This window comes from Microbacterium sp. SGAir0570, assembly GCF_005491085.2.
In the GTDB taxonomy this organism is placed as follows: domain Bacteria; phylum Actinomycetota; class Actinomycetes; order Actinomycetales; family Microbacteriaceae; genus Microbacterium; species Microbacterium arborescens.
In genome coordinates, this window is record NZ_CP027929.1 from 225,865 (window position 1) to 454,559 (window position 228,695).

The following is a 228,695-nucleotide window of genomic DNA, read 5'->3' on the forward strand; positions in this document are numbered from 1 at the left end:
GAGCGTGCGGGCGACGCGCTGGGTGACCCAGTGCACGCCGTCGAGGTTGATCGACTCGACGCGGTGCCATTCCTCGGGGGTGACCTCGAGGTAGGGGATCGGGGACGAGACCCCGGCGAAATTCACGAGGGCGACGATCTGCGGCAGCGACGCCTCGAGCGTGTCGATCGCGGCGACGGCCTGCTGGCGGTCGGCCACGTTCGCGCCGACGCCGACGGCCCGCACACCGTGAGCCTCGGCGACCTCGGCGGCGGTGCGCTCGGCGGCCGCGGCGTCGACGTCGACGATGCCGACATGCCAGCCGCGCTCTGCCAGGTGGAAGGCGGTCGTGCGGCCGATGCCCCGGGGGCTCGCGGCGCCGGTCAGGATGACGGTGCGCTCAGCGGGGAAGACGGATGCCATGGCGTGTTCTCTCAGTCCTGTGCGGGGTGGATGGGGGCGGGGCCGAGCTCGTCGATGAGCTTCTTCATCGCGACGTACGCCTTGTTGCGGTAGGCGATGAGCTCGGGCGTGCGCTCGGCGGGGACGTCGAGGAACCCGGCGCCGGACTTCGTGCCGAGCTTCCCGGCCGAGACGAGCTGGTCGAGGATGGGCGGTGTCGCGAACCGCTCGGGGAACTCCGTCTGCAGCGACGCGTAGCAGAAGGCGTAGACGTCGAGCCCGGCCATGTCGGCGATCGCGAACGGCCCGAAGAACGGCAGCCGGAAGCCGAAGGTCGTGCGCACGATGGTGTCGATGTCCTCCGGCGTGGCGACGCCCTCCTCCACCAGCTGCGTCGCCTCGTGGAAGAGCGCGTACTGCAGGCGATTGAGCACGAACCCGGTCGCATCCTTCACCCGGGCGGTCTCCTTGCCCGTCGCGGCGACGATGGCCTCGACGACGGGGAGGACCGCCTCGTCGGTGCCGGCGTGCGGGATCAGCTCGACGCCGGGGATGAAGGGAGCGGGGTTGGAGAAGTGCACGCCGAGAAACCGGCCGGGGTTCGTCACGGCTTCGGCGAGACGGCCGATGAGGATCGTCGAGGTGTTGCTGCCGATGATCGCGTCGGGCGCGGCCGCAGCCGAGATGCGGCGGAGGGTCGCGTGCTTGATCTCGATCTTCTCGGGCACCGCCTCCTCGATGAAGGAAGCGCCGGCGACGGCATCCTCGATCGTCATCGCCGTGATGCGCTCCGCGATGACGGCGCTGGCGTCGGCGGGGAACAGGCCGTCGGCGGTGAACTGCGCTGCCTCGGCGATGAGGCGGTCGCGGTTGCCGCGGGCGACTTCGATGTCGACATCGGCGATGCGCACGTCGGCGCCGGACAGGGCGAGCGACTGCGCGATGCCGCCGCCCATGTAGCCGCTGCCCACCACCGCGTACACGGGGCGTTCGTTCTCGGTCATGACGTTCTCCTCGTCGGTGTCGGTCAGGCTTCGGCGGTCGCCGGAAGCAGGGAGGTCAGGTAGTCGCGGTTGCGGGCGCAGACGCCGAGGCTGTCGCCGCCGTACTGCTCCATGAGGAACGGGCCGCGGAATCCGAGCTCGAGCGCGCGGGCGACCATCGCCCGGTAGTTGATGAGGCCGAGCTCCATGCTCGTCGGCGTCGAGGTCTGCCAGCTGCCGTCGGCCGCCTCGTCGCGCGCGTAGTTCTTCATGTGCCAGTAGTTGGCGTAGGGGAGGGTCTTCTCGTGCATCTCGCGCCAGTCCTCGATGGGGCGGTGCAGGCGCACGAGGTTGCCGATGTCGGGGTTGAGGCCGACGTTGTCGAGCCCGATCTCCTCGATGAGGCGCACCGCGCTCTCGGCGGTGCCGAGGTAGGTGTCCTCGTACATCTCGAGCGACATCGGCAGACCGACGGATGCTGCGTGCTCGCCGAGTTCGCGCAGGCGGCGGACCGCGAGCGCGCGGGTGTCGGCGTCATCGGGGTCGACCGCGCCCGGCGCGGTCCAGAACCACAGGGCCGCGCGCTGCGCCTCGCTGAAGGGCTGGTGGAGGCCGGTCGAGAAGACGCGCATGCCGAGCTCGGCCGCCGCGTCGATGGCGCGGTGCGCGTACGCGAGGTTCTCTTCGCCCTTGCCGGGCTGGATGACGCTCTGGCGCTGCACGTGCACCGAGACGAGCTCGATCCCGTGGCTCGTCGCGACGGACTTCAGCTCGGCGCGACGGGACGCGGTCAGCTCGGATGGACGGATGTGGCTGTCCGCGATCTCGATCGCGGTGAAGCCGAGCCGCTCGACCTGCGCGAACACGTCGTCCCAGGTCTCGGCGGGTGCGTCGTGCAGACGCGTTCCGTCTGCGGCGACCGGGGCGAAGCCGTGCATGCAGACCGCGATCGGGCCGGGCGTGGGGGTGGACGGGTGCGACGGTGCATTCATGGCGACTCCATTGGCGAGCGGGTCCGGCTGAGGACTCCCGTAGATCCTATAGGAAATAGAGAACGCTGCAAGAGAGAGTTCGCGGCGACGGGTTCAGGCCTGCTCGAGCCCGAGCGATCGCTGGCGCACCTGCTCGAGGTGATGGAGCATCGACCGCTCGGGAGCGTCGGGGTCGCCCGTGGCGAACGCGTCGACGAGGGCCTCGTGCTCGGCGATCGCCTCGCGCACGTCGGTCACGCCGTGCCGCACCGACTGCCGCATCCGGTGCAGCTGCGCGCCGAGGGTCTCGGACATCTCGGTGAGATACCGGTTGCCGCAGTGGTCGAACACGACGCGGTGGAACGCGGCGTCCGCGACGAAGTATGCGGCGGTCAGCTCCAGGTCGGCGGCCCCCGCGTTGAGGGCCTCGATGACGCGCTTGCCGATGCTGCGGTGCTCCTCCTCCGCCGCGCGGAGCTCGTCGATCATCTCGGGCGAGGCGGGCGTCGCGAGGCGCGTGGCATGCGTCTCGAGCATGATGCGGGCGTCGAAGAGCTCGCGCAGCTGGTCGAGACCGAGGGGTGGGGCTACCCGATAGCCGCGCAGTGCCTCGCGCGTGACGAGCCCGGTGCGTTCGAGCTGCACGAGCGCTTCGCGCACCGGGGTCTGCGATACGTCGAGCTGGCGCGCGATGGTGTCGATCGACAATCGGCGGCCGGGAACCGCCTCGCCGCTGAGAAGCAGCTGGAGGATCCGCTCGTAGACGTGATCGCGCAGGCCGCGCCGCTCGATCGTGGCATCGAGTCCCCGCAGGTTGCCGTCCCGTGATGCGGTCATCGTCCCTCTTCCGGTTCGCACGGAGCGCACCTCACCCCGAGAGGGCGTCCACCTCATCGAGGATGTCACGAACCGCGCGCGGGTCGTGCGCGAACCGGCCGAGGAACAGGCCGTCGACGGCGTCTGAGATCGTCGACAGCAGCCCCGGCCCCGCACTGCCGCCGTAGATGATCGAGATCTCGCGATCGACGGCGCCGATCCGGGATCGCAATCCCGAGCAGATCGAGCGGATGTGATCGGATGTCGCGGGTGCCGGCGCACCGATCGCCCACAGCGGTTCGTAGGCGATGACCACCGCGCCGGTCGCGGCCGCCTCGTCGGCATCGGCGAGGGCGCTGCGCACCTGCTGCGCGCAGGTCGCGATCGCGGCGTCGAGCCCCGCCTCGTCCTCCTCGCCGACGCAGATGACCGGGACGAGGCCGTTCCGCAGCGCGGCGTGGGTCTTCGCCGACACCACGCTCTCGGTCTCGCCGAACAGGCGGCGCCGCTCGGCATGGCCGACCTCGGCGTAGCGGCATCCGACCTCGGCCAGGACCGCGCCCGAGACCTCGCCGGTGTAGGCGCCGGTGTCGTGCACGGCGAGGTCCTGTGCCCCGACCGCGAGCCGCCCCGCGCGCTCGAGCGCGCCGGGGATCGAGGGGAACTGGGGCGCCACGAACGCCGTGACCCGGTCGCGTGCGGGGTGCTCGTCGAGGATCGCCGCCACCTCCGATACCCAGCTCAGCGTGCGGGCGTGCGAGAAGTAGGTCTTCAGGCTCGCGCCGATGATCATCGGGCGGACCTCACCCCTCTTCGTACGCGCAGATCTCGCGCACCTTCTCGGCCGAGGCGCTCGAGGTGTCGAAGGTGTAGGTGAGCCATTCCGCCGCGAGGCGCCGCGCCAGCTCGATCCCCACGACGCGCTGGCCCATGCAGAGCACCTGGGCGTCGTTCGACAGGATCGACCGCTCGACCGAGTACGAGTCGTGCGCCGTGACGGCGCGGATGCCGGTGACCTTGTTCGCCGCGATCGCGACGCCGAGCCCCGTGCCGCAGATGAGGATCGCGCGGTCGGCCTCGCCGTCGCGCACGCGCTCGGCAGCGGCCGTCGCGACCGCGGGGTAGTTGGTGTGGCTGTCGGCGTCGACGCCGACGTCGATGACCTCGGCGACCAGGGGGTTCGCCTCCAGGTCGGCCTTGATGCGTTCCTTGTACTCGTAGCCGGCGTCATCCGAGCCGACGATCAGTCGCAGTGCCATGTCAGGCGTCCTCCTTCAGGACATCGAGAACCGTGCGGGTCACCAGCGCGAACGAGACCGCGCCGGGGTCGGGGGTGCCGAGGCTGCGGTCGCCGTGCGTACGGGCACGACCGAGCCGGGCGGTGAGCTGGGCGGTCGCCTCGGCGGCGGCCTGTGCGGCGTCGGCGGCGGTGGCCCACGCGTCGAGCAGGTCATCTCCCTGGGCGAGTCGGTCGCGGAGCGTGTCGGCGAACGGCACGATCGCGTCGATCATCGTCTTGTCGCCGACCGTGGCCTTGCCGAACGACATCACGGCATCCTTCATGCGCCCGACGCCCGCGGACAGCAGGGCGGCGTCGACCGCATCGTCGTCGCCGAGGGCCGCACCGAGGTCGAGGAGCATCTCTCCCCAGATCGCACCCGACGTGCCCCCGCCCTTGTCGGCCCAGGCGTCGCCGGCGTGCTGCAGCGCCGTCCGTGCGCCCGCGCCGGCCGCGACGGCGCGCGAGGCGGCGGCCGCGGCCGCGCGACTGCCGCGCTGCATGCCGATGCCGTGGTCGCCGTCGCCCGCGATGCGGTCGATGCGCCCGAGCTCCTCGGCCTGCTCGTCGAGCATCGCGGCGACGGCGTCGAGGGCGCGGGCGGCGACGGCGGACGCGCGGCGCGACGCCTCGGATGCGGGCCCGATCGCCTCGGTCTCATCGTCGTCGTCATCGGCGGCAGCGGCCACCGCGACGCGGCCCTCGACCGAGCCACGACGGAACGCGGGGGTGTCGCATGAGGCATGCCACAGCCGATCGAGCTCGTCGTCGAGCCAGAGGAGGGTGAGCGAGACGCCGGCCATGTCGAAGCTCGTGCAGAACTCGCCGACCTCGGGCGAGGTGACCTCGACCCCGGCTTCGGTCAGCAGGCGGTCGACCGCCGCGTACACGACGTAGAGCTCCTCGTACTTCACCGAGCCGAGACCGTTGAGGATCGGCACGACGCGACCGGTCGGGGCGGCGCCGTCCGGTCGTTCTTCGAGCAGGCGCTCGACGAGCAGCTTCGCGAGCTCGGCGGCGGTGGGGATGTCGACCTCGTCGATGCCGGGTTCGCCGTGGATGCCGAGACCGACCGCCATGCGTCCCTCGGGCACCGTGAAGAGCGGCTCGGTCGCGCCCGGAAGGGTGCAGCCGCCGAAGGCGACCCCCAGTGAGCGGGTGCGGTCGTTGGCGTGCCGGGCGAGGCGCTCGACGTCGTCGAGATCGAGGCCCTCCTCCGCGGCCGCGCCGGCGATCTTGAAGACGACGAGATCGCCCGCGATGCCCCGGCGCTTCTCGCGCTCGTGCGCGGGTGCGCTGGAGATGTCGTCGGTGACCGTCACGGTGCGGCAGTCGACTCCCGCCTCGCGAAGGCGGTCTTGGGCCTGGGTGAAGTGCAGGACGTCGCCGGCGTAGTTGCCGTAGCTGAGCAGCACGCCGCGGCCCTCATGAGCGGCCTTCGCGACCGAACGCACCTGGTGGGCCGACGGCGACGCGAACACGTTGCCCATGACCGCGCCGTGCGCCAGACCGGGGCCGACGAGGCCCGCGAACGCGGGGTAGTGGCCGCTGCCGCCCCCCACGACGACAGCGACCGTCGGCTCCGCGCCGCGGGTCGAGCGGACGACGCCTCCCGTGACGGGGCGGACCCATCGGGCGGATGCCGCGACGAAGCCGGCGACGGAATCCTCGACGAACTCGTCGGGGTCGTTGAACAGACGCGTCATTGCGTTCTCCTCTGCGATGGGGGAGCGAACCTTTCGTCGATCCTATAGGAAATGAGTCTAGGTGTGACCCGGAGTGGCGGCATCCGTCGGTGCATGCCGGGGTCTACGGTGGCGACGTGATCGAGCGGGCGCGCATCTCGCCGCTCACGCTGGTCCTCGTCGTGATCGGCGGTGCGGCCGGAGTCGCCGTGCGCGCCGCGATCACCCTGCCGTTCACGGGATGGGCTCACCCGCTCGCGGTGCCCGCGCTCACGCTCGGCTGCAATCTGCTCGGATCGTTCCTGCTCGGCGTCGTCGTCGGGCGGTGGGCGGTGAGCCGGCCGCGGCTCCGGGCGTTCGCCGGCACCGGCGTGCTCGGCGGCTTCACGACCTACAGTGCCTTCGCCGTGCAGTCGATACAGGTCGCCACCGCCGCCCCCGTCGTCGGTCTGGCCCTCGTCGTGGTGAGCCTCGTGGGAGGACTCGTCGCCGCGGCACTCGGGCTGGCCCTCGGCACCCGTCGCGAGAGGGATGCCGCATGAACGGCGTCAGCGGCGGGATGCTCGTGGCCCTCGTCGTCGCGGGCGGTGCGGGAGCCGGCATCCGCTACGTGCTCGACGTCGTGGTCACGCGGGGGCGGCGCGACGCCTTTCCCGTCGGCATCCTGATCGTCAACGTCACCGGCTCGGGACTCCTGGGGCTGCTGACGGGACTCGGCGCGCTCGTCGCGCCCGACTGGCTGGCCGTGCTCGGGGTCGGGCTGCTCGGCGGATACACGACGTTCAGCACGGTGTCGGTCGAGACGATCCAGCTCGCGCGGCGCGGCCGGCGCGATTGGGCGATCGTGAACCTGGTCGGCACCTTCGCCGTGGCCGTCGTCGCCGCGGCGATCGGCATCGTCATCGGGGGATTGCTCCCAGGCTGAGCCCACGCTGCGTCGGCGACCGCGTGGGATACTGAAGTCGATACATCCATGTATCGACGAGCGCATCGCGCCCGCCTGCATCACACCTACAGCGCCGGTCCGGTGCGCCCGAGGAAACCTGTGTCGAAACTCGCCGTCCTGAGCCTGAAGAATCGCGCGCTCATCGCACTCATCACGATCGTCGCCGCGGTGTTCGGAGGCCTCGCGCTCACCAACCTCAAGCAGGAGCTCATCCCCTCGATCGAGCTGCCCCAGCTCTCCGTGGTCACGACCTACCCCGGCGCCTCGCCCGAAGTCGTCAACACGGATGTCTCGACCCCCATCGAGACCGCGATCCAGGGTGTTCCCGGGCTCGAATCGACGACGGCGACCAGCTCGACGAACGCCTCGATCATCCAGGCCTCGTTCACCTACGGTACCGACCTGGCGACGGCCGAGCAGAAGATCCTGCAGGCCATCAACCGGATCGACAGCCAGCTGCCCGACGGGGTCACCCCGAGCGTGCTGAGCTTCTCGCTGGATGACCTGCCCGTGATCCAGTTGGCCGTCACCGGCTACGACGACGCCGAATCGGTGCAGGCCCGGCTCGAGAGCACCGTCATCCCCGATCTCGAAGACGTCGACGGCGTCAACGCGGCCCAGGTCGTCGGCGGCCGCGTCGAGCGCATCACGATCACCCCCGACCAGGCGGCGCTCGCCGAGGCCGGCTTCACGCAGCAGGCCATCCGCGACGCCCTCGACCAGAACGGCGTGCTGTTCCCCGGCGGCGAGATCACCGAGGGCGACCAGTCGCTGACCGTGCAGACCGGCGCGAAGATCGCCTCGGTCGACGAGCTGTCGGCGCTGCCGCTCGTGCCGACGGATGCCGCGCAGCTCGCCGGCGGCACGACGACGATCGGCGATGTCGCGACCGTCGCGCAGGAGCCGTCGCCGATCACCTCGATCTCGCGCGTCGATGGCGAGCCCGCCCTCACCATCGCGGTCACGAAGCTGCCCGCCGCGAACACCGTCGACGTCTCCCGCGGCGTCCTCGACGCGCTGCCCGCGCTCGAGGACGACCTCGGCGGAGACGCGCAGTTCACCGTCGTATTCGATCAGGCGCCGTTCATCGAGCAGTCGATCGAGGCCCTCGCGCAGGAGGGCCTGCTGGGGCTCGTGTTCGCGGTGCTCGTGATCCTCGTGTTCCTGCTGTCGGTGCGCTCGACGATCGTCACCGCGATCTCGATCCCCACGAGCGTGCTCATCACCTTCGTCGGCATCCAGGCATTCGGCTACTCGCTGAACATCCTGACCCTCGGCGCCCTCACGATCGCGATCGGCCGCGTCGTCGACGACTCGATCGTCGTCATCGAGAACATCAAGCGGCACTACGTCGAGGGAGCCGACAAGCTCGCGGCCATCACCCTGGCCGTTCGCGAGGTGGCCGCCGCCATCACGGCGTCGACGATCACGACCGTCGCGGTGTTCCTGCCGATCGCCTTCGTCGGCGACCTGACCGGCGAGCTGTTCCGGCCCTTCGCGCTGACCGTCACCATCGCGATGTCGGCGTCGCTGTTCGTCTCGCTGACGATCGTGCCGGTGCTGGCGTACTGGTTCCTGCGCCCCGGCAAGCCCGTCGTCACCCCCGACGGCCGGCGCATCGACCCCGAAGACCCCGAAGCGCCGCCGTCGCGACTGCAGAAGGCGTACCTGCCGATCCTCCGCTGGACCCTGCGTCACTCGGCCGTCACCCTCGTGCTCGCGGTTCTCGTGCTTGGTGGCACGCTCGCCGCCGTGCCGCTGATGAAGACGAACTTCCTCGGCGACTCCGGTCAGAACACCTTCACGATGACGCAGACGCTCGGGCCCGCGGCATCCCTCGAAGCGGAGGATGCCGCCGCCCAGCGCGTCGAGGACGCGATCACCGGCCTCGAGGGGATCGACGCCGTGCAGGTGTCGATCGGCTCGTCCGGATCTCAGCTGCGCGACGCCTTCTCGGGTGGAGGCGGCGGAGTCACCTACTCCATCACGACCGACAGCTCGGCCGACCAGCTCGACGTCCGCGACCGCGTGCAGCGCGCCGTCGCCGACCTCGAAGGCGTCGGCGACATCCAGATCGCCGCGGGCGGCGGCGGATTCGGCTCGAGCGACATCGAGATCGACGTCACCGCGCCCGACCAGACGGCGCTGCGCGAAGCGACCGACGCGGTCGTCGCCTCGCTGCAGGATGCCGACGGCGTCAGCCAGGTCACATCGAACCTCTCGGCCTCGCTGCCGTACATCGCCGTGACCGTCGACCGCGACGCGGCGGCATCCCGTGGCCTGTCGGAGGTCGCGGTCGGCGGCATCGTCTCGGGCACGATGCAGCCGCAGTCGATCGGCACCGTCGAGATCGACGACACCTCGCTCACCGTCTACCTCGCGGCGTCGCAGGCGCCCGCGTCGATCGACGAGCTGCGTCAGCTGACGATCCCGACGGCCGGCGGTCCCATTCCGCTGCAGGACGTCGCGACCGTCGAGCAGAGCGAGGGACCGACCTCGATCACGACGCAGCGCGGTCAGCGCACCGCGACGGTCACCGTGACCCCCTCGGGCGACGATCTCAACGCGGCATCCGTCATCGTCTCGGACGCGCTCGACACCGTCGAGCTGCCGCAGGGCGCGGATGCCGAGATCGGCGGCGTGCTCACGCAGCAGCAGGACGCCTTCGGACAGCTCGGGCTCGCCGCGCTCGCCGCCATCCTCATCGTCTACATCGTGATGGTCGCGACCTTCAAGTCGCTGCGGCAGCCCCTGCTGCTCCTCATCTCGGTGCCGTTCGCGGCGACGGGGGCGATCCTGCTGCAGATCGCGACGGGCGTGCCGCTCGGCGTCGCCTCGCTCATCGGTGTGCTGATGCTCATCGGCATCGTCGTGACGAACGCGATCGTGCTGATCGACCTCGTGAACCAGTACCGCGAGAAGGGGCTGTCGGCCCACGACGCGACGATCGCGGGAGGGTCGCGGCGTCTGCGACCGATCCTCATGACCGCGCTCGCGACCATCTTCGCGCTGACGCCCATGGGCCTCGGGATCACCGGCCACGGCGGCTTCATCTCGCAGCCGCTGGCGATCGTCGTCATCGGCGGGCTCATCTCGTCGACCCTGCTGACCCTGCTCGTGCTGCCGACCCTCTACAACCTCGTCGAGGGGGCGCGCGAGCGCCGGGCGGCGCGGCGCCGGGGTGACGTCGGTGCGGGTGCTGGTTCTGTTTCGGGTGCTGGTTCGGCGGGGGACGGGGCGTCTGCGGCGCCGATGACCCGGCGCGAGCGGCGCCTCGCGGAGGCGGCGACGGCCGAGCCGACCCACCTCGTCGTTCCGGTCGACGGTTCGCCGGATGCGCCCACGCATCTCGTCATCCCCGTCGCGCCGGATGACCACGACCACGCTGGTGCCCGTGGTGCTGGTGGTGCTGGTGCTGGTGGTGCTGGACGGCCGGCGGATTCCGGCGAGCCGGGTGCTGGGTCGTCCCGTCGGCAGGCTCAGCGCATCCCCGGACCGTCTCGCGGACCCCGTCGCCGCCGCCTGGTCTGATCGCGGCACGCTCCGGGCTCGCTCCGGGCTCGCACCGGGCCGTCGGCTTGCCGGCTTGCCGCGATGCAAGAAATCGCCCGCGGCGCGCCGTGGCCGGGAGCGAGCGCCGGGGTGTTGCGCCGAAACCCTTGCATCGCAGCATCCATTGCCCCGGCCCCCGACCCCGGCCTTTGCTGCCCGCCCCGGCGCCGCGGCGGGCCGATTCTCAGGCGGATGCCGTATGGTGGGCGGGTCGGCTCTGGGCAGCGCGTGATCGCGACAGGTTTTGTGAGTCCATGGGGCCGATGGTGAGCGCCGATCGGCGCGCATGACCATCATGTGAATGGCCCCCGGCCGACGGATGTCCGGGTTTGCCCGCGTGCGCGCGGGCGCTGTTCTCGTGCAGAGAACCCAGAAGGACACACCCATGCCCAAGAACAAGAAGCCGGCCGGCGGCCGCGCGCAGAACTTCGAGCCCCGCTACGGCAAGAAGACCTCGTACCAGGACGCGAAGCGTCGCCCCGGACAGTCGTCGGCGGGAACCCCCGGTAGCAAGAGCCCGGGGCACCGCGGTTACCGCGCCGAGAGCGAAGACACCGGCCGCAAGAACCGCTGGTCTTCACAGGACCGTGCGGGTCGTGACGAAGCCCGCGGCATCCGTTCGCAGGCCCGCGACGACCGCGGCGGACGTGGCGAGCGCTCCTTCCGTGACGACCGGGGCGGTCGCGATGACCGAGCGCCTCGCGAGCAGCGCGGCTACGGAAACGACCGCCGATCGGATGCCGGTGGCCGACGCCCCTACGAAGCGCAGCCTCGCGACGACCGCCGGACCTTCGGCGACGCGCGTCCCTCGTTCCGCGACGACCGTCCGCGCCGTGACTTCGGCGACCGCCCGACGCGCTCGTTCGACGACCGTCCGCGTCGCGACTTCGGTGAGCGTCCCCGCCGCGACGACCGCCCCGCGCGTTCGTTCGATGACCGTCCGCGTCGTGACTTCGGCGACCGTCCGAACCGTGACGACCGTCCCCGTCGTGACGATCGCCCCGCGCGCTCGTTCGATGACCGTCCGCGCCGTGACTTCGGCGACCGTCCGAACCGCGATGACCGTCCGCGTCGCGACTTCTCGGACCGGCCGCGTCGCGACGACCGACCGGCGCGTTCGTTCGATGACCGTCCCCGTCGTGACTTCGGCGACCGTCCGAACCGCGATGACCGTCCCCGTCGTGACTTCGGCGACCGTCCGAACCGCGATGACCGTCCGCGCCGCGACTTCTCGGACCGGCCCCGCCGCGACGACCGCCCGGCACGTTCGTTCGATGACCGCCCGCGTCGCGACTTCGCCGACCGTCCGAACCGTGACGACCGTCCCCGCCGCGACTTCGGCGACCGCCCGAACCGTTCGGACTGGAATGCCGAGACCAAGTCGAAGGCCCACCAGGACCACGTCGACACCGTCCACGAGCGCCTGCAGGCGGAGGCCGTGGATGCGGCATCCGTCGCTCAGTCGTCGTTCGCCGACCTCGGCCTCGGCGACAACATCGTCCGTCAGCTCGAGGCTCTCGGCGCAGCATCCCCGTTCCCGATCCAGGCGGCCACCATTCCGCCGATCCTCGAGCGCAAGGATGTGCTCGCCCGCGGCCGCACCGGCTCGGGCAAGACCATCGCGTTCGGCGCTCCGCTCGTCGAGTCGATCCTGCGCAGCCAGGCCGGCAAGCGCCGCGAGTTCGGGCGTTCACCGAAGGCCCTGATCCTCGCACCGACACGCGAGCTCGCGCTGCAGATCGACCGCACCGTGCAGGCGATCGCGCGCAGCGTCGGCCTGTTCACGACGCAGATCTACGGCGGAGTGCCGCAGGCGCGTCAGGTCGGTGCGCTCAAGAAGGGCGTCGACATCATCATCGGCACCCCGGGGCGCATCGAGGACCTGCAGAACCAGGGCAAGCTCGACCTCTCCGAGGTAGCAATCGTCGTGCTCGACGAGGCTGACCACATGAGCGAGCTCGGCTTCCTCGAGCCCATGCAGCGCATCCTCCGCCTCGTGCAGGACGGCGCGCAGAAACTGCTCTTCTCCGCGACGCTCGACCGCGAGGTCGCGGCGCTGGTCGACGAGTTCCTCGTCGAGCCCGCCGTCTACGAGGTCGCGGGCGAGAGCCAGGACACCTCGACCATCGACCACCGCGTGCTCGTCCTCGACCACCGCGACAAGGCCGAGATCCTCAACTCCCTCGTCGATCGCGACGGTAAGACCCTCGTCTTCGCCCGCACCCGTGCCTACACCGAGATGCTCGCCGAGCAGTTCGAGGACGCCGGGATCGCGGCGGTCGCGCTCCACGGCGACCTCAACCAGGGCAAGCGCACGCGCAACCTGCAGCGTCTGACCGACGGCAAGGTGCGGGTGCTCGTCGCAACGGATGTCGCTGCCCGCGGCATCCACGTCGACGACATCGATCTGGTGATCCAGGCCGACGCTCCCGATGAGTACAAGACGTACCTGCACCGTGCGGGCCGTACCGGCCGTGCCGGTCGCTCGGGCGCGGTCGTCACCCTCATCACGCGTCAGCGCCGCCGCCGCATGACCGAGATGCTCGAGCGTGCCGAGATCGACGCCCCCTTCGACGATGTGCGCCCCGGCGACGACATCCTCGAGGAGGTCTCGGGCCGACAGCTCGCGAACGTCGACGCCTGACCCGACGCCCTGCCCTCGCGCGCGTGCGCGGGGGCCGGTGCGCATTAGCGACATTCTCATGAAGGCGCGACCGGGTTCCCCTGCACGGCGGATGCCGCTGAGCTGAGGAGCATGCATCGCACACGAGCACTCTCGATCGGGACCGCCTGCGCTGCCGCGGTTCTATTGCTGTCGGGATGCACAGTCCCCGGCTCGGAGGTCGCGCCCGCTGCGACCGAGCCGGGCTCGTCGGCGGCGTCTCCCCCCTCGTCGGCCGCGCACTCGTCCCCGACGCCGACCGCGACAGCTGAGCCGCAGCGGACCGGAATACCGGCGCACTTCGCCATCCCGGAGTGCGCGGCTCAGGTCGATGATGCGATCGTCCAGGCCGCCTTCGGCGCCGACGTCGTGCTGATCGCCGACACGACGGACACGTGGAAGCCGGTCGGACCCGCGGCCCAAGACGCGCTCGCCGCGTCCGATGATGCGACGGCCTGCCTGTGGGGTGTGCCCAGATCAGGACGAGCGGTGTCGATAGCGGTCGTCAGCGCTTCGGAGGCGGCTCCCCGCCTGATCGCGGCACTCCGCGACGCGTCCGACACCTTCACGGAGGAACGCTCGGGCACCGCGACCGTCTTCACCGGCGACGCCATCGAGGCGGGTGATGTGAGCACGGCCGTGACCTACGTGTTCGACGGTGCCGCATGGATCACCGTCGGCGGCGGAGAGCTCGCGACGCCCGACACGACCCGCGACGTCGCCCTTGCGGTCCACTCCGCGCTCCCGCGCTGACGGCATCGCCGCCCTCCCGGCTTCAGAAGAGGGTGGGAACGGATGCCGTTGCAGCGGCGCGGCCGCGCGAGGTCGTGACGACCGGTCCCGGCCGGAACCGTCGGGTGCTCGGCTGCGCCTCTTCCTCTTCGAGACCGCCGCGCAGTCGATGCCGCGCGAGCAGGGGTCGAACGCGCGCTGCGAGCATGCGCCGGTAGCCCTGAGGTGCCTGCACCGCGGCCCCGGGGTACAGGCCGCGGTACACCGGCAAGAGGTCGGGGCGTTCACGCGCGAGCCACTGCTGGAACCATGGTTTGACGCCCGGTCGCAGGTGCATCGCGCCGTAGACGACGCGGGCGGCGCCGGCATCTGCGATCCGGCTCAGGGCATCGTCGAGTACCTCGGTCGAATCGGTGAGGTGCGGCACGATCGGCATGAGGAACACCGTCACCCGGAACCCCGCGGCGCTGGCCGCTCGCACCGTGTCGAGGCGCGCGGCGAACGTCGGCGCGCCGGGTTCGAGCAGTTGGCGCAACGGCTCGTCGAGCACCGCGATCGACATCGCGAGATCGACCGGCACGGAACGCGCCGCCTCGGCCAACAGTGGCAGATCGCGTCGCAGCAGCGTGCCTTTCGTCAGCACCGAGAACGGCGTGCCGCTGTCGACGAGTGCCGTGATGATGCCGGGCATCAACCGGTAGCGGCCCTCGGCGCGCTGGTAGGGATCGGTGTTCGTGCCGAGGGCGACCTGCTCGCGTGCCCAGCTCGGCTTCGAAAGCTCCCGACGCAGCACGTCGGCGACGTTCAGCTTGACGACGATCTGCGAGTCGAAGTCGGCCCCCGCGTCCATGTCGAGGTACTCGTGCGTGCCACGGGCGAAGCAGTAGACGCAGGCATGCGTGCATCCCCGGTACGGATTGACCGTCCAGTCGAACGGCATCGCCGACGGGCCCGGAACCCGGTTGAGCGCCGAGCGTGACATGACCTCGTGGAAGGTCACTCCCGCGAACTCGGGCGTCGTCACCGAGCGCACGAGGCCATTGAGCGTTTCGAGGCCGGGCAGAGCAGCGGCATCCGCCACGCCCACCTGCTGCCCCTGCCATCGCATGAGAAGATTCGAACAGAAATTCGAAGCGATGTCAATCACGAAGGAGGCGTAACCGGCGGCCGGCGGGCTCGCAGGGCAGAATGGGGGTCGTGGCGCACCCGACCGAGCCGGAGACGCGTCGCTCGCGACGCGAGCGGTCGCCGGAGACGCGACCCCTTCCGACGCGCCGTGAGCTGCGCGAGCGCGCCGCCGGTTCCGGGTCTGCCGTGTCGCGTCCGCCGGAGGATGCCGCATCCGCGCCGGCGCGCGAGGGTGGTGGCTCGTCCGAGCCCGGCGTCCTGACGGCGTCCGTCCGTTTGCCGGCATCCGTCTATGTCCGCCGCCGCGCCGTCGCCGGCGCTGCGGCCCTCGCGCTCGTCGGGCTCGTCGTCGCGGGTGCCATCGGCACCACGTCGGCGCTGAGCGGATCGGATGCCGCTGCCGCCGACCCCGTCGCCGCGCTCCTCGGCGATACGGCGGGCAACGCGCCCACCGCGTCGAGCCTCCCCGCGCCCGCGCAGTCCGGTGACGCGGACTCCGCTGCGCAGCCGGTCGACGATGCCGCGACGGATGCCGCCGCCGCGGGCGACATCTGCTCAGCTCCGGGCTTCGCGGAGGCGCTCTCGTCCGGCTCGGACGCCGACGTCATCGCCGCGGCAGGGGGAGCCGAGCCCTTCCGCGCCGCGATCACCGCCGGGGCGGCCCCGTGCATCGACCTGCACGAGGCCGGGCGCACCTGGGTCGTGGTCAACAAGCTCAACGCGCTCGATCCGATCGACTACTGGCCCGAGCCGCAAGCGCGCGCCGAGGGCGTCGAGCGGACCAGCGGGGGGCACATGCGTGCGGACGTCGCAGCAGCCCTCTCGCAGCTCGCGGCAGCCGCGAGAGACGAGGGTGCGGGCACGATCGGGGTCAACAGCGGGTTCCGCTCGTACGACTTCCAGGTGTCGACGTACCGCAACTACGTCGGTCAGCTCGGACAGAGCAACGCCGACCTCACCAGCGCCCGCCCCGGCCACAGCGAGCATCAGACCGGCCTCGCCGTCGATGTCGTCGCGTGCGACGGGGGATGCGGAGCCATCGAGCAGTTCGGCGGCACGGCGCAGTCCGACTGGGTGGCCGCCAACGCGCATCGCTTCGGCTTCATCATCCGTTACCCCGACGGCCGCACTGACACGACCGGCTACGAGTACGAGCCCTGGCACCTGCGCTACATCGGTCCCGAGCTGGCGGCGCTCTACGCAGACGGCGGCTACCGCACCCTCGAAGACTTCTTCGGGATGCCCCCGGCCCCGACCTACGCCGACTGACCTGCCGCGGCGCTCGCCGGGCCGTCGACTCGCCAGGTTCTGCGGATGCTGCACCCCCCCGCATCCGCATTTTTCGGCGAGTCGACGGAGGAGGGAAGGGGAAGGGGAAGAGGGGGTCAGGCGGGGGTGCGGCGGCGGGCTAGGGTCGCGACGCCGGCGGCGCGCAGGCGGTCGCCGATCAGGATGCCGAGCCACGTGGCCACGAGGCAGCTCCCGATGCACAGGGCGATGAACCCGACGAGCACGGGCGTGGCCATGCTCCACAGGTCGAACGACTGCGCCGCGAAGACCGGGTAGGTCGCACCGATGATCGCGGCACCCGCGTAGTGCAGCCACGTGTTCCAGCGCCGGTAAAGCGTCGCGAGGAACGGCAGCTCGGGGAAGAACGACCAGTACAACATCGTCGCGACCGATCCGATAGTGAAGAACGGCGCGAGCACGAGCCCCGAGATCAGCCCCACGAGCAGCCCCGCTCCCGGTCGTTGCAGCAGCCTGAGAGCGATGACGGCGGGGAGAACCCACAGCCCGGCGATCGCCACCGTCGCGAACGGCACCGTGAGGAACAAGGTCGTCGATGCGACCCACGCAGGCGCGAGCAACGCGCTCGCCGCGACGCCGATCGCTGCGCAGGTCAGCAGGTACGCCGTCGAGACGCGTGCGGCGCGAGATCGGGCCGAGGTGCTCATGCCGTTGCCTCCGATTCCGCCGACCTCGGAGCCGCGTCGGAGGGCGCGTGCTGTTCCCTCGCCTGCGACCTCGGAGCCGGCGATCCCGCGCCCTCGCGCCAGTAGCCGACGAAACTGATCTGCTCCTTCGGGATGCCGTGGTCGGCGATGAGCATCCGTCGAGCGGTGGTCGGCAGCGACTGCTCACCGACGACGAAGGCATGGAGCGGCTGCGCAGGCACGGCGCCCGGCGCCAACGCGCTCAGCGCTGCGAGGGCGGCTGACCCCGGCTTCGCGTCGGGCGCCCGGACGAGCCACCGGACATCGAGCTCCGGAGGCGCTTCGATCTCGAGCACGTCGTCGCTCGACGGAGCCTCGATGAGCGCCATCCCGGATGCCGTTCCCGGCAACGATGCGCAGATGGAGGCCACGGCCGGTGCACCCGTCTCGTCTGCGACGAGCAGCACCCGGTCGACACCTCGCTCGGGGTTGAAGCGCAGTCCCTCGTCGATGATGACGACGCTGTCTCCCGCGTGGGCCTGCGAGGCCCAGCGCGAGGCGGGGCCGGCGGTCGGTCCCGAGCCGTGCAGCACGAAGTCGACGTCGATCTCGGCGCCGCCCGACGGTCCCGACGGCCGGTACGCACGCACCGAGTAGTTGCGCATGACCGGCCGCTCGCCCTCGGGGATACGGAGGTACTTGAGGTACCCGAACAGCTTGTTGGCCTTCGCGGGGATGCGATCGAGGGCCTCATCGCCGCCGAGCGGCAGGAAGAGGCGGAACCACTGGTCGTAGCCGAGCGGCACGAACCGGTCGATGTCGCCGCGGCCGAACGTCACCCGCATCCAGTGCGGAGCGAGCCGCTCGGCGCGCAGCACCTCCAGACGCACCAGGCCGGGCGTCGTGGGCTTGACGAGGTTGCGGGTCATGCGCAGCATCCTTTCCGGGCTCGCCACAACCCGTCGACTCGCCAGCAAATGCGGATGCGGGTGCCCCCGCATCCGCGATACGTGGCGACTCGACGGGGTGTGGCCGGCATCAGGGGGTCCAGGGGAAGAGGGGAATGAGGATCGCGGCCGAGGCGATCCAGAAGACCACGATGAAGACGACGTCACGCCGCCGGAACGGTACGAGGTGGCGCTCGCTGCGATCGCGGTGTGCGCCGAAGGCGCGCGAGTCCATCGCGAGTGCGACGCGTTCGGCGTGGCGGATGGCTCCTGCGAGCAGGGGGACGACGTAACCTCCCCACCGCGCGATCGCGGCGAACGGCCCCCGCCCACCGTGCGCACCGCGCACCCGGTGCGCCTGCCTGATGAGGTCGAGCTCGTAGCCGAAGCGCGGCACGAACCGGAACGCCGCGAGCGCCGTGTAGCCGACGCGGTAGGGCACCCGCAGCTGCTGGACGGTCGCCCGCACGAGGTCCGGCCCCGTCGTGGTGAGTCCGGCGATGAACGCCAGCGCGGCGATCGCTCCGAGCCGCAACCCGGTCGCCATCCCGATCTGCAGCGCCCCGGCGTGCAGGCTCCACGCGCCGAGCTGGAGCAGCACGGGGGTGCCGGCCACCCGCGCAGCGTCGACCCACAGCGACATCCCCGCGCCCACGAGCAGGATGCCGACCGGCACGGCGACCGCGAGCAGCAGAACGGTGCGGAGCGTCCAGCGCGCACCGACGATCAGTACCGCGTAAGCGAGCGCGAGGATCGCGAGCGGCGTCACGAGGTCGCGCGTGAAGATCAGCGCGACCATCGCGGGGACGGGCGCCGCGAGCTTGGCCAGCGGGTTGAGCCGGAACAGCAGCCGACGCGATGCCGGCGCGGCCGCGTAGGGATCGATCGTGGTGGTCGCCGTCGCGCTCATCGCCGGCCTCGCGGGTCTCGAGGGCCTCGCGGCAGATCGCGGAGACGCGCGACTCCCGCCAGCTCCGGGAACACGTCGAGTCCGTGCAGGGCGCGCCGCAGCGGCGGCATCCGAAGCGCCGCGGAACGCAGGAGCTCGTCGTCGCCGAGGATGTCTGCGGTCGGACCGTCGGCGACGATGCGGCCGTCTCCGACGACGACGCAGCGCTCGGCGTACTCGCTCACCAGCTGCATGTCGTGCGTGACGACGAGGATCGTCGTGCCATCGCGGTTGAGGTCGCGCAGCAGGTGCAGCAGCTCATCGGCGCGCGCGCGGTCCTGGCCGAACGTCGGCTCGTCGAGCGCCAGCACGGGAGCGCCGGCGATGAGCGCTGTGCCGACCGAGAGCCGACGCTTCTGACCGCCGGACAGCAGGAACGGATGCCGGCCGGCGTGCGCCTCGAGGCCGAAGCGGCGCAGCATCCGATCGACGGGCTCGCGGATCTCCTCGGCGGGCACCCGCTGGCGCCGCAGGCCGTGGGCGAGCTCGTCGAACACGGTGTGCGCGACGAACTGGTGCTCGGGGTTCTGGAAGACGAACCCGATGCGCTCCGCCACCGCGCGCGGGTCCGCCCGGCTCGGGTCGATACCGCCGACGTCGATGCGCCCGCGCGGTCCCCGGACGACGCCCGCGATCGCCTGGACGAGGCTCGTCTTCCCCGCCCCGTTCGCGCCGACGATCGCGACGAACTCGCCGGTCGCGACCTCGAGGTCCACGTCGTGCAGCACCGTCGTCCGGCCTCGACGCAGCGTCAGACCGCGCACCGAGACGGCGGGTGCGGTCGCGAGCCTCGGAGATTCGCGCGAAACTCGGAGCGGACCGGGGGATGTCTCCGACGACGGTGCAATCGTCCGATTCTCGCGCCCGGATGCCGCGGCCTCGAGCCCCGCGCGCAGCTCTTCGGGCGTCAGGGGGAGCGGGTCGAGCGGGTAGCCGGCCTCGCGCAGGTGCAGGGCCGCGAGGGTCGAGATCGGCAGCCACACACCGATCTCGTGCAGCTCGGCCGCCCGTTCGCGCAGCACCGCGTCGATCGGGCCGTCGGCGATCGTGCGGCCGCCGTGATCGAGGACGACGACGCGGTCGGTGAAGCCGATCGCCGCGTCGAGATTGTGCTCGACGAGCAGGATCGCCCGGTCGCCGGCGGCGGCGATCTCGCCCAGAGCGGCGTAGACGTCTTCGATGCCCTCGGGGTCGAGGTTCGCGGTGGGCTCGTCGAGCACGAGCAGGGGCGAGTCCATCGCCAGCGCGCACGCGATCGCGAGGCGCTGGCGTCCCCCGCCGGAGAGGCGGTCGGGGTTCTCGTGCCGACGCTCCCAGAGACCCATCCGGCGCAGCGCCCGCTCGCTGCGGTCGAGGACGTCGTCGACGGGAAGCCGCAGGTTCTCGGGGCCGAAGGCGACCTCGTCGAGCAGGGTGCCGGTGACCAGCTGCGCGTCGGGGTCCTGGAACACCATGCCGACACGGGTGCTCAGGCGCGGAATCGGGGTGGTCGCGGCATCCTCGCCCGACACGAGCACCGTGCCCTCGGTCGTCGCCGGGATCGATTGGGGGATGAGCCCGTTGAGCGTCAGCGCGACCGTCGACTTGCCCGAACCGCTGGGCCCCAGCAGCAGCACGATCTCGCCGGGAGTAACGGTGAACGACGCGCCGCGCGTCGCCGCGGCATCCGATCCCTCGTAGGTCACGGCGAGATCGCGCACGGCGAGCAGCGGCGCGGATGCGGTCGCGGCGACCGGCGTCCCCGCCGTGGCGGCACCGGATGCGGCGGATGTCACGGGCGTCCTCGGATCGGATCGGTTGCGCTTAGCTTAGCCGACCCTAACTTGGGCTCGGAAGGCCGGCAGGGGCTCAGCGCCGGGCGACGCCGGCGCGGCGGAGGCCGACGCCGATCCACAGGCCGATCGCCGTCCAGACGACGGGGCCGAGCACGGCCAGGATCAGGTAGGTGATCTGAGCCCACAGCGGGAGGGCGCTGAGATGAGCGGCGAAGAACACCGCGAGGGCGACGACGACGCCGATGACGAGACCCGAGACGAAGAACCGCCAGGGCGCCCACGAGCGATAGCGGACGAGAGCGGCGACGCCCTCCTGCAGGCCACCGAAAAGCACGGCGGTCCCCAGGAACTGAAACGTGTAGGGCGGCGCGACGGCCGACGATGCGAGCGCCGCGATCAGGTGCGTGATGAGCGCGACCCAGGGCAGCCGCAGGGTCTCCTGCGCGACGATTCCCGGCAGCACGTGGATGCCGAGGAGGAAGCCGTAGACGATCGGCAGACCCGTGATGACGGGGACGGCGAGCCATCCCTCGATGCCGCCGAGCAGACCTGTGGCGACGCCGATGGCAGCGCAGACGAGCAGAACGCGCGTCGAAAGGCGGGATGCCGGGGCCACCCGCCCAGCCTATGGGACGCGCGCAGGGCGGTTCCCTCGTGGGCCGTGAGAAATGCCTCGGTCGGGGTGGCGCTTCCGTGACCTGAATGAAAGCCGAGGGTTCCTTGTGTCGGAACTGTGAGCTAGGTTGACTTCACCGCGCGCCGCCGACGCCGCGCGGACTGCTCATCCATCCCCCCACTGGAGCGCACATGGTTCGCACCACCCTGCGAACAGTCGCGGCTGTATCCCTGGCTGCACTGTTCACGAGCTCTGCCGCAACGGCATCCTTCGCTGCAACGGGAGAGGGGGTGAACATCCCGGTTCCGATCGAGAGCGAGAGCGGGCGATACATCGTCCTGCTCGATGAGGCTCCTGTCGCGACCTACGAGGGCGGCGAGGCCGGCCTCGCGCCGACCAAGCCTGACGAGGGCGAGCGTCTCGACGCCCAGTCCCGCGCCGTGACCGACTACTCGGGCTTCCTCGAGCAGCGTCAAGAAGAGGTCGCGAGCGAAGTCGGCGCGACTCCCGACGCGACCTACCAGACCACCCTCAACGGGTTCGCGGCTCAGTTGACGGCCGACCAGGCGGGCAAGCTGGCTGCCAAGAAGGGCGTGCTCGGCGTCTTCCCCGACGAGATCCGCCACGTCGACGCCGTGCCGTCGACCGAGTTCCTCGGGCTCGAAGGCACCGGCGGTGTCTGGGAGAAGGTCGGCGGCATCGATGCGGCGGGCGAGGGCGTCGTCGTCGGCGTCGTCGACACGGGCATCGCGCCCGAGAACCCCGCGTTCGCCGGCGACGCGCTCGGCACCTCGCCGGGCGATCAGCCCTACCGCGACGGTGACGAGGTCGTGTTCACGAAGGCCGACGGCGGCGAGTTCCGCAGCACGATCGTCGATCAAGATGCCGGCACGAAGGATGCCTGGGACCCGTCGCTGCTGAACACCAAGCTCATCGCTGCGCACTACTTCGGCGACGGCGCCGCGGCCAACGGATTCTCGTTCGCCGACGACCACCTGTCGCCGCGCGACGGCGACGGGCACGGATCGCACACGGCGAGCACCGCCGCGGGCAACAACGGCGTCGAGGCCACCGTCGAGGGAATCGACTTCGGCTCGATCTCCGGCGTCGCACCGGCTGCCAAGGTCGCGTCGTACAAGGCCTGCTACGTCGGTCCCGACCCGCTCGTGACGACCGACGACATCTGCGCCCTGAGCGACCTGCTGGCCGCGATCGACCAGGCCGTCGCCGACGGCGTCGACGTGATCAACTACTCGATCGGCGGCGGCTCGGCCACGACCGTGCTCGCGCCGGAAGACATCTCGTTCTTCAACGCGGCAGCGGCCGGTGTCTTCGTCGCGACGAGCGCCGGCAACTCCGGACCCGACCCGGTCACGGCCGACCACGCGTCGCCGTGGTACGCCACGGTCGCGGCATCCACGATTCCGACCTGGGAGGGCACCGTCCGCCTCGGCGAGGAGGGCGACACGTCCGCCGCGCAGTTCCCCGGCGCGTCGGTGTCGGTCGGATTCGGCGACACGATCTCGGGCCCGTCCGTGTTCGCCGGCGATGCCGGCCTGGCCGGCGCCACGACGCCCGAGCTCTGCCTGCTCGGCTCGCTCGACCCGGCGAAGATCACCGGCAAGATCGTCGTCTGCGACCGCGGATCTAACGCTCGTGTCGAGAAGTCGCAGGCGGTCGAAGAGGCCGGCGGAATCGGCATGATCCTGACCAACGTCACGCCCGCCTCGCTCGACAACGACTTCCACTCGGTTCCCACCGTGCACGTCGCCGACACCGCCCGCCCGGCTGTGCTCGAGTACGTCCAGGGAGGCACCGACCGCGTCGTCACCCTGATCGGCGAGAACGTCACCGGCACCGAGACCCCGGTTCCCCAGGTGGCGGGCTTCTCGAGCCGCGGACCGATGCTCGCCGACGGCAGCGACGTCATCAAGCCCGACATCACCGCTCCTGGCGTCGCGATCCTCGCGGCCACCGAGAACGGCATCGGCGAGGACCCGACCTTCGGCATCCTCTCCGGCACCTCGATGTCGTCGCCGCACGTCGCCGGACTCGCCGCGCTCTACTTCGGCGAGCACCCGCAGGCGACGCCCGCCGAGGTGAAGTCGGCGATGATGACGACCGCCTACGACACCGTGGACGCAGCCGGCGACGCCGTCACCGACCCGTTCACGCAGGGTGCCGGTCAGACCGACCCGACGAAGTACTTCGAGCCCGGCCTGCTCTACCTGAACGGTCCGGCCGACTGGGCCGCCTACCTGCAGGGCCTGGGGCTGCGAGACTTCGGTGTCGACCCGATCGACCCGAGCGACCTCAACCTGCCCTCCATCGGCGTCGGCGCGCTCGGCGCGCCGCAGACGGTGACCCGTACGATCACGGCCACCGAGGCCGGGACGTACGAGGCGCAGGCATCCGTTCCCGGCATCGACGTGCAGGTCTCGCCGTCGTCGGTGACCCTCGGCGCCGGCGAGTCGGCCACGGTCGAGATCACGCTGTCGCGCGTCGATGCTGCGATGGGCGAGTGGGCCACCGGCTTCCTCACCTGGACGGGCGGGGCGAACGACGTGCGCTCGCCGATCGCGGTGTTCCCGGTGCCGGTCGACGCTCCCGAGTCCGTGTCGGGCGCCGGCACGACCGGCACGGTCGACGTCACGGTCGCGCCGTCGCTGACGGGTGAGATCGACCTCGGCCTGTCGGGTCTCGTGCCGCAGGAGCTGCGCGTGAACCCGGACTTCCCCGAGGTGCCCGGCCACTCCGGTGACCAGGACTCGTTCTACGACGAGGGCGAGGCCGGCTTCAACACCTACGAGATCGTCGACGTCCCCGAGGGCACCGAGTTCGCGCGCTTCGCCGTCGAGACCGAGGCGACGGAGACGACCGACCTCGACATGACGGTGTACCGCGTGGTCAGTCCCGACGACCTGCGCTACTACGAGCAGTGGTCGTCGGCGACGGCATCGGCCAACGAGGCCGTCTCGCTCACGGCCCCCACCGCGGGCACCTACCTGGTCAAGGTCAACCGGTACTCGTTCAGCGAGCCCTTCACCTACGACCTCACCACTGCGGTCGTGGCGGCGGGAGCGACGGGCGGCGAGTTCACCGCGACCCCCGACCCGCTGCCGACGGTGCAGGGCGAGAAGGCGACCTACACCCTGTCGTGGGCGGGCCTCGAGCCCGAGACGTCGTACCTCGGCGTCGTTCGCTACGGCGACTCCTCGATCCGGACGATCGTCGAGGTCGAGTCGGGCCAGGGTGCGCCGGTCGCGGTCGTCGCTCCCGAGGTGTCGGGGTCGGCGAAGGTCGGCGGCACGCTGGAGGCGACCGCTGGCGAGTGGGACCCCGCAGAGGTCAGCGTCGCGTACCAATGGCTTCGCGGCGGCGAGCCCATCGAGGGTGCCACCTCGGCGTCGTACAAGGTGACGCGCGCCGATGTCGGCACGGCGCTGTCGGTGCGGGTCACCGCGACGGCGGAGGGCAACCCCCAGACCGGAACCGCGGTGTCGAACGAAGTGTTCGTCAAGTTCGCCTCGGCGACGACCGTGTCGCTCAACCGTTACGTCGGAACGGCCTCGCAGCCCTACGTCGTCTCGGTGAAGGTCACTCCGACCGGTGGCGCCCCCGCGACGGGCACCGTCGACATCTGGGTGAACTCGACCCGGTACAGCGCGGATGTCGTCGACGGCACGGCGCGGGTCGAACTGCCCCGGCAGTCGCGCGGGCTGAAGGTCGTCGTCGCCACCTACAACGGCAGCGACACGGTCGAGGGATCGCTGGGGCTCAGCGGATTCCTCGTGCTGTGGTGATGACCGGCTGACGCACTTCTGTGCGGATGCGCGGGGCGCTCGGACTTCGGTCCGGGCGCCCCGTCGTCGTGTTTCAGGCGGTGCGGGATGCAGCGAGCGCACGCCCGGCGCTGACGGCATCCCGTTCGGCGTTGGCGCGCAGCTCGGCCGCGGCTTCGGTGAAGGCGTCGAGCGCAGGGTTCACGCCGACGAGCGTGAAGGGACGGTGGACGACCGTGAGGTCGAGGCCCCACACGTCTGCGAACACGCGCCGGAGCCACCCGGTGGAGTGGTCCCAGCCCTCCTTCGGGCTGCCGGGCTCGTAGTTGCCGCCCAGCACGGTGACGAGCGTCGCCGGCTTGCCGCGCAGAGCGGTTCCCTGCGGGTCGATGCGCGGGTCGGTGTAGGCCAGGTCGAACCACGTCTTCACGTGCTGCGAGACGCCGTAGTTGTACAGCGGCACGGTGAACAGCAGGGCGTCGGCACCGATCAGCTCGTCGGCCAGCTGCTCGCGCAGGGCGATCGCGTCGCGCTGGCCATCGGTCTGCTGCTCGGCGGGCGTGAATCCGGCCGTCACGGCATCCCGCCATGCGGTCGCGGGGACCGGGTCGGCGGCGATGTCGCGGCGCATGACATCGCTCGAGGGGTGGGCGGCGAGCCATTCGGCCTCGACGAGGTCGCCCAGCTCGCGGCTGGCAGAGGTGGCGGGCAGGATGCTGGCATCCAGGCGGAAGAGGGTCATGCGCTTCTCCGATCAGAGGGGCTATGAAAAACAAAGCGACTTCGGGAACGCTAGCACACGTACGATGGAGGCATGACCGATGCCCACGACGCGCGACAGTGCGACGCCGCGGTGTCGCATGCGTTCTCGGTGCTCGGCAAGCGGTGGAACGGCATGATCGTCGACGTGCTCGGGCAGGGCGAGCTCTCGTTCGTCGGCCTGCGTCGCGCCGTCGCCGGTATCAGCGACGCGGTGCTCTCCGACCGGCTCACCGAGCTCTCGGATGTCGGACTCGTCGTCCGGCGGGTCGAGCCGGGACCGCCCGTCGCGGTCACCTACGCGCTGACCGAGGCCGGCTCGCGCCTGGTGCCGATCCTCAGCCAGCTGGGCGAATGGGCCGACGGCAACCTCACGCGGCGCTGAGCGCGTACCGGAGACAGCCCGAGAATAGAGACCGTGATCAACGGCTTGAACCTCCCAGCAACCGTCCGCGCCCGCTCGGCGGATGTCGTCATCCGTCGCGCGACGTCGGATGATCTCGATGCGATCGTGCTACTGCTGTCGGACGACCCGATCAGCGCGGGGCGTGGCGACCTTGCCCGCGACGAGGACCGCGGCGCGTACGCAGACGCGCTCGAACGGATCGTCGCGAACCCCGCCAACGAGCTGCTGGTCGCGGTCGACGAGACGGGGCAGGTCGTGGCGACCCTGCAGCTGACCCTCATCCCCGGGATGGCGCGGCGGGGGAGCACCCGTCTCCTCGTCGAGGCCGTACGCGTCGCGAGCACCGAACGCTCATCCGGCATCGGCACGGCGCTCATGCGGTGGGTGATGGATGCCGCGGCGGTCGAGCTCGGCGCCTCTCTCGTGCAGCTCACATCGGATGCCGCGCGCGTCGACGCGCACCGCTTCTACCGCAGGCTCGGGTTCGCCGACTCGCACGTCGGGTTCAAGTACGCCGTGCCCTCGGCAACGACCAGCGCCCGATGACGGAGATTCGTCACGAGCTCTGTCTGGTGAACGGCCAACTCTGTGCGTGCGTGAAGGGGAGAGCGACCACCTGCACGGGGTCCTCGTAGAGGATCGTTCCCGGATAAGTCGTCCGGACCTCGTGCCAGGGAACGTCGTAGCGGTCGAGCAGGTCGAGGTATCCCGCCGTCAGCGCGAGAATGTCGTGCGCTTCAGTCTTGAACCACGAGCGCCCGCCGGGAGGCGCATACGGGCCATAGGCCTCAGCCGGTGCGTCGTAGAGGCTGTTGGCGCGATCGTTCGCCGCCCGCCACCAGACTTCGTCCTCGGGTTGGAGCATGCCGTCGTGCGCCAGGCCGTTCGCTAGGGCGAAGACGCCGGGAAAGCGTCCGTTCCGGTTGGGAACCGCGCTCTGGAATCGGACGAATCGCTGCACACGGCGACGATATCGGCGTTCGGGATCAGGCCTCTGCCCGCAGGGTCAGCCACACGTCGACGTCGTCCTCGCTGTCGAGGGTGAAGCCGTGCCGCTCGTACAAGCGCCGCGCGGCGCTGCCCTGCAGGACGTTCAGGCGCGTCGGTCCGTCGTGCGGCTGGGAGATCACCGACCGTAGAACGGTGCTGCCGATGCCTCGCCCCTGCACGGAGACGGGTAGGTAGAAGTGCTCGATCCAGCGGGTGGCGCCGTCTGGGCGGGTCGTGATGCAGCCGGCATCCGTTCCCTCGACGACGATGATGCGGGTCCACTCGGGTCGGAAGCCCGCGCGCATCCGCTCGCGCACGCGGTGCTCGTCGAAGCGGCCGAGGCGCTCGAGGTCGACGCGCAGCACGTCGGCGCGCAGGTCGACGAGCCACTCGATGTCGGCTCGGACCGCGGGGCGCAGAGTGACGTCCATCCCACCGAGTCTAAAGACCGGCCGGATCCGGATCACTGGGCCTCCTGCGCTGGCGTCCATGCGTAGAACGTCCCGTCGCTCTCCGCCACTGCCCACTCGCCGCAGACGGCGACACGGTCGATCGCGTAGACATCGGGAGCCGAGGCGATCTCCATGGTCGGCGCCGAGACCCGCTCGACGTCCTCGCACGCTGCAAGTCCGTCCTCGCTCGAGAACAGGAGTGACTCGGCCTCGGCCCGGGTCGACACGACCCGCGTGATCTCACGCGCGTCGGGCGGCAGCCACGCGGGTGCTTCGCCGCGCGCCTGCGCGAACTCCTGGGCCGTCGCGTAAGAGCTCTCCGCTCGACCGTAGGCGACCGAGTCGATGGCGGCGCAGCCCGACAACGTCAGCAGGATGGCTGCCATGCCGAGGGCGGCGGCGCCGGGTGGGATGTCGCGGGGGAGGCGGGGCTTCGTCATGCCATCGACGCTACGAAGACCCGCTGTCTGCGTCGTCGCTCGCGTGGATGAGCGACATCAGCCTCGCGGATGATGTCGCAGCCGTCCCCGCCGATGTCGACAGATGCCAACCGTTCAGTTGGATTCTGCTAGCGTTAATCCAACCGAACGTTTGGAGTTTTCATGCGACCGCTTCCGCGCCCCCTTCAGGCACTCGTGACGTGGGCGGTGATCCTGCCGCTCTCACTCGGAGTATCGGCTCTCACCGCTCCGATGACCGCTGGCTGGCCCGATGTCGCGAGGACAGCTCTGGTGATCACGGTCGTCGTGCCGCTCGCCGTGTTCTGGGCAGTGCCTCTGCTCGCTCGTGCTGTGCAGCGGATGCGGGGCACGCCGGCTGCGGTCATCGCGGCGTCGTGCCCCGCCCCGGGCCTTGCCGGCAAGCCGTCGACCACGTCGGCCTGCGCGACGAATCCGGGCGAGGCCTCCGGTCGCGGCGGCGGTCATTTCCACTCGCCTTCCCAGGTGTAGAGATCGTCGGTGACGGCGTACTCGCGAAGCTGCGCGATCTTGCCGTCGCGCTCGGTTGCGATGGTCGCCCCCAGGAGCCTCCGGTCCTCACCGTTCTGGTGGTACTCGAAACGCCACTCGGCCACGAGGAGATCTCCGGCCCGGGCTTCGTTCGTGATCGTCCAGTCGAGAACGCGCGACCCCTCCTCGTTCCACTTCTCGCACCACTCCCGCACGCGCTCCCGGCCGTAGTACACAGGCCCGAAGCTCTCGGTGATCACGACATCCTCCGTGACGGTCTCGACGATCCGCTCGGTGTCGTTCGTCTTCCACGCTGCGATGTAGTCGGTGAGAGCGCTCATCGCACCATTCAACAACCGCGCTTCGCCCGGGCGCACCCGGCGCAGTTTGCGCCTATAGCGAAGGTGACTCCTCTGCGTCGGTCGGTGCCTGTTGACTGGCGGGCATGAGACGGATTCTCGTGCTGGGCGGAACCGGATGGCTGGGGCGCGAGGTTGCGCGACGGGCGCACGAGAGCGGAGCCGAGGTGGTCTGCCTGGCGCGCGGCGAGTCGGGACCGGCGCCGGATGGTGTGCGACTCGTGCGCGCCGACCGATCGCTCGCCGGGGCTTACGAGGGTCTCGGGGGTGAATGGGATGACGTTGTCGAGCTCGCCTCCGAGCCGCAGCTCGTCGAGTCCGCTCTGAAGGCGCTCGCGGCCCGAGCGGCGCACTGGACTCTCGTCTCGAGCGTGTCGGTATACGCGGACAACAGCACGCCCGGCGCCGACGAAACGGCGCAGCTGGTCGACCCACAGAACCTCGCCGAGTATCCCGACGCGAAAGTGGCCGCCGAACGGGCCTCCGCGGCAGAGCTCGGTGACCGCCTGCTCATCGCCCGACCCGGTTTGATCGCGGGTCCGGGTGATCCGAGCGACCGCCTCGGCTACTGGCCGGCGCGGCTGCACCGCGGTGGCAACGTGCTCGCTCCGACGATGAGTCAGCGATTCGTCCAGTTCATCGACGTCGAGGACCTCGCGGACTGGATCGTCAGCGCGGGCGCGGCCGGGATCGCCGGCGTCGTCAACGCCGTCGGTGAGGCTCACACCATGGAGGACTTCTTTCGTGCCGCACGGTCGGTCGCCGGGTTCGACGGCGAACTCATCACGGTTGACGACGAAGAGCTCCTCGCTCTCGACGTGCATTATTGGGCCGGCCCCCGGTCTCTCCCGTTATGGCTGCCGATCGAGGCCGCGGGCTTTGCCCAGCGAGCGGGAAGCGCCTTCGTTGCCACAGGAGGTCGGTCGCGACCGCTCGCTGACACCCTGACCCGTGTGCTCACGGACGAGATCTCGCGCGGCCTCGACCGGTCCCGGCGCTCCGGGCTGACGACGGACGAGGAGCAGGAGGTCCTCGCCGCGGTCCGCTAGTCGCCCAGCTCCGCGGCTGCGGGACAGGGATCAGGTCCGACGGGCGATGATCAGCCCGTCCCAGCCTTTCACGCCGACGGTTTGCAGCGCCGTGGCTGTCAGATCGTCTCGTGCGGCGATGGCGTCGACGACGTCTCGCACACCGATCACGCGGGGATCGTCCGAGCCCGCGCCAGCGACGGCACCGTCGCGCACGACGTTGTCGATGATGATGACCGCGCCGGGACCCGTGAGCTCGAGAGCAGCCTGCAAGTACAGAGGGTTGCTGGGCTTATCCGCATCGATGAACACCAGGTCGAATGGTTCGGTGCCTTCACTGATGAGTCGTTCGGCGGAATCCGCGGCCGAGCCCTCGACGAGCTCGATCCGGTCGGCGAGGCCCGCTCGCTCGAAGTTCTCTCGTGCAACCTCCGCGTTGGCCGGCTCGAGCTCGAAGGTGACGACCTTCCCTTCCGGGCCGACAGCACGGGCGAACCAGATCGTCGAGTAGCCAGCGAGGGTGCCGAATTCGAGGACTCGTCGAGCGCCGGAGAGCTGGGTGATGAGCCCGAGGAGCGCGCCCTGGTTGGCGGCGACCTCGGCGTTCGGCATCGTCGTGCGTTCGCCGGATTGGCGTGCGGATGCGAGTGCGTCGTCCTCGCGTACGAGCGCGTCGGTGAAGTAATCGTCTACGGCCCGCCAGGCCGGGGCGGACGCATAGCGGTTGGCGGGCGCTGTGGAATCGACATCGGTGCTCGGCGGGTGCGTCATGCTCTTCATCCTCCCACCGAGGCTGGTCGGTCCTCGCCTCCGTCCGTCGGTCGCCCGAGGAATGAGCCCGGGCTGGAGCATCGACATCGGTAGCCTGCGACGAGAGGCGGATTCGTGTCAGTGTCTCGAGGGTGAGCGGCCGGCGGGTACGGCGGCCAGTGAGGACGATCATGACGAGTGCCTGGGTAGACCGATGGGTCACGGGGTGGTGCAATTCGCGGCAGATGCAACGATGCCGCGATGGCGACAGCTGGCTCGTGGAGGTCGGGGCAGACGGCCGTTCCCAGGAACGCGTCGCGTCGACGGCGTCGCTGACAGAAATCGACCGCCTGGTCGCCGTGACGAGCGAGCCCGATGTGAGGTTGACTCTCATCGGCGAACTCGACGCGTCGATGCATGACGCTGTCGCTGTTCTCGATCCCGCGAACACGAGCGAATGCATGATGAGCGCGCGTATCCAGCCGGGCATCGTGCCGACCGAGGTCGAAATCGAGCAGGACGGGCCGGTGGCTTACGCCCGGATCCATATGGACGGCGAGCTGGCCGCTCACGGGCAGGTCGCCGTGGCTGCCAGCGACGCGGTGTTCGATCGCATCAGGACGATGTCGGCATTCCAACGCCGAGGGCTCGGGCGCCTGATCATGACCGGCCTCGCCGCCTGGGCGGCCGAGCAGCGGGCGACGACGGGAATCCTCGTGGCGAGCGCCGACGGACGCAAGCTTTACGAGAGCCTCGGATGGTCTCAGGTCGCGCCTATCGCGATGTTCCGCGGACGGGGTGATGAGCGAGGCTGACCACGCGGCTCCTTCACGACCTCTCGCTGTCGTGCAACGTTCGGCCGAGGTCCGGCCATGTACGTGGTGAGCACCGAGGAGGACTCCATGGACACATCGATTGATGACCTGTTGCGGGCAAGTGCCCCGCGCCGCGTATCAACGGACGGAATGGTTGCAGCTGAAGTAGATCGCGTCGGGATCGCAGCGCGCGTTCATGCGGCGCGCCGGCGGCGTGTCCGCCGGCTGTCGTGGGTCGCTTTGCCGGTGCTCGCCTTGCCGGGAATCGCACTCGCGTCCACAGCCGGCACCGATCCGCGAATGATTCCCGACTTCGAGATTCCCGTCTCGTACGTCACCGACACCGGTCGTGAGATCTCTTGCTCGATCGAGCTCTTCAACGGCGAACTCGACTACGTCGAAACGAACACCGAGGCCGTCGAGTACATCGCGGCTCAGAACTGGGATGGTGTCGGACAGAAGATCTACGAGAGGGCTTTGGAGCGCGAGGCCGCTGGTCTTTTCTCGCCGTGGTTCGGAGCGGCGGACGATGTGATCTTCGCCGGGGTTGACGACTACATCCTTCCGGGCGACGGCGGGCTCGGCCGAGACACCGACTGCACGGGACAGCTGCATTGACGGGCGCATCTGAGCCCGCGCCGACGAACAACCAGCGCGTCGCCCAGCTCGTGAAGGATCACGCCGGTGCGCTCCTGGACTACTTCGTCCGGCGTGTGCCCGATCGCGAAGATGCCGCAGACCTCTTGGGAGAAACCCTCGTCGTCGTGTGGCGTAAGGCGCGGTCGGTCCCCTCCGAGGCCGTCGAAGCCCGGATGTGGATGTTCGGTATCGCTCGCCGCGTTCTTTCTCAAGGCCGGCGGTCGCATGCACGTCGGCATGCGCTCGCGAACAAGCTCGCACGACACCTCGCGGAGTTGCCCCGGACCGAGGAGCAGGATCATGCCGCCGATGTGCGCGCTGCGATCACCCAGCTCCAGGTGATCGATCAGGAGATCATCCGCCTCGTCTACTGGGATGGATTCACGCTGGTGGAGGCCGCGCGGCACCTGGGAATGAATGCCGCCACGGTTCGCAGTCGACACGCGAGAGCGAGGTCGCTGCTGCAGACGCTCCTTCACACCGAACGCGTCTGACGGGCCACGTCGGGTCGGGGGCGTGGCTCGAACCGGGCCACGCCTCCATCAGCGGATGGGTCAGAGCCGGCGGCGGCGGGGCGTCAGCCGCACGTGCGGCAGCGGCGGCGCGGGGATGCGCTCGTCGCCGTGGCCGACGACGTGGCCGAAACGATCGGATGCCGCTTCCCACTCCTCGCGCGCGACCTCGATCTCGTCGTGGCTGCGGCCGACGAAGTTCCACCACATGACGATCTCGTCGCCGAAGGGCTCGCCGCCCAGGAGGAAGACCGTCGCATCCTCGTCGCCGGCGGTCAGGCGGGTGCCGCGACGACCGTCACCGAGGTAGAGCAGGGCGCCGGGTGCGACGGCATCCTGCGTCTCGGCGTCCGCGCCTGCCTCGGCCGCCTCATCCGTCCCCTCCACACGAACCGATCCGAAGACCGGCACGACGGCGTACTCCCACGCGGTCTCGAGGGGCAGGTCGACGATCGCCCCGGCGGGCAGTCGGAGCTCCGCGCCGACGATCGGCGTATGCATCGTCGCGGGCGAGACGGCGCCGGCGAGCTCACCCACGACGACGGTCGCCGTGGCCCCGCCGCCGAGGTCGAGCTCGGGCAGGTCGTCGTGACGCTCGAAGTCGGGAGCGCCGTGGCGGCGCTCCTCGGGGAGGGCCACCCACAGCTGCAGCGCGTCGAGCGGGATCGGCTCGTCGCCGACCGAGTACTCGGAGTGGGCGATGCCGGCGCCGCTGGTCATGATGTTCAGCGCGCCGCGCTCGATGACGACGTCGCTGCCGAGGGTGTCGCGGTGGTGCACCTCACCGGCGAGCGGCCAGGTGACGGTCTGCAGTCCGATGTGCGGATGCGGCTCGACGCGCATGCGCGTGCGCTGCGGGCCGAACCGGTCGAGAAAGCACCAGGCGCCGACGAGCGGCAGATCGCGCTGCGGCAGGAAGCGGTGCACCGACATCGCGCGCACGCCTCCGAGCGGAACCTCGCGCGCCTCGAGCAGCGCGCGCCGGGGACCCGGCGATCCCGCCCCCGGGTCTTCGTCGACGGGCGCCGTCTCGGCGTCGAAGCGGGTCACGCCGACGGTTCCGCCGGGGCAGCGGCGTCGACGGCATCCTCGTCGCGCCACGCGATCTTCAGGCCGGGAACCTCGTTCTCACGAAGGAACTTCACGATGAACGGGCACTCGGGAACGACGGTCTCGCCACGTCGCGCGACGTCGGCGAGCGCATCGGCGGCCAGCGCCTTGCCGAGGCCGCGCCCGCCGAAGGCCTTGTCGACCTCGGTGTGATCGAACACCAGGCGTCCCTCGTCGTCGCGCCGGAAAGCGGCGAAACCGGCGGCCACGTCGCCGACGTGGAGGTCGTAGCGGTCCTGCTCGTCGTTGCGGATCACGGTGGGGGTCTCGTCGGTCATGGTGATCTCCTCTCGATCACCTCCACGGTAAGGCCGGTCGAGACCATTACGACCGAATACCGGGAATGCCTCGGAGCATCCGCCTAAGCTGGGAAAACGCAATGAAGCGCCTTCCCCCAGGAGAACCGATGCCTCGATCCTCGTCCGACATCGTCACCGATCCGAAACTGCCGCCGGTCGCCGTCTCCGACGAGCAGCACCGCGCCGCCGCGCGCTGGACGCCGTTGAAGGTCGTGATCTGGATCGCGATCGCCCTGCTCGGCGGACTCGCCTGGGTTATGCTCGCCGTCGTCCGCGGCGAGACGGTCAATGCGATCTGGTTCGTGTTCGCCGCCGTCTGCACCTACCTCATCGGGTACCGCTTCTACTCCAAGGTGATCGAGCGCTACCTGCTGCGCCCCGACGACCGGCGCGCGACCCCGGCCGAGGTCAAGCAGGACGGCAAGGACTACGTCCCCACCGACCGCCGTGTGCTCTACGGCCACCACTTCGCGGCCATCGCCGGGGCCGGTCCGCTCGTCGGCCCGGTGCTCGCAGCACAGATGGGGTTCCTCCCCGGGACGATCTGGATCATCGTCGGCGTCGTCGTCGCGGGCGCCGTGCAGGACTACACCGTGCTCTTCTTCTCGATGCGCCGCGGTGGCCGGACGATCGGTCAGATGGCCCGGCAGGAGCTCGGGCGCATCGGCGGCACCGCCGCGATCGTGGCATCCCTGCTCATCATGCTGATCATCGTCGCGATCCTCGCGCTCGTCGTCGTGAACGCGCTCGGCGAGAGCCCGTGGGGCGTCTTCTCGGTGTCGATGACGATCCCGATCGCCCTCTTCATGGGCGTCTATCTGCGCTACCTCCGGCCCGGCAAGGTCACCGAGGTCTCGATCATCGGGTTCGTGCTGCTGATGGGCGCGATCATCGCCGGAGGCTGGGTCGCCGACACGGCCTGGGGTCAGGAGATCTTCCACCTCGACCGCACCGTCATCGCGTGGGGCATCATCATCTACGGCTTCGTCGCCGCGGTGCTACCGGTGTGGCTGCTGCTCGCTCCCCGCGACTACCTGTCGACCTTCATGAAGATCGGCGTGATCGTCATGCTCGCCGGGGCGATCGTGCTCGTCCGACCCGAGATCTCGGTGCCGGCGGTCACGATCTTCGGTGAGAACGGACTCGGCCCGGTGTTCGCCGGCCCGCTCTTCCCGTTCCTGTTCGTCACGATCGCCTGCGGCGCGCTCTCGGGCTTCCACGCGCTCATCGCTTCGGGTACGACACCGAAGCTCGTCGAGAAGGAGCGCCAGACGCGCTTCATCGGATACGGCGGCATGCTCATGGAGTCGTTCGTCGCGATCATGGCGCTCGTTGCCGCGATCTCGATCGACCAGGGCATCTACTTCGCGATGAACGCGCCCTCGGCGGCGACCGGGGGCACCGTCGAGGGCGCGGTCGCCTTCGTCAACTCGCTCGGTCTCACCGGGGTCGAGATCACGCCCGATCTGCTGATCTCGACCGCGGCCGACGTCGGCGAGGAGTCGATCGTCTCGCGCACCGGCGGCGCGCCGACCCTCGCCCTCGGGCTCGCGCACATCATGCAGCAGGCCCTCGGCGGCCAGGCCATGATGTCGTTCTGGTACCACTTCGCGATCATGTTCGAGGCGCTGTTCATCCTCACCGCGGTGGATGCCGGAACCCGCGTCGCCCGCTTCATGCTGCAGGACTCCATCGGCGCCTGGATCCCGCGATTCCGCGACGTATCGTGGCGTCCGGGCGTGTGGATCACGACGGCGATCATGGTCGCCGGGTGGGGCGCCATCCTGATCCTCGGCGTCACCGACCCGCTCGGCGGCATCAACACCTTCTTCCCGCTGTTCGGCATCGCCAACCAGCTGCTCGCGGCGATCGCGCTCGCCGTCGTGCTCGCGATCGTCGCGAAGCGCGGACGCTCGTACGTGAAGTGGATCTGGATCATCGCCGTGCCGCTCGCCTTCACCGCGGTCGTGACGATCACCGCTTCGGCGTACAAGATCTTCTCGCCGGTGCCCGCGATCGGCTACTGGGCGAACCACTTCCGCTACCGCGACGCCCTCGCCTCGGGAGACGAGAGCCTGGGGCCGGGGGCGACGGTGGAGGCGGTCATCCGCAACACCGGTGTGCAGGGCACGCTGTCGATCATCTTCGTGGTCCTCGCGATCATCGTGATCGTCTCGGCCGTCGTCGTCGCCGTCCGGGCGATCGTGCGGGGTGGGGGAGACGAGACCGAGGACCCCGCCGTCCCGTCCCGCCGCTTCGCGCCTGCCGGCTTCATCCCCACCGGCCCCGAGCGCGAGCTCGAGAAGGAGTGGGAGCCGCTGCTCGCCGAGGAGCGGGCCGAGACCGCGCGCCGGGGGCACTGACCGATGGTGCAGAGCGCCGGTCGGGCCGTCCTCCGCGTCGCCCGCGCGGTGCACTGGTACGTCACCTCGCTCATGGGCGACAACGCCTACGCGACGTACCTGGCGCACCAGCGCCGGACGCACCCCGACACCCAACCCCTCACCGAGCGGCAGTTCTGGCGCCAGCGCATGGACGACCAGGACCGCAACCCCGGTGCGCGCTGCTGCTGACCGGGTGACCATGGAAGGGTGACCCGCACTCCCTCCTCCTCGCGCGCCGCCCGTTCTGCGTTCGCCGCCGCCCTGGTCGGGGTGCTGGCGTTCGCCGCCGGCTGCGCCCCCGAGCCCGGACCGGCCGACCCGACGGCGTCCGCCCCGAGCCCGACCGCAACGGGTCCGGCACCCCCGACACCCACAGCCTCGCCTGGCCGGGCGGCGGCCCTCGGGCTGGAGGGCTGCGTCGGGCAGGTGCTCATGGTGGGGACGCCCGTCGACACGGTCTCGCCGGATGCCGCAGCGGCGATCCGCGACCGCGGCGTCGGCGGACTGTTCCTCCATGGCCGCTCGAGCTCGGGCGTCGAGGCCACGGCGGCTCTCGTCGCGCAGTTCCGCGACCTTGCGCCGGAGGGCTCGCCGAAGCTCTGGGTCGCGACCGATCAGGAGGGCGGCGAGGTGCAGGTGCTGAGCGGACCCGGATTCGACGAGATGCCCTACGCCGTCCGGCAGGCCGATCTCGGCCCCGACGCGCTCCGCGCCGCGGCCACCACGTGGGGCGCTCAGCTGGCGGCAGCGGGCATCGATGTCAATCTCGCCCCCGTCGCCGACATCGTCACGAGCGCCGACACCCGATCGAACAACCCGCCCATCGGAGCGCTCGGACGGCAGTACGGCTACGACGAGCAGACCGTCGCCGCGGGCGCCGGGGCATTCGCCGACGGGATGCGCGCATCGGGCGTGCTGCCGACCTTCAAGCACTTCCCGGGGCTCGGGCGGGTGGATGCCAACACCGATTACACCGCCGAGGTTCTCGACACGGTGGTCTCGGCGGAATCGCCGGATGTCGACGTGTACCGGGCGCTCACGGCATCCGGTCCGTCGATCGTGATGGTCGGCACCGCGCGGTACCAGAACATCGATCCCGACCACCCGGCCGCGTTCTCTTCGGCGGTGCTCGACCTGCTGCGCGATCGGGTCGGCTTCGACGGTGTCGTCATCACCGACGATCTGTCGGCCGCGGCCGCCGCGGAGATCGTCGCCCCCGGCGATCGGGCCGTCGAGGCGCTGTCGGCGGGGGTCGACATCGTGCTCGCGTCGGCCGATCCGACGGTGCTCCCCGCGATGTACGACGCGGTGCTCTCGCGGGCCGAGTCCGATGCGGCCTTCGCCGAGCGCGTCGACGAGTCGTGCGGCCGAGTGCTGGCCGCGAAGGATGCCGGCACGGCCGGCTGATGCTGCGGGTGAGGCGGTCGCCCGCCCCACCCGCCTCGGCTCAGTTCCCGGTGAGTCGCGCGTGCGACCAGGTGCTCGTCGCCGAGCCGTCGGTCGCCGTCAGCTGGAACGACGCGTCGCCCAGGTCGAAGCCGAGCGTGACCGACGCGTCGGCGGCATCCCACCGCAGCTCACCGCGCGTGTCTCGCAGGTCGTGCGAGAACGTCCCGGCGAAGGCGGGGTGGGTCGCGCGCAGGCGAAGCGCGTCGAGCTGGAGTCCGACGACCGGTCGCGCGAGCGCGGCATCGATCTCGTCGGGGGTGTAGTGGTGCCGGTTGACGTCGCGGCCGACGCCGGTCGCCTTCAGCAGATCCATGTCGTTCTCGCCGGCGAGGAGCCCGACGTAATACACCTGCGGGATGCCCGGGGTCATGATCTGCAGCAGCCGCGCGAGCGCGTAGCGCCGGTCGTCGCGCCCGAGAGCATCGTAGAACGTGCAGTTGACCTGGTACAGATCCAGGTTCGATGCCGCCGCCCCGGTCGCCTGCCGACTGGTGCCGCCGCTCGCGTCGTGGATCGCCTCGACGAGGGCGTCGATCTGCTCGGGCTCGAGCAGGCCGGGTTCGCCGGGGGCGAGGTCGCTCACACCGACGTCGATGATGCCGATGCCGTCGTGGGTGTCGAGGACCGTGATCGAGTTCGCGGGACGGATCTCGAGCCAGCGCGCGAGCGGGCGCGCGTCGTGCGCGTGGAGCGCGTGCAGCACGAGGGGCGGCAGCGCGAAGTCGTAGACGTAGTCGACCGTCCGCGCGATCGCGATCTGCTGCGTGTGGTGGCCGTGGATCTCGAGCAGCACCTGGGCGCCCCGATCGTGGGCGAGCTCGAGGATGCGCTGCGTGTAGCGCTCGGTCGCCGCCGTCATGAAGCAGCTGGTGCCGGCCTCCTTGCCCGTGTAGCCGACGGCGTCGAGCCGGAGCATCGAGGTGCCGCCCGCGACGAGCGCGTCGATGACCGCCGTCAGGTACTCCCAGGCGGCGTCGGCGCGGAGATCGATGTCGATCTGCTCCGACGTGAACGTCGTCCACACCAGCCGCAAGCGGTCGCCGAGGACGATGGCGGTGAAGGGCAGCCCCGGGCGGGGGCGGTAGATGCGGGTGAGGTCGGCCTCGGTGACGCCGTCCGGGAAGACGGAGTCGAGCGTGAGGAACATCGGCGCGAACGGCGATGCGTCGCCGCGTCGGCGGACGTCGGCGAAGGCCGCCGAGTCGGCCGAGACGTGGTTGACGATGAGGTCGCTCATGACCGTGTGGGTCTCGCTCAGCGCGCGGACGTCGTCCCACGTGCCCAGACGCGGATCGATGGAGGCATGGTCGACCGGATCGAAGCCGGCGTCCGCACCGTCGAACGGGGTGAAGTAGGGCAGCAGGTGCACGCCGCCGAAGGCGTCGGACAGCCGGATCGCGAGCAGATCGCGGATGCCGGTGACGGTGCCGCCGAGGCGGTCGACGTAGGTGATGAGCTGGGGGGAATCGGGGTTCATGGGTTCTGGGGGTTCTTCCGAGGGGTCAGATGCGGTGGAGCAGGCGGCGCAGCCACTCTTCGCGGGCACGTCGCGCGTCGCGCGCGAGGACGGTCCACGGCGCGAGGAAGTCGAACGCGTGCGCTCCGCCGGGCCAGACGTGCAGCTCGGCGTCGCCGCCGTCGGCCCACATCCGTCGCGCGAAGGCGACGCACTCGTCGCGGAACGTCTCTGCCGAGCCGACGTCGATGAAGGTCGGCGGCAGCCCCGCGAGCGAGTCGGCCACGGCCGGCGACGCGTACGGCGGGACGCCGCCCTCGACATCGGCCAGATAGGCGGCCCAGGCGGTCGCGTTGGCGTCGCGGTCCCACGAACCGTGGCCCGCCATCTGCCGTGCCGATTCCGAGTCGGAGCGGTGGTCGAGCATGGGGCACAGCAGCACGAGCCCCGCGATGCGCGGACCGCCGTGATCGCGAGCGAACAGGGCCGTCGCCGCGGCGAGGCCGCCCCCGGCGCTGACCCCCGCGACGATGATGCGGTCGCCGTCCAGGGCGGCGGGGGCGTCTGGCCCGGCCAGCCAGCGGAGAGCGGCAGCGGCATCCTCGAGCGCTGCGGGGTACGGGTGCTCGGGGGCGAGCCGGTACTCCACCGAGACGATCGCGCAGCCGGTGCGCTCGGCGAGCTCGGCCGTGGCCGGCATGTCCGAGTCGGCGTTCCCCGCGATCAGCCCGCCTCCGTGCAGGTGCAGGATGACGGGCGCCGGACGGCGCACGACGGCGGGCGTGTAGACGACGACGCCCACCGGCGGGTCGTCCTCACGCCACCCGGGGACGAGCAGCTCGTCGCGCTCGAAGGCGCCGTGCGCGGTGAGCTCGGCGAGCGGAGCCGCGACCCCGGACGCGCGCACGCGCGGGATCTCGTCGCTGCTCATCGACACGACCACGAGGTCGTCGAACTCGGCGAGAGCGCGGGCGACGGCGTCGTCGAAGGGCGGCCGTGCGACATCCGTCATCCCTTCACCGCCCCCTGCAGCAGCGCCGCCACGAACTGGCGCTGGAAGATGAGGAACACCAGGAGCGTCGGCAGCAGGATCAGGATCGACCCGGCGCACAGCAGCGGGATGTCGGTGCCCCACTGACCCTGGAACGCGCCGAGCGCGCCGGCCATCGTGCGCTTGGTCGGGTCGTCGACGAGGACGATCGCGAGCAGGAACTGGTTCCAGGTCCACAAGAACAGCAGGATCGCCAGCGATGAGATCGCCGGTCCCGACAGGGGGACGTGGATGCGCCAGAACAGCTGCCACGTCGTGGCGCCGTCGATGCGCGCCGCCTCGGTGAGCTCGTGCGGCATGTTCACGAAGTGAGCCCGCATCCACATCACGGCGAACGGCATGAACAGGCCGATGAGCGGCAGGACGATCGCCAGCTGGGTGTTGAGGAGGCCGTATCCCTTCATCTGGTAGTAGATCGGCACGATGATGCCCTCGAAGGGCAGCGTCAGGCCGAGGACGAACAGCACGAAGATCGCACGGGCGAAGGGCACGCGCAGGTGGCCCAGGGCGAAACCGGCGAGCGTCGCGATGACGAGCGAGATCGGCACGACGCCGAGCTCGATGAGGGCGCTCGACCCGAGCATCTTGAGCATGTCGGCCGACTGGAACGCGAGCGCGAAGTTGTCCCAGTGCGGGGTCTCGGGCCACGACAGGCCCTTGGGGTAGGTGCCGGGCTCGTGGAGCGCGGTGACGAAGAGCGTGATGAACGGGATGATCGTGAACGCCATCACCACGATGAGGACGATGCGGCCCGTCCAGGCCTCGACGGCGGAGGTTCTCATGCGTCTTTCTCGCTTCCGCGCGTGATGCGGTTCAGGGGCAGGACGATCACCAGGACGAGCACCGTCAGCACGACGGCGAGGGCCGACGCCTGTCCGACCTCGCGCTGGAAGAACGCGAGGTAGTAGATCTCGAGACCGGGCACGGTGGTCGAGCCGCCGGGACCGCCCTGCGTGGAGATGTAGATGATGTCGAAGCTGCGGAGGGCGTTGATCACCGTGATGAGGATCGCGACGCCGAGCTCCTGGCGCACCGCGGGCAGCGTCACGGTGAAGAACTCGCGGATCGGACCCGCACCGTCGATGCGGACGGCTTCGTAGAGCGCCGGGTCGATCTTGGTCATGCCCGACAGCATGAGAAGCATGCAGAGCCCGAGCGAGACCCACGCTCCGATGACGCCGACGGCGGGGAGGGCGGTGTCGAAGTCGCCGAGCCACGCGCGCGTGACGCCGCCCAGTCCCACCAGGCGCAGGGCCTGGTTGACCAGGCCGTCGGCGGCGAGCAGCCAGGTCCACATGATGCCGGCCGCGACGAGGGGGATCACCTGCGGCAGGAACAGGACGGTGCGCGAGATGCCGGCCAGACGGCTGCCCCCGAGCTTGCGGATCAGGGCGGCCGAGACGAGTCCGAGAATGACCGGCACGATCGAGAAGTACAGGATGAGCTTCAGCGCGTTGACGATCGGCACGAGCAGCGTCGAATCGGTGAAGATCCGGATGTAGTTGTCGAAGCCCGCCCACGTCGCGGTGGTGATGCCGTCCCAGTCGTAGAACGAGTACTGGACGGTCGAGCCGAGGGGGATGAGCACGAACATCGCGTAGGCGATGAGCGCGGGGGCGATCAGGGCGAGACCGATCGACCTCTCGCGCAGACGCCGCGTGGTGACGCGGCGCCTGCGCGGCCGAGAGGCCGACGAGTCCCGGTTTGCCCGGCGATCGCCGAGCTGTCCGGTGACGGTCATCGGGACGGCCTACTCCTTCTTCTGGCTGAGGTAGTCGGACTGCACCTTGGTCAGCAGGCCGTCGGCGGTCTGCTTTCCGGCGAACAGCTCCTGGAGGTTCGGCGTCAGCGTCTTGGCGTAGATCGACCCGGTCGCGTTGGCGATGAAGTCCATCGAGCCGTTGTTCGCCGAGAGGTCGGCGCCGGCGGCGAGGGTCTCGGCGGTGACGCTGCCCTCGGCGATCTCGGGCATGAAGGCGTCGGCCGGGCCCATGGGGTGCGAACCGCCGGACTCGACGGCGATGGTGCGTGCCGTCTCGTTGGTCGCGACCCAGTCGAAGAAGAAAGCCGCGCAGTCGGGCTCGTCGGCGTAGGCCGAGACGCCGTACGTCGTCGGCGCCGACATCGCGCCGACCTGGCCGCCGGCCTCGACCGGGGGCATGAGGAAGAAGCCGACGTTGTCGGGCATCTGTGCGTCGAGGTTGCCCGACTCCCAGTCGCCGTTGAAGATGAAGACGCTCTCGCCGCCGATGAAGCGGCTCATCATCTGCGAGTAGTCCATCGAGTTGATGTCGGGAGCGAAGTAGCCGGCGTCGATCCAGCCCTTCAGGTGCTCGGCCGCCTCGAGGTTCTCGGGGGTGTCGATCGTGGCGTCGTCCTTGAGGAAGATCCAGTCGTTGATCTTGCTGGGCTCACCGTACGAGGCCATGAGCGCCTGCAGCGGGAAGGCGAGGCCGCCGGTCGCGCCGCCGTTGAACTGCGCGACGGGCGTGAGCCCGGCATCCTTGGCCGCCTGCAGGTAGCCGTCGAGCTCGGCGAGGGTCGCGGGCGGCTCGGTCATGCCGGCCTGCGCAGCGAGGGTCTTGTTGTAGAAGACACCCGTCACCGAGTAGTTGATGCCCATGCCGTACAGCGGCCCGTCGCCGCGCTGTCCGTTCTCGTCGACGCGCAGCTGCTCGAGCTGCGAGGAGGGCCACTGGTCCCAGCCGTAGGCCTCGGCGTAGGGATCGAGGTCGTAGAGCAGGTCGCTGTCGACCAGGTCGACGATCGTGGGGAGACGCATGATGTCCGGCGGGGAGTCGACCAGCACACGGGGCGCGTTCTGGGTGATGACGGCGAACTGGTCTTCGCGCAGGTTCACCGTGACGTTCGGGAACTGCTTCTCGAACTCGGTGGCGAGGTCGCTGAAGACCGGGAAGCCCGTCTCGACGTAAGCGTCGAGGGTGACGTCCTCCGTTCCGCAGGTCGTCTGGATCGGACCGCCGGATGCCGCGCCTTCGCCGGCGGGGGCGGCGCTCGGCGGAGCACAGGCCGAAAGGGTGACCGCGACGGCGAAGCCGGTCGCCGCGGTGGTGAGAACACGTCGTCGCATTCGTGTCGACATCATCGTCTACCTTCTGTGGGTGGTGGAGGGGCAGGTGCTGCTAACACGAAATAGCACCTGGGCTAAAACGTACTAGCTAGTGGCGGTTCTTCGCAATCGCGGCATACTGAAGCTGCACCGGAGCGAGAGGGGGAGAGATGAACCGCAAGCGCGTCACGCTGGCACAGGTCGCCGCGGAGGCCGGGGTCGCGGCATCGACGGCATCCCTCGTCCTCGCCGGACGCGGCAGCGAGCTGCGCCTCTCGCAGGCGCTCCAGGAGCGGGTGCGCGCGGCCGCCGAGCGGCTGGGGTACCGTCCCAACGCCGTCTCGGTCGGGCTCCGCACGGGCAGCACCCGCACCCTCGCCTTCATCTCCGACTCGGTCGCCTCGTCGCGACTGGCCGGAGAGATGATCAAGGGCGCCATCGACGCCGCCCGTGCGCGCGGTTTCCTCGTGTTCGTCGGCGAGACCGGCGGCGATGTCCAGCTCGAGCGGCAGCTGCTCAACGCCATGTTCGACCGGCAGGTCGACGGCCTGGTCCTGGCTTCGATGATCACCCACCGCCGGGCGCTGCCTCCCGAGGCGACACGCACTCCCGCCGTTCTGCTCAACCTCGAGGTCGACGGCGCGACGGATGTTCCGCGGGTGCTTCCCGACGAGTATGCCGCCGGTCGCGAGGCGGTCGGTCACCTGCTCGAGCGCGGGCTCCGCGACATCCACCTGATCGGTGCCGGGCCGACAGAAGACGACGCGCCGCCGTTCTCACTCGGCGCGCAGCAGCGACTGCACGGCATCCTCGACGCGCTGCGGGATGCCGGACTCGAGCCGGCATCCGGAAGTCCCGTCATCCAGTGGCTGCCGCCCGAGGGCTTCCGGCTGACCTCGCGGCTGCTCGACGGGGGAGTCGTGCCGCAGGCGCTGATCTGCTTCAACGACCGCCTGGCGATGGGCGCGTATCAGGCGCTCGGCGAGCGAGGCCTCGCGGTGCCCGACGACGTGTCGGTCGTCTCGTTCGACGACGTCTCGTTCGCCCAGTGGCTGCGTCCGGGGCTCACGACCTTCGCGCTGCCCCACCGTGCGATGGGCAAGCGAGCCGTCGAGCTTCTCATCGACCGGGTCGAGGCGGCGAAGGATGACACCGGTGCGGGCGACGCGGCGGTCGCGCCGTCGCTTCTGCCGATGCCGCTGCGTGTCCGGGCATCCGTGCGAGAGGTCGACGCGGCGGCCGCCGTTCCGCGGGCGTAGGGCAGACTCGAGGGATGACCTCCGCGCCGCTGCTCGACCTCATCGGCCCGGATCCCTCCGACGACGCGATCTACGACGCCTTCACCTCCTGGGCGGAGGGACGTGGGCTCACGCTCTATCCGGCACAGGACGAGGCGGTCATCGAGCTCGTCTCGGGGGCCAACGTGGTGCTGGCCACGCCCACCGGCACGGGCAAGTCGCTCGTCGCGGTGGCCGCGCACGCGGCATCCGTCTCCCGCGGCGGGCGCACGTACTACACGGCTCCGATCAAGGCGCTCGTGAGCGAGAAGTTCTTCGCCCTCGTCGAGATCTTCGGGGCCGAGCGAGTCGGCATGGTGACGGGCGACTCGTCGGTCAACCCCGAGGCGCCGATCATCTGCTGCACGGCCGAGATCCTCGCCAACCTCGCGCTGCGCGAGGGTGCCGACGCCGACGTCGACCAGGTCGTCATGGACGAGTTCCACTTCTACGGCGACCCCGATCGCGGCTGGGCGTGGCAGGTGCCGCTGCTGGCCCTGCCGCGCGCGCAGTTCCTGCTCATGTCGGCCACGCTCGGCGACGTCACCGACCTCGCCGACGACCTCTCGCGTCGCACGGGCCGGCGGACGGCCCTGGTCACCGGTGTCGAGCGTCCGGTGCCGCTGCACTTCTCGTACGAGCGGCGCCCCGTGCACGACGTGCTCGAGCGGCTGCTGGAGGAGCGCGAGACCCCGGTCTACATCGTGCACTTCTCGCAGGCCGCCGCGCTCGAGCGCGCGCAGGCGCTGTCGAGCGTGAAGATCACGACGCGCGAGCAGCGGGATGCCATCGCCGAGGCGATCGGCGGATTCCGCTTCACGACCGGCTTCGGCAAGACCCTGTCGCGCCTCGTGCGGGCGGGCATCGGCGTGCACCACGCCGGGATGCTGCCGCGGTACCGGCGTCTCGTCGAGACGCTCGCCCAGCGCGGGCTGCTCAAGGTCATCTGCGGCACCGACACGCTCGGGGTGGGCATCAACGTCCCGATCCGCACCGTCGTGATCACGGCGCTGTCGAAGTACGACGGGACCCGGATGCGGCAGCTCACCGCCCGCGAGTTCCATCAGGTCGCGGGGCGTGCGGGACGCGCCGGCTTCGACCCGCACGGGAACGTCGTCGTCATGGCGCCGGAGTGGGAGATCGAGAACGCCGTCGCCCTCGCGAAGGCCGGAGACGACCCCGCCAAGCGCAAGAAGATCGTGCGCAAGAAGGCTCCGACCGGCGTCGTCAACTGGGGCGAGGGCTCGTTCGAGCGGCTCGTCGAGGCGCAGCCCGAGCCGCTCACGCCGCAGCTGCAGCTGTCGGCCGCGATGCTGCTCAACGTCATCGGTCGCGGGGGCGACGTGTTCGGCAACGTCCGCTCGCTCGTCTTCGACAACCACGAACCCCGCGCCCGGCAGTACGCCCTGGCCCGCCGGGCCCTGGCGATCTTCCGCACCCTGGTGGCCGCCGGCATCGTCGAGGTCGTGCGCCCCGCCTCTGTGGCTCTTGCCGTCGACTCGCCACAGAATGCGGATGCGAGGGGTGCGGCATCCGCGGTTTCTGGCGAGTCGACGATCAGACTCACGGTCGATCTACAGCCCAACTTCGCGCTCAACCAGCCGCTGTCGCCATTCGCGCTCGCGGCGATCGAGCTGCTGTCCCCGGATGACGCCGAGACCGGCACCGGCCACTATGCGCTCGATGTCGTGAGCGTGATCGAGGCGACGCTCGACGACCCGCGCGCGATCCTGTCGCAGCAGGAGTACAAGGCGCGCGGCGAGGCGGTCGGCGCGATGAAGCGCGACGGCATCGAGTACGACGAGCGGATGGCGCTGCTCGAGGAGATCACCTGGCCCAAGCCCCTCGCCGACCTCCTCGCCCAGGCGTTCGAGACCTTCGCGTCGAGCCAGCCGTGGGTGCGCGACTTCGAGCTGTCGCCGAAGTCGGTCGTGCGCGACATGTTCGAGCGGGCGATGTCGTTCGGGGAGTTCGTGTCGTTCTACCAACTGGGGCGCAGCGAGGGCCTCGTGCTGCGCTACCTCAGCGACGCGTACCGCGCGATCCGCCAGACCGTGCCGGCCGAGGCGCGGACCGACGACCTGATGGACCTCATCGAGTGGCTGGGGGAGCTCGTGCGGCAGGTCGACTCCAGCCTCGTCGACGAGTGGGAGTCGCTCGCGCACCCGACCGACGACCCCGACGCTCCCGTCGTGCCGCCCGCGCCGCCCTCGGTGCTGACGAACCGGCGCGCGTTCACGGTGCTGGTGCGCAACGAGATGTTCCGCCGGGTTCAGCTCGCCGCGCTGCAGGACGATGAAGCGCTCGAAGCCCTCGACGCCGAAGTCGACTGGCCGGAGGTGCTCGACCGGTACTACGACGACCACGACGAGATCCTCACCGGTGGTGCCGCGCGCTCGCCGTCGCTCTGCGTCATCGACGAGTCCGCGGCCCGCGACGGCATCTGGCGCGTCGAGCAGATCATCGACGACCCCGCCGGAGACCACGACTGGCGCATCCGGGCCGAGGTCGACCTCGAGCAGTCCGTCGAAGCCGGCACGGCCGTCGTGCGCGTTGCCGAGGTCATCCGCCTCTGAGCTCGGCCCGGCCGCGCCGTGACCGGATGTCGCGGGCCCCGGGCATGATGAGGGCGTGGCCACACATCTCGGGTTCCTGCGGGCGATCAACCTCGGCGCGACGCGCGTCTTCCCGAAGGACGACATCCGCCGGGTCACCGAGGCCGCCGGCTTCGAGAACGTCGTCACGCACATCAACACCGGCAACATCCGCTTCGACACGCGCATGCGATCCCGCGCGAAGCTCGAGCAGACCCTCGAGCGGGCTTACGCGGCCGATCGGGGCTTCGACGTCCCGACGATCACGTTCCGAGCCGACGAGTTCGCCGCGCTCGCCGCCGAGGCGCTCGCCGTGAGCGAGGCGAACCCGGGCCTGGCCCGCCATTACGTGTACCTGCTCAAGGACGAGCTCGACCCCGACACCGCCGCCCGGGTCGCGTCCCTCGCGACTGCCGCCGGGCGCATGCTCGTGCGCGGCCGCGCCGTCCACGCGCTGCTCGAGCCCGGATACCAGGACGGCACCGTCGATCCGCTCGGCGCGGCGAAACTCCTCGGCGTCGCGACCAATCGCAACCTCAACGTCGTCGCGACACTCGCCGAACGATGGTGCTGACGACAGACGCGACGACTCCGCGCCTGTGAACGCGCGGAGCAGGATGTCGGATGCCGCGGCTATCGTGAATCGGGTGAGTCGAGAGCAGCAGTCCTGGGATGCCGATCCCTACGCCGACCTCGACTGGAACCCCGACGAGTTCGCTCCGCCCGAGGATTTCGACGCACCGCCGCCGCCCGAGTTCGACGGTTACGGCGCTGCCGTTGCCCGCGCCGCCCGCGACCGCGCCGCCGCCCCGGCGTCGAGCGCCTTCGCGACCTCGGCCCGCAGCACCGTGAGCCCGGCCCGCACCGCAGCCGCGCCTCCGACGGCGGCCCCCGCCGCGGTCCTCTCCCTCGCGCGCCGCGACTTCACCGGCGCCGACCCCCGCGCCGTGCTCAAGGAGGTCTTCGGCTACGACGACTTCCGAGGCGACCAGGGCGACATCGTCTCTCACGTCATCGGCGGCGGGGATGCCGTCGTGCTCATGCCCACCGGCGGCGGCAAGTCGATCACCTACCAGGTTCCCGCGCTCGTGCGTCCCGGAACCGGACTCGTCGTCAGCCCGCTCATCGCGCTCATGCACGATCAGGTCGATGCCCTGATCGCCAACGGCGTGCGGGCGGCCTATCTGAACTCCACGCAGTCTCCGGGCGAGCGCGCGGGCGTCGAGCAGGCCTATCTCGCCGGCGAGCTCGACCTGCTCTACGTCGCCCCCGAGCGGCTGAGCGTGCCGCAGACGACGCAGCTGCTCCAGCGAGGCGCCCTGAGCGTCATCGCGATCGACGAAGCGCACTGCGTCTCGCAGTGGGGCCATGACTTCCGCCCCGACTACCTCGCCCTCGGCGACCTCGACGAGCGGTTCCCCGGGGTGCCGCGGATGGCGCTCACCGCCACCGCGACCCGCGCGACCCACCAGGAACTCACCGAGCGGCTGCGCCTGCCGCAGGCGCGTCACTTCGTCGCGAGCTTCGACCGGCCCAACATCCAGTACCGCATCGAGCCGAAGGTCGACCCGCGGCGGCAGCTCGTCACGTTCATCCGCTCGATGCCCGAGGGGTCGGCCGGCATCGTGTACGCGCTCAGCCGCAAGTCGGTCGAGCAGACCGCCGACTACCTCGCCGCGCAGGGGCTCGACGCGCTGCCGTATCACGCCGGGCTGCCGGCCGAGATGCGGGCGAAGCACCAGTCGCGGTTCCTCCGCGAAGACGGTGTCGTCATGGTCGCGACGATCGCTTTCGGGATGGGCATCGACAAGCCCGACGTGCGATTCGTCGCCCATATCGATCTGCCGAAGTCCGTCGAGGGCTACTACCAGGAGACCGGACGCGCGGGACGCGACGGCGAAGCGTCGATCGCCTGGATGGCATACGGCCTGGGGGATGTCGTGCAGCAGCGGCGCCTCATCGATCAGAGCCCCGGCGACCGCACGTTCAAGATGCGCATGGGGCAGCACCTCGACGCGATGCTCGCCCTGTGCGAGACGGTCGCCTGCCGCCGCCAGAACCTGCTCGGCTACTTCGGCCAGGACTCCGAGCCGTGCGGCAACTGCGACACCTGCCTCACCCCGCCCGACACCTGGGACGGGCTGATCCCGGCGCAGAAACTGCTCTCGACGATCGTGCGGCTGCAGCGCGAGCGCAACCAGTCGTTCGGCGCCGGCCACCTCGTCGACATCCTGCGCGGGGCCTCCACCGAGCGCATCCGCCAGCAGCATCATGACGAGCTGGCGACGTACGGCCTCGGGGCCGACCTGTCCGACCAGGACTGGCGCAGCGTCATCCGGCAGCTGCTCGCCCGCGGGATCCTCGTCGCCCGCGGTGAGTACGGCGTGCTCGCGGTCGGCGACGCCGGCGCGCCGGTGCTCAAGGGCGAGGTCGGCGTTCCCCTTCGGCGCGACGTGCTCGGACGGGGGCAGAACAGCGGCGGCTCTCGCGTCCGCAAGGCGGCCGCGGCCGAGCAGGTCGCCGAGGGCGACCGCGACCTCTTCGAGGCCCTGCGGGCGTGGCGGGCCGAGCAGGCTCGCGAGCAGGGCGTGCCGGCATACATCGTCTTCGGCGACGCGACGTTGCGCGCTCTCGCCGATCGCCGCCCTCGCACGTCGGCCGACCTCGAGGGCATCACCGGCATCGGGGCGAAGAAGCGCGAGGCCTACGGCGACGCGGTGCTCGCGGTCGTGGCATCGCACTGACGCACATCCCACCGACCGACCGGATGTCGCGGTCGCACAATGCGGGTCGCCGACGTACCGGCATCCCGTTGTGCTGATCGACCAACCCGCTTGGTGAGGTGTTGTGGAAGTCCTACCGTGAGTATCGACTCCGATCCTTCCGACGTCGAAAGGCACGCGATGACCGACGCCGCTGTTCGTCCCCACAAGCCCGCAACCGCCGACCGCACCCCGGCCGGGGGTGCCCCGACCGCGCCCCACACCGCGGCGGAGGCGCATGAGCCCCGCATCGACATCGACGCGGTCACCGACATGCTGCTCGGAACGTGGGCGGCGACGCGTCGCGAGGCGCGCGAGATGATCAAGGACCCGGTGTTCTGGCAGATCCCGGGCGAGCCGATGGCCGAGCACCGTGAACGTGTGCTCAAGCAGCTCCACCTGCTCGTCGAGCGCGGCGCCTCAGGCCGTGGCTACCCGAAAGAGTACGGCGGCGACGGCGACAACGGCGCGAACCTCGCCGGTTTCCAGGAGCTCGTCCTGGCCGACCCCAGCCTGCAGATCAAGTCGGGTGTCCAGTGGGGACTCTTCGGCTCCGCCATCCACCAGCTGGGCACGAAGCCGCATCACGACGCGTGGCTGCGCGATGCGATGGAGATGCGCCTGCCGGGCGCGTTCGCGATGACCGAGACCGGGCACGGATCGGATGTCGCGGCCATCGGCACGACGGCCGCGTACGACCCCGAGACCGAGGAGTTCGTGATCCACACGCCGTTCCGCGGCGCGTGGAAGGACTACCTGGGCAACGCCGCCGTCCACGGCAGGGCGGCGACGCTGTTCGCTCAGCTCATCACGGGCGGCGTGAACTACGGCGTCCACTGCTTCTTCGTGCCGCTCCGCGACGACGAGGGCAACTTCCTGCCCGGGGTCGGTGGTGAGGACGACGGCGTCAAGGGCGGGCTCAACGGCATCGACAACGGCCGGCTGCACTTCGACCACGTGCGCATCCCGCGCACGAACCTGCTCAATCGCTACGGCGACGTCGCGCCCGACGGCACCTACAGCTCCGACATCCCCAGCCCCGGCCGCCGGTTCTTCACGATGCTCGGGGCACTCGTGCAGGGTCGCGTGTCGCTCGACGGCTCCGCCACGACGGCCTCGGCACTGGCGGAGTACATCGCCGTGACGTACGCGAACCAGCGCCGGCAGTTCGACTCGGGTGCCGGCACCGAAGAGGTCACCCTGCTCGATTACGGCCGGCACCAGCGGCGCCTGTTGCCGCGGATCGCGCAGACCTACGCGCAGTACTTCTCGCACGACGAGCTGCTGCAGGCATTCGACGGCGTGTTCTCGGGCCGCACCGACACCCCGGAGGGGCGCGAGAACCTCGAGACCCTCGCCGCGGCGCTCAAGCCGCTGTCGACGTGGAACGCTCTGGACACGATCCAGGAATGCCGCGAGGCATGCGGCGGTCAAGGGTTCCTCGCCGAGAACCGCATGGTCGACCTGCACCACGACCTCGATGTCTTCGCCACCTTCGAGGGCGACAACAACGTGCTCCTCCAGCTGGTGGGCAAGCGCCTGCTCAGCGACTATGCGAAGCAGTTCAAGGGAGCCGACGCGAAGGCCCTCGCGAAGTTCGCCGCGGTCTCGACCGCCGAGCGCGTCTTCCACGGCGCCGGCCTCCGGCGGCTCGGTCAGTCGGTCGCCGACTTCGGTCAGACGGCGCGATCGGTCGAGCTCGGGCTGCGGGCCGAACAGCAGCACGAGCTGCTAACGGGCCGCGTCGAGCAGATGATCGCCGATATCGCGGCCGCCCTCCGGCCCGCGTCGAAGATGTCGCAGCAGGATGCCGCCGCCGTCTTCAACCAGCACCAGTCGGAGCTGATCGAGGCGGCTCGTGCCCACGGCGAGCTGCTGCAGTGGGAGGCCTTCGCGCAGGGTGTCGAGCGGGTCGACGACGAGGGCACGCGCCAGGTGCTCGTGTGGCTGCGCGACCTCTTCGGCCTGACCCTGATCGAGCGGCACCTCGCCTGGTACCTCATCCACGGTCGCCTCTCGACCCAGCGCGCGGCCGCCGTGACGAGCTACATCGACCGGTTGTGCGCTCGGCTCCGCCCGCACGCCCAAGACCTCGTCGACGCCTTCGGGTTCGCCCCCGAGCACGTCCGGGCGCCCATCGCATCGGGCGCCGAGGCCGAGCGGCAGCGTGAAGCGCGCGAGTACTTCGCAGAGCTCGCCGCGTCGGGCAGCGCCCCGGTCTCGGAGAAGACGCTCGCGAAGTCGGCCAAGCGAGGGTCCTGATCGGATGCCGCCCCGCCGATCGCCCGAGGGATGTCGGCGGGGCTCGCTAGCCTGACGGGATGGTGCACGACCTCATCACCGGACCCGACGGCCTCGCTCGCTGCGGCTGGGTGGGGGATGACGCCGAGTACCGGCGCTACCACGACGAGGAGTGGGGGCGCCCGCTCCACGGCGATCGCGCACTGTTCGAGAAGCTGAGCCTCGAGGGGTTCCAAGCGGGACTGAGCTGGATCACGATCCTCCGCAAACGCCCCCGTTTCCGCGAGGTGTTCGCGGGGTTCGAGCCGGCGCGGGTCGCTGCATTCGGATCGACCGAGATCGCAGCCCTGATGGCGGATGCCGGCATCATCCGCAATAGGGCGAAGATCGAGGCCACCATCTCGAACGCGAGGCTGCTGCTCGACGTCGCCGACGGCGAGTTCGACGAGCTGATGTGGTCTTTCGCGCCCGCCGTGCCGCGGCCCCGTCCGGCGACACTCGCCGAGGTGCCGGCGGTGACGGCCGAGTCGGAGGCGATGAGCAAGGCCCTGCGCCGCCGCGGCTTCCGATTCGTCGGGCCGACGACGATGTACGCGCTCATGCAGTCGGCCGGCATGGTCGACGACCACGTCGTCGGATGCCATCGAGCTCTCGCCTCGCACGCCGTCGAGCCCCACAATGGGGAGGTCCGCACCGAGAGGATGTCCGATGGCCGCCGCATCCGCTGAGAACGCCGCCGATTCGCACGAGGTCATCCGCGTGCGCGGCGCCCGCGAGAACAACCTGGACGGCGTCGATGTCGACGTCCCGAAGCGACGCCTCACCGTCTTCACCGGGGTGAGCGGCTCGGGCAAGTCGTCGCTCGTGTTCGGCACGATCGCCGCCGAGTCCCGGCGGCTGATCAACGAGACCTATCCGACGTTCGTCCAGCAGTTCATGGCGCAGATCGCACGGCCCGAGGTCGACGCGCTCGAGAACATCAGCCCCGCGATCATCGTCGACCAGGAGCGGATGGGAGCGAACGCCCGCTCGACCGTGGGCACGGCGACCGACGTGCACGCCATGCTGCGCGTGCTGTTCAGCCGCATCGGCGAACCGTTCGTCGGCTCACCGCAGGCCTTCTCGTTCAATGTCCCGTCGGTGTCGGGGGCGGGCGAGATCACGGTCGCGGTCGGAGGCGACGCGGGCCGGGCGGAACGACGCTCCTTTCAGGTGACGGGCGGCATGTGTCCCGACTGCGAGGGCCTCGGCGAGGTCAGCGACATCGACATCGACGAACTGGTCGACCGGTCGAAGTCGCTCATTGAAGGGGCCATCCGCGTTCCCGGATACAGCGCCGACGGCTGGATGGTGCGCGGGTACAGCGAGTCGGGGCTGCTCGACCCCGACAAGCCCGTCGCCGACTACACGGATGCCGAACTCGCGGACTTCCTCTACAAAGAGCCGACCAAGATCAAGATCCAGAGCATCAACATGACCTACGAGGGGCTCGTGCCCCGCGTCACGAAGTCGATGCTGCAGAAGGATCGCGACGCGTTGCAGCCGCATGTGCGGGCCTTCGTCGAGCGCGCGGTGAAGTTCATGCCCTGTCCGGCATGCGATGGAACGAGGCTCAACGCCGGCGCGCGGTCGGCGAAGATCGCCGGGGCGAGCATCGCCGACGCCGCGGCCATGCAGATCACCGACCTCGCCGCGTGGCTCGCATCGATCGACGCGCCGGGTGTCGAGCCGCTGCTCGCGGGGTTGCGCGCCACCGTGCAGTCCTTCATCGACATCGGGCTGGGATACCTCTCGCTCGATCGGTCGTCGGGCACCCTGTCGGGCGGCGAGGCTCAACGGACGAAGATGATCCGGCATCTCGGATCGAGCCTGACCGACGTCACCTACGTCTTCGACGAGCCCACGGCGGGACTTCATCCGCACGACATCCAGCGGATGAACGACCTGCTGCGCGGCCTGCGCGACAAAGGCAACACGGTGCTCGTCGTCGAGCACAAGCCGGAGGTCATCGAGATCGCCGATCACGTCATCGACCTCGGGCCGGGCGCGGGTCGCCACGGCGGGCGGGTCCAGTTCACGGGAACGGTCGCCGAGCTGCGGGCCTCCGACACGCTGACCGGCCGGCACCTCGATCACCGGGCGCAGCTGAAGCCGGCGGTGCGCTCAGCCTCCGGCGTCCTCGAGATCCGAGGCGCGACCGCCAACAACCTCAGGTCCGTCGACGTCGACATCCCGCTCGGGGCCCTCACCGTCGTCACCGGGGTGGCCGGCTCGGGCAAGTCGTCGCTCATCCACGGCAGCCTCGCGGGGCGGGAGGGGGTCGTCGTCGTCGATCAGTCGCCCATTCGCGGCAATCGCCGCAGCAGCCCGGCGACCTACACGGGACTGCTCGATCCGATCCGCTTGGCGTTCGCGAAGGCGAACGGGGTCAAGCCGGCTCTCTTCAGCGCCAACTCGCAGGGTGCGTGCCCGGCCTGCAAGGGACTCGGCGTCATCGTGACGAAGCTCGGCATCACCGCGTCCGTCGAGACGGAGTGCGACGTCTGCCGGGGATCGGGGTTCAGCCCCGAGGTGCTTCGGTACACCCTCGACGGGCGCACCATCGCGGACGTGCTCGCGCTGAGCGCGGCGGAGGCCGCGGAGGCGCTGCCGGCGCGCGTGGCGGGCGGCATCCTCTCGCGTCTCATCGACGTGGGCCTCGGCTACATCACGCTGGGGCAGGCGCTCAGCACGCTCTCCGGCGGCGAGCGGCAGCGGTTGAAGCTCGCCATCTCGATGGCGACGTCCGGCTCGGTCTACATCCTCGACGAGCCCACGACGGGCCTGCACCTGGCAGACGTCGACAACCTTCTCGCGCTGCTCGACCGCCTCGTCGACGCCGGGAACTCCGTCATCGTCATCGAGCATCACCAGGCGCTCATGGCGCACGCCGATCACATCATCGACATCGGTCCCGGCGCCGGGCGCGACGGCGGGCGGATCGTGTTCGAGGGGTCGCCCGCCGACCTCGTCGCCGGTGGCGACACCCTCACGGCCGAGCATCTGCGCCGGTACGTCGGGACGAGCGCGGGGTCGGACCGATGATGCACACCTTCGAGACGGTTGACATGGGGAGAACTCCCCATGTCAACCGACAAATCCGGCATCCCTCCTGACATAGGGTGGTTCCGCAGTTCAACCAGTGCGAGCCCGGAAGCCGGGCCCATCACCGTCGCCCCGGGGGGAGCCGAGCCCAATGACGTCGACCTCGTGGCTGCGCGCACGCCCGCGGACGTTCCTCTCCGCCGGTATCGTCACCGTCGCGGCGCTGACGATCGGAACCCTCGCCGTCGCCTACGAGGGCGAGCCCACGACCGAGGTCGACCTCCACGACGGCGGCGTGTGGGTGACCAAGCAGTCGAGCCTGCTCGTGGGGCACTACAACAATGAGTCCCGCGTGCTCGACGGCAGCCTGCGCACGACCTCCGCCGAGTACGACGTGCTCCAGTCGGGCCCCCGAGTCGTCGTGGTCGACGCCGACGGGTCGGCGATGTCGGCCGTGGATCCCGCGAAGGTCGTGCTGTCGGGCACCGCCGAGGTGCAGCCGGGAGCGCAGATCGCCCTCGGCTCCGACACCGTCTCGGTGCTCGACGCGGCCGGAGACCTGCGCACCGTGCAGTTCGCGGGTGTGAACGGCTTCAGCTTCGAGGGCAACGAGCCGATCGCCGAGCTCGGTGAGAACGCCACGGCGACCGTCGGCACCGATGGCACGATCTACGCGGCGTCCGCGGCGGGCGCCTCGCTCTACGCGTACGCGCCGATCGGCGACGGCACTGTCGCGCAGACCGCCGAGCGGAGCCTCGAGGGCATCGCCGAGGATCACGAACTCGCGATCACGTCGCTCGGGCAGACCCCGTTCGTCCTCGACCGGGAGACGAACGTGCTCTATGGCGGCGACGGATCGCAGACCGATCTTCCCGCCGATGCTCTGCTGCAGCGTCCGTCCAACTCCGCCGAGACCCTCACCGTCAGCACGCGCAGCGCGTTGCTCCGGGTGCAGCCCGGCGGTCCGACGACGACGATCGAGGCCGGCGCCGAGGGCACGCCCGCCGAACCGGTGTACGTCGGGGGCTGCGCTTACGGCGCCTGGTCGGGGTCGGGCGTCTTCGTCCGCGATTGCGCGAACGACGCCGACGACGTCGTGCAGGAGATCGAGGGCATCGATCCCGCCGCGAAACTGGAGTTCCGCGTGAACCGGGATGTCGTCGTGCTCAACGACGTGTTCGGCGGTGCCGCCTGGCTCGCGAGCGAGAACATGCAGCGGGTCGACAACTGGACCGACATCACCCCGCCCGAGGGCACCGGTGACGAGGAGCAGGAGACCACCGAGGAGACGGTGGAGACCGCCCTGCCCGAGCGCACGGACGAGAACACGCCGCCCATCGCCGTCGACGACTCGTTCGGTGTGCGGCCCGGGCGCACGACCGTGCTGCCCGTTCTCTTCAACGACACCGACGCCGACGGCGACGTGCTCGTCGCCGAGGCCACGAGCGATCCCGCGTTCGGTGAGATCTCGCAGATTCAGAACGGCGGCGCCCTCCAGATCGCCGTGCCCGACGACGCGTCGGGGTCGACGTCGTTCACCTACACCGCCGATGACGGCCGGGGCGGCGAGGCCTCGGCCACCGTCCGGCTCTCGGTGCGCGGTGACGACGAGAACTCCCCGCCCGTCCAGCAGCGCGTCACGCCGGTCACCGTCGAGGCCGGCGGCACGACGTCGTACAACGTGCTGAGCGAGTGGATCGACCCGGACGGCGACGACATCTTCCTCAAGTCGGTCCAGCCCGACGGCGGCGACGAGGCCGACTTCACGTCCGACGGTCAGATCACCTACCGCGCCATCGGCGCCGTGCAGGGCCGCAAGGACGTGCCCATCATCGTGTCCGACGGAACGGACGACGGCGCCGGGGTGCTCCGCATCGACGTCCGTCCTCCCGGTACGACGGTCCCCGTGACCAACGCCGATCACGTCGTGACCCGGGTCGGCCAGTCCGTCACCGTTTCGCCTCTCTCGAACGACACGAGCGCCGGCCGCGAGCCGCTGCGTCTGACGCGCGTCGACGAGGTCGAGGGTGCGACGATCCAGCCCGACTTCGCCGAGCAGACCTTCACCTTCACCTCCGACGCCGTGAACACCTACTACGTCGACTACCTCGTGTCGGCAGGCCCGAACAGCGTCCCCGGGCTCGTGCGGGTCGATGTTCTGCCGGCGGCGGACACCAATCTCCCGCCCGTCGCCGTGCGAGACGTCGCGCTGCTGCCGACCGGCGGCGACGTGCTCGTCAACGTCCTCGGCAACGACACCGACCCGGCCGGCGGCATCCTCGTCGTCCAGTCGGTGACGGCCGACCCCGACGGCGGCGTCACGGCAGCGGTGCTCGGCCACGAGACCGTCCGCATCACCGATCAGGGCTCGCTCAGCGAGCAGACCCGGGTGTCGTACACGATCTCCAACGGCGATCAGTCCGCCACGGGTGAGATCGTCGTCATCCCGATCCCCGCGCCCGACCGGCTGCGGCCACCGGTCGCGAACAACGACACGGCGGTCGTTCGTGTCGGCGACGTCGTCACGATCGACGTGCTCGCCAACGACACCCACCCCAACGGCGACACTCTGCACGTGTCTCCCGAGCTCGTGCCGCCGCTCGTCGACGAGGCCGACGGCCAGGTGTTTGTCTCGGAGGACAAGCTCCGGTTCCGCGCCGGCGACGAGCCCAAGACCGTCAACGCCACGTACGAAGCGGTCGACAGCTCGGGTCAGCGTGCCGGCGCGTACGTGACGATCCAGATCCTGCCGCGGCAGGATGACGCGAACGCCGCCCCGCGTCCCCGCGACCTCACCGCACGCACGCTCAGCGGATCGGAGGTCACGATCCCGGTGCCGCTCGACGGCATCGACGAGGACGGCGACTCGGTCGAATTGCTCGGCATCGCGAGCTCGCCCAGCAAGGGCCGCATCGTCGAGACCGGCTCCAACACGTTCGTCTACGAGGCGTTCGACACGAGCGTCGGCTCGGACTCGTTCACCTACCGAGTGCGTGACCGCCTCGGCAAGGAGGGGACCGCCCGCATCCAGGTCGGCATCGCCCCTCCCGAGACGACCAACCAGGCGCCGTACGCCGTGAAGGATGCCGTGATCATGCGGCCCGGGCGTCAGGTGGCGGTCTCGGTCCTCGAGAACGACTCCGATCCCGACGGCGACCAGTTCGGCTTCGCCGCCGACGCTCTCGAGGTGCCGGACGTCGACGGTCTCTCGGCCGAGGTGTCGGGCGAGCAGATCGTCATCACCGCGCCCGACGCGCCGATGAACACCAGCATCCAGTACACGATCGAGGACGCTCGCGGGCTGACCGCGACGGCCCCCGTGCAGATCACCGTCGACCCCGACGTGCCGCTGCAGCGCCCCATCGCCCGCGACGACCGCGTGCGCGCCGAGGACGTCGACGAGAACGGCGTGGCCGAGGTCGCGGTGCTCGACAACGACGACGACCCCGACGGCACGCGCAGCGCCTTGCGCGTGACGCTCGGCGCCGGCGGCGAGAACGCCACCGTGCGCCCGAACGGCACGGTGTCGGTGCCGCTGACCGACGAGCGCCAGCTCATCACCTACTTCATCACCGACGAGGACGAGCTCACCGCGGCTGCCTTCATCCACGTGCCCTCGCTCGCCGAGCTTCCGCCGAGCCTGATCTCGACCGAGGCGCTCGTCGTCCAGAGCGGTGAGACCGTCGACCTGCCGCTGTCGGAGTACGTGCGCGCCTCGGGCGGGCGCGACGTCGTCATCACCGAGGCCGAGAAGGTCACGGCGGCCCATTCGAACGGTGCATCCCTCGTCAAGGACGAGCGGACTCTCCAGTACACCTCCGCCGCCGACTACTTCGGTCAGGACGCCCTGACCTTCGAGGTCACCGACGGCTCGGGGCCCGACGATCCCGAGGGCCGCAAGGCGACCCTGATGATCCCCATCACCGTCACGCCTCCCGACAACCGGCCGCCGAGCATGATCGGCGCGCAGATGGAGGTCGCGCAGGGCGAGGACGCCCGGACCCTCGATCTCGCCGCGCTGGCGACCGACCCCGATCCGGGCGACGCCGAGAAGCTGCGATTCGCGGTCGTCGGCAGTGCGCCCGACGGGCTCACGGCGCGCGTCGACGGGTCCGTGCTGTCGGTCGAGGCGAGCACCGACGTCGCCAAGGGGACGTCGCTCCCCGTGCAGGTGAGCGTCACCGACGGCGAGTCCGACCCGGTGACGGCGACGATCACGGTCACTGTGACCGCCTCGACGCGCCCCCTCGCCACGGCGAACGCCGACGTCATCGAGCAGGCCGACCAGGGCGAGACCATCTCGGTTGCCGTGCTCGACAACGACGTGAACCCCTTCCCCGGCACGCCGCTGAAAGTGGTCGGCGCGTTCACCGAGACCTCGGGAGCCTCGGCGACCGTCGCCGGCGACCGCGTCGAGGTCACCAGCCGCGCCGACTTCGTGGGAACCCTCGTCGTGCGCTACCGGATTCAGGATGCGACCGGCGACCCCGACCGCGAGGTCGAGGGCCAGATCCGCATCACGGTGCAGGGTCGTCCGGATGCTCCCGGCAAGCCGACAGTGACGAGCGTCGAGAGCCGCACGGTCGTGATGTCGTGGTCGCCGCCCGTCGACAACGGCGCCTCGATCACGGGCTACACCGTCCGCTCGACCGCCGGCTCGTACACCCGCGAATGCCGTTCGACGACGTGCACGCTCGACGGACTGACGAACAACGTCGAGTACAACTTCGTCGTCACCGCGACCAACCGCGTCGGCGAGTCCGACCCGTCGCTGCCGTCCGAGACCGCGCGTCCCGACCAGAGGCCCGACACCCCGAACCCGCCGAGCCTCGCCTTCGGCGATCGCAGTCTGGACGTGTCGTGGACGGTCCCTCGCACGGAGGGCTCGCCCGTCGAGAGCTACAGCCTGCAGATCTCGCCGGCACCGCCCTCCGGTGTCGCCGAGAAGACCGGCGTGACCGGAACCCGGATCACGTGGGACGGCCTGCAGAACGGTGTGCAGTACCAGGTGCGCGTCCGCGCCCACAACCGCGCGCCCGAGCCGTCGAGCTGGAGCGTCTGGTCGCAGGCGATGGTGCCCGCAGGCAAGCCGGATGCTCCCGGCGCACCGTCGACGCAGCGCCTCAACCCGGTGGGCAACCGCTCGCAGATGCAGGTGAGCTGGAACCAGCCGGCGAACAACGGCGACGCGATCGCGGGGTACCAGCTGCAAGTCCGCCGCGGCGGCGCGACCGTCGACACCATCAGCGTGCCCGCCGGCCAGACGAGCCAGGCGGTTGAGGTCGACACCTCGACGACCGACTACACCTTCGTCGTCCGCGCCCAGAACAAGGCGGGCTGGGGCGAATGGAGCGCGGCATCCGCACCTCGACGCGCCTTCACACCTCCCGGTGCCCCGACCGGAATCAGCGCGAGCGAAGGCGACAACCGCGTCACCGTGTCGTGGACGGCCGGGCCGCTCAACGGCGCGAACCCGGGTGAGGTCAGCTACCAGTACTCCGTCAACAACGGCGGCTGGCGCAACGACTGGATCGGCGGCGGCAACGGCGGATCGGGCACGATCGGCAACGGTCAGGTCAACAACAACGGCACCTACACCGTGCGCGTTCGCGCCGTGGCCACCGCCGACGGATCGCGGTACGAGGGCGAGCCCTCGGCGGCCTCCAACCAGGTCGCACCCTACGGCCAGATCGGCAACCCGTCGGCGAACGCCAGCCGCGACGGCAACCGCGTCACGCTGTCGTGGTCGTCGCCCGCACGCAACGGACGCGACATCACGACGGAGATCAGCGTGAACGGCGGCGGCTGGCAGCGTGTCGACGCGAGCGGGTCGCGCCAGCAGGGCGACGTCGGCTACAGCAGCACGCAGACCATCCGGGTGCGCGTGAGCGCCGCCGGCAGCGAGGCACGCGAGGCCTCGGCGAGCGTGACGACACCCAACCCGCCGCCCCCGCCGCAGCCACGCGCGTCGGTCGAGAAGGGCTCACCGGTCGGCGGCTGCGTCAACGGCTGCTTCCACCTGAAGGTGAACACGCAGGACTTCCCCGCGGGCAACTACCGCATCGACTGCTACGACGGCAACCGGAAGTTCAACACCTACCCGTCGTCGTACGACGTACCGGCCAACGGCTCGATCCAGCTCGACTGCTGGATCGGCGCCGACGGCCGCGACATCTCCGCCGAGATCATCGGCTGGGGTCGAACCAGTACGACGCGCTGGTAGCGCCCGCATCCGCCCCCGGCATCCACTCATCACCAGGAACGAGAACGAACGAATGAGCATGACACCCGAGCAGGCAGCGTGGTTCCGCGACACCTTCGCGCGCCTGATCGACAACGTCGACGCCGCCCTCCTCGGCAAGCGCGAGGTCGTCGCCCTCGTGCTGTCGGCGATGATCGCCGAGGGGCACGTGCTGCTGGAGGATGCACCGGGTACGGGCAAGACGAGTCTGGCCAAGGCGATCGCGGCGAGTGTGCAGGGCACCTCGACGCGCATCCAGTTCACGCCCGACCTGCTGCCCTCCGACGTCACCGGTGTGACGATCTACGACCAGGCGAACAAGCGCTTCGAGTTCCACCGCGGACCCGTCTTCGCCTCGATCGTCCTGGCCGACGAGATCAACCGTGCCTCGCCGAAGACCCAGTCGGCGCTGCTCGAGGTGATGGAGGAGTCGCGGGTGACCGTCGACGGCGTCGCGCACGAGGTCGGGCGCCCGTTCCTCGTCATCGCGACGCAGAACCCGATCGAGCAGGCGGGTACGTACAAGCTGCCGGAGGCCCAGCTCGACCGCTTCATGATCAAGACGTCGATCGGCTACCCGACCCTGGCGGTCTCGGAGCGCATCCTCGTCGGCGCCGTCGACCGCAACCCGTCGGCCAGCCTCAAGCCTGTCATCACCACGCGCGCAGTGGGCGAGATGGCCGACCTCGCCGCGACCGTCCACATCGACCCGGTCGTCGCACGGTACGCCGCGCAGATCGTCGAGGCCACGCGCGAAGCGTCGGCGACGCGCCTCGGCGTCTCGGTGCGCGGCGCCATCGCGATGATCCGTATCGCCAAGGTGTACGCGGCCGCGCAGGGGCGCCACTACGTCGTGCCCGACGACATCAAGCTGCTCGCGCTGCCGGTGTGGGCCCACCGTCTCGTGCTCGACCCCGAGGCGGAGTTCACCGGCACGACCGCCGAGACCGTCATGAACAACGCCCTCGCCGACGTCGAGGCCCCCCTCGCGCGGGCGGACGCTTGATGGCCACACCCCCTGCCGCCTCGACCCCGACGCGCCGACCGCGCCGGGGCCGAGGCGCTGGCAGCGGTGAGAGCGCGGCCGACCTCACGTCGGGTGGCGCCGCGGACTCCCGCACCGTCGGCGACACGACCCGAGACGCCGACGCGACCCTGCGGGTGGGCACGACGACCCTGTCGGCCGACGCCGCCCCCGTCAACGCGGAGACGCCGTCGCGGCTGGTCCTCTGGCTGGAGCGTCTCGAGTCGTGGTGGGCGGTCGCGCGGCGCGGTATCCGTCTGGTCACCCGCACCGTCCGCCCGCTGGGCTGGGTGCTGCTGTTCGCGACCGTGCTGCTGTGGGTCGTCGCACTCAGCTTCGGCTGGCAGGAGATGGTCATCGCCGCCGTCATCCTCACCGCCATCGTCGTCATCAGCGTGCCGTTCCTCTTCGGCGGCACGGCGTACGACGTCGACCTCGATCTCACGCGCACCCACGTGGTCGTGGGCGAGCGCGCGATCGGTGGACTGACCCTCGTCAACGGCACGTCGCGCTCGATCCTGCCGTCGCGGGTCGTCCTGCCCGTCGGGTCGGGGCGCGGCGAGTTCGACGTGCCGCGGCTCGCGCCCCAGGCCGCCCACGAAGAGCTGTTCGCGATCCCCACCACCGCCCGCGGGGTGCTCGCGGTCGGCCCGGTCAGCGTGCTCCGCGGCGACCCGCTCGGACTCTTCGAGCGCAGCAGCGACCGCCGCCAAGCCGTCGACCTCTACGTGCACCCGCGCACCGTCCCCCTCGAGGGGCTCTCGCTCGGGCGCCTGCGCGACCTCGAAGGGCTGCCCTCGACGCAGCTGGCTCCCGACGACGTGTCGTTCCACGCCTTGCGCGAGTACCAGCCCGGTGACGACCTGCGTCACGTGCACTGGAAGTCCACCGCACGCGTCGGCAATCTGATGATGCGTCAGTACGAAGAAACGCGCCGGTCGCACTTCGTGCTGGGCCTCTCGACGTACGCGGGCGACTACGCCGACCCCGACGAGTTCGAGCTCGCGATCTCCGCGGCCGGCTCGATCGGACTGCGCGCGCTGCGTGATTCCCGCATGCTCGAGGCGCGCACGCAGCGCGGTCCGCTTCGCACGGAGGGGCCGCGTCGCCTGCTCGACAACCTGTCGGCTCTCGAGCATTCGCGTCAGCGTGACGGGGGCATCGTGGCCCTCGCCGGGACGATCGCGATGAACTCCCACGGCATCGCCATCGTCGTCCTCTTCTGCGGCTCGGGTGCCGACCCCGCCGAGCTCAAGCTCGCCTGCTCGCGACTGCCTCAGGGCGTCCGGGTTCTCGCCGTCGTCGCCGACCGCTCGGCCGACGTGCCGCTGCTGCGTCGCGTCGGCGACGCCGATGTCATCTCCATCAGCGCGCTCGACCAGCTCGCGCCCGCGATGCGGAAGGTGCTCTCGTGATGTCGCCCGTCCGCCGCCGGCTCGTGCTCGACCTCGTCGCCGTCGCGCTGCTGCTGTCCGTGGCGATCGTCGGCTTCGGGCCGACGTTCGACGGGGGCGCGTACCTCGTCGCGGGATTCGGCGCGCTGGTCATCGGCGTCGGCATCGCCTGGCTGTGTGCGCGACGCCGCTGGGGCGTGCTGCCCACGGCGGGCCTGACCGTCGCGGCCTACTTCATCTTCGGCGGGGCTCTCGCGCTGCCGCACACCGCGCTGTTCGGCGTCATCCCGACCCTCGATACGTGGACGCAGCTCGCCCTCGGCTCGGTGCAGTCGTGGAAGCGCCTGCTCACGACGGTGGCTCCCGTGGCGCCGTACGACGGGCACCTGATCGTTCCGTTCCTGCTCACTCTCGTCGCGACCGTCCTCACGGCCTCTCTCGCGCTGCGCCTGCGCCAGGCGGCGTGGGCCCTGATCCCCGTGACCGCGTTCCTGGTCGCGCAGATCCTGCTCGGGATGACCGAACCCGCCGTCCCGGTCCTCCAGGGCGTCGTCTTCGCCGTGGTCGCCTCGGTGTGGCTCGCGCTGCGGCAGGCCTGGGACCCCGACAACGCCGCCGTCCGCATCGAGCCGACGGCGACCTCGGATGCCGCGACCCTCCGGCACACGCGCCTGCGTCGCCTGATCTCGGGAACCGCCGTCGTCGCCGTCGCCGTGGGTGCCGGCGTCGCGACCGCCGCCGTGGCGAGTCCGCCGTCGACGCGGTACGTGCTGCGCGACATCGTCATCCCGCCCTTCGACGTCAAGCAGTACCCGAGCCCGCTGCAGGGCTTCCGCGGTCTCGTGCGCGATGACGCGGACACGCCGCTGTTCACGGTGCAGGGTCTTCCCGACGACGGCCGTATCCGCCTGGCGACGATGGACGCCTACAACGGCATCGTCTTCAACGTCTCGGACGAGGGCGCCGGATCGTCGAGCTCGTTCACGCCGCTCCGCTCGAACATGTCGCCCGACGCCGAGGGCGTGCCCGGTCAGCTGCAGTTCGAGATCGACGAGCTGCGCGGCGTGTGGCTGCCCGACGCCGGTGCCGTGCGGTCGATCGAGTTCGAGGGCGAACGCGCCGACGAACTGCGCCGCACCGCCCACTACAACGACGCCACGGGGACGGCGGCCGTCACCGCGGGGCTCGCTCCGGGCACGACCTACACGGTCGACACGGTGTTCCCCGTGCTGCCGACGGACGAGGCGCTCGCCGACGTCGCGTTCGCGCCCGTGAAGATGCCGAAGCAGGAGGGCATCCCCGACGGGCTGTCGCAGATCGCCACGGATGCCGTCGGCGACGCGGATACGCCGATCAAGCAGGTCCGCGCGCTGACGGACTGGCTCTCGACCGACGGCTACTTCAGTCACGGGCTCGAAGACGACCCGTACTCGCCCTCCGGTCACGGCGCAGCGCGCATCACCAGCTTCTTCGGCGGCGACGAGATCATCGGCGACGACGAGCAGTACGCCGTCGCGATGGCCCTGCTGTCGGCTCAGCTGGGCATTCCGGCGCGCGTCGTCATGGGGTGGCACCCCGACGAGGGCGACACCGCCGGGGAGTTCACCGCGACCGGCGACAACGTCCACGCGTGGGTCGAGGTCGCGTTCGAGGGGTACGGGTGGATCCCCTTCGACCCGACGCCCGACGAGGACAACGAGCCGAACGAGCAGACGACGACTCCGCGGGCCAACCCCAAGCCGCAGGTGCTGCAGCCGCCGCCTCCCGCCCAGGAGCCGGCCGAGCTGCCGCCCGCGATCGCCAACGATCGTGACCAGGAGGAGGAGGACGACCCCGGCTTCGACTGGATCGGCGCGATCCTCGCCCCGGTCGGCATCGGCATCGGCGTCCTGGCGATCATCTTCGCGCCGTTCGTGATCATGGGCGCCGTCAAGACCGCCCGACGCACGAAGCGGCGAAACGCCGACAAGCCCGCCGACCGCATCTCCGGCGGCTGGGACGAGCTGATCGACCGTGCGATCGACCTCAATGCGCCGGTCGCCTCGGGTGCGACGCGCACCGAGAGCGCGCGCGTCGTCGCCGCCACCATGGACCAACCCGACGTGACCGCCCTCGCGACGTCGGCCGATGCGCGCGTGTTCGGACCGGGCGAGCCCTCCGCCGGAGACGTCGACGCCTTCTGGCGCGAGGTCGACGCGATCGTCGTCGGCATGAGCGGTCGCGTGTCGGTGTGGCGCCGGCTGCGCGCTCGCCTCAGCCTGCGGTCGTTGCTGCGGGGCCGGACACGGCGCGCCCGGGGAGGCAGCGCATGAGCGCGATGATCTTCGACACCGAGCCGCTCGCGGGGGTTCCCGACATCCGGAGCGGCGCGCGTGCGCTGCTGACGTGGGATGACGGCACCCGCACCGCCGTGTACGGCCGAACGGTCTTCGGCCGCGACCCTCATCGCGGCACCGGGGCCGATGCGATCGTGCTCCGCGACGAGACGCTGACGTTGTCGCGAACCCACTTCGAACTCGTTCCCCTCGAGCCCGGCGGTCTCGCCGTCATCGATCGCGCGTCGACGAACGGGGTGGTCGTCACCCGCGGAAGCGACGGCGTTCCCGTGGTGCCGGGCACGCAGACGGTGCTCCGCAGCGGTGACCGGCTCGACCTCGGTGATCGGTGGCTCGTCGTCCAGGTCGTGCGGTGACTCCCATGTCGGTACGGGTCGGACACGGTGCCGCGACGCACGCCGGGCTGCGGGGGCGCGCGAACGAGGACTCCTACCTCGCGGCAGCGCCCGTCTTCGTCGTCGCCGACGGCATGGGCGGGCACGAGGCCGGTGCGCGCGCGAGCGCGGCTGCGGTGGCCGAGTTCGAGCCTCTGGTGGGCGTCGCCGTGGTGACGAACCAGGACGTGCGGGCGGCCATCGAGCGGGCGCGGGCGAACATCGACGCCCTCGCCACCGGCCAGCGCGCGGCCGGGACGACCTTGACCGGGGTCGTGCTGACCCGTGTCGGAGACGCCGGCTACTGGCTGACGCTGAACATCGGCGACTCGCGCACGTACCGGTGGGCGCGCGGCCGCCTCGAGCAGATCAGCGTCGACCACTCCGTCGTTCAGGAACTGGTCGACTCGGGGCAGATGGACGCCGAAACCGCCGCGCGCCACGCACGGCGCAACGAGATCACCCGAGCGCTCGGGGCCGGCAGCGTCGGGCAGGCGGATTTCTGGATGCTGCCCGCGGAGAGCGGCGACCGCATCCTCGTCTGTTCGGACGGTCTGTCGACCGAGCTGGACGACGAGCGGATCGCCCGTATCCTCGACGAGGAGACGGAACCGCAGGATGCCGCGCAGCGACTGGTCCACGAAGCGTTGCTGCACGGTGGTCGCGACAACGTCACGGTCATCGTCATCGACGCGCTGGGCGACGGCGGTGACGATGTGTACGACACCGTGCCGTCCGCTCAGCCGGATGACGCAGACATAGACACCCGGCCGCGCGCAGCGGCCGCAGGGGGGAGAGCCTGATGGTCGAGGTCCGCTACGTTCCGGCGACGGGCGCGGAGCACTGGCGCGTCGCACTCGCGCCCGCGGCGGCCGTCGCCCTGCCCGCGAACGTGTCGATCCCGACGGTCGAGGCCGTGTGGCGCCGACTCGCGGAACGTGGCATCGGTGCCGTCATCGAGGCCCTCACCGGCGCGTTCGGCACCTCGCTGGCGGCTATCCCCGACTTCATCCTGGCCATCGTCGAGGGCGACGGGCTCCGCGTCGCGGTGCGCGGGCCGGTCGAGCTCGTCGTCGAGACCGAGTCCGGGCCGCTGTCCGTCTCGGGCCAGGGAGTCTCGACGTGGGTCGAACGTCACATCCCGGGTGTCCGGCGCGCGTCGGCTCTCTTCGCCGAGGCGGCCGACGAGGCCGCGTCGCTGCCCTTCGTCGAGGGCGTCGTCGCGGCAGACTCCGTCACCGTCGACCTGACGGATGCCCGGCCGGGCGTCCGCTCCGCGAGCCCCTTCGTCGCAGCGCCGACCGCGCCGGCGCCGCCCGCGGTAGAGCCCCCCGCGTCCGCGTCGCCTCCGGTGTCCACGCCGGCATCCGCCGTCGAGCCGCAGCCCGAGCCGCCTATCGTCGCCGAGCCCGAGCCAGAGCCCGAGGCCGAGCCCGAGGCCGAGGCAGGGCCGGTGGACGATGACATCCCGTTCGACGAGTCGCCCGGGGCACAGACGTTCGTCCCGCTCGGCGACACGGCCGCCGCCGACGAGCACGCGATGATCTGGGGAGAGACGGTGGTCCGGCCGACGCTGCCCTCCGAGCAGCCCGACGCGGCCGACGCGCCCCTTCCCGCCGATGACGCCACCGTCGTGTCCTCTCCCGCCGGCCCTGCCGGCGACCACGACGGCGAGACCGTCGCCGTCGCCGACATCCGCGGCGCGCGACGGGGCGAGCCGGCGGTCTACGAGTCGACCGAGATCGTCCCGGCTCGTCGCCTCGCGCGGGGCCGCATCCGTGTCTCGGACGGGCAGGTCGTCGAGCTCGACAACACCGTCATCGTCGGACGGCGCCCGCGGTCGTCGCGATCCACGGGCGACATGCTCCCCACGCTCGTCGCCGTCGAGAGCCCCGAGCAGGACATCTCGCGCAATCACGTGGAGATCCGGGCGGAGGGCGAGCACGTTCTCGTGGTCGACCTCGACACGACGAACGGATCGGTGCTGCTGCGCGGCGGCAACGACCCGGTGCGGCTGCATCCGAACGAGCCGACGATGGTCGTCTCGGGTGACGTGCTCGACATCGGTGACGGCGTCACGATCGCCTTCGAGGATCTGCCGTGAGCGCGAAGCGGCCCCCGGCGCCGCCGCCCGAGCTGCCCGGGTTCACCTACCTCGAGCTGCTCGGTTCGGGCGGCTTCGCCGACGTCTACCTGTACGAGCAGCACCTGCCTCGGCGCAAGGTCGCGGTGAAGGTGCTGCTGCCGGAGCGGATGGCGGGCGGCTCGGTCGAGCAGTTCACCGCCGAGGCGAACGTCATGGCGATGCTGTCGACGCATCCCGCGATCGTGACGATCTACCAGGCCGGTCTCGCCGACGACCAGCGGCCGTATCTCGTGATGGAGAACTGCCCGCGGCCGAACCTGCAGGTGCGCTACCGCACCGCGGCGTTCTCGGTGGCCGAGGCGCTGCGCGTGGGCATCCAGGTCGCGGCGGCGGTCGAGACGGCGCACCGTGCCGGCATCCTGCATCGCGACATCAAGCCGGCCAACATCCTCGTGACGGAGTACAACCGCCCCGCGCTGACCGACTTCGGCATCGCGACGACGACCGACAGCGCCGATGAGACCGCGGGCATGTCGATCCCCTGGTCGCCGCCCGAGGCGTTCGGCGAGGGCACGGACTCGGGCGTGCGCTCGGACGTCTACGCGCTCGGCGCCACGATCTACACGCTGCTGGCGGGCCGTTCGCCCTTCGAGCAGCCCGGCGGACGCAACGGCGCCGCCGATCTCATCCAGCGCATCGAGACCGCACCGCTCGAACCGCTCGAGCGCGCCGACGTGCCGCCGTCGCTGCAGCAGGCGCTCGCTCGTGCGATGGCGAAGAGTCCCGCGGCGCGCTTCGACAGCGCGGTGGCGTTCGCCCGTGCGCTGCAGCGCGTTCAGATCGAGCTCGCCCATTCGGTGACGCCGATCGACATCCTCGACGATTCCCCCGATGCCGAGGAAGAAGAGGATGCCGACGGCGAGCTGACTCGCGTTCGCGGCATCGTGAGCATCGAGCCGACGACGGCGCCTCCCGCCGGGTCCACGCGACGCAAGGACGGGGCGGCCGCGACGTCGCCGTTCGCGCCGGCCGCCTCGGGATCGCCGTTCGCGCCGGCGGCCCCTGACGAGACCGTGCTGCGCCCCTCTGCGCGTGCCGGGCAGGACGCCACCGTCCGCCGTCCCCGCACGGTCGAGCCGGCCGCCGATCACACGGTGCAGCGCGGGGCGACGGCGTCCGCGGCGGCCGCGAGCGTGACGAGCCCGGACGCCGTCGCGGCCGCGCCGGGGGAGGGAACCCCCGCCGGGACGGCCGAGGATGTCGCACCGGGGCGCTCGCGCTCCTGGCTGTGGATCGCCCTCGGCGGCGTCGCCGCGGCGCTGGTCGTCGCCCTCGTGGTGGTGGCGAGCATGCTTCAGCCGTCCGCCCCTGCCGAGCCGCAGGCGAGCGAGTCGCCCTCCAGCGCTCCGCAGGATCCGCTCGCCGGTTTCGTGCCGCGTGTGGGCGACCTCGCGGGTGCTGCGGCGGGTGCCGACGTCACGTTCACGTGGACCAACCCGAACCCCGCCGAGGGCGACTCGTACCTCTGGTACCCGGTCACGCTCGACGGCGCGAGCGCACCGCAGCGCGTCGAGGACGAGACCGTCACCGTGCCGGCCGACCCGTCGGGCCGGACCTGCATCGAGGTGCAGCTCGTGCGCGCGAACGGCGGAGCGGGCGAGGCCGTGCGGGGATGCACGCCCTGACGCCGCGTCAGCCGCGGCCGGGCTTGTCCTGATCGCGCTTGCTCTCCCGCTCCTCGGCCTTCTTCTGCTCGTCGGCGGCCTTCTTCGCCTCCTGCTCGGCCTTCTTCGCCTCCTGCTCGGCCTTCTTCGCCGCTTCCTCGGCGGCCTTCCGGTCGGCCTCCGACCCCGGTCCCGGGCCGGTGGTGTCCTCCACCGGCGCGGCGGGCTGCTCACCGGACTGGTCCGATTGATCGGTCACGACGGTGGCGGGCTCGGTGTCCTCGGTGGGCGCCGGCTCCGGGACGGGAGACTCCTCGGTGTCGGCGGGAGTGGTCGGCGGGGTCTCGGGCGCCGCGCCCGCGAGCCCGAGGCCTGTGATCGCGGCCGCCGCGAGAGCGGCTGCGGCGAGCCCGCCGATGAGGCCGAGCCGCGCTCGCGAGGGGCGACGACGCGCTGACGGGGCCGGATCGGCTGCAGCGTCGGGAAGGATCCGCGTCGGGCTGGTCCCAGCCGTGACAGCCGTCGCCGGGACCGTAGCCGCCGCGACCGCGGCAGGGACGACGGGACGCGCCGGCGTCGCGGGTGCGCGGGCCAGATCGGACGCCGCCACGAAGACCTCGGCCGCGCTGGGGCGGTCCTCCGGCCGCATAGCGGTCATGCGGCGCAGCAGGGCGACCCACGCGGGGTCGAGCGTGTCGGGAATCTCGGGTGCGACGGTGAGCCGTGCGAGTGCTTCGCCGAATCCCTCGGCGCGCGGAAAAGCGCGCTGGCCGGTCAGCGCTTCGAGCATGACCAGGCCGAGCGCGTAGATGTCGGCGGGCGGAGCGGGCGGCGCCCCGGTGAGCTGTTCCGGGGAGAGGTATGCGGCCGTTCCGATGACCGTTCCCGGCTGGGTGAGCCGAGCGGCATCCACGAGAACCGAGATCCCGAAGTCGGCGAGCTTCGCGCCCGATCGGCTGCCGAGGGGCGGCACCGGCGCCAAGAGGACGTTCGACGGCTTGATGTCGCGGTGCACGATGCCCGCGTCGTGCACGACGTGGAGCGCCTCGGCGAGGTCGGCCGCGAGAGCCGCCGCGTCACCGGCCGGGAGAGGCCCCTCGGCGATGCGCGCGGCGAGGGTCGGGCCCTCGACGAACTCCATGACGAGGTACTCGGCCCGCCCCGGCGCCAGCTGCGCGTCGTAGAGCGTCACGAGAGCGGGGTGGTTGAGCGAGGCGAGCACGGTCATCTCGCCGCGCGCGCGGGACGAGGTGCTCGCTCCCTCCATCTCGGGTCGCAGCAGCTTGATCGCCACGGTGCGTCCGAGGAGGACATCCTCGGCCCGGTGGACCCGGGCCATGCCGCCGTGGCCGACGCATTCGCCCAGCAGGTATCGACCGTCGAGCATCGCCTCCGTGGGCGGAGGTTCGTTCGTGACCATGGCGTCTCCCTGCGACCGCATCCCCGGGTCGGATCGGCCACGCTCAACGGTAGAGTCCGTCCGGCCGCATGCCAGGGTCTTGACACCGGACGGCGGAGCGGAGTGGGTGGTTGCGCTGAGACGGCGGCGATCGACCCGGGGGGACTAGGGCACAGGCAGTCGGGGTGTCCGCCGTGGGCCTGCTTACCAGGGGCGCCCCGGGCGCCTTCGCGATGCCCGTTCTGACCGGCTTCGCGGTCCGGCTGTACCGGTGTGCGGGTCAGACGTGGTGAGCGGGGTGCTGTCGTTCGAGTGCGGAGCCTTCGACATCGACGTTGGGGAGGATGCGGTCGAGCCAGCCCGGGAGCCACCACGCGGCGCCGCCGAGCACGTGCATGACTGCCGGCATCAACAGCATCCGCACGACGAAGGCGTCGAACAGGACGCCGAGCGCGAGGCCGAGCCCGAAGGACTTGATGATCACGGCCTCCGAGGTGATGAAGCCGGAGAAGACCGAGATCATGATCACGGCTGCCGCGATGACCACGGTGCGCCCGGCCCGGAAGCCCTGTGCCACGGCGAGACGCGGCGCGGCGCCGTGCGCCCATGCCTCGCGCATCCCCGTCGTGAGGAAGAGCTGGTAGTCCATTGCGAGGCCGAACAGGATGCCGACGAGGATCACGGGCAGGAAGCTCAGGATCGGGCCCGGGTTGTGGACCCCGAAGAGACCGCCGAGCCATCCCCACTGGAACACGGCCGTGACGGCGCCGTAGGTCGCGAGCAGGGACAGCACGAAGCCGAGCGTCGCGACCAAGGGCACCAGGAGCGACCGGAAGACCATCACCATGATGAGGAACGACAGGCCGACGACGACGACGAGGTAGACCGGCAGGACGTCGGCGAGTCCCTCGGAGATGTCGATGTTGATGGCCGCGGCACCGGCCACGCCGAGATCGATGTCGCCGTTGATGGGTGGCAGAGCCCGCAGATCTCGGACCAGCTGCTCCGTGGACACCGCGTTCGGTCCCTCGGCCGGGATGACCTGGAAGGCGGCCAGTGTGCGGTCCTCAGACACGGCGACCGGGGCCACCGCGACGACGTCGTCCTGCGCGAACAGCACGCGTGCGACGTCGAGCTGCAGGCCGGGGCCGTCGTCGGCGGTCGTGCCCTCGGGCAGTGCCGCCGTGATCAGCAGGGGGGCGTTCGCCCCCTCGCCGAACGCCTCCTCCGTCCACGTGAACGCCTGGTACCCCGTGGAGTCCGCCGCCTCGGAGCCGCCGTCGGGCAGGCCCAGGCGCATCGACATGGCGGGGATCGCGATGACCAGGAGCGCCACGGTCGCGATGAGGATCGTGGCGACGGCTCGCACGGTGGACATCGGACGCACGACGCGTGCGGCGGTCGTCGCCGCCGAGTCCGCGCGGTGGCGGTCGCCCTCCGCGGTCGCGTCGGGCGCGGCGAGCCGGGCGCGGGCCCGACGGCCGAGCACACGCATGCCGGCCAGGCCCAGGAGCGCGGGCGTGAGGGACACCGCGATGAGGACGGCGACGAGGACGCTCACCGCCCCCGCGGTGCCCATCAGTCCGAGGAACGGGATGCCGGTGATGTTCAGAGCGAGGAGCGCCACGATCACGGTCGAACCTGCGAAGACGACGGCGTTGCCCGCCGTGCCGTTCGCCAGGCCGATGGACTCCGTCACGTCGGCTCCGTCGAGCAGCTGACGGCGGTGGCGGTAGAGGATGAAGAGGGCGTAGTCGATGCCGACCGCGAGCCCGAGCATCACTCCCAGGAACGGGGTGACGGAGGCCATCTGGATCACTCCGGAGAACGACAGCGTCGCCATGGCGCCGATCGCCACGCCGATGACGGCGGTGATGATCGGGAAGGATGCGGCGAGCAGCGAGCCGAGGACGACGATGAGGACGATGCCGGCGACGGCAACACCCACGACCTCGCCGACCCCGAAGATTTCGGGGATGCCCTGCGAGATCTCCGTGTTGAAGGCGACGTCGGTGCCGGTCACCGGCTCGCTGAAGTGGGCGACGACGGCCTGCTTCGACTCCTCCGGCAGTTCGAGGCGCGGTTTGTCGAACGACACGTTGACGATCGCGGTGCTCCCGTCCTCCGACACCAGGCGGATGGCGTCAGCGAACGACAGCAGCTCGGCGCCGTCCTCGAGCTGCGCCTCCTGCGCCGAGATCTGATCAAGTCCGTCGGTCAGCTGAGCCTGCTGCTCCTGCAGCGCCGATCGCTGCTGATCGAGCTGCGCCTGCTGAGCGTCGAGCGCGGCGAGCTGAGCGGTCTTCTGCGCTTCCGGCAACGGAGCCGATTCGAGCTGACTGCGCGCGCCGTTGAGCTGCTGCTGTCCGGCGGCGAGCTGGGCCGCGCCGGCATCGAGCTGCTGCTGGCCTGACTCGGCCTGTGCGCGCGCATCCGCGAGCTGCTGACGGCCCTCGCTGAGCTGCTGGCGCTGCTGCTCCAGCTGCTCCTGCGTCGCGAACGGATCGGTGGCCTGCGCGACGTCGGGGAGGGTGCCGGCGGATTCGACGAGAGCGGTGATCTCCGACTTCTGCGCATCCGAGAGGGCCGCGCCGTCGTCGGTGCGGAACACCACGGTTCCCGCTGCGCCCGCGAAGTCGGGCAGCTCGTCCTGGAGGTCGGCGATGACGTCTCCCGACGCCGTTCCGGGGATGTCGAAGCTCGAGCTCAGGCCCTTGAACCCGATGAGGAAGCCGCCGGCCACGATGCCGGCGATCACCAGCCACGCGACGACGACGGTCCAGGCCCGTCGCGCCGCGAACGTACCCAGACGGTGCAGCAGTTCGGCCATGCGGTGTTCCTTCCCTGCGGTGCGCGCAGAGGAGCACCGTCGGCTCCGACCAGTGCCAAGAAGATAACACGGACCGTCTCGTCTTCCGTTCCGATGGTCGAGAATAGGGGGCATGGTTCCTACACGCAGCGGTCCGGTTCGCAGTGAGGCCGCTCGTCTGGCCATCCTCGAAGCGGCGGGCGAGCTCTTCGCCGAGCGCGGCTACGAGCACCTCACGATGGAGGGGATCGCGCGGCGTGCGGGCGTGGGCAAGCAGACGATCTACCGATGGTGGCCCCACAAGGGCGACGTCATCGCCGAGGCGCTCCTCGAGGGGCGGCTGCTCGAGCGTCATCGTGACGTGCCGAACACCGGTGACGCGCGGGCGGATCTCGCGAGCTGGCTCACCGACCTGTTCGCCCTGCGTGCGAGCCCCGACGGCGAGGGGCTGCTGCGATCCCTCGTCGCAGCCGCGACCGGCAGCGCCGAGACGGGACGTCGGCTGCGCGCGGAGGTCCTCGCCGCCCCGCTGATAACACGACTGTCCGAGGCGCTGGGCGGGACGACGGGGAAGCCCCTCGAGGCCGCAGCCGATGCGCTGCTCGGCGCCGTCATCCTGCGCGCACTGAGCCGCGAGGAGTTCGAGCTCGACGACATGCTGTGCCTGGTGGACGTCATCGTCGGTCGCGCCGACCGAGACGAGGCGCCGAGCGTCTGACCGGCCTCAGGCCTGGCGCGAGCCGAGCACCTTCACGATGACGGAGCGGCGGCGCAGCTCGGCGATCGTCCGGGTCTCCTCGTCGGCGTCGCGGCCGAGCGCGTGCACGTCCGAGACCACGACGACGTCACCCGCCGTCAGGTGACCGAACAGTCGCGACAGGCGCTCCTGCCAGCTCTCGCCCGTCTCGGGGGCCGGATGCCGGAAGCCCTCGATCGGGACGCCGAACTGGGCGAGCGCATCGCGCTGAGCCACGATGCTCGGCATGTCGTCGCGCGAGACGACGAGGCCGACGAGGCGAGCTCCCGCGGGGCGGGCGGCCCACCACTCCGGACTCGGCTGCAGGGCCGCGAAGCTGTCGGGCAGCTCGTCGACGGGGGAATCGGGCAGCGCGATCGTACGCGTCTCGGCGTAGTCCGCCGCCGGGCGCGTGGTCCGGTCGTCGTCGGTCGGGGTGCTCACCCTCTCATTGTCGCTGACGCGAGAACCGTTTTCACCACGAGTTCGCGTCAGACGTCGTTCTGACGCATCTCGAGGCTCACCTGCTGCGCGTCGAGCCGACGCTGCGACTCGCGCAGCACCTCGGACGAGAACGCGCCCTCTCGCGACAGCTCGAGCAGTCGCGAGCGCATCGCGCCGATGAGCAGCAGCTGCAGCTCGCGGGCGAGGGCACCGGCATCCTCACCGGCCGCGTGCTCGAGTCGGCGGCGCGCGATCGTCAGGGTGCGGGCATCCCATCTGCCGCCCTCCTCGACGGCGAGCGTCGGGTCGGCCAGGCGGTCGATCGCCGCCGTGCGCAGTTCGGCGTCGAGCGCTTCCTCCTCTTCGCGCAGCAGTGACGTGTCGGCGGCCGTGCTCGGGATGCGCAGCGCCCGAACCAGTGCCGGCAGCGTGAGGCCCTGGAGGAGCAGGCTGATGACGGCGACCAGGAACGCCGTGAGGATGAGCAGCTCGCGTTCCGGCGTTTCACGGGGAAGGGTCTGCGCCGCAGCGAGGGTCACGACCCCGCGCATCCCGGCCCACACGATGATCGTGCCGTGCTTCCAGCCCAGCGGCGACGCCTCGTAGTAGTCGAGGTCGTTGAACGCCCGGGTCACCCGGCTGCGCATGCTCTCCAGACGCCGGCGCGTGGCCCCGGGATTGCGGCCGCGCCCGGCGAAATCGGGCGGCAGGCTGTCGAGGCGCTCCGAGATCTGCTCGAGGCGGTCGCGCTGGCGCAGGCGCGCGCGACGCCCCTGGAAGAAGATGAGTCCCGCGACGTAGACGGCGCGGATGGCGAGCAGGATCGCGAGCGAGCCGAGGGCGAGCAGGATCGCCTTTCCGGGACCGCTCTGCTGCCGGAAGTTGTCGTCGAGGATGCCGCGCAGCTCGAGCCCCATCACGAGGAACACCCCGCCCTCGAGGACGAGCTCGACCGTGCGCCAGTTGATCTCGTCCGAGACCCGCTGCTCGGCGGTGAAGCGCCGTGCGGCACCTTGACCCGTGGTGATGCCCGCCGCGACGGCGGCGACGAGCCCCGAGCCGCCGAGGTGCTCGGTCGGCAGGTACGCCACGAAGGGCACGATGAACCCGAGGGCGGTGGCGGCGACCGTGTTCATGCGCGCGCGGACGCGCAGGTTCAGTCCGCCGACGACGACCCCCACGATCACGGCGGCGACGATTCCCCAGACGAAGGTTCCGACCGTGTCGGCGAAGGCGAACCCGCCCGCGACCGCCGCGATCGCGCTGCGCAGCAGAACGAGGGCGGTGGCGTCGTTGATGAGGCTCTCGCCCTCGAGGATCGTCACGACCCGCGGCGATATGCCGAGCCTCTTGACGATCGAGGTCGCGACGGCGTCGCTCGGGCTCAGCACCGCTCCGAGCGCCACGGCCAGCGGAAACCCGAGCTGGGGCAGTACGAGGGTGAGGAAGCCGCCGATCGCGAGCGCGCTGATGACGACCAGCGCGACGGCGAGGCCCGAGATCGACGGCAGGTCGCGCCGGAACTCGACGGCGGGCAGGCGCACCGCCGCCGCATAGAGGAGGGGAGGCAGCACGCCGACCAGGATCAGCTCGGGGTCGACCTCGAAGTCGTCGAGGATCGGCAGCCACGACGCGGCGAGGCCGATCGCGACGAGGATGAGCGGACCCGCGACCCCGAGGCGCTTCGACAGAGACGTCGAGAGCGCGATCGCGACGACACCGAGGATGAGTCCGGGCAGCAGTTCCACGCGTCCGGGCGCCCGTCAGAGGATGCCGAGGGCCCGGACGGCGTCGCGCTCGTCGATGAGTTCGGCGACCGAGGCGTCGAGCCGCGTACGGCCGCGTTCGTCGAGCTCGAGCCCGGTGACCACGCGATAACCCGAGCCGTCGCTCGTGACGGGGAAGGAGCACACCAGGCCCTCGGGAACGCCGTACTCGCCGCGCGAGACGACGGCGGCCGAGGTGCGCCGGCCGTCCGTGCCGAGCACGTCGTCGCGGACGTGGCGCAGCGCTGCGTTGGCGGCCGATGCGGCCGAAGACGCCCCGCGCACCGAGATGATCTCGGCGCCGCGCTTCGCGACGCGGGGCACGAACTCGTCGTCGAGCCAGGCCCGCGCGGCATCCGTTCCGCCCAGCCGGTCGGCGAGCGCGTCGATCGCGGGGCGCCCGGCGACGGTCGCGGAGGCGATGTCGGGGAACTGCGTGGCGGAGTGGTTGCCCCAGATGACGACGCCCTCGATGTCGGTGACCCCGACCTCGAGCCGCGCGGCGAGCTGAGCGACGGCGCGTTCGTGATCGAGCCGGGTCATGGCGCTGAAGCGCTCGGCCGGAACGCCCTCGGCAGCCGATGCCGCGATCAGCGCGTTCGTGTTGGCGGGATTGCCCACCACCAGCACGCGGACGTCGGATGCCGCGGATGCGGCGATGGCCGCGCCCTGCGGACCGAAGATGCCCGCGTTGGCGGCGAGCAGGTCGCCGCGCTCCATGCCGGCCGTCCGGGGACGGGCGCCCACGAGCATCGCGATGTTGGCGCCCGCGAATCCGGTGCGCGCGTCATCCGTGACCTCGACCGAGCGCAGCAGCGGGAAGGCGCAGTCCTGCAGCTCGAGCGCCGTCCCTTCCGCGGCTCGGACGCCGTCGGGGATCTCGAGCAGGCGGAGGTTCACGGGCCGTTCGGGGCCGAGCATCTCGCCGGCGGCGATGCGGAACAGCAGGGCGTAGCCGATCTGACCGGCCGCGCCGGTGACGGTGACGGTGGTGGCGTCCATGTGCCGAGCCTATTCCTGCCGTCGCGGGGTGCGCGTGGTGGAGCGCGCGATCGCCGATGCAAGGGATGCGGGCCGACACCCCGTGATGGATGCCGCAGGGTCGGGGTGTCGAGTCCGATCCCTTGCATCGCGGCGTGCCGGGCGGCGTGCCGGTCGGGGTGGTGACCCGGGCGGGCGTCCGGCCCTGGTCAGGCCTTCCGCTTCGCCTGGTGCCGCGCCACGCGGTTGCGGTTGCCGCACCCGGCGGCGGTGCACCAGATGCGATTGCGTCGCGGCGAGCGGTCGAGGTAGACCCACCCGCAGGCGTCGTCGGCGCACTGCCGCGCGGTGGTGAGATCGGATGTCAGCAGGTCGTGGGCGCTCATGGCGATCGCCGCACGCGGTCCGGAGAGATCGGCAGGCGGCACCCACACCCACGCCGAGGCGGTCTCGTCGAAGCCCAGCGACGAGCGGGCGAGGGCGTCGACGTGCTCGCGGGCGATGAGATCGGCTGCTGCGGAGGATTGCTGGAACACCGCCTCGCAGACCGCCTCGCGCAGCGCGACGACGGCGCGGTGCTCCCGAGCTGCGGTGACCGCATCCGCGGCAGAGAGCGCAGCCCTCGTCGACGGGGGTGTGGCGCCGACATCCATCTGGTGGCACCACGACACGACGTCGTCGAAGTCGCGGAGGGTGTCGATCGCGCGTTGCGGGTCGAGCCGCCAGTGCACCGTGTCGACCAGATCGAGAGCGGGGTGCCCCGCGACCCGGGGGAACGCCACTGCGTCGGACTGCGCCACAAATGAATGCTAACGCTCGTCGTCCGCTTGTGCCATTAGTTCGGGGCTGACAGGGTGTAACGCATGAAAACGAGTGCACCCATTAGGCGCTCCTCGAGTGGACTCAGCGCGGACTTCCGTCGTCTCTGGGTCGCGCAGGGGGCCTCATCCGTCGGGGCGCAGGTCGGCGACCTCGCTCTCCCGCTGCTCGCCGTCGTGGCGCTCGGGGCGAGCGCCGGCGAGGTGGGGCTGCTGGGTGCGGCGAAATGGGTGCCGTTCCTGCTCCTCGCGCTGCCGCTCGGCGTGCTCGTCGATCGGTCCCGTCGCCGCCGCATCCTGATCGTCGCGGACCTCGCCCGAGCTCTCCTGACGGTCGTGATCGTCGGCCTCGCCGTCGCCGGGGCGCTGACGTTGCCCGCCCTCGTCGGGCTGGTCCTGCTCTTGGGCGCCTTCACCGTGGCGTTCGACGTGAGCTACCAGTCCTATCTGCCCACCGTCGCGGGCCGGTCTCACCTCGAGCGGGCGAACGGCCGCCTGCAGGCGACGGCCGCCGTAGCTCAGATCGGCGGGCCCGGGATGGCGGGGCTGCTCGTCCAGACGCTGACCGCCGCCTGGGCCCTCATCGCTCCCGCGGCCACGTACCTCGTCTCGGCACTCGCCCTGACGAGCATCTCCACCCGGGAACACCACCCCGTCCCCAGCGGCCGCGGTGCGCTGCCGGAGCTGCGCGAGGGCTTGCGTTTCGTGCGGCGAGATCGCTTCCTGGTCGCCCTCGTCGGGTTCGCCGCCATCTACAACCTGTTCGCCCAGGCGATCACGGTGCTGTTCACGGTGCACGCCGTCCGCGAGCTCGGGCTGGATGCGGGGCAGCTCGGGTTGATCTTCGGGCTCGGTGCCGTCGGTGCCGTGGCCGCCGCGGCGAGTGCCCCGGTGGCGGTGCGCCGCTTCGGGGCGGGGGCGGTCTTGATCGCGTGCGCAGTCGCGGAGAGCATCGCACTGTCGATGCTGCCGCTCGTGCCCGCATCGTGGTCCTCCGCGGTGCTGGTGGCGGTGCTGGCCGCGGCGTTCGCGCTGAACGGAGCCGGCACGTCGCTGTCGAGCGTCGTCGCCGTGACGTTGCGTCAGCTGCGGACGCCGGACGAGGTCCTCGGGCGCGTGAACGCGACGATGCGCTGGGTCTCGTACGGGGTGGTCGCGATCGGCGCGGCGCTCGGCGGCGGGCTCGGCGAGCTGGTGGGCACCCGCGCCGGGATGGCCATCGCGGGTGCGGGCGTCATGCTCACGGTCGTCTGGGTCGTGCTGTCGCCGCTGCGGTCGATCCGCGATCCCCGCGAGATGGTCGACGCGAGCGGCGTCTCGGACGGAGGGCCTGAGGCGGCGCATCCCGGCTCGTCTCCGTGCGGCGACGCGGTGGGCGACGCGCCGCAGGTACGGTAAAGCGCATGAACGAACGCGACCGCGGAGCCGCACGGTGAGCGTGTCGGCCGCCCTGGCCGGCATCCTGTATCCCGAGATCGAGCCCTACGAGACGGGCTTCCTGCTCGCCGGCGACGGCCAGCGCGTCTATTGGGAGCAGTCGGGCAATCCCGAGGGCAAGCCGGTCGTGTTCCTGCACGGCGGCCCCGGCGGCGGAACCTCGCCGTGGCACCGCCGCTTCTTCGACCCCGAGGCCTACCGCATCATCCTGTTCGACCAGCGCGGCTGCGGGAAGTCGACGCCGCACGCGAGCGACCCGGCCGCCGAACTGCGCTACAACACCACGTGGCACCTCGTCGCCGACATCGAGCTGCTGCGGCGCAACCTCGGCATCGATCGGTGGCAGGTCTTCGGCGGCTCGTGGGGCTCGACGCTCGCGCTCGCCTACGCGCAGTCGCACCCGGATGCCGTCTCCGAGCTGGTGCTGCGCGGGATCTTCACGCTGCGGCGCCACGAGCTCGAGTGGTTCTACGAGGGCGGGGCGGCGGCGCTGTTCCCCGACCTGTGGGAGGACTACCTCGCCCCGGTGCCCGTCATCGAGCGGAGCCGACTGATCGAGGCGTACCACCGGCTGCTGACCGACCCCGATCCGGCGGTGCACGTTCCCGCCGCCCAGGCCTGGACGCGCTGGGAGGCCTCGACCGTGACCCTTCGTCCCGACCCGGAGCTGGTGGCCGGGATGACCGAGGCGGAGTCGGCGACCGCGTTCGCGCGGATCGAGAACCACTACTTCCTCCACGGCGGATGGCTGCGCGAGGGGCAGTTGATCGAGGATGCCGCGTCGGGCCGCCTCCGCGGCATCCCGGGCGTCATCGTCCAGGGTCGCTACGACGCGTGCACGCCCCCGATGACCGCATGGGACCTGCACCGGGCCTGGCCCGAGGCCGAGTTCGTCCTGGTCGACGACGCGGGCCACTCGGCGGGCGAGCCCGGCATCGCCGCGGCCCTCGTCGCCGCGACCGACCGCTTCGCCCGCTGACGCGCCGCCCGCCGGCGGCGCAGGCGCCGAGAACGCGCCGCCGCCGCGAGAACGTACCGAGAAGGGTGCGTTATCGCGACGAGAGTGCGTTCTCGGCGGGGTGGGCCGGGGGCCAGTGCACCGACACGCCGAGCCGTCGGCGGGTGGGGGCGGCCGGTGGCGCGGCGAGCATCGGGATGAGCGCGGCCATCGCCTCGCGGCCCAGCTCGTCACCGTCGACGTCGATCGCGGGCACGTCGTCGGCCCCGATCGCCTCGGCCACCAGGCGTTCCGCGCTGACGACGATCTCGCCGGGCGAGGCGACGCCGCGGGCGCGAAGCGCGAAGACGAGACCGAGGCCGATGGATGTCGCATAAGGCACCACAGCGGTCGCGCCCGAGTCGATGACCGCGTCGGCGGTCGCGACACCCGCCGCGAACGTCGCCGGGAAGGGGCCGAGCGCAGTCAGCTCGACGCGCTCGCCGACCGCCGCCTCGATCGCGGCCGAGCGCTGCCGGTCCTGCCACGAGCCGTCCGGACCGCCGAGGTACACGATCCCGCGGTGACCGGCGCCGGCCAGGCGCGTCGCGAGCTCGGCGAAGGCGCTCGCGGTGTCGGCCACGATCGAGGTCATGCCCTCGATCTCGCGGTCGACGAGGACCGTTGGTCCGAAGGCGCCGGCGGCGCGGACGATGTCGTCGGGACCGCGCGGGGCGACGAGGATGCAGCCGTCGACCTGCCGGGCGAGGCGTTCGAATCCGTCGAGCCCGTCGACGTCGTCGAGCCGGTGCACCGCGACCGTGAGCTGCAGGTCCGACTCGCGGGCGCGCTCCTGGGCCCCGGCGATGATCGGCGTGAAGAAGGCGTTGTCGAGGGTCGGGACGACGAGCGCGACGATGCCGCTGCGTCCTCGGGCGAGGTGGCTCGCCGCTCGATTGGGGATGAAGCCGAGCGTCTGGGCCGCGGCGCGCACCCGCGCGACCGTCTCGGGCGCGACGAGGTCGGGGCGACTGAGCGCCCGGGATGCCGTCGACTTCGACACACCCGCATGCGCGGCGACATCGGCGAGTGTCGTCACCGCGCCCCCTTCGTCCCGCCGCCGCAGGGAGCGACGGTCCGCTCATCCTACTGAGCGGAAGCAACCGGTTGCGTCGCCGCCGAACCGCGGTTTTACACGGTGTTAACACGAATGGTCGCGACGCGCCCCGCTCGGGCTCTACGGTAGGAGCAACCGGTTGCGCAACCGGTTGCGCCCGCACCCTTCGCACGAACGGAGTTCGCTCGTGGTTTCACGCCGCACCGGACTGCTGGCCCTCCCCGGGCTGGCGCTCCTGCTGGCGGGGTTCCTCATCCCGTCGATCGCGATGCTGTTCGCCCCGCCCGGCGTCAGCCCCGTCGACATCCTCGAGCGTCTCGGCAGGATGCTGACCGACCCGTTCGATCTCGCGATCATCGGGCGCACCGTCGGGCTCGGCCTCATCGTCACGGTGATCTGCATCGTGCTGGGGTTCCCGATCGCCTATCTGCTCGCCCGCTCGACCTCGCGCTGGTCGGGTGTGCTGCTCGCCCTCGCGATCTTCCCGCTGCTGCTGAGCAACGTCGTCCGCACCTTCGGCTGGCTCGTGCTGCTGGGCTCCAACGGGGCGATCGGGCAGCTCCTCACCGGACTCGGGCTCGTCGACCGGGCGCCGCAGCTGCTCTACACCGAGCTCGCGATCGTACTGGGCCTCACCCAGCTCTTCCTGCCGCTCGCCATCATCTCCTGCTACTCCGCCGTCGCGCAGGTCGATCCCGGACTCGACGACGCAGCGCGCGGTCTCGGCGCGAGCCGCACCCGCACGTTCTGGGGCATCGTCGTGCCGCTCTCGGCGCCGGGCATGGTCGTCGCGTCGACCCTCGTCTTCGCGGGCAGCGTCACGGCCTACACGACCCCCTACCTGCTCGGCGGATCGAGCCAGCGGATGCTGTCGACCCAGCTCTACTCGTACTCGAGCGTGACGATCGACTGGGCGGCGGCCAGCGCGACGGCCATCATCATGACGGTCCTCGTCTTCGCCGTGTCGGGCTTGTCGGCCGTCGCCGGACGACGGGGGGCCACCGCGTGAAGACGAGTCGTCCCGTCGCGGCATCCCTCGCCGTCGCCGGCTACATCATCATGATCGTGCCGATCCTGTTCGTGGTCGCCACGGCGTTCACGGGCGGACGCACCCTGCGCTTCCCGCCCGAGGGCTTCTCGCTGCAGTGGTTCGAGGCGGCGCTGAACTACGACCCGTTCATCAGCGCGCTGCTGTCGAGCCTCCAGCTCGCCCTCATCGCGACCGTGCTCGCGCTGCTCATCGGCGTTCCGGTGACGCTGGCGATCCACCGCGGCCGGCTGCCCGGCAAGGGACTCGTCGAGGGCCTGTTCCTCTCGCCGCTCATCGTCCCCGAGCTCGTCGTCGGACTCGCCCTCTACCAGCAGCTGATGATCGGCCTGCGGCTCGACAACTTCCCGGTGCTGCTCATCGGCCACACCGTGCTGATGCTGCCCTATGCGGTGCGCGTCACCGGGGCGTCGCTCGCGCTCGCCGACCCGGGCATCGAGGAGGCTGCCCGCGGCCTCGGCGCCTCGCCGCTTCGCGCCTTCTTCTCCGTGACCCTGCCGCTGCTGCGACCCGGCATCTTCTCGGCGGGGCTGCTGAGCTTCGTCACCTCGTTCAACAACGTGCCGCTGTCGCTGCTGCTGCAGAGCCGTGACTTCCGCACGCTCCCCGTCACCATGCTCGACTACGTCCAGCAGAGCTACGACCCGATGGTCGCGGCCACGAGCACCATCATCCTCGCGGGCACCGTCGTCATCGCCGTCATCGCCGAGCGCACTGTCGGCTTCGCCCGCATCTTCGGAGGGATCAACCGATGACCACCGCAGCAGAGTTCGTCGGGGTGACCCAGCGCTTCGGCGACTTCACCGCCGTCGACGACATCGACCTCGCCATCCCCTCGGGGCAGCTCACGACGCTGCTCGGGCCGAGCGGATGCGGCAAGACCACCTCGTTGCGGATGCTCGCGGGCTACACGCAGCCCACCTCGGGCCGCATCATGATCGCGGGCGCCGATGCGACCCGCACCCCGCCCGAGCGGCGCGGGCTCGGCATGGTGTTCCAGTCGTACGCCCTGTTCCCGCACATGAGCGTGGCCGAGAACGTCGGATACGGTCTGAAGCTGCGCAAGGTCCCGGCAGCGGAGCGCCGCCGCCGGGTCGAGGAGTCGCTCGACCTCGTCGGCCTCGGCCACCTCGCGGCCAGCCGGCCCAAGAAGCTCTCGGGCGGGCAGCAGCAGCGCGTGGCTCTCGCCCGCGCCATCGCCATCCGCCCGACCCTGCTGCTGCTCGACGAGCCGCTGTCGAACCTCGACGCGCGCCTGCGCGTGCAGATGCGCGCCGAGATCCGCCGCATCCAGTCCGAGACCGGCCTGACCGTCGTGCTCGTCACGCACGACCAGGACGAGGCTCTGGAGATGTCGGACCGCATGGTCCTCATGCGCGACGGCCGCATCATGCAGGAGGGTGCGCCGTCGGAGGTGTTCACCGCCCCCGCGAACCGTTTCGTCGCGGAGTTCCTCGGCTACGAGAACTTCCTCGCCGCGGCGGACGGGACGCTCACGACCGTGCGCCCCGAGCATCTCGCTCTCGGACTCCCCGCCGACGGCACCGGGCTCGCGCTCGACGGAGTCGTGCTCGACGTCGCCTACCGCGGGGTCGACCGTCTCGTCACGGTCGAGACCGCCGACGCCACCGGCGCGGCCGTGCGTCTCATCGCCGACGTTCGCGACGAGGCCGTTGCCGCCCGCCCGGGCGACCGGGTCACCGTCACCGCTCCCACCGCCCGTCTCATCCGTCTCGCGGCCTGACCTCCGCAGACATCCCGCTCCACACGTTCCACCCGCACCAGCACCAGCACCCGCGCCCCTGCGGCCCGCCCGCAGAGCTCCGAGAGGAACCCGCATGATCCGCACCCGCACCAGCCGCGTCCTCGCGGCATCCGCCGCCGTCGCCGCCACGGCCCTCGTCGTCACCGGCTGCTCCGGCGGCTCGGGAGACTCCGGTGACGACGCCTCGAGCGACTCGATCGTCGTCAGCGCGTTCCCGTTCGGGGTCGAGCAGTTCCAGGAGGCGATCGTCGACCCCTTCACCGAGAAGACGGGCATCACGGTCGAGATCGAGACCGGCTCGAACGCCGACCGCCTGTCGCAGCTGCAGCTCGCCGGTGGTGACGCCGGTATCGACGTCATGCTGATCTCCGACACGTTCGCGGCATCCGGTCAGGAGCAGGACCTGTTCCAGGACTTCGACGAATCCGACGTCCCCAACCTCGCGAAGATCGCCGACTTCGCCATCGAGGAGGGCTACGACGGGCCGGCCTACAGCTACCAGCTCAACGGCACGCTCTACAACACCGATGAACTGGATGCCGCGCAGGCGGCGGACTGGTCGCTCTACGCCGACTCCGCCTACAGCGGCCGCCTCGCCTTCCCCGACATCGCGGTGACGGCCGGACAGCTCGCGGTCTCGGGCGTCGCCTCGACCTTCGGTGACGGCCCCTACGACATCGACACCGCCTACACGACGATCGGCGGGTGGGCTCCGAACATCCTGCAGTTCTACTCGTCGTCGACCGAGGTCACCAACCTCCTCACGCAGGGCGAGATCGTCGCGGCCGACGCCCTCAGCGGCTTCGCCACGACGCTCATCGCATCCGGCGAGCCCGTCGCGTGGACCGCGCCAGCCGAGGGCCGTTACATGGCGACCAACCGCGCCATGATCCCCAGCGGCGCGAAGAACCTCGAGGGCGCGTACGCCTTCATCGACTACCTGCTCTCGGTCGAGGCGCAGACGGCATCGGCCGAGATCGTCGGCGACCTGCCCGTCGCCCTCGACGCGACGATCCCCGCCGAGATCACCGCCGTCGTCGGCGACATCGCCGCCGACCCGATCGCGGCGGGCTACGCCACGCTCGACCCGGCCGAGATCGTCCCGAACCGTGCGCAGTGGGTCGAGCGGTTCGCGCGCGAGGTCGCCTCGCGCTGATCCAGACCGCCCGGCCGTCGAGCACCCCCCATCCTCGGCGGCCGGGCTTCTTCCCGCGGTTCTCCGACCGCATCGCTTCACGACGCACGAACGGCACCATGACCTCCGCAGCATCCCTCCCCGCCGAGTACCTTCAGCGCCTGCCGAAGGCCGACCTGCACTGCCACCTCATCGGCACCGTGCGCGCGTCGACGTTCGCGGAGCTCGCCCGCCGGGAGTCGCTCGAGCTGCCCGCCGATCCCGAGCGCATCTTCGCCGACATCAACTCGCTGCCGCCCGACCCGGCGCTGTACCGCGACACGCGCATCCCGGTTCCGCAGCAGCGCGCCGCCGACGAGCCCGAGGTGTCGTACTCGCTCTTCCAGGTGTCGAACTGGGTGGTCGAGGTGCTTCGGGATGCCGGCGACCTGACCCGCATCGTGTACGAGGCCTTCGAGGACGCCCACCGTCGCAGCGGCACCCGTCACCTCGAGCTCTTCTTCGACGCGCTGCCGCCGCACCTCGAGTCTCTCGGCTATCTCGGCGCGGTCGAGGCGTACGCCGAGGGCATCCGGATGGCCGAGCGCGACTTCGGCATGACCGGGCTGATGATCCAGGGCATCGACCGCAGCCGCAGCGGCGAGGAGGCGCTCGCGGTCGTCCGGCGCGTCGTTGACAACCCGCATCCGTACGTCGCGGGCATCGGCCTCGACAACCTCGAGACCGCCGGTCCGCCCGAGCGTTTCGTCGACGCCTATCGCCTCGCGGGCGAGGCCGGGCTCGGCCGTACCGCGCACTCGTCGGAGCACGCCCCGACCGCCGTCAACACGATCACGTGCCTCGACCTGCTCGGCTGCGACCGTATCGACCACGGCTACTACGTGCTCGAAGACGACGCCGTCGTCGAGCGGATGCGCGAGGACCAGGTCGCGTTCACCGTGGCCTCGACCACGTCGCGTCGCTCGTGGCGGCCCTGGCGTCGCGCGTCGATCGCCGCGATGCTGGAGGCCGGACTCAACGTCATCCCGTGTTCCGACGACCCGGGCATGTTCCCCACGACTCTCGCCGCCGAGTACGGGATCGTCGCGGACCAGATCGGCGCCACCCACGAGCAGGTCCGCCGCATGGCGATCTCGTCGTTCGAGGCATCCTGGCTCCCCGCCGAGCAGCGCGCCCGTCGCGTCGCCGAGATCACCCGCGAGATCGACGCGCTCGACGCCGAGTTCGCCCTCTCGGTCTGAGCCGCGCGCGGCGCCCGCCGCGCCCGCCGCGCCCGCCGAGAACGCACCGTCGCCGCGAGAACGCATGGTCAAGGGTGCGTTCTCGCGGCGAGCGTGCGTTCTCGGCGGGGTGGCCCGCGCCGGGCGGTGTGCACCGTCGCGTCGCCGAGGTCACCGCCGAGATCGACGCGCACGACGCTGAGTTCGGGCTCTGTGCGCGCCGAGAACACACCGTCGCCGCGAGAACGCACGGTCAAGGGTGCGTTCTCGCGGCGAGCGTGCGCTCTCGGCGGCCGGACCGGGCCGGGTCAGCGCCGGATGCCGGGGTGAGCCGGGTGCGGGGGTCAGCGACCGCCGCGGCGGCCGGCACTGTTCTGGCGCACGACCGAGCCGACCATGAGCTTGCCGCCCGCGGCGCCGCCGTTCGACGAGGCGCGACGGCCGGTGCGGCGCGGGTTGCCCGCGGGAGCGGCATCGCGCGTCTCGCGGGGTGCGCGGTCGGCGGTCTGGCCGCCGCGCGCGGACTGCTGTCCACCGCGGCTCTGCTGCGCGTCGCGGTGACCGCCCGAGCGTGCGCCCTGGCCGTCGCGACCACCGGCAGCGCCCTGACCCTGACCGCGTCCGCCGCGACCGCGGCCACCGCCGGAGCGACCACCGCCGTTCGACGAACCGCCCTCGCGAGCATCGCGTGCGGCGCGCTTGCGCTGGGCGTTGGCGCCCTGGCTCGTGCCGCGGGGTGCGACCTCGACGGGGGCCGGAGCCACGTACGGCGCGACCTTTCCGACGAGGGCGACGACCTCGGGCGACTCGGCCGTGACCGTGACCGGGGTGACGGCGATGGCGGCCTTGCGGAGCAGATCCTTGACGTCGCGCTCCTGGCCCGGCATCACGAGGGTGACGACGGCGCCCTCGGCGCCCGCGCGGGCGGTGCGACCCGAGCGGTGCAGGTACGCCTTGTGCTCCATGGGCGGGTCGACGTGGACGACCAGCTCGACGTCGTCGACGTGCACACCGCGCGCGGCGACATCCGTCGCGACGAGCACCTTCGCGGTGCCCGACGAGAACGCCGCGAGGTTGCGGTCGCGCTGCGGCTGCGAGAGGTTGCCGTGCAGGTCGACCGAGGGGATTCCCTGCGAGGTCAGCTGCTTGGCGAGCTTCTTCGCCGCGTGCTTGGTGCGGGTGAAGAGGATTCGGCGGCCCATGCCCGAGGCGAGCGCCTTGACGACATCCTTCTTCTCCTCGGCCCCGGCGAGGTGGAACACGTGGTGGGTCATCGCCGCGACGGGCGAGTGCGCCTCGTCGACGGAGTGCAGCACCTCGTTCTGCAGGAATCGCTTGACGAGCTTGTCCACGCCGTTGTCCAGCGTCGCGCTGAACAGCATCCGCTGCCCGTCGCGCGGCGTCTTGTCGAGGATGCGGGTGACGGCGGGGAGGAAGCCGAGGTCGGCCATGTGGTCGGCCTCGTCGATCACCGTGATCTCGACCGAGTCGAGGGTCAGGTGGCGCTGCTGCAGCAGGTCTTCGAGGCGGCCCGGGCAGGCGACGACGATGTCGACGCCGGCGTTGAGCGCCTGCACCTGACGGTTCTGGTTGACGCCGCCGAAGATGGTGGTCGTCTTCATGCCGTAGGCCGCCGCGAGGGGCTCGAGGGTCGCGTTGATCTGCGTCGCGAGCTCGCGGGTGGGGGCGAGGACGAGGCCCAGGATGCGGGTCGCCCGGCGGCTGCCGCCGGCCAGCTCGCCGCCGAGGCGCGCGGCCATCGGGATCGAGAAGGCGAGCGTCTTGCCCGAGCCGGTCTTGCCGCGACCGAGCACGTCGCGTCCGGCGAGCGTGTCGGGCAGGGTGTCGACCTGGATCGGGAAGGCGGTGGTCTTGCCGTCCTTCGCGAGGGCTTCGACGAGGGGAGCGGGCACGCCGAGCGTGCGGAAAGTGGTGTCAGTCATGAGGGAGCGTTTCTCCGGGCGCACGTCGGCGCCCTGATCGGTGGCCCGGATGCGGGTGCGCATGCGGGGTCGCCGTACGAAAGAGTCCGCGGGGTGCCGGTCGTGACCCGGTGGGGCGGAAGGCGTTCTACGACGCGTGCGGCGCGAGCGCGCCGCAAGAACCCTCAGCCTATCAGTGCTCGCCTGTCCGTCGGCCCGGCCCCGCCCGGCCCCGGCCCCGGGCTGAGGCCCGCGTGCCGCGATGCAAGGGATTCGGCCCGACACCCCGGCCGAACGGCATCCGCCCCGGGGTGTCGGCCCGGATGTCTTGCATCCGCGCCCGGCGCAGAGAGCGCAGAGCGCGCGGGTCAGATGAGCGAGAGCTCGCGCAGCTTGGCTGCGACGTCGTCGTTGCTCGGCTCGACGTGGTGCGTCGCGTCGGGGTAGACCACCACGGGGATCTGCGTGCGGCCCGAGATCTCACGCGCGACATCGGCTGCGGCGGGCTCCGCCTCGAGGTCGATGTAGGTGTAGTCGACACCGAGCTCGTCGAGCTGAGCCTTCGTGCGGCGGCAGTCGCGGCACCAGTCGGCGCCGAACATCGTGATCGTGTCGGTGGAAGCGGTCATGCCTCCAGGGTACGTCCGCTCAGTACTCGGCGGCGCGGGCGCGCTCGGGGGCGGCCTCGAGCACTGCCGGCACCCGCTGGCTCTTGGGCGCGTAGACGACGAGCGCATGGAACACGAAGCGCACGACGAACGCCGCGATCAGGGTCAGCCCGGCGGCGATGACGCTCGGGATGTGCGCGTTCTCCACGAGCACCCACAGCACCGGGATCCGGATGATCGCCTCGGCGTTGTTGAACGCGAACGATTTCACGAACCGCTGCGTCATACTGCCCGATTCCGAGCGCATGTCGGAGAAGACGAGGTATTCCAGCAGCAGGAAGTTGCCGATGATCGTGATCTCACTGGCGATGATGGATGCCGGCAGATAGTCCATCCCCAGTCGGATGAGACCCCACATGATCACGAGGTTCGCGATCGCGCCGACACCGCCGACGAGGGCGAACGCCGACATCCGTCCGAAGCGGAGCATGAGCAGCTGCGTGAGGAACCGGATGCCCTGCGTGAAGGTCGCCTTGGACGAGCCGGCGTATCGCGGCGCGAAGGCGAACGGCACTTCGGCGACGCGCATGTGGCGGCGCGCGAGGATCTCGAGCAGGATCTTGAAGCCTCGCGGACGCAGCGCGTCGATGTCGATCGTGTCGCGGTCGACGAGGAAGAACCCGGTCATCGGGTCGCTGCACTCACCGAGCTTCCGCGGGAACATCGCCTTGGTCAGCAGCGTCGACGCGCGCGAGACGGTCGTTCGCGTGGCGTCGGCGAGTCCCTTGGAGTCACCGCCGGCGATGTAGCGCGAGGCCACGACGATGTCCACGTCGCCGCGGTCGGCTCGTGCGAGCAGGCGCGGGATGTCCTCGGGCGGATGCTGCAGGTCGCCGTCCATCACGAGACACCAGGACGAGTTCGCGGTGCGGATGCCTTCGACCACGGCCCCGCCGAGTCCCGCGACCGGCTCGTCGCGGTGGACCAGGCGCACCGGGAAGTCGGCGGTCTTCGCCGCCCGCTCGATGATCGCGGGGGTGTCGTCGGTCGAGTCGTCGACGAAGACGACCTCGATCATCCGGTCATCGACCGCGTCACCGATCCGTCGCAGCAGCTCCACGACGTTCGGACCCTCGTTGAAGGTCGGGACGACGATCGTCAGATCCATGGAGCGCTCGCAAGTCGAAACGGACGGGGGAATTCACACAGTACTGAGGATTCATATGCGTACAAGCGGTTGACTCTTTGGATATCGCCTGAGATTCACCCGATGGCCTTCTTGATGTCATCCACGGTCATCCCGTAGTTGACCCGCACCACCGGCAGGGCCAGCTTGTCGGTTCCGATCGAGACGTAGCCGGGCTCGATGGTGCGAGCCATCTCGAAGCCCGCGTCGGCGACCGCTTGCTTGGCGGCGTCGTTGTAGTGGCCGAACGGGTAGGCGACGACTTCCTTCGTTCCGCCGAGCACGCTCGCCGAGGTGTCGAGGTCGGCGACGATCTCGTCATGCGTCCAGGTGACGATGCGGCCCTTGCCGTCGGCGCCTGCGGCGTGCATGTCGTGGGTGTGCGAGCGCTTGAGCACGTACGACGTGAGCTCGGGGCCGGACCCGTTGACGGTGATCACGAAGGATGTCGTCATCACGCGGTACTTCTCCACCAGCGGCACGGCGAGCTCGAGCCACGACGGATCGGCGTCGTCGTCGGTGACGATCACCGAGTGGTCGGGCAGGAAGAGCCTGCCGTCGATGAAAGCGCTCAGCTCCGGCCACGTCGGCAGGTAGAACTGCTGCTCGGAGATGTACCGCAGGTGGGCTTCCCAGTCCCCGACGTAGGCGTAGTTGCCGCGCAGCCACCCCGACTCGCCTTCCGGCTTGGTCGTGAACTGGTGGTACATCAGGATCGGGATGCGCGTCTTCGCGGCAGCGTTGTCGGCGGCGCTCATCCACGCGGCGTGCACCGTGCGCTGCTGGGCGTCGCAGGCGACGGCATCCGCGCCGTTGAGCCGGCCGGGGATGGACAGCGCAGCGGCATCCTCGGCGGTGTCGTACCAGCCGGCGAACACCATGCCGTCGCGCGAGGGGATCGGAAGCGAGCCGTAGGGCTTCCCCTGCGTCTCGAGGACGGGGGCGATGTCGATCGCGTCGCCCGTGAACGACACGGCGCACGCGTTCGGATCGTTCGCGTCGGCGATCAGCTGTTCCGCGGGCGACAGCGGTTCGGGCGTCGGCGTCTCGGCATCGGGCGTGGGGCTGCCCGCGGATGTCGCCGGGTCGGGCGTCGTGCTCGCGCGCTGCATCGCATCGACGGCGAACCACCCGCCGACCGCGGCGGCGAGAAGGACTCCGGCGACCGCAGCGCCGATGCCGATCGCCCGGCGCTTGCGGCGTCCCCGCGCGTTCGAACGTCGCGTTGCGGCCATCGTTACTCCCCCTGTGGTGCCCGGTGCGTCCGTCGAATCCTAGGGCGCGCGGCTATGCGGGTACGCGCCGGTGTTCGGGGATGCGGCGGCGAGGGCAACCCCCTTTTCATGCGTCGGTTCGCGGGCGGAGACTGCGGAATCATGAACGCGCGACCTGCAGGAGCCGACGCCGGCCGGGTGCGCGTGGGCATCTCGGGGTGGCGGTACGCCGGGTGGCGCGGTGATTTCTACCCCACGGGCCTCGCTCAGCGGCGCGAGCTCGAATACGTGGGCGAGCGGATGTCGACGGCCGAGCTGAACGGGTCGTTCTATTCGCTGCAGCGCCCGTCGAGCTACCAGCGCTGGCGGAGCGAGGTGCCCGCGTCGTTCGTCTTCGCGGTGAAGGGCTCGCGCTATGTCACGCACATGCTGCGCCTGCGCGGTGTCGAGACGGCGCTGGCGAACTTCTTCGCCTCGGGAGTGCTCGCGCTCGGGCGGCAGCTCGGCCCCGTGCTCTGGCAGCTGCCCGAACGGGAGGAGTTCGACGCCGACGTGCTCGCAGAGTTCTTGGCGCTTCTACCGCGGACGACCGGCGAGGCGCTCGCGCTCGCCGAGCGGCACGACGAGCGCCTCGACGGGCGGGCGTGGCTCGAGATCGAGGACGACCGTCCGATCCGACACGCTCTCGAGCCTCGGTCGGCGGGGTTCGGATCGGATGCCGCGCTCGCGCTGCTGCGTTCGCACGACATCGCTCTCGTGGTGGCCGACACCGCCGGACGCTTTCCGCGGTTCGAGGAGGTCACGACAGCGGGGCACGTGTACGTCCGGCTGCACGGCGCGACCGATTTGTACGCCAGCGGGTACACCGATGCCGAGCTCGACGAGTGGGCGGAACGCATCCGAGGATGGGCCGACGGGTCGGCGGCATCCGACGGTCGGCCGCGCGACGTGTGGGTGTATTTCGACAACGACGCGCGGGGGAGGGCGCCGCACGATGCCGTCGCGCTCGCCCGGCGGTGCGATGCGGCGTTTAGGCTCGGCGGGTGACCGATCGGGATGGCGCGTGAGCGCGCAGCCGGCACCGTGGGTCTGCCCGACCTGCGGCGATCCGCTGCGCTTCGAGATCCTCGACGACGAGGCGTTTCTCGTGGCGTGGTCGTGCCTGAACTGCGGACTCGTCCGGGTCACCGAGCCGGCGTGAGCCCGGGGTGCCTCCGTACCTCGGCCAAGGTGCAGAGGTATCTGCTCGACGCCGTCTGCCCCGGGTCGTAGGGTCGCTGACATGTGCGGGCGATTCGCGAACGACGCCAAGACGGACGAGCTGATCCGGGAGTACGTCGCCGAGGGCGGCGACCCCGAGGACTGGGTGAAATCGTGGGCCGGCGCCTACTCGATCGCGCCGACCGAGGATGCCCCGATCGTCCGCGACCGGGGCGAAGGGCGAGTGCTGGAGCTCGTCCGCTGGGACTGGCAGAAGCCGGCGAATCGGCCGAGGGGCGGTCCGATCATCAACGCGCGCATGGAGAAGCTCGGCCAGGGATTCTGGGCGCCGGCGTTCAGCGCGGCTCGGTGCATCGTTCCGATGCGGGGCTACTTCGAGTGGACCGGCGACAAGACCCCGAAGACCCCGCACTTCCTCCACGGCGACGGCTTGCTCTCGGCTGCCGGGCTCACCTGGTCGATGGACCTTCCGACCGGCGAGAAGACGCGTTGCTTCGTCGTCATCACCCGCGAGGCGCGCGACGCGAGCGGACAGGTGCACGACCGGATGCCGGCCTTCCTGACGCCGGACACGTGGGATGCCTGGCTGACGCCCGAGAAGCTCACCGGCGACCGCAAGGCCGAGACGCTCGCGATGCTCGAGCACACGTCCGGTCAGGTCGCCTCGACTATCCGTGAGCACGTCGTCGACCGCAAGGTCAGCAACTCCCGCGCGGTCGATCCCGCCGACCCGACGCTGCTTGACCCGGTGGCCTAGGTGGAGATTCCGCAGCCTCCGTCGGACGCGAAAGCCCGCGCGCGCAACCAACAGCTGATGGTCGCTGGCCTTCTCAGCTTCTGCCTTGCGGGGGTGCTCCTCGTTGCCGCCGCCGACGAGCCGGGAAACGCGGCGCGATGGATTGCGCTGGTTGCTTGGGTCGTCGTCGCTTCCGCGGGCAACGTGTACGCGTGGCGCAGGTACTACCGCGCGCACCCGCCGGAGCCTTGGCCCGGACGGAAGTGAGGGTGCCCGCTGGCCCCGGCGACGTCATTCCTCCGCTGTCGGCTCCTGACGGTAGTCGTACGCGGGGTCCGACCGCTGCCACAGGAGATACCCGTTGAGCCCCGACGCCAGGCCGATGAAGTGCAGCGCGGGGTAGATCAGCGCCGGGGCATCCGGAAGCACGCCCGCGAAGACGATCGACGCGATGAACGCGGCGGCACTGAGCGCCGCCGATGCCACGGCCCAGCGGCGAAGGCGCTTCGTCCGTGGGCTCTGCGGCGGCTGCGACGCACTCATGCCTCGACGATAGGTCCTCGCCCGGGCGGCCGGCGCGACGCGCGGCGGCACCGGGGCAAAGCAAAACCCCCGCCATGTAGAAGCTAGGCGAGGGTTTCTAGGGCCGTTGTAATGACGGTCCGTGTGGCTCCGACGGGCGTCGATCCCGTGACCTCACGATTTTCAGTCGTGCGCTCTACCAACTGAGCTACAGAGCCGCATGGCGTCAGAGATGCCATGTCCTAGACGAAAGGCCCTCTGGAAACCAAAGGGCCCGTCGCTTTAGAGCGACCCTGACGGGACTTGAACCCGCGACCTCCGCCGTGACAGGGCGGCACGCTAACCAACTGCGCTACAGGGCCATGCTTATTAAGTTGTGGGAGTGACCCCAACGGGATTCGAACCCGTGCTACCGCCGTGAAAGGGCGGCGTCCTAGGCCGCTAAACGATGGGGCCGAGCGAACCCAGACCCGGGAGTCAAACGTTCACGCTTACCGAGGGACAAGCATATGCGATCCGGCGCCGATGTGCGAATCGGGGGCGTGGCGTCCGCCGCCCGGGCGTGTCTGCGGGGCACAATGGCCCGGTTCGCGCGCGCCGGACGCAGCCCCCGACGCTTTCGGCGATGTGACGTGTGTTGCTACTGTGAACGAAGTTGCCCACGCGATATGGAGGATCACCCGCGTGCGATACGAGAGCCTCGACTCCCCGGAAGACTGCGGCTGCGCCCCGACGCCCGCAGAGAGCAAGAAGCTCTCGCAGCTGATCTCGCGCCGCGGCGCCCTCGGCCTCGGCGCCGTCGGGTTCGTCGCAGCGACGGCGTTCCTCGCCCCCGGCATCCCGTCCGCCTTCGGTATCGAGGGCTACCCGTCGTGGGATGACGTGCAGCGCGCCAAGGGCAACGAGTCCGCGAAAGCCGCCGAGATCGCGCGGATCGAGAAGCTGATCGCCGACCTCACCGCCGACGTCGCCTACAAGCAGGCCGAGGCCGAACGGCTGGGGGCCGAGTACGCCAAGGCGCAGGCCGACTTCGAGGATGCCGCGTACCGCGCGACTTCGCTTCAGGAACAGGCCGACGCCCAGTCCGCAGCCGCCCTCGAGGCGGCCCGCCGAGCCGGAAAGCTCGCGGCGCAGCTCTACCGCAACGGCGGCGACGACACGAGCCTCAAGCTCTTCTTCTCCGACTCCGCTGCGAGCGCCGATGACCTGCTCGCCCGACTCGGCACGATGGACAAGCTGCTGCAGGCGAACCGCGGCATCTACACGGATGCCGTCGCCGCCCGCGAGACCGCGCAGAGCCTGAGCGATCAGGCCGGCGTCGCCCGCGACGAGCGCGACCGCCTGCAGAAGGAGGCCGAGCAGAAGCTCGCCGCCGCTCAGGAAGCAGCAGCGGTCGCCCAGGCCGCCCTCGAAGAGCAGACCGCCAACATGGCGACCCTCCGGGCTCAGCTCGCGGCGCTCAAGGACGAGACGGCGGCCACGGTCGCCGGCTACCAGGCGGGCGTCGAGGAGGAGCGTCGCCGCGAAGAGGCCCGCAAGCAGCGCGAGCGCGAAGAAGCAGCCCGCCGTGCCGCGGAGGAAGAGCGTCGTCGTCAGGAAGCTGCAGCGGCGGCCGCTGCGGCAGGCAACAGCGGTGGTGGTGGCGGCGGCGGAGGCGGCGGTAACAGTGGTGGTGGCGGCGGCGGTGGTGCCGGTCAGGTCCAGCCCTCCGGATGGGTGCGCCCCGGCCCCGGTTACATCAGCTCGTGGTTCGGCAACCGCGGCACGATCTGCTCGAACGGGTACTGCACCACGGGTCACCGCGGCATCGACTTCGCCGGCGGTTGCGGCGCGCCGATCTACGCCGCCGCATCCGGGACGGTCGTCCACGCCTCCTACACCGGCGACTGGGGCAACTACATCAAGATCGACCACGGCGGCGGCATCATCTCGGGGTACGCGCACATCCAGAACGGCGGCTACAACGTCGGATACGGACAGCGCGTCTCAGCCGGACAGGTCATCGCCTACGCCGGCAACACCGGCATCTCGCAGGGCTGCCACCTGCACTTCGAGATCTACCAGGGCGGCGTCCGCATCGACCCGGCGCCGTTCCTGCGCAACCGCGGAATCTCGGTCTGAGCCTCAACGGTCACGAGCCCGGAACGACGAAGGAGGGGCGGATGCCGCAGCATCCGCCCCTCCTTCGCGTCCGGGTGAGACTCAGAGCGAGTTGGGCGCTTCGCCCTCCCCCTGCGTCTTGGTCTGGCCCTCGTGCTCCTCGAAGCGCTCGAACGCCTCGGCGACGAGACGCTCGGCCTCGGCGGCGTTGGCCCACTCGTCGACCTTGACCCACTTGTTGGGCTCGAGGTCCTTGTAGTGCTCGAAGAAGTGGCCGATCTCGTTCTTGGTCCAGTCGTCGATGTCGTCGACATCCTGGATGTGAGCCCAGCGCGGGTCCTTCGCCAGCACGGCCACGACCTTGTCGTCGCCGCCGGCCTCGTCGCTCATCTTCAGCACGGCGACGGGGCGGACCTTCGCCAGCACGCCGGGGTAGATGTCGCGGTCGAGCAGCACGAGCACGTCGAGCGGGTCGCCGTCTTCACCGAGGGTGTTCTCGAAGAAGCCGTAGTTGCTGGGGTATCCCATCGGCGTGAACAGCACGCGGTCGAGGAAGACCCGGCCGGTGCCGTGGTCGACTTCGTACTTCACGCGGCTGCCGCGGGGGATCTCGATGACGGCGTCGTACGCGCCCATACGTGTGCTCCTTCGATAAGACGGTGGGATGCCGCCGTCCAGCCTACTTCGCGCCGCTCGCCGTGCCGCATACAGGCTCAGCCCGAGTTTCCCGCCCGAGGCTGCGCCTGCCGAGGCTTCTCAGCCCGCCGACGGCACGGGCCCGGTTACCGTAGGGGCGTGCCGTCGCTGAACCCCGCCCTCGCCGAGGTCCGTCGCGCCGTCCGCGCGTCGCTGTCGGCACTGCCCGCGGGCAGCACCGTGATCGTCGCGCTCTCGGGCGGCCCCGACTCGCTGGCCCTCGCCGCTGCGACCGCCTTCGAGGCCCCGAAGCTCGGCCTGCGCGCCGCGTCGGTGACGGTCGACCACGGATTGCAGCCGGGCTCCGACGAGGTCGCGCTCGCCGCCGCCCGCACCGCCGCGGAGCTCGGTCTCGACCCGCTGGTCGTGAGCGTCGAGGTCGGCACCGCGGGCGGCCCCGAGGCCGCGGCCCGTGAGGCGCGCTACGGCGTGCTGAGGGATGCCGCGCGCGACGCGAACGCCGCCGCCGTGCTGCTGGGTCACACGCTCGACGACCAGGCCGAGACGGTGCTGCTCGGGCTCGCTCGAGGGGCCGGCGCGACGAGCCTCGCGGGCATGGCCCCGGACCGCACCGATGACGATTCGGGCGTGCGCTGGCTTCGCCCGCTGCTCGCGGTCCGCCGAGAGACCACGGTCGCGGCGTGCGCGGCGGCCGGACTCGACCCCTGGCTCGACCCGCACAACCGCGACGACCGCTTCCGGCGGGTGCGGGTCCGCGAGCGTGTGCTGCCCCTCCTCGAGTCCGAGCTCGGTCCGGGCGTGGCCGAGGCGCTGGCCCGCACCGCCGAGCAGCTGCGCGAGGATGCGCAGGCCTTCGACGACATGATCGCCGAGACGATCGAAGACATCGTCGAGCCGGCCGAGGCGGGCATCGCGATCTCTGTCGCGGCGCTCGCGGCGAACCCGCCGGCGCTGCGCCACCGCATCATCCGTCACGTCGTGCAGAGCGAGTTCCACGAGAGCCTGTCGCGCAGCCAGACCCTCGAGGTCGCCCGGCTCGTGACCGACTACTCCGGCCAGGGACCGATCGACCTTCCCGGATGCCGCGCCCGCCGCGTCGGCCGACTCGTCGAGTTCTCGGCGGGCGGGAGCGGCGCCTAAACTCGTCGCATGCGTGCCGCCGAGATCGCCGACCAGCTCACCGACGTCCTCGTCACGGAGGAGGAGATCCAGGCCAAGCTGGCCGAGCTCGCCGCCCGGGTCGAGGCCGACTACGAGGGCAAGGAGCTCATCCTCGTCGGCGTCCTCAAGGGCGCGGTGATGGTCATGGCCGACTTCGCCCGCGCGCTCAAGCGCGACATCACGATGGACTGGATGGCGGTGTCGTCCTACGGCGCGAGCACGAAGTCGAGCGGTGTCGTCCAGATCCGCAAGGACCTCGACGCCGACCTGCACGGCAAGCACGTCCTGATCGTCGAGGACATCATCGACTCGGGCCTCACCCTGAGCTGGCTGCTCGAGAACTTCCAGTCGCGCGGTGCCGAGTCGCTCGAAGTTCTCGCGCTCCTGCGCAAGCCCGAGGCGGCGAAGGTCGAGATCGACTGCCGGTACGTCGGCTTCGACATCCCGAACGACTTCGTCGTGGGCTACGGCCTCGACTACGCGGAGAAGTACCGCAACCTGCGAGATGTCGCCATCCTCGCGCCCCACGTCTACAGCTGAGCGGGCGTCGATCCCTCGTCGGGCGAACCGGCTCCCGGTACGCCCAAAACGAACGCACAGAGCCCGCATAGTCGTCGCGGGGTAGCCTGATCGCACCATGGACGTCAAGAAAGTCACGCGCAACCCGCTGATGTACGTGTTGCTCATCGGCGCGCTGCTGCTGATCGGCTTCATGCTGATCTCCAGCCTCACCGGTGCGAAGCAGATCACGACCCAGCAGGGCTTCGAGCTGCTCAAGGGCGACACCGTCACGAAGGTGCAGACCACGGACGGCGATCAGCGCGTGGATCTGACGCTCTCGGAGGATTTCGAGGGCTCGAAGCAGGTGCAGTTCTACTACACCTCCGCGCGTGCCGACGAGGTCGTCGCGGCCGTCGACGCGGCGAACCCCGCCGACGGGTACAACGACGTCGTGCCGCGGGCCACGTGGTTCGACGGCTTCCTCTCGCTCATGCTGCCGCTCGTGCTGCTGGGCCTGCTCTTCTGGTTCCTGATGTCGAGCGCGCAGGGCGGCGGCAGCCGCGTCATGCAGTTCGGCAAGTCGAAGGCCAAGCTCGTCACGAAGGAGACCCCGACGGTCACCTTCGGCGACGTGGCCGGCTCTGACGAGGCCATCGAGGAGATGCAGGAGATCAAGGACTTCCTGAAGGACCCGACCAAGTTCCAGGCCGTCGGCGCTCGCATCCCGAAGGGCGTGCTGCTGTACGGCCCTCCGGGAACCGGTAAGACGCTCCTCGCACGCGCTGTCGCGGGCGAGGCCGGCGTCCCGTTCTACTCGATCTCGGGTTCGGACTTCGTCGAGATGTTCGTCGGCGTCGGCGCGAGCCGCGTTCGCGACCTCTTCAAGGAGGCGAAGGAGAACTCGCCCGCCATCATCTTCATCGACGAGATCGACGCCGTCGGCCGCCACCGCGGCGCCGGCATGGGCGGCGGTCACGACGAGCGCGAGCAGACGCTCAACCAGATGCTGGTGGAGATGGACGGCTTCGATCCGAAGGTCTCGGTGCTCGTCATCGCGGCGACGAACCGTCCCGACATCCTCGACCCGGCGCTGCTGCGTCCGGGCCGATTCGACCGGCAGATCGGCGTCGACGCCCCCGATCTGAAGGGCCGTCAGAAGATCCTCGAGGTGCACGGACGCGGCAAGCCGCTCTCGCCCTCGGTCGACCTCGCCGTCATCGCTCGCAAGACCCCGGGCTTCACCGGTGCAGACCTGGCGAACGTGCTGAACGAGGCCGCGCTGCTGACCGCGCGCTCCAACGCGCAGCTGATCGACATGCGCGCGCTCGACGAGGCGATCGACCGCGTGATCGCCGGTCCGCAGCGCCGCACCCGCGTCATGAAGGACAAGGAGAAGCTCATCACGGCGTACCACGAGGGCGGCCACGCCCTCGCCGCTGCGGCGATGAACCACTCCGACCCGGTCACGAAGGTCACGATCCTTCCGCGCGGCAAGGCGCTCGGGTACACGATGGTGCTGCCGCTCGAAGACAAGTACTCCGTCACGCGCAACGAGCTCCAGGATCAGCTCACCTACGCGATGGGCGGACGCGTCGCCGAGGAGGTCGTGTTCCACGACCCGACGACCGGCGCCTCCAACGACATCGAGAAGGCCACCGGCATCGCCCGCAAGATGGTCACCGAGTACGGGATGACGACCGAGGTCGGCCCCGTGAAGCTCGGGTCGTCGTCGGGCGAGGTGTTCATGGGCCGCGACATGGGTCACGGCCGCGATTTCTCCGAGCGCATCGCCGAGCGCGTCGACGCCGAGGTCCGGCTGCTGATCGAGCAGGCCCACAACGAGGCGTACGAGGTCATCAACGCCAACCGCGACATCCTCGACAAGCTCGCGCTCGCGCTGCTCGAAGAGGAGACCCTCGACCACCTGCAGCTCGCCGAGATCTTCAAGGACATCAAGAAGCTCCCGCCGCGCCCGCAGTGGCTCTCGAGCCAGGACCGCCCGGTGTCGTCCCTGCCCCCGATCGACGTCCCCAAGCGTCGCGAAGAGGCCGGGCTGGCGGCATCCACCGTCGCCGAGACCGAAGCCGAGACCGCCGCCGAGCGGGCTCCGCACCGTCGCCCCTCGGGGCAGGCTCGACCCGCGACCGCGTAGGCTCGGGGCGTGGCCGTCGATCGCGAACGCGTCGCCGCCCTCGTGCGCGACCTGCTCGAGGCGATCGGGGAGGACCCCGACCGTCCCGGGCTGAAGCAGACCCCGCAGCGGGTCGCCGACGCGTACGCCGAGTTCTTCTCGGGAGTCGGTGCCGACGCCGCCGAACCGCTCGCGCACACGATCTCGGTGGCGCGGGGTCCGGCGCCCGACACGCTGCCGTCGGGCGCGGTCATGGTGCGCGGCATCCGGTTCCGTTCGTTCTGCGAGCACCATCTGCTGCCGTTCGCGGGGCACGCCCACATCGCGTACCTGCCGGGCGAGCAGGTCGTCGGGCTCGGCGCGCTGCCGCGCGTGGTCGACACCCTCGCGGCGCGGCCGCAGGTGCAGGAGCGTCTGGGGGAGCAGATCGCCGACACGATCGCTGGTGCGCTCGATGCGCGCGGCGTGCTGGTCGTGCTCGATGCCGCCCATGAGTGCGTCACGATGCGCGGCGGACGTCAGACGGATGCCTCGACCGTGACCGTCGCCGCCCGCGGCGTCTACACCGAGCCGGCCGAGCGGGCCGAGCTGATCGCCCTGATCTCGGGCGGCGCGGCATGACGACGATCATGGGCATCCTCAACATCACGCCCGACTCGTTCAGCGACGGCGGGCGGTACCTCGATCTCGACGCCGCGATCGGCCACGCTGAGACGCTGCGCCGAGCCGGCGCGCACATCGTCGACGTCGGTGGTGAGTCGACCCGCCCGGGTGCCGAGCGCGTCGACCCCGACCTCGAGCGCGGTCGTGTCGTCCCGGTGATCGAGGCCCTCGCGGCGCGGGGGATCGTCGCGAGCGTCGACACCATGAACGCCGGCACCGCTGCAGCCGCCGTCTCCGCCGGAGCCCGGATCGTCAACGACGTCTCGGGAGGCCTGGCCGATCCCGACATGTTCGCCGCGGTCGCGGCATCCGACGTGGACGTCGTCATCGGACACTGGCGCGGACACTCGACCGATATGTATGCCACCGCCCGCTACGACGACGTCGTCGCGGAAGTGGTCGCCGAGCTCCAGGAGCGCGTGAGCGCGGCAGCCGCGGCCGGTATCGCCCCCTCGCGCATCATCCTCGACCCGGGCATCGGCTTCGGGAAACGCGGCGAACAGAACTGGGCGGTGCTGCACCGCCTCGACCGCATCGTCGGACTCGGGAAGCGTGTGCTCGTCGGCACGAGCCGCAAGGGCTTCCTGCGCGAGGCGATCGGAGACGCCCCCGGCGCGGACGGCACCGACATCGGCCGTCGCGACCTCGCGACCGCCGTGACGAGCGCGCTGGCCGCCGACGCGGGAGCGTGGGGCGTGCGGGTGCACGACGTCGCGACGACCCGAGACGCGCTGGCGGTGCGCTCGCGGTGGCGGGAGGGCTCATGAGCGATCGGATCACGCTGCGCGGCATCCGGGCCGTCGGGTATCACGGCGTCTACGAGCACGAGCGGCGCGAGGGTCAGGAGTTCATCGCCGACGTCGAGCTCGACCTGTCGCTGGCCGATGCCGCCGCGAGCGACGACGTCGCCGACACCGTCCACTACGGGGAGCTGGCCGAACAGGTCGCCGCGATCCTGTCGGGAGAGCCGGCGAACCTCGTCGAGACGGTCGCCGACCGCATCGCCCGTGCGGCTCTCGCCTTCGACCGTGTGGATGCCGTCGCCGTGACCGTGCACAAGCCGCAGGCGCCCATCGCGGTGCCGTTCGGCGATGTCAGCGTGACCCTCAGCCGACGACGGGAGAACCGATGAGCCGCCGCCTCGCCCAGGAATCGCCCGAGCCCCGTCCGGCCGAGAACCCCGCCGCGCGACGAGCCGTCGTCGCGATCGGTGCGAACCTCGGCGACCGGGCCGAGACCGTCGCACGCGCGATCGCGGACCTCGACCGGCTGCCGCTGACACAGGTGGTGCGCGCCGCCGAGCCGATCGAGACGGTCGCGCTGACCCTCGACGGCCCGGATGCCGCGGCCCCCGCCTATCTCAACTCCGTGGCCCTCGTCGAGACCAGGCTCGCCCCCAGCGTGCTGCTCGGCTACCTGCACGCGATCGAGGAGCGTCACGGCCGGGCCCCGCGCTCGGCCGATCAGGCCCGGTGGCAGGATCGCACGCTCGATCTCGACCTCATCGCGCACGGCGACGTCGTGTGCGAGACCCCGACGCTCGTCCTGCCGCATCCGCGTGCGCACGAGCGCGATTTCGTGCTCCGGCCGTGGCTCGCGGTCGACCCCGACGCCGTGCTCCCCGGACGCGGGCGCGTCGACGCGCTGCTGGCGGCGCTGCCCGGGAGCACGCCGTGAGACGCACGTCTCCCGCGACCCTGATCGTGTCGGCGGTGCTCGGCATCGCCGCGGGGTTCGTCATCGACCAGGTGCTCACGGGCGCGGGCCGCGCGACCTTCACCCCGTCGGTCATGCTCCCCGTCCTGTTCGTGCTGCTGGGAGTCTCGGTCATCGCCCTCGCGCTGCCGATCCGCCGGGCGACCCGGGGCCAGGCTCCGCGGGTCGACCCGTTCCGGGCGGTGCGCGTGGCGATGCTCGCGAAGGCGTCGAGCATCGTCGGGGCGCTCGTCGGCGGTGTCGGCGTCGGCCTCCTGCTCTTCCTTCTCACACGGCCGGTGCCGCCGTCAGTAGGCTCGACGGGAGCGGTCGTCGCCGCGATCGTCGGAGCCGTCGTGCTCGTGGCGGCCGGTGTGATCGCAGAACAGCTCTGCACCATTCGGAAGGACGACGATGACGACCAGCCCGGACCACCCGAGCCCGACGCCACTCCCTCCCACCACTGACGCTGCGGAGCCGGGTGCGATCGACGCCACCCTCGACGCCGGCACCTACGACGGCATCCGCGAGCCGCGCGGTGCCGGGAGGCTCGCCCTCGAGCACGGCGTCTGGCACCAGATCTCGCGCAAGTACCTCGCCGTCCAGCTCATCAGCAACGGGTTCATCCTGGCGATCATCGTCGCCGTGATGCTCGTGCTGCTCCTGGTGGCCGATCAGTCGTGGGCGCTCATCCCGGGCGTCATCCTCATCGTGCTCACCGTCGCGGGCATGGCCATCCTGCCGCGCCAGGTGCGCTCGATCGGCTACCAGCTCCGCGAGGACGACCTCGTCTTCCGTCGCGGCATCCTGTGGCAGCGCATGGTGGCCGTGCCGTACGGGCGGATGCAGCTCGTCGACATCACGCACGGGCCCCTCGACCGCGGATTCGGCATCGCGCAGCTGAAGTTCGTCACCGCCGCTGCAGCGACGGGCGTCGTGATCCCGGGCCTCACGCAGCAGGCCGCCGAGGCGCTGCGCGACCACCTCATGTCGGTGGCGGAATCGCGGCGGACCGGGCTGTGAGCGACTCCGTTCCGAGCCCGCCCCCGGCCGACGCGACCGTCTCCGCGCCGCCGTCCGAGCTCGTCCGCTCGCCGCTGAGCGACGGCGAGTGGCATCGGCTGCATCCGCTGACGCCGCTGCTGCGCGGCGGCCTGGCGCTGCTCGTGGTGCTCGGCATCGTCGTCGCGAACATGCGCGACCGGCTCATCAGCATCTTCGTGCCGGCGCTCGCGCCCGATGCGCCCATCGACGAGTGGGAGGAGTACGAGGCCGCCGGCGACCCCATCGGGTGGGTGCTGGCGAACAACCTCCTGCTGATCGCCCTGCTCGTCACCGTCGGCGTGCTCGCGCTCATCATCGGGGCGTTCTATCTGTCGTGGCGCTTCCACACGTTCCGCATCACCGACGACGACGTCGAGGTGCGCAGCGGCATCCTCTCGCGCACGCAGCGCCGCGCACCGCTCGACCGGGTGCAGGGCGTCAACCTCACCCGCCCCGCGGTCGCGCGGCTTCTGGGGGCGGCGAAGCTCGAGATCGTGGGTGCGGGCGCCGACGCGAACGTCAAGCTCGAGTACCTCTCGACCGGTAATGCCGAGACGATCCGCGCCGACATCCTGCGGCTCGCCTCGGGACAGCGCCTCGCCGAGCAGCGGGCTGCCGCGGCAGCCGCCGGCGGAGCGCGCATCGCGGTGGCCGACACCGTCGCACGCGGCATCACCGGTCTCATCGAAGGCGACGATGCGGATGCCGCCGAGCCCGAGTCCGTCGTGCGCATCCCGCCCGGGCGACTCATCGGGTCGCAGCTCGCCAGCTGGGGCACCGTCGTCATCCTGGCGGGCGCAACCGCGCTCGCGATCGCCCTGTCGCAGGGCGTGTTCTGGGTGCTCTTCGCCTACTTCCCGGCACTGCTCGGTTTCGGGGCGTACTGGGTGCGGACGATCGTGAAGTCGTTGCGCTACTCCATCGCGCCGACGCGTGACGGCGTGCGCGTGACGTTCGGCCTGCTCACGACCGTGTCGGAGATCCTGCCTCCCGGACGCATCCACACCGTGGAGATCACGCAGTCCATCCTCTGGCGCGGGTTCGGGTGGTGGACGGTTCGGATCAACCGCATGACCGGCCGAAGCGCCTCCGACACGACGACCGACCAGTTCACCACGGTCCTTCCCGTCGGCACGCTCGCCGACGTCGAGCGGGTGCTCGGCCTCATCCTGCCGTCGGCCAGCGAGGAGGAGCGCGCGGCGATCATCCGCGACGGTGTGCTCGGCGGCTCGTCCGCCGGGGGATACGTCACGACGCCGCGGCGCGCACGCATCGTGCGTCTGCTGTCGTGGCGCCGGAACGGTCTTGCGATCAACGGCGACCTGCTGATGCTGCGACGCGGGCTCATCTGGCGCATGCTCGCGGTGCTGCCGCTCGCGCGGCTGCAGTCGGTCGCGCTGCACCAGGGGCCGGTCTCACGCGCGCTGCGGGTCGCGACGCTGCGCGCTCACACGGTCTCGGGGCCGGTGCTCACCGCGGTCGCGGGCATCGATCGCGACGACGCGATCGCGGCGTTCGAGCGCGTCGCCCGGGTGGCCGTCGCCGCGGCGGCATCCGACCGCTCGCACCGCTGGGCGGAGATGACGGATGCCGACGGACCGACGGATGCCGACGCGCTGGTGGATGCCGACGCGCTGATGGATGCCGTCGAGCCGGTGCCGCCCGTTCCGGCCACGCCCGGTCCGGCGCAAAGCCCGAGTGCCGGCCCGAGCCCCGTGCCGCCCCCGCCGAGCGCGACGGAGCTTCCGCCGGGCACTGTGCCGCCCCCGCCCTATGTGCCTCCGTTCGTGCCTCCCGCGGAGCAGACGCCTCCCGCGGGGCAGACGCCGCCGGCGGGGCAGACGCCTCCGGAGGGTGGGCGATGACCGCGAACTCGCGCCTGGGCGTCGGCATTATCGGCGCCGGCCGGGTGGGGCCCGTGATCGGCGCGGCGCTCGCGGGTGCCGGTCATGCGCTGACCGGCGTCACCGCGGGTTCCGATCGGGAACGCGTCGACGCGGTCATCCCGGGGGTGCCGGTGCTCGACGCCGACGAGGTCGTGCGCCGCAGCGAGCTCGTCGTCATCGCGGTGCCGCACGACGAGCTCGGCCCGCTGGTCAGCGGCCTCGCCGAGCTCGGAGCCTGGCAGGTCGGGCAGCTCGTGCTGCACACCGATCCCGGGCACGGGCTCGACGTGCTGGCGCCCGCGGCCGCGCGAGGCGCCATCCCGCTCGCGGTGCACCCGGCGATCGCGTTCACCGGGTCGACCCTCGACCTCCGCCAGCTCACGGGCGCCTACGCCGCGGTGACCGCGCCGGCAGCCGTCCTGCCGATCGGGCAGGCGCTCGCCGTCGAGCTGGGCTGCGAGCCCGTCGTCGTCGCCGACGCCGACCGTCCGGCCTACGGCGAGGCGATCGCCACCGCGACGCAGTTCGCCGCCTCGATCGTCCAGCAGTCGGCCGCGTTGCTCGAGGACGCCGGAGTCGACGCCCCGGGGCGCTTCCTCTCGACGCTCGTGCACTCGACGGTCGACCGTGCGCTCACCGCCGCGGGCCGGGGCGCGGACCCCGACGACGAACTGCTGTGAGCGACGTCGAGCTCGCCCGCATCCCGGCCGGAGAGCTGCCCGTCGCCGGCGCGGGGCGGGGACCGCGGGTCGCCTCCTTCGAGATCGGCGTCTATCCCGTGACCGAAGAGCAGCTCGGGGAGGTGCTCGGGATCACCGCCGCGCATCCCCGTCGCCCGGCCGTCGCGGTGTCGTGGCTTCGGGCCGTGCGCTTCTGCAACGCGCTGTCGGAGTGGGAGGGGCTCGATTCCGCCTACGCCGTCGACGGCGACGAGGTGCACTGGTACGACGACGCCGACGGGTACCGGCTGCCGACGGAGCGCGAGTGGGAGTACGCCTGCCGTGCGGGTTCGGCGGCGGCGCACTACGGCCCGCTCGCCGAGATCGCCTGGACCGCGGCCGACAACCTCTCGTCGCCGCAGAACGTGGGCGGGCGGCATCCGAACCTCTTCGGCCTGTTCGACATGCTCGGAAACGTCTCGGAGTGGTGCTGGGACCTCTTCTCCCCCGACACCGGGTCGCGCGACCGGGTGTTCCGGGGCGGTGGGTTCGCCGACGCCACGACATCCGTGCGGGCGGGCACGCGCCGCGGGGCCCGCCCCGACAGCGCGCACGACGACATCGGCCTGCGCGTCGCCCGCGGTCCCGTCGCGTAGCCGGCCGGCTCGGCGCTGCCGGCGGCGTGCTGGGTGCACATTCGTCGGACCGGCGGTGCTGGAGTCGTGCCGCGGCGCCGCCGAGGCGACACCAGCACCGCCGGTCCGACGGGTGTATCGCCGAGCACGGGTGTATCGCCGAGCAGCCGTGGCGCGCTCGGTAGACTGGCACGTCGAATCCCGAGGAGTTTTTCTGCCATGAGCGACGCGCCCGTGCCCCCCGTCGACGACGCCGACGACGTCATCGAGCAGAAGGCCGTGCGCCTCGCCAAGCGCGAGCGGCTGCTGAGCGAACGAGCGGATGCCGCGGGCGGCGCCTATCCCGTCGCCGTGGCCGTCACCGACACCATCCCGGCGCTGCGCGAGCGCTTCGCCGACCTCGAGGCGGGCGCCGAGACCGGCGTGACCGCGTCGGTCGCGGGACGCGTCGTGTTCAGCCGCAACACCGGCAAGCTCTGCTTCGCGTCGCTGCAGTCGGGCGACGGCAGCCGCATCCAGGCCATGGTCTCGCTCGCCGAGGTCGGCGACGAGTCGCTGCAGGCGTGGAAGGAGCTCGTCGACCTGGGCGACCACGTCTCGGTCACGGGCCAGGTCATCTCCAGCCGCCGCGGCGAGCTGTCGATCATGGTGTCCGCGTGGCAGATCGCGTCGAAGGCGCTGCTGCCGCTGCCGAACCTGCACTCCGAGCTGAGCGAGGAGAGCCGCGTGCGCTCGCGCTTCCTCGACCTCATCGTGCGCGACACCGCGCGCGAGACGGTCGTGGCCCGAGCGAAGGTCAACGCTTCGCTGCGTCGCACGTTCGACGAGCACGGCTTCCTCGAGGTCGAGACCCCGATGCTGCAGGTGCAGCACGGTGGTGCCGCCGCGCGCCCGTTCATCACGCACTCGAACGCCTTCGACACGGAGCTGTACCTGCGCATCGCGCCCGAGCTGTTCCTCAAGCGCGCCGTCGTGGGCGGGATCGACCGCGTGTTCGAGATCAACCGGAACTTCCGCAACGAGGGCGCCGACTCGACCCACAGCCCCGAGTTCGCGATGCTCGAGGCCTACCAGGCGTACAGCGACTACAACGGCATCGCCGATCTGACGCAGGAGCTCATCCAGAACGCGGCGATCGCCGTCGCGGGATCGACGACCGTCACGTGGGCCGACGGCACCGAGTTCGATCTCGGCGGCGAATGGGACCGCATCTCGATGTACGACTCGCTCTCGGCCGCCGCGGGGCGCGAGATCACGCCCGCCACCTCGCTCGAGGAGCTCCAGACGCTCGCCGCCGAGGTGGGCGTCGTCGTGCCCGAGAAGGTCGCGACGCACGGCAAGCTCGTCGAAGAGCTCTGGGAGCACTTCGTCAAGGGCGGGCTCGAGCGCCCCACCTTCGTGATGGACTTCCCTGTCGACACGTCGCCGCTCGTCCGCGAGCACCGCACGATCGCGGGCGTCGTGGAGAAGTGGGACCTCTACGTCCGCGGCTTCGAGCTGGCGACCGGCTACTCCGAGCTCGTCGACCCGGTCATCCAGCGCGAGCGTTTCGTCGAGCAGGCCAAGCTCGCCGCTCGCGGCGACGACGAGGCGATGCGCGTCGACGAGGAGTTCTTGCGGGCGCTCGAGCACGGGATGCCGCCCACCGGCGGCATGGGCATGGGCATCGACCGCCTGCTCATGGCGATCACGGGCCTCGGCATCCGCGAGACGATCCTCTTCCCGCTGGTCAAGTAACCGCCGATTCCTGCGAGGCCGCGAGGTCCGTCCGGGTTTCCACATCCCGTCCCGCTCGCGCTCTGCACCGCCTCGCCCGGCGCCAGCCTGGTCTGCATGACCACGACTGTTCGCGCCGCGGATGCCGCGCACTTCCTCTCCCTCGTTCCTCATCTGCTCGGCTTCGTCCCGAGCCGAAGCCTCATCGTGGTGCCTTTCGCGGGGTCGCGGAGCCTCGGCGCGATGCGCGTCGACCTGCCGACCGGCGCGCTCGGCGACCTCGACAGTGCCGCTGCGACGATCGTCGGGATGGTGTGCCGCATTCCGGACGCCGATGCCCTGACAGCGATCGCGTACGTCCCGGAGTCGGCGGCTGACGGGCTGCCGGGGGTGCCCGTCCTGACGGCGGTCAGCCGGGCGGCCGACGTCTGCGGTGTGCGGGTCGTCGACCTGCTGACCGTCGCGACCGACGGCTGGGGGTCGCACCTCGATTCGTCGTGCCCGACGGGCGGCCGGTCTCTCGACGAGATCGAGCGGGCCGCTGCGCGGCACCCCGGTCCGGGCCCCGATCCCGCGATCGACAGCGATCACGCATCGGGCGCCGTTCTGCCGCGTCGTAGCGCCGCAGAACGGCGCGCGGTGGGCGGCGCGCTCCGCTCGCTCGAGACGGCGCTCGCGGTGGTGTGCGGCATCCCGCGGGTGGGCGGTGGCCGCCGGCATACGCGCGAGTCGGGGGCGGAGGGCGGCGGTGTCGACCCCGCCGCACTCGAGGCGGCGTGCGAGCTCGATGACCCGCCGCGCCTGTTCGAGCGGGTGCTCGGGGGCGATCCCGCCGAGCTCGACCCTCTCGTCGTGGCGCTGCTGGTCTGGTGCCTGTCACGACCGTCGCTGCGTGATGTCGCCCTCGTGCAGTGGGCGACGGATGCCGACCGCGGCGAGGACGCCCTCGAAGCCCAGCGACGGTGGGAGCGAGGTGAGGAGTATCCCGAACGGCTCGGGCGCATCATGTGGGGCGACGGCGACAGACCCGACCCCGACCGCCTGCTCGCCGCGCTCGCGGTGGTGCGCGAGGTAGCCGCGCTGGCCCCGCGTCGATTGCGGCCGGGACCGCTCGCGCTGTGCGCGTGGCTCGCCTGGGCGCTGGGGCGATCCACGCACGCCGCGTCGTACGCCGAGCGGGCGCTCGAGATCGACCCCGATCACGGGCTCGCCGAGATCCTGATGTCGTTCGCGCAGATCGGCCACCTGCCCGACTGGGCCTTTCATCAGCGGGGACACGTACGATAGGGGGCATGGACGAATACGTGAGCGCGGTCATCTGGTCGCTGCTGCCGACCCTCGTGGTCTCGGTGCTCTTCGTCTTCGTCCTCCGCGGCATCTTGCGCATGGATCGCACCGAGCGCCGGGCGTACGCGAAGATCGAGGCCGAGGAGCGTGCGGCCCGTGGGCTCGCCGCTCCCGCGCCCGACAGCTCGGCCCCCTGAACCCGTGGGATGAGCGGTCGCGCCCGATACGCTGATTCCGAGGAGATCGGAGGGGCGGCGTGACGATCGAGTTCACCGCGTTCGAGTTCCCCGGTTGGTGGCTCGTCCTGGTCTTCATCGCCGACCTCGTCATCCGCATCACGGCGATCATCGTCGTGCCCCGCAACCGGCGCCCCACGGCCGCGATGGCGTGGCTGCTCGCGATCTACTTCATCCCGTTCGTCGGCGTGCTGCTGTTCCTTCTGATCGGCAATCCCCGTCTGCCGCGAAAGCGGCGCCGGATGCAGCGCGAGATCAACCAGTACATCCGCGAGACCAGTGAGGGGCTCGACTTCGGCACTCTGCGTCCCGACGCCCCCGCGTGGTTCACCTCGGTCGTCACGCTCAACCGCAACCTCGGCGCGATGCCGCTCGCGGGCGACAACGGAGCCGAGATCATCTCCGACTACGAGGAGAGCATCCGCCGCATGGCGGAGGAGGTCCGCAAAGCCGAGCGGTACGTGCACGTGGAGTTCTACATCCTCCAGTCCGACGAGACGACCGACGTCTTCTTCGCCGCGCTCGAAGAGGTCGCCGCGCGCGGTGTGACCGTGCGCGTGCTCCTGGACTACTGGGCCAACCGCGGCAAGCCGAACTATCGCGCCACGGTGAAGCGCCTCACGGCGATGGGCGCGGACTGGCACCACATGCTCCCGGTGCAGCCGCTTCGCGGCAAATACCAGCGGCCCGACCTGCGCAACCACCGCAAGCTCATCGTCGTGGACGGGCGGGTGGCGTTCACCGGGTCGCAGAACATGACCGACTCGACCTACAACCTGAAGAAGAACATCAAGCGCGGCCTGCACTGGGTCGACCTGATGGTGCGGGTGCAGGGTCCCGTGGTGGCGAGCATCGACGCGGTGTTCCTCTCGGACTGGTACAGCGAGACCGGCTCGGCGCCCTCCGAAGACGTGGGTCTGTTCGAGCTCGAGAGCGGGCCGGGCGACCTGGACTGCCAGATCGTCCCGTCCGGGCCCGGGTTCGAGTTCCAGAACAACCTCAAGCTGTTCACCGCCCTGCTGTTCGCGGCGCAGAAGCGCGTCATCATCGTGAGCCCGTACTTCGTGCCCGACGAGGGGCTGCTGCTGGCGGTGCAGACGGCCTGCCAGCGCGGCCTGCAGGTCGAGCTGTTCGTCTCGGAAGAGGGCGACCAGGCGATGGTCTACCACGCCCAGCGCAGCTACTACGAGGCGCTGCTGCGGGCGGGTGTGAAGATCTGGATGTATCGCAAGCCCTACATCCTGCATACGAAGAGCCTGACGATCGACGACGATGTGGCCATCATCGGCTCGAGCAACATGGACATGCGGTCGTTCGGTCTGAACCTCGAGATCTCCATGCTCGTGCGCGGCGAGGAGTTCATCGCCCAGCTGCGTCAGGTTGAAGACCAGTACCGGTCGCTCTCACGTGAGCTCACCCTCGAGGAGTGGATGAAGCAGCCGCTCCGGTCGACGGTGCTCGACAACCTCGCGCGCTTGACCTCCGCGCTGCAGTGATCGGGTTCTGAGACGATGCGCGGTGACGCGACACTTTCGGGATGACGGAAGGATGAGACCATGACGACGACACGCACGACCGCGGCATCCGCTCTGCTGCTCCTCTCGGCGCTCGCGCTCGCAGGCTGCGCCACGACCCCCGGCGGGGCCGCGCCCGGCGACACGGGTGCCAGCGGGTCGGATACCGGCTCGGCGGCGCCGTCGCAGGACGCCGATGTCGAGGCGGCGTGGCTCGACGGCGGCCGTGCTGTCGGCCTCGTGACGTACGGCAGCTCCTCGTGTCAGCCCGTCGTCGGCGAGGTGACGGCGTCGGGACAGACGGTCACCGTCGCGCTCACCGACCCCGAGGGCGCGGCCTGCACGCGCGACTACGTTCCGCGCGCGTCGTACGTCGGGCTGCCGGCGGGTGTCGACCCCACCCAGGACGTCGACATCGTCGTGACCGGCGGATACACCGGCGACGCCGATCTGGACGGGGTCGCCGGGCTCGAGGGGCCGACGGGCGAGGTGACCGGTGACATGGTGCCGAGCGCCGGCTGGTTCGATGACGCGGGCCTCGTGCTGCTCACCTGGGGTTCGTCGAGCTGCCCGCCCGTGTTCGAGACCGTGGCGCTCGACGGTGACGCGGTGCGCGCCACCGAGGCCGCCGGAGCGGCCGATCAGGTCTGCACGATGGACTACTCGCCCCGGCTGAGCGTGCTCGGGGTCGACGGCGTCTCGGACGACGCTCGTCCGGGCGAGATCGTGCTGGTGTCGCCCGCGGGCGACGAGCAGCGCATCGCCGTCATCGGCTGACACTGAGTTCGGGGCGCGGGTCTCAGTAGTCGGCGAGCCCGGCTACTGAGGGATGCCGAGGATGAATCCCGGTGTACTGGTCTCGGCGCGGAAGCCTCTCGGACCTGCACATTCCGCGGCTACAGTCCTCAGGATCTGAACCGTCCGCGTCGCGCCCGAGGAGCCCCGCCCATGACATCCGCACCCGCATCAGCAGAACCATCCCGGGCGGATGCGTCCCCCGACCCGCAGCGCCGCCGGCGGATGGCGCTGGCGCTCGCCGCGGGCGGCCTGGTCCTCGGGATCGGTGCGATCGTCACGCTCGCTGTCTGGAACGACTCGGAGTTCGCCACGGGAACGTTCGGCGCTGGGTCGTTCGACCTCCAGGGCAGCACCGACGGGACGACGTTCACGAGCGATGCCGCCGCGCCCGGTAAGACCCTCACCTTCACGCTCGACGCCGACGCCCTCGCCCCCGATGACGTGGTCTACGCGCCGTTCGCCGTGCAGCTCTCGGGCACCTCGACGAACGAGGCCGCCGTCTCTGTCGAGAACGTCATCGGTGGAGCCATCGGCGACGACCTCACGTACTCGCTTTTCGTCGAGGACGACTTCGGCGTGACGTGTTCGGCAGCCACCCCGCCCACGGGCACGGAGGTCGTCGCAGACCGTGCCGCCGACGCGACCGGAACCGTCGACGTCTTCGACCTCACCGCCGCCGGGACCCCGGTGGACCTCTGCTTCGTGGTCACTGCCGGTGCGATCGAGCAGGGCGAAGCCGGGACGATCACGTGGGAGTTCGCGGGTACCTCGGGCGACACGCTGCCCTGATTCCGCGGATGCAGACGAGAGGGGATGCGCGACGCCGGTGGCGGCGCCGACGCGTCCTGGCGGTCCTCGCGGCGGGAAGCGTGCTCGGGGTGGGCACGGCATCGACGATCGCCGCCTGGACCGACAGCGAGGTGGCCACCGGGTCGTTCGTCGCGAGCGTCTTCGACACGCAGTCGCAGACGGCTGGCTCTCCGACCTATGCGAGTCACGCGACGGCGCCGAATGCGGCGACCCTGACCTTCTCGGGTGGTGCGCTCTCACCGGGTGCCCTCGCTCAGGCCTGGATCAACGTGCGCACGTCGCCCGCCTCGACCGTCGGGGGCACGATCTCGCTGACATCCGCGACCGCGACCGGCGGGCTGGCGCCGGCACTCGAGTACCGCGCAGTCCGGCTGAGTGCCGCAGTCCCCACCGCGACCTGCAATGCCGCCGCGTTCACGACGGGCACCCCCGTCTTCGTCGCGGGCAGCGCCTCGACCTACATCCCGGTGACCACGGTTCCCGGCACCATCGTCGCGAACCCGATCGACGCCGCGGGGGCGCAGCTCGGTTTCTGCGTCGAAGTGCGCATCCAGCCCGGTGCGGCCAACTCCTTCCAGGGAACCTCCGGAACGGTGACGTGGACGTTCACGGGAACATCGGCGAGCTGAGATCCGTATGACATCGCCGACCACGGTGACGAAGCCGACGAAGCCGGCGACCCGCGCCGAAGCCCGGACGGCGCGGGTCGTGACCCCACGACGGCGGCCCCTCTCGCGCGTCGGTGATGCGATGCTCGTGCTCGCTGCGGCAACAGGAGCGCTCTGCATCGCGCTGACGATCGCGGCGGCCGTGTTCGACGTCCGGGTGACGCTGTTCAGCACCGGCTCGATGTCGCCGACGATCCCCGCCGGTGCGGCGGCCGTCGCTCGCGGCATCCCGGCGTCCGAGGTCCGCGTGGGTGACGTCGTGACCGTCGAGCGCGCGGGCAAGCTGCCGATCACGCACCGGGTGACGAGTGTCGTCGCGGTTCCGGACGGCGACCCCGAGGCGCGTCGGATCACGATGCGCGGCGACGCGAATGTCGTCGAGGATCCGTTCCCCTACGACGTGGAGCGCGTTCGGATCGTGATGTTCTCGGTTCCGGGCATCGCGCCGCTCATCGCCGGCGTGGGGACGCCGCCCGTCATGGCCGGGGTGACCGGGGCTGCGACGGTGCTCGTCGTGGCGATCTTCTGGCCGCGGCGAGACCGGGGAGACCGGTCGCGGCGGCGTAGGCCGAGGGGGCGCGCATGAGCTCCCCGCGGCCTCGGAGCCGTTCGTGGTTCGTCGCCGCGGGGCTCGCGCTCGCCGGGTGCGTCGCCGTCGGGCTGATCGCACCGGTGGAGACGGATGCGGCCTGGGTCGACGCTGAGGTCGCCGCCTCGACGAGCCTCTCGGCCGTGACCGTGACATCGCCCGGTGCGGTGCGGTGCGTGCAATCCGGGCTGCTCGTTCCCGCGGTCGTCGGGTGGAACACGGCACCGGTGGGCGGCAATATCACCGGGTACCGGTGGACGCTCGTGGGCTCTTCCAACCGCTCCGGCACGCTTCCGGCCACGGCCACGTCGGTATCGCTCGCGCCGAGCCTCGTCGAGCTCGGCTCGTCGGTCTTCACCCTGTACGCCGTTGGCCCCGGCGGGTGGGAGCGTGCCGCCACCAACACCGCGACGATCGGCTTCCTCTCCGTCGCGCTCGGCCTCACGTCGTCCTGCGCGACGTGATGAGGCCCCATCGCGTCGATCAAGCCATCGTGTCGAGGATGCCGGTCAGGTCGTCGTACGTCGTGCGGGGGTTGAGGATCGCGAACCGGGCGTTCGTCCGCCCCGCGTGACTGCTGGGGGTGACGAACGCGTGCTGACGCTCCAGCAGATCCGACGACCAGCGCGCATAGTCGGACCGCTCCCACCCGACCCGCTCGAAGACGACGACACCGAGCTGAGGTCGGCGCACCAGTGTGAGCTCCGGGCGGCGTTCGATCTCGGCGGCGATGCGCTCGGCGAGCTCGATCGACCGCGTGATCGCGTCGCGGTACACGTCGGTGCCATAGGTCGCGAGCGAGAACCACAGCGGAAGGCCGCGCGGCCGGCGCGTGAGGTGCACGGCGTAGTCGGACGGGCTCCAGTCGGAGGTCTCGGTCAGCGTGTCGAGGTACTCGGCGTGCTGCGTGTGCGCCCGTCGCCCGAGCTCGGGGTCGCGGTAGATCAGCGCGCACGCGTCGAACGGCGCGAACAGCCACTTGTGGGGGTCGACGATGACCGAGTCGGCGTTCTCCACACCGGCGAAGCGGTGGCGCGCGATCGGGGAGAGCATCGCCGCGAGACCGTAGGCGCCGTCGACGTGCAGCCACACGCCGTGCTCGCGCGTGACAGCCGATACGGAGGCGATGTCGTCGACGATGCCGAAGTTCGTCGACCCGGCGGTCGCGACGACGGCGAAGACGCTCTCGCCGTGCTCCGCGAGTGCGGCGCGCACCGCCTCGCCCCGCAGCATGCCGTCATCGGCCACGGGTACCGCGACGACGTCGACGTCCATGACGCGGGCCGCCGACGCGATCGAGGAATGCGCCTCCGCGCTGCACACCACGCGCCAGCGGTCGGGGCGGATGCCGCGCCCCCGGGCGGTCTCGCGAGCGGCGACGAGTGCCGAGAGGTTGCCGAGCGTGCCGCCCTGCACGAACACGCCACCGGCGCCGGCGGGCAGTCCGAACTCGTCGGCGAGCCAGCGCAGCACCTCGTTCTCGGCGTGCACCGCTCCGGCGCCCTCGAGCCACGACCCGCCGTAGAGCGCGCTCGCCGAGACGACGAGATCGAACGCCGCGGCGGCCTTCGACGGGGCGCTCGGGATGAAGGAGAGGTAGCGGGGGTCGTCGGTCGAGATGCACGACGGCGCGAGGATGTGCTCGAAGACGCCGATGGCCTTGCGTGCGCCGATACCGCCCGCGTCGATCGTCCGCCCGGCCAGGCGCCGCAGTTCGGAGGGTGGCAGGGGCTTGTCGAGCGGGGTGTCCTCGGCGAGGAGCCGGCCGCGCGAATACTCCAGCACGAGATCGACGATCGCGCGCGTCTCATCGGTGACGTCGTGCATGCGGGCGGGGAAGCGCTCGGTCATGGGTCCTCCTTGCGTCGAGGGTAGTTCCGTCGGGGCGGTGCGGGACAGGTCGGTGCCCGGCGGATGGATCAGGTCAGCGGCGGAGTCCGCGGCGGTGCGACCCGCCGCGGAGCGATCGCCTCAACGGCCGCCCCGAGCCGCAGCAGCGCGCTGTCGTCGTACGCGCGCCCGGCGATCGTCAGGCCGACCGGCATCCCGATGTCGGGGAGGAGTCCCATCGGAACCGTCACCGTCGGGATGCCCAGGTGGCGGATGGCGAGATTGCCGTTGGCGATCCACGTGCCGTTGCGCCAGCCGAGATCGGCCGACGCGGAGTTGACGTCCATGTCGGCGGGTGCGACATCGGCGACGGCGGGGAAGGCGACGGCGTCGAGGCCCTCGACATCCATCCACTCCTCGAAGTCGACCGCCCGGGTCTCTTCGAGCCCGCGGAGCCCGGCCTCGAGATGCGGGATGTCGGTGAGCGCGACGCGCGGGTGCGCGCGGACCCAGTCGGGATACCCGGCGATGTCGTCGTCGAATCCGTCGTAGCGGTCGGGCAGGGCGCCGTCGGGATGCGGGAAGATCCGTGCTCCGTCGACGCGCGCGAGGCCGGGGAAGGCGGGGTCGCCGTTGGCCCGGAGGAAGTCGTCCCAGGCCCAGGCCGACAGATCGACGATCTCGCGGCGCAGGTACTCGGGGCTCACGCGACCGTTCGTCGCGATGGACCCCGCGCCGGGCCGGTCGTTCTCGTAGCGCGACACGACGGGGAAGTCGGTCTCGACGACCTCGGCTCCGGCTGCCTCGAGCTCAGCGCGGAGCGACCGCCACAGCGCGATCACGCTCGGCCGCGTCTCGATGCGTCGCCCGGTCGGCCCGCCGATGCCGGGGGAGTCGGCGGTGCCGGCATCCGGATCGGCGCCGATGTACATGCGTGGGATGCCGATGCGTCGGCCGGCCAGCACCGCGCGGGCGTCGGCGGGGCCCGTGACCGCGAGGTCGCGGTAGGTCTGCGGGCGGACGGCCGATGCGGCCGGGATCTCGACCCAGGGCTGCATCCGCCAGAAGTCGCCGTGAGGGTCGGGATCGTCGGCGACGACGACATCGAGCACGGCGAGCAGATCGGCCATCGTCCGGGTGTGGGGGACGACGACATCCATCGTCGGGACGAGCGGCCAGTTGCCGCGCACCGAGATCACGCCGCGCGACGGGGTGTAGGCGCAGAGGGCGTTGTGCGAGGCCGGTCCGCGCCCACTCGACCACGTCTCCTCGCCGAGCCCGAACGCGGCGAAGCTCGCTGCGGTGGCCGTCCCCGAGCCGTTCGACGATCCCGACGCGAACGGGGCGGTCAGATAGTCGGCGTTGTACGGGCTCTCGGCCCGCCCGTAGAGACCGCGCTGCATGCCGCCGTTGGCCATCGGGGGCATGTTGGTCAGCCCGAGGCAGATGGCGCCGGCATCCCGCAGCCGCTCGATCGTGAAGGCGTCGCGCTGGGCGACGAGGTCGGCGAACGCGGGGCTTCCGGCGGCCGCGGTCAGGCCGCGCACGAGGTAGCTGTCCTTCGCGGTGTAGGGGATGCCGTCGAGCGGGCCGCGGCTCTCGCCGCGCGCGCGACGCTCATCGGATGCGCGGGCTTCGGCGAGGGCATCGGGGTTTCGGACCACGATCGCGTTGAGCGCGGTGGCGGTGTCCGGGCCGTCGTAAGCGTCGATGCGCGCGAGGTACGCCTCGACGAGCCCGACCGCGGTGGTCTCACCGCGAGCGAGCGCCGCGTCCAGCTCGCTGATGGAGGCCTCCCAGACCTCGATCACCGGTCTGTCCCCGTCGCGCCCACCGTCGAGTCGCCAGGAAGTGCGGATCCGGCGGGGGCGGCATCCGCAGAATGTGGCGAGTCGACGGGGGAAGGGGAGGGGGCGGGGGCGGGCTGTTGCTGGGTGATGCAGTGGATGCCGCCGCCGCGGGCGAAGAGCGGGCGCGCGTCGACCGTCACGACGCGGCGGCCGGGGTAGGCCTCGGCGAGGATGCCGCGGGCGCGGTCGTCGGCCGCGGGGTCGCCGAAGCCGCAGGCGATCACCCCGCCGTTGACGACGAGGTGGTTGACGTAGCTGAAGTCGACGAAGCCCTCGTCGTCGCGCAGCTGCGCGGGGCCCGGCAGGTCGATGATCTCGAGGCGCCGGCCCGCGGCATCCGTCGCCGCCTCGAGGGCGGCGCGGATCTCGGGCATGAGGGCGTGGTCGGGGTGCGCGGGGTCGGGTTGCGCGTGCAGGAGCACCCGTCCGGGCGCGGCGAAGGTCGCGACGATGTCGACGTGGCCGTTCGTGCCGAACTCGTCGTAGTCGCGCGTGAGCCCGCGGGGCAGCCAGATGGCCGTGCCGGCGCCGATCGTGCGGAGCATCTCGGCCTCGACGCGCGTCCGATCGGCGAAGGGATTGCGGCGGGGGTCGAGCTGGACGGTCTGGGTCAGCAGCACGGTGCCCGCACCGTCGACGTGGATGCCGCCGCCCTCGTTGACCAGCATCGAGCTGACGAGCTCCGCCCCGACGTGGGCCGCGATGATGCGGGCGTGCTCGGCGGAGAGGCGCCAGTCCGCCCAGTCGGGGGCGCCCCACCCGTTGAAGATCCAGTCGACGGCCCCGAGGACGCCGGGCCGCTCGTCGTCGACGACGAAGGTCGGGCCGTGGTCGCGCATCCAGAACTCGTCGACCGGCGTCTCGTGCTGGTCGATCCCGCTACCGAGAAGGTCGCGCGCCCGTGCGGTCTCGGTCGGGTCGACGAGCATCGAGACCGGCTCGAACTCGGCCACGGCGCGGGCGACGGCCGTCCAGGCGGCGTACCCCTCGGCGCGATCCGCCTCGGTGTCGCCGAGGGTGAACCCGACGCGCGGGAAGGCCATCCAGGTGCGCTCGTGCGGCGCGGTCTCGGCCGGCATCCTCCAGGGCATCGCGTTCCTCCGGATCCAGTTGATCAGTTGATCAATTTCTGGGAAGCGTACAGACTGGCGGGCATGGCGTCAAAGGATTCCGCGGGGCGAGCGCGGCTGAGCGGAGAACAGCGCCGCGCGCAGATCGCCGCCGCCGCCGAGCGCATCGCCCGCGAGCAGGGACTGAGCGCGGTGACCCTGCGTGCCGTCGCGGCGTCGGTCGGCGTCGGGTCGGCGCTCGTCGCGCATCATGCCCCGAGCATGGACGACGTCGTGGCAGGTGCGTTCGACACGATCGTCGCGGCCGAGCTGAGCGACCTCGATCGCCTGCGAGAGAGGAGTCCCGACAGCGTGCTGCTGGTGCGCGAGCTGCTGCGCACGCTCCTCGACGGCACCCGTTCCGATGTCACCCTCGTGTGGGTGCAGTCGTGGGCGCTCGGTCGCCGCAACGAAGCGCTCGCCGAGCGCGTGCGCGCGCAGATGGATGCCTGGACGGCCTTCCTCGAAGGCATCATCCGCGACGGCGTGAACGCAGGCACGTTCCGGGTCGACGACCCCGTCGCCGTCGCGGCCCAGGTGCTCGGGATGATCGATGGGCTCAACGCCCACGCTCTCGTGTCGTGGCGTGACGCCGATGCCCGCATCCGCCTCATGTCCACCGCCGTCGAGGCTCTCCTCGGGCTCCGGCCGGGTGAGCTCACGGCGCCCTGACCGCGCGGTGTCACAGGCGGCGTCGATTCTCAACCCGTCGGCGGGAGGGGCGCGCGGCCCCTACGGTGGGAGAACAGACGCGAGGGGGACACCGACATGGCACATCGAGCACTCGTCCTGACCGGATCGGGGCGGTACGCCGACCCGTGGCACCCCTTCGCGGAAGTCGGGGCCGAGGTCGCCGACATCCTCCGCCACCGCGACTGGGATGTCGCCGTGTCGGACGACGTCGATCAAGGCATGGCGAACCTCGACGGGTACGACCTCGTCGCGGTCTGCGCGGGCGATCCCTGGCGCGGCGGCAGCAGCCTGACGCGCGGCGCTCCGCCGTCGTCGGTCGCGGGCTTCGCCGCTGCGCTCGAGCGCGGCATCGGCGTGCTCGCGGTGCACTCGGCGGTCTCGTCGCTGCGCGATTACCCGGAGTGGGCGCCCGCGCTGGGCGCCATCTGGCTGCCCGAGCTCTCGTTCCACCCCGAGGCGGGCGAGATGACGGTCCAGGTCGAACCGGATGCCGTGCCCGTCGAGGTTCCCACGACCTTCCACACCCACGACGAGCGCTACTGCGCGCTGCAGCGGCTCGGGCAGCGCACCGTCGTGGCATGGCACGAGGGCGACGGTGCGAAGGAGGCCGCGGCGTGGGTGCGGGAGTACGGCGGCGGCCGCATCGCGGTCGACGTGCTCGGGCACGACGCACGCGCCTTCGAGGCCTCCGGCCACCGCACGCTCGTCGCCGCCCTCGCGGCCTGGGCGGTCGCCGGCAGCTGATCTCGGTGCGGCGCAGCACTGTGCTGTGCGGCAGAGTAGCGGTGTGCCCGCCGTCTCCGCCCTGTACCGCTACCCCGTCAAGGGATTCACCCCCGAAGCGCGCGACGAGCTCGTCGTCCAGCCCGACGGTCGGATCGCCGGCGACCGGGTGCTCGCTTTCCGGTTCGCCGACGCGGTGGAGCCCGAGGATGCCGACGGCCTCGAGTCGTGGCCGAAGAGCCGTGGCCTCGCGCTCATGGACTTCCCGGCGCTCGCCCGCGTGGCTCTATTGTTCGACGCCGACGCCGACGCCGACGCCGACGCCCAGCGGCTGCGGCTGAGCGCCGATGGAGTGGTGCTCGCCGAAGCGGGGCTCGATGACGCTGGCCGGCGCGAGCTCGAGGAAGCCGTGACCGCTTTCGTGCAGGCCTCGCCGGATGCCCGACGGCTCGAGAAGGAGGGCGTGCTGCCGCTGCGGCTCGTCGGCGACGGTGTCACCGCCCGGTTCCAGGACCGGGCCCGAGGCTATGTCTCGCTGCACGGCGCCGCGTCGGTCGACGACGTGGACGCCGCCGTGGCCGCGCCCGTCGACAGTCGGCGGTTCCGCTCGAACATCGTGGTTTCGGGTGCCGGGGCATGGGACGAGCTCGGCTGGAGCGGCCGCATCCGCATCGGCGAGGTCGCGTTCGAGGTGCAGCGCCCCATCGGCCGGTGCGCCGCGATCATGGCCAATCCCGACACGGGCGAGCGCGACGCGCGCCTTCTGCGCGTGCTGACGACCGAGTTCGATCAGGCCGAGCCGACCCTCGGCATCCTGCTCCTCCCCGCCGACGGCGGCGGTGTCGTGCGGGTGGGTGACCAGGTCATCATCGAGCGCTGAGCCGGCGAGCCGGCATCCGCCCGCCTGGATCGGGATGCAAGGGATCTGATCCGACACCCCGGTCAGGATGCCTCGGGCTCGGGGTGTCTCGTTCGGACCCTTGTGTCGCGGGGTTGCCAACCCCGCCCTGGCAGCCACGGCACCCGTCGTGCTAGTTTCACTAGACGCACTTGCGTTGCAACTAGCGAAACAATGACCATCTCGACGGGGAGACGGCTATGACGACGACCGGCATCGAACTGCGACGGTTCGCGACCGATGTGCTGGCGGCTGCCGGGATGCGGCGGCACAACGCCGACGTCGTCGCCGGTGTCATGGTGGGAGCCGATCTGCTCGGCGTCCACTCTCATGGCGCCACGCGTCTCGCGACCTACCTCGACCGCGTCGACGCCGGAGTGATGGCCCTCGATCCCGAGATGGTGCTGGTCCGCGACCACGGTGCGACCGCGCTGCTCGATGCGGCGAACGGCTTCGGGCAGCTCGCCGCGAGTCGCGCGATGGTGGATGCGATCGAGCGGGCGCGCGCGTACGGCGCCGGCGTCGTGTCGGTCGCCCGCTCCAATCATTTCGGCATCGCGGGGCACTACGTCCGCGCTGCCGCCGAGAGCGGGCTCGTCGGCATAGCGCTGACCAACGCCTCGCCGGCCATGCCGCCCTTCAACGGCACGCGCCGGCTGCTCGGCACCAACCCCATCGCGATCGGGATCCCCTCGCGGCACCGCCCCCTGGCGGTCCTCGACATGTCGTCGACGACGGTCGCGCGCGGCAAGATCCGGCGCGCGTTCGACAATGGCGCGACCGAGATCCCCGCCGGTTGGGCCACCGACGCGACCGGCGCGCCCACGACCGACCCCGCCGCTGCGCTCGCCGGCAACCTCGCTCCCCTCGGTGGGCCGAAAGGCGCGGGTCTCTCGCTCGTGATCGACCTGCTCGCCGGGAGCCTGTCGGGTACCGGGCCGGTGGGCTCCGTCGTCGGTCTGCCCGACTCATCGGCGGTGTCGGGCACCGGCCACCTGGTCATCGCGCTCGATCCCGAGGCCTTCGGCGGGGCCGATCTCTTCGACCGATTGGTCGAGCAGTCGCTCGCTGATGTCGCGGATATGGATGCCGCCGACGGTGAGCGCGTCTACTACCCGGGCCTCATCGAGCACGAGCAGCGTGAGCGCGCGGAGCGCGACGGCATCCGGCTCACCGACGTCGATCACGACCGCCTCGGCGTGCTCGCCGACCGTTTCGGGCTCGCCGCTCCCGCTCGCTGACCACCCGCCGACCACCATGATGCGCGCCGGGCCCCGGCGCCGAAGGAGGAGAACATGACCGAGGACACGAGCCTGATCGAGCGCCTGGGCGCACTGCCCACAGCCAACGTCGGAGACGCGATGGAGCGGTTGGGCGTCGTCGACGCCGAGATCCGCCCGGTATGGCGCGGGGCCCGAGTCGCCGGCCGCGCGGTCACCGTCGAGGTCGCCGAGGGTGACAACCTCGGTATCCATCGCACGCTCCCCGACATCGGCCCCGGTGACGTCCTCGTCGTGAACGGTCACGGCGCCCGCAACCGCGCGCTGATCGGCGAGCTCATCGCCGAGCGGCTGCGGGTGCGCGGGTGCGTCGGGATCGTCATCGACGGCGCGGTGCGCGACGCCGACGAGCTCGGTGAGCTCGGCTTTCCGACCTTCGCGCGATCGGTCACGCCGGCGGGGCCGTACAAGAACGGCCCGTGGCGCCATCACCGCGCCGTGGCCGTCGGCGGTGTCGTCGTCGCCCCCGGCGACATCGTCCTCGGCGATGCGGACGGCGTGGTGATCGTGCCCGCCGCAGAGGCCGAGGAGGTTCTCGCGCGGGCGGAGGCCAAACATGCCGACGAGACGCAGATCAGGGCGTCGATCGTCGCGGGCTGAGCCGGTCCCGGGGAATCGTGCCGACCTTGCGAGAATGAGGTCATGCCCGATACCCCGGATGCCGCGAATCAGCCGACCGTTCGCAGCGTCGAACGCGCGTTGGACATCCTCGAGATGCTCGAACGCTCCGACGGCCCGCTGCGTCTGGTCGATCTGAGCCGAGGCACCGAGCTGCACGCGGCGACCGTCCTCCGGCTCGTCGGCGTGCTGCAGCGCCGCGGCTTCGTCCAGCACGACGACACCGGGGAGTACCGCCTGGGCGTCGCGGGGCTCGGCATGGCTCACCGCTACCTGCAGTCCGACCCGCTCGTCGTGCGGTCGCGCCCGCACCTGCAGGAACTGGCCCGCACCACGGGTCTCACCGCCTCGCTGTATGCCCGTTCGGGAGAGTCGCGGGTGCTCGCGGCACGCGTCGATGGGCGCGACCCGCTGCGGTATCAGCTGCCCCTCGGGCGGCGGCTGCCGTTGCTGGTCGGCGCGGGGCGGACGATGCTGGCCTTCCTGCCGGACGATGAGCGCGAACGGGTGCTCGAGCACGCGAACGAGTTCCGCACCGCCGGCGGAGAGGTCGTGACCCCTGAATTGCTCCGCGCGTCGGTCGACGGCATCCGAGCTGCGGGCTTCCACATCTCGGTGTCCGAACGCGACGTCGGCGTCGCGGCCGTCAGCGTGCCCGTGCTCGACCGCGAGCGCGGCGTCGTGGCCGCGGTCTCGGTCCTGGGCCCCGACGAGAGCACGACCACGGAGATGCTCCGCGGGTGGGCGCCGGAGCTGCGCCGGGCGGCGCACGCCATCGCTCTCTCCCTCTGACGCCTCGGCTGTCGGCGCTCTGCCTCCGGTTGTCGGCACGGCGCTGCGTGAGGCGCCCCGACGCACCCTCACGCGCCCTGACTCGCCCTGACGCGTGTCGTGCCGGGTCGGCTTGCGAGGTCTTCGATCCAGCCTGTCGGCTTGACAAGCACATCGCGCATCCTGTGAAATGACGTTTCACTTGACGCAAACAAGCTGTGTCTGACGAAATACCGCCACGTCATGTGGCAGCCATCGCGAGCAAAGGAGCTGCGAGTGATCAACGACGATCCGACCCCTTCGACGGAGGTGCCCTCGTGCCCGTAGCCGTCATCGCCCTGTTCGTCTTCCTCGCGATCATCGTGGTGTGGAACGTCGTGGTGAAGCGGAGCATGGCCGAGGCGATGCTCCTGGGCTTCGTCGCGACCGTGCTGTTCGCCGGCCTCCAAGCGCCCCAGGTGGCGCGCGACGCGATCGTCGACGCCAGTTCGAACGAGGTCATGTACGCGGCGATCGCGTTCATCTTCATGACCTACCTCGTCGAGCGGACAGGAACCATCGCCCGCTTGATCGAGATCCTCACGAGCCTGCTCGGCGGCCTCCGCGGCGGGCCGGCGATCGTCGACACCGTCGCCTCCGGTGCCATGGGCGCCGTCGCCGGCGGCTCGAACACCGGCAACGCCGCCACGAGCGGCGTCATCACCGGCCCGTGGATGACGCGCACCGGGTGGAGCAAGGCGCGGGCCGCGACGGTCATCGCCGGCAACGCGGGGCTCGGCGCAGCGCTGCCGCCGAGCGCGTCGATGGTCATCATGATCGGATTCGCCGGCAGCCTCGTCACCACGAGCTCCGTCTACCTCGCCCTGTTCGTCGCCGGCATCTACCAGTTCCTCATCCGGATGGTGCTCATCGCCTGGTTCGTCCACCGCGACGGCATCCACAAAGTCGCCGGCGAAGAGCGTCCCGCCGTCGGTCCGGCGGTGCGCCGCAACTGGACCTCGATGCTGATCTTCCTCGGCGCGGTCATCCCCGTCTCGATCACGATCGGTCCGCTCGCCGACTTCCTGGCCGCCTCACCGCTGTCGGACGCGATGGGCTCGGTGTCGTTGATCACCTGGATCCCCGTCCTCATCATCCTCATCAGCGCGGCCGTCGGCTGGCGTCAGCTCCCGCGCACCGCGCGAGAGTGGTGGGAGTTCTTCGGGGGCGCGGCGTCGAAGTACTACGCGATCGGTGCCCTGCTCTTCTTCGCGATCGCCGCGAGCGAGGTCCTCGCCTCGCTCGGCCTCGCCGACGACGTCGACGCGCTGCTCGGCAACCTCGACATCCCCGTGTGGCTGCTCGTGGCTCTCGTCGGATTCTTCGTCGTGCTCGTCGCCGGCCCGCTGTCGTCGACCGCGACGCTCAGCGCCGTCGGTCAGGTCTCGCTCGTGACCCTGGTCGCCGCGGGGGTCGACCCCCTGCTCGCCGTCATCGCGATCCTCGTGTTCGCCTCGACCGAGGGCGCATCGCCGCCGGCATCGGGTGCGATCTTCGTCGCGAGCGGCATCACCGGCGCGCGCCCCGAGCAGACCTTCATCCCGCTCGTCATGTACTACGTGCTGCCGTTCTTCGTCCTCGGCGTGCTGATCGCCGTCGGCATCGTCCCCGTCCCCATCACCTGAGAGGCATCCTCATGCGGAAAACGCTCGATCGAACCGTCACGGGAGTCTTCGCGCTCGCCATGATGGCGTTCCTCGCGCTCGCCTGCGCGCTCGTGCTCACCCAGATCGTCGGGATCGTGTTCGTGCTGCCCGACCTCGTCGTCACCGCCGAGACGCTCTTCAAGGGGCCGGCGATCGTCGGCGCGGTCATCGTCTCGCTGCTCGGCTACGTGCTGTTCAACATCCGCGGCGAGAAGCCGGTGGAAAGCTGATGGCCGCTGTGAACGCCGCGCGGGTGCAGGCCGGAAATGCGACCCCGCTGACCGTCGTCGGGCTCGGCGAGGCCGGGCGTCTCTACGCCCAGGGTGCTGTCGCCGCGGGATATGCCGTGACGGGGTACGACCCGTTCGCCCCCGAGACGCCGGAAGGGGTCACGCGTGCGGCGACGCTCGCGGAGGCCGTCGCCTCAGCCGAGATCGTGCTCACCCTCACCACCGCGTCATTGTCGGAGCAGATCGCAGCCGAGGCCGCGCCGCACCTGCGGGCCGATGCGACCTACGTCGACTGCACGACCGCGTCGCCGGAGGCGCTGCTGCGGGTCGCCGAGGTCGTCGAGGGGCCGGGGGTGGCGTTCGCGGATGTCGCGATCCTCGGGCCCGTCCCCATCCGGGGAGCTGCGACCGACGCGATCGTGTCCGGATCGGGGCGTGCCGTCGCGATCGAGACGCTGCGCTCGTTCGGCGCCTCCGTGGAGGATGGGGGCGAGATCGCGGGAGATGCGTCGGCGCGCAAGCTCCTGCGCAGCATCCTGATGAAGGGGTTGGGCGCGATCATCACGGAGGCGCTCGCAGCCGGCCGAGCCGCGGGGTCGGAGCAGTGGATCCGCGACCAGATCGCCCGCCAGCTCGCCGGCGACGGGCACGCGGTGGTGGAACGCCTCGAGCGGGGCACGCGCACCCATGCGGTGCGCCGTGCGCACGAGATGGCGGCCGTTGCGGATTACCTCGAGTCGCTGGGCGTCGCGCACGACATGGCCACGGCCACCCAGCGCACGCACGAACGGGTCGCCGCCGAGAAGGAGTGACGCCGCACCGCGGCATCCGATTGTCGGTGCCCGGATGCGGCCCCCGTCGGCCGGTGCCCGGATGCGGCACCCGTTGGCCGGCGCCCGGATGCAAGGGATCGTGGCCGACACCCCGTGAGCGGATGCCGCAACCCGGGGTGTCGCCGCGGATCTCTTGCATCGCGGAACCGGCTGACCCGCCCGCCCGGGACGGCGGGAGGGTCAGCCGCGGAGGTAGACGGTCGCCGTCTCGGTGAAGAAGTCGCGGGCGACTGCTCCCTGCTCCTTCGGGCCGAGGGCGCTGCCGCGCGTGCCGCCGAAGGGCACGTGCAGGTCGGCTCCGGCCGAGGCGGAGTTGATGTGCACGACCCCGACCCGGATGTCGTCGATCGCGGCGAGAGCGCGCCCGAGGTCGGTCGTGAAGACCGCGGTCGACAGCCCGTACTCGCTGTCGTTGACGAGCGCGAAGCCCTCGGCCGCGGAGCGCGTCCGCCGGACGCCGACGACGGGGCCGAACAGCTCGTCGTGCCACAGTTCGCCGGGTTCAGCCGCGGGCAACTCGAAGACCGACGGTGGGATGAAGAACCCCTCGGCGAGTGGGCCGTCGCGGTAGGGTCCGGGCGCGACGACGGGCGTCGCGTAGCGGCTCGCGCGATCGAGCGCGGCGTTGATGCGGTCGCGGGCGCCCGCATCGACCACGGGGCCGACCTCGACGCCGTCACCGAGCGCGTCGCCCACGACAGCGGCTCGCGTGCGTTCGGCCAGAGCCGCGAGGAAGCGGTCGGCGACCGCCTCGTGCACGACGACGCGCGAGGTCGCGGTGCACTTCTGCCCCGCGGCGCGGAACGCGCCGATCGCGACCTGCTCGACGGCGAGGTCGAGGTCGGCGTCCTCGAGCACCAGCGAGGCGTTCTTGCCGCCCAGCTCGCCCTGGAAGGGGATGCCGCGGCCGGCGAGTCGGGACGCGATCTGGCGTCCGACCCGGGTCGAGCCGGTGAAGGTCACGGCGTCGACGTCGGGATGAGCGACGATCGCCTCGCCGACCGCGGCGGTTCCGTTGACGAGGTTGAGCACCCCGTCGGGTAGCCCGGCCTCCATCAGCGCCTCGGCGAAGCGCATCGCCAGGACGGGCACGAAGGTCGCCGGTTTCCACACGATCGTGTTGCCCCACGCCAGGGCGGGGGCGAGCTTCCATGCCGGGATGGAGAAGGGGAAGTTGAACGGCGTGATCGCGCCGATGACCCCGACCGGTCGGCGCACCACGAGGATGCGCTCGCCTGGGTTGGGTGACTCGTAGACCTCGCCCGACGCCCGCTCGACGTCGTGCGCGTGGTACCGCAGGATGTTGGCGCCGTGGGCGACCTCGGCCATGCCTTCGGCCCGTGTCTTCCCCTCCTCGCGGGCGAGCTCGGTGCCCCACTCCTCGCTGCGCGCCGCGACGAAGTCCGCCGCGCGCAGCAGCACGGCCGCCCGCGACCGGGCCGGCGTCCGCCGCCACCCCTCGGCGGCCGCCCGGGCTGCGACGAACGCGCGGGCGACGTCGGTATCCGACGCGCCCGGCCCCGAGGCGACGATGTCGGACGGGCGGCTCGGGTTGAGGTCGACGAGCTCGTCGCCGCTGCCGGTCACCCATCGGCCGTCGATGAGGTGTCGCAGTTCGATGGGCGTGCTCATCGGTCCTCCTGGGCAGCGGCGGTGCGGAACGCGGGGATGCCGGTGAGGTGGGCTCCGAGCACGAGGGTGTGGATCTCATCCGTGCCCTCGTAGGTGCGCACCGACTCGAGGTTCGCGGCGTGACGCATCGGCGAGTAATCCGCGGTGACGCCGTTGCCGCCGAGGATCGTGCGCGCCTCGCGGGCCACCGCGATGGCGGCACGGGTGTTGGCGAGCTTCGCCACGGAGATCTGGTGGGGCTGGAGCCGCCCCGCGTCCTTCAGTCGGCCCAGTCGCAGGGCCACCAGCTGCGCCTTCTCGATCTCGAGCGCCATGTCGACGAGTTTGCTCTGGGTGAGCTGGAACGAGGCGATCGGCTGATTGAACTGCATCCGGCGGCCGGCATAGTCGAGGGCGGTCTCGTAGCTGTCGCGTGCCGCGCCGATGACGCCCCAGCCGATGCCGTAGCGGGCCTCGTTGAGGCACGAGAACGGAGCGCGCAGTCCGCGCGCCTCTGGCAGCTGGGCATCGAGCGGCAGCCGTACGTCGGCGAGGGCGATGTCGCACTGGATCGAGGCGCGCATCGACATCTTGGGTGCGATGGGCGTCGCCGTGAACCCGGGGGTGTCGGTGGGGACGACGAACCCGCGGACGCCCTCGTCGGTCTGGGCCCAGATCACGGCGATATGCGCGATCGAGGCGAGGCCGATCCAGCGCTTGGCGCCGTTGATGACCCACTCGTCGCCGTCGCGGCGCGCGAACGTCGTCATGCTGCCGGGATCGGAGCCCGAATCGGGCTCGGTCAGCCCGAAGCAGCCGATGACCTCGCCGCGCGCCATCGGCGGCAGCCACTTCTGCTTCTGCGCCTCGCTGCCGTGCTTGTGGATCGCGCTCATCGCGAGCGAGCCCTGCACCGAGACGAAGGTGCGCAGGCCCGAATCGCCCGCTTCGAGCTCCATCGCGGCGAGACCGTACTCGACGGCGCTGCGACCGGGGCAGCCGTAGCCCGTCAGGTGCATGCCGAGCACGCCCAGGTCGGCGAGCTCGGGGATCAGTTCCGCGGGGAACCGTGCGGCGTCGTACCAGCCGGCGATCGCGGGCTTCACCCGGGTGTTGACGAACGCGCGGACGCGGTCGCGCACGTCGCGCTCGGCCTCGCTCAGCTGGCCGTCGAAGTCGAGCAGATCTGTCGTGCCGCTCATGCGGCGTCCTCCTCGGTGGCGTCGGCGATGGTGCTGTCCGGCCCGCCTGCGACGGTGGAGCGGATGGCGTCGACGAGGATGTCGAGTCCGGCTGCGAGCACCGCCTCGTCGATCACGAGCGGTGGCAGGAGTCGGATGACGTTGCCGTAGGTGCCGCACGTGAGCGTCAGCACCCCCGCGGCGTGACACGCGGCCGACACCCCCTGGGCGAGGTCGCTGCGGGGAGCAAGAGTGCCGGGGTCGGCGAACTCGACCGCCATCATCGCGCCCCGTCCGCGGATCTCGGCGACGACGTCGAACTCGGCGAGGAGCGGTTCGAGCCGGCCGCGGATCGCACCCTCGATGCGCGCCACGCGGGGGAGCAGACCGGGGTCTTCGAGCACCTCGAACACGCCGAGGGCGGCCTCGCAGGCGAGCGGGTTGCCGGCGTAGGTGCCGCCGAGACCGCCCGGGTGCACGGCGTCCATGATCTCGGCGCGACCCGTGACGGCGCTGAGGGGGAGTCCGCCGCCGAGCGCCTTCGCCGTGAGGATGAGGTCGGCCACCACCCCCTCGTGCTCGCTCGCGAAGAGCTGTCCGGTGCGGCCGAGACCGCTCTGGATCTCGTCGATGACCAGCACGATGCCGTATCGGTCGGCGATCTCGCGCAGCCCGGGCAGGAAGCCGGGGGCGGGGACGACGAAGCCGCCCTCGCCCTGGATCGGCTCGACGACGAGCGCCGAGAAGGCGTCGGCGCCGTGCTCGCGGATCGTCTGTTCGATCGCGGCCAGAACGTCGGCCACCGGACGCCCGCGAAGGGGGTTGGCATTCGGGACGCGCACGACGTCGGCGGGGAACGGGCCGAACGAGGTCTTGTACGGGTGCTCTTTCGCGGTCATCGCCATCGTCAGCAGCGACCGGCCGTGGTACGCCTCGTCGACGACCAGGACGCCCGCCCGACCGGTGTGGGCGCGAGCGATCTTGACGGCGTTCTCGACGGCTTCGGCGCCCGTCGTGAACAGGCCCGTGCGTTTCTCGTGGATGCCGGGCGTGTGGTCGTTGAGCCACTGGGCCACCCGGACGAATCCCTCGTACTCCGTCACCATGAAGCAGGTGTGGGTGAAGCGCTCGACCTGCGCCGCAACCCGCTCCCGCACTCGCGGGTTGGCGGCACCCACGCTCGTGACGGCGATCCCGGACGCGAGATCGATGAGCTCGTTGCCGTCGACGTCGATGAGGGTCGACTCCGTCGCATCCGCGATGAAGACGGGCAGCGTCACGCCGAACCCGGCCGATACGGCTTGACCGCGTTCGTCGTGGAGGCGTCGGGAGCGCGGGCCGGGGATCTCGGTCACGAGGTGGGGGACGGTCATGAGGCGACTGTAGGGGCTCATACGCTTCACAAAGGAGGCGCATCGCACATCTGCTTCGCGGAATTGGGCGTGCTGCACAATGGAGGCGTGACGACTCTCGCCGCCCTGGTCGATGCCGCCGACGGTGCCCTCGCTCCCGTGACGGCCTTCCCTCCCGCGCGGGTCATCAGCGGCGTGCACGTCTCGGAGCTCTCCGAGCCCGGACGTTACCTCGCGGGCGGAGAGCTGCTGCTGACCACGGGCATCCCGCTGACGGGGCACGACGGTGATGCCGCCTACGTCGCGTCGTTGGCCGCGCACGACGTCGGGGCGCTCGGGCTCGGGCTCGGCGAGGGGTGGGACGCACCCCCGCCCGGGTTCGCGGCACGCTGCGCGGCGGCCGGTGTCGCGCTGTTCGTGGTGCCCGACGGCGTGCCGTTCCTCGCGGTCTCGCGCGCGCTGCTGGCCCTCGAGCGCCGCCTCGAGCGTGACGCGGGCCTGCGCGCGGCCTCGGCGCACACCCGGCTGGCCGAAGCCGCTGCGGGCGACGAGCCCCGCCCCGCCATCGCGCGGGCGATCGCGGAGGCCGTCGGCGGCTGGGCGGCCTGGGTGCCGGCGTCGCGACACGACGGCGCGGCGCTGCTGCATCCGCCGGCGCTCGCCGGGATGCTGCCCGCCGTCATCGCCGACGTCGAGGCCTCGCTACGACGCTCGGGCGCCGCCGCGGCATCCTTCGCGTCGCACGGCTCGGTCGCCGTCGCCTTCCCTGTGACGACGGGCGGACGCACGGGCGGCGCCCTCGTGATCGGCTCGGGGCGACCGCTCTCCCGTGCCGACCGTCAGCTCGCGCTCACGGCGGTGGCGCTGCTTCGGATGGTCACGGCTCCCGCGGGCGCGGCGTCGCCGGGGGAGTGGGTCGCGCGCCTCGCGCTCGACGGCGAGACCGCGGCCGCCCGCTCGCTCGCGCGCGCGGGCGGGGTCGCGTTGCCCCGCATGGTGCGGGTGGCGGTCACGGGCGTCGACGGCGAGCCCCATCCGCTGTCGGCGGTCGAGGACGGGATGCGGCTGGCCCTGCTCGATGTCGACGACATCTCCGAGGCCGGCGCGGTCAGCGCCCCGGTGCCGGTCGACGAGGCCCCGGCCGCAGCATCCCGGGCGATCGCGCTGTGGCGGTCGGTGGACGGCGCGTGCGCGGTGACCGAGCGTCCGCGCCGCGTCGAGCTCTGGCTCGACGCGCTCGACGGGTCGCCCGGACTGCGCGACGCGGTGCGGGCGCACCTCGCGGCGAGCCAGCGCATGGAGCAGACCGCTCGGCTGCTCGGCGTGCATCGCAACACCGTGCGTCAGCGCATCGCCGCCGCGGAGCGGGCCATGGGGGTGTCGTTGACCGATCCGGACGTGGGCGCGGAGCTGTGGCTCGCGCTGCGCGTCAGTCGCTGACGCCGCCGGTCGGGGCCGCGAGCCAGCGCAGCACCTCGTCGGTGTGCTCGCCCAGCCGGGGCGGCGCGGTGAGCGCGCTCTCGACGGGCGGCGCCCAGGTGATGGGAGACCGCACCTGGCGCGAGGTCCGGCCGTCGGCGCCGACGGCGTCGTAGACCGGATCGAGTCCGAGACGATCGGCTAGCGCGATGCCCTCGCCGATCGTCGCGACGACGCCCGCGGCGACGCCGACGGTGTTGAGCCGTTCCGCCCATGTCGCGGCCGGGGCGGCGGCGAGGGCGGCCTCGAGCGAGGCCGCGAGTTCGTCTCGGTTGCTCACGCGCATCGTATTCGTCGCGAAACGCTCATCGGCGGCGAGCTCGGGTACCCCGAGCACGGTGGTCATGCGGGCGAACTGCACGTCGTTCCCGCAGGCGACCGCGAGTGGGCCGTCGCTGCAGCGCAGCACCTCGTAGGGGGCGATGGAGGGATGCCGGTTGCCCAGGCGGCCCGGTTCGGTGGCGGCACCGAGGTGCGCGGACATCTGGTTCACGAGTCCCGCCTGCAGGCTCGACAGCAGGTTGACCTCGACGCGCGATCCGCGCCCCGTGAGCTCGCGCCGCCGCAGCGCCGCGAGGATCGCGATGACGGCGTCCTTGCCGGTGAGGACGTCGACGAGGGCGACGCCGGCCTTCATCGCCTCGCCGTCGCGATCGCCGGTGATGTGCATGAGCCCGCCGACGGCCTGAGCGACGAAGTCGTAGCCCGGCAGGTCGGCGCCGCCGGCACTGCCGAAGCCGCTGACCGACGCGTAGATCAGGCCGGGATGTCGCTGTGCCAGGGTCTCCCAGTCGAAGCCGAGCCGGGCGAACTGCCCGGGGCGGAAGTTCTCGATGACGACGTCGCTGCGAGCGATGATCGCCTCGGCGTGCTCGCGGTCGGTCGGGTCGGCGAGATCGAGCGCGATCGAGGACTTGCCGCGGTTCGCCGCCTCGAAATACGTCGTCATGCCGGACGGCGCATAGGGCGGGCCCCATGCGCGGGTGTCGTCGCCCGCTCCGGGACGCTCGATCTTGATGACCCGTGCGCCGAGGTCGGCGAGCATCATCGTGGCGAGGGGACCGGCGAGCACACGCGAGAAATCGGCGACGACGACCCCGGCGAGCGGCGCGCTCATGCCCGCACCCCTTCGAGGGCATGAGCGGTCGAGTCGCGCGCGACGACCGCGATGGGGAACTCGACGTCGGTGCCGCGGGGGCTGCGACCCTCGAGCACATCGAGCAGCAGGGTGGCGCAGGCAACACCCGATTCGCGCGCTCGCAGATCGATCGAGGTGATGGACGGGCGCAGGTACGGCAGTGAGGGATGGTCGACGCACGACACGACCGTGATGTCGTCGCCGATGACGCGTCCCAGACGCTCGAGGGTCGCGGTCACCTCGATCGCGCTGGAATCGGGGCCGCAGATGATGACATCGGTCTCTGGTCGCTCGGCGAGCAGCTGCTCGGTGCGGTTGCGCACCTCGACCCAGGGCGCCTCGAACGACACGGGTGCGACGATCGGCTCCAAGCCGCGGGCGGCGCACGCCCGGCGGTATCCCGAGACGAGCTGACGGCCCCAGTCCGACGAGTCGGGTGCGACGATGAGGGCCGGATGGCGAGCGCCGGTGCGGTCGATCTCGTCGAACAGGCGCAGCATCCCCGACTCGTGCGACGACCACACGACACCCACCGGCTCGCCGTCGACGTCGGACGGCAGGTGCTCTTGCGTCACGATCGGGATGCCTGAGGCGAACAGCGCAGGCAGGGCGGGGTCGCCGGCGAGCGGGTCGCCGATGACCAGCCCGTCGGCGCGCAGCGGACGTGACCGTCCGGACGACACCGAGGGGCTGACGATCGTCACGTCGACGTCGTGCGCGGCCGCGTGGGTGACGATGCCGAAGGTGAACGCCATGTAGTACGACGAGCGCGAGACCACCTCGGGCAGCACGATGCCGATCGTGCCGACCGACCCCGTCCGCAGGTGGCGTGCCGCCGCGTTGACGGTGTAGCCGAGCTCCGCCGCGGCGGCCAGGACCGCCTCGCGCGTGGCGGGCGACACCCGGCCGCTGCCGCTGAGCGCGTCGGATGCCGTGGTCTTCGCCACGCCCGCTCGACGGGCGACATCGATGAGGCGTGCTCTGCCGGACCCGTGCATGCGGCGAGTCTAACCACACCGATCGGACCGTAACGCGCTCGCAACAATTCGGGTCTTGCGCCGTAATGGGGCTCTCGCATACTTTTGCCGGAACGTTCCGGCATCGAACTCGATAATGCCCGAACAAGACAGTGCCCCGAATCGGAGATGCGATGAACTGCTCCTGCACCCCCAACACGCACACCCAGCGCTCGCGACGCCTCGGCGACGAGTCCGGGGCGCCCTACGCCACGCTGTCCGAGGCCGAGCTGCTGCGCGCCGCCGAGATCCTCCGGGCCCACGGTGCGCTCGACGACGACCACCGCATCGCCTACATCGGGCTCGACGAGCCCGACCGCCGCGAGGTCGCCGCGGGCCGGGTCGTTCCGCGGCGCGCCCGGGTGCAGCTGCTCGACGTCGGCACGGGGCTCGCCCGCGACATCTCCGTCGACCTCACCGAGGGCGAACTCGTGGTCGACGTGCCGATCGAGCACGACGTCAGCGGCCAGGTGCCGCTTCTGCAGGAGGAGCACGCGCTCATCCGCGACCTGCTGGCCGTCGACGACGACTGGCTCGCGGCGTTGCGTCTGCGAGGCATCACCGACCCCGCGACCGTCGCGCTCGCCGGGCTCTCAGCCGGGCGCTACCCCATCGAGGGTGAGGCGGGCCGCCGGCTCGCCCGGGTGCTGGCCCACCACCAGCCGACCCCTCAGACGATGCCGTGGGCGCATCCGATCGACGGGCTCGTGGCCTATGTCGACCTCGGTTCGCGCAGCGTCGCGCAGGTCGTCGACACCGGGGTCATGCCCATCCCGCAGGAGACGGCCGACTACCACGTGCCCGGAACCTTCGGCCCCGAGCGCACGACGCAGAAGCCCATCGTCATCCAGCAGCCCGAGGGGCCGAGCTTCTCGTTCGAGGGCGACGTGTTGACGTGGGAGAAGTGGTCGCTGCGCATCGGATACGACATGCGCGAAGGGCTCGTCCTGCACGGGATCGGGTTCGAGGATGCCGGCCGCGTCCGGCCCATCGTCCACCGCGCCTCCATCGCCGAGATGCTCGTGCCGTACGGCGATCCGGGCCCCGTGCGTTTCTGGCAGAACTACTTCGACACCGGCGAATACCTGCTGGGCCGGCTCGTGAACAGCCTCGAGCTCGGCTGCGACTGCGTGGGCGACATCACCTATCTCGACGTGCCGATCGCCGACGCCCGCGGCGGCGTCAAGGTGCTGCCCAACGCCATCTGCATCCACGAGGAGGATGCCGGCGTGCTCTGGAAGCACACCGAGCAGTTCACCGGGACGAGCGACGTGCGACGCCAGCGGCGCCTCGTGGTGTCGTTCTTCGTCACGGTCGGCAACTACGACTACGGCTTCTACTGGTACCTCTATCTCGACGGCAAGATCGAGTTCGAGGCGAAGGCGACCGGCCTGGTCTTCACCGCCGCGTACGACGAGCGCACCAGCCGCTTCGCCAGCGAGCTCGCGCCCGGACTGGCCGCACCGTACCACCAGCATCTCTTCTGCGCGCGGCTCGACATGGCCGTCGACGACGGCCCCGCCGTCATCGACGAGATCGACGTGACGACCGTTCCGATCGATGACGGCAACCCGCATGGCACCGCGATCGGGTTCACCGCCACGCGCCTGACCAGCGAGTCCGGCGCGGTGCGCCGCGCGAACGCATCCATCGGACGCACCTGGCGGGTGAGCAGCGCGACCGCGACGAATCGCTTCGGCCGCCCGGTCTCGTACGTGCTGACCCCCGAGGGGACGCCCGTGCTCCAGGCCCATCCCGAATCGGTCATCGCCTCGCGCGCCCGCTTCGCGACGGCGGATCTCTGGGTCACCGAGTACGACCCCGAGGAGCGCTACCCCGCCGGCACCATCGTCAACCAGAGCGTCGGCGAGCAGGGCCTTCCCGCGTTCATCGCCGACGACGCGTCGCTCGAGTCGGCCGATCTCGTGCTCTGGCACACCTTCGGCCTGACGCACTTCCCGCGACTCGAGGACTGGCCCATCATGCCGGTCGACACCTGCGGGTTCGTCCTCACACCCCACGACTTCTTCGACCGGAACCCGACCCTGGACGTCCCGGCGTCCGCATCCTCCTGCTCGTGCGCCCACGAGGCGCCCGGGCACGGAGGCGACCCGCACCACATGCCCCACTCGCACCACCTCCCCGTTTCGCCGTCGAGCCCCGCACACTGACCCGCGGGCCGGCACCTCGAGAGGAACCGCCATGAGAACACGCACCCGAACGGGAGTGGCGATCAGCACCATCGCCCTCCTCACCCTCACCGGATGCAGCGCCGCATCCGCCCCCGATCCGGCCGCGACGTCCGACGAGGTCGCGCCCGGCTTCATCGCCGTCGCCGACGCCGATGCCCCCGCGGGCGGCGAGCTCGTCGTCCAGGTCGACTACGACACCGCCGAGGCCAGCGGCCTCGATCCGCAGGGCGCCGCGACCGCACGGTCGTGGATGCTCGAAGGGCTCGTCTACGAGACCCTCACCACGATCGACGAGAACCTCGCCGTCGCGCCCGGTCTCGCCACCTCGTGGGAGACCCCGAGCGACACCGAGTACGTCTTCACCCTGGCTGACGACGCCGTCTTCTCCAACGGCCGTCCCATGACGGCGGCGGATGTCGTCGGCAGCCTCCAGCGCCTGATCGACAACCCGGTGACGTGGACCGGTCAGCTCGGTCCCGTCGCATCGATCGAGGCGACCGGCGATCTCGAGGTCACCGTCACACTCGCCGAGCCGTACACCGCGTTCCTCGCGGCGCTCGCGAACACCCCGGCCGCCGTGCTGCCGATCGCCGAGATCGAGGCGGGGGAGATCGACATCACCCAGGAGATGCTCGGCACCGGACCGCTCGTCGCGACGGCGCACCGTCAGGACGAGCAGTGGACCTTCGCGCCGAACGAGAATCACCCGGATGCCGCCGACCTCGGCTTCTCGACGCTGACGATCGACATCGTCGGCGACGAGGCGACGCGCGCCGCTGCGTTGCGAGACGGATCGGCCGACCTCGCCATCCTGAACTCCACCGACTCGGCCTCGCTGCTCTCGGGAACCGCCGACGCTCGCGTCGCCACGCAGCGCAACACCGATTTCCACTACGTGATGATCAACTCGCTCGGGGGCGATCCTGCGCTGGCCGACGAGGACGTGCGCTTCGCCATCAACTCCGCGATCGACCGCGACGCGATCAACGAGCTCGTCTTCGGAGGGGCGACCGCGGCGACGGGCGTCACGCCCGTCGGACTGCCCGACTCGTGCGACCCGACCTCGCTGCCGTCCGCAGCCCGCGACCTCTCGGCGGCGAAGGCAGCCGTCGACGCCGTCGGCGGGCTCGAGCTGAACCTGCTCGTCTACACCGACGAGCCGGTCCTGGCCCAGATCGCGCAGGTCATTCAGCAGAACCTCGCCGAGATCGGCGTCGACGTCTCGATCGAGCAGCTCGACTACGCGACCTACTCGGGACGCGTGTACGGTGCGCCGTCGGACTTCGACCTCGCGCTCAGCTGGTTCGCGGGCTACGCCGACCCGGCGATGGTCACGACCTGGTGGAACCCGCAGCTCGCCGGCTTCTCGGCGGTATTCATGTCGGGATCGCCCGAACTCAGCGAGCTGATCGCGGCGGGCGCGTCGACCGAACCCGGTAGCGACCGGGCGGCGACCTTCGCCGACCTGTGCTCGCTGGCCGACGAGCAGAGCGAGATGGTCCCGCTCGTGCTCCGGCCGTCGACGATCGGGTGGAACACCGCGTCGCTCAGCCCCACGCTGAGCGCCGACGAGGGCTACGGCGACTTCCTCCGGCGCATCACCGAGTTCCGCGCCGGCTGACATGACCGTCATCCTGTGGTCGATCCGGCGCGTGCTGGCTGCCCTTCTCACACTCGCCGGAGTCTCGGTGCTCATCTTCGCCTCGGTGCGACTGATGCCCGGCGACTACACCGACCTCGTCCTGGGTCCGCTTGCCACCGAGGCGCAGCGGGCCCAGGCCGTGGGCGAGTCCGGCCTCGACGCGCCCGTCGTCGAGCAGTACTTCCGCTGGGTGGGGGGCGTGCTCACCGGCGACCTCGGCTACTCCTTCGTCTCGAACGTGTCGGTGACGGACGAGTTCGCCGCCCGGCTTCCGGTGACCGCGACGATCGCGGCCATCACCATCATCGTCACGCTGCTCATCGGCATCCCCCTCGGCTTCGTCGCCGCGTTCCGGGCGGACGGCTCGGCGGGAGCGGCGGGCAAGCTGCTGAGCGCCCTCGGCATCAGCATCCCCGAGTTCCTGCTCGCCGGCCTGCTGGTGTTCGCCGTCTCGACGCTCGGGCTCGGTGTCTCGGTCGGCCAGTACGCCGCCTTCGCGGACGATCCCGCTCGCTTCTTCGGCTCGCTCGTGCTGCCCGTCGCGGTCCTGGCGGTGGGGTGCGTCGCCGTGGTCGCGCGCAACACACGCGACGCCGTCCTCAACGTCCTCGTCGAGCCGCACATCCAGGCGGCCGTCGCCCGGGGAGAGACGCCCCTGTTCATCATCCGTCATCACGTCGTGCGCAACGTCGCCGCCCCCGTCCTGACGATCGTCGGGGCCCTCGTCGCCGTGCTGCTCGGCGGCACCGTCATCGTCGAGTTCGTGTTCAACGTGCCGGGGATGGGGTCGTACCTGCAGACCGCTCTCGGGCGCCGCGACTACGCCATCATCCAGGCCGCGGTGCTGCTCGCGGCGACCGTGTTCATCCTCGCGGCCCTCGTCGTCGACCTCGTCTCGAACGCGCTCGATCCACGGCTGCGCCTGACCGGAGGGAGCCGGCGATGACCGTCACACCGACCACCACCCAGCGGCTGTCGAGCGCGCGTCGGCGCACGCGCGTCGCATGGAGCGAGATCGACGTGCTCACGCGTACCGCGATGCTCGTGCTCGCGGCGATCGTCGTCGTCACGGTCGTCGCGACCCTCACGGGCGTCGCCGGGTCGACCAGCGCCACGATCGGCGGACGGTTCCAGCCGCCCGCGTTCGACGCACCGCTCGGAACCGACAACCTGGGGCGGTCGTTCCTGCCCCGGCTGTTCGAGGGGATCGGAACGACGCTCGTCGTCTCGATCGTCGCGGTGCTCTGCTCGGCTGCGGTGAGCGTGCTCCTCGGCATGACGGCGGGCTACTTCGGCGGGGCCGCGAACGAGGTCGTCATGCGCGTGGTCGACATCCTCTACGCGTTCCCGGCCCTCGTGCTCGCGATCCTCGTCTCGGCGCTGATCGGGCCCGGCCGGCCCGCGGCCATCATCAGCATCGTGGCGATCACCATCCCGCTGATGACACGTGTCGTACGCCTGGCGACGCGCTCGGTCGCCGAACGCGACTTCATCGTCTCGGCGCGCATCAGCGGCGTCCGCACCCCGGTCATCTTCGCGCGGCGGCTGCTCCCCAACATCGCCGGCACCGTGATCGTGCAGGCGAGCTACGCCCTGTCCGTCGCCATCCTCGTCGAGGGCGGGCTGAGCTTCCTCGGCTTCGGAGTGCAGGTGCCCGAGGCGTCGCTCGGCCTGCTCATCCAGCAGGGCACCCTCTACATGACCCTCGCCCCGCACCTGCTCATCGTCCCCGGAGCGGTGCTGGTGGTGTCGATCCTCTGCATCAACATCGTGGGCGACAGCCTGCGAGACCGACTCGAACCCCGAGAGACGAGGTCGCTGACATGAGCGCCGTCATCATCCGCGACCTCGCCCTCGACTTCGTCGGTGCGACCACCGTGCGCGCCCTCGACGGCGTCGACCTCGAGATCGGCGTCGGCTCGTCGCTCGCCCTCGTCGGCGAGTCGGGGTCGGGCAAGTCCACCCTCGCGTCCGTCCTCGGGCGGATGCAGCCGAAGTCGGCGACCGTCGTGCGCGGCGACATCCGCGTCGCCGGCATCGACGTGCTGGCGCTCGGTACCAGCGCGTTGCGCCGGTACCGTCGCGACCAGCTCGCGTACATCGCACAGGACCCGATCGGATCGCTCGACCCCACGATGCGCATCGGACGTCAGCTGCAGCTCGTGCTGCGCTCGACGGGTCGGGACGCGTCGACACCGCGCCTGCTCGAACTGCTCGAGGCCATGCAGATCGAGAACCCCGACCGTGTGCTGAAGCTGTACCCCCACCAGGTCTCGGGCGGGATGGCGCAGCGCGTCGCGATCGCGCTCGCGATGTGCCGGCGACCCCGTCTGCTCATCGCCGACGAGCCGACCGCGGCCCTCGACTCCCAGGTGCGCGAAGAGGTCGTGCGGCTCATGTTCGAACAGGCTCGCGCGCTGGGTACGACGATCCTGTGGCTCAGTCACGACCTGCCCGCCGTCGCACGATGGTGCGACGACGTCGCCGTCATGTACGCAGGCCGGGTGGTCGAGCGCGGGCGCGCCGCCGACGTGCTCGGCGCACCCGTGCACCCGTACTCGCGGGCGCTCGCCGCGACCGACCCCTCGCGCGTGCGACGAGGCGATCGGCTCGCCAGCATCCCCGGATCGCCGCCGGTGCTGCACGGGGAGTCGGCCGGATGCGCCTTCACCGCCCGTTGTCCCGTCAGCATCGCGGCGTGCGCGACGACCCGCCCGCAGCCGACCTCCGTGCGGTCGAGTCTGTGCATCCGCGCCGACGAGCTGCTTCGTCGCGACGGCGATCAGCGAGACAGGGACCAGGAGGTGACGGCATGACCGACGACCGGCGACCTGTCGTCGAGCTCGACGACGTTTCGGTGCGCTTCACATCGGGGTTCGGCCCCGCGCGGCGTTCCGTCCAGGCGATGGCGGGCATCTCGTTCGACGTCGCCCCCGGCGAGACGCTCGGGCTCGTGGGCGAGTCCGGATCGGGGAAATCGACGACCGGGGCCGTCGTGCTCGGACTGCAGCGACCTGACAGCGGCGTCGTCCGGTTCGAGGGCGCACCGCTCGCCCGGAGTCTGCGGTCGCGGGCCGGGCGCATCCAGGCCGTGCTGCAGCACCCGCGGTGGGCGATCGACCCGCGGTCGAGCGTGCTCGACGCCGTGCTCGAGCCGCTGCTCGTGCATCAGCGCCGCAGCGCCGCCACCGAGGCGCGAGCGCGGACGATGCTCGATTCCGTCGGTCTCCCGGTGTCCTTCGAGCAGCGACGCCCGCACCAGCTCTCCGGTGGGCAGCTGCAGCGAGTGAGCGTCGCGCGGGCGCTCGTGACCCACCCGGCGTTCGTCGTGTTCGACGAGGCCGTCAGCGCGCTCGACGTCTCGGTGCAGGCGCAGATCCTCAACCTCATCCAGGACCTGCAGCGCGAGCACGCCTTCGCGGCGCTGTTCATCTCGCACGACCTCGCCGCCGTCCGCTACATCTCTCATCGTGTCGCCGTCATGCGCCGGGGCGAGATCGTCGAGCTCGCCCCCACCGACGTCTTCTACGAATCGCCCGCCCACCCCTACTCGCGTCAACTGTTCCAGGAGCTCTCATCGTGACCCCTTCGCCCCGTCTCGCCCCCGTCCGCACGCAGGGGCCCCGGCTCTCCAATGGCGACTTCGCCCTGCTCCCCGCGCACGGCACCGATCGCGGACAGGTCGCCTACGACTTCCCGGGCGTGCGTGTCGGCACCGCGGAGTACGCCGAGGGGCCCACCGGCGCCACCGTGCTGTCGATTCCCCAGGGTGCGCGCACATACGTCGACCGCCGCGGCGGAGCGGTGGGGGCGAGCGGCCTCTACAGCTTCAACCACGCGATCTGCCTCGCCGGCGGATCCGTCTACGGGCTGTCCGCCGTCGCCGGCGTCTCGGAGGCTCTGTTCGACACGGTCGAGCACCGGGCGGGCTTCGACGAGCTGCAGCTCGTCTCGGGCGCGATCATCTACGACTACTCCGTGCGCGACAACGGCGTGTTCCCGGATGCCGCCCTCGGGCGCGCGGCGTACGACGCGGCGCGTGACGGCGTCATCGAGGTGGGGCGCGTCGGCGGGGGCGCATCCGCGTCGGCGGGCAAGGTCGATCCCGCCCGCGTGGAGTTCACGGGGCAGGGCGCGGCGTTCCGCCAGGTCGGCGACGTGAAGGTGCTCGTGGTGACGGTCCTGAATCCCTACGGGGTCATCCTCGACCGGTCGGGCGGTATCGTCCGTGGCAACTACGACGAGACGAGCGGTGCACGGCGGCATCCGGCCGAGGACTACGAGGCCGCGATCGCCGACGCTCGGCTCACGGCCGGCGTCTCGGGCAACACCACGATCACCGCTGTCGTGACGAACGTCCGCCTCAGCGACACGGACCTGCAGCAGTTCGCCCTGCAGGTGCACAGCTCGATGCATCGCGGCATCCAGCCGTTCCACACCTCGATGGACGGTGACACGTTGTTCGCGCTGACGACCGACGAGATCGAGCTGCCCGTCGACCCGGCCACGGCGCACGGACGCCTGTCGCTCAACCCCACCGCCGTCGCGACCCTCGCGGGCGAGACCGCGTGGGACGCCATCCTCTGCGCGGCGGGCTGAGCCGTGCACGAGTTCCCCGCCTACCGCGCCCCGTCGCAGCGCGAGGTCACCGACCTCGTGCGTGCGAACCCCTTCGCGCTCATCGTCTCGGGCGGATCGGCCGAAGAGGCGCCGGTCGCGACCCACACGCCCGTCATCATCGAGCGCCTGGCGGCCGACGGCGGCCTCGTCGGCGGCGAGGTGCTGGGACACATCGCGCGCAAGAACCCGCAGTGGCGCTCGCTGCGTGACGGGCAGCCGGTGCTGCTGGTGTTCTCGGGGCCGCACGGCTACGTCTCGCCGACGGCGTATGCCGACGATCCGAACGTCCCGACCTGGGACTACGCAGCGGTGCATCTGACGGCCCGCGTGACAGTGCTGGACGACCCGACCGAGAGCATGCACGTCGTCACCCGCACGGTGCACGAGCTCGAGGCCCTCGAGGCCTCCGCCTGGGATCCGACCGGGTCGCTGCCGACGTTCGAGCGCATCGTCGGGGGCGTCGTCTCGTTCCGCTTCACCGTGACCGACCAGCGCGCGGTGTTCAAGCTGAGCCAGGACAAGCCGGCGGATGTGCGCGAGCGGGTCGTCGCCGCCGCGCGTGCTCGCGGGTGCCCGCACGGCGACGTGGGCGGCCTCATCGAGCGCATCGGAGCCGGGTCATGATCGTTCACGAGTGGTCGGCCGAGTCCACGGACCCCGAGGCAGAAGGGCGCCGCCTGGGGGAGGCTTGGGCGCCGCAGCTGCGCGCGGCGCACGCGTCGTACCTCGAGCTGTTCGCCCAGTCCGGTGTGCTGGCGGCGGATGCCGTCGACGTCGCGCTCGCGTGCGATGCAGCGGTCGCCGTGCATGCGCCGGAGGTGGCCGCGGAGTTCCGGGGCATCGCCGCCGGCAGCGGCCTCGAGGTCGCCGAGGTGCTGATGCTCACGGCCCGCACCGAGATCCTCGCCCGGATGACCCCCTCGATCCCGTCCATGGAATGCTCGACGATCGTCCACGTGCCCGAAGCCGGTGCGCCTCGCACACTGCAGACCTGGGACTGGCACCAGACGCTCTCGAACGAGACCCTCGTGCGCCGGTGGCAGAGCGCCTCCGGGGCGCGCGTCGCAGCCTTCGCGGAATTCGGGCAGCCCGCCAAGATCGGCGTCAACGACCGTGGGGTCGGCGTGCACTTCAACATCCTCCACCACCGTTCCGACGGTTCGCAGGCCGGGGTGCCGGTGCACGTGCTGTCGCGGATGATCCTCGACCGTGCCGCGAGCGTCGACGAGGCCACCGCGATCGCGCGGTCGGTGCCGCTCGCAGCATCCAGCGTGATCACGGTCGTCGACCGGGACTCCGCGGCGGCGATCGAGGTCGCCCCCGCGGGCGTGGCCGTGCTGCCCGTGTCGCGCGGCGAGACGTTCGCGCACACGAACCACTTCCTCGACCCCGGCCTCGCCGCGGGGGAGTACTCGCCGTACGAGACGACGAGCGTGCCGCGCTACACCTGCCTCGTCGACAACGCCGAGCTCGCCGGCATCCCGGATGCCCAGGAGCGCGCCCTCGCGTTCGGCGCGGTGGCGGGCGACGGCATCTCGGTGCGGCCGCGCCCCGAGCAGCCCGACCACCTGCGCTGGGAGACCAAGCTCACCGTCGCGCTCGACGTCGCATCCGGGGCACTCGAGTTCGCGGCCGGGGCGCCCGCTGACATCGCATCCCTGTCGTGGCGTCGCTTCACGGCGGTGTGACACGGTGTCGGCTGCGCTGCACCTGAGCGCGCTCGCGGCCGCGATCGTCGGCACGGCGGTGCTGCTCGTCCGTCCCCGCGGGACGCAGGCGGCGGCCGTCGCGGCGTCGGTCGTCATGGCCGCGGCGATGGCCGACCTGACCTTCTGGCGTGCCGTGCCCGCGGTGTGGTGGGTCGCCGCGCAGCTGGCCCTCGCCGTCGTGCTGGCGGTCGTCGCTCGGTGCGCCGGCGCGCGGCCGGCCGCCGACGGACGCGCGGCTCGCGGCGCGGTCTGCCCTCTCGCGGTGCACACGGCGCTCGGTCTCGTGGTCATGGCCGCCTGCGCGGCGACGATGGGCGGTGCGGGCGGCGGGGCCGGTGTCGTCGGCGGCGCTATGGACGGCGTCATCGGTGTCCGAGGTCACGACCACACGTCGCCGATGGGGCTGCTCGTCGTCCTGGGCGGCCTCGTCGCCGGATGGGCCGTCGTGACGGCTCGCCACATGCGTCGGCTGCCGCATCGCCGCCATCGGGTGCATGCGGGCCTCATGCTCGCGTCGGCGGCGGTGATGCTCGTCGCCGTGGCCGCGGGTACCTGATCCGGCCCGGTGCGGCGGCGCGCGGGGCGGGTCGGGATGCAAGCGATCGTTTCCGACACGCCGGGTGGGATGCCGCTACGCCGGGGTGTCGGGCGCGGACCCTTGGATCGCGGCACGGACGAGGCGGTTCCGACGGCTTCCGCATTGGAGGGGCTGACGGGAATCGAACCCGCGCTATCTGCTTGGGAAGCAGATGTTCTGCCATTGAACTACAGCCCCACGCACCCGGAGGTGCTCGGTCAGCTTACCCCACAGGGCTCGGACCGCCCGAAGCCGGACCGCCGGAAGCCGGACCGCCGGAAGCCGGACCGCCGGAAGCCGGACCGCCCGGTGCGCCGGGAGCAGCTGGCCCACCCGGAGCACCCGGAGCACCGTGGCCTCCCGGCGCGGGCGGAGCCTGCGGGTACGGCAGCGCCGCCGGACGCGGACCGGCACCATAACCCCCGACACCCCCGACACCGGCCCCGCCCCCACCCGGGAACTGCCCGCCGCTCTCGCGCATCGCGAGCAGCATCCCGTTCTTCACCGCCGTGCGCATCAGCAGGTAGCTCACCCACAGGATGAGCGCGATCGTCCCGAGGTAGATCGCGATCCCGAGCACGATGAAGCCGATGCCGAAGGCCGCCGCGGGCCCTGCGTAGTCGTTGTACATGGCCCGCACACTATCGCTCGGGCCCGCCGCGCACGACCCCCGGTCACCGCTCGATCGAGACCTCGACGATGCGCCGGTCGGGTGCCGTCACGCGATACACCTCGCCGACGATCTCGGTCGCCGCCTCGGTCTCGCGTTCCGCGCACGACGGTCCGACCCAGAGCTCGATCTCGCCGGGCTCGATGATGCGCACGCCCTCGCGTCCAGTGAAGGCCAGCCGTGCGGTGGGCACGTCGAACGAGACGGTCGCCTCGGCGCCGGCATCCAGCTCCACCCGGGCGAACCCGAGCAGCTGCGCGACGGGACGCGTCACGCTTCCGTGAACGTCGCGGGCGTAGAGCTGCACGAGGTCGGTGCCGGCGCGCTCGCCCGTGTTCCGCACGCGCACGCTCGCCGTGAACGCGTCTCCGGTCGAGACCGTCTCCGTCACCGACAGACCGGTCCGCTCGAACGTCGTGTAGCCGAGCCCGTGTCCGAAGGGGAGCGCGGGGGTGCTGTCGGCGCTCGTGATCTCGTTGGGTCCGCCGAGGATCGGGTGCAGGTAGCTGTAGGGCTGCGAACCCGACGATCGAGGGAGCGAGACGGGCAGGTGGCCCGAGGGCGAGACCTCGCCGCTGAGGATCGCGGCGATCGCGGCACCCCCCTCTTCGCCGGGGAAGAAGGTCTGCAGCGCCGCCGCGACGGCCCCCTCGCCCGAGAGCGCCCAGTCGATCGCGTACGGCCGGCCCGACAGGACGACGAGCACGACCGGGGTGCCCGTCGCGGCGAGACGCTCGACGAGCTCGCGCTGCACGCCGGGCAGCTCGAGCGAGTCGGCGTCGTTCCCCTCGCCGACGGTGCCCCGGCCGAACAGGCCGGCCCGGTCGCCGACGGCGACGATCGCCACGTCGGCCGCGCGCGCGGCATCCTCCGCCTCGGCGAAGCCCGACCGGTCGTCGCCCTCGGCCTCGCAGCCGCGCACGACGGTGACGTCGGCGTCGGGCAGGGCATCGACGATGGATGCCGCGAGCGTCGGGATCTCGAATCCCATCGGCACGCCCGGGTGGTGGGCGAGAACGTGGTTGGCGAACGAGTAGCAGCCCATGAGCGCTTCCGAGCTGTCGCCGTTCGGCCCGATCACGGCGACGCGACGGGGCGATGCGAGGGGAAGGGTGCCGTCGTTGGTCAGGAGCACGACCGATTCCTCGGCGAGGCGACGGGCGACCGCGCGGTGCGCGGGCGAGTCGAGGTCGATGCTCGTCGGCGGCTCCTCGAAGGTCTCGTCGAGGAGCCCCAGCTCCTCCTTCTGGATGAGCACGCGACGCACGGCGCGATCGATGAGTGCCTCGTCGACCTGGCCCGCCCGAACGCGCTCGGCGAGGGGGCCGACGTAGGCGTCGCCCGTCGGGAGCTCGACGTCGATGCCGGCCTCGAGGGCGAGCTGCGCGGCCTCGCCGCGGTCGCGGGCGACGGCGTGCATCGTCTGGAGGAAGGCGACGGAGAAGTAGTCCGACACGACGGTGCCGTCGAAGCCCCACGTCTCGCGCAGGAGGTCGGTGAGGTAGGCGGGCGTCGCCGCCACCGGCACCCCGTCGATCTCGGCGTACGAGTTCATGACCGAGCGCACGCCGCCGTCGCGGACGGCCATCTCGAACGGCGGCAGGAAAACGTCGGCGATCTCGCGCGGTCCCGCGTGGACCGGCGCGTGGTTCCGGCCCGCCTGCGAGCCCGAGTACCCGACGAAGTGCTTCAGCGTCGCGTGGACCCCCGTGCTCTGAAGACCCCGCACATACGCGGTGCCGATCACGCCCACCACGTACGGATCCTCCGCGATGCACTCGTCGACGCGTCCCCAGCGGGGATCGCGGATGACGTCGAGCACCGGGGCGAGACCCTGATGGACGCCGAGCTCGCGCATCGACTCGCCGATAAGCGCCCCCATCTCCTCGACGAGCTCGGGGTCGAATGCCGCGCCCCACGCGAGAGGAGTGGGGAAGGTCGCCGCCTGCCACGCCGCCAGACCCGTCAGGCACTCCTCGTGCACGAGCGCGGGGATGCCCAGACGCGTCTCGCGGACCAGGCGGCGCTGCTCGTTCCACAACCACGCCGCCCGCTCGATCGGGTCGACGGGCCGCGTGCCGTAGACGCGGGTCAGCTGCCCGAGTCCGTGGACGGTCGCGTCGGCGTAGGCGGTCGACGACGCCATCTCGCCCGCCATCGGGGCGACGACCTCATCGCCCTGGTCGACCCAGAAGCCGACCAGCTGGGCCAGCTTCTCGTCGAGGGTCATGCGCGCGATCAGGTCGGAGACGCGCGTCGAGACGGAGATATCGGTGAGGGTCACGGTTCGTGCTTTCTCTACGGGGGATCAGCCCTTGACGGCGCCGGTCAGGCCACCGACGATGCGGCGCTCGAACAGGCTGAAGAACGCCAGGGCGGGAAGCATCGACAGCGAGGTGAAGGCGAGAACCTTCGCGGTGTCGACCGAGTATTGCGACGAGAACGCCTGCACGCCGAGCGGCAGGGTGAAGGTCGCCTCGTTGTTGAGGATGAACAGCGGAAGCAGGTAGCTGTTCCAGCTGCCGATGAAGGCCAGGATGCCGACCGTGATGACGCCGGGCACTGACAGGGGCAGCACCATCCGCCAGAAGAACGACAGGCGCCCGCATCCGTCGATGAACGCGGCCTCCTGGATCTCGTCGGGAATGGCCCGCAGGAACGGCACCAGGATGATGATCGTCATCGGCAGCGCGAAGGCGATCTGCGGCAGGATGATGCCCGCAAGAGAGTTCATCAGGCCCAGGTCGCGAATGACGATGTACAGCGGCGTGATCGCGACGGTGATGGGGAACATCAGGCCCGAGGCGAAGACGGCGTACAGCACCCCGCGGCCGCGGAACCGGTACCGGGCGAGGATGTAGCTGGCCATGAGCCCGAGCAGCACGGCACCGATCGTCGTCGCGCCGGCGGCGATGGTGGAGTTGAGCACCTGCTGCCAGAACTGCGAGCCGGTGAGCACCGCCAGATAGTTCTCGATGTTCCACGGCGACGGCCACCCGGCGGGGTCGACGGTGATCTGGGCGTTGCTGCGGAAGCCGCCGATGATGATGTACAGCACCGGCGCGAGCATCAGCGCGATCACCACGAGGGCGACGAAGTACACGACGGGGCTGCCCCAGGGTAGGCGCTCCGTGCGGCGTCCGCGACGCCCTGTCGGTGCGGGCGCGACGATCGCGCGCGTGGCGGGGGAGGTGAGGGCGGTCATCGCTCCTGCTTCCCTTCGGTGATGGCCCCCGCGGTGTCGCGACGCAGCACGTAGCGCTGGTAGACGATCGCGACGACGAGGGAGATGAGGAAGATCACGACGGCGACGGCGTTTCCGAAGCCGTAGCTGCCGGCGTTGCGGCCGTTGACGACCATGTAGGTGGCCATCGTCGAGGTGCCGGCGGTCGACGCGACGTACTGACCCCAGATGATGTAGACGAGGTCGAACAGCTGCAGTGCGCCGATGATCGACAGGAACGCCCAGATGCGCAGGGTGGGGGCGAGCAGGGGCAGGGTGATCCGCCAGTGCATCTGCCAGTAGCCCGCGCCGTCGAGGGCGGCGGCCTCGTAGAGCTCGTCGGGGATCCCCTGGAGGCCCGCGAGGAAGAGGATGACGGCGAAGCCGACGTACTTCCAGGTCAGGATGGCCATGAGCGTCCAGATCGCGATCGAGGGATCGGCGATCCAGTCGCGCGTGAGCGCGCCCAGTCCGAGCTGCTCGAGGGCCCCGTTGAGGGCGCCCTGGGTCTGCAGCATGAGTCCGAAGCCCGTGCCGACGACGACCTCCGCGATGACGTAGGGCACGAAGATCAGCACGCGGATGAGCGACTGTCCTCGCATGCGGCGGTTGAGCAGCAGGGCGAGGAGGACCGCGACAGGACCCTGGAGCACGAGGGACGCCACGACGATGATCGCGTTGTGGCTGAGGGCCTCGACGAAGGTGGGGTCGGTGAGGATCGTGATGTAGTTCTGCAGGCCGACGAACTCGGTGGGCGGCCCGTAGCCCTGCCAGCGGAAGAAGCCGTAGTAGGCCGCCATCACCACGGGGAAGATGACGAACCCGACGAACATCACCAGGGCGGGGCCGACGAGCACCGCGATCTCGAGGCGACCCGACCAGCCCAGGCCTCGGCGGCGCCGGGAGGGCGAGGGCGTCGTGGAGACGCCCTCGCCCCGGGCCGCGAGATCCACGCCGTCGGCGGTGCCCGCCACGGCTGTCTCGCTGAGCGACATGATGCGGATCAGCCCTTCTTCGCTGCGTCGGAGACCGACTGGATCATCTGCTCGGGCGTGCTCTTGCCCGCCAGCAGGTCGACGACCGCGACGTTGAGCGCGTTGCCGACGTTCTGTCCGAGGACGGTGTCGAGCCACTGCGAGACGAAGGGAGCCTTGTTGTACGCGGCGAGGACCTCCTGGAGGTACTCCTCCTCGACCGCCTCCTGCGCGACCGAGTTCACCGGGGGAGCGTTGAAGGCCTTGTAGTAGGCCTCCTGCTGCTCGGCGCTGGCGAGGAAGTTCAGGAAGTCGGCGCACTCCTTCGGGGCCTTGGCCGAGCAGGAGTAACCGTCGACGCCGCCCATGATCGAGCCGGGCTCGCCGGCGCCGCCCGACAGCTCGGGGAACGGGAACCATGCCAGGTCGGGGAGAGGCTGCTCGTCCGGCGTGAGCGAGGCGATGACGCCCGGGTTCCAGGCGCCCATCAGCTCCATGCCCGCCTGGTGGTTCGCGATGAGGCCTGCGCTGCTGCCCGCGCCCTGCTGAGCCGAGGTCGTGAGGTAGCCCTCGTTGAACGGCTGCAGCTGGGCGAAGTCGGCGAGGTCCTCGGCCGACTTCAGCCAGCACTCGTCGCTGAAGTCCTTCGAGTCGCCGGTCTCCTCGATCGTCTCCGGGCTGCACTCGCGCAGGGCGAAGTTGTAGAACCAGTGCGCCGCCGGCCAAGCATCCTTCGCGCCGAGGGCGATGGGGGCGATTCCGGCATCCTTGAGCTGCCCGACCACGGTCTCGAGATCGTCGATCGTCGCGGGGGCCTCGGTGACTCCGGCCTGCGTGAACAGGTCGGAGCTGTACCAGAAGCCGCTGGGGAGCACCGCGAGCGGCATCGCCCATACCTTGTCCTGGTAGGTCTCGGCCTTGAACGAGCCCTCGGAGATCTCTTCCTTGGCGGTGTCGCCGATGAGGTCGGTGAGGTCCATGAGCTGTCCGGCCTGCACCATGGCGGCCATCTTGCCGCCACCGCGCTGCAGGAAGATGTCGGGCGGGTCGCCCGCGTTGAGTGCGGTCTGGAGCTTGCCGTCCATGTCCTCGTTCTGCACGGACTGCATCGAGATCTTGACGTTCTCGTTCTCCGCCTCGAATGCTGCGATGGCATCCTTCCAGAACTGCTGGCCGGGGCCGGTCGTCGAGTTCTGCCAGAGCGTCATCTCGACGGTGCCGTCAGCGCTGCCTCCGTCGCCGTTGCCGCTGCAGGAGGTGAGGGCGAGGGCCCCCACCGCCAGGACGGCTGCCGTGACGGCCGCCTTGCGGCGAGCCGTGATGGTGCGTGCCATGTGATTCCTTCTCTCTTCGTTGAGTGGACATCTGCCGATGAGCGCGCCGCGGCCGGGCCCGGGCTGGGCTGCTCGAACCGCCGAGCGGCGATGCTCGGTGTCGTCGGACATTCGCTGGTGCTGTCGGACACCGAAAGTTTGCGCGGGCAACAAAGAGGTGTCAAACGTTTTCGAAAACGGTTTCCATTTCGGGCTAGCATGCGGTCATGGACCGACGACGACCCACCATCCACGACGTCGCGGAGCGTGCCGGCGTCTCCGTGTCGACCGTGTCGAAGGCTGTCAACGGCCGTTACGGGGTTGCGACGGCGACCGTGGATGCTGTGATGGCGGCCGTCGCGGAGCTCGGCTATGAGTCGAGCCTGATCGCCAGCAGCATGCGGTCGCGATCGACCGGTGTGATCGGCGTGCTCGTCGCCGACTTCGAACCGTTCAGCGCCGAGATCCTCAAGGGGGTGGGCGAGGCGCTCCGCGACACGAGCTACGACCTGCTCGCCTACTCGGGGTCGCGCGGTGACGAAGAGGGGTGGGAGCGCCGGTCGCTGTCCCGCCTGAGCGGAACGCTGATCGACGGGGCGATCATGGTCACCCCGACCGTCGTCAAGGCGAGCGCCGACGTGCCGCTGGTCGCGATCGACCCGCACACCGGTCCGGCCGACGTCCCCATCGTCGAGAGCGACAGCTACGGAGGCGCCCGCGAGGCGACGGCCTACCTCATCGGCATGGGGCACACGCGCATCGGCTACATCGCCGGGCGCGCCGACCTGCGCTCGTCGATCGCACGTGACGCGGGGTATCGTCGGGCGCTCGCCGACGCCGGCATCCCGTTCGATGCGACCTACGTCGGTGCGGGGCGCTATCGCGAGGCGACGGTGCGTGAGGTCGCGATCGAGATGCTGTCGACGCCCAACCGGCCCACCGCGGTCTTCGCGGCGAACGACGTGTCGGCCATCGCGATCCTGCAGGTCGCCGCCGAGCTCGGGCTCGAGGTTCCTCGCGACCTGTCGATCGTCGGATTCGACGACATCCCCGAGGCGACGCGGCTTCCGGTCCCCCTCACGACGGTGCGGCAGCCGATGGGGCGGCTGGGCGCGGCCGCCGTCCAGATGCTGCTGGCCCTCATGCGCGGTGAGACTCCGCCGGCCACGCACCTGCGCCTCCCGACGAAGCTCGTCGCCCGGCAGACGACCGCGCCGCCGGTGCGGCAACGGGCCGGATGACGGCGTCGCACCGCGACGCGCTCTAGGCTGTGTGCGTGCTGCTGAGTGATCGCGACATCCGTGCCGGAATCGATCAGGGCCGCATCGGCCTCGACCCCTGGGATGCCTCGATGGTGCAGCCCTCGAGTGTCGATGTGCGCCTCGACCGGTACTTCCGGCTGTTCGACAACCACAAGTACCCCTTCATCGATCCGGCGCAGGACCAGCCCGAGCTGACCCGGCTGATCGAGGTCGAGCCCGACCAGCCGTTCATCCTGCACCCCGGCGAGTTCGCGCTGGGATCGACCTTCGAGCAGGTGCGCCTCGGCGACGACGTCGCCGCGCGCCTGGAGGGGAAGTCGTCGCTCGGCCGCCTCGGCCTCATCACCCACTCGACGGCCGGCTTCATCGACCCAGGGTTCTCCGGCCACGTGACGCTCGAGCTCGCCAACGTCGCGACCCTGCCGATCAAGCTCTGGCCCGGCATGAAGATCGGCCAGCTCTGCTTCTTCCAGCTCAGCTCGCCGAGTGAGAACTCCTACGGATCGGGCCCCTACGGCAATCGCTACCAGGGGCAGCGCGGGCCGACGGCATCCCGCTCGTTCCAGAACTTCCACCGCACCGACGTCGGCACGATCGACGCCGGGTCGCGCGGCGCCTGACGCCGCGTGCGGCATGCACGACGGCCCCGAGGCTCGCGCCTCGGGGCCGTCGCAGGCGATGCCGCGGATCAGGCGGCGTCGCGTCCCGCCGCGAAGCCCGCGGTGAAGCCGCGCTCGAAGGCGTGCTCGCCGCGGTGCGCGTGGTCGCCGCGGTGCGGGTGCTCGCCGAAGCGCGGGCCGCAGCCGTGACCGCGACCGAAGCCGTGCCCGAAGCCGTGTCGACCGCGAGGGCCGAATCGGCGCGGTGAGGTCTCGTCCCAGCCGAGCCCGCGGGCGATCGCCTCGAGTGAGGCGACGGTGGTGGCGTAGTCCTCCTCGGTGACGGTGCTGCGCACCCGGTCGCGCACGCCGCTCACGAGCGCGTGGATGCGGTCGCGTTCGCGCCGTCCGTCGTCGGTGATGATCCAGGCCCCGTCGCGCTCGGCGGCCCAGCCGCGAGCGGCGAGCGACCGGACGCGCTTGCCGCCCCGCTGCACGCGCTCGGCGAGCTCGGGGATGTCGCGCTCTCCGGCCAGGACATTGAGCACCGCCCAGTCGCGGCGGTCGAGCCCTTCGGCCGACAGAGTCCGATGCATCTCGGACGACAGGGCCGTCTCGGCGGCGCGCATCCAGAAGGTCAGCGGCCGCGTACGCGGGTGGGGAGTCTCGGAGGTGTTGTCGTGGGTGTTCATGGTGTTCCCTTCGTGGGCCGGTGCGTCCGACCCGAGATGTATGTCATTTGTCATGTGCATGCACTATGACATGTAGCTCAGGTGCATGTCAAGTCGCATGTATTCTCGAAGCATGACGGCCGCCGACGACCCGCAGATCGATGCCATCGCCGATGCCCTCGGTCGCCTCCGCGGACTGCGGCGGCCCGGGCCGGGCATCGAGCGCGGGCCGCACACGCACGGGGGGCTCGGCGCCCACGCCGGGCATGGCCCGCACGGACATCGCGGCGGCCCGTTCGCCGAGGGGCGCGGCCGGATGGCGGGGCTTGCGCGCCTGCGGATGCTCGAGGTGCTCGTCGCGGCATCCCATCCGCTCACCGTCAGCGAGATCGGTGAGGCGATCGGTGTCGACCAGCCGCGTGCCTCGCGACTCGTCCAGCAGGCGGTCGACCTCGGCCTGGTGCGTCGGGAGGCCGACCCCGACGATGCCCGCCGCACCCGCATCGCGCTCACCGACGAGGGGCGCCGATTCGCGCAGAGCGTGCGGGGTGAGCGTCGCGCTGCCCTCGGCAGCGCGCTGGACGGGTTCACCGACGACGAGCGCTCCGAGCTGGCCCGACTGCTCACCAAACTCGCCGACGCCTGGCCGCGCCCCTGACGCATAGCCGCTGTCGCCGCCGCGGGCAACTGGCCGTCCCCGCTTTGCGTCGCGCCGGTATCCTGTCACCCTGGTTCGGTGAGCACCGACAATCAGCCCTCTCCCGCAGAACGCATAGCCGCGGTGTCCACCCCGGGCACGATCGCCCGCTGGGTGTTCTGGCCCGCCGCGGTGGTGATCGTCGGGTTCAGCGCCTTCGCGATCATCTTCCCCACCACGGCCGAGTCGTTCTTCGGCGCCATCCAGACCTCGATCGTCGACTCGTTCAACTGGTACTACGTCCTCATCGCCGCTTTCTTCGTCGGCTTCGCGATCTTCGTGGGCTTCAGTCGCTTCGGCGACATCAAGCTCGGGCGCGACGATGACGAGCCCGAGTTCTCGACGGGCTCGTGGTTCTCGCTCCTCTTCGCCGCGGGCATGGGCATCGGCCTCGTCTTCTACGGCGTGAGCGAGCCCCTCAGCCACTTCGTCGACCCGCGTCCGGGTGTGACCGGCACCGAGCAGCAGCTCGCGCAGAGCGCTCTGACGCAGACCTACCTGCACTGGGGCGTGCACGCCTGGGCGATGTACGTCGTCGTCGGGCTCGCCCTCGCGTACGCGATCCACCGTCGCCGCCGCCCGATCTCGATCCGCTGGGCGCTCGAGCCCCTGCTCGGCAACCGTGTCCGCGGCGCCGCCGGCAACGTCATCGACGCGGTCGCCCTCGTCGGCACGCTGTTCGGCGTCGCGACGTCGCTCGGACTCGGCGTCATGCAGATGGGATCGGGGCTCGAGTTCATCGGCCTCCCGCCGCTCAATGACGCGATGCTCATCGGTCTCATCGCGATCGTGTCGGTCTTCGTGCTGTTCTCGGTGCTGTCGGGCGTGACGAAGGGGATGAAGTGGCTCTCCAACTTCAACCTCATCGTCGCCGGTCTTCTGCTGCTGTTCCTGCTCTTCGTCGGCCCGACGCAGTTCCTCCTGCGCGAATGGGTGCAGTCGATCGGCGCGTACATCCAGGACTTCATCGGTCTCTCGTTCACCGTCAGCGCTCTCCAGGGGGCGGCCGGCGAGGCCTGGCAGGCGCAGTGGACGTCGTTCTACTGGGGCTGGTGGATCTCGTGGGCGCCCTTCGTCGGCATCTTCATCGCGCGCGTCAGCAAGGGGCGCACGGTGCGCCAGTTCGTCGCGGGCGTGCTGCTCGTTCCCACGTTGATCGGCATCCTGTGGTTCGCCGTCCTCGGCGGATCGGCGCTGTACCGCGAGCTCGAGCAGCCCGGGTCGATGCTCGCCGCCGACGGGTCGGTGAACCTGCAGGGCGCCCTGTTCCAGTTGCTCGAGGGGCTGCCGGCGGGAGGCGTGCTGACGATCGGGGCCATCGTCCTGATCGCCGTGTTCTTCATCACCTCGGCAGACTCGGGCGCGCTCGTCATGGGCATGATCGCGACGGGCGGAAACCCCGAGCCGCCGCGCTGGGTGCGCACCTTCTTCGTCGTCATCACCGCCGCCCTCGCGAGCGCGCTCCTGCTCGCAGGAGGCCTGCAGGCGCTGCAGACGGCGGCGATCCTGATCGCCCTGCCGTTCTCGATCGTCATGCTCCTGATGTGCTGGTCGACGGTGCTCGCCTTCCAGCGGGAACGTCGCGCTTACGCCCGCGCCGAGCGCGCGCAGTTCATCGAGCGCATCGGCGACCACTACGGGCTCGAGGTCGAGGAGCCGAACGAACGGGGAGTGCGCTTCCCGTGGATCGTCGGCAGGCGCGGCTGACGCGCATCGCCTCTCGAAGGCGCCGAGCACGACCGCTCGGCGCCTTCGTCGTACGCTGGGCGGATGCTCCCGGTGTCTTCCGCCCGTCTGACAGATGTCCCCGCCGAGACGCTCTACCGCCTGCTCTGGCTGCGCGTCAGCGTCTTCGTCGTCGAGCAGGCCGCCGCCTATCCGGAGCTGGACGGCCGCGACCTCGAGCCCGACACCGAGCTCTTCTGGATCGAAGACGACAGGCGGGTGCTGGCGACGCTCCGGCTGCTTCGCGATGCCTCGGGGAACGCGCGTATCGGCCGAGTCGCGACCGCCGCCGACGCGCGCGGCCGTGGCCTCTCGGCGCAGCTCATGCGCGCGGCGGTCGAGCGCGCCGGGGAGCGGTGGCCCGGTGCCGCGATCGACCTCGATGCGCAGAAGCACCTCGCCGACTGGTACGGGAGGTTCGGGTTCGCGATCAGCGGGGCGGAGTTCTCCGAGGACGACATCCCGCACGTGCCCATGCGCCGCCCCGCCTGAACCCGGTCAGCGGATGCCGGCCTGCTTCGGCAGCCGCACGAACAGCAGCAGCACGAGTCCGAGGAGCAGCACCACCGCGATGCCCAGGACGCCCCAGATGATGCTGCCGAACCAGGCGATGAACAGCGCCCACATCGCGGGGGAGAGGAAGCTCGCGACGCGTCCGGTCGTGGCGTACAGGCCGAAGATCTCACCCTGCATCCCCGGGGGCGTCACCCGGGCCAGCAGCGAACGGCTGGCGGCCTGCGCCGGGCCCACGCACCCCGAGAGGATCAGTCCGGCGATCCAGAACACGATCGATCCGGCATCCTGCAGGACGAACAGCAGCACGGCCACGGCGATGAGGCCCGACAGGGTCGCGACGATCACGGCGCGTGCCCCGAACCGGTCGTCGAATCGTCCGGCGACGATGGTGGACGCGCCGGCGACGAGGTTCGCGGCGATGCCGAAGATCATGACCTCCGTAGCCGAGAACCCGAACGCGCGTGCCGCCAGGACGCCGCCGAAGGCGAAGACGCCCGCCAGGCCGTCGCGGTACACCGCGCTCGCCAGGAGGAACCAGAACGTCGGGCGTTCCGTGCGGTACAGGCGGACGATGTCGGCCACCAGGTGCGCGTACGCCGCGAAGAAGCCGACCTTCTCCGTGGTGTGGGGTGCGGAGCGCTCGGGCACGTTCAGCATCAGCGGGATGGCGAAGACGATCGTCCACACGCCACAGCCCACGGCGATGAGCCGGTAGGCGAGACCGTTGCTGGTGTCCATCCCGAACCAGTCGGCGAAGGTGAGGGCGACCACGAGGGCCAGGGCGATGATGCCGCCGATGTAGCCGAGGCCCCAGCCCAGACCGCTGACCCGTCCGATCGTGCGGGGGGTCGAGACCTCGACGAGCATGGCGTTGTAGTTGACGCCCGCGATCTCCGAGACGACGGCGCCGAGAGAGAGCACGATCGCGCCGTACCAGAAGAAGGCCGGGTCGGCGAAGGTGAAGAACAGGGCGAACTGCAGCAGCGCGAGGACGACGGTGAACACCCCGAGCCATCGCTTCTTCCGCCCCGACCGGTCGGCGGTCTGTCCCAGCACGGGGGCGAGCAGCAGGATCAGGATGCCGGCGGCGGTCGAGGCGACGCCGTAGCCGCTCGCCAATTCGGCCAGCGCCGCCTCCTTCACCGGGTCGGTGTCGGGCAGCGCCGCGATGTCGGCGGGGAGGAACGAGTCCGAGACGAGGAACAGCGACGCGAAGACGAACGTGAGGATGACGGAGTTGAAGGGCTGCGTCGCCCAGTCCCAGAGCGCCCACGACACGACGGCCTTGCGGGGGATCGGCTGCTCGTCGACGTCGCGGGTCCGAATGGCGGCGATGCGCCCGAGTGCCTGCGTGTCGGCGGCCGTCGGAGGCGCCGGCACGCCGGGATCGGATGCCTGCGGGGAGCGGCCCGCGCCGGGTGGGTCGGTCTCGGGTGACATGCCGGGCACGCTACGACCTCTCCGTGAACACTCGGTGCCGCCGGTCGGCGGCGCGTCGCGTCATCGCGACGGGGTCAGCGTATCCGTCGCCGGGCGGGGGAGCGTGCTTTTCAGTCGCGACGCGCGAACCGGTAGCCGATGCCGCGCACCGTCTCGATCCAGCGGCCCGTACGGCCGTCGTCGCCGAGCTTGCGCCGCAGGTTCATCAGGTGGACCTCGACCGCGTGGAGATCATGTCCGCTGACGTGTTCGCCGTGGGCGCCGCTCTGCCGGCGCAGCATGAGCGCGATCCACGCCTTCTCGATGACGTCGCCGGGGCGCTGCATGAGCGCCTGCAGGACGTCGAACTCGGAGCGTGTGAGATCCAGCGACCGGCCGTCGAGCTCGACGCGGCGCGAGCCGGGGCTCAGCCGCAGCCCGCCGGCTTCGAGCCACGCCCCCGGCGCCGCCTCGCCGGGCTGGAGGGCGCGGGGGCGGCGCATCAGGGCGTCGATCCGGGCGCGCAGCTCGTAGGGGCGCCAGGGTTTGATGACGTAGTCGTCGGCACCGCTGCGGAACCCCTCGACCGTCGCGGTCTCGTCGTCGACGGCGCTGATGATCAGCACGTACCCGTCGTGGAACGCCCGGATGCGGCGGACGGCCTCGAACCCGTCGATCCCGTCGAGCTTGACGTCGACGGTAGTGAGGTCGGGGCGCAGCAAGCGCACCGCGTCGACGCCGGCCGGGCCGTCGGGGAAGGCATGCACGGCGAAGCCGTGCTGTTCGAGGGTCTGGGTCAGCAGGTGACGGAGGTCGTCGTCATCCTCGATGACGACAGCGCTGCGAGTCATGAGCGCCTCCGTGCGCGCGGGAACGCTCGGCGACCGCCCATCGCGGGCTCGATGTCGACGAGAGGCGAGTTCGGGTTCACGCTTCTTGTCATGGGTGGACTCAACATATAGCGCTCCCCTGGGAGGATCCGATGATGCCGCCTCAGGGTTACTCAGCTTTTCCTCAGTCCATCGTCATGCGGCTGACGCTGCTTATCGTCGAACTTGATACGACCAGACTCAAGTTCTCTTGACAGGGTTTTCCGGCGCGAGTACAGTTGAGTCATCGCGGCTCAGGTTGGGCCGCCGCAGACTTCCGATCCATTCGAACCGCAAGTAAGGAGACAACTCATGGCACGTGCAGTGGGTATCGACCTGGGCACGACGAACTCCGTCGTGGCCGTCCTCGAGGGCGGCGAGCCCAAGGTCATCGCCAACGCCGAAGGGCTCCGTACGACCCCCTCGGTCGTCGCGTTCACCAAGGACGGCGAGGTCCTCGTCGGTGAGACCGCCAAGCGGCAGGCCGTCACCAACGTCGACCGCACGCTGACCTCGGTCAAGCGCCACATGGGCACCGACTGGAAGACCCAGTCGATCGACGGCAAGGCGTACACGCCGCAGGAGATCTCGGCCCGTATCCTCCAGAAGCTCAAGCGCGACGCCGAGCAGTACCTGGGCGACACGGTGACGGACGCCGTCATCACCGTCCCCGCGTACTTCAACGACGCCGAGCGCCAGGCCACCAAGGAGGCCGGCGAGATCGCGGGTCTCAACGTCCTGCGCATCATCAACGAGCCGACGGCCGCCGCGCTCGCCTACGGTCTCGACAAGGGCAAGGAGGACGAGCTCATCCTCGTCTTCGACCTCGGTGGTGGAACCTTCGACGTCTCGCTGCTCGAGGTGGGCAAGGACGACGACTTCTCGACCATCCAGGTGCGCGCCACCGCCGGTGACAACCGCCTCGGTGGTGACGACTGGGACCAGCGCATCGTCGAGTACCTGATCAAGCAGTTCAAGGACACGACCGGCGTCGACGTCTCCGGCGACAAGATCGCGCTGCAGCGCCTCAAGGAGGCCGCTGAGCAGGCGAAGAAGGAGCTCTCGAGCTCGCAGTCGACCTCGATCAACCTGCCTTACCTCTCGCTCACCGACTCGGGCCCCGTCTCGTTGTCCGAGACGCTGTCGCGCGCGAAGTTCGAGGACCTCACCAAGGACCTGCTCGACCGCACGAAGAAGCCGTTCGAGGACGTCATCCGCGAGGCCGGCATCAAGGTCGGCGACATCGACCACGTCGTGCTCGTGGGTGGTTCCACCCGTATGCCCGCCGTGTCGGAGCTCGTGAAGAAGGAAGCCGGCAAGGAGCCCAACAAGGGCGTGAACCCGGACGAGGTCGTCGCCGTCGGCGCCGCCCTGCAGGCCGGCGTCCTCAAGGGCGAGCGCAAGGACGTCCTCCTCATCGACGTGACCCCCCTGAGCCTCGGGATCGAGACCAAGGGCGGCATCATGACGAAGCTCATCGAGCGCAACACCGCCATCCCCACCAAGCGCAGCGAGACCTTCACGACCGCCGACGACAACCAGCCGTCGGTCGCCATCCAGGTCTTCCAGGGCGAGCGCGACTTCACCCGCGACAACAAGCCGCTCGGCACGTTCGAGCTCACGGGCATCGCACCGGCACCCCGCGGCATCCCGCAGGTCGAGGTCACCTTCGACATCGACGCGAACGGCATCGTGCACGTCTCGGCGAAGGACAAGGGCACCGGCAAGGAGCAGTCGATGACGATCACGGGCGGCTCGTCGCTGCCCAAGGACGACATCGAGCGCATGGTGCGCGAGGCCGAGGAGCACGCGGCAGAGGACAAGAAGCGCCGCGAGGCCGCCGAGGTCCGCAACCAGGCCGAGACCCTGTCGTACTCGATCGAGAAGCTGATCGCCGACAACGCCGACAAGCTCCCCGAGGACGTCAAGTCCGAGGTCCAGGGCGACGTCGACGCGCTGAAGACCGCGCTCGCTGGCGACGACGACGAGGCCGTGAAGACCGCGTTCGAGAAGCTCAACGCATCGCAGGGCAAGCTCGGCGAGGCCATCTACGCGCAGGGTCAGGCAGACCAGGCGCCGGGAGCCCCGACCGACGCTCCGACCGGTGACACCGGTGCGGCGGCATCCGATGAGGACGTCGTCGACGCCGAGGTCGTCGAAGACGAGGACGAGAAGAAGTAATCATGACCGACAAGGACTTCGAAGAGCCGCACGGCGATGACGAGGTCCTCGGCGAGGAGGGGTCGGACGCCCAGGCGTCCGGCCCCGACGCGCACGAGGCCCCCGGAGCATCGGATGCCGCCGACGCCGCGGCTGCGGACGACGAACTGACCATCGACGACATCCTCGGAGCGACGCAGTCCGACGAGGCGGCCGTCGCCGAGGCGCCGGCCGAGGAGCACGACCTGCTGCTCGACCTCAAGCGCGTGCAGGCCGAGTACGCCAACTACCGTCGGCGTACCGAGGACCAGCGCGAGGCCGAGATCGAGCGCGCCAAGGGGTCGGTCGCCAAGGGGCTGCTGCCCGTGCTCGACGACCTCGACCGTGCCGACAAGCACGGTGACCTCGTCGAGGGATCGCCGCTCGCTGTGATCGCGGACAAGCTCCGCGGGGTCGTGGCGCGCTTGGGTGTCGAGTCCTACGGCGCCGCCGGCGACGCCTTCGACCCGCAGCAGCACGAGGCGATCTTCCAGGCGCCCACCCCGGGCACGGCCGAGCCGACGATCCTCGAGGTCGTCGAGGTCGGCTACCGCCTCGGCAGCATCGAGCTGCGTCCGGCGAAGGTCGTCGTCGCCGTGCCGGCCGAATAGGAGGCAACGACATGGCCAGTCAGGACTGGTTCGATAAGGACTTCTACAAGGTGCTGGGCGTCTCCAAAGACGTCTCCGACAGCGACCTGAAGAAGACCTACCGCAAGCTCGCGCGCAAGTACCACCCCGACTCGACGCAGGGCGACCCCGCGGCCGAGGCGAAGTTCAAGGAGATCAGCGAGGCGTACTCCGTGCTCTCCGACAAGGAGCAGCGTGCCGAGTACGACCAGATCCGGGCGATGGGGTCGGGCAGCGCCCGCTTCACCGCGGGTGGCCAGGGCGCCGGTGGCTTCGAGGACGTCTTCAGCGCCTTCAACCAGGGTGCGCGGGGCGGCGCCGGAGCGCGCGGCGCCGACTTCGACGACATCTTCGCGATGTTCAACCAGCAGACCGGGCGGTCCAGTCGCTTCGGGTCGGGCGGCTTCGGCCGCTCGACCGGAGGGTTCCAGGGCTTCGGCGGCCCGCAGCGCGGCGCCGACGTCACGGCGCGGACGACGCTCGACTTCGCCACGGCGGTTCGCGGCGACACCGTCACGCTCCAGGGCGAGGACGGCAAGCCGTTCAAGGTGAAGATCCCGGCCGGGGTCAAGGACGGGCAGAAGATCCGGCTGCGCGGTCGCGGGCGTCCCTCGCCCGATGGCGGAGAGCCGGGCGACATCGTCGTGAGCGTGACCGTCCGGCCGCATCCGGTGTTCACGCGCGACGGACTCAACCTCCGTGTCGTGGTGCCGGTGACCTTCACCGAGGCGGCCCTCGGCGCCACGATCGAGGTGCCGACGCTGGGCGGCGACCCCGTCAAGCTGCGGGTCGCGCCCGGCACCCCGTCGGGTCGCGTCCTGCGGGTCAAGGGGCGCGGCGTGAGCACGTCCAAAGGCACGGGCGACCTTCTGGCGGAGGTACAAATCGCCGTTCCCGCCCATCTCGACGAGGAGGCCCGAGCGGCCCTCGAACGTTTCGCGGAGGTCGAGCCCCGCGAGAACCCCCGCGCCGACCTGATGAACAAGGCGCGCGGCTGATCTACCCGCTGCTCGCTCGCCGTCCCCGATCCCACGGAACGGGGGCGGCGGGCTGGACGGCGACACCCTCGACGCCCAGGAGGTGACCAACCATGGCTGAAGACGACATCGACGAGGACGCCCCGATCTTCGCGATCGCGGCCGCGGCGGAGCTCGCGGCCATGCACGCGCAGACCCTCCGGCAGTACGACCGGCTGGGCCTGGTGGTGCCGGGCCGCACGCAGGGAGGATCGCGTCGATACTCGCTGCGTCACATCCGGCAGCTGCGAGAAGTGGCGCGGATGTCTGCGGAGGGCATCAGCCTCCCCGCCATCGCGCGCATCCTGGAGCTCGAGAACGAGGTCGCTGGGCTCCGCCGCGAGGTGCGCGACCTCGAGCAACGACTGCGCGACGAGATGCAGCAGCGTCCCGGTGCGCGGGTCTTCGCCGCCGGCGCCACCGGCGCGGTCGTGACCCTGCGTCACGGCGCGCGCGTGCGCCGGGCGACCGAGGTCGTGCTCTACCGCCGCCCCTCCGACCCGCCCGCGTCCCCGCAGTCGTAGCGACCCGACGCAAAGGGGCGTTATCCGACGCGCGAACCGACCATTCGGGTCGGTTCGCGCGTGTGGCGGGGATGTGAGCAGGGGTCCTGCACAGGCGGGGCGACGGAGATCGGATGTCGAACGGGCTGGGGAGATCTCGGGTTGGGGTGCGGAGGGCCGCCAGCCTGGACGGGTGGCACGCACTCCTGCTGAGCTTCCCGAGGCGCTGCCGGGTGCCTTCACGGTCGGGACGGCGCGCGCGACCGGGGTGACGCGCGGCAGACTCCGTTCGGCCGACCTGGCCGCGCCCTTCCACGGCATCCGCTCGCGTGCGCCCGTGACGGATGTGCGCGCGCTGGTGACCGCCTATCTGCCGAAACTGCGCCCGGGCGAGCACATCAGTCATGCCACGGCAGTGGCTCTCGTCGGCGGCCGGATCCCAGAGCGGCTGCGCGCGCAGGTGGATGTCGCGGCGCCGCGACCGCTCGGGCGTGCCCGTGGTGCCGGGGTGCGCGGGCACGAAGCCGCGGCGGCGAGTCCGTGGCGATTCGGACCCGTTCCGATCGCGCACCCGGCCGTCGCCTGGTGCCAATCGGCCGAGCTCATGGGCGAACGCGAGCTCGTCATCGCGGCAGACTCTCTCATGCGCAGGCATGATCCTGTCTTGTCGATCGAGCAGCTCCGTGGAGCGGTGGCGGGGTGGTCCGGTCGGCGCGGCGTACGCGCGCTCCGACTCGCGTACGAACGTTGTCGGGAACGCACCGACTCCGTTGCGGAGACGGAGCTGCGTCTCGACGCCGAAGACCTCGGAATGACCACCTTCGAGGTCAACGCGGTCATCTGCGATGAGGCCGGGCGCTTCGTGGCCTTTGGCGACCTCGTCGACGTCGAGCGGCGCGTGCTGTTGGAGTACGACGGTCAGCAGCACCGGCTCGACGACGCGCAGTACGGCCGCGACGTCGACCGCCTCGACGACCTCGCTCGCCTCGGCTGGCGCGTCATCCGGGTGAACAGGACCCACCGCGGCGCGCGGCGGCGCGCCATTCTCCTCCGCGCACGCGAGGCGCTGGCCCGCTGACCCCGGCCCTCCGCGACTCTGCGCCCAACCGACGCGAAAGGTCGCTCCGGCCGGTGATCGACGACGCTTTGCGTCGGGTCGGCGATCAGGCGGGTGGGAGGCGGAGGGTGTTGGCCGACTCGTCGAGGGTCAGGTCGTCGACGACGCGGAGCGAGCGGGCGAGGTGATCGAGCTCGTCCAGAACCGTTCCCACGCGCTCGCGGTCGCTGCACACGGCCGAGAGCGTCACGAGATGCGTCCCGGTGTCCCACGTGTACGAGACGAACGGCGGCGTCCGCGGATCGGGCGGCAGCGTCATCACGAGCTTCTCGCCCGCCCCGAGGTAGGGGGAGCGGAAGTCCTCGGTGTCGTCGTACTCCATCGGCATCATCGCCCGCGCGGTGCGTACCTGCGGCGTCGCTTCCTGCATCTGCGCGAGCACGACGACCAGCTCGGGGTCGGCCTTCCACATCCAGGCCCGTACGCGCCCGTTCGCGCGGCGCATGAGCATCGGCACGGCCTGGCTCGCAGCCCACGCCGCGAAGCGCCCGCCCGGGCGCGGCGCGGCGCCGATCGCGGCGTTCGCCTGGCTCAGCAGCATCCCGATGGCGCGCTTGCGGGCGCGGCGTCCGGAGAATCCGAATGATTCGGTGACGGGTACCCAGCGGGCGGGATCGGCATCGGCTTCGAGTCGGGCCATGACCACAGCCTAGGGATGCCGCCTGGGTGCTCGCCCCCGTCTGCCGCGCAGCCCGCGGCGCAGGCCCGTGCCGCCCGGTTTCCCCCAACGCCGCACCGCCTCCCGGAAGCCCCAAGACCGCTCGGGTAAGCTCAGGCCCGCCGCGTCGGCCACAGCCGGCGGCACTCCGCCGTACAGATTGGGCCTGACCCGTGACCGAATCCACGACGACCGAGGGTGTTCCCGCCGACAGTACGCGCGCGCCCCTGACCATCGTGATGGGCGCCGACACCTTCGCCCCCGACGTCAATGGCGCCGCCCGTTTCGCCGAGCGGCTCTCCGCCGGCCTGGCCGCCCGCGGTCACGACGTGCACGTCGTGACGCCGAGCGTGAAGCACTCGCAGTCGGGCATCTTCACCGAGAACATCGAGGGCGCCGACCTCACCGTCCACCGCCTGCCCGGGTGGCGCTGGTACCCGCACGACTGGCTGCGCTTCGTGCTGCCCTGGCGCTCGAAGCACTACGCGCGGCGCGTGCTCGACTCGGTCAAGCCCGACGTGGTCCACAGCCAGTCGCACATCGTCATCGGGCGCGGACTCACGCGCGAGGCGCGCAAGCGCGGCATCCCCGTCGTCGCGACCAACCACGTCATGGCCGAGAACGTCATCGACTTCACGACGCTCCCGCCGTTCCTCGACAAGATCATCATCAAGCTCTGCTGGGACGACGCCAAGCGCACGTTCCTGATGTCGCGTGCCGTGACCACGCCGACGCGCAAGGCCGCGGAGTTCCTCGAGGACACGATCGACATCTCGGGCGTCATCCCGATCAGCTGCGGCATCGACAAGCGCAACTACACCCCCGACCTCACCCCGCGCGAGCACCGCCGCATCCTGTTCGTCGGGCGCCTCACGACCGAGAAGCACGTCGAGGTCACCCTGAAGGCCGTCGCCAAGCTCGCCCCCGAGCTCGACGTCCACTTCGACATCGTCGGCGGCGGCGACCAGCGCCGGAACCTCGAGCAGACCGCGCAGCAGCTCGGCATCAGCGACCGCGTCACGTTCTATGGGCGTACCGACGAGGCCGACCTGCGGGCGGCATACACGCGGGCCGACGTCTTCGCGATCGCGTCGATCGCCGAGCTGCAGTCGATCGCGACGATGGAGGCCATGGCTTCGGGGCTGCCCGTCGTCGCGGCGGATGCCGTCGCCCTGCCGCACCTCGTCCAGTCCGGTGTGAACGGCTACCTCTTCGAGCCCGGCAACGTCGACGATCTCGCCGACAAGCTGCGCCGGGTGCTCACCGCCTCTCCCGAGGAGTACCTGCGGATGCAGCAGGCCTCGCTCGACGGTGTCGAGATCCACGACATCGAGCGCACCCTCGACACCTTCGAGAAGCTCTACCGCGGCGAGCCGCTCGACGCGTGACGATGCGGCTCTTCTTCGACGCGCGCTACATCCGCACCGACTTCCACGACGGCATCAGCCGCTTCTCGCACGAGCTCGCGCACGCCGTCTTCGCGGCGGCCCCCGCCGAGGACGTCGAGGTCACGTTCATCGTGCACGACCCCGCGCAGGTTCCCTTCCTGCCGGAGGGGGCACCGCACGTCGTGCTGCACGCCCCCACGTCGATGCTCGAGCCGTTCGCGGCCCTGCGGCTGAACCGGCATCGGCCCGACGTGGTCTACTCACCCATGCAGACGATCGGCGCGCTCGGCCGGCGGTTCGCCCTCATCCTGACGCTTCACGACACGATCTACTACCGTCACCGCACGCCGCCCCGCGATCTGCCGTGGTTCGTGCGCCTGGGCTGGCGGCTCTTCCACCTCTCGTACGCGCCCCAGCGCGCCACGCTCAACGCCGCGGACCTCGTCGCGACCGTCAGCGAGACGAGCAAGCGGCAGTTCGCCGACGTGAAGCTGACCAAGCGCGAGGTGGTCGTCCTCCCCAACGCTCCGCAGCGTCTGGCGGATCTCGCGCCGTCGACGGCGATGCCGGGAGCCGCCAAGCCGCGCAACATCGTCTACATGGGCTCGTTCATGCCCTACAAGAACGTCGAGACGCTCGTCCGCGCGATGCAGTGGCTGCCCGGTCGTACGCTGCACCTGCTGAGCCGGATCTCCGACAGCCGGCGCGCCGAACTCGAGAAGCTCGCGCCCGCCGACGCCCGTATCGTCTTCCACGGCGGGGTGACGGATGCCGAGTACGCGGCCCTCCTGGCCGATGCGGGCATGCTCGCGACGCTGAGTCTGGACGAGGGGTACGGGCTGCCGATCGCCGAGGCGCTCGCATTGGGGGTGCCGGCGGTGGTCAGCGACATGGAGATCTTCCACGAGGTCGGTGGTGACGGTGCGCTCTACGTGCCGCCCCGCGACCCGCGCGCGTTCGCGGCGGCCGTCGAGTCGCTCGACGACGATGCCGCTCGTGCGGCGCTGGTCGCGGCGGGTCGTTCCCACATCGCCCGGTTCACCTGGGCGGAATCGGCGTCGCGACTGCTCGCGGCATCGCGTCGCGCCCGTGCGCTCCGCGCCCGCTGACCTCGGCTGATCCCTCGACGCGGCGCCGGCTGGCGGTGGGGCGCGTCGGGGCGGCCTCGTCCCGCGGCGGCACGCGCGTCGCGTCGGTGGGCACTCGGCGGTAGCCGTCGCGCGCGACGACTGCGAGGGTGCCCGTCACCGCGGCGATGACGACGAGGGCGACGGCGAGAAGAAGCATGTCGGAATCCATGGCAGAAACGCTACGATGGGCGTCATCCTGCCGATACTGGCGGAGATGACGGTATTCGGAGGATTCCTGCCATGCACACGGTCGCCTGCGTCGTCCAGCCCGGATTCGCACCGTTCGAGTTCGGCCTCGCCTGCGAGGCGTTCGGTCTCGATCGCAGCGACGAGGGGATTCCGAACTTCGACTTCCGGGTCGTGGCGCCCGACCCCGGCGTGGTTCCGGCCAACCTCGCGTTCTCGCTGAACGTCGCCGCGGGACTCGAGTTCGCCGACGAGGCCGACCTGGTGATCATCACGCCTATTCCGCGCGAGAGCTGGGATGCCGTCGACGAGCGAGTCACGGCGGTGGTTCGCCGCGCGGTCGAACGCGGGGCGTGGGTGCTCACGGTCTGCAGTGGCGCGTTCGTCGTGGCGGCGGCGGGTGTGCTCGACGGCAAGCGCGCCACGACGCACTGGCGCTACGCCGAGACCATGGCGCGCATGTATCCGCTCATCGAGGTCGACCCCGACGTGCTCTACGTGCAGTCCGACCGGATCATCACGTCGGCTGGCACCGCGGCCGGGCTCGACGCCTGCCTGCATCTGCTGCGGATCGAGCTCGGTGCCGAGGCGGCGAACACGATCGCCCGGCGGATGGTCGTCCCGCCTCTCCGCGACGGCGGTCAAGCCCAGTTCATCGCCCGTCCTCTTCCCGAGGCGGCGTCGCTCTCGCTTGCGCCCATCACCGACTGGATGATCGCGAACCTCGACCTCGACCTCTCCGTCGACCTCCTCGCATCGCGCGCTCACATGTCGCCCCGGACCTTCGCGCGGCGGTTCAAGGCCGACTACGGCACGACGCCGGCGGCGTGGCTCGGGCGGCAGCGGATCCTGCGGGCCCAGCGCCTGCTCGAGCGCACCGACCTCGGGCTCGACCAGATCGCGGCCGACAGCGGATTCGGGTCGGCATCCGTCCTGCGCCAGAACTTCGCCCGGGCCCTGGGGCTCAGCCCGAGTGCGTATCGGGCGCGGTTCGCGTGCACACCCGAGGCGGTAGGAGCCGGTGTTCGCTCGACGCGGGAGGGCGTGCCGGATGTCGCTGCGGCGGAGCCGCGCTCCCTCGATGCGGCCGTCGCATGAGTGCAGCGCCGGTAGCTCATCGAGAGCTGCGCTCGGCCCGACGGGCTCTCGCGTGGGTGTGGCTCAGTGGGCCCGCATCGCTCGCGCTGATGACGGTCGGCGTCTTCGGCGCCGCCTATCTGATCGCCACGGTTCCGGGGGCGGGGCCGCTGACAGCGGAATCGTGGCACCATGCGCTCGAAGAGGTCGCCGCCGCGGGGGAGGTGGGGCTGCACGACTTCTTCGGCATCGCCGCCGTGGTGGCGACATTTCTCGTCGCGGCGGCCGCCGCTACGGCGTTTGGAGCCGAAGAGCAGTCGATGGCAGTGGTGACGAGGCAAGCGCTCTTCGGGTGCATCGTGGTGGGCGCCCTCCTTCTGGGCTTCCTTGCCGTGCTCACGGTGCCGGTGGCCGTCGTCACGCCGTCCGAGACGCCCCGGGTCGTGGTGGTGCTGGCGCTGACGTGGATGGCGCTCCTCCTGACGCGGGCGGTGGAACGAGTCGCGGACGGTCGCGAGCGGAAGCGTCGTGCGCAGATCGCCCACGAGCGAGCCCGCGTTTATGGTGTCTCGGCCATTACGAGTGCGCCGCGTTCTCCCTGGGCCGCGACGGTGGCCCAGTTCGTTCTTCCGTTCATGATCTGGATGGGGGTGGCCGCCGCGATCTTCGTCGTCGGCCGGCTGCTCGATCAGCCGTGGTGGCAGAGTCTCGTGGGGATCGCCTGCGCCATCTACTACCCCAATCTGGTGCTCAGCGTCGTCTGGCGGGCGACGGCGGACCTGTCGCAACGCCCGGAGCTTCGGATCGCCGTGCAGGGGCTCGGGATCACGCTCGCCATCGGTTCGGCCCTTGCGCTCGCGCTGTCACTAGCCTCGGTGGAATTCCTGCGCGCGATCGGATGGTCATGCGCGCTCTTCACCGTGCTGCACGCTGTCGCCCTGTTCTTGCGAACCCGGCCTCGTCTTGCCCTGCTCGCGCATATCGAGACCCGTGTTACGCAGCGGTCTCTGGCGGCCTCGGCCGCGGGGGCGGCGGCGGGGGCCGTAGCGCCCTGAGCCTCGCGGTGATAAACTTGAGTCAGACAGGCTCAAGTTTGAGCCGAGAGATTTCAGGAGAGACATGAACGCCACGCAACAGCCCGGACAGGAGGAGGCGCAGAGCGCCCTCGAGCAGTTCGGCATCAACCTCACCGACCGCGCCCGGCAGGGCAAGCTCGACCCGGTCATCGGGCGTGACAGCGAGATCCGCCGCGTCAGCCAGGTGCTCACGCGGCGCACGAAGAACAACCCCGTCCTCATCGGCGAGCCCGGCGTCGGCAAGACGGCCGTCGTCGAGGGCCTCGCGCAGCGCATCGTCGCGGGAGACGTCGCCGAGAGCCTCAAGAACAAGGAGCTCGTCTCGCTCGACATCTCCGCTCTCGTGGCCGGCGCGATGTACCGCGGCCAGTTCGAGGAGCGGCTGAAGAGCGTGCTCAAGGAGATCACCGAGTCGGACGGCCGGATCATCACCTTCATCGACGAGCTTCACGTGCTGATGGGCGCGGGTGGCGGCGAAGGATCGGTCGCGGCATCCAACATGCTCAAGCCCATGCTCGCCCGCGGTGAGCTCCGCCTCATCGGCGCGACCACCCTCGACGAGTACCGCGAGTTCATCGAGAAGGATGCCGCCCTCGAACGCCGCTTCCAGCAGGTCTACGTCGGCGAGCCGAGCGTCGAGGACACCATCGCGATCCTCCGCGGTCTCAAGGAGCGCTACGAAGCCCACCACAAGGTCGCGATCTCCGACGGTGCGCTCGTCGCCGCGGCATCCCTCTCGAACCGCTACATCCCGGCACGTCAGCTGCCCGACAAGGCGATCGACCTGATCGACGAGGCCGCGTCGCGCCTGCGCATGGAGATCGACTCCGCGCCGCTTGAGATCGACGAGCTGCGCCGGCACGTCGACCGGCTGAAGCTTGAAGAGCTCGCGCTCAAGAAGGAGAAGGATGCCGCGTCGCGCGAGCGTCTCGAGGCCCTGCGCGCGACGCTGAAGGACGAGCAGCAGAAGCTCGACGACTTGCAGGCGCGATGGGAGCGCGAGCGTGCCTCGCTGAACCGCGTCGGCGACCTCAAGACGCGACTCGACGCGGCTCGGGTCGAAGCCGAGCGGGCCCAGCGCGAGGGCAACCTCGAGAAGGCGTCGCGCCTGCTGTACGCCGAGATCCCGGCGCTCGAACGCGAGGTCATCGAGGCGGAGCGCGCCGAGACCGCCGTCGACGGTCCTGAGCGGATGGTCAACGAGCAGGTCACCGACGAAGACATCGCCGCCGTGATCGCCGCCTGGACCGGCATCCCCGTCGGGCGCCTGCTGCAGGGAGAGACCGAGAAGCTTGTGCGCCTCGAGTCCGAGCTCGGCAAGCGCCTCATCGGGCAGAAGACCGCCGTCAAGGCCGTCGCCGACGCCGTGCGCCGCTCACGCGCGGGCATCAGCGACCCCAACCGTCCCACCGGCTCGTTCCTGTTCCTGGGGCCGACCGGTGTCGGCAAGACCGAGCTAGCGAAGGCGCTCGCCGAGTTCCTCTTCGACGACGAGCACGCCATGGTGCGCATCGACATGTCGGAGTACGGCGAGAAGCACTCCGTGTCGCGGCTCGTCGGTGCCCCTCCCGGGTACATCGGCTACGAGCAGGGCGGTCAGCTCACCGAGGCCGTTCGGCGCCGTCCTTACTCGGTCGTGCTGCTCGACGAGGTCGAGAAGGCGCACCCCGAGGTCTTCGACGTGCTGCTGCAGGTCATGGACGACGGCCGCCTCACCGACGGTCAGGGCCGCACGGTCGACTTCCGCAACGTCATTCTGATCCTGACGTCGAACCTCGGATCGCCGATCCTCATCGACCCGACGCTCAGCCTCGAGCAGAAGCGCGAGCAGGTGCAGATCCTGCTGCGCCAGGCGTTCCGGCCCGAGTTCCTCAACCGCCTCGACGACACCGTCATGTTTGAGGCTCTCAGCCAGGACGACCTCGCGCAGATCGTCGAGCTCTCCGTCGACGCGCTGCAGCGGCGCCTGAAGGACCGGCGTCTCTCGCTCGCCGTCACGCCCGACGCGCGTGCCTGGCTGGCCGAGCGCGGCTACGACCCCGTGTTCGGCGCGCGCCCGCTGCGACGCCTCATCCAGTCGGAGATCCAGGACCGCCTCGCGATGGCGATCCTGTCGGGCGGGGTGCGCGACGGCGACATCGTGCGGGTCGATGTCGCCGCCGACGGCTCGGCGCTCGTCCTCACGAGTGCCGGTCCCGCGGCCGAGCCCGGCGGTGCCGGTGCCGGAGGGGACGACGACGTGATCGAGGCCGAGCTGCTCGACGACTGACCGGGCGCGCCCGCTGGGGGCGCGTCGTCCCGGCGTCGTCAGCATGTCACGCAGGCACCTAGGGACACCTAGGTGCCTGCGTGCGTTCCACCAGGTTTTCCGTCGGGCCCACCTAGCGTGACCTTTTCTATGGGATGAGCGCGTATTCGGGTGGCGAAGATCATTCCTGTCAGTATCGGACCGCGTGAGCCGCGCTCACCTCGAACGCTTGGATGATCGTGTACCTCCTTCGCCACCCTGTGATCGCTTCGACGCTTGCGCTGATGTTGTCCTCGGGCGTGGACGGGTCGGGGGTATCTGTCGTACCCGCACCCGACGAGAACCGCCCTGTCCAGGAGCACACGAACGAATCCCAGAGAGCGCCCGAGGCAGCACCTTTCGCGAGCATGAACCCGGCCATCGAGACCACCGGATGGGCGGTTCCCCTCGTCCGGACGCCTGAGCCTTCACCATCACCTGGGTCGCACATGAACACCGAATCCCCCTCCCGGGCGGGCGGCACGATATCTGGGGCATGGTGGGGAGCCCAGCCGAGGGACGTTGCCCTCGTGGAACGGGTCAATCAGCCGTTTCGTTCCGATTTCACCGCCACCTTCAATCTGCTCGGTGGTGGCATCACAGCGACTTCCGCGTGGCAGGTCAGTGTCAATGGGGGGAGCACGTGGGCTGACGTTGCGGATACTTCCCGCCCTTTCAGCGTCGGAGGGTCGAATGTGGCGATCTCGCTGGTGCTTCCCGATATCTGGTGGCCGATGAACGGCAACATGTATCGCGCTGTGGTGCGGGTTTCCGAAGGTTCCGTCTTCTACAGTGACGCGGCTACGCTCACCGTTCTCCCGGGGCAGGTTGCGATTAATGCCAACCCTCAGGGACAGACCGTGACTGAGGGAGGCACAGCGGTGTTCTCCGCGCGGCATGGTGGAGCTTCCGCTCCCGCAGAGGTGCGCTGGCAGCGCTCCGACGACCAGTCGGCATGGACCGACATCGAAGGAACCCGCGCGCCCATCGAGTTCAACACGGAGTCGCGATACGAGCTCGAAGCACCGTTCGCCCTGGATGGGACCTTCTACCGCGCGGTGTTCTCCAATGCCCGCACCGAGGCGGCGACGAATCCCGCCCGACTTACTGTGTCTCCTTTGTTGCCGGTCGTTTCGCAGTCGCCGGTCTCCCGTTCCGTCTCGGAGGGCGGCTCGGCGACCTTCACCAGTAGGTACACCGGTACGGCTGCGCCCACGAGCGCCACCTGGGAGCACTCGGTCGACGGGGGCGCGAGCTGGGCAGACGTACCGGACGCGGCCGCTGACCCCACGCTCACCTTCGAGCGGGTGACGCTCGACATGGACGGTCGCCAGTACCGCGTCCGTTACAGCAACGCCTCAGGGTCGGTGTGGTCCGAGGCCGCGACGCTGACGGTGAGGCCCGTGCGTCCGGTGGTGACGGAGCATCCCGTCTCGGTGGGCGTCGCGCCGGGTGACGCGGCGGAGTTCTCGGCGGCGTTCGGTGGGACGGATGCTGAGACGACGGTGCAGTGGCAGTTCTCGACGGATGGTGGGGCGACGTTCAGCTATGTGCCTGCGGGGGTGGGGCCGAACGGGGCTCAGTCGATCCCGCTGATCGTCGACTCGGTGACGCCGGAGATGGACGGCTGGCTGTATCGGGTGCGGTTCACGAACGCTGCGGGGTCGGCGTGGTCGGACGCGGCGCGGTTGACGGTGGCGGCGGTGTGGCCGGATGTGGTCGGTCAGGCGGTTGCCGGCGGTGAGGTCGAGGTACAGCTCTACAGCATCGACGAGCCTCGTGCCGGCGTCATGGAGGTCACTGCTCCGGAAGGCACTCGCATCACGAGTGCCCGGTCCAACGGTGTCAACATCACATTCCTGATCTCCGAGGACGGTCGGACGGCGGTGAGCTCTCGGCTGGTGAACCCGTGGGGTGGCGCCTTCCCGAGCGCGTGGGTGACGCTGCAGGTCGATCCCGATGCGCCCGCCGGGGCGATCCTCGACGGCGGGCAGGCCCGGGCCATGAGCAGTGCCGGCGTGCCCAACATGGTGATGTCGATCGCGGTGGAAGTGATCGCCGCTCCCGAGATCACGCAGCATCCGCAGGCCGTGAGCGTCGTCGAGGGGCAGGGCGCGGTGCTGAGTGCTGCTGCGACGGGGCATCCTGCGCCGGCCGTGCAGTGGCAGGCGTCCACGGATGCCGGGGCGTCGTGGGCCGACATCGACGGCGCGACCGGCGCGGAGTTCACCATCGACGACGCGCGACTGGCAATGGACGGCACGCTCTACCGGGCGGTCTTCACCAACAGCGCGGGCACCGCCGTCACGGAATCCGCGCGCCTGAGCGTGCGGGAGGTGCGCTACCTGAACCTCTCGGTGCGCCCGATCGTCCGGCTCGTCGACACCCTCTGAGCCCGTGGCCTGAGCCCCTGGCCTGTTCGCGGCTCCCACGGGCGTGAGAGTGTGGGGGAATGCGCACGGTCCGGGCCCTGTGGGGCGCCTCACATCCCGGGCCCTCCGTCGTGGTGACGGCCCTCTCCCTCGCCCTCGGCCTCGCGGCAGGGCTGGAGACCTGGCGGCTGGTGGTGCTCGTGGCATCCGTGCTGTTCGGTCAGCTCTCGATCGGCATATCCAACGACGCGATCGACCGCGAGCGCGACCGCGCCGTCGGCCGTACCGACAAGCCGCTCGTCCGCGGCGAGGTCTCGAATCGTGCCGCGTGGATCGCGGCCGGAGCGTCCGTCGTCATCGCGCTCGGCCTCTCGGCGGTGCTCGGATGGGGGATGCTGCTCGCCCACGCCGTGACGATCGCGTCGGCCTGGTCGTACAACCTGGGGCTGAAGTCGACGTCGGTGTCGGTCGTTCCGTTCCTCGTGAGCTTCGGGCTCTTCCCCTCGCTCGCGACGCTCTCGTCGCCCGACCCCGCGCTCACGGCCCCGTTCGCCGCCGTGGCGGGGGCGGCCCTCGGCGCAGCGGTGCACCTGACGAACGTCCTGCCCGATCTCGACGACGACCGCGACACCGGCGTTCGCGGGCTGCCGCATCGTCTCGGAGCGCCCGCCTCGGTGTTCGTCGCGGTGGCCGGAATCGTCGTCGCCGCGATCGCGGTCCTGATCGGAGGAGGCAGTCAGGGCGTGCTCGCCTGGCTGTTCTTCGGCGCGGTGCTCGCTCTCGCGGTCGCCGTCGTCGTGCGGATGCGGCTGCGGGGTCCCGACCGCACCGGGTTCCGCCTCGTCATGGCCGCGGCTCTCGTGCTCGCGGCCCAACTGGTCGTGGCCGCCGGCTCGCTGCGCTGACCCGCGCATCAGCGGGCGGCGGCGTCGAGACCCATCGCGTAGGCGTTCGGCACGAGCGAGCCCGTCGCGGTGAGCGCATGCCCCAGCATGCGGGTGCGCACCGCGTGCGTAGCGGCGCCGACGGGCCGGCCGAGCCGCATGTTCACCGCGGCCAGTCGGCCCGCGGTCCGGGCCGAGCGCAGGCGGTCGCGCTCCCACGCCGCGAGGGCGGCGACAGGCTCGGTTCCAGAGCGGATCCAATCGGCGAGCAGGGGAGCCAGGGTCGCGGCGTCGAGCAGGCCGAGGTTCATGCCCTGTCCGCCGATCGGGCTGATCTCGTGCGCGGTGTCGCCGATGACCGTGACCCGGCCGCGGCGCAGAGCAGACACGAGCACGCGCCGCACGCGGAAGCCGGTGGCGCCGGTGAGCGCATCGGCGGCATCCGATTCGCCGCGATCGCGCATCGCTGCGCGCAGGCGCTGCAGGCGCGCCTCGGGCTCGTCGAACGCGGTGTCATCCCGCCCGGGCGGTGCGTCCCACGCCACGAAGCGACGGCGGTCCTCGGGCAGCGGGAAGGACTCGAGCACGCCGGATGCCGCGAGGTGCACGACGGCGACGTCGGCGTCGGGTCGTCCGGGCACGTGCGCGTCGCTCATGAGGTACCGATCCGGATAGCTGGTGCGTCGCACGGCGCTCGGCCGGAGCACGAGGTCGCGTGCGCCGACGCCACCGGCGACCACCACCAGCGGCGCCGACAGCTCGCCGCCCCCGTGAGCGCCGGACGTCTCGAGCCGCACGTCGGCGGGTCCGGGCGTCACCCGCGTCACGGTGACCCCGCGCACGGCCGACGGTGCGCCGAACGCGAGAGCGCGCTCGGTGAGGGCCTGCGGGAGGGTGGCGACATACGGATGCCGGACCGACAGGCGGTCGAAGCGGACGACGCCGAGCAGCGCGCCGTCACTGCGGGCCTCTCCGCGCGAGACGCGGACCGCATCTGCGAGGATCCGGTCGGTCGCACCGCCCTCCTCGAGCGCGGCGAGGACGGGCGCATGGAGCCCGATCGCGCGTGAGCCGTCGCCGGTGCGGTCGCGTCGTTCGAGCACGGTGACGTCGACGCCCCGCCGCGTGAGCTCGGCGGCGAGCAGCATCCCGACGGGACCGGCGCCGACGACGACGACGTCAGGCACGCCCCGCTCCCACAGCGAGCACGCGGAACGGTGCCGGTCGGACGACGTGCCACTCGCCGCGACCGGCCAGCGTCGTCCGGAGCTCCCGAGCACGGTAGCTGCGCCGGATCGACCGCAGGCCGTCGGTGCGCAGGAACGTCCCGTGCTGGAGCGGCAGGATCCCGGCTGCGTAGAGCGCGTACGCCGCGCGCCCCCGCTCGATGTCGGCGTGCAGGACGACACCCCGCGACAGAGCGAGCGAGTCGGCGATGAACGCCTCGAGCTCGGGTTCGCCGAGGTGGTGCAGCACGTGATTCGAGATGACGGCGTCGAAGCGCTCGCCGTTTGCGCGCAGTGCGGTCGAGTCGGTGCTGCGGAACTCGAGATCGGGCCGGCCGCGCTCACGTGCGACGGCGAGGGCGCGCGGGTCCGGGTCGATGCCGACCCAGCCGACGTCGAGGCCGTCGCGTTGCGCCAGCCGCGCCAGCCGGGCGGTGACGTCGCCACCGCCCGATCCGATGTCGAGGACCCGTGCGGGACGATCCAGGCGAGCGAGGGCGGGGCGCAGATGCCGGCGCCACACGGTTCCCCAGCCGCTCACGGCTCGGTTGACGACGTCGAAACGGCGCAGGGTCTGCGCGAGGGCGACCGGATCGCAGTCCGGGTCGTCCATGAGCTCGCGCAGGTCGACGTCGCGGCGCCTCAGGTCCATGACGCGACGGGTTCCGCCCGCACGGCATCCGTCGGAACGGTCTTAGCGTCCTCGGTGTCGGCTCCGGCGGCGACCCCCGCCGTGAGGAGTGCGGCCTCCATCGTGAGCCCGGGGCCGAAGGCGAGGGTCGCGATCGTCTCGCCTTCGCGCAGACCATCGCCCGCGAGCAGCGCGCGGAGGATGAACAGGATCGTCGCGCTCGACATGTTGCCGTAGTCGCGCAGCACCGCCCGCGACGCGGCGAGGGCCTCGGGCGGCAGCTCCAACCCCGACTCGACGCGGTCGAGGACGGCTCGGCCACCGGGGTGCACGGCCCACGTGTCGACCCGGGCGTCGCCGATGACGTCGGCCACCGCGGCGCGGATCTCGCGACCGATGATGCGCGGCACCTCGGCCGTCAGCACCATGTCGAAGCCGGCGTCGCCGATCGTCCAGGTCATGTCGCGCTCGCCGTCGTCGGTCACCGCGGTCGCGAACCGGTCGAGGTCGAGCCATCGCTCTCCGCGTCGCGCCGGGTCGGCGCTGACGACGGCCGCTGCGGCACCGTCGGCGAACAGCGAGGCCGCGAGGATCTGATCGGGGTCGTCGGCGATGCGGAAGTGCAGCGTGCACAGCTCGGCGCAGACCACGAGCACGACGGCGTCGGGCTGGGCTGCGCACATCCGTGCCGCGGCTCGCAGCGCGGGGACGGCGGCCGCGCAGCCGATGAACCCCAGGTGGTAGCGCTCGACGGTCGTGGGAAGGCCGAGGTCGCGCACCAGCCGGTAGTCGGGACCGGGGGCGTACATGCCGGTGCACGAGACGGTGACCACGTGCGTGATCTCGGACGGCGCGACGGATGCCGCAGACAGGGCCTCTCGCGCCGCGCGCGCCGAGAGCTCGGGGGCGAGGGCGATGTAGGTGTCGTTGCGCGTGCCCGTCGAGGGTGAGAGCAGCGCTCCGTCGCCGGAGATCACGGGAAGGGATGCCGGGTCGCCGGGAGCCGGGGCCAGGGCCGCGGCATCCGATCGCGCGCCTTCGGGCTCGAGCGCGTCGGCGAGATCGGTCAGCACGGTGTGCCGGGTCTCGATGGCCGAGGCGTCGAACGCCGCACGGACCAGACGCTGCGACAGTCGGCCGATGCCGGGCTGCGCGGCGAAGAGGTCGCGCACGGCGTTCTGGTGGAGCACGGCCGGCGGCACGGCGGTGCCGATCGACAGGATGCGGGCGGTCATGCTTGACGATAACCGGCCGACGGCCCCGGGGGCGCGGGGGTGTCGCACCTCTCAGCCCTCGTCTATGGTGCGAGCGCCCCCCCGCGCGATGCCTGCGGGCAGCTCAGTCGTCGATGACGACCGATTCGGCCACGGGCCGGCGGGTGCGGGGCGAGAGCTCGCGCTCGCGGACGGCGGCGGGGGCGGCGTCGACGTCGCCGAGCTCACCGACGGCCATGACGGTGACGGGGATGAACGGGGCCTCGATGCCGAGCTCCACCGCGAGTGCGTCGGCGTCGAAACCGGTCATCTGGTGGGTGTAGAGGCCGTCGGCGTGGGCCTGCACGGTGAAGTGCGCGGCGGCCTGGCCGAGGTCGTAGAGCGCGGTGGGCACGGGCTTGCCGTTGTTCTCGGTCTGCGCGATGAAGACGATGAGCGCGCCCGCGGGGCCGGCCCAGGCCTGGTTGAACTCGACGAGCGTCGAGACGACCTTCTCGTGGGTCTGGGTGCCGCGTCGTGCGACGACGAAGCGCCAGGGCTGCGCGTTGAAGGCCGACGGGGCCCAGCGTGCCGCCTCCAGGGCGCTCGCGAGGGCGTCCTCGTCGACGGGGGAGACCTCGTCGTACAGGCGCGTGCTCCAGCGGGCGGCGAGGATGTCGAGGACGGGGGCGTCGGTCTCGGCGACGCGCTCTTCGATGAGGGACATGGGATTCTCCCGGGTTCGTGCGGACAGCGTCGGACTCCATCGTCCCGTCACGTGCGAACCACGGCGCGTCCCTCGACATTCCCCGTCACGAGAAACCTCTTGCGCCGGCATCCGGTCGGGGCGAATCTGTCGGCATGAGCGCATTCACCCCCGACGGGGCCTTCAGCGGGTTCAGCGTCGACGACATCGACGCGGCCCGATCGTTCTACACCGACACCCTCGGTCTCGATGTCGAGACCAACGCCATGGGCTTCCTCGAGATCCGGCTGGCGTCGGGCGGCAGCATCCTCGTCTACGCCAAACCCGACCACACGCCCGCGAGCTTCACGATCCTGAACTTCCCGGTCTACGACATCGACGCCGCCGTCGACGAGCTCCGCGAACGCGGCGTCGACACGAAGATCTACCCCGACGAGGTGTTCCCCTCCGATGAGCGGGGCATCGTGCGCGGCGGTGGCGGCGGGCCCGACATCGCCTGGTTCCGCGACCCCGCCGGAAACGTCATCGCCGTCCTCCAGGCGTGAACCGGGAGGACGGCGATGAGGGGGGAGGGTGGGTGGCCCGCCGGTGTGCGGCTCAGCGGCGCAGGGCCTCGCTGAGCTTGACGCGGGCGCCCATGCGCAGGAGCGAGTTCTCGTAGATCTTCGCTCCCACGAGGATCGCGCCGACGCAGGTCAGGAGCAGGATCGCGAGCGAGAGCAGCGGCTCCCACCACAACGCGTCGCCGAGGAACAGGCGCATCGGCATGCCGACCGGTGCCGAGAAGGGCACGTACGACATGATCCCGAGGATCAGGGGGTTGTTCCAGGCGAAGATGACGAGGAAGTACGGCGCCATGACGAGCAGGATGAGCGGTGTCGTGGTCGCCCCGATGTCCTCCTGGCGGGAGACCATCGCGGCGGCCGCGGCGAACAGGGCGGCCAGCAGCACGAAGCCGAACAGGAAGAACACCGCGAACCAGGCGATGGGCGCGCCGATGCCCGTGAGCAGCGCCGTCTGATCCGTGACCGTCAGCCCGATCACCGCCACGGCGGCGAGGATGAGGATCTGCCCCATCGCCAGCACCGTGTTGCCGATCACCTTGCCCGCCAGCAGTGCCCGGACGGGCACGGCCGAGATCAGCAGCTCGACGACGCGGGTCTGCTTCTCCTCGACGACCGACTGCGCGATCGTCGCACCGAAGGTCTGCGCCGAGATGAAGAAGATCGCGCCGAACCCGATCGCCACGATGTAGCCGAGGAATCCGGCGTCGCCGGAGGGGTCGAGCAGCTCGACCTTCGGCAGCTGCGCGAGCGACATGAGGATGGTGTTCGACACCGACGTGTCGCCGATGACGACGTATCCGCTGGGTGCGGACGCGTCGGCGACGACCGCGGCGTCGACGTCGCCGTCGCGCACGGCGCTCTCGGCGGCCGCCCGGTCGGCGACGTCCTTCACGTCGAGGCCGGGGGCGTTCTGGACGTACGAGGCGGCGTCCGGGGTCACCGCGACGGGTGAGCCGCTGTCGTCCCCCGCCGAGAAACCGCCCCAGATCACGAGCGCGAGCGCGCCGAGGAAGAGGATGGCGAACGAGATGACGAAAGACTTGCTGCGCAGCTTCGAGCCGATCTCGCGCTCGGCGACGAGCCAGGTGCTCTGGGCGAATGAGGGGGATGCGGCGCTCACGGGGCGACCTCCTGGATGACTTCGGTGAAGATCTGGGCGAGGGAGGGATGCCGCGGCGTGAAGCTCGCGACGTCTCCGTGCTCGACGGCGCGGCGCAGCACGCGCTGAGCCGTCTCGTCGGCATCGACGTCGAACAGGGCGTAGCCGCCGTCGAACTCGACGACCTCGACGCCCGGCTCGGTGCGGATCCAGCCGGCGTCCCCCGTCGAGACGAGCTCGTAGCGGTGCCCCTGGTGCTCGCGGCGGAGCCCCTCACGGGTGCCGGCGGCGCGGATGGTGCCGCCGGCGATGATGACGAGGTCGTCGCAGAGACGCTCGACGACGTCGAGCTGGTGCGACGAGAACAGCACGCCGACGCCCTGGGCGGCCCGGGTCTGCAGGACACCGGCCACGACATCGACGGCGAGGGGGTCGAGACCCGAGAACGGCTCGTCGAGGATCAGGACCTCGGGGTCGTGCACGAGAGCGGCGGCGATCTGCGCGCGCTGCTGGTTGCCGAGCGACAGCGTCTCGATGTTGTCGTTCAGGCGCTCGCCGAGGCCGAGCTCCTCGAGCAGGGCCCGGGCACGCGACGTGGACTCCGGCTTGGAGAAGCCGTGCAGCCGGGCCAGGTACACGATCTGCTCGAGAACCTTCATCTTGGGGTACAGGCCCCGCTCTTCGGGCATGTACCCGAAGCGGCGGCGGTCGGCAGCGGTCACCGGCGACCCGTCGAGGGTGACCTCGCCCCGGTCGCGGGAGAGCACGCCGAGCATGATGCGCATCGTCGTGGTCTTGCCCGCTCCGTTGCCGCCGACGAAACCGGTCAGCCGTCCGTCGGGCACTCGGAACCCCACGTCGTCGAGCACACGGTGCGTGCCGTAGTTCTTGGTGATGCCGCTCAGTTCGAGCATTCCGCCTCCTTAGCCGATGACTCCACGCTAGGGAGCGAGCGGGGGCGGGCGGATCCCCCGTACGGCGGATCGTGGCGGAGAACGCCCCGCCCGGCGGGGGAGCCGTGCGGGGGAGTGGGGCAGGCGACGACCGGGTCAGCGGCGCAGGAAGGTGATGACGGGATGCCCGTCCCGTGGGTCAGCGGTGACCTCGGCGGCCACCCCGTAGACGTCGGCGATGAGCTCGGCGGTCAGCACATCGGCGGGGGCTCCGGCGGCGACCACCCGGCCCGACCGCAGCACCATCACGGCATCGCAGTACATCGCGGCGAGGTTCAGGTCGTGGATCGCGACGATGCACGTCACGGGCAGGTCGCAGACGAGCTCGAGCAGGTCGAGCTGATGCCGGATGTCGAGGTGGTTCGTGGGCTCGTCGAGCAGCAGCTCGCGCGGCTCCTGAGCGAGAGCGCGGGCGATCTGCGCGCGCTGACGCTCGCCGCCCGAGAGGGTGTGCCAGAGCCGATCGGCTCGATCGGTGAGGGCGACGTGCTCCAGAGCACGGTCGATCGCGGCCTCGTCCGCCGCGGGGTCGCCGCCGAACGCGGTGCGGTGCGGGATGCGGCCGAGGCGCACGACCTCACGCACGGTGATGTCGACCTCGGTGTCGGCGTGCTGCGTCACCGCGGCGACGGCACGCGCGACGCGCCGCCGGCCGAGGGAGGCGAGGTCCTCGTCGTCGAGGGTCACGAGACCGGCATCCGGCCGGACGAGCCCGTGCAGCAGGCGCAGCAGCGACGACTTGCCCGATCCGTTGGGGCCGAGCAGGCCGAGCGTCCGCCCCGGCTCAGGGTGCACGCTCACGCCGTCGACGACGAGCGTTCCCGAGCGCGTCCACGACAGGTCGCGTGCGGCGAGGGTCATGCGCGGTTCCTCCGGCGGGCGAGCAGGGCGATGAAGACGGGCACGCCGACCAGCGCGGTGCCGACGCCGACGGGAAGGGGGGTCGGTGAGAACGCGACGCGCGAGCCGGCATCCACCCACACCATGAAGACCGCTCCGGCGACGACCGTGGTGGGGATGAGTCGGCCGTGGCGCGACCCGACGAGCAGGCGCGCCATGTGCGGCAGGACGAGGCCGACGAACCCGATCGCGCCGGCGACGCTGACGAGGGTGGCGGTGATCAGCGCCGTCGTCACCAGCAGGATGCCGCGCGTGCGTGCGATGTGGATGCCGAGGGAAGCCGCGACCTCGTCACCGAAGACGAAGGCGTCGAGGGCCGAGGCGTAGCGCAGGCACAGCAGGGAGCCCAGCCCGACGACGACGGCGCACAGCACCACGTCGTCCCAGCGGATGCCCTCGAGCGAGCCGAGAAGCCAGAACATCACGCCGCGGGTCTCGTCGGCGTCGGCGAACGCGAAGATCACGAGCGAGGTGAGCGCCGAGAACAGCTGCGTGCTCGCGACACCGGCCAGGACGACGCGGTCGTTGCCGCCGCCGGCGAGGCGTGAGAGCAGCAGCACCACCGCGAAGGCGACGAGCGCGCCGATGAACGCGCCCCCGGACAGGCCGAGTGCGGCGCCGCCGAGGCCGAGCACGCCGATCGCGACGGCGCCGGTCGAGGCGCCGGACGAGATGCCGAGGATGAAGGGTTCCGCCAGGGGGTTTCGCAGGAGCGACTGCATGATGACGCCGCAGAGCCCGAGCCCGGCGCCGCACGTCGCGGCGACGAGGGCGCGCGGCAGCCGCTCCTCCCAGACGATCGCGTCCTTCGCGGCCCGGACGGGGATGTCGGTCAGACCGAGGTGGTTGGTGATGATGTCGCGCACGTTGACGAGCAGGATGTCCGCCGGGCCGAGGGTGATCGCGACGCCGACCGAGACGACGAGCAGCAGGATGCCGCCGCCGAGCAGCGCGGCCGTGGCGAGGGGGCCGCGGGTGCGGGCGCTCAGAGCTCGTCCCGGTGCTCGGCCATCCAGCTCTCGATCTTCTCGAGCCCGTCGACGAAGCGGATCGAGGGGTTCAGCTCGGCACCGTGCAGCGCGATGTACCGCTGATTGCGCACCGCATCGATCGTGCGTGTGAGCGGATCCGACTCGAGGAAGGCGACCTTGTCGTCGAGCCGGTCGCCGGGGAACCGGTCGCGCTGCAGGTCTCCGAGGACGAGCACCTGCGGGTCGCGGTCGACGAGGTCCTCCCAGGTCGTGGCTGGCCAGTCGTCGTCGAGGTCGGCGTAGACGTTGGTGAACCCGGTCGTCGAAGCGAGCAGCGCCGCCGATCCGAGACCGCCGGCGACGTACGGCGTCTTGGTGTCGGCGAACCAGAAGGCGACGGTGGCGCCGGAGGCGTCGATGCCCGCCGTCGCCGCCGCAGCGCGCGAGCGCAGGTCGTCGACGAGCTTGTCAGCGCGGTCGGACACGTCGAAGATCCGACCCATCTCGGTGATCTCCTGGTAGAGCGCGTCGACGGTGAGGGCTGTGGTGCGGGTGCCGCCGCCGTTGATGCTGACGCCGTTGTCGCAGTCGGTCGGCGAGAGGTAGCTGCCGATCCCGGTCTCGTCGAACCGGTCGCGCGTCGCGACGCCGCCCTGCGTGAAGTGCCGTCCGAACGAGGCGGTGACGAAGTCCGGGTCGGCACCGAGCACGACCTCGTAGGTGGGCGCGTTGTCGGCCAGGCGGGGCACCTTCTCGTTCGCCTCGGCGAGGGCGGGCAGGATCGGGTCGGTCCACGAAGCCGTGCCCACGATCCGGTCCTCGAGCCCGAGCGAGAGCAGGATCTCGGTCGAGTTCTGATCGAGCGAGACGATGCGCTGGGGTGCGGCATCCACCGTGACGGTGCGGCCGCAGTTCTCGATCGTCAGGGGGTAGGACGTCTCGCCGTTGCCGGCCGGGGTGGCCGCGCCGGCCGGGACGACCTCCGATGCGCCGCACCCCGTGAGAGCGAGAGCGACGAGCGGAACGATGGTGAGGCTGACCAGGTGACGAAGACGCACCGGAGAAGGATAGCCTCGCCTAATAAGCGTCCGCGAATCGTGGTGTTGGCGGATCCGGCCCGCGGGCGCGATGATGCGAGGATGCCCGCACCGATCGAGCGCTACGCCCTCCTCAGCAACTGCCGCAGCGCGGCGCTCGTGTCCGACCGGGGCGACCTCGACTGGCTGTGCCTTCCCCGCTACGACTCGGGATCGATCTTCGGGGCGCTGCTCGGCGACCACTCGCACGGATGCTGGAGCGTGCGGCCCCGCGACCCGGACGCGACAGCGACGCGGCGCTACGACGGCGACACGTTCGTGCTCGTGACCCGGTGGGAGTGCGCCGGCGGCGTCGCCGAGGTGCACGAGTTCATGCCGGTCCTCGACGGGGTCGATGCGGTCGTCCGGCGCGTCGTCGGCGTCGCGGGCGAGGTCGACTTCGTGAGCGAGGTGCGGTTGCGGTTCGATTACGCGCGGGCCGTTCCCTGGGTGCGGCAGATCGGCGCGGGGGACACCTCCGATGCGCTGCCGATGGGCGTCCTGCTCGCGGTGGCGGGGCCCGATGCCGTCACGCTGCGCGGCCCGCGGCTCGTCGCCCAGGACACGATGCACCGGGGCGAGTTCCGTGTCGAGGCGGGCCGCACCGTCGACTCGGTGCTGCGCTGGGAGGCCTCGTACCGCGACGTTCCGCAGCCGTTCGACGTCGACGACGCCCTCGACCGCACGCGCGGGTGGTGGACGACCTGGGCGCGGCGCATCCGCGACGGCGGGCGGTGGGGCGACCGGGTGCTGCGCTCCATGCTCGTGCTGCGGGCGCTCACCCACGCCGAGACGGGCGGCATCGTCGCCGCCGCGACGACCTCGCTGCCGGAGGACTTCGGTGGTTCGCGCAACTGGGACTACCGGTACGTGTGGCTGCGTGACGCCGCTCTCACCCTCGAGGCCTACATCTCGCACGGCTATCTCGAGGCCGCGGCGCGCTGGCGCGACTGGCTGCTGCGGGCGGTGGCCGGCGACCCGGCCGACGTGCAGATCATGTACGGCATCGCGGGGGAGCGCGACCTGCCCGAGCGCGAGCTGGAGAGCCTTCCCGGCTATGCAGGGTCGTCGCCGGTGCGCGTCGGCAACGGCGCGGTCGACCAGTACCAGGCCGACGTCATCGGCGAGGTGATGGTCGCTCTCGAAGCCGCCCGGATCGCCGGCGTCACCGAGACGTCGTTCTCGTGGGCGCTGCAGCGCGCGCTGCTCGATCAGGCCGTCGCCTGGCTCGACCGACCCGATCACGGCATCTGGGAGATCCGCGGCGAACCGCAGATGTTCACCCATTCGCGCGCGATGATCTGGGCCGCGCTCGATCGGGGCGTCCGGGCCGTGGAGGAGCACGGGCTCGACGGCGATCCCGCCAGGTGGCGGGGTCTGCGCGACCGCGTGCGCGCCGAGATCGACGCGCACGGTGTGGATGCCGCCGGCGGCCACTTCACGCAGCACTTCCGCACCGACGAGGTCGACGCATCGCTGCTGCTGCTCCCGGCCGTCGGGTTCTGCGCCCCCGACGATCCGCGCATGCTCGCGACCGTCGCCCGCATCGAGAGCACGCTGCTGCGCGAGGGTCTCGTGATGCGCTACCGCACCGAGGCCGGCGTCGACGGGCTGGCCGGCACGGAGCATCCCTTCCTCGCCTGCTCGTTCTGGCTCGTCGAGCAGTACGCGGCGACCGGACGCATCGACGACGCCACCGCGCTCATGGACCGCTTGTGCGGGCTCGCGAACGACGTCGGACTGCTGTCGGAGGAGTACGACGTCACTGGAGGAAGACAGGCGGGCAACACCCCTCAGGCGCTGTCTCATCTCGCGCTCGTGGGCGCGGCCGATGCGCTGGCGGGCCACGGCGGACGCGCGGCGCACCGCCGATGAGCCGATCCGGGCCGCCGGCCGGCGCCGCCCGGGCGTTCATCGTGCAGATATGCGCGGGGCCTATGATGCCCGGGTGACGTCTCTTCCGGCATCCCCCCGCCGCTCGACGCGCCGCCATCGATTGGCGGCGTTCGGCCGAACCCGTCGAGGTCTCGTCACCGGATTCGTGGCCTTCCACGCCGCCTACATCCTCGCCCTCCTGCCCCTCATCATCGCGGGCGGCACGGAGGGCGATCTGCCGCTGTACCGGCAGTGGGCGCAGGATGCCGTGCAGGGGACCTGGCCCATCATCGACTTCGAGTGGGTGTACCCGGCGGGCGCGCTGCTGCCGATCGTCGCGCCGATCGCGCTCGGCCCCTACCTGTATCAGCTCGTCTGGCTGCTCATGCTCGCCGGTGCCAACTGGCTCGCACTCGCCGCGATCGCCGGCGCGCGGCTGCGGCGGCGATCGGCTTACCCGGCCGCCTGGTACTGGCTGCTCAGCATTCTGCTTCTCGCCCCCGTGTCGATGCTGCGCCTGGAGGGGGTCGCCGCGCCGCTCGCCATCGCCGGGCTCGTCTGGGTCTCGCGGCGGCCCGTCGTGGCCGGAGCGCTCATCGCCCTGGCGACCTGGATCAAGGTCTGGCCCGCCGCCATCGCGGCCGCCGTGGTCGCTGTGTGCCGCAGCCGCTGGTGGGTCGCCCTGGGCGGCATCGCGGCGAGCGTCGTCATCATGGTCGCCATCGTCCTCGCGGGTGGTGCCTCGAACCTCTTCAGCTTCCTGACGATTCAGGGAACGCGTGCGCCGCAGCTCGAAGCGCCCGTTGCGACCCCCTGGGTCTGGGCGACGATCTGGGAGATGCCCGGAGCGCGGATCCAGCAGAACGACGAGCTCGCGACCCGCGAGGTGGTCGGATACGGGGCGATGGCCGCCGGAGAGATCGTGGGGTGGCTGATGATCGTCGCATTCGCGGGGATCGCCGTGCTCCTGGTGCGTGCGCGGATGACCTGGGTCGCCGGCGCGCCGCGCACCGAGCTCGCGGAGGGACGACTCGTCGTGCTCGGGGCCTTCGCTCTCACGGCGGCGCTCATCGTCTTCAACAAGGTCGGCTCGCCGCAGTACATGCTGTGGCTCGCCCCGATCGTCGTGGTCGGTCTCCTCGTCGATCCCGACCGGTGGCGGACACCGGCGAAGTGGATGGCGGTGACGAGCTTCCTCACGACCCTCGTCTTCCCGATCTTCTACATGCCTCTCGTGCGAGCCGATCCCTTCGCGGCGAGCCTGCTTCTCGCCCGGAACGTGCTGCTGGTCGGACTGTTCATCTGGAGCATCCAGGCGCTCTGGCGCGTCGCGATGCCGCGCGCGGTCCGGCCCCTCTCGATGCCGCTGCCGCGCCCCTCGCGCTCGCCCGTCTCAGACCCGGCCTGAACCGTCAGGCCCAGCCGTTGCGGTGGGCCAGGACGACGGCGGCCACGCGGTCGCGGGCGCCGAGCTTGATGAGGATGTTCGACACGTGCGTCTTCACCGTGGCGTCGCCGATGAAGAGCTCGCGCGCGATCTCGGCGTTGCTGAGCGCCCGCGCGAGGAGGCGCAGCACCTCCGCCTCGCGCTCGGTGAGGCCGTGATCGGCAGGAGTCGACGTCGGCGGCGCGGCGGGTGCTTCGACGGCCGAGGCGGTCGCGTCGGGCGGGCCGCCCGCGAAGCGCTCGATGACCCGCCGCGTGACCTCCGGAGCGAGAAGGGCGTCACCGGCGGCGGCCACCCGCACGGCGGCGGCGAGCTCCTCGGGCCCGGCGTTCTTCAGCAGGAAGCCGCTGGCCCCGGCCTGCAACGCCTGAAACAGGTAGTCGTCGCGGTCGAAGGTCGTCACGACGACGACTGCGCTGGAGTTGCGCGGGTCGGCGACGATGCGGCGGGTCGCTTCGAGTCCGTCGAGGACGGGCATCTGAACGTCCATGAAGACGACGTCCGGCTGCAGGCGCGCGACCGTCTCGACGGCCTCGGCGCCGTCGCCGGCCTCGCCCACGACGGCGATGTCGCCGCTCGCCTCGAGGATCATGCGGAATCCGGCCCGCATGACGGCATGGTCGTCGACGAGCACTACCGACGTGGGCGTGGCGGTGGAGCTCACGCGAGAACCTCCTCGGCGCTCGGCTGGGACGACCGCGCACTCGCGGGAACGCGGGCCCGGACGAGGAATCCCCCACGCGGACGCGGTGCCGCCTCGAGCCATCCGCCCGACGCAGCCGCGCGCTCGCGCATGCCCACGAGGCCGAGGCCCGGTGTCGATCCGAACCGCACGCGCCCGTCGTTGGCGACCTCGAGCTCGATCTCGTCGCCGTTGAACCGCAGGCGCACGTCGGCGCGCGCTTCGGGCCCGCCGTGGCGGCGGGCGTTCGTCAGCGCCTCCTGCGCGATGCGGTAGAGGTTCACCTGCGCGACCTCGGATGCCGCGACCGGCTCGCCCACGACAGCGAAGGTGGTCGGCATACCGTTCTCCTCGGAGTACCGTACGAGCTCCTCGATCGCGTCGAGCCGCAGCGTCGAGTCATGCGGGGCCGTGGCATCCGGGGTCCGCAGCGTCTCGAGCAGCTGCCGCAGCTCCGTCAGCGACGCCCGTGCCGACTCCTCGACCACGGTGAGCGCGCGCCGCGCCGCGTCGGGGTCGCGGTCGAGCACCGTGCGTGCGGCGCCGGCCTGCACGCCCATCGCCGAGACGTGGTGCGCGACGACGTCGTGCAGCTCGCGGGCGATGCGGACGCGGTCGAGCGCGACCGCTTGGGCCGCGGTGATCTCGCGCTCGTGCTCGAGCTCGCGGGTGCGCTGTTCGAGCTCCTCTCGGCTGAGCGCGCCCGCGTAGGCCCGCTCGCCGAAGGCGAAGGCACCCGCGAAGAAGACGACGTTGAAGAGGAACTGCAGCATCATCATCGCTGCGACGGGGGAGAACAGCGAGAACTCCGCGGCGCTGTCGCCGCCCTGCTCGCTCGCCGCCTGGAACATCGCCGCCAGCAGCCAGAAGAACATGCCGATGATGACCACGACGCGGACGATCATCGCCCGGCGCCGGTCGACGACCCAGGCGCCGACCGAGTACATCGCGATGAACAGGGCGATGCTGCCGACGTACATCTCGGGGACGTGCACCGACATGCCGACGAAGTAGACGACCGCGACGGCGATGAGCGACACCTCCGGGATGCGGCGACGCAACGCGAGCGGCGCCGTCAGTGCGACGCAGTAGAGCAGGCCCCAGCCGAGGTGCGGGGAATCGCCTCCCCAGACCTGGGCGACGCTTCCGAGCCAGGTGCTGAGGATCGCACTCACGAGCAGCGCGGCGGCGAGCCACAGATCGTTGCGCAGTTGCTCGGGGGTCGGGGCGAGGCGCTCGTCGGGAACGGGGGTGGCCACGGACATGCCTTCCACGCTACGGGGAGCGCCGGGGCGCGGCATCCCCCGTGCGGGGGAGCCGGACGGTCGGCACGACGGTCAGAAGATCATCGGGCGATCGTCGTCGTCGTCACCGTCGAGGTCGAGGTCGACGACGACGGGGACGTGATCGCTGGGCGCCTCGCCCTTGCGCTGGTCACGGTGGATGGCGGCGCCCGTGACGGCGTCGGCGAAGGCCGGCGAGCCGAGGACGAAGTCGATGCGCAGGCCCTCGTTGCGGGGGAAGCGCAGCTGCTTGTAGTCCCAATAGGTGAACCCGGTCGGGACCAGCGGCCGCACCGTGTCGGCGAGCCCGGCGTCGAGCAGCGCCTGGAAGGCGGCGCGCTCGGCCGGGGACACGTGGGTCGTGACGCCCTCGATGAGGGTGGGGTCGCCGACGTCCTCGGGCGTGGGGCAGATGTTGAAGTCGCCGGTGAGCGCCAGGGCGAGGTCGGGCGATGCTGCGAGGGTGTCGCGCGTGTACTGCTCGAGCGCCTGCAGCCAGTGCAGCTTGTAGACGTAGTGCGGGTCGTCGAGCGACCGGCCGTTCGGGACGTACAGGCTCCACACCCGGACGCCGCCGACCGTCGCGGCGATGGCCCGCGCCTCCTGCGGCGCGTCGGGCCCCTCGTGTCCCTTGAGGAAGCCCGGCATCCCGGGAAAACCGATCTGCACGTCGGTCATCGGCTCGCGGCTGGCGATCGCGACGCCGTTCCACTGGTTCAGGCCGTGCAGCTCGACGTGGTAGCCCGCGGCCTCGAACTGCTCCATCGGGAACTGCTCGGGCTTGCACTTGATCTCCTGCATCGCCAGGACGTCGATGTCTTCGTTCACGGCGAAGCCGACGATGCGGTCGACGCGAGCGCGGATCGAGTTGACGTTCCAAGTGGCGATGCGCATGCCTCCAGCCTATTCGGAGCATCGGACGTCGCCCGCTGCGCGGCATCCGGATACCGTCGGGGGATGGTCACGCGACTGCTGCTCATCGCCGACACCCATGTTCCCGGGCGGGCGCGGGTGCTGCCGGATGCCGTGCTCGCCGCAGCGGATGCGGCGGACCTCATCGTCCACGCGGGCGACTGGGTCGCGGCATCCGTCCTCGACGAGCTCGAGGAGCACGGCGAGGTGCTGGGGGTGTGGGGCAACAACGACGGAGCCGACCTGCGCGCTCGGCTGCCCGAGGTCGCGCGTCGCACGATCGAGGGAGTCCGGTTCGCGGTCGTGCACGAGACGGGGGCGGCGACGGGGCGCGAGCGACGGATGGATGTCTCGTACCCCGACGACGACGTGCTCGTGTTCGGGCACAGCCACATCCCCTGGGACACGACGACCCCGCGCGGGCTCCGGCTGCTCAATCCGGGCTCGCCCACCGACCGGCGCCGCCAGCCGCACAAGACCTTTCTCACGCTCACGGTCGAGGCGGGCGAGCTCCGTGATGTCGAGCTCGTCGTGGTCTGAGCGGCGCGAGGCGCGCGCGCTCCGCTCGTAGAATCGGGGTCATGACCGTCGCAGGCACGCCCGAGCTCGAAGCCGACCGCCAGGACCTCATCCGGCTGATTCAGGACGAGGCGGTGTTCCACGGCGACTTCACCCTCTCGAGCGGCAAGAAGGCGACGTACTACGTCGACATGCGGCGCCTGACCCTCGACCACCGGGCCGCGCCCGCGATCGGCCGCATCATGCTCGACCTCATCTCGGACATCGACGGCGTCGTCGCCGTCGGCGGTCTCACTCTCGGCGCCGACCCGATCGCGAACGCCGTCATGCACGAGTCGGTGCGTGCCGGTCGCCCCCTCGACGCGTTCGTCGTGCGCAAGGAGCCCAAGGACCACGGCCGCGGTCGCCAGATCGAGGGCGCGGATGTCGCGGGCAAGCGCGTCGTCGTCGTCGAGGACACCTCGACCACCGGCCAGTCCGCGCTCAAGGCCGTCGAGGCGCTGCGGCGCGAGGGCGCTGAGCCCGTCGCGGTGGCCGTCATCGTCGACCGCAAGACCGGCGCGCAGGCGGCGGTCGAGGAGGCCGGGCTGCAGTGGCTCGCCGCGATCGACCTCGACGACCTGGGGCTCGCGCCGCAGTAAGGCGCTTCACCTGGCAGCATCCGCCGCTTCCGGCCGCATGAGGGGGCGTGAACTGCCAAACGAACCGCCCCGCGGAGGAATAGCGCGCAGGGTGGGGGTGGTTGCGCTCGGGTATGAGCCTGTACGAGCCCGCCGTCTTCGGCGCCCTGAACCTGTCGAACCGCGTCGTCATGGCGCCGCTGACCCGCACCCGCGCGGGCGAGGACGGCGTCCCCACCGACGTGATGGTCGAGTACTACCGCCAGCGTGCGGGGCAGGGGCTCATCGTCACCGAGGGTACGTGGCCGGTCGTCGAGGGCAAGTCGTACCCCGGGCAGCCCGGCATCCGGACCGACGAGCAGATCGCGGGCTGGCGGCGCATCGCCGACGCCGTCCATGAGGCCGGCGGCACCATCGTCATGCAGCTGATGCACGGCGGACGCGTGTCGCACCCCGACATCACCGGTGCCGATCGGGTCGTCGCGCCGAGCGCCCTGGCTGCGCCCGGGCAGACCCGGACCCCGAAGGGCAAGGTCGACATGCCGATCGCCCACGCGCTCACCGCGGCGGAGATCCCGCTCGTCGTGGAACAGTTCGCACAGGCGGCGCGCAACGCCCTCGCGGCCGGGCTCGACGGCGTCGAGGTCCACGGCGCCAACGGGTACCTCGTGCACGAGTTCCTCTCGCCGGTGTCGAACGTGCGCGATGACGAGTACGGCGCGTCGCCCGAGAACCGTGCCCGCTTCGCGGTCGAGGTCACGCGGGCCGTCGCCGCAGCCGTGGGAGCCGACCGCACCGGCATCCGCCTGTCGCCGCAGCACAACATCCAGGGTGTGCTCGATCACGACGACGCCGACGCCCTCGCCACCTACACGGCTGTCGCCGAAGGGCTCGCCCCGCTCGGGCTCGCGTTCGTCGACGTGCTGAGCGCCGACCCCACGGGAGACCTCGTGCAGCACATCCGCCGCGTGGCCGGCGCGCCGTTCATCCTCAACTCGGGCTTCGGCTCGCCCACGACCCGCGAAGAGGCCGAGACGCTCGTGACGTCGGACTGGGGGGATGCCGTCGCCGTCGGCCGTCCTGTCATCGCCAACCCCGACCTGGCGGTGCGGTGGCAGCAGCGCGCCGAGCTCAACGAGGCGCGCCCCGAGCTCTTCTACGGCTCGACCGCCGAAGGATACATCGACTATCCCTTCCTCGCCGAGGTGCGCGCCGGCACGGTCTGATCGACCTAGGCCCCGATCCCGGGCGTTCCGTCCATCTCATCGTCGAAGCGCCGACGTGCGTCCTCGATGCGGGGCATGTGCTCGTGCGCCCAGGCGAGGATGACGTCGACGGGCGGACGCAGCGTCTTGCCGAGCGGCGTGATCCGGTACTCCACGGCGACGGGCCGGGTGCTGAGGACCACGCGCTCGACGATCCCGTTGCGCTCGAGGCGCCGGAGGGTCGCGGTGAGCGACTTCTGCGTCACGGCGGGGATCGCCCGCCTGAGGGTGCTGAACCGGGCGGGTACGTCGCACAGCTCGTTCAGCACCGCGAGCGACCACCGGTCGAGCACCTGGTCGAGCAGCTCGCGATGCGGGGCGGTGATCCCGAATCGGTCTGTGGCAGTGGGGGCGGTATCGGTCACGCTACCCAGTCTCGTTGAAGTGACCTCCGCGCACCAGGTATCCATGAGATACCCGCGTCGATGCAAGGAGATACACATGACCGTCCACCTGTCGTCACCCGCCTCGCTGATGCAGCCCGTCCCGTACCACCATGTCGCCGTGGCCACGGGAACCCGCCACGTCACCGTCGCCGGCCAGATCGCCCGCACCGCCGACGGCAGGCCCGTCGCCCCGGGCGATCTCGCCGGTCAGGTCGCTCGCGCCCTTCGCAACACCCACGCCGGGCTGGCCAGCGCGGGGGCGGGGCTCGGCGATGTCGTCCGCTTGACGTTCTACGTCACGGGGTGGTCCCCCGACCGCATCGCCGACTTCATGGCGGGTGTCCAGGAGGTGGCCGAGGAGATCGGGCTGCCCACGCCGATGCCGCCGGCATCGCTCATCGGGGTCGACTACCTCTTCGAGCCCGATGTCCTCGTCGAGGTCGAGGCGACCGCGATCCTCGACTGACGCCCCGCGGCGGGCCCCCGGAACCTCAGCCCCGGAAGACGGGCAGCTGCGAGGCGAGGCCGAGCAGCAGGCCGAAGAACATGAGCAGTATGATGCCGCGCCGCGTCGACCCGCGATTGGTGCCGTCGGTGCCGATCTGCTGGTTGCGCACGAAGATGATGAGGGCGACCAGCAGCACCGCCAGTCCGGTGAGCGCCAGGACGATCGACATCAGTCGTCGTCACCGTCCCGACGCCGCCGCACCATCTGCACGACGACGACCACGAGGGTGGTCGTGAGCATGAGGGCGACGCTGATCAGCAGCAGGTTCTGCTCGAACTCGTTCACAGGATGCCCGGATCCTCGGTCTCGTACGGCTCGGCCTCGAGCAGGTCGGCGACCGAGTCGAGGATCTCGTCGGGGCGGAAGGGGTAGCGCTCGATCTCGGCGTCGTCCGAGATGCCGGTTCGCACGAGCACGGTGTGCAGGCCCGCCTCGATGCCTGCCACGACGTCGGTGTCCATGCGGTCGCCGATCATGCCGGTGTTCTCGGAGTGCGCTCCGATGCGGTTCATCGCGGAGCGGAACATCATGGGGTTCGGCTTGCCGACGACGTACGGGCTCTTGCCGGTCGCGTGCGAGATGAGCGCCGCGAACGAGCCGGTGGCGGGGACCACGCCCTCGGGAGTCGGGCCCGTGGCATCCGGGTTCGTGATGATGAAGCGTGCGCCGGCGTTGATGAACCGGATCGCCTTCGTGATGGCATCGAACGAGTAGTTGCGGGTCTCACCCACGACGACGTAGTCGGGGTCGGTCTCGGTCATGATGTAGCCCGCCTCGTGCAGGGCCGTGGTGAGGCCGGCCTCGCCGATGACGAACGCCGAGCCGCCGGGATGCTGCGACCGCAGGAAGTCGGCCGTCGCGAGCGCCGACGTCCAGATGCGGTCCTCCGGGACCTCGAGCCCCGACCGCGCGAGACGCGCGCTGAGGTCGCGCGGCGTGAAGAAGGGGTTGTTGGTCAGCACGAGGAACGGCGTGCCCGTCTCGCGCCACTGCGCGAGCAGTTCCGCCGCACCCGGGATGGGGTGGTTCTCGTGGACGAGGACGCCGTCCATGTCCGTGAGCCAGCACTCGATATCGGCGCGTGTCCGCATGGCCCCAGCCTAGCCGTGGCGATCCGGCCGTAGTCTTCACTCGTGGCCCACGACGACTGGAATCCCCGCAAGCTGCCCGACCTGTCGGGCAAGCGGTACCTCGTCACGGGTTCCAACGCGGGGCTCGGCTACTTCGCGACGCTCCAGCTCGCCTCCGCGGGGGCCCACGTCATCATGACCGGCCGCAGCCCGCAGCGCCTCGCGACCGCGCGCGCATCGGTCACGAGGGCCCTTCCCGAGGGGGTGGGCTCGATCGAGACGCTGCTGCTCGACACCAGCAACCTCGGTTCGGTCCGTGCGGCGGCGGCGACCGCGCGCGGGCGCAAGCCCCTGCACGGCCTGCTTCTGAACGCCGGGATCGTGCACCCGCCTCGGCAGCGCCGCACGACCCCCGACGGCCATGAGCTGGTGTTCGCCACCAACGTCCTCGGCCACTACGCGCTCGCCGGTGAGCTGCTCATCGCGCTCGCCGCGGGCCGCGGGCGCATGGTGTGGGTCGGCTCGGTGTCGACCTCGATCTGGAAGTACGACCCGACCGACATCGAGCTCGAGAGCGACTACTCGCCCTGGCGCGCGTACGTCCAGTCGAAGGTCGCCACGACCTCGCTCGGCCTCGAGGCCGACCAGCGGCTGCGGGCGGCGAGCGTGCCCGTCTCGAGCCTGGTCGCCCACCCCGGGTACTCCACGAGCGGGCGCACCCGCGGCATCGCGGGGATCAACGAGCCCACGCGCATGACGCGCTTCACCGACAACCTCCAGGTCGCCGTGACCCAGTCGAAGGAGCGCGGGGCCTGGCCGCTCGTGCGCGCGCTCGTCGATCCGGATGCCGCGGGCGGCGAGTTCTACGGACCCTCCGGTGTGGTGCGGGGCGAGCCGCGCGTCGCGACGCCCGCGGCGATCACGCGCGATCCCGAGATCGCCGCGCGCCTGTGGTCGTACTGCGAGCACACGACCCGCACGCCGTGGCCGTATCTGAAGGCGAGCCGGACGCGCGCGAAGAGCTGATCGCGCTCAGGCGGTGATCCAGATGGCCGCGGCGGCGCCGGGCGGCAGCACGGCGGAACCGCCGCCGTCGAGCTGAACGCTGTCGCGTCCGCTGACGATCAGGGTGTGACCGACGTCGATGCCGCGTTCCTCGAGCGCCCGCAGGAGCGCCGGGTCGCGGTCGCTCACGCGGAGGATGCGGCCCTCGTGGCCGATCGCGGCCTCGGCGAGCAGCACGAACGGCTCGCGATGGACCTCGCCGTCGGCGTCGGGGATCGCGTCGCCGTGCGGATCGAATCGCGGATCGCCCAGCCGCTCCGCGATTCCCGCGAGCAGACGGTCGCTGATGGTGTGCTCGAGCACCTCGGCCTCGTCGTGCACCTCGTCCCAGGCGTACCCGAACTCGCGCACGAGCCACGTCTCGATGAGCCGGTGACGCCGGATGATGGATGCCGCCCGCCGGCGGCCCGTCTCGGTCAGCGTCACCGGTCCGTAGGGGCGATGCGACACGAGGTCCTGTGCCGCGAGCTTGCGCACCATCTCGGTGACCGTCGACGGTGCGAGCCCGAGCATGGCCGCGAGCTGCGACGGGGTGATCGGCGCCGACTGCCACTCGGTGTGGTGGTAGATCGTCTTCAGGTAGTCGTCGACGGCGGGGGAGGGCACACTCCAGATTATCCGCGGCGGCGGGATAGCCTGTCCCGGTGACCCGCCCCGACCCCGCCGACGCGGAACCGCAGCTGCCGGTGGGCGTGGGACCGTGGCCGGGCGGCCCGGACGCATGGCCCGACGACCCCCGCTACGACCCGCAGCTGCTCGCCGACGGCGACCGGCGCAACGTCGTGGACCGGTACCGCTACTGGCGGCTCGAGGCGATCGTGGCCGATCTCGACGAGCATCGGCATCCTTTCCACGTCGCGATCGAGAACTGGCAGCACGACATGAACATCGGCTCGATCGTTCGCAGCGCCAACGCGTTCGGTGCGGCGGAGGTGCATATCGTCGGACGCCGGCGCTGGAACCGCCGCGGCGCGATGGTCACCGACCGCTACCAGCACGTCCGCCACCACGAGGATGTCGCCTCCTTCGCCACGTGGGCGCGCGAGAACGACCTCCCGATCGTCGCGGTGGACAACGTCCCGGGGTCGGTTCCGGTCGACCGGGTCGACCTGCCCGAGCGTGCCGTGCTGATGTTCGGCCAGGAAGGCCCGGGGCTTTCGGCCGAGGCCGTGGCCGCGGCATCCGTCGTCGTCGAGATCACGCAGTACGGCTCGACGCGATCGATCAACGCCTCGGCGGCGGGTGCCGTCGTCATGTACGAGTGGTGCCGGCGCTGGGCTCGGTGAGCCCGCATCGACCGGAGATCACCGCTCGGGGTGACGGTCGGGCGTGACGGCGTAGACGAACAGCCCCGTCGCCGAGGCGCTGAGCTCGACCGTGGCGTCGGCGGGCACGTCGCGGATGCTGTGCGCCTCGGCGTTCTCGTCGACCGCCGCACAGGTCGCCTCACCGCTGTCGAGCGTCTCGCCGTTCGCCGTCACGGTGTAGGTCAGCTGACTGCCGGAGCCGGTGACGCAGGCGATCGTCACGATGGCGGGAGCCTCGGCCGCCGTGACCGCGATGATCGGCTCTCCGCCCGGATCGAGGACACCCGCCTCGCGCTGAGTCCACGAGGCTCCGCCGAGCGCGTTCTCGGGGATGACGGTGTCGGCCCAGCGCTGGGCGTCATCCGCGGTGGGTCGGGGAAGCGTGCGCGCGTCATCGGACGGGGTCGCGACCTCGACCGGCGGAGTCCGTTCCGCGCAGCCGCAAGCGAGCATCCCGACCGCGAGCATGGCGATGCCGGCGGCGGAAACAGAGGTGAGCTTCGGCATGGGGCCACGGTACGGGCCGAGGCTGAGGTTCGCACGTGAGCGAGGTTTCGACCCGATCACAGTTTCGCCCGGGCCGCCGTTCAGACGGCGATGCGCAACCATGCGCCCCGGCGCACGCGCCAGCCGAGGGTGAGCAGCCGAGCGATCATGTACACACCGAAGAACGCCGCCGCGAGCCACGCGAGGCCCGCCGCGCCGTCCGGATGCAGCGCACCGATGATCAGGAGAACGGGGATGAAGGGCACGAGGTTGAGCCCGCCGGCGATGGCGAGGTAGCGCGCATCTCCGGCGCCCATCAGAACGCCGTCGAGGACGAAGACGACGCCGCACACGGGCTGGGCGATCGCGAGGACGAGCAGAGCCGGCTGCACGAGCGCGGCGACCGCGGGATCGCCGGTGAACAGCAGCCCGATGACGCCCGACGTCGCCGCGATCAGCCCGCCCACGAGCACTCCGAACCACGCGCCCCAGGCGACGGTCCGCCCGAGCACGCGCTTGACGAACGTCTCGTCGCCGGCACCGAGCCCGCGTCCGATCAGGGCCTGCGCGGCGATCGCGAGGGCGTCGAGCGCGAAGGCCGCGGTCGAGAAGATCGTGAAGGCGACCTGCCAGCCGGCGAGTTCGTTCGTTCCCAGTCCCGTCGCGACCGCGACGGTCGCGAGCAGCGCGGCCCGCAGCGACACCGTGCGCAGGAACAGCCAGCCGCCCAGACGCGCCGACCCGCGCATGCCGTCGGCGCGGGGCCGGAGCGACGCCGAATGCCGGCGGGCGAGACGGCCGATCACGACGGCGTAGGCACCGACCATGCCCCACTGGGCGATGACGGTGCCCATGGCCGATCCGGCGATTCCCCATCCGAAGCCGTAGATGAACAGGACGTTCAGCAGAGCGTTCGCGCCGAACCCGAGGCCGGCGATCCACAGCGGGGTGACGGTGTCCTGCATCCCGCGCAGCAGCCCGGTCGCCGCGAAGACGACGAGCATCGCCGGAAGCCCCCACATCGACAGCCGCAGGTAGGTCTCGGCATCCGTCGAGACGGCCTCCCCGGCGCCGAACAGACCCACCAGCAGCGGGGTCGCGAGCGAGCCGGCCGCCGCGAGCACGGCGCCGAGGCCGAGCGCGAGCCACAGACCGTCGATCCCCGCGCTCACGGCGCTCGTGGAGTCGCCCGCCCCGAAGCGGCGCGCCACCGCCGGCGTCGTCGCATACGCGAGGAACACCATCAGGCCCACGATCGTCTGCAGCACCGCACCCGCGATGCCCAGGGCCGCGAGCGGCACGACGCCGAGGTGGCCGATGAGGGCGGCGTCGACGATGAGGAACATCGGCTCCGCGATGAGGGCCCCGAGCGCGGGAACGGCCAGCCGCAGGATCTCGCGGTTGAGCGTGGGCGCCATGAGACGAGCCTAGGGGCGGACCGCCGCCGGGCCGGCCTTGCACGCGGGCCCGGTCGCTGTCGAGCGCGCGGAGCAGCACCGCATCCCCGACTAGCGTTGATCATCGACCGGAGGGGAAGGACGGGGATGCGGCTGCTCAAACGCCTGGCGATCGCGCGCCTGCACGCGCGGCTGCCGACGTGGGTCCGCGTCGTCGTCGCCGCGGCGGCCGTCGTGCTCGGCGTCGTCATCGTCATCCGGCCCACGACCGCTCTCGACGTCCTCGCCTGGCTGATCGGCGGCGGCATGGCCCTGACGGGACTGCTCGAGCTCACCGGACGTGAGGGGGAGGCGCATCGGCCGCGCTGGCGCACGGCGACCGGCGTCGCCTGGCTGGTCGGCGGCGCGATCGTCCTCCTCGCGCCGGGACTGACGGTCCGCGTGGTCGCGATCGTCGTCGGCATCCTTCTTCTCGGCGGCGGCGTCCTCGGCGTCATCGCCGCGTTCGGACGCGGGCGCACGTGGGACGCGCGCATCGCCGATGCGGCATTCGGCGCATCGGGGGTCATCTTCGGCGCGCTCGCACTGTTCTGGCCCGACATCACCCTGCTCGTGACCGCCGTCGTCTTCGGAGCACGGTTGATCATGAGCGGCGTCGTCGACCTCTGGACGCGGTTGCGCCGTCGCCGCGACGACCGGGCGGCCGAACGGCTGGGGGCCGACGGGCGCCCGCGCCGGCGATGGGGTCGCACCGTGGTCGCGATCGCCTCCGTCGCGCTCGCCGTCACCACGACGATCGTGACCGCGCCGCTGCGCGACGGTTCGACCGTCGTCGACGACTTCTACGCGGCACCGCGCGACCTGCCCGATGAGCCCGGACGACTCGTACGCGCCGAGTCGTTCGAGGCGGGCATCCCGGCGAGCGCCCAGGGATGGCGCATCCTCTACACCACGACGGGAGTCGACGGGGAGGTCCGCGTCGCGAGCGCCATCGTGGCGGTGCCGCGCGAGGGAGACGGGCAGTGGCCGGTGATCGACTGGAATCACGGCACCACCGGGTTCGCTCAGCACTGCGCCCCGTCGCTGCAGCCGCGCGGACTGTGGGCGGGGGCGTTCTACATGCTGCCGCGAGCCATCAAAGAGGGATGGGCCGTCGTCGGCACCGACTACATCGGGCTCGGGACCGAGGGTCCGCACCCGTACCTCGTCGGCCTGCCGAGCGCGCACGCGTCGCTCGACGCCGTGCGCGCGGCTCGCGAGCTCGAGGAGGCCGATCTCGGTGCGCGGACCGTCGTCTGGGGGCACTCGCAGGGCGGTGCTGTCGCGCTGTGGACGGGCGCCGTCGCCCGGGAGTACGCCCCCGAGGTCTGGGTGCGGGGCGTCGCCGCCCTCGCCCCGGCGAGCGACCCGGCGGCTCTCGTGCAGGGCATCTCCAGCGTCACCGGCGGGAGCATCTTCGCCTCTTACGCCTTCGCCTCGTTCTCGGCGATCTACCCCGAGATCGAGTATCGCGACTATGTGCGTCCCGGCGCCGAGACGGTGCTGCGGCAGATGTCGGAGCGGTGCCTGTCCGACCCGACGATCGTGCTGTCGGTGGCCGCGGCGCTCGGGATGAGCCGGGATCCCGCGCTGTTCTCGCGGTCGCCGGCATCCGGGGTGCTCGGTCGCCATCTGCGCGAGAACACGGCTCCGCTTCGTTCCACTGCGCCCGTGCTGCTGGCGCACGGCGGAGCCGACAGCGTCATCCCCGTGCAGACCCAGGCCGCCTTCGTCGACCGGATGTGCGCGGCGGGCCAGGACGTCGATTTCCGCACGTACGCGGGGTTCGAGCATGCGGGCGTCGTCGAGCGCCCGTCGCCCCTCATCGACGAGCTGTTCGACTGGACCAGGGACCGTTTCGCCGGCATCCCGGTTGCCGAGGGATGTACCACCACAGAACGCTGAACGCCCTCGGAAGTTCGTGTCGTCCGGTCGGCCTAGCATGGGTGCCATGACCGACCCCGTCCTCCCCTCCGGAATCGACATCGCCGAACTGAGCCCCGAGATCCGACCGCAGGACGATCTGTTCCGGCACGTCAACGGCAGCTGGCTCGAGCGCACCGAGATCCCCGACGACAAGGCGCGCTGGGGCTCGTTCCACGTCATCGCCGAACAGGCCGAGAGCGACGTCCGCGCGATCATCGACGACGCGACGTCGGCCGAGCCGGGCACGGTGCAGCGCAAGATCGGCGACCTGTTCACGAGCTTCATGGACACGGCCCGTATCGACGAGCTCGGCGCCGAGCCGCTGCGCCCGCAGCTGGCGCGGGTCGACGCGGTCGACTCGATCACGGCGCTGCTGAGCACCGTCGGTGAGCTCGAGCGCGAGGGCATCGGCGGCATGATCGGCACGTTCATCGAGCCCGACCCGGGCAACCCCGAGCGCTATGTCGTCTTCTTCGTCCAGGGCGGGCTGTCGCTTCCCGACGAGAGCTACTATCGCCTCGACGGCTTCGACGCCACGCGCACCGCGTTCCGCGGCTACGCCGAGCGCATGCTCGAGCTCGCCGGCGTCGGCGATGCCGCGGACCAGGCCGACCGCATCGTGCGGCTCGAGACCGAGCTCGCCGCGCACCACTGGGACAACGTCCGCAACCGCGACGCGGTGGCGACCTACAACCTGCACACGTGGGACGAGGTGCGAACCCTCGCGGGCGTCGACCTCGACCCGTGGCTCGAGGGTCTCGCGCCCCGGCACCGCGACGGCTTCGCCGAGATCAACGTCAACCAGCCGAGCTTCCTCTCCGGTCTGGGCACGCTGCTGACCGACGAGCACCTCGACGATTGGAAGGCCTGGCTGCGGCTGCAGGTCGTCCGTGCGTCGGCGCCGTTCCTGCCCGACGCGTTCGTCGCCGAGAACTTCGCCTTCTACGGCACCCAGCTCACCGGCGTGCCCGTGAACCGCGAGCGCTGGAAGCGGGGGGTCAGCATCGTGCAGGCGGCTCTCGGTGAAGCGGTCGGCGAGATCTACGTCGAGCGGCATTTCCCGCCCCAGGCCAAGGTCGAGATGGACGCCCTGGTCGACAACCTCATCGAGGCCTACCGGCAGTCGATCACGGGCCTCGAGTGGATGACGCCGGCCACGCGCGAGCGTGCGCTCGAGAAGCTCGCGGCCTTCACGCCGAAGATCGGCTACCCCGACCGCTGGAAGGACTACTCCGCGCTCGAGATCGATCCCACCGACCTCCTGGGCAACGTCCTGCGCTCGACCGAGTGGGAGTACGAGCGTCAGCTCGCCAAGCTCGGCCAGCCGATCGACCGTGACGAGTGGCACATGACGCCGCAGACGGTCAACGCCTACTACAACCCGCTGATGAACGAGATCGTCTTCCCCGCGGCCATCCTGCAGCTGCCGTTCTTCTCGTCCGAGCGCGACGCCGCGGCGAACTACGGCGGCATCGGCGCGGTCATCGGCCACGAGATCGGGCACGGATTCGACGACCAGGGCAGCGCCTACGACGGCACCGGCGCGCTCAACGACTGGTGGACCGACGCCGACCGCGCCGCCTTCGAGGAGCGCACGGGGGCACTGATCGACCAGTACAACGCGCTCGTGCCGCGGGGACTCGGCGAGGAGCACACCGTCAACGGCGCGCTCACCATCGGCGAGAACATCGGCGACCTGGGCGGCCTCGGCATCGCGCTGAAGGCGTACCGGCTGCACCTCGCCGCCACGATGTCGCCGGAAGAGCTGGCCGAGGCGCCCGACGGCCCCGTGATCGACGGCTTCACGGGTGTGCAGCGGCTGCTGCTCAGCTGGGGACAGATCTGGCAGCAGAAGGGGCGCGACGCCGAGACGATCCGGCTGCTCACGATCGACCCGCACGCCCCGAACGAATTCCGATGCAACCAGATCGTCCGTAACATCGATGCGTTCTACGACGCATTCGGCGTGACCGAGGGAGACGAGCTGTGGCTCGCGCCCGAGCGCCGCGTCACGATCTGGTGATCACTCGAACCGAATCGCTCGAACTGACTCCGACGGAGACGAGAACATGACGGTGGATGGATCCGAATCCTCCCCCGGGACCGCCCGCTCGCGCGCGGAGCGACGCACCGGCGCGCGCCCGCGCCGTCGCTCCGGCGTGCCGCGGCGAGGGTTCGCGTCGACCGAGAAGGCGCTCGACGCCCTGGCGGCATCCGGGGCGCGGGTGTCGGTGCGGGTCAGCGACCTCGACCGCGGTACGCCCGTGCTCGCGGGCGACGACTTCGTCACGCTGCCGGTGGCGGGCCTGGGCATCGTCCCGTTGCTGATCGAGGTGGCGACCCGCTTCGAGGCCGGGACCCTCGACCCGCTCGAGATCGTCGATCGGTCGACCGTCGGCGACGTCGCGGTCGCGGGGCTCTGGCGCCATCTCGCGGCGCCCGCCCTGCCGCTCGGCGATCTCGCGGTGCTGGCCGCCTCGACCGGCGACGCGCTCGCCGCGAACGCCCTGCTCGAGCGGGTCGGCCTCGATGCCGTGCGGGCGCGGATCGGAAGCCTCGGGATGCCGCGCACGGCGCTGCTCGACCGGTTCCGCGACACCCGCGGGCCCGACGATGCGCCGCACTACGCTCTCGGCACGGCGCGCGAGCTCGCCGCCATGTTCGCGGCACTGGTCAACACCGACGTCGTCTCGCCCGGGGTGAGCGCCCAGGTGTCCGAGTGGCTGAGTCTGAACCACGACCTGTCGCTCGTCGGCTCGGTGACAGGACTCGATCCCTTCGCGCACGACGACGACAAGCACGAGCTGCTGTTCGTCAACAAGACCGGTCGGGCCGACGGCATCCGCGCCGAGGCCGGCGTGCTCGCCGGCCCCCGCGCCGGGGTGGCCTACGCGTTGCTGGTCGGGTTCGACGACCTGTCGATGAGCGATCGTCTGCGCGCTCACGAGGCGTTCCGCGCGTTCGGGTTCGACCTCATGGAGTACGTCTTCTGATGTGATCCGGCCGTGCGCTTGACTCTCACACCGTGTCAGGCTGTCGAGTGGGATCACCATGTTGAGTATCGGAGAGTTCGCCCGGCTGGCCGGCGTATCGGTGCGGATGCTGCGCCATTACGACCAGCTCGGCCTGTTGCGTCCGCATCGCGTCGATCCGGCCTCGAGCTACCGCTCGTACTCCGCGTCGCAGCTCGATCGGGCCAACCGGCTGATCGCGCTGAAGGACCTCGGCTTCACCCTCGAACAGGTCGGCCGGCTGCTCGACGACGGTATGTCGTCGGCATCGGTGGCCGCGCTCCTGCGGGAGCGGAGGGCTGAGCTGAGCGGCCAGATCGCAGCGGACGTACAGCGGCTGCACGAGGTCGAGGCGAGGCTCCGATCGATCGAGAAGGAGATACCCGTGTCCACATTCATCGAGACCGCACTGCCCGAGCTGACTCTGACCCAGCTGTCGGTCCGCATCGACGAGATGGCGCAGATCGAAGACGAGATCAGCGTCATGTTCCAGCGCGTGAACGACCGTATCGAGTCCGCCGGTGCGCAGCGGGTCGGACCCGGCGTCGCCGTCTACACGACGACAGGCGACGGCATGGTCGTCGCCGCGGCCGAGCAGATCGGCGAGGCGCCGGTGCCCGACGGCCTCGAGCGCGCGGTCGTCGCGGCCGAACCGCGGGCGGTCACCCTTCGCTACGAGGCGCCCGATCTGGCCGGCATCCAGAGCGCGTGGCAGGCGCTGGTCGCCGAGGCGGAGCGGCGCGGGCTGCGATCCGACGGCGCGTGCCGCGAGGTGTATCTGCAGACGCCCTATGACGGCGACCGATGGGTCATCGACCTGCAGCAGCCCGTGTCCTGAGCCCCGGCGCGGGGAGCGTTAGCCTGGGGGAGTGAGTTTGCTGGACCCCCGAGAAGCTGCACGTCGTGAGCAAGCCAAGTATCGGGGGGCCACCTCCGCGCTGGTCGCGAGCCTGATCTGGGGAATCCTGTCCGTCGCCGCCGCGGGTGTCATCGGGTTCGCGATCGGCGGCATCTTCGAGCAGCTCCGGGCCGTGAACGTCAACAGCGTCTTCGGCACGTGGGACACCGGCATCCCGGTTGCCGTCCGCGGATGGGGCCTGCCCGTCGGCATCCTTCTGCTTCTCGTCTGCATCGGACAGTACGGCAAGTGGAACCACCGGTTCAGCGCACGCGAGAAGGGGTATGCGGCGATCGGCCCGCTCACGATCATCCTGGCCGGGCTGGCCATCGGCACGTGGGTGGCGACGACGATGTGGATCGCGCCCGACGCGGTCGGTGTCGCCGTCGACCCGACGTTCGGACAGAATGAGCCGTGGGGTGTCGGCGAGTGGATTCTGTACGCCGGACAGTGGTGGCTCCCCGGTCTTCTCGCGCTTCTCGCGGTGCTCAGCTACATCGCGCGGGTGCGCGCCCTCGCGACGCGTCGCCGCAACAATGCGGTCATCTCGCGTCTTCTGGCCTCGGGCTCGCGCGTCGAGGCGGAGATCGTCGAGGCGCCCCTGCCCGCGCACGACGCGTCGCGGATGGCCGCATCGCTGGTGGCGAAGTTCACCGACGCCGTCGGCACGGATCGCTGGGTCACGACCATGGTGCTCATCGCGCCGCGCGAGGTGCCGGCGGTCGGCGACACGCGTCCGCTGGTGTTCGACCCCGCCGACCCCGGTGACACGACGCGCATCTTCCTGTCGCCGACGGGGAGAACGAGCATCGACGACTTCGAGCCGGTGCAGCCCGCGAGCTGAGGCTCCGTCCGGGAGTCGAGACCCCGCCCGCGGGTTGAGACCCCGCCCGCGGTCAGAAGACGATCGTGTGGTTGCCGTGTCGGATGACGCGGTCCTGCGCGTGCCACAGCACCGCGCGCGAGAGCACCTGGCGCTCGACGTCAGCGCCGCGGCGGGCGAGCTCGGCCGCAGTGTCGGCGTGGGTCACGCGGATCGTGTCCTGCTCGATGATCGGCCCCTCGTCGAGGTCGGTCGTGACGTAGTGGCTCGTCGCCCCGATGAGCTTGACGCCGCGTTCCTTGGCCTTCTTGTAGGGTTCGGCGCCGATGAAGGCGGGGAGGAACGAGTGGTGGATGTTGATGACGGGCACGCCCAGCTTCTCGAGGAAGTCCGACGACAGGATCTGCATGTAGCGGGCGAGGACGACGAAGTCGACGTTGCCGACGAGCAGCTTCAGGATCTCGGCTTCGGACGCCGACTTGTCGGGGCCGGGCGTCGAGGGGACGTGGAAGAAGGGGACGTTGAACGAGCGGACGTCCTCGGCCGACGTGGTGTGGTTGGACACGACCATCGGCACCGTCACGGGGAGATCGCCGCGGCGGTGGCGCCACAGCAGATCGAGCAGGCAGTGGTCCTGCTTCGACGACAGGATCGCCATGCGCTTGGGCACCGACTGGTCGGTCAGCGACCACTGCAGATCGAACCCGGCGAGCGTCTCGCCGATCTCGGCTTCGATCGACGGACGGTCGACCGCGAAGTTCGGCCGGTGGAACACGACGCGGCAGAAGTAGGCGCCGCCGGTCGGGTCATCGGAGTACTGGTCGAACGCGACGATGTTGCCACCCACGCGGGTGACCATCGCCGACAGGGCGGCGATGATGCCCGGCTGGTCCTGCCCGTGCACGATGAGGCAGGCGTGGGCGGGGTGGAGCGCAGAGTCGATCATCCTTCGATTCTGCACTGTCCGACGGGCCCTCTCGGCACGTCACTCCCGTCGACTCGCCACATTCTGCGGGTCCGCGGGGTGCGGCATCCGCGTTTCTTGGCGAGTCGACGGGGGAGACGGGGGAGGGGGAAAGGGGGGGGTCAGTCGACGTCGAGGTAGTCCTCGATGACGAACGCGGCCTCGCCGGCGTGGGTCGCCGGGAAGAGGTGCCCGCCGCCTTCGAGGGTCACGAGGCTGACGAGGCCGGGAGCGGCGGCCTGGAGGCGCTCGCCGTTCGCGGGCGGCAGCACGTCGTCGTCGGCACCCTGGATGAGCATGACGGGGACCGTCGGGGCGAGCGCGCGCCATTCGTCCAGCGACACGGCCGCCGCGGCTGCCGCCTGCAGGGGCTCGAGGTCGGTGCGGGGTTCGTCGCCCTCCGCGCCGAGCAGCAGCACGCCGTCGACGCGGTCGGTGTGGTCGGTCGACACGGTGCGCGCGACGGCGCCGCCGAAGGCGTGTCCGCCGACCCAGGCATCGCCGAGTCCGACGTGGTCCATGACGTCGACGACATCCTGTGCCAGGTCGTGCAGCGTGACGCCCTCGGTCTGCGCCGTGCGGTAGCCCACGCGCAGGATGCGGAAGTCCTCCTCGGCCAGCACGTGCGCGAGGGTGCCGAGGGCGGCGACGTTGCTGTACCCGGGGATCAGCACCAGGACCGGCTCGCTGCCGGCATCCTCGACGTAGGGGATGGCGCGGCCCTCGGGCTCGAAGATCTGCGGCTGTGTGTCGGTCATGGCTCCCTCTCGCGGTGTCCTGCGATCTTTCACGGTAGCCGAATCGGCTGAGCGCCCGCGGTCGCGGATGCAATGGATCCTGGTCGACACCCCGCTGGCGGATGCCGCTCCCCGGGATGTCGTCGATGATCCCTTGCATCGCGGAACGGCCGCCCGCGGCGGGGAAGAGTCAGACGCGCGATGCGGCGATCCGGGCGCCCTCGCCGAGGGAGGCGAGCTTGGCCCACGCGATGTCGGGATGGATGCGGCCGCCGAGGCCGCAGTCGGTCGAGGCGATCACGCGGTCGGCTCCGACGATGCTCGCGAAGCGCTCGATGCGCTGCGCGACGAGCTCGGGGTGCTCGACGACGTTGGTCGCGTGGCTGACGACGCCGGGCACGAGCACGAGGTCGTCGGGCACCGACGTCTGCGCCCACACGCCCGACTCGTGCTCGTGGCGGACGTTGCCCGCCTCGAACGAGATCGATCCGACGTTCGCCTCGAGCACGACGGGCAGGATGTCGGCGAGAGCGACGTCGGTGGTGTGCGGACCGTGCCACGAGCCCCAGCAGACGTGCAGCCGCACGAGCTCCTTCGGCAGCCCGGCGATCGCGTGATTGAGGGCCTCGACGCGGATGCGGGTGAACGCCTGGTAGTCGGCGATCGCGGGTTCCGGGTTGATCTGGTCGAAGTTCTCGGCGAGCGAGGGGTCGTCGAGCTGGACGATGAGACCCGCGTCGGTGATCGCCTTGTACTCCTCGCGCAGGGCGTCGGCCCACGCGAAGATGTGCTCCTCGTCGGTGGCGTAGTACTCGTTGCGCACGCGTGAGGCCGAGCCGGGGGCGATCGCGGTGAGGAAGCCCTGCTCGCCGTCGCGCAGCGTCGCCTTCAGATTGGCGATGTCGGATGCCACGGCCGCGTGCCCGCGGTAGGCGATCGGCCCGGTCGTCGTGGGGAACGCCGTCGCGGTCGCTCCCGCTTCGACGGCGTCGGCGTAGACGGCGGGGAAGAGCTGCCGGTCGCGGCGATCGAGGAACGAGGTGAGGCGGATGCGGCCCGGCTCGGAGCGCACGGGCGGCTCGTTGAACGCGTTGACCTCGGTCAGCGACAGGCCGCTCGCCCGCTGGAACGAGTACGACCACCACGCGCCGTAGTCGACCGCGTTCGACATCGCCTTGCCGAACTCGCCGTCGCCGACCTGGGTCACGCCCGCCTCGCGCTGGCGTGCGACCACGTCGGCCACCGCCTGCGCGGTCAGCTCGGTGAACTCGGGGCTCGACTGCAGGGTGAAACCGTCGTCGGCGAAGGTGCGCGCGCGGTTCGCGTCGATGAGTGCCTGCGTGCGGGGGAGGCTGCCGGCGGTGGTCGTGGTGATCTCGGTCATGAGCGTCGCTTTCTCATCGGGTGCGCCGCGACTCTAGCGCCGGGTCCGCGATGGCCCGGCATCCGGCCGTCATCGTGTGACGATGCCGCCCGCGCGGGCGCTCACCAGACGATGCCGCCGCCGACCGAGATCCCGCCCCACGTCAGCAGCACGAAGATGCCGGCGAAGACGACCGGGGCGATGCCCGACCCGCTGCGGGCGAGGCCCTTCAGAAGCGCGATCACGACGAGCACAGCGGCCACGAGCGAGAGGCCCCCGCCGAGGACGAAGCCGATGAACAGCGGGATCGGCATGAGGATGAGCCCGAGGAGGCCGACCCAGAAGGCGGCCCAGGCGGTGGGGTTCGAGCGGCGCACGGCGGAGGAGGACATGCCTCCATTCTCCCGCGTGTGTCAGCGCACGTCGCGCATGAGTGCGAGCACGGGCTTTCGGGCCGCGGCGAGGGCGAGGCCGAGGACGATCGCGATGGCGGCGAGGATCGAGAAGTAGGGCACCTCGTTCTCGGGGTCGTAGAAAGGCGCGAGCAGTCCCGAGATCGCCGTTCCCAGCGAGACCGAGAGGAAGAACAGCGCGACCATCTGCGTCTGGAACCTCGCCGGTGCGAGCTTCGTCGCAGCCGACAGCCCGACGGGCGAGATCAGCAGTTCGGCGACGGTGAACACGAACAGGATGCCGACGATGGCGAGCAGCGGTGTCGCCGAGGGGCCGTCCGAGGCGAACGGCAGGAAGAGCAGGAACGCCAGTCCCATGACGATGACGCCCGCGGCGAACTTGATCGGTGTCGAGGGCTGACGCCTTCCGAGCTTCGTCCACAGAGCCGCGAAGACCCCCGAGAGGATGATGATGAAAACGGGGTTGATGGAGTTGACCCAGTCCGGCGGCATCTCCCACCCGAAGATGTTGCGGTCCAGCCGCTTCTCGGCGTAGATCGGGATGACGGTGAACTGCTGCTGGTACAGCGACCAGAAGGCGACGCTGACGATGAACAGCGGGATGAAGCCGTACACGCGCGACCGCTCGGTCGAGGTGATCCGCGAGCTCGAGATGATCACGGTGAAGTAGGCGATCGTCGCGGCGATGACGACGATGACGACGACGAGCGACAGGTTGTCGGCCCGGATGACTCCGAGGGCGATCAGGAGCGCGATGGCCGCGATCGCCGCCACGGCGATGCCGATGACCAGCGGGTAACGGGGTCGGGGGAGCGGGTTGGGAACGCGACGCGCGGCCTCGGGCAGCGACCGGCGTCCGATGGCGTACTGGATCAGGCCGATGGTCATGCCGACCGCCGCGGCGCCGAACGCCCAGTGGAACCCGAGGCTCGTGCGCAGGAAGCCCGTCAGGAGCGGCCCCGCGAAGGCGCCGAGGTTGATGCCGAGGTAGAACAGCGAGAATCCGGCGTCGCGGCGGGGATCGTGCTCGGAGTAGAGGGATCCGACGACCGCCGTGGCGTTCGCCTTCAACCCGCCCGAGCCGAGGGCTACGAGCACGAGCCCGACCGCGACCGACAGCAGCCCCGGGAGCACCGCGAGCGCGACGTGGCCCGCGACGATGATGATCGCGCTGAAGAAGAGCACGCGCTCGGAGCCCAGCAGGCGATCGGCGATCCATGCTCCGAGGATCGTCGAGAGATAGACCGCTCCGCCGTAGGCGCCGACGATGCCGACGGCCGTGGCCTCGGGCAATCCCGCCCCGCCGTCCGAGACCGAGAAGTAGAGGTAGTAGACCAGGACGATCTGCATGCCGTAGAAGCTGAACCGCTCCCACAGCTCGACGCCGAAGATGTGCGTGAGCGCCCACGGCTGCCCGAAGAAGCGGCGGTCGTTCCTGCTGTCGTCGGAGGAATGATCGCGGGATGCGGTGGTGGCTGCGTCCTCGTGGCTCATGGATGCCGACGATACGCCGCTCAGGGCAAGGAGGGGTGCGCCTCGTGCGGATCACGGCGTTGCGGTATGCACAGCGCGACGGCGAGGGCGATCACGGCGGCGCCCAGGCCGAGGGCGAACGACACCTGGAATGCCGCAGGTGCCGGCACGGCCACGCCGTCGCGCTCGAGGGAGAACGCGGCGAGCACGGCGCCGATCAGTGCCGCGGCGGTGCTCGTCCCGAGCGAGCGGAACAGGGCGTTGAGCCCGTTCGATGCGCCGGTCTCGGTCGGGGGCACCGAGCGCATGATGAGCATCGGCATGCCGGCGTAGCCGAAGCCGATGCCCACGCCGATGAGGAGATTCGCCGCGAGCAGATGCCAGACCTCGGAGGCCCACACGAGGGAGAAGCCGTAGGCGAGGATCAGGGCGATCGAGCCGAGGACGAGCAGCAGGCGGGGACCGACGGTGCGCGCCAGGCGCCCCGAGAACGGCGAGAGCACCATCATCACCAGGCCCGCCGGCATGACGATGAGGCTCGCCTGCAGCAGCGTCAGCCCGAAGCCGCCGACCGCTTCGGGAAGCTCGAGCATCTGCGGATACGACACGTTCGAGGCGAAGAGCGAGAAGCCGATGGCGATCGAGGCGAGGTTCGTCAGCAGCACCGCGGGCCGGGCGGCGACGCGCAGGTCGAGCAGCGGGTCGGCGATGCGCAGCTCGAACCACCCCCACACCAGCAGCACGAGGATGCCGCCGAGGCCGCAGGCGAGGGTCGCCGCCGACGCCCAGCCCCACGTGTTCCCGCGCGAGACGGCGAGGAGCACGCCGGTCAGGCCGATCGCGAGGCCGATCGCCCCGATGAGGTCGAATCGGCCGGGGGTTCGCAGCACGCTCGGCGGAACGATGAGCACGACAAGCACGAGGACGACCGCGCCCAGGCCCGCCGACATCCAGAACAGCACGTGCCAGTCGCTCGTCTCGGTGATGAGCGCGCTCACGGGCATGCCGACGGCACCGCCGACGCCGAGGGTCGCCGACATCAGCGCGATCGCCGCGTCGACGCGGTTCTCGTGCAGCACGTCGCGCATGATCGAGATCCCGAGCGGCACGACGCCCGTCACCGCGCCCTGCAGGGCACGCCCGACGATGACGCCGACGATGTCGGTCGACAGCGCCGCGATGATCGACCCGACGATGAGCAGGACGAGCAGCACGAGCACGATGCGGCGCTTGCCGTACATGTCGCCGAGCCGCCCCGCGATCGGGGTGAAGACCGCCGCGGCGAGCAGCGTGGCGGTGACGACCCACGCCGTGTCCTCGCGGCTCGCGTCGAGCAGCTCCGGCAGCTTCGACTGGATCGGGACGACGAGTGTGAACATGAACGAGGAGGCCAGTCCCGCGATGGCCAGCACGGCGACGATCGCGCCCTGCCGCGGCATCCGGGTGAGTCTTCGTCGTTGGTCGTCGCCCGATGCCATCCCTTCAGGCTATCCGCGGCGGCGTAGGGTGGGCTCATGAGCGAGAGCGTTCCCCCGATCCCAGCCGACGTGCCCGCGGGGATCGACATCCGCCCCCTCGAGACCGTCGCCGACATCTTCGCCGGCGCCGCGGTGCTGCGCGAGGTGTGGGGCGGCGACCGCGATTCGGTGCCCACGAACCTCATGCGCGCGCTGGCCTACTCGGGCAACTACGTGGTCGGCCTCTTCGACGGCGACCGGGTCGTCGGCGCGTCGGTGGCGTTCTTCGCCGAGCCCGGAGCGCGGTCGATGCACTCGCACGTGACCGGTGTGCTGCCGGAGTACCAGCAGCAGGGGCTCGGACGCGTGCTCAAGCAGCATCAGCGGGCGTGGGCCTTCGCCCGCGAGGTCGGCACGATCACGTGGACCTTCGACCCGCTGTTCGCGCGCAACGCGCACTTCAACCTGCAGGTGCTCGGAGCCCGCATCAGCGACTACCTCGTCGACCAGTACGGCCTCATGGACGACGGCATCAACCGCGGCGAGGTCACCGACCGCCTCATGGTGACGTGGCCGCTCGCGGCGCCGCCGCAGGAGCGTCCGTCCGACGACCGGATCGTCGCGACGATCGAGGTGCCCGACGACATCCATGCCATCCGCGCCGCGTCCCCGGCCGAAGCCGACGCCTGGCGCGACCGCGTGCGCGCGCAGTTCCTCGAGCACTTCGCGGCCGGGCTCTCCGTCGGCGGCTTCGACGACCAGCGCGGCTACCTCCTCGTCCGGCCTTGACCTGACCTGACCTGCGCCCGCACCCGCAATCGCAGCCGCAACCGAGCGAGGTCCCACTCCGGCCGGGTATCAGCTCTGAGTAACCGGCCCAAGTGGGACCTCGGGGTGTGCGTCGGGGTGGCGCGGGCTACTCGGCGCCGGCGTCGCGCCAGTCGTCGGACTCCATGTGCGAGCCGGCCTGCGGCCCCATCTGCAGCATCCCGCCGTCGACGACCCACGTTGCGCCGGTGACGTACGACGAGGCCGGCGAGGCGAGGAAGGCCACCACGGCTGCGATCTCCTCGGGCTTGCCGGGGCGCGGGATCGGGATGCCGGGACGGTGGGTCTTCTCGGCCTCGTCGCCCTCCATGTCGTTGATGGGCGTCGCGATCTCGCCCGGGGCGACGGAGTTGACGGTGATGTCACGGGGGCCGAGCTCCTGCGCCATCGTCTTCACGAGGCCCTCGAGCCCGTGCTTCGAGGCGACGTAGGCGGCCGAGCCCACGCGCGGCTGCGAGCCGTGGACGCTCGTCACCGCGATGATGCGGCCGCCGTCGCCGGCATCCGCCATGAGCTTCGCGGCGGTCTGCATCCCGAGGAACGCGCCGTCGAGGTTGAGCGCGACGACCGTGCGCCAGCCGTCGAGGTCGAGGTCGAGCACGGGCCCCCCGGTGCCCCCGCCGGCGTTGTTGACGAAGACGTCGAGGCCGCCGAGGTCTGCGGCGAGCTGCTCGATGACACCGGGGACCTTCTCGAACTCGGTCGCGTCGAACTGCGCGACGACGGCCTTGCGGCCCCGGGCCCGGACACCCTCGGCGGTCTCGTTCGCGCCCTCCTCATCGGAGTGCCAGGTGACCCCGACGTCCATTCCGGCGTCGGCGAGGGCGAGGGCGGTCGCGCGGCCGATCCCCGAATCGGAAGCGGTCACGATGGCACGGCGAGGAGTGAAGGTCATGCCCTGACGCTACGAACGGACGGCGTGGCGGCGCACCCGGTTGACAAGGGCGCGCGGTAACTCCTCGGATCCGGGCGCCCGAAACCGACGGCGCCCCGTCATCACACGGGAGGTGAGACGGGGCGTCGTCGGATCTGAGGAGTCAGCGCGGGGTCACTCCGCCGGGGCCGCAGCCGGAGCAGCCGCGGCGGCGTCGTCCTCCCGCAGACCCTGGGCGACACCGCGGCCGGTTGCCTGGCCCTGGATGATCTGACGCAGGTCGATGCCGGTCGTCGCCTGCACCGCGTCGAAGGTGGCGCGCATGCTCGACGCGCTCTCCGAGGCGATGTGGCTCGACGCGCCGTCGCCGCCGAGCACCGTGATGGAACCGACCTTGTCGAAGCCGCGGGCGAACTCGGTCATCAGCGGCACGAGGGCCTCGATCGCACGCTGCGCGAGCAGGGCCTCCTGGTTCTGGGCGATGGCGGCGGCCTCGGCCTCGATCGCCTCGGCGCGGGCCTCACCCGCCAGGCGCACGGCGTCGGCCTCGGCCTGAGCACGCAGACGCGTGGCCTCGGCCTCCTGGGCGGCGATCTGGGCGCGGGCCTCAGCGGCCTTGACCTCGGCGTACGCGTCGGCGTCGGCCTTGCGCTGGCGCTCGTAGAGCGAGGCGTCGGCGACCTTCTTGATGTCGGCGTCGAGCTGGGCCTGCCGGTTCTCGGCGGCCTGCAGCAGCACGTCCTGCTCGCGCTGTGCCCGGGCGAGGGCCTCGGCCTGCTCCGCCTCGGCACGGGCGCGACCGACCTCGGCGGAGGCGGCGGCGGAGTTCTTGTCGTACGCGGTCTGCTCGATCAGGTTCGCCTCGTCGGTGGCGAGCTGACGCGCCTTGACCTCGCGGGCCGCGTTGATGCGGGCGACCTCGGCCTCGCGGCGCACGCGCTCGACCTCGGTTGCGCCGAGGGCGTCGATGTAGCCGTTCTTGTCGGTGATGCCCTGGATCTGAAACGAGTCGAGGATGAGGCCCTGGGCCAGCAGGTCGCTCTTGATGCCCTCGGCGATCTGGTCCGACAGCTTCTGGCGGTCCTTCATCAGCTGCTCGACGGTCAGCGTCGCGACGACGCCGCGGAGCGCACCCTCGAGCTGCTCGGTCGTGAACTGTTCGATCGCGCCGTCCTGCGACAGGAAGCGCTCGGCGGCGCGACGGACGAACTCCGGGTCCGAGCCGATCTTCACGAGCGCGACGCCCGCGACCATGACGGTGACGCCGTTGGATGCCTGAGCCGTGGGCTCCATCTTGATCTGACGTGCACGCAGCGAGATCATCTCGGCGCGCTGGGTCAGCGGGTTGACGAGGGCGCCGCCTCCGGTGATGACCGAGATGCGCGAGGAGTCTCCCGCCGCGTTCTTCTGGTTGCGACCGACGACGACGAGCGCCTGGTCGGCCTTGGCGACCTTGTACCAGGCCCGCACCATGACCAGCAGGAAGATGAGAAGGATGATGACGGCGATCACGGCGATGCCGCCGATCACGAGCGCGCCTCCGGCGAATAGAGCTTCCATGCTGACCTTTCCCGTGCGTAACGATGTGTCCTTCGACCGTATCGGGGTCGGCCTGCGCGGCGCGACTAGAATCGAGGATGCCGTTGTCTGCGGCATCCGCGCCGCTGGCGCATCCCGAAAACGACCATGAGGAGCCACCTGTGGCCGAGCAGTCCCGCCTCGACAAAGTCATCGCCCTCGCCCGTCACCGCGGGTTCGTCTTCCAGGCGGGGGAGATCTACGGCGGTTCGCGCTCCGCGTGGGACTACGGCCCCCTCGGCACCGAACTCAAGGAGAACATCCGCCGTCAGTGGTGGCAGACGTTCGTCCGCGGTCGCGGCGACATGGTCGGCCTCGACTCATCGATCATCCTGCCCAAGCGCGTCTGGGAGGCCTCCGGCCACGTCGCGACCTTCACCGACCCCCTGGTCGAGTGCCTGCAGTGCCACAAGCGCTTCCGCGAGGACACCCTCATCGAGGACTTCGAGGCGCGCAAGGGCCGCACGGCCGAGAACGGTCTGGCCGATGTCCCGTGCCCGAACTGCGGCACGAAGGGTCAGTACACCGAGCCCAAGTCGTTCTCGGGCCTGGTGAAGACCTACCTCGGCGTCGTCGACGACGAGACCGGCCTGTACTTCCTGCGCCCCGAGACCGCTCAGGGCATCTTCGTGAACTTCTCGAACGTTCTGACCGCGAGCCGCAAGAAGCCGCCGTTCGGCATCGGCCAGGTCGGCAAGGCGTTCCGCAACGAGATCACGCCGGGCAACTTCATCTTCCGCACGCGCGAGTTCGAGCAGATGGAGATCGAGTTCTTCACGCCGCCCGCCGAGGCGCAGCAGTGGTTCGAGCACTGGGTCGAGGCGTGCTGGAACTGGTTCATCGAGCTCGGCATCGACGCCGACAACATGCGGCGCTTCGACGTTCCCGAGGACGACCGCGCCCACTACTCCGCCGGCACGATCGACGTCGAGTACCGCTTCGGATTCCCGGGCAAGGAGTGGGGCGAGCTCATGGGCGTCGCGAACCGCACCGACTACGACCTGGGCAGCCACTCCGAGGCATCCGGTCAGTCGCTGACCTACTTCGACCAGGCCTCCGGCGAGAAGTACACGCCGTACGTCATCGAGCCGTCGTTCGGTCTGACGCGCGCGATGATGGCCTTCCTCGTCGACGCCTACGACGAGGAAGAGGTGCCGAACGCGAAGGGCGGCGTCGACACCCGCACCGTGCTGCGCCTCGACCCGCGCCTGGCTCCCGTGAAGGTGGCGGTGCTGCCGCTCAGTCGCAACGAGCGCCTGTCGCCGCTGGCGCGCGAGGTCGCCGATACCCTCCGGGGCCGCGGCTGGAACATCGACTTCGACGACGCCGGCGCGATCGGGCGCCGCTACCGCCGTCAGGACGAGGTCGGCACGCCGTTCTGCGTCACCGTCGACTTCGACTCGCTCGATGACCGCGCCGTCACGGTGCGCGACCGCGACTCGATGGCCCAGGAGCGCATCGCCCTCGACGCGCTGGAGGGCTACCTCGCCGAGCGCCTGCGCGGCGCCTGATGCACCTGCGGGCGGAGAACGTCGCGAACCTCGGAGCCATCCTGTGATGGACTCCGAGGTTCGCGCTTTTCTCCGACGTTCGTGCCCGAGGTCGAGACCGCGGGTCAGGGGGTCCGGCGACGACGGAGCGCGAGGAACAGGCCGCCGGCGGTCAGGAGGACCGCGGCCGCGAGTGCTGCGCCCCACGGCAGTTCGCCGCCGGTCGCGCTGAGGCTGCTGCCCGCACTGGCCGTGCCGCCCGCGCCGCCGCTGCCGCCCGCGCCGCCGGCCGCGCTCACGACCGTCACGGCCACACGGATGTCGTCCAACCCGGGTGAGGTGATCACGAGCGTGTGCTCGCCGACCTGGAGGTCTTGGGGGATGGCGACGACGAAGCGCACCTCGCCCGACGCGTCGGCCGCGGGGATGCCGCTGACGACGATCGGATCGCTGTAGAGCGTGGCGCCGATCTGTTGTTGCGGCTCGAGGCCCGAGACCCGCACGGGCAGCGATCCGCCCTGGGCGACACGGCCGTCGCCGACGTCGATCGTCGCCCACGCGGCGGGTTCGCCCGGTTCGCCGGGCGTGGTCACCGACTCGACGAGGTGCAGGACGCCCCACCGCGAGGTGGTCTGGTAGCCCGTTCCGGTCGGCTCGGCCCACGTGTGCACGGCGAAGCGCGACCCGCCGCGGGCGTCGTTCACCTGCGCGTCGAAGCCCTGGAAGGTGCCGGCGCCGCCGAGCGGAACGTCGCTCTGCCCGCCGGACTGGCCGACGAGGTCGATCGCCGCCTCGACGATGTACCCGTCCGCGGTGCGGGCGGTCGCGCTCTCGAGCAGTCGTGACCGCTGGAGCGCCTCGTTGCCGGTGCCGAAGGTGACGTCGCCGTCCACGGTGATTCGGATCTGCGTGTCGTTGGGACCGTACGCGCCGTTCTTCGTGTTTCCGAGGTCGAGGAAGATCTCGACGCCGTCGCGGTTCCAGGGGTCGCTGTTCGCGGTGTCGATCTCGGGGTCGACGACCTCGAACAGCGCGTAGAGCACGTTGTCGCGCCAGAGCGTGCGGACCGTCGCTCTCGCCCCGGCGGCGTCGCCCTCGACGCGCTTGGCGGTCTCGATCCGCGGCGCGGCAGCCCACGCGTCGTCCACGACCGCGTCGACCGTGATCGCCTCGGCGCGGGGGATCTCGAGGTACGACAGCTCCTCGTAGAAGGTCAGCTGACCCGTCGCGCCCGCGGAGTTCCATGATCCGGCGAGGCCGTCCGCACTGAAGACGCGCACATCGAACGCGGCTGTCGCGCCCACGGTGGGCGCCTCGTGCGGCAGCCGGACGACGGAGTAGAACGCGCCCTCGGCCTCGACGGTCCGGCCAGCGAGCGTGCCGCCGGCGCCGAAGACGGCCTGGTCGTCGCCGTAGGTGAACTCGATCCGCTCGGGCCGCGCGTTCGAGCGGACCAGCACTGTGAGATGGTCGTCGCTCCAGCGCGTCTGGAAGCCGCCGGCGTCGCCGGTGAGCGGATGCTCGGGCAGGTTGCGCCACGCGGGGGAGTCGACGATCGCCCCGTCGAGGTCGACGTCGCCGCGGAACACATCCGCGGTCGTCACGAGCGGCGGCAGGCCGTCGTCCTGGCCGATCGCGCCGTAGAACGCCGACTTCGCGCTCAGGTCGCCCGCGAACAGCAGCGGCGCCTGCTCCGAGCGCCACGAACGCGCGTCGGTGAGACCCCAGACGGTGACCGAGTAGAGCCCCTCGGATGCCGGTGCCCCGGCGTGGTAGTCGCGGAACACGTCGAACGCGTCGCGGTAGTAGTACCCCTGGCGCGCGAGGTTCGCGGCGGTGGCGGGGTTGACCGTGACGTCGAGCTCGGTGACGGCCTGCATGAGGCCGAGACCGGCGAACCGGTCGAGCGTGCTCTCGAGAGCGCTGACGGGGGTGTTGATCGAGACGTGGAACTGGTGGCCCACCCCGTCGAGCGGCGTCCCGGCATCCAGCATCCGCCGGATGAGGGCCTCGTACTGCGTGCCCTTGGCGTCCTGCTCGGTGTTGTAGTCGTTGATGAAAAGCTTCACGGGGCGGTCCGAGCCCGGGGCGGCGTAGTCGACGTTGAATGCCTGGTCGGCGAGCCGGAAGGCGAGGTGGATGAACTCCTCGCCGAGGACGTCGTGCCACCGGCTGGTCCGCAGGCCGTCGGGCGTCGCCTGGTCGGAGATGACCTCGTTGACGACGTCCCACGCGACGAGGGGATTGGTCTCGGATCCGAAGAGGCCGTAGTCGTCGGCGATCGATCGGGCGACGTCGTCGATGTGGGTCGCGAGCCGGTCGCGCAGCAGCTGCTTGTCGGCCTCCGAGTCGGCGAGCTCGCGCCCCGACGCATCCTGGAAGAACCAGTCGGGGGTCTGCGCGTGCCACAGAAGGACGTGTCCGTAGAGGCGCAGGTCGTTCGCGGCCGCGTAGTCGAGCAGCGCGGTGGCCTGCGGGTGGCGCTGGAACCGCTGCTGGTCGTCGTACCAGGCCTCGACCTTCATGTGGTTCTCGGGCGTGATCTGGTCGAAGTGGTGCCGGAGCAGGTCGGATGCCGCACCGCCGGTCTCGCGCTGATCGATCGCGACGCCGACGGGGAAGTCGGTCGTGTTCTTCAGCGGCGTGAGATCGAGGTCGCCCTCGCCGGCCTCGGGCACCGTGACCCGGACCTGATCGACGAGGAACGGCGAGGTGTTGCCGGAGTTGTACCGGGCCTCGATGTAGAGCTCGGCGGCCGCGTCGTAACCGGGGACGGTGATGTCGCCGGCGACGGTCGTCCATCCGGTCGCCGAGACGCTCTCGGCCTGCAGGAGGTTGGTGTAGGTGACCGTGCCGCCGTCGTCGGTGCGCATCGAGACGGTGAGACCCTGCCCGGGGTCCGCGCCGGGCGCGAAGCGGAGGGCCGCCGAGAATGCGTAGGTCTGCCCCGCGAGGAGGGTGTCGGTGACGTCCAGCAGGATGCCGTCGCCCTCGTGCGTCCGGTCGCTGACGAGTGCCGCGTGCGACGACTCGTCGGCTCCGCCCGGCACGACCTCGACGGTCGGGCCGGCGCCGCTCGACCCGACCCGCGGCTGCCAGGCGCCGAGGGAACCGTCGTCGAACGTGCTCTCGATCAGGACGGTGCCGGGGGCTTGGGGACCGGTTCCGGGTTCCGTGCCCGGACCGCCGGACGTCGCCGTGACGGTGACGTCATCGACGAGGTAGGTGTACGCGGCCGTTCCGGCGATGTCGCCCGTGCCGAGGTACAGCCGCACGTCGTCGGTGGTGGCCGGCGACGTCCAGGTCCCCGTGACGGTCGTCCAGTCGTCGGCCGTGATGGTCGTGTTGCCGATCCAGGTGTATCCGGGGACGCCGACCCAGCGCGCCTGCGTGTCGGGCGTGCCGGCGGCGAGACGCAGGCGCGCGCTGACGGTGTATTCGGTCTCGGGCTCGAGGACGCCCGCCGCGGTCTGGATGCCGACGTAGTCGGCGTCGCGGTCCCGTACGACGAGGGCTCCGTCGGCGTAGCCGAGGGTCGAGCCGTCGCCGCCGCTCTGCGTCAGCCCGTCGCCGAGTGAGGGGGTCGAGAAATCGTTGGCGATGACGGGGGCGGCGGCCGTGGGGGCCGCGGCGGCTCCCGTCGCGGCGAGCAGCGGTGCGGCGAGGGCCGCGGTCGCCGCGACTGCCAGTATTCGGGGTCGACGAATTCGCATGGTTCGAGCGCTCCTTTGCGCAGACCGGGGGAACGGATTGTCGACTACTCAAACATATCCGCCGCGTTCCGCCAGCCTTTTCGAAAACCCCCGATGATCAGGAGCTCGCAGCCTCCTTCGCAGCGGCTTTCGCCGCGCGCTTGTACTCGCGCACCTTCGTCAGCGACTCGGGCGAGACGATGTCGGCCACCGAGCGGAAGGAGCCCTCGTCGCCGTAGGAGCCCGCCGCCTCGCGCCATCCGCTGCCCGCGAAGCCGTACTGCTTGCCCAGGAGCGCGAGGAAGATCTTCGCCTTCTGCTCGCCGAAGCCGGGAAGCGCCTTGAGCCGCTTCAGGACGGTGGGTCCATCCGGGTCGCCGGAGGTCCAGATCGCCGAGGCGTCGCCACCCCAGTCGTCCACGATCGTCTGGCAGAGCGTCTGCACGCGGCCTGCCATCGACCCGGGGAACCGGTGCACGGCGGGCGTCTGGCGGAAGACCTCGACGAACTCCTCGGGGTCGTATCCCGCGATCGTCGCCGCGTCGACCGACCCCGCGCGCTCGCGGATCTTCAGCGGGCCCGTGAACGCCGTCTCCATGGCGATCTGCTGGTCGAGCAGCATCCCGATCAGCAGCGCGAGCGGGTTCTCGGTCAGCAGCTGATCGGCGGCGTCGTCGTCGGTGATGTGCAGGCTCATGCTCCCCATGTTCTCATCGGCGAGACGGCAGGATGGGGGGATGACGGATCTCGTGACGCACGCCCACGACACCCGGGTCGTCGTGGTCGGCGGCGGAATGGCGGGTGTCGTTGCGGCTCTGGAGTGCGCGCGACTCGGCCTGCGGGTCACGCTGATCGAGGCCGGGCCGCATCTCGGCGGCTCGCTCGACCGCGCGGCGCTGGGCGACCTGACGGTGGATGCCGCGGCCGACGGCCTGCCGGCGTCGGCGAAGACCCTCGCGACCCTGATCGACGAGGTCGGGCTGACCGGCGACCTCGAGACCGCCCGCGACGACGAGCTCTGGCTCGGTGCCGGCCCGAACGGGCCCGCGCCGGCACCTGCCGAGACCGTGCTCGGCATCCCCGCCAATCCGTGGGCGGAGGACGTGCGGCGGCACATCGAGACCCGGGGTGCCTGGCGGGCCTATCTCGACCGCGTTCGCCCGCCCCTGACCGTCGGGCGTCGCCGCAGCCTGGGCGAGCTCGTGTCGTCGCGCATGGGCGAGCGCGTGCGCGACCGCCTCGTGGCGCCCTACGTGCTCGCCGTACACGGCGTCGCACCCGAGTTCATCGACGTCGACGCCGCCGCACCGTCGCTCAACCCCGCGCTCACCCGGACCGGCTCGCTCAGCGGCGCGGTCGCGCAGACCCTGCGCGCCGGTTCACCCCGTCGTCAGGCTCCGCGCGGCGGGCTGTTCCGCCTGATCGATGCCCTCGACGCTCGCCTGCGGGACTTCGACGTCGACATCCGCACCGGCGCGGCCGTGACGGAGATCCGTCGCGAGCGCGCCACCTGGCTCGTGCGTGCCGAAGGCGTCGAAGAGCCCGTGCCTGCCGACCTGCTGATCGTCGCGGCAGACGAAGACACCGCTCGACGGCTGCTCGCCCCGCACGTCGAGCTTCCCGAGAGCGCCGAGCCGCGCCCGCAGCCGTTGGATGTCGTGCTGCTGCGCATCGCCGGAGTCGACCTGCCCGGTCGCGGGTCACTCGTCATCGGCCCCGGGGCAGAGCCGGTCACCGTGCGTCCGATCTCGCAGACGTGGCCCTGGATCGGCGCGGCGCTGCCCGAGGGCGAGCACATCCTCCGGGTGACCGTTCCCGACACCGACGCGCCCGATGCGGATGTCGTCGAGACCGCGCGCATCGCGGCATCCGAGCTGAGCGGAGCAGCGATCCCGGCGGATGCCGTCCGCGCCTCGGCGCGCATCACCTACTCCCGCGCGGCACCGGCGTCGTTGCTCGGTCATGACGAGGCGGTCCAGAGCATCCGGTCCCGCGCGCGCTCGGTTCCGGGGCTCGCGCTCGTGGGCGGGTGGCTGTCGGGGAACAGTCTCGAGCGGGTCGCCGCCGACGCGATCGCCGAGGCCGACGCGGCGCGCCACGCGGTGCTGTGGCGCGGGGTCGATCCGGCATGATAGTCGGCTCCGCCCGGTTACGGGAGTGGATACCTGAGGCGGCATACGGCGATAGCCTGGGACCACGCAGCAACGTCGAACGTGAGGAGACCCCATGAGGGGCAAGATTGGCATCGCCGTCGGACTCGCCGCGGGCTACGTGCTCGGGGCACGCGCCGGGCGTCAGCGCTACGAGCAGATCAAAGAGAAGGCCCAGCAGGTCTGGGAGCTCGATCCCGTGCAGAAGCAGGTGGGCAAGGTCACCGAGCTCGGCAAGTCAGCCGCCCTCGCCGTGCCCAGCGTCGTCTGGGACAGCGCGAAGAAGGTTGTGAAGGCCGCGAGCAAGAGCGGCACTCCCGGCGAGAAGCTCGACGCGGCCGTCTCCGAGGGCGAGAAGGCCGCCGGTGACGTGCGCAAGGCCGCTGAACGCGACGCACGCAAGGTCGCCGACGCGAGCGCCGTGGCGGACAGCTGAGATGAGCACGCCCCGCGGATTCCGCGACCGCGCCGACGACAGCCTGTTCACCCTGATCGGCGAGATCCCCGAGCTGGTCCGCAACCTCGTCGTCGCCGAGATCGACTCGGCGAAGGCCTGGGCCAAGAAGACGGGAAAGGATGCCGGCCTCGGCGGCGTCTGGTTCATCGTCGCGCTGTTCTTCCTCTTCTGGACGATCCCGGCCATCGGCGCCTTCGCGATCATCGGACTGTCGTCGTGGCTGCCCGCCTGGGCGGCGTCGCTCATCGTGATCGGGATCCTGCTCGTGATCGCCGCCGTGTTCGCGGTGCTGGGCCTCCTGCGCTTCAAGCGCCTGAGCTCGCGCCAGAACCCCGCCCAGGCGATCTCCACCGACGCCAAGATCGTGAAGGAAGTGGCCGATGAGTTCTGAGCTCCCCGACACCGCCGTACCGCTGGGCATCACCGATCCGGTCGAGAAGGCGCGCGCCGAGCTGAAGGCCGCGCTCGCCGCGATCGAGCACAAGGCGAACCTCCCCAAGCGCGCCGTCATCGCCACCGACCGAGCCAGCCGCGAGGCGCGCGCATACGCGCAGCGCAACCCCGCCGGGGCGACCGCGGCAGCGGTCGGCGTCGCCGTCGCGGTGGGCGCCGTGGTCTGGGGCATCGCCCGACTGATCGCGCGCTGACGCCGTCGGGTCCGCCCAGCGGGCGGGAGGCGAGCCGTTCTCGGCTAACCGAGTCCGGATCGATACTTCCCGCCGCCGCCTCGCGTCCGCAGCGGAGTATGCTCGGACAACGAGGCAGCGGCGATGGAGCGAATGCTGCCGATGTTGCGCATCCGGGCCTGCACCGCCCGGAGAAGGAACGTGCGTCGGCCGCTCTTCCGGGGGCGGTGGCGCCTCATGAGAGCCACCATATGCATGTCGAGCCCGGCCCCGAGCCGCAGAAGCCCCTTCGAGGGTGGCGCGTGCTCGTGCCGCGCGGAGGCCCGTGGGGAGACCAGGTCGCGGCTCTCCTGCGTTCGCAGGGCGCTACGCCGGTCATCGCGCCGCTCGTCAACTTCGCGCCCACGACCGATGTCGCCGATCTCGAGGGGGCACTCGCCGAGCTCGCGGCGGGAGCCTTCGACTGGATCACTCTGACCAGCGCGACCACCGTCGACGTGCTCTACGCCTACCGGGCGGAGATCCCGGCGCACACCCGCGTCGCCGCCGTGGGCGAGACCACGGCCGCCGCGCTGACCGCCGTCGGGTACCGCGTCGATCTCGTGCCGGACGAAGACGATTCGGCGGCGGGGCTGGCCGAGCAGATCCTTGCCATCGAGGCCGAGCCCACGCGCGTCCTCGCGCTGCGCAGCGAGGTGGCCAAGCCCGTCCTCACCCGGATGCTCGTCGAAGCTGGTCACGATGTCCGCAGCGTCGTGGCCTACCGGACCGTCGGCGTCCCGGTGACCGAGCGCATCGCCGCCGATGTCGCGAGCGGGCGCATCAACGCCGTGCTCGTGACCAGCGGCTCCGTCGCCGAGCAGGTCAGCGAGCAGTTCCCCGACCTTCCCGCCTCGACCCTGATCGCGGCGATCGGTCCCCGAACCGCACGAGACGCGCGCAAGCTCGGTCTCGCCGTCGACGTGGTCGCGGCCGAGACGACGATCTCGTCGCTCATCGATGCGATCGCACGCCAGCCATCGCCGGCATCCGACGCTCCCGCGTCGTGACGTGATCGTGGCGGCGATCGTTGCCGGTCTGTGAGCATTTCGTGAGCGTCCGACTGGCAGACTGAGATGCATGGTGACGCTTCTGCTCGACTCCGCTCAGCTCGAAGTGGTGCTGTCGGCGACCGAGCGTGCCGCGGCATTCCGTCAGCGGAATGTCCTGGTGTCACGAGAGAACATCGCGCGCGTCCAGCTGACGGATGACGCGTGGTCGTGGCTGCGCGGCGTGCCGCGCCCGGGGCTTCTGGTGCCCGCGGTCATCGCGGCAGGTTCCTTCGAGTCGGCCGGCGGCACCGACTTCGTGCTCGTCCGGCGTCGCCGGCCGTCGGTCGTGGTCGATCTCGAGGGCGACGACGAGTTCCAGCGGCTGATCCTGACGACCCGGCACGGGGTCGCGCTCGTGCGTGCCCTGCGCCTCGAGGTTGAGAACGAGCCCGCAGACGTCGCGGACCTGGTCGATCAGGCGACGTCGCGCCGCCACGACACGGCGTAGCCGATCACAGCGAACACGACCGCGTAGGCCGCGAGCACGAGCCCGCCCGCCCACCACTCCAGCGGCTGACCGGCGCTGCCGCCCATGGCCGCGTAGATGCTGTCGCCCGCGAGCGCATCCGAGGCGGCGCCCGGAAGGAAGCGCACGACGTCGGCCAGCCCATCGACCATGCTCGCTCCCACGCGGGCGATCGGCTCGACGAACTGGGTGAAGGCGAGGATGCCGACGACGGCGGCGATCTGGTTGCGGATG

The 228,695-nt window shown here is 70.9% G+C and carries 210 protein-coding genes and 4 tRNA genes (2 of these 214 only partly in view); 124 read left to right on the top strand and 90 right to left on the bottom strand.

The genetic code is table 11. The annotated features are described in order from the left end of the window. From C1N74_RS01090 to C1N74_RS01120, 7 genes are all read right to left on the bottom strand, one after another. Window positions 1-402: the 5' portion of an SDR family NAD(P)-dependent oxidoreductase gene (locus tag C1N74_RS01090; RefSeq protein ID WP_023953078.1), read on the bottom strand. It extends 369 nt beyond the left edge of the window; only the first 402 of its 771 coding nucleotides appear in the window; its start codon is at window positions 400-402; its stop codon lies off the left edge, out of view. An 11-nt stretch (window positions 403-413) separates the two neighbouring features. Further along, window positions 414-1,385, bottom strand: coding sequence for a 3-hydroxyacyl-CoA dehydrogenase family protein (locus C1N74_RS01095; protein ID WP_064955164.1), 972 nt, complete (start codon window positions 1,383-1,385; stop codon window positions 414-416). A gap of 23 nt (window positions 1,386-1,408) precedes the next feature. Next, window positions 1,409-2,356 (bottom strand): sugar phosphate isomerase/epimerase, encoded by a 948-nt coding sequence (locus C1N74_RS01100; RefSeq protein WP_137749785.1) that lies wholly within the window; start codon window positions 2,354-2,356, stop codon window positions 1,409-1,411. A 93-nt stretch (window positions 2,357-2,449) separates the two neighbouring features. Then, window positions 2,450-3,172 carry a GntR family transcriptional regulator gene (locus tag C1N74_RS01105; protein WP_071918717.1) on the bottom strand — a complete coding sequence of 241 codons (723 nt, stop codon included), beginning with the start codon at window positions 3,170-3,172 and terminating at the stop codon, window positions 2,450-2,452. A 31-nt stretch (window positions 3,173-3,203) separates the two neighbouring features. After that, entirely contained in the window at window positions 3,204-3,944 is a 741-nt protein-coding gene (locus C1N74_RS01110; RefSeq protein WP_023953071.1) for a triose-phosphate isomerase family protein, read from the bottom strand. A gap of 10 nt (window positions 3,945-3,954) precedes the next feature. Then, window positions 3,955-4,410: a ribose-5-phosphate isomerase gene (locus tag C1N74_RS01115; RefSeq protein ID WP_023953069.1), complete on the bottom strand. Its 456-nt coding sequence runs from the start codon at window positions 4,408-4,410 to the stop codon at window positions 3,955-3,957. 1 nt (window position 4,411) lies between these two features. After that, a complete protein-coding gene (locus tag C1N74_RS01120) occupies window positions 4,412-6,136 on the bottom strand; it encodes a dihydroxyacetone kinase family protein (RefSeq protein ID WP_071918714.1) in 1,725 nt (574 codons plus the stop codon). Between the two features lie 116 nt (window positions 6,137-6,252). Here C1N74_RS01120 and C1N74_RS01125 point away from each other — a divergent pair, with 116 nt between their 5' ends. The 5 genes from C1N74_RS01125 to C1N74_RS01145 all read left to right on the top strand — a co-directional run bounded on the left by C1N74_RS01125 (window position 6,253) and on the right by C1N74_RS01145 (window position 14,028). Next, window positions 6,253-6,657 carry a CrcB family protein gene (locus C1N74_RS01125; protein WP_023953065.1) on the top strand — a complete coding sequence of 135 codons (405 nt, stop codon included), beginning with the start codon at window positions 6,253-6,255 and terminating at the stop codon, window positions 6,655-6,657. Beyond that, window positions 6,654-7,040 (top strand): CrcB family protein, encoded by a 387-nt coding sequence (locus tag C1N74_RS01130; RefSeq protein WP_023953064.1) that lies wholly within the window; start codon window positions 6,654-6,656, stop codon window positions 7,038-7,040. Before C1N74_RS01125 ends, C1N74_RS01130 begins: the two co-directional genes overlap by 4 nt. A 120-nt stretch (window positions 7,041-7,160) precedes the next feature. Then, entirely contained in the window at window positions 7,161-10,592 is a 3,432-nt protein-coding gene (locus C1N74_RS01135) for an efflux RND transporter permease subunit (RefSeq protein WP_258317964.1), read from the top strand. A gap of 406 nt (window positions 10,593-10,998) precedes the next feature. Then, window positions 10,999-13,257, top strand: coding sequence for a DEAD/DEAH box helicase (locus C1N74_RS01140; RefSeq protein WP_137749786.1), 2,259 nt, complete (start codon window positions 10,999-11,001; stop codon window positions 13,255-13,257). Window positions 13,258-13,368: 111 nt separating this feature from the next. Then, window positions 13,369-14,028, top strand: a complete 660-nt coding sequence (locus C1N74_RS01145; protein ID WP_137749787.1) for a hypothetical protein — start codon at window positions 13,369-13,371, stop codon at window positions 14,026-14,028. A 22-nt stretch (window positions 14,029-14,050) separates the two neighbouring features. Here C1N74_RS01145 and C1N74_RS01150 read toward each other — a convergent pair whose 3' ends face one another. Then, window positions 14,051-15,115 carry an Rv2578c family radical SAM protein gene (locus C1N74_RS01150; protein ID WP_023953059.1) on the bottom strand — a complete coding sequence of 355 codons (1,065 nt, stop codon included), beginning with the start codon at window positions 15,113-15,115 and terminating at the stop codon, window positions 14,051-14,053. Between the two features lie 89 nt (window positions 15,116-15,204). Between C1N74_RS01150 and C1N74_RS01155 the strand changes: the two genes are divergently transcribed. Further along, window positions 15,205-16,404, top strand: a complete 1,200-nt coding sequence (locus C1N74_RS01155) for a M15 family metallopeptidase (protein WP_258317965.1) — start codon at window positions 15,205-15,207, stop codon at window positions 16,402-16,404. A 116-nt stretch (window positions 16,405-16,520) separates the two neighbouring features. Here C1N74_RS01155 and C1N74_RS01160 read toward each other — a convergent pair whose 3' ends face one another. The 5 genes from C1N74_RS01160 to C1N74_RS01180 form a co-directional block, all read right to left on the bottom strand. Beyond that, window positions 16,521-17,090 carry an ECF transporter S component gene (locus C1N74_RS01160; RefSeq protein WP_023953057.1) on the bottom strand — a complete coding sequence of 190 codons (570 nt, stop codon included), beginning with the start codon at window positions 17,088-17,090 and terminating at the stop codon, window positions 16,521-16,523. Further along, on the bottom strand, window positions 17,087-17,998 hold the full coding sequence (locus C1N74_RS01165; protein ID WP_258317966.1) for a siderophore-interacting protein: 912 nt from the start codon (window positions 17,996-17,998) through the stop codon (window positions 17,087-17,089). Before C1N74_RS01165 ends, C1N74_RS01160 begins: the two co-directional genes overlap by 4 nt. Window positions 17,999-18,107: 109 nt before the next feature. Beyond that, the gene (locus tag C1N74_RS01170; RefSeq protein ID WP_137749789.1) at window positions 18,108-18,926 is read right to left on the bottom strand and encodes an energy-coupling factor transporter transmembrane component T; all 819 of its coding nucleotides are present in this window, start codon (window positions 18,924-18,926) and stop codon (window positions 18,108-18,110) included. Further along, complete coding sequence (locus C1N74_RS01175) at window positions 18,923-20,740, bottom strand: ABC transporter ATP-binding protein (protein WP_137749790.1); 1,818 nt, start codon at window positions 20,738-20,740, stop codon at window positions 18,923-18,925. The genes C1N74_RS01170 and C1N74_RS01175 overlap by 4 nt, the downstream gene beginning before the upstream one ends. A gap of 73 nt (window positions 20,741-20,813) precedes the next feature. Then, window positions 20,814-21,356 (bottom strand): ECF transporter S component, encoded by a 543-nt coding sequence (locus C1N74_RS01180; protein WP_023953049.1) that lies wholly within the window; start codon window positions 21,354-21,356, stop codon window positions 20,814-20,816. A 191-nt stretch (window positions 21,357-21,547) separates the two neighbouring features. Here C1N74_RS01180 and C1N74_RS01185 point away from each other — a divergent pair, with 191 nt between their 5' ends. Then, a complete protein-coding gene (locus C1N74_RS01185) occupies window positions 21,548-25,159 on the top strand; it encodes a S8 family serine peptidase (protein WP_137749791.1) in 3,612 nt (1,203 codons plus the stop codon). A gap of 73 nt (window positions 25,160-25,232) precedes the next feature. On the opposite strand, the gene C1N74_RS01190 is transcribed toward C1N74_RS01185, so the two are convergent. Continuing rightward, the gene (locus C1N74_RS01190; RefSeq protein WP_023953047.1) at window positions 25,233-25,880 is read right to left on the bottom strand and encodes an FMN-dependent NADH-azoreductase; all 648 of its coding nucleotides are present in this window, start codon (window positions 25,878-25,880) and stop codon (window positions 25,233-25,235) included. 72 nt (window positions 25,881-25,952) lie between these two features. Between C1N74_RS01190 and C1N74_RS01195 the strand changes: the two genes are divergently transcribed. Both C1N74_RS01195 and C1N74_RS01200 read left to right on the top strand, forming a co-directional pair. After that, entirely contained in the window at window positions 25,953-26,282 is a 330-nt protein-coding gene (locus tag C1N74_RS01195; protein WP_088379639.1) for a helix-turn-helix domain-containing protein, read from the top strand. Between the two features lie 33 nt (window positions 26,283-26,315). Continuing rightward, window positions 26,316-26,849 (top strand): GNAT family N-acetyltransferase, encoded by a 534-nt coding sequence (locus tag C1N74_RS01200; protein ID WP_023953045.1) that lies wholly within the window; start codon window positions 26,316-26,318, stop codon window positions 26,847-26,849. Between the two features lie 10 nt (window positions 26,850-26,859). Here the strand turns inward: C1N74_RS01200 and C1N74_RS01205 are convergent, their stop codons facing one another. From C1N74_RS01205 to C1N74_RS01215, 3 genes are read right to left on the bottom strand one after another with little or no spacing between them, the layout of a single operon-like run. After that, a complete protein-coding gene (locus tag C1N74_RS01205; protein ID WP_023953044.1) occupies window positions 26,860-27,264 on the bottom strand; it encodes a hypothetical protein in 405 nt (134 codons plus the stop codon). A 25-nt stretch (window positions 27,265-27,289) separates the two neighbouring features. After that, window positions 27,290-27,724 carry a GNAT family N-acetyltransferase gene (locus C1N74_RS01210; RefSeq protein WP_036304710.1) on the bottom strand — a complete coding sequence of 145 codons (435 nt, stop codon included), beginning with the start codon at window positions 27,722-27,724 and terminating at the stop codon, window positions 27,290-27,292. A gap of 32 nt (window positions 27,725-27,756) precedes the next feature. Then, on the bottom strand, window positions 27,757-28,185 hold the full coding sequence (locus C1N74_RS01215; protein ID WP_023953042.1) for a hypothetical protein: 429 nt from the start codon (window positions 28,183-28,185) through the stop codon (window positions 27,757-27,759). Between the two features lie 162 nt (window positions 28,186-28,347). On the opposite strand from C1N74_RS01215, the gene C1N74_RS01220 reads away from it, so the two are divergent. Continuing rightward, complete coding sequence (locus tag C1N74_RS01220; protein ID WP_088379636.1) at window positions 28,348-28,695, top strand: hypothetical protein; 348 nt, start codon at window positions 28,348-28,350, stop codon at window positions 28,693-28,695. Here C1N74_RS01220 and C1N74_RS01225 read toward each other — a convergent pair. Beyond that, a complete protein-coding gene (locus C1N74_RS01225) occupies window positions 28,668-29,036 on the bottom strand; it encodes a nuclear transport factor 2 family protein (RefSeq protein WP_088379635.1) in 369 nt (122 codons plus the stop codon). The two genes, C1N74_RS01220 and C1N74_RS01225, sit on opposite strands and share 28 nt — an antisense overlap. 104 nt (window positions 29,037-29,140) lie before the next feature. Here C1N74_RS01225 and C1N74_RS01230 point away from each other — a divergent pair, with 104 nt between their 5' ends. Further along, window positions 29,141-30,103: an NAD-dependent epimerase/dehydratase family protein gene (locus C1N74_RS01230; RefSeq protein ID WP_137749792.1), complete on the top strand. Its 963-nt coding sequence runs from the start codon at window positions 29,141-29,143 to the stop codon at window positions 30,101-30,103. Between the two features lie 30 nt (window positions 30,104-30,133). On the opposite strand, the gene C1N74_RS01235 is transcribed toward C1N74_RS01230, so the two are convergent. Continuing rightward, on the bottom strand, window positions 30,134-30,853 hold the full coding sequence (locus C1N74_RS01235; RefSeq protein ID WP_137749793.1) for an O-methyltransferase: 720 nt from the start codon (window positions 30,851-30,853) through the stop codon (window positions 30,134-30,136). A 224-nt stretch (window positions 30,854-31,077) separates the two neighbouring features. Between C1N74_RS01235 and C1N74_RS01240 the strand changes: the two genes are divergently transcribed. From C1N74_RS01240 to C1N74_RS01250, 3 genes are all read left to right on the top strand, one after another. Further along, the gene (locus tag C1N74_RS01240; protein WP_172407760.1) at window positions 31,078-31,647 is read left to right on the top strand and encodes a GNAT family N-acetyltransferase; all 570 of its coding nucleotides are present in this window, start codon (window positions 31,078-31,080) and stop codon (window positions 31,645-31,647) included. Between the two features lie 87 nt (window positions 31,648-31,734). Further along, window positions 31,735-32,265, top strand: a complete 531-nt coding sequence (locus C1N74_RS01245; protein ID WP_137749795.1) for a hypothetical protein — start codon at window positions 31,735-31,737, stop codon at window positions 32,263-32,265. Then, complete coding sequence (locus C1N74_RS01250; protein ID WP_219994752.1) at window positions 32,262-32,780, top strand: RNA polymerase sigma factor; 519 nt, start codon at window positions 32,262-32,264, stop codon at window positions 32,778-32,780. Before C1N74_RS01245 ends, C1N74_RS01250 begins: the two co-directional genes overlap by 4 nt. A gap of 60 nt (window positions 32,781-32,840) precedes the next feature. Here the strand turns inward: C1N74_RS01250 and C1N74_RS01255 are convergent, their stop codons facing one another. Both C1N74_RS01255 and C1N74_RS01260 read right to left on the bottom strand, forming a co-directional pair. Continuing rightward, window positions 32,841-33,848, bottom strand: a complete 1,008-nt coding sequence (locus tag C1N74_RS01255) for a pirin family protein (RefSeq protein WP_258317967.1) — start codon at window positions 33,846-33,848, stop codon at window positions 32,841-32,843. After that, complete coding sequence (locus C1N74_RS01260) at window positions 33,845-34,186, bottom strand: GNAT family N-acetyltransferase (RefSeq protein ID WP_023953027.1); 342 nt, start codon at window positions 34,184-34,186, stop codon at window positions 33,845-33,847. Before C1N74_RS01260 ends, C1N74_RS01255 begins: the two co-directional genes overlap by 4 nt. Window positions 34,187-34,314: 128 nt before the next feature. Here C1N74_RS01260 and C1N74_RS01265 point away from each other — a divergent pair, with 128 nt between their 5' ends. From C1N74_RS01265 to C1N74_RS01275, 3 genes are read left to right on the top strand one after another with little or no spacing between them, the layout of a single operon-like run. Next, on the top strand, window positions 34,315-36,570 hold the full coding sequence (locus tag C1N74_RS01265) for a carbon starvation CstA family protein (RefSeq protein WP_137749796.1): 2,256 nt from the start codon (window positions 34,315-34,317) through the stop codon (window positions 36,568-36,570). Window positions 36,571-36,573: 3 nt separating this feature from the next. Next, window positions 36,574-36,780 (top strand): YbdD/YjiX family protein, encoded by a 207-nt coding sequence (locus C1N74_RS01270; RefSeq protein WP_023953025.1) that lies wholly within the window; start codon window positions 36,574-36,576, stop codon window positions 36,778-36,780. 18 nt (window positions 36,781-36,798) lie between these two features. Further along, window positions 36,799-37,998, top strand: coding sequence for a glycoside hydrolase family 3 protein (locus C1N74_RS01275; RefSeq protein WP_181405568.1), 1,200 nt, complete (start codon window positions 36,799-36,801; stop codon window positions 37,996-37,998). A 40-nt stretch (window positions 37,999-38,038) separates the two neighbouring features. Here C1N74_RS01275 and gtfA read toward each other — a convergent pair whose 3' ends face one another. From gtfA to C1N74_RS01300, 5 genes are read right to left on the bottom strand one after another with little or no spacing between them, the layout of a single operon-like run. Further along, window positions 38,039-39,517 (bottom strand): sucrose phosphorylase, encoded by a 1,479-nt coding sequence (gtfA, locus tag C1N74_RS01280; protein ID WP_137749797.1) that lies wholly within the window; start codon window positions 39,515-39,517, stop codon window positions 38,039-38,041. Window positions 39,518-39,542: 25 nt separating this feature from the next. After that, window positions 39,543-40,508, bottom strand: a complete 966-nt coding sequence (locus C1N74_RS01285; protein WP_023953022.1) for an alpha/beta hydrolase fold domain-containing protein — start codon at window positions 40,506-40,508, stop codon at window positions 39,543-39,545. Next, window positions 40,505-41,329: a carbohydrate ABC transporter permease gene (locus C1N74_RS01290; RefSeq protein ID WP_064955134.1), complete on the bottom strand. Its 825-nt coding sequence runs from the start codon at window positions 41,327-41,329 to the stop codon at window positions 40,505-40,507. Before C1N74_RS01290 ends, C1N74_RS01285 begins: the two co-directional genes overlap by 4 nt. Next, the gene (locus C1N74_RS01295) at window positions 41,326-42,288 is read right to left on the bottom strand and encodes a carbohydrate ABC transporter permease (RefSeq protein WP_023953020.1); all 963 of its coding nucleotides are present in this window, start codon (window positions 42,286-42,288) and stop codon (window positions 41,326-41,328) included. Before C1N74_RS01295 ends, C1N74_RS01290 begins: the two co-directional genes overlap by 4 nt. A 9-nt stretch (window positions 42,289-42,297) precedes the next feature. Continuing rightward, window positions 42,298-43,653 (bottom strand): ABC transporter substrate-binding protein, encoded by a 1,356-nt coding sequence (locus tag C1N74_RS01300; protein WP_088379628.1) that lies wholly within the window; start codon window positions 43,651-43,653, stop codon window positions 42,298-42,300. Window positions 43,654-43,787: 134 nt separating this feature from the next. Here C1N74_RS01300 and C1N74_RS01305 point away from each other — a divergent pair, with 134 nt between their 5' ends. From C1N74_RS01305 to C1N74_RS01375, 15 genes are all read left to right on the top strand, one after another. Next, the gene (locus C1N74_RS01305; RefSeq protein WP_137749798.1) at window positions 43,788-44,876 is read left to right on the top strand and encodes a LacI family DNA-binding transcriptional regulator; all 1,089 of its coding nucleotides are present in this window, start codon (window positions 43,788-43,790) and stop codon (window positions 44,874-44,876) included. Window positions 44,877-44,890: 14 nt separating this feature from the next. Continuing rightward, window positions 44,891-47,470 carry an RNA helicase gene (locus C1N74_RS01310; protein ID WP_137749799.1) on the top strand — a complete coding sequence of 860 codons (2,580 nt, stop codon included), beginning with the start codon at window positions 44,891-44,893 and terminating at the stop codon, window positions 47,468-47,470. Between the two features lie 55 nt (window positions 47,471-47,525). Then, window positions 47,526-48,062 carry a DUF1697 domain-containing protein gene (locus C1N74_RS01315; protein WP_137749800.1) on the top strand — a complete coding sequence of 179 codons (537 nt, stop codon included), beginning with the start codon at window positions 47,526-47,528 and terminating at the stop codon, window positions 48,060-48,062. Window positions 48,063-48,105: 43 nt separating this feature from the next. Further along, on the top strand, window positions 48,106-50,232 hold the full coding sequence (gene recQ, locus C1N74_RS01320) for a DNA helicase RecQ (protein WP_137749801.1): 2,127 nt from the start codon (window positions 48,106-48,108) through the stop codon (window positions 50,230-50,232). Between the two features lie 159 nt (window positions 50,233-50,391). Beyond that, a complete protein-coding gene (locus tag C1N74_RS01325) occupies window positions 50,392-52,512 on the top strand; it encodes an acyl-CoA dehydrogenase (RefSeq protein WP_137749802.1) in 2,121 nt (706 codons plus the stop codon). Between the two features lie 59 nt (window positions 52,513-52,571). Continuing rightward, window positions 52,572-53,219, top strand: coding sequence for a DNA-3-methyladenine glycosylase I (locus C1N74_RS01330; RefSeq protein ID WP_023953008.1), 648 nt, complete (start codon window positions 52,572-52,574; stop codon window positions 53,217-53,219). After that, window positions 53,200-55,575, top strand: coding sequence for an excinuclease ABC subunit UvrA (locus C1N74_RS01335; RefSeq protein WP_137749803.1), 2,376 nt, complete (start codon window positions 53,200-53,202; stop codon window positions 55,573-55,575). The genes C1N74_RS01330 and C1N74_RS01335 overlap by 20 nt, the downstream gene beginning before the upstream one ends. A 151-nt stretch (window positions 55,576-55,726) precedes the next feature. Continuing rightward, window positions 55,727-61,798: an Ig-like domain-containing protein gene (locus C1N74_RS01340; protein WP_137749804.1), complete on the top strand. Its 6,072-nt coding sequence runs from the start codon at window positions 55,727-55,729 to the stop codon at window positions 61,796-61,798. A 52-nt stretch (window positions 61,799-61,850) separates the two neighbouring features. Continuing rightward, a complete protein-coding gene (locus tag C1N74_RS01345) occupies window positions 61,851-62,822 on the top strand; it encodes a MoxR family ATPase (RefSeq protein WP_023953002.1) in 972 nt (323 codons plus the stop codon). After that, window positions 62,822-64,255: a DUF58 domain-containing protein gene (locus tag C1N74_RS01350; RefSeq protein WP_023953000.1), complete on the top strand. Its 1,434-nt coding sequence runs from the start codon at window positions 62,822-62,824 to the stop codon at window positions 64,253-64,255. The genes C1N74_RS01345 and C1N74_RS01350 overlap by 1 nt, the downstream gene beginning before the upstream one ends. Then, window positions 64,255-66,546 (top strand): transglutaminase-like domain-containing protein, encoded by a 2,292-nt coding sequence (locus tag C1N74_RS01355; RefSeq protein ID WP_137750931.1) that lies wholly within the window; start codon window positions 64,255-64,257, stop codon window positions 66,544-66,546. Before C1N74_RS01350 ends, C1N74_RS01355 begins: the two co-directional genes overlap by 1 nt. Continuing rightward, window positions 66,543-66,926, top strand: coding sequence for an FHA domain-containing protein (locus C1N74_RS01360; RefSeq protein ID WP_023952996.1), 384 nt, complete (start codon window positions 66,543-66,545; stop codon window positions 66,924-66,926). Before C1N74_RS01355 ends, C1N74_RS01360 begins: the two co-directional genes overlap by 4 nt. A gap of 5 nt (window positions 66,927-66,931) precedes the next feature. Continuing rightward, window positions 66,932-67,747, top strand: a complete 816-nt coding sequence (locus C1N74_RS01365; RefSeq protein WP_023952994.1) for a PP2C family serine/threonine-protein phosphatase — start codon at window positions 66,932-66,934, stop codon at window positions 67,745-67,747. After that, window positions 67,747-69,048: an FHA domain-containing protein gene (locus C1N74_RS01370; protein WP_137749805.1), complete on the top strand. Its 1,302-nt coding sequence runs from the start codon at window positions 67,747-67,749 to the stop codon at window positions 69,046-69,048. The genes C1N74_RS01365 and C1N74_RS01370 overlap by 1 nt, the downstream gene beginning before the upstream one ends. Continuing rightward, window positions 69,045-70,715 carry a serine/threonine-protein kinase gene (locus C1N74_RS01375; protein WP_137749806.1) on the top strand — a complete coding sequence of 557 codons (1,671 nt, stop codon included), beginning with the start codon at window positions 69,045-69,047 and terminating at the stop codon, window positions 70,713-70,715. Before C1N74_RS01370 ends, C1N74_RS01375 begins: the two co-directional genes overlap by 4 nt. 7 nt (window positions 70,716-70,722) lie before the next feature. On the opposite strand, the gene C1N74_RS01380 is transcribed toward C1N74_RS01375, so the two are convergent. Then, on the bottom strand, window positions 70,723-72,114 hold the full coding sequence (locus tag C1N74_RS01380) for a serine/threonine-protein kinase (protein ID WP_137749807.1): 1,392 nt from the start codon (window positions 72,112-72,114) through the stop codon (window positions 70,723-70,725). Between the two features lie 259 nt (window positions 72,115-72,373). After that, the gene (locus C1N74_RS01385) at window positions 72,374-74,923 is read right to left on the bottom strand and encodes an MMPL family transporter (protein ID WP_137749808.1); all 2,550 of its coding nucleotides are present in this window, start codon (window positions 74,921-74,923) and stop codon (window positions 72,374-72,376) included. A gap of 112 nt (window positions 74,924-75,035) precedes the next feature. Here C1N74_RS01385 and C1N74_RS01390 point away from each other — a divergent pair, with 112 nt between their 5' ends. After that, on the top strand, window positions 75,036-75,620 hold the full coding sequence (locus C1N74_RS01390) for a TetR/AcrR family transcriptional regulator (RefSeq protein ID WP_137749809.1): 585 nt from the start codon (window positions 75,036-75,038) through the stop codon (window positions 75,618-75,620). A gap of 6 nt (window positions 75,621-75,626) precedes the next feature. On the opposite strand, the gene C1N74_RS01395 is transcribed toward C1N74_RS01390, so the two are convergent. The 4 genes from C1N74_RS01395 to C1N74_RS01410 all read right to left on the bottom strand — a co-directional run bounded on the left by C1N74_RS01395 (window position 75,627) and on the right by C1N74_RS01410 (window position 79,629). Then, a complete protein-coding gene (locus C1N74_RS01395; RefSeq protein WP_023952973.1) occupies window positions 75,627-76,082 on the bottom strand; it encodes a recombinase family protein in 456 nt (151 codons plus the stop codon). Between the two features lie 47 nt (window positions 76,083-76,129). After that, window positions 76,130-77,830, bottom strand: coding sequence for a sodium:proton antiporter (locus C1N74_RS01400; RefSeq protein WP_137749810.1), 1,701 nt, complete (start codon window positions 77,828-77,830; stop codon window positions 76,130-76,132). Window positions 77,831-77,845: 15 nt separating this feature from the next. Further along, on the bottom strand, window positions 77,846-78,850 hold the full coding sequence (locus C1N74_RS01405; protein WP_137749811.1) for a malate dehydrogenase: 1,005 nt from the start codon (window positions 78,848-78,850) through the stop codon (window positions 77,846-77,848). Window positions 78,851-79,038: 188 nt separating this feature from the next. Continuing rightward, complete coding sequence (locus tag C1N74_RS01410; protein WP_137749812.1) at window positions 79,039-79,629, bottom strand: CGNR zinc finger domain-containing protein; 591 nt, start codon at window positions 79,627-79,629, stop codon at window positions 79,039-79,041. 63 nt (window positions 79,630-79,692) lie between these two features. Between C1N74_RS01410 and C1N74_RS01415 the strand changes: the two genes are divergently transcribed. Together C1N74_RS01415 and pip are read left to right on the top strand one after the other, a co-directional pair. Next, a complete protein-coding gene (locus tag C1N74_RS01415) occupies window positions 79,693-81,045 on the top strand; it encodes an MFS transporter (RefSeq protein ID WP_137749813.1) in 1,353 nt (450 codons plus the stop codon). A gap of 40 nt (window positions 81,046-81,085) precedes the next feature. Then, window positions 81,086-82,063 (top strand): prolyl aminopeptidase, encoded by a 978-nt coding sequence (pip, locus tag C1N74_RS01420; protein ID WP_181405595.1) that lies wholly within the window; start codon window positions 81,086-81,088, stop codon window positions 82,061-82,063. Window positions 82,064-82,133: 70 nt separating this feature from the next. Here the strand turns inward: pip and C1N74_RS01425 are convergent, their stop codons facing one another. Further along, the gene (locus tag C1N74_RS01425) at window positions 82,134-83,120 is read right to left on the bottom strand and encodes a LacI family DNA-binding transcriptional regulator (protein ID WP_064956414.1); all 987 of its coding nucleotides are present in this window, start codon (window positions 83,118-83,120) and stop codon (window positions 82,134-82,136) included. 205 nt (window positions 83,121-83,325) lie between these two features. Here C1N74_RS01425 and C1N74_RS01430 point away from each other — a divergent pair, with 205 nt between their 5' ends. From C1N74_RS01430 to C1N74_RS01450, 5 genes are all read left to right on the top strand, one after another. Next, the gene (locus tag C1N74_RS01430) at window positions 83,326-84,147 is read left to right on the top strand and encodes an ABC transporter permease (RefSeq protein WP_036304705.1); all 822 of its coding nucleotides are present in this window, start codon (window positions 83,326-83,328) and stop codon (window positions 84,145-84,147) included. Beyond that, window positions 84,144-84,941, top strand: coding sequence for an ABC transporter permease (locus C1N74_RS01435; protein ID WP_023952964.1), 798 nt, complete (start codon window positions 84,144-84,146; stop codon window positions 84,939-84,941). Before C1N74_RS01430 ends, C1N74_RS01435 begins: the two co-directional genes overlap by 4 nt. Next, a complete protein-coding gene (locus C1N74_RS01440) occupies window positions 84,938-85,930 on the top strand; it encodes an ABC transporter ATP-binding protein (RefSeq protein WP_023952962.1) in 993 nt (330 codons plus the stop codon). Before C1N74_RS01435 ends, C1N74_RS01440 begins: the two co-directional genes overlap by 4 nt. 94 nt (window positions 85,931-86,024) lie before the next feature. After that, complete coding sequence (locus tag C1N74_RS01445; RefSeq protein WP_137749814.1) at window positions 86,025-87,107, top strand: extracellular solute-binding protein; 1,083 nt, start codon at window positions 86,025-86,027, stop codon at window positions 87,105-87,107. A gap of 98 nt (window positions 87,108-87,205) precedes the next feature. Beyond that, on the top strand, window positions 87,206-88,327 hold the full coding sequence (locus C1N74_RS01450) for an adenosine deaminase (protein ID WP_023952958.1): 1,122 nt from the start codon (window positions 87,206-87,208) through the stop codon (window positions 88,325-88,327). A 323-nt stretch (window positions 88,328-88,650) separates the two neighbouring features. Here the strand turns inward: C1N74_RS01450 and C1N74_RS01455 are convergent, their stop codons facing one another. From C1N74_RS01455 to C1N74_RS01470, 4 genes are all read right to left on the bottom strand, one after another. Beyond that, complete coding sequence (locus tag C1N74_RS01455) at window positions 88,651-90,249, bottom strand: DEAD/DEAH box helicase (protein ID WP_137749815.1); 1,599 nt, start codon at window positions 90,247-90,249, stop codon at window positions 88,651-88,653. A gap of 347 nt (window positions 90,250-90,596) precedes the next feature. Then, window positions 90,597-90,857, bottom strand: a complete 261-nt coding sequence (locus C1N74_RS01460; RefSeq protein WP_023952954.1) for a glutaredoxin domain-containing protein — start codon at window positions 90,855-90,857, stop codon at window positions 90,597-90,599. A gap of 19 nt (window positions 90,858-90,876) precedes the next feature. Further along, complete coding sequence (locus C1N74_RS01465) at window positions 90,877-92,004, bottom strand: glycosyltransferase family 2 protein (protein ID WP_023952953.1); 1,128 nt, start codon at window positions 92,002-92,004, stop codon at window positions 90,877-90,879. A gap of 95 nt (window positions 92,005-92,099) precedes the next feature. Beyond that, window positions 92,100-93,257, bottom strand: a complete 1,158-nt coding sequence (locus C1N74_RS01470; protein ID WP_258317969.1) for a polysaccharide deacetylase family protein — start codon at window positions 93,255-93,257, stop codon at window positions 92,100-92,102. A gap of 141 nt (window positions 93,258-93,398) precedes the next feature. Here C1N74_RS01470 and C1N74_RS01475 point away from each other — a divergent pair, with 141 nt between their 5' ends. From C1N74_RS01475 to C1N74_RS01485, 3 genes are all read left to right on the top strand, one after another. Further along, window positions 93,399-94,283, top strand: a complete 885-nt coding sequence (locus C1N74_RS01475; protein WP_137749816.1) for a DUF72 domain-containing protein — start codon at window positions 93,399-93,401, stop codon at window positions 94,281-94,283. A 16-nt stretch (window positions 94,284-94,299) separates the two neighbouring features. Continuing rightward, window positions 94,300-94,437: a hypothetical protein gene (locus C1N74_RS01480; RefSeq protein ID WP_199484999.1), complete on the top strand. Its 138-nt coding sequence runs from the start codon at window positions 94,300-94,302 to the stop codon at window positions 94,435-94,437. Window positions 94,438-94,518: 81 nt separating this feature from the next. Beyond that, window positions 94,519-95,214: an SOS response-associated peptidase gene (locus C1N74_RS01485; protein ID WP_137749817.1), complete on the top strand. Its 696-nt coding sequence runs from the start codon at window positions 94,519-94,521 to the stop codon at window positions 95,212-95,214. A 270-nt stretch (window positions 95,215-95,484) separates the two neighbouring features. On the opposite strand, the gene C1N74_RS01490 is transcribed toward C1N74_RS01485, so the two are convergent. The 4 genes from C1N74_RS01490 to C1N74_RS01505 form a co-directional block, all read right to left on the bottom strand. Continuing rightward, window positions 95,485-95,736 (bottom strand): hypothetical protein, encoded by a 252-nt coding sequence (locus tag C1N74_RS01490; protein ID WP_137749818.1) that lies wholly within the window; start codon window positions 95,734-95,736, stop codon window positions 95,485-95,487. Between the two features lie 124 nt (window positions 95,737-95,860). After that, window positions 95,861-95,933, bottom strand: a tRNA-Phe gene (locus C1N74_RS01495). 70 nt (window positions 95,934-96,003) lie between these two features. After that, window positions 96,004-96,077, bottom strand: a tRNA-Asp gene (locus C1N74_RS01500). A gap of 21 nt (window positions 96,078-96,098) precedes the next feature. Then, window positions 96,099-96,171, bottom strand: a tRNA-Glu gene (locus C1N74_RS01505). A gap of 228 nt (window positions 96,172-96,399) precedes the next feature. Between C1N74_RS01505 and C1N74_RS01510 the strand changes: the two genes are divergently transcribed. After that, window positions 96,400-97,836: a M23 family metallopeptidase gene (locus tag C1N74_RS01510; protein ID WP_258317970.1), complete on the top strand. Its 1,437-nt coding sequence runs from the start codon at window positions 96,400-96,402 to the stop codon at window positions 97,834-97,836. Window positions 97,837-97,917: 81 nt separating this feature from the next. On the opposite strand, the gene C1N74_RS01515 is transcribed toward C1N74_RS01510, so the two are convergent. Then, entirely contained in the window at window positions 97,918-98,451 is a 534-nt protein-coding gene (locus tag C1N74_RS01515) for an inorganic diphosphatase (RefSeq protein ID WP_064956402.1), read from the bottom strand. Window positions 98,452-98,610: 159 nt separating this feature from the next. Here C1N74_RS01515 and tilS point away from each other — a divergent pair, with 159 nt between their 5' ends. The 21 genes from tilS to C1N74_RS01620 all read left to right on the top strand — a co-directional run bounded on the left by tilS (window position 98,611) and on the right by C1N74_RS01620 (window position 116,929). Further along, a complete protein-coding gene (gene tilS / locus C1N74_RS01520) occupies window positions 98,611-99,612 on the top strand; it encodes a tRNA lysidine(34) synthetase TilS (RefSeq protein WP_137749820.1) in 1,002 nt (333 codons plus the stop codon). A gap of 9 nt (window positions 99,613-99,621) precedes the next feature. Beyond that, a complete protein-coding gene (gene hpt, locus C1N74_RS01525) occupies window positions 99,622-100,173 on the top strand; it encodes a hypoxanthine phosphoribosyltransferase (RefSeq protein ID WP_023952935.1) in 552 nt (183 codons plus the stop codon). A 97-nt stretch (window positions 100,174-100,270) separates the two neighbouring features. Continuing rightward, window positions 100,271-102,286 (top strand): ATP-dependent zinc metalloprotease FtsH, encoded by a 2,016-nt coding sequence (gene ftsH / locus C1N74_RS01530; protein WP_023952934.1) that lies wholly within the window; start codon window positions 100,271-100,273, stop codon window positions 102,284-102,286. A gap of 9 nt (window positions 102,287-102,295) precedes the next feature. Next, entirely contained in the window at window positions 102,296-102,886 is a 591-nt protein-coding gene (gene folE, locus C1N74_RS01535; protein ID WP_023952933.1) for a GTP cyclohydrolase I, read from the top strand. Then, window positions 102,883-103,695 (top strand): dihydropteroate synthase, encoded by an 813-nt coding sequence (gene folP, locus C1N74_RS01540; RefSeq protein ID WP_137749821.1) that lies wholly within the window; start codon window positions 102,883-102,885, stop codon window positions 103,693-103,695. Before folE ends, folP begins: the two co-directional genes overlap by 4 nt. Further along, window positions 103,692-104,060, top strand: coding sequence for a dihydroneopterin aldolase (gene folB / locus C1N74_RS01545; RefSeq protein ID WP_088379852.1), 369 nt, complete (start codon window positions 103,692-103,694; stop codon window positions 104,058-104,060). Before folP ends, folB begins: the two co-directional genes overlap by 4 nt. Beyond that, on the top strand, window positions 104,057-104,605 hold the full coding sequence (folK, locus tag C1N74_RS01550) for a 2-amino-4-hydroxy-6-hydroxymethyldihydropteridine diphosphokinase (protein WP_064956398.1): 549 nt from the start codon (window positions 104,057-104,059) through the stop codon (window positions 104,603-104,605). Before folB ends, folK begins: the two co-directional genes overlap by 4 nt. After that, window positions 104,602-105,090, top strand: coding sequence for a DUF3180 family protein (locus tag C1N74_RS01555; protein WP_023952928.1), 489 nt, complete (start codon window positions 104,602-104,604; stop codon window positions 105,088-105,090). Before folK ends, C1N74_RS01555 begins: the two co-directional genes overlap by 4 nt. Beyond that, a complete protein-coding gene (locus tag C1N74_RS01560; protein ID WP_088379600.1) occupies window positions 105,038-105,646 on the top strand; it encodes a PH domain-containing protein in 609 nt (202 codons plus the stop codon). Before C1N74_RS01555 ends, C1N74_RS01560 begins: the two co-directional genes overlap by 53 nt. Next, window positions 105,643-107,532, top strand: coding sequence for a PH domain-containing protein (locus C1N74_RS01565; protein WP_258317971.1), 1,890 nt, complete (start codon window positions 105,643-105,645; stop codon window positions 107,530-107,532). The genes C1N74_RS01560 and C1N74_RS01565 overlap by 4 nt, the downstream gene beginning before the upstream one ends. After that, window positions 107,529-108,233, top strand: a complete 705-nt coding sequence (locus C1N74_RS01570; RefSeq protein WP_023952922.1) for a DUF2520 domain-containing protein — start codon at window positions 107,529-107,531, stop codon at window positions 108,231-108,233. Before C1N74_RS01565 ends, C1N74_RS01570 begins: the two co-directional genes overlap by 4 nt. Continuing rightward, on the top strand, window positions 108,230-108,868 hold the full coding sequence (locus tag C1N74_RS01575; protein WP_137749822.1) for an SUMF1/EgtB/PvdO family nonheme iron enzyme: 639 nt from the start codon (window positions 108,230-108,232) through the stop codon (window positions 108,866-108,868). Before C1N74_RS01570 ends, C1N74_RS01575 begins: the two co-directional genes overlap by 4 nt. A 198-nt stretch (window positions 108,869-109,066) precedes the next feature. Continuing rightward, window positions 109,067-110,584 carry a lysine--tRNA ligase gene (lysS, locus tag C1N74_RS01580; protein WP_023952918.1) on the top strand — a complete coding sequence of 506 codons (1,518 nt, stop codon included), beginning with the start codon at window positions 109,067-109,069 and terminating at the stop codon, window positions 110,582-110,584. 96 nt (window positions 110,585-110,680) lie between these two features. Beyond that, window positions 110,681-111,850, top strand: a complete 1,170-nt coding sequence (locus C1N74_RS01585) for a DUF4192 family protein (protein ID WP_137749823.1) — start codon at window positions 110,681-110,683, stop codon at window positions 111,848-111,850. A 5-nt stretch (window positions 111,851-111,855) separates the two neighbouring features. Next, window positions 111,856-112,047 (top strand): hypothetical protein, encoded by a 192-nt coding sequence (locus C1N74_RS01590; protein ID WP_064956394.1) that lies wholly within the window; start codon window positions 111,856-111,858, stop codon window positions 112,045-112,047. Window positions 112,048-112,112: 65 nt separating this feature from the next. Further along, window positions 112,113-113,582 carry a cardiolipin synthase gene (cls, locus tag C1N74_RS01595; RefSeq protein WP_233494941.1) on the top strand — a complete coding sequence of 490 codons (1,470 nt, stop codon included), beginning with the start codon at window positions 112,113-112,115 and terminating at the stop codon, window positions 113,580-113,582. Between the two features lie 60 nt (window positions 113,583-113,642). Beyond that, window positions 113,643-114,377: a hypothetical protein gene (locus C1N74_RS01600; protein ID WP_137749824.1), complete on the top strand. Its 735-nt coding sequence runs from the start codon at window positions 113,643-113,645 to the stop codon at window positions 114,375-114,377. A gap of 171 nt (window positions 114,378-114,548) precedes the next feature. Continuing rightward, window positions 114,549-115,187 carry a CalY family protein gene (locus tag C1N74_RS01605; RefSeq protein ID WP_258317972.1) on the top strand — a complete coding sequence of 213 codons (639 nt, stop codon included), beginning with the start codon at window positions 114,549-114,551 and terminating at the stop codon, window positions 115,185-115,187. 8 nt (window positions 115,188-115,195) lie between these two features. Continuing rightward, window positions 115,196-115,837, top strand: a complete 642-nt coding sequence (locus C1N74_RS01610) for a SipW-dependent-type signal peptide-containing protein (protein WP_137749825.1) — start codon at window positions 115,196-115,198, stop codon at window positions 115,835-115,837. Between the two features lie 7 nt (window positions 115,838-115,844). Next, window positions 115,845-116,462: a S26 family signal peptidase gene (locus tag C1N74_RS01615; protein WP_219994753.1), complete on the top strand. Its 618-nt coding sequence runs from the start codon at window positions 115,845-115,847 to the stop codon at window positions 116,460-116,462. Then, window positions 116,459-116,929 (top strand): hypothetical protein, encoded by a 471-nt coding sequence (locus C1N74_RS01620; RefSeq protein WP_064956388.1) that lies wholly within the window; start codon window positions 116,459-116,461, stop codon window positions 116,927-116,929. Before C1N74_RS01615 ends, C1N74_RS01620 begins: the two co-directional genes overlap by 4 nt. A 19-nt stretch (window positions 116,930-116,948) precedes the next feature. Here the strand turns inward: C1N74_RS01620 and C1N74_RS01625 are convergent, their stop codons facing one another. The 3 genes from C1N74_RS01625 to C1N74_RS01635 all read right to left on the bottom strand — a co-directional run bounded on the left by C1N74_RS01625 (window position 116,949) and on the right by C1N74_RS01635 (window position 121,236). Continuing rightward, window positions 116,949-118,316 carry an aminotransferase class V-fold PLP-dependent enzyme gene (locus tag C1N74_RS01625; protein WP_137749826.1) on the bottom strand — a complete coding sequence of 456 codons (1,368 nt, stop codon included), beginning with the start codon at window positions 118,314-118,316 and terminating at the stop codon, window positions 116,949-116,951. Window positions 118,317-118,384: 68 nt separating this feature from the next. After that, window positions 118,385-120,106 carry an amidase gene (locus C1N74_RS01630; protein WP_137749827.1) on the bottom strand — a complete coding sequence of 574 codons (1,722 nt, stop codon included), beginning with the start codon at window positions 120,104-120,106 and terminating at the stop codon, window positions 118,385-118,387. Continuing rightward, on the bottom strand, window positions 120,103-121,236 hold the full coding sequence (locus tag C1N74_RS01635; protein WP_137749828.1) for an agmatine/peptidylarginine deiminase: 1,134 nt from the start codon (window positions 121,234-121,236) through the stop codon (window positions 120,103-120,105). Before C1N74_RS01635 ends, C1N74_RS01630 begins: the two co-directional genes overlap by 4 nt. A 63-nt stretch (window positions 121,237-121,299) precedes the next feature. On the opposite strand from C1N74_RS01635, the gene C1N74_RS01640 reads away from it, so the two are divergent. The 9 genes from C1N74_RS01640 to C1N74_RS01680 all read left to right on the top strand — a co-directional run bounded on the left by C1N74_RS01640 (window position 121,300) and on the right by C1N74_RS01680 (window position 128,964). Continuing rightward, complete coding sequence (locus tag C1N74_RS01640; RefSeq protein ID WP_137749829.1) at window positions 121,300-121,926, top strand: TetR/AcrR family transcriptional regulator; 627 nt, start codon at window positions 121,300-121,302, stop codon at window positions 121,924-121,926. A gap of 96 nt (window positions 121,927-122,022) precedes the next feature. Further along, the gene (locus tag C1N74_RS01645) at window positions 122,023-122,691 is read left to right on the top strand and encodes a ThuA domain-containing protein (protein WP_023952898.1); all 669 of its coding nucleotides are present in this window, start codon (window positions 122,023-122,025) and stop codon (window positions 122,689-122,691) included. A gap of 43 nt (window positions 122,692-122,734) precedes the next feature. After that, window positions 122,735-123,550, top strand: coding sequence for an MOSC domain-containing protein (locus tag C1N74_RS01650; protein WP_137749830.1), 816 nt, complete (start codon window positions 122,735-122,737; stop codon window positions 123,548-123,550). Between the two features lie 218 nt (window positions 123,551-123,768). Continuing rightward, complete coding sequence (locus C1N74_RS01655; protein WP_137749831.1) at window positions 123,769-124,809, top strand: Ldh family oxidoreductase; 1,041 nt, start codon at window positions 123,769-123,771, stop codon at window positions 124,807-124,809. Window positions 124,810-124,863: 54 nt separating this feature from the next. Continuing rightward, window positions 124,864-125,448, top strand: coding sequence for a dimethylmenaquinone methyltransferase (locus C1N74_RS01660; protein WP_023952880.1), 585 nt, complete (start codon window positions 124,864-124,866; stop codon window positions 125,446-125,448). A 42-nt stretch (window positions 125,449-125,490) separates the two neighbouring features. Beyond that, window positions 125,491-126,258, top strand: a complete 768-nt coding sequence (locus tag C1N74_RS01665; protein ID WP_137749832.1) for an IclR family transcriptional regulator — start codon at window positions 125,491-125,493, stop codon at window positions 126,256-126,258. A gap of 296 nt (window positions 126,259-126,554) precedes the next feature. Next, window positions 126,555-127,901: a TRAP transporter large permease subunit gene (locus tag C1N74_RS01670; protein WP_023952876.1), complete on the top strand. Its 1,347-nt coding sequence runs from the start codon at window positions 126,555-126,557 to the stop codon at window positions 127,899-127,901. Window positions 127,902-127,912: 11 nt separating this feature from the next. Then, on the top strand, window positions 127,913-128,152 hold the full coding sequence (locus tag C1N74_RS01675) for a hypothetical protein (protein WP_064956382.1): 240 nt from the start codon (window positions 127,913-127,915) through the stop codon (window positions 128,150-128,152). Next, window positions 128,152-128,964: an NAD(P)-dependent oxidoreductase gene (locus C1N74_RS01680; RefSeq protein WP_114598126.1), complete on the top strand. Its 813-nt coding sequence runs from the start codon at window positions 128,152-128,154 to the stop codon at window positions 128,962-128,964. The genes C1N74_RS01675 and C1N74_RS01680 overlap by 1 nt, the downstream gene beginning before the upstream one ends. Before the next feature lie 201 nt (window positions 128,965-129,165). On the opposite strand, the gene C1N74_RS01685 is transcribed toward C1N74_RS01680, so the two are convergent. Genes C1N74_RS01685 through gabT form a run of 3 tightly spaced genes read right to left on the bottom strand, consistent with a single transcriptional unit; the run spans window position 129,166 to window position 133,150 of the window. After that, complete coding sequence (locus C1N74_RS01685; RefSeq protein ID WP_137749833.1) at window positions 129,166-130,617, bottom strand: aldehyde dehydrogenase family protein; 1,452 nt, start codon at window positions 130,615-130,617, stop codon at window positions 129,166-129,168. Continuing rightward, window positions 130,614-131,798 carry an acyl-CoA dehydrogenase family protein gene (locus C1N74_RS01690; protein WP_137749834.1) on the bottom strand — a complete coding sequence of 395 codons (1,185 nt, stop codon included), beginning with the start codon at window positions 131,796-131,798 and terminating at the stop codon, window positions 130,614-130,616. Before C1N74_RS01690 ends, C1N74_RS01685 begins: the two co-directional genes overlap by 4 nt. After that, window positions 131,795-133,150 (bottom strand): 4-aminobutyrate--2-oxoglutarate transaminase, encoded by a 1,356-nt coding sequence (gene gabT, locus C1N74_RS01695; protein WP_197690580.1) that lies wholly within the window; start codon window positions 133,148-133,150, stop codon window positions 131,795-131,797. Before gabT ends, C1N74_RS01690 begins: the two co-directional genes overlap by 4 nt. Window positions 133,151-133,237: 87 nt before the next feature. Here gabT and C1N74_RS01700 point away from each other — a divergent pair, with 87 nt between their 5' ends. Continuing rightward, window positions 133,238-134,569, top strand: coding sequence for a PucR family transcriptional regulator (locus tag C1N74_RS01700; protein ID WP_181405569.1), 1,332 nt, complete (start codon window positions 133,238-133,240; stop codon window positions 134,567-134,569). Here the strand turns inward: C1N74_RS01700 and C1N74_RS01705 are convergent. Next, window positions 134,559-135,725 (bottom strand): CaiB/BaiF CoA-transferase family protein, encoded by a 1,167-nt coding sequence (locus C1N74_RS01705; RefSeq protein ID WP_137749836.1) that lies wholly within the window; start codon window positions 135,723-135,725, stop codon window positions 134,559-134,561. The genes C1N74_RS01700 and C1N74_RS01705 overlap by 11 nt on opposite strands. Beyond that, complete coding sequence (locus tag C1N74_RS01710; protein ID WP_137749837.1) at window positions 135,722-136,744, bottom strand: LacI family DNA-binding transcriptional regulator; 1,023 nt, start codon at window positions 136,742-136,744, stop codon at window positions 135,722-135,724. Before C1N74_RS01710 ends, C1N74_RS01705 begins: the two co-directional genes overlap by 4 nt. Before the next feature lie 131 nt (window positions 136,745-136,875). Here C1N74_RS01710 and C1N74_RS01715 point away from each other — a divergent pair, with 131 nt between their 5' ends. The 10 genes from C1N74_RS01715 to C1N74_RS01760 are packed head-to-tail and all read left to right on the top strand — an operon-like array spanning window position 136,876 to window position 147,481. Next, a complete protein-coding gene (locus C1N74_RS01715) occupies window positions 136,876-138,933 on the top strand; it encodes a primary-amine oxidase (RefSeq protein WP_258317973.1) in 2,058 nt (685 codons plus the stop codon). Between the two features lie 31 nt (window positions 138,934-138,964). Continuing rightward, on the top strand, window positions 138,965-140,575 hold the full coding sequence (locus C1N74_RS01720) for an ABC transporter substrate-binding protein (protein WP_137749838.1): 1,611 nt from the start codon (window positions 138,965-138,967) through the stop codon (window positions 140,573-140,575). 1 nt (window position 140,576) lies between these two features. Continuing rightward, on the top strand, window positions 140,577-141,542 hold the full coding sequence (locus C1N74_RS01725) for an ABC transporter permease (RefSeq protein ID WP_137749839.1): 966 nt from the start codon (window positions 140,577-140,579) through the stop codon (window positions 141,540-141,542). Continuing rightward, window positions 141,539-142,423 (top strand): ABC transporter permease, encoded by an 885-nt coding sequence (locus C1N74_RS01730; protein ID WP_137749840.1) that lies wholly within the window; start codon window positions 141,539-141,541, stop codon window positions 142,421-142,423. The genes C1N74_RS01725 and C1N74_RS01730 overlap by 4 nt, the downstream gene beginning before the upstream one ends. Then, window positions 142,420-143,412, top strand: coding sequence for an ABC transporter ATP-binding protein (locus C1N74_RS01735; protein ID WP_137749841.1), 993 nt, complete (start codon window positions 142,420-142,422; stop codon window positions 143,410-143,412). The genes C1N74_RS01730 and C1N74_RS01735 overlap by 4 nt, the downstream gene beginning before the upstream one ends. Beyond that, the gene (locus C1N74_RS01740) at window positions 143,409-144,179 is read left to right on the top strand and encodes an ATP-binding cassette domain-containing protein (protein ID WP_137749842.1); all 771 of its coding nucleotides are present in this window, start codon (window positions 143,409-143,411) and stop codon (window positions 144,177-144,179) included. Before C1N74_RS01735 ends, C1N74_RS01740 begins: the two co-directional genes overlap by 4 nt. Beyond that, complete coding sequence (locus C1N74_RS01745; RefSeq protein WP_023952853.1) at window positions 144,176-145,195, top strand: P1 family peptidase; 1,020 nt, start codon at window positions 144,176-144,178, stop codon at window positions 145,193-145,195. Before C1N74_RS01740 ends, C1N74_RS01745 begins: the two co-directional genes overlap by 4 nt. Window positions 145,196-145,198: 3 nt before the next feature. Beyond that, window positions 145,199-145,840, top strand: a complete 642-nt coding sequence (locus tag C1N74_RS01750; protein WP_137749843.1) for an FMN-binding negative transcriptional regulator — start codon at window positions 145,199-145,201, stop codon at window positions 145,838-145,840. Continuing rightward, window positions 145,837-146,904 (top strand): C45 family peptidase, encoded by a 1,068-nt coding sequence (locus C1N74_RS01755; RefSeq protein WP_023952850.1) that lies wholly within the window; start codon window positions 145,837-145,839, stop codon window positions 146,902-146,904. The genes C1N74_RS01750 and C1N74_RS01755 overlap by 4 nt, the downstream gene beginning before the upstream one ends. Before the next feature lie 4 nt (window positions 146,905-146,908). Then, the gene (locus tag C1N74_RS01760) at window positions 146,909-147,481 is read left to right on the top strand and encodes a hypothetical protein (protein WP_023952848.1); all 573 of its coding nucleotides are present in this window, start codon (window positions 146,909-146,911) and stop codon (window positions 147,479-147,481) included. Window positions 147,482-147,626: 145 nt separating this feature from the next. On the opposite strand, the gene C1N74_RS01765 is transcribed toward C1N74_RS01760, so the two are convergent. From C1N74_RS01765 to C1N74_RS01790, 6 genes are all read right to left on the bottom strand, one after another. After that, window positions 147,627-147,700, bottom strand: a tRNA-Gly gene (locus C1N74_RS01765). Between the two features lie 25 nt (window positions 147,701-147,725). Next, a complete protein-coding gene (locus tag C1N74_RS01770; RefSeq protein ID WP_137749844.1) occupies window positions 147,726-148,133 on the bottom strand; it encodes a hypothetical protein in 408 nt (135 codons plus the stop codon). A gap of 43 nt (window positions 148,134-148,176) precedes the next feature. Continuing rightward, window positions 148,177-150,402: a beta-glucosidase gene (locus tag C1N74_RS01775; protein ID WP_137750937.1), complete on the bottom strand. Its 2,226-nt coding sequence runs from the start codon at window positions 150,400-150,402 to the stop codon at window positions 148,177-148,179. 78 nt (window positions 150,403-150,480) lie between these two features. Next, window positions 150,481-151,377: a carbohydrate ABC transporter permease gene (locus C1N74_RS01780; RefSeq protein WP_023952842.1), complete on the bottom strand. Its 897-nt coding sequence runs from the start codon at window positions 151,375-151,377 to the stop codon at window positions 150,481-150,483. After that, window positions 151,374-152,390 (bottom strand): carbohydrate ABC transporter permease, encoded by a 1,017-nt coding sequence (locus C1N74_RS01785; protein WP_023952841.1) that lies wholly within the window; start codon window positions 152,388-152,390, stop codon window positions 151,374-151,376. Before C1N74_RS01785 ends, C1N74_RS01780 begins: the two co-directional genes overlap by 4 nt. An 8-nt stretch (window positions 152,391-152,398) precedes the next feature. Further along, window positions 152,399-153,703: an ABC transporter substrate-binding protein gene (locus C1N74_RS01790; RefSeq protein WP_052007628.1), complete on the bottom strand. Its 1,305-nt coding sequence runs from the start codon at window positions 153,701-153,703 to the stop codon at window positions 152,399-152,401. A 206-nt stretch (window positions 153,704-153,909) separates the two neighbouring features. On the opposite strand from C1N74_RS01790, the gene C1N74_RS01795 reads away from it, so the two are divergent. Beyond that, on the top strand, window positions 153,910-154,923 hold the full coding sequence (locus C1N74_RS01795) for a LacI family DNA-binding transcriptional regulator (protein ID WP_023952840.1): 1,014 nt from the start codon (window positions 153,910-153,912) through the stop codon (window positions 154,921-154,923). A gap of 35 nt (window positions 154,924-154,958) precedes the next feature. Further along, window positions 154,959-155,564: a dCTP deaminase gene (dcd, locus tag C1N74_RS01800; protein ID WP_023952839.1), complete on the top strand. Its 606-nt coding sequence runs from the start codon at window positions 154,959-154,961 to the stop codon at window positions 155,562-155,564. Between the two features lie 68 nt (window positions 155,565-155,632). On the opposite strand, the gene C1N74_RS01805 is transcribed toward dcd, so the two are convergent. Further along, window positions 155,633-156,235: a MarR family winged helix-turn-helix transcriptional regulator gene (locus C1N74_RS01805; RefSeq protein ID WP_071918642.1), complete on the bottom strand. Its 603-nt coding sequence runs from the start codon at window positions 156,233-156,235 to the stop codon at window positions 155,633-155,635. Between the two features lie 112 nt (window positions 156,236-156,347). Between C1N74_RS01805 and C1N74_RS16565 the strand changes: the two genes are divergently transcribed. The 3 genes from C1N74_RS16565 (at window position 156,348) to C1N74_RS01820 (ending at window position 159,128) form a co-directional block, all read left to right on the top strand. Continuing rightward, window positions 156,348-156,872, top strand: a complete 525-nt coding sequence (locus C1N74_RS16565) for a MarR family winged helix-turn-helix transcriptional regulator (protein WP_237049118.1) — start codon at window positions 156,348-156,350, stop codon at window positions 156,870-156,872. A gap of 78 nt (window positions 156,873-156,950) precedes the next feature. Further along, window positions 156,951-158,618: a BCCT family transporter gene (locus tag C1N74_RS01815; protein WP_088380636.1), complete on the top strand. Its 1,668-nt coding sequence runs from the start codon at window positions 156,951-156,953 to the stop codon at window positions 158,616-158,618. A 63-nt stretch (window positions 158,619-158,681) separates the two neighbouring features. Further along, a complete protein-coding gene (locus C1N74_RS01820) occupies window positions 158,682-159,128 on the top strand; it encodes a GNAT family N-acetyltransferase (protein WP_114598475.1) in 447 nt (148 codons plus the stop codon). A 6-nt stretch (window positions 159,129-159,134) separates the two neighbouring features. Here C1N74_RS01820 and C1N74_RS01825 read toward each other — a convergent pair whose 3' ends face one another. Next, window positions 159,135-160,592: an MFS transporter gene (locus C1N74_RS01825; protein ID WP_114598121.1), complete on the bottom strand. Its 1,458-nt coding sequence runs from the start codon at window positions 160,590-160,592 to the stop codon at window positions 159,135-159,137. Window positions 160,593-160,702: 110 nt separating this feature from the next. Further along, on the bottom strand, window positions 160,703-161,422 hold the full coding sequence (locus tag C1N74_RS01830; RefSeq protein ID WP_103841503.1) for a response regulator transcription factor: 720 nt from the start codon (window positions 161,420-161,422) through the stop codon (window positions 160,703-160,705). 330 nt (window positions 161,423-161,752) lie between these two features. On the opposite strand from C1N74_RS01830, the gene dnaK reads away from it, so the two are divergent. The 5 genes from dnaK to C1N74_RS01855 all read left to right on the top strand — a co-directional run bounded on the left by dnaK (window position 161,753) and on the right by C1N74_RS01855 (window position 166,865). After that, window positions 161,753-163,621 carry a molecular chaperone DnaK gene (dnaK, locus tag C1N74_RS01835; protein WP_114598120.1) on the top strand — a complete coding sequence of 623 codons (1,869 nt, stop codon included), beginning with the start codon at window positions 161,753-161,755 and terminating at the stop codon, window positions 163,619-163,621. Between the two features lie 2 nt (window positions 163,622-163,623). After that, window positions 163,624-164,250, top strand: a complete 627-nt coding sequence (locus C1N74_RS01840) for a nucleotide exchange factor GrpE (protein ID WP_137749845.1) — start codon at window positions 163,624-163,626, stop codon at window positions 164,248-164,250. 11 nt (window positions 164,251-164,261) lie between these two features. After that, the gene (locus tag C1N74_RS01845) at window positions 164,262-165,266 is read left to right on the top strand and encodes a DnaJ C-terminal domain-containing protein (RefSeq protein WP_064956374.1); all 1,005 of its coding nucleotides are present in this window, start codon (window positions 164,262-164,264) and stop codon (window positions 165,264-165,266) included. 92 nt (window positions 165,267-165,358) lie between these two features. Continuing rightward, complete coding sequence (locus tag C1N74_RS01850; RefSeq protein WP_023952824.1) at window positions 165,359-165,808, top strand: heat shock protein transcriptional repressor HspR; 450 nt, start codon at window positions 165,359-165,361, stop codon at window positions 165,806-165,808. 172 nt (window positions 165,809-165,980) lie between these two features. Then, entirely contained in the window at window positions 165,981-166,865 is an 885-nt protein-coding gene (locus C1N74_RS01855; protein ID WP_258317974.1) for a hypothetical protein, read from the top strand. Window positions 166,866-166,950: 85 nt separating this feature from the next. Here C1N74_RS01855 and C1N74_RS01860 read toward each other — a convergent pair whose 3' ends face one another. Continuing rightward, on the bottom strand, window positions 166,951-167,544 hold the full coding sequence (locus C1N74_RS01860; RefSeq protein ID WP_071918638.1) for a hypothetical protein: 594 nt from the start codon (window positions 167,542-167,544) through the stop codon (window positions 166,951-166,953). Between the two features lie 257 nt (window positions 167,545-167,801). Between C1N74_RS01860 and C1N74_RS01865 the strand changes: the two genes are divergently transcribed. Further along, window positions 167,802-168,950 (top strand): glycosyltransferase, encoded by a 1,149-nt coding sequence (locus C1N74_RS01865; RefSeq protein ID WP_370576219.1) that lies wholly within the window; start codon window positions 167,802-167,804, stop codon window positions 168,948-168,950. Between the two features lie 2 nt (window positions 168,951-168,952). After that, window positions 168,953-170,059, top strand: coding sequence for a glycosyltransferase (locus tag C1N74_RS01870; RefSeq protein ID WP_137750939.1), 1,107 nt, complete (start codon window positions 168,953-168,955; stop codon window positions 170,057-170,059). Here the strand turns inward: C1N74_RS01870 and C1N74_RS01875 are convergent. Then, a complete protein-coding gene (locus C1N74_RS01875) occupies window positions 169,989-170,249 on the bottom strand; it encodes a hypothetical protein (protein WP_064956373.1) in 261 nt (86 codons plus the stop codon). The two genes, C1N74_RS01870 and C1N74_RS01875, sit on opposite strands and share 71 nt — an antisense overlap. 71 nt (window positions 170,250-170,320) lie before the next feature. Here C1N74_RS01875 and C1N74_RS01880 point away from each other — a divergent pair, with 71 nt between their 5' ends. The 5 genes from C1N74_RS01880 (at window position 170,321) to C1N74_RS01900 (ending at window position 177,983) form a co-directional block, all read left to right on the top strand. Further along, a complete protein-coding gene (locus C1N74_RS01880) occupies window positions 170,321-171,364 on the top strand; it encodes a helix-turn-helix domain-containing protein (protein ID WP_137749846.1) in 1,044 nt (347 codons plus the stop codon). Window positions 171,365-171,453: 89 nt separating this feature from the next. Next, a complete protein-coding gene (locus C1N74_RS01885) occupies window positions 171,454-172,398 on the top strand; it encodes a hypothetical protein (RefSeq protein ID WP_137749847.1) in 945 nt (314 codons plus the stop codon). Between the two features lie 64 nt (window positions 172,399-172,462). Next, window positions 172,463-174,688 carry an ATP-dependent Clp protease ATP-binding subunit gene (locus C1N74_RS01890; protein ID WP_137749848.1) on the top strand — a complete coding sequence of 742 codons (2,226 nt, stop codon included), beginning with the start codon at window positions 172,463-172,465 and terminating at the stop codon, window positions 174,686-174,688. A 713-nt stretch (window positions 174,689-175,401) separates the two neighbouring features. Continuing rightward, a complete protein-coding gene (locus tag C1N74_RS01895) occupies window positions 175,402-177,099 on the top strand; it encodes an immunoglobulin domain-containing protein (RefSeq protein WP_181405570.1) in 1,698 nt (565 codons plus the stop codon). A gap of 59 nt (window positions 177,100-177,158) precedes the next feature. After that, complete coding sequence (locus C1N74_RS01900) at window positions 177,159-177,983, top strand: UbiA family prenyltransferase (protein WP_064956370.1); 825 nt, start codon at window positions 177,159-177,161, stop codon at window positions 177,981-177,983. An 8-nt stretch (window positions 177,984-177,991) separates the two neighbouring features. Here the strand turns inward: C1N74_RS01900 and C1N74_RS01905 are convergent, their stop codons facing one another. The 4 genes from C1N74_RS01905 to C1N74_RS01920 all read right to left on the bottom strand — a co-directional run bounded on the left by C1N74_RS01905 (window position 177,992) and on the right by C1N74_RS01920 (window position 181,739). Beyond that, window positions 177,992-179,149 carry an NAD(P)/FAD-dependent oxidoreductase gene (locus C1N74_RS01905; RefSeq protein ID WP_137749850.1) on the bottom strand — a complete coding sequence of 386 codons (1,158 nt, stop codon included), beginning with the start codon at window positions 179,147-179,149 and terminating at the stop codon, window positions 177,992-177,994. After that, window positions 179,142-179,840 carry a methyltransferase domain-containing protein gene (locus C1N74_RS01910; protein WP_064956368.1) on the bottom strand — a complete coding sequence of 233 codons (699 nt, stop codon included), beginning with the start codon at window positions 179,838-179,840 and terminating at the stop codon, window positions 179,142-179,144. Before C1N74_RS01910 ends, C1N74_RS01905 begins: the two co-directional genes overlap by 8 nt. Continuing rightward, window positions 179,831-181,054, bottom strand: a complete 1,224-nt coding sequence (locus C1N74_RS01915; RefSeq protein WP_137749851.1) for a type III polyketide synthase — start codon at window positions 181,052-181,054, stop codon at window positions 179,831-179,833. Before C1N74_RS01915 ends, C1N74_RS01910 begins: the two co-directional genes overlap by 10 nt. Window positions 181,055-181,157: 103 nt before the next feature. Continuing rightward, entirely contained in the window at window positions 181,158-181,739 is a 582-nt protein-coding gene (locus tag C1N74_RS01920) for a nitroreductase family protein (protein WP_023952802.1), read from the bottom strand. Between the two features lie 134 nt (window positions 181,740-181,873). Between C1N74_RS01920 and C1N74_RS01925 the strand changes: the two genes are divergently transcribed. Beyond that, window positions 181,874-182,263 (top strand): VOC family protein, encoded by a 390-nt coding sequence (locus C1N74_RS01925; protein WP_064956366.1) that lies wholly within the window; start codon window positions 181,874-181,876, stop codon window positions 182,261-182,263. A 52-nt stretch (window positions 182,264-182,315) separates the two neighbouring features. Here C1N74_RS01925 and C1N74_RS01930 read toward each other — a convergent pair whose 3' ends face one another. From C1N74_RS01930 to C1N74_RS01950, 5 genes are all read right to left on the bottom strand, one after another. Next, complete coding sequence (locus C1N74_RS01930; RefSeq protein WP_064956365.1) at window positions 182,316-183,404, bottom strand: ABC transporter permease; 1,089 nt, start codon at window positions 183,402-183,404, stop codon at window positions 182,316-182,318. Then, on the bottom strand, window positions 183,401-184,297 hold the full coding sequence (locus tag C1N74_RS01935; RefSeq protein WP_064956364.1) for an ABC transporter ATP-binding protein: 897 nt from the start codon (window positions 184,295-184,297) through the stop codon (window positions 183,401-183,403). The genes C1N74_RS01930 and C1N74_RS01935 overlap by 4 nt, the downstream gene beginning before the upstream one ends. 135 nt (window positions 184,298-184,432) lie before the next feature. Then, window positions 184,433-185,197, bottom strand: coding sequence for an ABC transporter ATP-binding protein (locus tag C1N74_RS01940; protein ID WP_023952794.1), 765 nt, complete (start codon window positions 185,195-185,197; stop codon window positions 184,433-184,435). Beyond that, window positions 185,194-186,225, bottom strand: a complete 1,032-nt coding sequence (locus C1N74_RS01945) for an iron ABC transporter permease (protein ID WP_052007626.1) — start codon at window positions 186,223-186,225, stop codon at window positions 185,194-185,196. The genes C1N74_RS01940 and C1N74_RS01945 overlap by 4 nt, the downstream gene beginning before the upstream one ends. Next, window positions 186,222-187,265, bottom strand: a complete 1,044-nt coding sequence (locus C1N74_RS01950; protein WP_258039051.1) for an ABC transporter substrate-binding protein — start codon at window positions 187,263-187,265, stop codon at window positions 186,222-186,224. Before C1N74_RS01950 ends, C1N74_RS01945 begins: the two co-directional genes overlap by 4 nt. An 81-nt stretch (window positions 187,266-187,346) precedes the next feature. Here C1N74_RS01950 and C1N74_RS01955 point away from each other — a divergent pair, with 81 nt between their 5' ends. Then, on the top strand, window positions 187,347-189,158 hold the full coding sequence (locus C1N74_RS01955) for a glycoside hydrolase family 15 protein (protein WP_137749852.1): 1,812 nt from the start codon (window positions 187,347-187,349) through the stop codon (window positions 189,156-189,158). Between the two features lie 73 nt (window positions 189,159-189,231). Beyond that, on the top strand, window positions 189,232-190,566 hold the full coding sequence (locus C1N74_RS01960; RefSeq protein ID WP_219994754.1) for a DUF2029 domain-containing protein: 1,335 nt from the start codon (window positions 189,232-189,234) through the stop codon (window positions 190,564-190,566). Between the two features lie 4 nt (window positions 190,567-190,570). Here the strand turns inward: C1N74_RS01960 and C1N74_RS01965 are convergent, their stop codons facing one another. From C1N74_RS01965 to C1N74_RS01975, 3 genes are all read right to left on the bottom strand, one after another. Further along, on the bottom strand, window positions 190,571-191,215 hold the full coding sequence (locus C1N74_RS01965; RefSeq protein WP_052007807.1) for a response regulator transcription factor: 645 nt from the start codon (window positions 191,213-191,215) through the stop codon (window positions 190,571-190,573). Between the two features lie 50 nt (window positions 191,216-191,265). Next, window positions 191,266-192,552, bottom strand: a complete 1,287-nt coding sequence (locus tag C1N74_RS01970; protein ID WP_137749855.1) for a sensor histidine kinase — start codon at window positions 192,550-192,552, stop codon at window positions 191,266-191,268. Between the two features lie 72 nt (window positions 192,553-192,624). Then, window positions 192,625-193,464 carry an exodeoxyribonuclease III gene (locus tag C1N74_RS01975; RefSeq protein ID WP_064956358.1) on the bottom strand — a complete coding sequence of 280 codons (840 nt, stop codon included), beginning with the start codon at window positions 193,462-193,464 and terminating at the stop codon, window positions 192,625-192,627. 63 nt (window positions 193,465-193,527) lie between these two features. Here C1N74_RS01975 and C1N74_RS01980 point away from each other — a divergent pair, with 63 nt between their 5' ends. The 3 genes from C1N74_RS01980 to C1N74_RS01990 all read left to right on the top strand — a co-directional run bounded on the left by C1N74_RS01980 (window position 193,528) and on the right by C1N74_RS01990 (window position 195,847). Then, window positions 193,528-194,022, top strand: coding sequence for a metallophosphoesterase family protein (locus tag C1N74_RS01980; RefSeq protein WP_137749856.1), 495 nt, complete (start codon window positions 193,528-193,530; stop codon window positions 194,020-194,022). 41 nt (window positions 194,023-194,063) lie between these two features. Further along, window positions 194,064-194,642 carry an orotate phosphoribosyltransferase gene (gene pyrE, locus C1N74_RS01985; protein ID WP_023952782.1) on the top strand — a complete coding sequence of 193 codons (579 nt, stop codon included), beginning with the start codon at window positions 194,064-194,066 and terminating at the stop codon, window positions 194,640-194,642. A 113-nt stretch (window positions 194,643-194,755) separates the two neighbouring features. Next, window positions 194,756-195,847, top strand: coding sequence for an alkene reductase (locus C1N74_RS01990; protein ID WP_137749857.1), 1,092 nt, complete (start codon window positions 194,756-194,758; stop codon window positions 195,845-195,847). Window positions 195,848-195,852: 5 nt separating this feature from the next. Here the strand turns inward: C1N74_RS01990 and C1N74_RS01995 are convergent, their stop codons facing one another. Continuing rightward, on the bottom strand, window positions 195,853-196,251 hold the full coding sequence (locus C1N74_RS01995) for a helix-turn-helix domain-containing protein (protein ID WP_258317975.1): 399 nt from the start codon (window positions 196,249-196,251) through the stop codon (window positions 195,853-195,855). Window positions 196,252-196,327: 76 nt separating this feature from the next. Between C1N74_RS01995 and C1N74_RS02000 the strand changes: the two genes are divergently transcribed. Continuing rightward, window positions 196,328-196,738 (top strand): RidA family protein, encoded by a 411-nt coding sequence (locus tag C1N74_RS02000; RefSeq protein WP_064956355.1) that lies wholly within the window; start codon window positions 196,328-196,330, stop codon window positions 196,736-196,738. A gap of 25 nt (window positions 196,739-196,763) precedes the next feature. Here C1N74_RS02000 and C1N74_RS02005 read toward each other — a convergent pair whose 3' ends face one another. Next, the gene (locus C1N74_RS02005) at window positions 196,764-196,949 is read right to left on the bottom strand and encodes a hypothetical protein (RefSeq protein WP_023952775.1); all 186 of its coding nucleotides are present in this window, start codon (window positions 196,947-196,949) and stop codon (window positions 196,764-196,766) included. Between the two features lie 112 nt (window positions 196,950-197,061). Further along, complete coding sequence (locus C1N74_RS02010; protein WP_023952774.1) at window positions 197,062-197,871, bottom strand: HAD-IIA family hydrolase; 810 nt, start codon at window positions 197,869-197,871, stop codon at window positions 197,062-197,064. 42 nt (window positions 197,872-197,913) lie between these two features. Between C1N74_RS02010 and C1N74_RS02015 the strand changes: the two genes are divergently transcribed. Beyond that, complete coding sequence (locus C1N74_RS02015) at window positions 197,914-198,876, top strand: SDR family NAD(P)-dependent oxidoreductase (protein ID WP_023952773.1); 963 nt, start codon at window positions 197,914-197,916, stop codon at window positions 198,874-198,876. A gap of 6 nt (window positions 198,877-198,882) precedes the next feature. Here the strand turns inward: C1N74_RS02015 and C1N74_RS02020 are convergent, their stop codons facing one another. Further along, window positions 198,883-199,521 (bottom strand): metal-dependent transcriptional regulator, encoded by a 639-nt coding sequence (locus tag C1N74_RS02020; protein ID WP_023952772.1) that lies wholly within the window; start codon window positions 199,519-199,521, stop codon window positions 198,883-198,885. A gap of 38 nt (window positions 199,522-199,559) precedes the next feature. Here C1N74_RS02020 and C1N74_RS02025 point away from each other — a divergent pair, with 38 nt between their 5' ends. Beyond that, a complete protein-coding gene (locus tag C1N74_RS02025; protein ID WP_088380656.1) occupies window positions 199,560-200,201 on the top strand; it encodes a TrmH family RNA methyltransferase in 642 nt (213 codons plus the stop codon). Between the two features lie 18 nt (window positions 200,202-200,219). Here C1N74_RS02025 and C1N74_RS02030 read toward each other — a convergent pair whose 3' ends face one another. Next, entirely contained in the window at window positions 200,220-200,729 is a 510-nt protein-coding gene (locus C1N74_RS02030) for a hypothetical protein (protein WP_137749859.1), read from the bottom strand. Window positions 200,730-200,809: 80 nt separating this feature from the next. Then, window positions 200,810-202,126 carry an MATE family efflux transporter gene (locus tag C1N74_RS02035; protein WP_137749860.1) on the bottom strand — a complete coding sequence of 439 codons (1,317 nt, stop codon included), beginning with the start codon at window positions 202,124-202,126 and terminating at the stop codon, window positions 200,810-200,812. A gap of 126 nt (window positions 202,127-202,252) precedes the next feature. Between C1N74_RS02035 and C1N74_RS02040 the strand changes: the two genes are divergently transcribed. Genes C1N74_RS02040 through C1N74_RS02060 form a run of 5 tightly spaced genes read left to right on the top strand, consistent with a single transcriptional unit; the run spans window position 202,253 to window position 208,823 of the window. After that, the gene (locus C1N74_RS02040) at window positions 202,253-204,049 is read left to right on the top strand and encodes an alpha/beta fold hydrolase (protein ID WP_137749861.1); all 1,797 of its coding nucleotides are present in this window, start codon (window positions 202,253-202,255) and stop codon (window positions 204,047-204,049) included. Window positions 204,050-204,095: 46 nt separating this feature from the next. Continuing rightward, complete coding sequence (locus tag C1N74_RS02045) at window positions 204,096-206,093, top strand: M13 family metallopeptidase (protein ID WP_181405571.1); 1,998 nt, start codon at window positions 204,096-204,098, stop codon at window positions 206,091-206,093. A 52-nt stretch (window positions 206,094-206,145) separates the two neighbouring features. After that, window positions 206,146-207,063: a serine hydrolase gene (locus tag C1N74_RS02050; RefSeq protein WP_233494906.1), complete on the top strand. Its 918-nt coding sequence runs from the start codon at window positions 206,146-206,148 to the stop codon at window positions 207,061-207,063. A 58-nt stretch (window positions 207,064-207,121) separates the two neighbouring features. Further along, the gene (locus C1N74_RS02055; RefSeq protein WP_137749863.1) at window positions 207,122-207,919 is read left to right on the top strand and encodes a MerR family transcriptional regulator; all 798 of its coding nucleotides are present in this window, start codon (window positions 207,122-207,124) and stop codon (window positions 207,917-207,919) included. Window positions 207,920-207,950: 31 nt separating this feature from the next. After that, window positions 207,951-208,823 carry a hypothetical protein gene (locus C1N74_RS02060; protein ID WP_137749864.1) on the top strand — a complete coding sequence of 291 codons (873 nt, stop codon included), beginning with the start codon at window positions 207,951-207,953 and terminating at the stop codon, window positions 208,821-208,823. A gap of 52 nt (window positions 208,824-208,875) precedes the next feature. Here C1N74_RS02060 and purU read toward each other — a convergent pair whose 3' ends face one another. The 6 genes from purU to C1N74_RS02090 all read right to left on the bottom strand — a co-directional run bounded on the left by purU (window position 208,876) and on the right by C1N74_RS02090 (window position 215,191). Further along, complete coding sequence (purU, locus tag C1N74_RS02065; RefSeq protein ID WP_064956348.1) at window positions 208,876-209,748, bottom strand: formyltetrahydrofolate deformylase; 873 nt, start codon at window positions 209,746-209,748, stop codon at window positions 208,876-208,878. Between the two features lie 140 nt (window positions 209,749-209,888). Further along, on the bottom strand, window positions 209,889-210,524 hold the full coding sequence (locus C1N74_RS02070) for an alpha/beta fold hydrolase (protein WP_023952763.1): 636 nt from the start codon (window positions 210,522-210,524) through the stop codon (window positions 209,889-209,891). A 169-nt stretch (window positions 210,525-210,693) separates the two neighbouring features. Further along, window positions 210,694-211,887 (bottom strand): cobalamin-independent methionine synthase II family protein, encoded by a 1,194-nt coding sequence (locus C1N74_RS02075; RefSeq protein WP_137749865.1) that lies wholly within the window; start codon window positions 211,885-211,887, stop codon window positions 210,694-210,696. A gap of 101 nt (window positions 211,888-211,988) precedes the next feature. Continuing rightward, window positions 211,989-212,258, bottom strand: a complete 270-nt coding sequence (locus tag C1N74_RS02080; RefSeq protein ID WP_023952761.1) for a hypothetical protein — start codon at window positions 212,256-212,258, stop codon at window positions 211,989-211,991. A 21-nt stretch (window positions 212,259-212,279) separates the two neighbouring features. Beyond that, on the bottom strand, window positions 212,280-213,773 hold the full coding sequence (locus C1N74_RS02085) for a peptide MFS transporter (protein WP_137749866.1): 1,494 nt from the start codon (window positions 213,771-213,773) through the stop codon (window positions 212,280-212,282). A 20-nt stretch (window positions 213,774-213,793) separates the two neighbouring features. Beyond that, the gene (locus tag C1N74_RS02090; RefSeq protein WP_064956345.1) at window positions 213,794-215,191 is read right to left on the bottom strand and encodes an MFS transporter; all 1,398 of its coding nucleotides are present in this window, start codon (window positions 215,189-215,191) and stop codon (window positions 213,794-213,796) included. Window positions 215,192-215,266: 75 nt separating this feature from the next. Here C1N74_RS02090 and C1N74_RS02095 point away from each other — a divergent pair, with 75 nt between their 5' ends. After that, window positions 215,267-215,998: a GNAT family N-acetyltransferase gene (locus C1N74_RS02095; protein ID WP_064956344.1), complete on the top strand. Its 732-nt coding sequence runs from the start codon at window positions 215,267-215,269 to the stop codon at window positions 215,996-215,998. Between the two features lie 127 nt (window positions 215,999-216,125). Here the strand turns inward: C1N74_RS02095 and C1N74_RS02100 are convergent, their stop codons facing one another. Continuing rightward, window positions 216,126-216,932, bottom strand: a complete 807-nt coding sequence (locus C1N74_RS02100; RefSeq protein WP_023952758.1) for an SDR family oxidoreductase — start codon at window positions 216,930-216,932, stop codon at window positions 216,126-216,128. A 153-nt stretch (window positions 216,933-217,085) separates the two neighbouring features. Next, window positions 217,086-218,471 carry a flotillin family protein gene (locus tag C1N74_RS02105; RefSeq protein ID WP_071918611.1) on the bottom strand — a complete coding sequence of 462 codons (1,386 nt, stop codon included), beginning with the start codon at window positions 218,469-218,471 and terminating at the stop codon, window positions 217,086-217,088. A gap of 140 nt (window positions 218,472-218,611) precedes the next feature. On the opposite strand from C1N74_RS02105, the gene C1N74_RS02110 reads away from it, so the two are divergent. Then, entirely contained in the window at window positions 218,612-220,000 is a 1,389-nt protein-coding gene (locus C1N74_RS02110; RefSeq protein ID WP_023952754.1) for a glycine--tRNA ligase, read from the top strand. A 104-nt stretch (window positions 220,001-220,104) separates the two neighbouring features. Here the strand turns inward: C1N74_RS02110 and C1N74_RS02115 are convergent, their stop codons facing one another. Beyond that, complete coding sequence (locus C1N74_RS02115) at window positions 220,105-223,692, bottom strand: endo-1,4-beta-xylanase (protein WP_137749867.1); 3,588 nt, start codon at window positions 223,690-223,692, stop codon at window positions 220,105-220,107. A 97-nt stretch (window positions 223,693-223,789) separates the two neighbouring features. After that, window positions 223,790-224,368 carry an HhH-GPD-type base excision DNA repair protein gene (locus tag C1N74_RS02120; RefSeq protein ID WP_064956431.1) on the bottom strand — a complete coding sequence of 193 codons (579 nt, stop codon included), beginning with the start codon at window positions 224,366-224,368 and terminating at the stop codon, window positions 223,790-223,792. A gap of 40 nt (window positions 224,369-224,408) precedes the next feature. Here C1N74_RS02120 and C1N74_RS02125 point away from each other — a divergent pair, with 40 nt between their 5' ends. The 6 genes from C1N74_RS02125 to C1N74_RS02150 all read left to right on the top strand — a co-directional run bounded on the left by C1N74_RS02125 (window position 224,409) and on the right by C1N74_RS02150 (window position 228,443). Next, window positions 224,409-225,803 carry an NAD(P)/FAD-dependent oxidoreductase gene (locus C1N74_RS02125; protein WP_181405572.1) on the top strand — a complete coding sequence of 465 codons (1,395 nt, stop codon included), beginning with the start codon at window positions 224,409-224,411 and terminating at the stop codon, window positions 225,801-225,803. Window positions 225,804-225,897: 94 nt separating this feature from the next. Further along, the gene (locus C1N74_RS02130) at window positions 225,898-226,257 is read left to right on the top strand and encodes a hypothetical protein (RefSeq protein ID WP_023952746.1); all 360 of its coding nucleotides are present in this window, start codon (window positions 225,898-225,900) and stop codon (window positions 226,255-226,257) included. Between the two features lies 1 nt (window position 226,258). Next, window positions 226,259-226,669, top strand: coding sequence for a phage holin family protein (locus tag C1N74_RS02135; protein WP_023952744.1), 411 nt, complete (start codon window positions 226,259-226,261; stop codon window positions 226,667-226,669). Continuing rightward, window positions 226,659-226,925 (top strand): hypothetical protein, encoded by a 267-nt coding sequence (locus tag C1N74_RS02140; protein ID WP_023952742.1) that lies wholly within the window; start codon window positions 226,659-226,661, stop codon window positions 226,923-226,925. Before C1N74_RS02135 ends, C1N74_RS02140 begins: the two co-directional genes overlap by 11 nt. Before the next feature lie 230 nt (window positions 226,926-227,155). Continuing rightward, the gene (locus tag C1N74_RS02145) at window positions 227,156-227,953 is read left to right on the top strand and encodes a uroporphyrinogen-III synthase (RefSeq protein ID WP_023952740.1); all 798 of its coding nucleotides are present in this window, start codon (window positions 227,156-227,158) and stop codon (window positions 227,951-227,953) included. Between the two features lie 70 nt (window positions 227,954-228,023). Further along, window positions 228,024-228,443 (top strand): hypothetical protein, encoded by a 420-nt coding sequence (locus tag C1N74_RS02150; RefSeq protein WP_023952739.1) that lies wholly within the window; start codon window positions 228,024-228,026, stop codon window positions 228,441-228,443. Here C1N74_RS02150 and C1N74_RS02155 read toward each other — a convergent pair. Then, on the bottom strand, window positions 228,410-228,695 hold the final stretch of the coding sequence (locus C1N74_RS02155) for an ABC transporter permease subunit (protein ID WP_023952738.1). Its footprint extends 536 nt past the window's final position; only the last 286 of its 822 coding nucleotides appear in the window; its start codon lies beyond the right edge, outside the window — the gene reads right to left on this strand; the stop codon is at window positions 228,410-228,412. The genes C1N74_RS02150 and C1N74_RS02155 overlap by 34 nt on opposite strands.

Coding starts and splice junctions, on each gene's coding strand:
- C1N74_RS01095 (WP_064955164.1), bottom strand. CDS start 1,385: ATGACCGAGAACGAACGCCCCGTGTACGCGGTGGTGGGCAGCGGCTAC.
- C1N74_RS01100 (WP_137749785.1), bottom strand. CDS start 2,356: ATGAATGCACCGTCGCACCCGTCCACCCCCACGCCCGGCCCGATCGCG.
- C1N74_RS01105 (WP_071918717.1), bottom strand. CDS start 3,172: ATGACCGCATCACGGGACGGCAACCTGCGGGGACTCGATGCCACGATC.
- C1N74_RS01110 (WP_023953071.1), bottom strand. CDS start 3,944: ATGATCATCGGCGCGAGCCTGAAGACCTACTTCTCGCACGCCCGCACG.
- C1N74_RS01115 (WP_023953069.1), bottom strand. CDS start 4,410: ATGGCACTGCGACTGATCGTCGGCTCGGATGACGCCGGCTACGAGTAC.
- C1N74_RS01120 (WP_071918714.1), bottom strand. CDS start 6,136: ATGACGCGTCTGTTCAACGACCCCGACGAGTTCGTCGAGGATTCCGTC.
- C1N74_RS01130 (WP_023953064.1), top strand. CDS start 6,654: ATGAACGGCGTCAGCGGCGGGATGCTCGTGGCCCTCGTCGTCGCGGGC.
- C1N74_RS01140 (WP_137749786.1), top strand. CDS start 10,999: ATGCCCAAGAACAAGAAGCCGGCCGGCGGCCGCGCGCAGAACTTCGAG.
- C1N74_RS01145 (WP_137749787.1), top strand. CDS start 13,369: ATGCATCGCACACGAGCACTCTCGATCGGGACCGCCTGCGCTGCCGCG.
- C1N74_RS01150 (WP_023953059.1), bottom strand. CDS start 15,115: ATGCGATGGCAGGGGCAGCAGGTGGGCGTGGCGGATGCCGCTGCTCTG.
- C1N74_RS01160 (WP_023953057.1), bottom strand. CDS start 17,090: ATGAGCACCTCGGCCCGATCTCGCGCCGCACGCGTCTCGACGGCGTAC.
- C1N74_RS01165 (WP_258317966.1), bottom strand. CDS start 17,998: ATGACCCGCAACCTCGTCAAGCCCACGACGCCCGGCCTGGTGCGTCTG.
- C1N74_RS01170 (WP_137749789.1), bottom strand. CDS start 18,926: ATGAGCGCGACGGCGACCACCACGATCGATCCCTACGCGGCCGCGCCG.
- C1N74_RS01185 (WP_137749791.1), top strand. CDS start 21,548: ATGGTTCGCACCACCCTGCGAACAGTCGCGGCTGTATCCCTGGCTGCA.
- C1N74_RS01190 (WP_023953047.1), bottom strand. CDS start 25,880: ATGACCCTCTTCCGCCTGGATGCCAGCATCCTGCCCGCCACCTCTGCC.
- C1N74_RS01195 (WP_088379639.1), top strand. CDS start 25,953: ATGACCGATGCCCACGACGCGCGACAGTGCGACGCCGCGGTGTCGCAT.
- C1N74_RS01210 (WP_036304710.1), bottom strand. CDS start 27,724: ATGGACGTCACTCTGCGCCCCGCGGTCCGAGCCGACATCGAGTGGCTC.
- C1N74_RS01215 (WP_023953042.1), bottom strand. CDS start 28,185: ATGACGAAGCCCCGCCTCCCCCGCGACATCCCACCCGGCGCCGCCGCC.
- C1N74_RS01220 (WP_088379636.1), top strand. CDS start 28,348: ATGCGACCGCTTCCGCGCCCCCTTCAGGCACTCGTGACGTGGGCGGTG.
- C1N74_RS01225 (WP_088379635.1), bottom strand. CDS start 29,036: ATGAGCGCTCTCACCGACTACATCGCAGCGTGGAAGACGAACGACACC.
- C1N74_RS01230 (WP_137749792.1), top strand. CDS start 29,141: ATGAGACGGATTCTCGTGCTGGGCGGAACCGGATGGCTGGGGCGCGAG.
- C1N74_RS01235 (WP_137749793.1), bottom strand. CDS start 30,853: ATGACGCACCCGCCGAGCACCGATGTCGATTCCACAGCGCCCGCCAAC.
- C1N74_RS01240 (WP_172407760.1), top strand. CDS start 31,078: ATGCAACGATGCCGCGATGGCGACAGCTGGCTCGTGGAGGTCGGGGCA.
- C1N74_RS01245 (WP_137749795.1), top strand. CDS start 31,735: ATGGACACATCGATTGATGACCTGTTGCGGGCAAGTGCCCCGCGCCGC.
- C1N74_RS01260 (WP_023953027.1), bottom strand. CDS start 34,186: ATGACCGACGAGACCCCCACCGTGATCCGCAACGACGAGCAGGACCGC.
- C1N74_RS01265 (WP_137749796.1), top strand. CDS start 34,315: ATGCCTCGATCCTCGTCCGACATCGTCACCGATCCGAAACTGCCGCCG.
- C1N74_RS01270 (WP_023953025.1), top strand. CDS start 36,574: ATGGTGCAGAGCGCCGGTCGGGCCGTCCTCCGCGTCGCCCGCGCGGTG.
- gtfA (WP_137749797.1), bottom strand. CDS start 39,517: ATGAACCCCGATTCCCCCCAGCTCATCACCTACGTCGACCGCCTCGGC.
- C1N74_RS01285 (WP_023953022.1), bottom strand. CDS start 40,508: ATGACGGATGTCGCACGGCCGCCCTTCGACGACGCCGTCGCCCGCGCT.
- C1N74_RS01290 (WP_064955134.1), bottom strand. CDS start 41,329: ATGAGAACCTCCGCCGTCGAGGCCTGGACGGGCCGCATCGTCCTCATC.
- C1N74_RS01295 (WP_023953020.1), bottom strand. CDS start 42,288: ATGACCGTCACCGGACAGCTCGGCGATCGCCGGGCAAACCGGGACTCG.
- C1N74_RS01300 (WP_088379628.1), bottom strand. CDS start 43,653: ATGATGTCGACACGAATGCGACGACGTGTTCTCACCACCGCGGCGACC.
- C1N74_RS01305 (WP_137749798.1), top strand. CDS start 43,788: ATGAACCGCAAGCGCGTCACGCTGGCACAGGTCGCCGCGGAGGCCGGG.
- C1N74_RS01310 (WP_137749799.1), top strand. CDS start 44,891: ATGACCTCCGCGCCGCTGCTCGACCTCATCGGCCCGGATCCCTCCGAC.
- recQ (WP_137749801.1), top strand. CDS start 48,106: ATGTCGGATGCCGCGGCTATCGTGAATCGGGTGAGTCGAGAGCAGCAG.
- C1N74_RS01325 (WP_137749802.1), top strand. CDS start 50,392: ATGACCGACGCCGCTGTTCGTCCCCACAAGCCCGCAACCGCCGACCGC.
- C1N74_RS01330 (WP_023953008.1), top strand. CDS start 52,572: ATGGTGCACGACCTCATCACCGGACCCGACGGCCTCGCTCGCTGCGGC.
- C1N74_RS01335 (WP_137749803.1), top strand. CDS start 53,200: ATGGCCGCCGCATCCGCTGAGAACGCCGCCGATTCGCACGAGGTCATC.
- C1N74_RS01340 (WP_137749804.1), top strand. CDS start 55,727: ATGACGTCGACCTCGTGGCTGCGCGCACGCCCGCGGACGTTCCTCTCC.
- C1N74_RS01345 (WP_023953002.1), top strand. CDS start 61,851: ATGAGCATGACACCCGAGCAGGCAGCGTGGTTCCGCGACACCTTCGCG.
- C1N74_RS01350 (WP_023953000.1), top strand. CDS start 62,822: ATGGCCACACCCCCTGCCGCCTCGACCCCGACGCGCCGACCGCGCCGG.
- C1N74_RS01355 (WP_137750931.1), top strand. CDS start 64,255: ATGTCGCCCGTCCGCCGCCGGCTCGTGCTCGACCTCGTCGCCGTCGCG.
- C1N74_RS01360 (WP_023952996.1), top strand. CDS start 66,543: ATGAGCGCGATGATCTTCGACACCGAGCCGCTCGCGGGGGTTCCCGAC.
- C1N74_RS01365 (WP_023952994.1), top strand. CDS start 66,932: ATGTCGGTACGGGTCGGACACGGTGCCGCGACGCACGCCGGGCTGCGG.
- C1N74_RS01370 (WP_137749805.1), top strand. CDS start 67,747: ATGGTCGAGGTCCGCTACGTTCCGGCGACGGGCGCGGAGCACTGGCGC.
- C1N74_RS01380 (WP_137749807.1), bottom strand. CDS start 72,114: ATGGTCACGAACGAACCTCCGCCCACGGAGGCGATGCTCGACGGTCGA.
- C1N74_RS01385 (WP_137749808.1), bottom strand. CDS start 74,923: ATGGCCGAACTGCTGCACCGTCTGGGTACGTTCGCGGCGCGACGGGCC.
- C1N74_RS01390 (WP_137749809.1), top strand. CDS start 75,036: ATGGTTCCTACACGCAGCGGTCCGGTTCGCAGTGAGGCCGCTCGTCTG.
- C1N74_RS01405 (WP_137749811.1), bottom strand. CDS start 78,850: ATGGACGCCACCACCGTCACCGTCACCGGCGCGGCCGGTCAGATCGGC.
- C1N74_RS01415 (WP_137749813.1), top strand. CDS start 79,693: ATGAAAACGAGTGCACCCATTAGGCGCTCCTCGAGTGGACTCAGCGCG.
- C1N74_RS01440 (WP_023952962.1), top strand. CDS start 84,938: ATGACCACCGCAGCAGAGTTCGTCGGGGTGACCCAGCGCTTCGGCGAC.
- C1N74_RS01445 (WP_137749814.1), top strand. CDS start 86,025: ATGATCCGCACCCGCACCAGCCGCGTCCTCGCGGCATCCGCCGCCGTC.
- C1N74_RS01450 (WP_023952958.1), top strand. CDS start 87,206: ATGACCTCCGCAGCATCCCTCCCCGCCGAGTACCTTCAGCGCCTGCCG.
- C1N74_RS01455 (WP_137749815.1), bottom strand. CDS start 90,249: ATGACTGACACCACTTTCCGCACGCTCGGCGTGCCCGCTCCCCTCGTC.
- C1N74_RS01460 (WP_023952954.1), bottom strand. CDS start 90,857: ATGACCGCTTCCACCGACACGATCACGATGTTCGGCGCCGACTGGTGC.
- C1N74_RS01465 (WP_023952953.1), bottom strand. CDS start 92,004: ATGGATCTGACGATCGTCGTCCCGACCTTCAACGAGGGTCCGAACGTC.
- C1N74_RS01470 (WP_258317969.1), bottom strand. CDS start 93,257: ATGGCCGCAACGCGACGTTCGAACGCGCGGGGACGCCGCAAGCGCCGG.
- C1N74_RS01475 (WP_137749816.1), top strand. CDS start 93,399: ATGAACGCGCGACCTGCAGGAGCCGACGCCGGCCGGGTGCGCGTGGGC.
- C1N74_RS01485 (WP_137749817.1), top strand. CDS start 94,519: ATGTGCGGGCGATTCGCGAACGACGCCAAGACGGACGAGCTGATCCGG.
- C1N74_RS01490 (WP_137749818.1), bottom strand. CDS start 95,736: ATGAGTGCGTCGCAGCCGCCGCAGAGCCCACGGACGAAGCGCCTTCGC.
- C1N74_RS01515 (WP_064956402.1), bottom strand. CDS start 98,451: ATGGGCGCGTACGACGCCGTCATCGAGATCCCCCGCGGCAGCCGCGTG.
- hpt (WP_023952935.1), top strand. CDS start 99,622: ATGCGTGCCGCCGAGATCGCCGACCAGCTCACCGACGTCCTCGTCACG.
- ftsH (WP_023952934.1), top strand. CDS start 100,271: ATGGACGTCAAGAAAGTCACGCGCAACCCGCTGATGTACGTGTTGCTC.
- folP (WP_137749821.1), top strand. CDS start 102,883: ATGACGACGATCATGGGCATCCTCAACATCACGCCCGACTCGTTCAGC.
- folB (WP_088379852.1), top strand. CDS start 103,692: ATGAGCGATCGGATCACGCTGCGCGGCATCCGGGCCGTCGGGTATCAC.
- folK (WP_064956398.1), top strand. CDS start 104,057: ATGAGCCGCCGCCTCGCCCAGGAATCGCCCGAGCCCCGTCCGGCCGAG.
- C1N74_RS01560 (WP_088379600.1), top strand. CDS start 105,038: ATGACGACCAGCCCGGACCACCCGAGCCCGACGCCACTCCCTCCCACC.
- C1N74_RS01570 (WP_023952922.1), top strand. CDS start 107,529: ATGACCGCGAACTCGCGCCTGGGCGTCGGCATTATCGGCGCCGGCCGG.
- lysS (WP_023952918.1), top strand. CDS start 109,067: ATGAGCGACGCGCCCGTGCCCCCCGTCGACGACGCCGACGACGTCATC.
- C1N74_RS01585 (WP_137749823.1), top strand. CDS start 110,681: ATGACCACGACTGTTCGCGCCGCGGATGCCGCGCACTTCCTCTCCCTC.
- C1N74_RS01590 (WP_064956394.1), top strand. CDS start 111,856: ATGGACGAATACGTGAGCGCGGTCATCTGGTCGCTGCTGCCGACCCTC.
- C1N74_RS01600 (WP_137749824.1), top strand. CDS start 113,643: ATGACGACGACACGCACGACCGCGGCATCCGCTCTGCTGCTCCTCTCG.
- C1N74_RS01605 (WP_258317972.1), top strand. CDS start 114,549: ATGACATCCGCACCCGCATCAGCAGAACCATCCCGGGCGGATGCGTCC.
- C1N74_RS01610 (WP_137749825.1), top strand. CDS start 115,196: ATGCAGACGAGAGGGGATGCGCGACGCCGGTGGCGGCGCCGACGCGTC.
- C1N74_RS01615 (WP_219994753.1), top strand. CDS start 115,845: ATGACATCGCCGACCACGGTGACGAAGCCGACGAAGCCGGCGACCCGC.
- C1N74_RS01620 (WP_064956388.1), top strand. CDS start 116,459: ATGAGCTCCCCGCGGCCTCGGAGCCGTTCGTGGTTCGTCGCCGCGGGG.
- C1N74_RS01625 (WP_137749826.1), bottom strand. CDS start 118,316: ATGACCGAGCGCTTCCCCGCCCGCATGCACGACGTCACCGATGAGACG.
- C1N74_RS01635 (WP_137749828.1), bottom strand. CDS start 121,236: ATGCCCTGGAGGATGCCGGCCGAGACCGCGCCGCACGAGCGCACCTGG.
- C1N74_RS01640 (WP_137749829.1), top strand. CDS start 121,300: ATGGCGTCAAAGGATTCCGCGGGGCGAGCGCGGCTGAGCGGAGAACAG.
- C1N74_RS01645 (WP_023952898.1), top strand. CDS start 122,023: ATGGCACATCGAGCACTCGTCCTGACCGGATCGGGGCGGTACGCCGAC.
- C1N74_RS01655 (WP_137749831.1), top strand. CDS start 123,769: ATGACGACGACCGGCATCGAACTGCGACGGTTCGCGACCGATGTGCTG.
- C1N74_RS01660 (WP_023952880.1), top strand. CDS start 124,864: ATGACCGAGGACACGAGCCTGATCGAGCGCCTGGGCGCACTGCCCACA.
- C1N74_RS01665 (WP_137749832.1), top strand. CDS start 125,491: ATGCCCGATACCCCGGATGCCGCGAATCAGCCGACCGTTCGCAGCGTC.
- C1N74_RS01675 (WP_064956382.1), top strand. CDS start 127,913: ATGCGGAAAACGCTCGATCGAACCGTCACGGGAGTCTTCGCGCTCGCC.
- C1N74_RS01680 (WP_114598126.1), top strand. CDS start 128,152: ATGGCCGCTGTGAACGCCGCGCGGGTGCAGGCCGGAAATGCGACCCCG.
- C1N74_RS01685 (WP_137749833.1), bottom strand. CDS start 130,617: ATGAGCACGCCCATCGAACTGCGACACCTCATCGACGGCCGATGGGTG.
- C1N74_RS01690 (WP_137749834.1), bottom strand. CDS start 131,798: ATGAGCGGCACGACAGATCTGCTCGACTTCGACGGCCAGCTGAGCGAG.
- gabT (WP_197690580.1), bottom strand. CDS start 133,150: ATGACCGTCCCCCACCTCGTGACCGAGATCCCCGGCCCGCGCTCCCGA.
- C1N74_RS01705 (WP_137749836.1), bottom strand. CDS start 135,725: ATGAGCGCGCCGCTCGCCGGGGTCGTCGTCGCCGATTTCTCGCGTGTG.
- C1N74_RS01710 (WP_137749837.1), bottom strand. CDS start 136,744: ATGCACGGGTCCGGCAGAGCACGCCTCATCGATGTCGCCCGTCGAGCG.
- C1N74_RS01720 (WP_137749838.1), top strand. CDS start 138,965: ATGAGAACACGCACCCGAACGGGAGTGGCGATCAGCACCATCGCCCTC.
- C1N74_RS01725 (WP_137749839.1), top strand. CDS start 140,577: ATGACCGTCATCCTGTGGTCGATCCGGCGCGTGCTGGCTGCCCTTCTC.
- C1N74_RS01730 (WP_137749840.1), top strand. CDS start 141,539: ATGACCGTCACACCGACCACCACCCAGCGGCTGTCGAGCGCGCGTCGG.
- C1N74_RS01735 (WP_137749841.1), top strand. CDS start 142,420: ATGAGCGCCGTCATCATCCGCGACCTCGCCCTCGACTTCGTCGGTGCG.
- C1N74_RS01740 (WP_137749842.1), top strand. CDS start 143,409: ATGACCGACGACCGGCGACCTGTCGTCGAGCTCGACGACGTTTCGGTG.
- C1N74_RS01755 (WP_023952850.1), top strand. CDS start 145,837: ATGATCGTTCACGAGTGGTCGGCCGAGTCCACGGACCCCGAGGCAGAA.
- C1N74_RS01770 (WP_137749844.1), bottom strand. CDS start 148,133: ATGTACAACGACTACGCAGGGCCCGCGGCGGCCTTCGGCATCGGCTTC.
- C1N74_RS01775 (WP_137750937.1), bottom strand. CDS start 150,402: ATGACCCTCGACGAGAAGCTGGCCCAGCTGGTCGGCTTCTGGGTCGAC.
- C1N74_RS01780 (WP_023952842.1), bottom strand. CDS start 151,377: ATGACCGCCCTCACCTCCCCCGCCACGCGCGCGATCGTCGCGCCCGCA.
- C1N74_RS01785 (WP_023952841.1), bottom strand. CDS start 152,390: ATGTCGCTCAGCGAGACAGCCGTGGCGGGCACCGCCGACGGCGTGGAT.
- C1N74_RS01790 (WP_052007628.1), bottom strand. CDS start 153,703: ATGGCACGCACCATCACGGCTCGCCGCAAGGCGGCCGTCACGGCAGCC.
- C1N74_RS01795 (WP_023952840.1), top strand. CDS start 153,910: ATGGACCGACGACGACCCACCATCCACGACGTCGCGGAGCGTGCCGGC.
- C1N74_RS01805 (WP_071918642.1), bottom strand. CDS start 156,235: ATGAACACCCACGACAACACCTCCGAGACTCCCCACCCGCGTACGCGG.
- C1N74_RS16565 (WP_237049118.1), top strand. CDS start 156,348: ATGACGGCCGCCGACGACCCGCAGATCGATGCCATCGCCGATGCCCTC.
- C1N74_RS01820 (WP_114598475.1), top strand. CDS start 158,682: ATGCTCCCGGTGTCTTCCGCCCGTCTGACAGATGTCCCCGCCGAGACG.
- C1N74_RS01825 (WP_114598121.1), bottom strand. CDS start 160,592: ATGTCACCCGAGACCGACCCACCCGGCGCGGGCCGCTCCCCGCAGGCA.
- C1N74_RS01830 (WP_103841503.1), bottom strand. CDS start 161,422: ATGACTCGCAGCGCTGTCGTCATCGAGGATGACGACGACCTCCGTCAC.
- dnaK (WP_114598120.1), top strand. CDS start 161,753: ATGGCACGTGCAGTGGGTATCGACCTGGGCACGACGAACTCCGTCGTG.
- C1N74_RS01840 (WP_137749845.1), top strand. CDS start 163,624: ATGACCGACAAGGACTTCGAAGAGCCGCACGGCGATGACGAGGTCCTC.
- C1N74_RS01845 (WP_064956374.1), top strand. CDS start 164,262: ATGGCCAGTCAGGACTGGTTCGATAAGGACTTCTACAAGGTGCTGGGC.
- C1N74_RS01850 (WP_023952824.1), top strand. CDS start 165,359: ATGGCTGAAGACGACATCGACGAGGACGCCCCGATCTTCGCGATCGCG.
- C1N74_RS01860 (WP_071918638.1), bottom strand. CDS start 167,544: ATGGCCCGACTCGAAGCCGATGCCGATCCCGCCCGCTGGGTACCCGTC.
- C1N74_RS01865 (WP_370576219.1), top strand. CDS start 167,802: ATGGGCGCCGACACCTTCGCCCCCGACGTCAATGGCGCCGCCCGTTTC.
- C1N74_RS01870 (WP_137750939.1), top strand. CDS start 168,953: ATGCGGCTCTTCTTCGACGCGCGCTACATCCGCACCGACTTCCACGAC.
- C1N74_RS01875 (WP_064956373.1), bottom strand. CDS start 170,249: ATGGATTCCGACATGCTTCTTCTCGCCGTCGCCCTCGTCGTCATCGCC.
- C1N74_RS01880 (WP_137749846.1), top strand. CDS start 170,321: ATGCACACGGTCGCCTGCGTCGTCCAGCCCGGATTCGCACCGTTCGAG.
- C1N74_RS01885 (WP_137749847.1), top strand. CDS start 171,454: ATGACGGTCGGCGTCTTCGGCGCCGCCTATCTGATCGCCACGGTTCCG.
- C1N74_RS01890 (WP_137749848.1), top strand. CDS start 172,463: ATGAACGCCACGCAACAGCCCGGACAGGAGGAGGCGCAGAGCGCCCTC.
- C1N74_RS01900 (WP_064956370.1), top strand. CDS start 177,159: ATGCGCACGGTCCGGGCCCTGTGGGGCGCCTCACATCCCGGGCCCTCC.
- C1N74_RS01910 (WP_064956368.1), bottom strand. CDS start 179,840: ATGGACCTGAGGCGCCGCGACGTCGACCTGCGCGAGCTCATGGACGAC.
- C1N74_RS01915 (WP_137749851.1), bottom strand. CDS start 181,054: ATGACCGCCCGCATCCTGTCGATCGGCACCGCCGTGCCGCCGGCCGTG.
- C1N74_RS01920 (WP_023952802.1), bottom strand. CDS start 181,739: ATGTCCCTCATCGAAGAGCGCGTCGCCGAGACCGACGCCCCCGTCCTC.
- C1N74_RS01925 (WP_064956366.1), top strand. CDS start 181,874: ATGAGCGCATTCACCCCCGACGGGGCCTTCAGCGGGTTCAGCGTCGAC.
- C1N74_RS01935 (WP_064956364.1), bottom strand. CDS start 184,297: ATGCTCGAACTGAGCGGCATCACCAAGAACTACGGCACGCACCGTGTG.
- C1N74_RS01940 (WP_023952794.1), bottom strand. CDS start 185,197: ATGACCCTCGCCGCACGCGACCTGTCGTGGACGCGCTCGGGAACGCTC.
- C1N74_RS01955 (WP_137749852.1), top strand. CDS start 187,347: ATGCCCGCACCGATCGAGCGCTACGCCCTCCTCAGCAACTGCCGCAGC.
- C1N74_RS01965 (WP_052007807.1), bottom strand. CDS start 191,215: ATGCGGGCCGGATTCCGCATGATCCTCGAGGCGAGCGGCGACATCGCC.
- C1N74_RS01970 (WP_137749855.1), bottom strand. CDS start 192,552: ATGTCCGTGGCCACCCCCGTTCCCGACGAGCGCCTCGCCCCGACCCCC.
- C1N74_RS01975 (WP_064956358.1), bottom strand. CDS start 193,464: ATGCGCATCGCCACTTGGAACGTCAACTCGATCCGCGCTCGCGTCGAC.
- C1N74_RS01980 (WP_137749856.1), top strand. CDS start 193,528: ATGGTCACGCGACTGCTGCTCATCGCCGACACCCATGTTCCCGGGCGG.
- pyrE (WP_023952782.1), top strand. CDS start 194,064: ATGACCGTCGCAGGCACGCCCGAGCTCGAAGCCGACCGCCAGGACCTC.
- C1N74_RS01990 (WP_137749857.1), top strand. CDS start 194,756: ATGAGCCTGTACGAGCCCGCCGTCTTCGGCGCCCTGAACCTGTCGAAC.
- C1N74_RS02000 (WP_064956355.1), top strand. CDS start 196,328: ATGACCGTCCACCTGTCGTCACCCGCCTCGCTGATGCAGCCCGTCCCG.
- C1N74_RS02005 (WP_023952775.1), bottom strand. CDS start 196,949: ATGTCGATCGTCCTGGCGCTCACCGGACTGGCGGTGCTGCTGGTCGCC.
- C1N74_RS02010 (WP_023952774.1), bottom strand. CDS start 197,871: ATGCGGACACGCGCCGATATCGAGTGCTGGCTCACGGACATGGACGGC.
- C1N74_RS02030 (WP_137749859.1), bottom strand. CDS start 200,729: ATGCCGAAGCTCACCTCTGTTTCCGCCGCCGGCATCGCCATGCTCGCG.
- C1N74_RS02035 (WP_137749860.1), bottom strand. CDS start 202,126: ATGGCGCCCACGCTCAACCGCGAGATCCTGCGGCTGGCCGTTCCCGCG.
- C1N74_RS02040 (WP_137749861.1), top strand. CDS start 202,253: ATGCGGCTGCTCAAACGCCTGGCGATCGCGCGCCTGCACGCGCGGCTG.
- C1N74_RS02045 (WP_181405571.1), top strand. CDS start 204,096: ATGACCGACCCCGTCCTCCCCTCCGGAATCGACATCGCCGAACTGAGC.
- C1N74_RS02055 (WP_137749863.1), top strand. CDS start 207,122: ATGTTGAGTATCGGAGAGTTCGCCCGGCTGGCCGGCGTATCGGTGCGG.
- purU (WP_064956348.1), bottom strand. CDS start 209,748: ATGATCGACTCTGCGCTCCACCCCGCCCACGCCTGCCTCATCGTGCAC.
- C1N74_RS02070 (WP_023952763.1), bottom strand. CDS start 210,524: ATGACCGACACACAGCCGCAGATCTTCGAGCCCGAGGGCCGCGCCATC.
- C1N74_RS02075 (WP_137749865.1), bottom strand. CDS start 211,887: ATGACCGAGATCACCACGACCACCGCCGGCAGCCTCCCCCGCACGCAG.
- C1N74_RS02080 (WP_023952761.1), bottom strand. CDS start 212,258: ATGTCCTCCTCCGCCGTGCGCCGCTCGAACCCCACCGCCTGGGCCGCC.
- C1N74_RS02085 (WP_137749866.1), bottom strand. CDS start 213,773: ATGAGCCACGAGGACGCAGCCACCACCGCATCCCGCGATCATTCCTCC.
- C1N74_RS02090 (WP_064956345.1), bottom strand. CDS start 215,191: ATGCCGCGGCAGGGCGCGATCGTCGCCGTGCTGGCCATCGCGGGACTG.
- C1N74_RS02095 (WP_064956344.1), top strand. CDS start 215,267: ATGAGCGAGAGCGTTCCCCCGATCCCAGCCGACGTGCCCGCGGGGATC.
- C1N74_RS02100 (WP_023952758.1), bottom strand. CDS start 216,932: ATGACCTTCACTCCTCGCCGTGCCATCGTGACCGCTTCCGATTCGGGG.
- C1N74_RS02105 (WP_071918611.1), bottom strand. CDS start 218,471: ATGGAAGCTCTATTCGCCGGAGGCGCGCTCGTGATCGGCGGCATCGCC.
- C1N74_RS02115 (WP_137749867.1), bottom strand. CDS start 223,692: ATGCGAATTCGTCGACCCCGAATACTGGCAGTCGCGGCGACCGCGGCC.
- C1N74_RS02120 (WP_064956431.1), bottom strand. CDS start 224,368: ATGAGCCTGCACATCACCGACGACGACGCCGCCGATCAGCTGCTGACC.
- C1N74_RS02125 (WP_181405572.1), top strand. CDS start 224,409: ATGACGGATCTCGTGACGCACGCCCACGACACCCGGGTCGTCGTGGTC.
- C1N74_RS02130 (WP_023952746.1), top strand. CDS start 225,898: ATGAGGGGCAAGATTGGCATCGCCGTCGGACTCGCCGCGGGCTACGTG.
- C1N74_RS02135 (WP_023952744.1), top strand. CDS start 226,259: ATGAGCACGCCCCGCGGATTCCGCGACCGCGCCGACGACAGCCTGTTC.
- C1N74_RS02140 (WP_023952742.1), top strand. CDS start 226,659: ATGAGTTCTGAGCTCCCCGACACCGCCGTACCGCTGGGCATCACCGAT.
- C1N74_RS02145 (WP_023952740.1), top strand. CDS start 227,156: ATGCATGTCGAGCCCGGCCCCGAGCCGCAGAAGCCCCTTCGAGGGTGG.
- C1N74_RS02150 (WP_023952739.1), top strand. CDS start 228,024: ATGGTGACGCTTCTGCTCGACTCCGCTCAGCTCGAAGTGGTGCTGTCG.